Annotated in this window: 219 protein-coding genes, 2 tRNA genes, 1 other RNA gene and 7 pseudogenes (2 of these 229 only partly in view); 138 read left to right on the top strand and 91 right to left on the bottom strand. The window is 63.3% G+C overall.

From position 1 onward, the window contains the following. The 4 genes from EN807_RS05680 to EN807_RS05695 form a co-directional block, all read left to right on the top strand. A protein-coding gene (locus EN807_RS05680) for a spermidine/putrescine ABC transporter substrate-binding protein (RefSeq protein WP_135934207.1) crosses the window boundary here: on the top strand, positions 1-218 show its end. Its footprint begins 946 nt before the window's first position; 218 of the gene's 1164 nt are visible here — the last part of the coding sequence; its start codon lies beyond the left edge, outside the window; its stop codon occupies positions 216-218. A 76-nt stretch (positions 219-294) separates the two neighbouring features. Next, complete coding sequence (locus EN807_RS05685) at positions 295-1158, top strand: ABC transporter permease (protein WP_135934208.1); 864 nt, start codon at positions 295-297, stop codon at positions 1156-1158. Next, positions 1158-1970 carry an ABC transporter permease gene (locus EN807_RS05690; protein ID WP_135934209.1) on the top strand — a complete coding sequence of 271 codons (813 nt, stop codon included), beginning with the start codon at positions 1158-1160 and terminating at the stop codon, positions 1968-1970. The genes EN807_RS05685 and EN807_RS05690 overlap by 1 nt, the downstream gene beginning before the upstream one ends. 10 nt (positions 1971-1980) lie before the next feature. After that, a complete protein-coding gene (locus EN807_RS05695; protein ID WP_135934210.1) occupies positions 1981-2742 on the top strand; it encodes a glucose 1-dehydrogenase in 762 nt (253 codons plus the stop codon). Between the two features lie 16 nt (positions 2743-2758). On the opposite strand, the gene EN807_RS05700 is transcribed toward EN807_RS05695, so the two are convergent. The 8 genes from EN807_RS05700 to EN807_RS05735 form a co-directional block, all read right to left on the bottom strand. After that, on the bottom strand, positions 2759-4267 hold the full coding sequence (locus EN807_RS05700) for an aldehyde dehydrogenase family protein (protein WP_135934211.1): 1509 nt from the start codon (positions 4265-4267) through the stop codon (positions 2759-2761). Positions 4268-4286: 19 nt separating this feature from the next. After that, the gene (locus EN807_RS05705; RefSeq protein ID WP_135934212.1) at positions 4287-4631 is read right to left on the bottom strand and encodes a cupin domain-containing protein; all 345 of its coding nucleotides are present in this window, start codon (positions 4629-4631) and stop codon (positions 4287-4289) included. Between the two features lie 24 nt (positions 4632-4655). Next, positions 4656-5006 (bottom strand): cupin domain-containing protein, encoded by a 351-nt coding sequence (locus tag EN807_RS05710; RefSeq protein ID WP_135934213.1) that lies wholly within the window; start codon positions 5004-5006, stop codon positions 4656-4658. Between the two features lie 238 nt (positions 5007-5244). Next, entirely contained in the window at positions 5245-6519 is a 1275-nt protein-coding gene (locus tag EN807_RS05715; protein WP_135934214.1) for a glycosyltransferase, read from the bottom strand. 17 nt (positions 6520-6536) lie between these two features. Next, positions 6537-7610, bottom strand: coding sequence for an ABC transporter ATP-binding protein (locus EN807_RS05720; RefSeq protein WP_135934215.1), 1074 nt, complete (start codon positions 7608-7610; stop codon positions 6537-6539). After that, the gene (locus tag EN807_RS05725) at positions 7607-8398 is read right to left on the bottom strand and encodes an ABC transporter permease (RefSeq protein WP_135934216.1); all 792 of its coding nucleotides are present in this window, start codon (positions 8396-8398) and stop codon (positions 7607-7609) included. Before EN807_RS05725 ends, EN807_RS05720 begins: the two co-directional genes overlap by 4 nt. 183 nt (positions 8399-8581) lie before the next feature. After that, positions 8582-9424, bottom strand: coding sequence for an ABC transporter permease (locus EN807_RS05730; RefSeq protein WP_127288581.1), 843 nt, complete (start codon positions 9422-9424; stop codon positions 8582-8584). Between the two features lie 372 nt (positions 9425-9796). Then, positions 9797-10861, bottom strand: a complete 1065-nt coding sequence (locus tag EN807_RS05735; RefSeq protein ID WP_135934217.1) for a spermidine/putrescine ABC transporter substrate-binding protein — start codon at positions 10859-10861, stop codon at positions 9797-9799. A gap of 237 nt (positions 10862-11098) precedes the next feature. On the opposite strand from EN807_RS05735, the gene EN807_RS05740 reads away from it, so the two are divergent. From EN807_RS05740 to EN807_RS05780, 9 genes are all read left to right on the top strand, one after another. Then, positions 11099-12049, top strand: coding sequence for a GntR family transcriptional regulator (locus EN807_RS05740; protein WP_135934218.1), 951 nt, complete (start codon positions 11099-11101; stop codon positions 12047-12049). Further along, positions 12049-13332, top strand: a complete 1284-nt coding sequence (locus EN807_RS05745) for a glycosyltransferase (protein ID WP_135934219.1) — start codon at positions 12049-12051, stop codon at positions 13330-13332. Before EN807_RS05740 ends, EN807_RS05745 begins: the two co-directional genes overlap by 1 nt. Positions 13333-13336: 4 nt before the next feature. Beyond that, positions 13337-14722, top strand: a complete 1386-nt coding sequence (locus EN807_RS05750; protein ID WP_135934220.1) for a glutamine synthetase family protein — start codon at positions 13337-13339, stop codon at positions 14720-14722. After that, positions 14722-16011 (top strand): FAD-binding oxidoreductase, encoded by a 1290-nt coding sequence (locus tag EN807_RS05755; protein ID WP_135934221.1) that lies wholly within the window; start codon positions 14722-14724, stop codon positions 16009-16011. The genes EN807_RS05750 and EN807_RS05755 overlap by 1 nt, the downstream gene beginning before the upstream one ends. A gap of 49 nt (positions 16012-16060) precedes the next feature. Then, a complete protein-coding gene (gene pcaF / locus EN807_RS05760; RefSeq protein ID WP_135934222.1) occupies positions 16061-17266 on the top strand; it encodes a 3-oxoadipyl-CoA thiolase in 1206 nt (401 codons plus the stop codon). Positions 17267-17430: 164 nt separating this feature from the next. Continuing rightward, positions 17431-18462 carry a BMP family protein gene (locus tag EN807_RS05765; RefSeq protein ID WP_127315205.1) on the top strand — a complete coding sequence of 344 codons (1032 nt, stop codon included), beginning with the start codon at positions 17431-17433 and terminating at the stop codon, positions 18460-18462. 186 nt (positions 18463-18648) lie between these two features. Continuing rightward, on the top strand, positions 18649-20160 hold the full coding sequence (locus EN807_RS05770) for an ABC transporter ATP-binding protein (protein WP_135934223.1): 1512 nt from the start codon (positions 18649-18651) through the stop codon (positions 20158-20160). Continuing rightward, a complete protein-coding gene (locus EN807_RS05775) occupies positions 20160-21215 on the top strand; it encodes an ABC transporter permease (protein WP_127315203.1) in 1056 nt (351 codons plus the stop codon). Before EN807_RS05770 ends, EN807_RS05775 begins: the two co-directional genes overlap by 1 nt. Continuing rightward, the gene (locus tag EN807_RS05780) at positions 21212-22156 is read left to right on the top strand and encodes an ABC transporter permease (RefSeq protein WP_135934224.1); all 945 of its coding nucleotides are present in this window, start codon (positions 21212-21214) and stop codon (positions 22154-22156) included. Before EN807_RS05775 ends, EN807_RS05780 begins: the two co-directional genes overlap by 4 nt. 96 nt (positions 22157-22252) lie before the next feature. Here EN807_RS05780 and EN807_RS37375 read toward each other — a convergent pair whose 3' ends face one another. The 4 genes from EN807_RS37375 to EN807_RS05795 form a co-directional block, all read right to left on the bottom strand. Continuing rightward, entirely contained in the window at positions 22253-22729 is a 477-nt protein-coding gene (locus EN807_RS37375) for an NmrA family NAD(P)-binding protein (RefSeq protein WP_281405191.1), read from the bottom strand. After that, positions 22726-23136, bottom strand: coding sequence for an NAD(P)H-binding protein (locus EN807_RS37380; protein WP_281405192.1), 411 nt, complete (start codon positions 23134-23136; stop codon positions 22726-22728). Before EN807_RS37380 ends, EN807_RS37375 begins: the two co-directional genes overlap by 4 nt. A gap of 143 nt (positions 23137-23279) precedes the next feature. Continuing rightward, on the bottom strand, positions 23280-25499 hold the full coding sequence (locus tag EN807_RS05790; RefSeq protein WP_135934225.1) for a molybdopterin cofactor-binding domain-containing protein: 2220 nt from the start codon (positions 25497-25499) through the stop codon (positions 23280-23282). A 3-nt stretch (positions 25500-25502) separates the two neighbouring features. Then, positions 25503-25955 carry a (2Fe-2S)-binding protein gene (locus tag EN807_RS05795; RefSeq protein WP_135934226.1) on the bottom strand — a complete coding sequence of 151 codons (453 nt, stop codon included), beginning with the start codon at positions 25953-25955 and terminating at the stop codon, positions 25503-25505. A 243-nt stretch (positions 25956-26198) separates the two neighbouring features. On the opposite strand from EN807_RS05795, the gene EN807_RS05800 reads away from it, so the two are divergent. After that, positions 26199-27176 carry an AraC family transcriptional regulator gene (locus EN807_RS05800; RefSeq protein ID WP_135934227.1) on the top strand — a complete coding sequence of 326 codons (978 nt, stop codon included), beginning with the start codon at positions 26199-26201 and terminating at the stop codon, positions 27174-27176. A gap of 23 nt (positions 27177-27199) precedes the next feature. Here EN807_RS05800 and EN807_RS05805 read toward each other — a convergent pair whose 3' ends face one another. From EN807_RS05805 to EN807_RS05820, 4 genes are all read right to left on the bottom strand, one after another. Continuing rightward, positions 27200-27520, bottom strand: a complete 321-nt coding sequence (locus EN807_RS05805; protein WP_127315199.1) for a hypothetical protein — start codon at positions 27518-27520, stop codon at positions 27200-27202. A 4-nt stretch (positions 27521-27524) separates the two neighbouring features. After that, the gene (locus EN807_RS05810) at positions 27525-27833 is read right to left on the bottom strand and encodes a YggT family protein (RefSeq protein ID WP_135934228.1); all 309 of its coding nucleotides are present in this window, start codon (positions 27831-27833) and stop codon (positions 27525-27527) included. 95 nt (positions 27834-27928) lie between these two features. Next, complete coding sequence (locus EN807_RS05815; RefSeq protein WP_135934229.1) at positions 27929-29794, bottom strand: sodium:solute symporter family protein; 1866 nt, start codon at positions 29792-29794, stop codon at positions 27929-27931. Positions 29795-29809: 15 nt separating this feature from the next. Next, positions 29810-30064: a DUF4212 domain-containing protein gene (locus EN807_RS05820; protein WP_065010248.1), complete on the bottom strand. Its 255-nt coding sequence runs from the start codon at positions 30062-30064 to the stop codon at positions 29810-29812. A 301-nt stretch (positions 30065-30365) separates the two neighbouring features. Here EN807_RS05820 and EN807_RS05825 point away from each other — a divergent pair, with 301 nt between their 5' ends. Further along, positions 30366-30998 (top strand): hypothetical protein, encoded by a 633-nt coding sequence (locus tag EN807_RS05825; protein WP_127315196.1) that lies wholly within the window; start codon positions 30366-30368, stop codon positions 30996-30998. A 66-nt stretch (positions 30999-31064) separates the two neighbouring features. On the opposite strand, the gene EN807_RS05830 is transcribed toward EN807_RS05825, so the two are convergent. Beyond that, a complete protein-coding gene (locus EN807_RS05830; RefSeq protein ID WP_135934230.1) occupies positions 31065-33194 on the bottom strand; it encodes a DUF294 nucleotidyltransferase-like domain-containing protein in 2130 nt (709 codons plus the stop codon). A gap of 280 nt (positions 33195-33474) precedes the next feature. Here EN807_RS05830 and EN807_RS05835 point away from each other — a divergent pair, with 280 nt between their 5' ends. From EN807_RS05835 to EN807_RS05845, 3 genes are all read left to right on the top strand, one after another. Further along, positions 33475-33867: a hypothetical protein gene (locus tag EN807_RS05835; RefSeq protein WP_135934231.1), complete on the top strand. Its 393-nt coding sequence runs from the start codon at positions 33475-33477 to the stop codon at positions 33865-33867. 204 nt (positions 33868-34071) lie between these two features. Continuing rightward, positions 34072-34227, top strand: a complete 156-nt coding sequence (locus tag EN807_RS05840; protein WP_135934232.1) for a hypothetical protein — start codon at positions 34072-34074, stop codon at positions 34225-34227. A gap of 133 nt (positions 34228-34360) precedes the next feature. Further along, complete coding sequence (locus tag EN807_RS05845) at positions 34361-35311, top strand: LLM class flavin-dependent oxidoreductase (protein WP_135934233.1); 951 nt, start codon at positions 34361-34363, stop codon at positions 35309-35311. Positions 35312-35367: 56 nt separating this feature from the next. On the opposite strand, the gene fhuB is transcribed toward EN807_RS05845, so the two are convergent. From fhuB to EN807_RS05860, 3 genes are read right to left on the bottom strand one after another with little or no spacing between them, the layout of a single operon-like run. Further along, on the bottom strand, positions 35368-37365 hold the full coding sequence (gene fhuB, locus EN807_RS05850) for a Fe(3+)-hydroxamate ABC transporter permease FhuB (protein ID WP_135934234.1): 1998 nt from the start codon (positions 37363-37365) through the stop codon (positions 35368-35370). Positions 37366-37370: 5 nt separating this feature from the next. Continuing rightward, complete coding sequence (locus EN807_RS05855; protein WP_246684017.1) at positions 37371-38252, bottom strand: ABC transporter substrate-binding protein; 882 nt, start codon at positions 38250-38252, stop codon at positions 37371-37373. Positions 38253-38259: 7 nt separating this feature from the next. Further along, complete coding sequence (locus tag EN807_RS05860; RefSeq protein ID WP_246684018.1) at positions 38260-40413, bottom strand: TonB-dependent siderophore receptor; 2154 nt, start codon at positions 40411-40413, stop codon at positions 38260-38262. Between the two features lie 233 nt (positions 40414-40646). Between EN807_RS05860 and EN807_RS05865 the strand changes: the two genes are divergently transcribed. From EN807_RS05865 to EN807_RS05930, 14 genes and pseudogenes are all read left to right on the top strand, one after another. Beyond that, positions 40647-41438: an ATP-binding cassette domain-containing protein gene (locus tag EN807_RS05865; RefSeq protein ID WP_189522356.1), complete on the top strand. Its 792-nt coding sequence runs from the start codon at positions 40647-40649 to the stop codon at positions 41436-41438. 28 nt (positions 41439-41466) lie between these two features. Further along, on the top strand, positions 41467-42399 hold the full coding sequence (exbB, locus tag EN807_RS05870; protein WP_135934237.1) for a tonB-system energizer ExbB: 933 nt from the start codon (positions 41467-41469) through the stop codon (positions 42397-42399). A 15-nt stretch (positions 42400-42414) separates the two neighbouring features. After that, complete coding sequence (gene exbD / locus EN807_RS05875) at positions 42415-42873, top strand: TonB system transport protein ExbD (RefSeq protein ID WP_135934238.1); 459 nt, start codon at positions 42415-42417, stop codon at positions 42871-42873. After that, positions 42870-43826 carry a TonB family protein gene (locus EN807_RS05880; RefSeq protein WP_348640233.1) on the top strand — a complete coding sequence of 319 codons (957 nt, stop codon included), beginning with the start codon at positions 42870-42872 and terminating at the stop codon, positions 43824-43826. The genes exbD and EN807_RS05880 overlap by 4 nt, the downstream gene beginning before the upstream one ends. 146 nt (positions 43827-43972) lie before the next feature. Continuing rightward, positions 43973-44305 carry a helix-turn-helix transcriptional regulator gene (locus EN807_RS05885; RefSeq protein WP_095485001.1) on the top strand — a complete coding sequence of 111 codons (333 nt, stop codon included), beginning with the start codon at positions 43973-43975 and terminating at the stop codon, positions 44303-44305. Positions 44306-44318: 13 nt separating this feature from the next. After that, positions 44319-44825: an arsenate reductase ArsC gene (locus EN807_RS05890; RefSeq protein ID WP_135934239.1), complete on the top strand. Its 507-nt coding sequence runs from the start codon at positions 44319-44321 to the stop codon at positions 44823-44825. Between the two features lies 1 nt (position 44826). Next, positions 44827-45516 (top strand): MIP/aquaporin family protein, encoded by a 690-nt coding sequence (locus EN807_RS05895; RefSeq protein ID WP_135934240.1) that lies wholly within the window; start codon positions 44827-44829, stop codon positions 45514-45516. Next, positions 45513-45932, top strand: coding sequence for an arsenate reductase (glutaredoxin) (gene arsC / locus EN807_RS05900; protein ID WP_135934241.1), 420 nt, complete (start codon positions 45513-45515; stop codon positions 45930-45932). Before EN807_RS05895 ends, arsC begins: the two co-directional genes overlap by 4 nt. A 75-nt stretch (positions 45933-46007) precedes the next feature. After that, positions 46008-46328, top strand: a complete 321-nt coding sequence (locus EN807_RS05905; RefSeq protein WP_135934242.1) for a metalloregulator ArsR/SmtB family transcription factor — start codon at positions 46008-46010, stop codon at positions 46326-46328. Between the two features lie 50 nt (positions 46329-46378). After that, on the top strand, positions 46379-47812 hold the full coding sequence (locus tag EN807_RS05910) for an FAD-dependent oxidoreductase (RefSeq protein WP_135934243.1): 1434 nt from the start codon (positions 46379-46381) through the stop codon (positions 47810-47812). After that, positions 47809-49047: an arsenite efflux MFS transporter ArsK gene (gene arsK / locus EN807_RS05915; RefSeq protein ID WP_135934244.1), complete on the top strand. Its 1239-nt coding sequence runs from the start codon at positions 47809-47811 to the stop codon at positions 49045-49047. Before EN807_RS05910 ends, arsK begins: the two co-directional genes overlap by 4 nt. A gap of 105 nt (positions 49048-49152) precedes the next feature. Further along, positions 49153-50652, top strand: a complete 1500-nt coding sequence (locus EN807_RS05920; RefSeq protein WP_135934245.1) for an ATP-binding protein — start codon at positions 49153-49155, stop codon at positions 50650-50652. A 467-nt stretch (positions 50653-51119) separates the two neighbouring features. Beyond that, entirely contained in the window at positions 51120-52277 is a 1158-nt protein-coding gene (gene ampH / locus EN807_RS05925) for a D-alanyl-D-alanine-carboxypeptidase/endopeptidase AmpH (protein ID WP_135934246.1), read from the top strand. A 320-nt stretch (positions 52278-52597) separates the two neighbouring features. After that, positions 52598-52845, top strand: a pseudogene (locus EN807_RS05930) (ATP-binding protein); the annotation flags it as partial. A 39-nt stretch (positions 52846-52884) separates the two neighbouring features. Here the strand turns inward: EN807_RS05930 and EN807_RS05935 are convergent. After that, positions 52885-54033: an amidohydrolase gene (locus EN807_RS05935; RefSeq protein WP_135934247.1), complete on the bottom strand. Its 1149-nt coding sequence runs from the start codon at positions 54031-54033 to the stop codon at positions 52885-52887. 154 nt (positions 54034-54187) lie between these two features. On the opposite strand from EN807_RS05935, the gene EN807_RS05940 reads away from it, so the two are divergent. Continuing rightward, positions 54188-54826, top strand: a complete 639-nt coding sequence (locus EN807_RS05940) for a DNA-3-methyladenine glycosylase (RefSeq protein WP_127315177.1) — start codon at positions 54188-54190, stop codon at positions 54824-54826. A gap of 114 nt (positions 54827-54940) precedes the next feature. On the opposite strand, the gene EN807_RS05945 is transcribed toward EN807_RS05940, so the two are convergent. The 5 genes from EN807_RS05945 to EN807_RS05970 form a co-directional block, all read right to left on the bottom strand. Next, a complete protein-coding gene (locus EN807_RS05945) occupies positions 54941-55927 on the bottom strand; it encodes an ABC transporter permease (RefSeq protein ID WP_135934248.1) in 987 nt (328 codons plus the stop codon). After that, the gene (locus EN807_RS05950; protein WP_127315172.1) at positions 55924-56895 is read right to left on the bottom strand and encodes an ABC transporter permease; all 972 of its coding nucleotides are present in this window, start codon (positions 56893-56895) and stop codon (positions 55924-55926) included. The genes EN807_RS05945 and EN807_RS05950 overlap by 4 nt, the downstream gene beginning before the upstream one ends. Further along, positions 56892-58430, bottom strand: a complete 1539-nt coding sequence (locus tag EN807_RS05955; RefSeq protein WP_135934249.1) for a sugar ABC transporter ATP-binding protein — start codon at positions 58428-58430, stop codon at positions 56892-56894. Before EN807_RS05955 ends, EN807_RS05950 begins: the two co-directional genes overlap by 4 nt. Positions 58431-58717: 287 nt before the next feature. After that, positions 58718-59752, bottom strand: coding sequence for an ABC transporter substrate-binding protein (locus tag EN807_RS05965; RefSeq protein WP_135934250.1), 1035 nt, complete (start codon positions 59750-59752; stop codon positions 58718-58720). A gap of 45 nt (positions 59753-59797) precedes the next feature. Further along, a complete protein-coding gene (locus EN807_RS05970) occupies positions 59798-60712 on the bottom strand; it encodes a sugar phosphate isomerase/epimerase (protein WP_135934251.1) in 915 nt (304 codons plus the stop codon). Between the two features lie 30 nt (positions 60713-60742). Between EN807_RS05970 and EN807_RS35420 the strand changes: the two genes are divergently transcribed. Next, complete coding sequence (locus EN807_RS35420; RefSeq protein WP_189522357.1) at positions 60743-61006, top strand: hypothetical protein; 264 nt, start codon at positions 60743-60745, stop codon at positions 61004-61006. Positions 61007-61048: 42 nt separating this feature from the next. On the opposite strand, the gene EN807_RS05975 is transcribed toward EN807_RS35420, so the two are convergent. After that, positions 61049-61831, bottom strand: coding sequence for an SDR family oxidoreductase (locus tag EN807_RS05975; protein ID WP_135934252.1), 783 nt, complete (start codon positions 61829-61831; stop codon positions 61049-61051). 115 nt (positions 61832-61946) lie between these two features. On the opposite strand from EN807_RS05975, the pseudogene EN807_RS36380 reads away from it, so the two are divergent. Next, positions 61947-62079: pseudogene (locus tag EN807_RS36380) on the top strand (gfo/Idh/MocA family oxidoreductase); the annotation flags it as partial. A 21-nt stretch (positions 62080-62100) separates the two neighbouring features. On the opposite strand, the gene EN807_RS36385 reads toward EN807_RS36380, so the two are convergent. The 3 genes from EN807_RS36385 to EN807_RS05995 form a co-directional block, all read right to left on the bottom strand. Further along, on the bottom strand, positions 62101-62832 hold the full coding sequence (locus EN807_RS36385; protein WP_135934253.1) for a hypothetical protein: 732 nt from the start codon (positions 62830-62832) through the stop codon (positions 62101-62103). Between the two features lie 37 nt (positions 62833-62869). Beyond that, a complete protein-coding gene (locus tag EN807_RS05990; RefSeq protein WP_135934254.1) occupies positions 62870-63850 on the bottom strand; it encodes a hypothetical protein in 981 nt (326 codons plus the stop codon). 662 nt (positions 63851-64512) lie between these two features. Further along, a tRNA-Ala gene (locus EN807_RS05995) sits at positions 64513-64588 on the bottom strand. 161 nt (positions 64589-64749) lie between these two features. Here EN807_RS05995 and EN807_RS06000 point away from each other — a divergent pair. Further along, the gene (locus tag EN807_RS06000; RefSeq protein WP_023800489.1) at positions 64750-65040 is read left to right on the top strand and encodes a YggT family protein; all 291 of its coding nucleotides are present in this window, start codon (positions 64750-64752) and stop codon (positions 65038-65040) included. Between the two features lie 12 nt (positions 65041-65052). Next, the gene (locus EN807_RS06005) at positions 65053-65367 is read left to right on the top strand and encodes a DUF167 family protein (protein WP_127315163.1); all 315 of its coding nucleotides are present in this window, start codon (positions 65053-65055) and stop codon (positions 65365-65367) included. An 83-nt stretch (positions 65368-65450) separates the two neighbouring features. Here EN807_RS06005 and EN807_RS06010 read toward each other — a convergent pair whose 3' ends face one another. The 6 genes from EN807_RS06010 to EN807_RS06035 all read right to left on the bottom strand — a co-directional run bounded on the left by EN807_RS06010 (position 65451) and on the right by EN807_RS06035 (position 70731). Then, positions 65451-67505: a M3 family metallopeptidase gene (locus tag EN807_RS06010; protein ID WP_135934255.1), complete on the bottom strand. Its 2055-nt coding sequence runs from the start codon at positions 67503-67505 to the stop codon at positions 65451-65453. A 102-nt stretch (positions 67506-67607) separates the two neighbouring features. Next, positions 67608-68018, bottom strand: a complete 411-nt coding sequence (locus EN807_RS06015; RefSeq protein WP_127315161.1) for a nuclear transport factor 2 family protein — start codon at positions 68016-68018, stop codon at positions 67608-67610. A gap of 9 nt (positions 68019-68027) precedes the next feature. After that, the gene (locus tag EN807_RS06020) at positions 68028-68672 is read right to left on the bottom strand and encodes a carbonic anhydrase (RefSeq protein WP_029349125.1); all 645 of its coding nucleotides are present in this window, start codon (positions 68670-68672) and stop codon (positions 68028-68030) included. A 166-nt stretch (positions 68673-68838) separates the two neighbouring features. Continuing rightward, positions 68839-69594, bottom strand: coding sequence for a DUF429 domain-containing protein (locus tag EN807_RS06025; protein WP_135934256.1), 756 nt, complete (start codon positions 69592-69594; stop codon positions 68839-68841). Continuing rightward, a complete protein-coding gene (gene pdxY / locus EN807_RS06030) occupies positions 69591-70475 on the bottom strand; it encodes a pyridoxal kinase PdxY (RefSeq protein WP_135934257.1) in 885 nt (294 codons plus the stop codon). Before pdxY ends, EN807_RS06025 begins: the two co-directional genes overlap by 4 nt. Before the next feature lie 7 nt (positions 70476-70482). Continuing rightward, positions 70483-70731 carry a hypothetical protein gene (locus tag EN807_RS06035; protein ID WP_127315157.1) on the bottom strand — a complete coding sequence of 83 codons (249 nt, stop codon included), beginning with the start codon at positions 70729-70731 and terminating at the stop codon, positions 70483-70485. 163 nt (positions 70732-70894) lie between these two features. On the opposite strand from EN807_RS06035, the gene EN807_RS06040 reads away from it, so the two are divergent. The 6 genes from EN807_RS06040 (at position 70895) to ppa (ending at position 75585) form a co-directional block, all read left to right on the top strand. Further along, positions 70895-71533: a LemA family protein gene (locus tag EN807_RS06040; RefSeq protein WP_135934258.1), complete on the top strand. Its 639-nt coding sequence runs from the start codon at positions 70895-70897 to the stop codon at positions 71531-71533. A 227-nt stretch (positions 71534-71760) separates the two neighbouring features. Next, on the top strand, positions 71761-72555 hold the full coding sequence (locus EN807_RS06050) for a YgcG family protein (RefSeq protein WP_189522452.1): 795 nt from the start codon (positions 71761-71763) through the stop codon (positions 72553-72555). 4 nt (positions 72556-72559) lie between these two features. Next, positions 72560-73441: a YgcG family protein gene (locus tag EN807_RS06055; RefSeq protein ID WP_135934260.1), complete on the top strand. Its 882-nt coding sequence runs from the start codon at positions 72560-72562 to the stop codon at positions 73439-73441. 8 nt (positions 73442-73449) lie between these two features. Further along, positions 73450-74088 carry a TPM domain-containing protein gene (locus EN807_RS06060; RefSeq protein WP_135934261.1) on the top strand — a complete coding sequence of 213 codons (639 nt, stop codon included), beginning with the start codon at positions 73450-73452 and terminating at the stop codon, positions 74086-74088. A gap of 343 nt (positions 74089-74431) precedes the next feature. After that, positions 74432-74938: a GNAT family N-acetyltransferase gene (locus EN807_RS06065; RefSeq protein ID WP_029349110.1), complete on the top strand. Its 507-nt coding sequence runs from the start codon at positions 74432-74434 to the stop codon at positions 74936-74938. Between the two features lie 113 nt (positions 74939-75051). Further along, positions 75052-75585, top strand: a complete 534-nt coding sequence (gene ppa, locus EN807_RS06070; protein WP_023800478.1) for an inorganic diphosphatase — start codon at positions 75052-75054, stop codon at positions 75583-75585. A gap of 245 nt (positions 75586-75830) precedes the next feature. Here the strand turns inward: ppa and EN807_RS06075 are convergent, their stop codons facing one another. Beyond that, positions 75831-76424, bottom strand: a complete 594-nt coding sequence (locus EN807_RS06075; RefSeq protein WP_135934262.1) for a hypothetical protein — start codon at positions 76422-76424, stop codon at positions 75831-75833. Between the two features lie 45 nt (positions 76425-76469). Beyond that, on the bottom strand, positions 76470-77075 hold the full coding sequence (locus EN807_RS06080; protein WP_127320204.1) for a TetR/AcrR family transcriptional regulator: 606 nt from the start codon (positions 77073-77075) through the stop codon (positions 76470-76472). Between the two features lie 82 nt (positions 77076-77157). Here EN807_RS06080 and EN807_RS06085 point away from each other — a divergent pair, with 82 nt between their 5' ends. Beyond that, positions 77158-78441 (top strand): MFS transporter, encoded by a 1284-nt coding sequence (locus EN807_RS06085; RefSeq protein ID WP_135934263.1) that lies wholly within the window; start codon positions 77158-77160, stop codon positions 78439-78441. Between the two features lie 299 nt (positions 78442-78740). Continuing rightward, positions 78741-80315 (top strand): alkaline phosphatase, encoded by a 1575-nt coding sequence (locus tag EN807_RS06090; RefSeq protein WP_135934264.1) that lies wholly within the window; start codon positions 78741-78743, stop codon positions 80313-80315. Between the two features lie 109 nt (positions 80316-80424). Here EN807_RS06090 and EN807_RS06095 read toward each other — a convergent pair whose 3' ends face one another. Beyond that, positions 80425-80706, bottom strand: coding sequence for a hypothetical protein (locus EN807_RS06095; protein WP_135934265.1), 282 nt, complete (start codon positions 80704-80706; stop codon positions 80425-80427). A 200-nt stretch (positions 80707-80906) separates the two neighbouring features. Between EN807_RS06095 and typA the strand changes: the two genes are divergently transcribed. Continuing rightward, positions 80907-82736, top strand: a complete 1830-nt coding sequence (typA, locus tag EN807_RS06100) for a translational GTPase TypA (protein WP_135934266.1) — start codon at positions 80907-80909, stop codon at positions 82734-82736. A 60-nt stretch (positions 82737-82796) separates the two neighbouring features. On the opposite strand, the gene EN807_RS06105 is transcribed toward typA, so the two are convergent. Then, a complete protein-coding gene (locus EN807_RS06105; RefSeq protein ID WP_135934267.1) occupies positions 82797-83423 on the bottom strand; it encodes a DUF1062 domain-containing protein in 627 nt (208 codons plus the stop codon). A 393-nt stretch (positions 83424-83816) separates the two neighbouring features. On the opposite strand from EN807_RS06105, the gene EN807_RS06110 reads away from it, so the two are divergent. Continuing rightward, on the top strand, positions 83817-84431 hold the full coding sequence (locus EN807_RS06110; protein ID WP_135934268.1) for a LysE family translocator: 615 nt from the start codon (positions 83817-83819) through the stop codon (positions 84429-84431). A gap of 60 nt (positions 84432-84491) precedes the next feature. On the opposite strand, the gene EN807_RS06115 is transcribed toward EN807_RS06110, so the two are convergent. Together EN807_RS06115 and EN807_RS06120 are read right to left on the bottom strand one after the other, a co-directional pair. Then, positions 84492-84815 (bottom strand): YciI family protein, encoded by a 324-nt coding sequence (locus tag EN807_RS06115; protein WP_135934269.1) that lies wholly within the window; start codon positions 84813-84815, stop codon positions 84492-84494. Between the two features lie 115 nt (positions 84816-84930). Next, complete coding sequence (locus EN807_RS06120) at positions 84931-85494, bottom strand: peroxidase-related enzyme (protein ID WP_135934270.1); 564 nt, start codon at positions 85492-85494, stop codon at positions 84931-84933. Positions 85495-85630: 136 nt separating this feature from the next. Here EN807_RS06120 and EN807_RS06125 point away from each other — a divergent pair, with 136 nt between their 5' ends. Beyond that, positions 85631-90415, top strand: coding sequence for an NAD-glutamate dehydrogenase (locus tag EN807_RS06125; RefSeq protein ID WP_135934271.1), 4785 nt, complete (start codon positions 85631-85633; stop codon positions 90413-90415). Between the two features lie 93 nt (positions 90416-90508). Beyond that, the gene (locus tag EN807_RS06130; RefSeq protein WP_135934272.1) at positions 90509-91885 is read left to right on the top strand and encodes an MFS transporter; all 1377 of its coding nucleotides are present in this window, start codon (positions 90509-90511) and stop codon (positions 91883-91885) included. A gap of 203 nt (positions 91886-92088) precedes the next feature. Here EN807_RS06130 and purH read toward each other — a convergent pair whose 3' ends face one another. From purH to htpX, 4 genes are all read right to left on the bottom strand, one after another. Then, the gene (gene purH / locus EN807_RS06135) at positions 92089-93705 is read right to left on the bottom strand and encodes a bifunctional phosphoribosylaminoimidazolecarboxamide formyltransferase/IMP cyclohydrolase (protein ID WP_135934273.1); all 1617 of its coding nucleotides are present in this window, start codon (positions 93703-93705) and stop codon (positions 92089-92091) included. Positions 93706-93936: 231 nt separating this feature from the next. Further along, positions 93937-95661: a heparinase II/III family protein gene (locus EN807_RS06140; protein WP_135934274.1), complete on the bottom strand. Its 1725-nt coding sequence runs from the start codon at positions 95659-95661 to the stop codon at positions 93937-93939. A 138-nt stretch (positions 95662-95799) separates the two neighbouring features. After that, positions 95800-97194 carry an RsmB/NOP family class I SAM-dependent RNA methyltransferase gene (locus EN807_RS06145; RefSeq protein WP_189522358.1) on the bottom strand — a complete coding sequence of 465 codons (1395 nt, stop codon included), beginning with the start codon at positions 97192-97194 and terminating at the stop codon, positions 95800-95802. Next, positions 97185-98201, bottom strand: a complete 1017-nt coding sequence (htpX, locus tag EN807_RS06150) for a zinc metalloprotease HtpX (protein ID WP_135934276.1) — start codon at positions 98199-98201, stop codon at positions 97185-97187. The genes EN807_RS06145 and htpX overlap by 10 nt, the downstream gene beginning before the upstream one ends. Before the next feature lie 108 nt (positions 98202-98309). Between htpX and EN807_RS06155 the strand changes: the two genes are divergently transcribed. Further along, on the top strand, positions 98310-98549 hold the full coding sequence (locus EN807_RS06155; RefSeq protein WP_135934277.1) for a DUF1674 domain-containing protein: 240 nt from the start codon (positions 98310-98312) through the stop codon (positions 98547-98549). 21 nt (positions 98550-98570) lie between these two features. Here EN807_RS06155 and EN807_RS06160 read toward each other — a convergent pair whose 3' ends face one another. Beyond that, positions 98571-99242, bottom strand: coding sequence for an HAD-IA family hydrolase (locus EN807_RS06160; RefSeq protein WP_135934278.1), 672 nt, complete (start codon positions 99240-99242; stop codon positions 98571-98573). A gap of 175 nt (positions 99243-99417) precedes the next feature. Between EN807_RS06160 and EN807_RS06165 the strand changes: the two genes are divergently transcribed. From EN807_RS06165 to EN807_RS06175, 3 genes are all read left to right on the top strand, one after another. Further along, entirely contained in the window at positions 99418-100287 is an 870-nt protein-coding gene (locus EN807_RS06165; RefSeq protein WP_135934279.1) for a transglutaminase family protein, read from the top strand. A 342-nt stretch (positions 100288-100629) separates the two neighbouring features. Beyond that, a complete protein-coding gene (locus EN807_RS06170; RefSeq protein WP_135934280.1) occupies positions 100630-102048 on the top strand; it encodes a pilus assembly protein in 1419 nt (472 codons plus the stop codon). Between the two features lie 440 nt (positions 102049-102488). Then, positions 102489-103757, top strand: a complete 1269-nt coding sequence (locus tag EN807_RS06175; protein WP_135934281.1) for a cyclopropane-fatty-acyl-phospholipid synthase family protein — start codon at positions 102489-102491, stop codon at positions 103755-103757. Positions 103758-103816: 59 nt separating this feature from the next. Here EN807_RS06175 and acs read toward each other — a convergent pair whose 3' ends face one another. Then, the gene (gene acs, locus EN807_RS06180) at positions 103817-105772 is read right to left on the bottom strand and encodes an acetate--CoA ligase (protein WP_135935796.1); all 1956 of its coding nucleotides are present in this window, start codon (positions 105770-105772) and stop codon (positions 103817-103819) included. 307 nt (positions 105773-106079) lie between these two features. Here acs and EN807_RS06185 point away from each other — a divergent pair, with 307 nt between their 5' ends. Beyond that, entirely contained in the window at positions 106080-106352 is a 273-nt protein-coding gene (locus tag EN807_RS06185; protein WP_127315596.1) for an usg protein, read from the top strand. A 171-nt stretch (positions 106353-106523) separates the two neighbouring features. Here EN807_RS06185 and EN807_RS06195 read toward each other — a convergent pair whose 3' ends face one another. Continuing rightward, positions 106524-107558, bottom strand: coding sequence for an aldo/keto reductase (locus EN807_RS06195; RefSeq protein ID WP_135934283.1), 1035 nt, complete (start codon positions 107556-107558; stop codon positions 106524-106526). A 37-nt stretch (positions 107559-107595) separates the two neighbouring features. Continuing rightward, on the bottom strand, positions 107596-108777 hold the full coding sequence (locus EN807_RS06200; RefSeq protein ID WP_135934284.1) for an MFS transporter: 1182 nt from the start codon (positions 108775-108777) through the stop codon (positions 107596-107598). Positions 108778-108915: 138 nt separating this feature from the next. Here EN807_RS06200 and EN807_RS06205 point away from each other — a divergent pair, with 138 nt between their 5' ends. Continuing rightward, the gene (locus tag EN807_RS06205; protein ID WP_135934285.1) at positions 108916-109824 is read left to right on the top strand and encodes a LysR family transcriptional regulator; all 909 of its coding nucleotides are present in this window, start codon (positions 108916-108918) and stop codon (positions 109822-109824) included. Between the two features lie 60 nt (positions 109825-109884). Here the strand turns inward: EN807_RS06205 and EN807_RS06210 are convergent, their stop codons facing one another. The 3 genes and pseudogenes from EN807_RS06210 to EN807_RS06225 all read right to left on the bottom strand — a co-directional run bounded on the left by EN807_RS06210 (position 109885) and on the right by EN807_RS06225 (position 112254). Continuing rightward, the gene (locus tag EN807_RS06210) at positions 109885-110934 is read right to left on the bottom strand and encodes an aldo/keto reductase (protein ID WP_135934286.1); all 1050 of its coding nucleotides are present in this window, start codon (positions 110932-110934) and stop codon (positions 109885-109887) included. Between the two features lie 133 nt (positions 110935-111067). Beyond that, positions 111068-111470 (bottom strand): annotated as a pseudogene (locus EN807_RS06215) (type II toxin-antitoxin system VapC family toxin). A gap of 121 nt (positions 111471-111591) precedes the next feature. Beyond that, on the bottom strand, positions 111592-112254 hold the full coding sequence (locus tag EN807_RS06225) for a YggS family pyridoxal phosphate-dependent enzyme (RefSeq protein WP_135934287.1): 663 nt from the start codon (positions 112252-112254) through the stop codon (positions 111592-111594). A gap of 146 nt (positions 112255-112400) precedes the next feature. Here EN807_RS06225 and leuS point away from each other — a divergent pair, with 146 nt between their 5' ends. Both leuS and lptE read left to right on the top strand, forming a co-directional pair. Continuing rightward, positions 112401-115025, top strand: coding sequence for a leucine--tRNA ligase (gene leuS / locus EN807_RS06230; RefSeq protein ID WP_135934288.1), 2625 nt, complete (start codon positions 112401-112403; stop codon positions 115023-115025). After that, a complete protein-coding gene (gene lptE, locus EN807_RS06235; RefSeq protein WP_135934289.1) occupies positions 115012-115599 on the top strand; it encodes an LPS assembly lipoprotein LptE in 588 nt (195 codons plus the stop codon). Before leuS ends, lptE begins: the two co-directional genes overlap by 14 nt. Positions 115600-115718: 119 nt before the next feature. Here the strand turns inward: lptE and fsa are convergent, their stop codons facing one another. Beyond that, entirely contained in the window at positions 115719-116372 is a 654-nt protein-coding gene (fsa, locus tag EN807_RS06240) for a fructose-6-phosphate aldolase (RefSeq protein WP_029349054.1), read from the bottom strand. A gap of 91 nt (positions 116373-116463) precedes the next feature. Here fsa and EN807_RS06245 point away from each other — a divergent pair, with 91 nt between their 5' ends. Further along, the gene (locus EN807_RS06245; RefSeq protein ID WP_135934290.1) at positions 116464-118647 is read left to right on the top strand and encodes a primosomal protein N'; all 2184 of its coding nucleotides are present in this window, start codon (positions 116464-116466) and stop codon (positions 118645-118647) included. Positions 118648-118756: 109 nt separating this feature from the next. Here the strand turns inward: EN807_RS06245 and EN807_RS06250 are convergent, their stop codons facing one another. After that, entirely contained in the window at positions 118757-119197 is a 441-nt protein-coding gene (locus EN807_RS06250) for a type II toxin-antitoxin system VapC family toxin (RefSeq protein ID WP_246684019.1), read from the bottom strand. 8 nt (positions 119198-119205) lie between these two features. Continuing rightward, the gene (locus tag EN807_RS06255; protein ID WP_348640242.1) at positions 119206-119439 is read right to left on the bottom strand and encodes a type II toxin-antitoxin system Phd/YefM family antitoxin; all 234 of its coding nucleotides are present in this window, start codon (positions 119437-119439) and stop codon (positions 119206-119208) included. A 74-nt stretch (positions 119440-119513) separates the two neighbouring features. Here EN807_RS06255 and EN807_RS06260 point away from each other — a divergent pair, with 74 nt between their 5' ends. The 8 genes and pseudogenes from EN807_RS06260 (at position 119514) to lepB (ending at position 127168) form a co-directional block, all read left to right on the top strand. Further along, entirely contained in the window at positions 119514-120209 is a 696-nt protein-coding gene (locus tag EN807_RS06260) for an aspartate/glutamate racemase family protein (protein WP_135934292.1), read from the top strand. 97 nt (positions 120210-120306) lie between these two features. After that, on the top strand, positions 120307-120702 hold the full coding sequence (locus tag EN807_RS06265; RefSeq protein WP_127315587.1) for a DUF4345 family protein: 396 nt from the start codon (positions 120307-120309) through the stop codon (positions 120700-120702). Positions 120703-120948: 246 nt separating this feature from the next. Then, entirely contained in the window at positions 120949-121509 is a 561-nt protein-coding gene (locus EN807_RS06270) for a F0F1 ATP synthase subunit delta (protein ID WP_029349048.1), read from the top strand. Beyond that, positions 121509-123038 carry a F0F1 ATP synthase subunit alpha gene (gene atpA / locus EN807_RS06275; protein ID WP_135934293.1) on the top strand — a complete coding sequence of 510 codons (1530 nt, stop codon included), beginning with the start codon at positions 121509-121511 and terminating at the stop codon, positions 123036-123038. The genes EN807_RS06270 and atpA overlap by 1 nt, the downstream gene beginning before the upstream one ends. A gap of 33 nt (positions 123039-123071) precedes the next feature. Further along, positions 123072-123956, top strand: coding sequence for a F0F1 ATP synthase subunit gamma (locus EN807_RS06280; protein ID WP_127315585.1), 885 nt, complete (start codon positions 123072-123074; stop codon positions 123954-123956). 72 nt (positions 123957-124028) lie between these two features. Beyond that, complete coding sequence (gene atpD / locus EN807_RS06285; RefSeq protein ID WP_189522359.1) at positions 124029-125594, top strand: F0F1 ATP synthase subunit beta; 1566 nt, start codon at positions 124029-124031, stop codon at positions 125592-125594. A gap of 112 nt (positions 125595-125706) precedes the next feature. Continuing rightward, positions 125707-126114, top strand: a complete 408-nt coding sequence (locus EN807_RS06290; RefSeq protein WP_135934294.1) for a F0F1 ATP synthase subunit epsilon — start codon at positions 125707-125709, stop codon at positions 126112-126114. Between the two features lie 395 nt (positions 126115-126509). Further along, positions 126510-127168: pseudogene (lepB, locus tag EN807_RS36390) on the top strand (signal peptidase I). A 51-nt stretch (positions 127169-127219) separates the two neighbouring features. Here lepB and EN807_RS06305 read toward each other — a convergent pair. Beyond that, on the bottom strand, positions 127220-128704 hold the full coding sequence (locus EN807_RS06305; protein WP_135934297.1) for a mannitol dehydrogenase family protein: 1485 nt from the start codon (positions 128702-128704) through the stop codon (positions 127220-127222). A 176-nt stretch (positions 128705-128880) separates the two neighbouring features. Between EN807_RS06305 and uxaC the strand changes: the two genes are divergently transcribed. The 9 genes from uxaC (at position 128881) to recQ (ending at position 138282) form a co-directional block, all read left to right on the top strand. Next, positions 128881-130290, top strand: coding sequence for a glucuronate isomerase (uxaC, locus tag EN807_RS06310; RefSeq protein ID WP_135934298.1), 1410 nt, complete (start codon positions 128881-128883; stop codon positions 130288-130290). 36 nt (positions 130291-130326) lie between these two features. After that, positions 130327-131304 carry a TRAP transporter substrate-binding protein gene (locus tag EN807_RS06315; RefSeq protein ID WP_135934299.1) on the top strand — a complete coding sequence of 326 codons (978 nt, stop codon included), beginning with the start codon at positions 130327-130329 and terminating at the stop codon, positions 131302-131304. Between the two features lie 103 nt (positions 131305-131407). Then, on the top strand, positions 131408-131935 hold the full coding sequence (locus tag EN807_RS06320; protein ID WP_029349033.1) for a TRAP transporter small permease: 528 nt from the start codon (positions 131408-131410) through the stop codon (positions 131933-131935). Between the two features lie 4 nt (positions 131936-131939). Beyond that, the gene (locus EN807_RS06325; protein ID WP_135934300.1) at positions 131940-133220 is read left to right on the top strand and encodes a TRAP transporter large permease; all 1281 of its coding nucleotides are present in this window, start codon (positions 131940-131942) and stop codon (positions 133218-133220) included. 9 nt (positions 133221-133229) lie between these two features. Then, positions 133230-134006: a FadR/GntR family transcriptional regulator gene (locus tag EN807_RS06330; protein WP_135934301.1), complete on the top strand. Its 777-nt coding sequence runs from the start codon at positions 133230-133232 to the stop codon at positions 134004-134006. Between the two features lie 27 nt (positions 134007-134033). Next, entirely contained in the window at positions 134034-134891 is an 858-nt protein-coding gene (gene kduI / locus EN807_RS06335) for a 5-dehydro-4-deoxy-D-glucuronate isomerase (RefSeq protein WP_135934302.1), read from the top strand. Continuing rightward, positions 134888-135655, top strand: a complete 768-nt coding sequence (kduD, locus tag EN807_RS06340; protein ID WP_135934303.1) for a 2-dehydro-3-deoxy-D-gluconate 5-dehydrogenase KduD — start codon at positions 134888-134890, stop codon at positions 135653-135655. The genes kduI and kduD overlap by 4 nt, the downstream gene beginning before the upstream one ends. A gap of 22 nt (positions 135656-135677) precedes the next feature. Further along, a complete protein-coding gene (locus EN807_RS06345) occupies positions 135678-136016 on the top strand; it encodes a cupin domain-containing protein (RefSeq protein ID WP_135934304.1) in 339 nt (112 codons plus the stop codon). A gap of 421 nt (positions 136017-136437) precedes the next feature. After that, complete coding sequence (recQ, locus tag EN807_RS06350) at positions 136438-138282, top strand: DNA helicase RecQ (protein WP_135934305.1); 1845 nt, start codon at positions 136438-136440, stop codon at positions 138280-138282. Positions 138283-138442: 160 nt separating this feature from the next. On the opposite strand, the gene EN807_RS06355 is transcribed toward recQ, so the two are convergent. Together EN807_RS06355 and EN807_RS06360 are read right to left on the bottom strand one after the other, a co-directional pair. Next, a complete protein-coding gene (locus EN807_RS06355) occupies positions 138443-138766 on the bottom strand; it encodes a hypothetical protein (protein WP_128343153.1) in 324 nt (107 codons plus the stop codon). Positions 138767-138870: 104 nt separating this feature from the next. Further along, positions 138871-139787: pseudogene (locus tag EN807_RS06360) on the bottom strand (alpha/beta hydrolase). Positions 139788-139979: 192 nt separating this feature from the next. Between EN807_RS06360 and EN807_RS06365 the strand changes: the two are divergent. Continuing rightward, the gene (locus EN807_RS06365) at positions 139980-140960 is read left to right on the top strand and encodes a Tim44 domain-containing protein (RefSeq protein WP_135935797.1); all 981 of its coding nucleotides are present in this window, start codon (positions 139980-139982) and stop codon (positions 140958-140960) included. Positions 140961-140984: 24 nt separating this feature from the next. On the opposite strand, the gene EN807_RS06370 is transcribed toward EN807_RS06365, so the two are convergent. Further along, complete coding sequence (locus tag EN807_RS06370) at positions 140985-141626, bottom strand: class I SAM-dependent methyltransferase (RefSeq protein WP_135934306.1); 642 nt, start codon at positions 141624-141626, stop codon at positions 140985-140987. Between the two features lie 153 nt (positions 141627-141779). After that, positions 141780-141869, bottom strand: a tRNA-Ser gene (locus tag EN807_RS06375). A gap of 331 nt (positions 141870-142200) precedes the next feature. Between EN807_RS06375 and EN807_RS06380 the strand changes: the two genes are divergently transcribed. The 3 genes from EN807_RS06380 to EN807_RS06390 all read left to right on the top strand — a co-directional run bounded on the left by EN807_RS06380 (position 142201) and on the right by EN807_RS06390 (position 143963). Then, positions 142201-142887 carry a 50S ribosomal protein L21 gene (locus EN807_RS06380; protein WP_135934307.1) on the top strand — a complete coding sequence of 229 codons (687 nt, stop codon included), beginning with the start codon at positions 142201-142203 and terminating at the stop codon, positions 142885-142887. 100 nt (positions 142888-142987) lie between these two features. Next, positions 142988-143257, top strand: coding sequence for a 50S ribosomal protein L27 (gene rpmA, locus EN807_RS06385; RefSeq protein ID WP_023678077.1), 270 nt, complete (start codon positions 142988-142990; stop codon positions 143255-143257). Between the two features lie 118 nt (positions 143258-143375). After that, complete coding sequence (locus tag EN807_RS06390) at positions 143376-143963, top strand: GNAT family protein (RefSeq protein WP_135934308.1); 588 nt, start codon at positions 143376-143378, stop codon at positions 143961-143963. Positions 143964-144138: 175 nt separating this feature from the next. Here the strand turns inward: EN807_RS06390 and EN807_RS06395 are convergent, their stop codons facing one another. Further along, positions 144139-145008: an endonuclease/exonuclease/phosphatase family protein gene (locus EN807_RS06395; protein WP_135934309.1), complete on the bottom strand. Its 870-nt coding sequence runs from the start codon at positions 145006-145008 to the stop codon at positions 144139-144141. A gap of 114 nt (positions 145009-145122) precedes the next feature. Between EN807_RS06395 and obgE the strand changes: the two genes are divergently transcribed. The 5 genes from obgE to EN807_RS06420 all read left to right on the top strand — a co-directional run bounded on the left by obgE (position 145123) and on the right by EN807_RS06420 (position 150683). Then, positions 145123-146151 (top strand): GTPase ObgE, encoded by a 1029-nt coding sequence (gene obgE, locus EN807_RS06400; protein ID WP_135934310.1) that lies wholly within the window; start codon positions 145123-145125, stop codon positions 146149-146151. Positions 146152-146153: 2 nt separating this feature from the next. Next, a complete protein-coding gene (gene proB, locus EN807_RS06405; protein WP_135934311.1) occupies positions 146154-147317 on the top strand; it encodes a glutamate 5-kinase in 1164 nt (387 codons plus the stop codon). Positions 147318-147320: 3 nt separating this feature from the next. Beyond that, positions 147321-148604: a glutamate-5-semialdehyde dehydrogenase gene (locus tag EN807_RS06410; RefSeq protein WP_135934312.1), complete on the top strand. Its 1284-nt coding sequence runs from the start codon at positions 147321-147323 to the stop codon at positions 148602-148604. A 59-nt stretch (positions 148605-148663) separates the two neighbouring features. After that, positions 148664-149296, top strand: coding sequence for a nicotinate-nucleotide adenylyltransferase (locus EN807_RS06415; RefSeq protein ID WP_245485831.1), 633 nt, complete (start codon positions 148664-148666; stop codon positions 149294-149296). 91 nt (positions 149297-149387) lie between these two features. Next, on the top strand, positions 149388-150683 hold the full coding sequence (locus EN807_RS06420; RefSeq protein ID WP_135934313.1) for an MFS transporter: 1296 nt from the start codon (positions 149388-149390) through the stop codon (positions 150681-150683). A 124-nt stretch (positions 150684-150807) separates the two neighbouring features. Here the strand turns inward: EN807_RS06420 and EN807_RS06425 are convergent, their stop codons facing one another. Beyond that, positions 150808-151662, bottom strand: coding sequence for a mechanosensitive ion channel family protein (locus EN807_RS06425; protein ID WP_135934314.1), 855 nt, complete (start codon positions 151660-151662; stop codon positions 150808-150810). A 240-nt stretch (positions 151663-151902) separates the two neighbouring features. Here EN807_RS06425 and rsfS point away from each other — a divergent pair, with 240 nt between their 5' ends. The 8 genes from rsfS (at position 151903) to EN807_RS06465 (ending at position 160181) form a co-directional block, all read left to right on the top strand. After that, the gene (gene rsfS / locus EN807_RS06430; protein ID WP_023800052.1) at positions 151903-152280 is read left to right on the top strand and encodes a ribosome silencing factor; all 378 of its coding nucleotides are present in this window, start codon (positions 151903-151905) and stop codon (positions 152278-152280) included. An 81-nt stretch (positions 152281-152361) separates the two neighbouring features. Beyond that, positions 152362-152844 (top strand): 23S rRNA (pseudouridine(1915)-N(3))-methyltransferase RlmH, encoded by a 483-nt coding sequence (gene rlmH / locus EN807_RS06435; RefSeq protein ID WP_135934315.1) that lies wholly within the window; start codon positions 152362-152364, stop codon positions 152842-152844. Positions 152845-152992: 148 nt separating this feature from the next. Beyond that, positions 152993-154354, top strand: coding sequence for a murein hydrolase activator EnvC (locus EN807_RS06440; RefSeq protein WP_135934316.1), 1362 nt, complete (start codon positions 152993-152995; stop codon positions 154352-154354). 1 nt (position 154355) lies between these two features. Next, a complete protein-coding gene (locus EN807_RS06445) occupies positions 154356-155681 on the top strand; it encodes a S41 family peptidase (RefSeq protein ID WP_127314452.1) in 1326 nt (441 codons plus the stop codon). A gap of 131 nt (positions 155682-155812) precedes the next feature. Beyond that, positions 155813-156997: a divergent polysaccharide deacetylase family protein gene (locus EN807_RS06450; RefSeq protein WP_135934317.1), complete on the top strand. Its 1185-nt coding sequence runs from the start codon at positions 155813-155815 to the stop codon at positions 156995-156997. A 2-nt stretch (positions 156998-156999) separates the two neighbouring features. After that, the gene (locus EN807_RS06455) at positions 157000-157521 is read left to right on the top strand and encodes an RNA pyrophosphohydrolase (RefSeq protein ID WP_135934318.1); all 522 of its coding nucleotides are present in this window, start codon (positions 157000-157002) and stop codon (positions 157519-157521) included. 89 nt (positions 157522-157610) lie between these two features. Beyond that, a complete protein-coding gene (gene alr / locus EN807_RS06460; protein WP_135934319.1) occupies positions 157611-158762 on the top strand; it encodes an alanine racemase in 1152 nt (383 codons plus the stop codon). Between the two features lie 162 nt (positions 158763-158924). Beyond that, a complete protein-coding gene (locus tag EN807_RS06465) occupies positions 158925-160181 on the top strand; it encodes a D-amino acid dehydrogenase (protein ID WP_135934320.1) in 1257 nt (418 codons plus the stop codon). 98 nt (positions 160182-160279) lie between these two features. On the opposite strand, the gene EN807_RS06470 is transcribed toward EN807_RS06465, so the two are convergent. After that, positions 160280-161161, bottom strand: a complete 882-nt coding sequence (locus EN807_RS06470; protein WP_135934321.1) for a LysR family transcriptional regulator — start codon at positions 161159-161161, stop codon at positions 160280-160282. A gap of 370 nt (positions 161162-161531) precedes the next feature. Between EN807_RS06470 and EN807_RS06480 the strand changes: the two genes are divergently transcribed. The 3 genes from EN807_RS06480 to EN807_RS06490 all read left to right on the top strand — a co-directional run bounded on the left by EN807_RS06480 (position 161532) and on the right by EN807_RS06490 (position 164353). Then, positions 161532-163028: a CoA-acylating methylmalonate-semialdehyde dehydrogenase gene (locus EN807_RS06480; protein WP_135934323.1), complete on the top strand. Its 1497-nt coding sequence runs from the start codon at positions 161532-161534 to the stop codon at positions 163026-163028. Positions 163029-163444: 416 nt separating this feature from the next. Further along, positions 163445-163744: a hypothetical protein gene (locus tag EN807_RS06485; RefSeq protein ID WP_135934324.1), complete on the top strand. Its 300-nt coding sequence runs from the start codon at positions 163445-163447 to the stop codon at positions 163742-163744. Positions 163745-164038: 294 nt separating this feature from the next. Beyond that, positions 164039-164353 carry a hypothetical protein gene (locus EN807_RS06490; protein ID WP_135934325.1) on the top strand — a complete coding sequence of 105 codons (315 nt, stop codon included), beginning with the start codon at positions 164039-164041 and terminating at the stop codon, positions 164351-164353. Positions 164354-164521: 168 nt separating this feature from the next. On the opposite strand, the gene EN807_RS06495 is transcribed toward EN807_RS06490, so the two are convergent. Continuing rightward, positions 164522-165214 carry a GntR family transcriptional regulator gene (locus tag EN807_RS06495; RefSeq protein WP_246684020.1) on the bottom strand — a complete coding sequence of 231 codons (693 nt, stop codon included), beginning with the start codon at positions 165212-165214 and terminating at the stop codon, positions 164522-164524. A 69-nt stretch (positions 165215-165283) separates the two neighbouring features. Here EN807_RS06495 and EN807_RS06500 point away from each other — a divergent pair, with 69 nt between their 5' ends. The 13 genes and pseudogenes from EN807_RS06500 to EN807_RS06560 all read left to right on the top strand — a co-directional run bounded on the left by EN807_RS06500 (position 165284) and on the right by EN807_RS06560 (position 179727). Next, entirely contained in the window at positions 165284-166177 is an 894-nt protein-coding gene (locus EN807_RS06500; RefSeq protein ID WP_135934327.1) for a dihydrodipicolinate synthase family protein, read from the top strand. Between the two features lie 196 nt (positions 166178-166373). Next, positions 166374-167624: an FAD-dependent oxidoreductase gene (locus EN807_RS06510; RefSeq protein WP_135934329.1), complete on the top strand. Its 1251-nt coding sequence runs from the start codon at positions 166374-166376 to the stop codon at positions 167622-167624. Between the two features lie 12 nt (positions 167625-167636). Beyond that, entirely contained in the window at positions 167637-168638 is a 1002-nt protein-coding gene (locus EN807_RS06515) for a 4-hydroxyproline epimerase (protein ID WP_135934330.1), read from the top strand. Positions 168639-168974: 336 nt separating this feature from the next. Continuing rightward, entirely contained in the window at positions 168975-169877 is a 903-nt protein-coding gene (locus tag EN807_RS06520) for a branched-chain amino acid ABC transporter permease (protein WP_135934331.1), read from the top strand. Positions 169878-169926: 49 nt separating this feature from the next. After that, a pseudogene (locus EN807_RS37605) lies at positions 169927-170208 on the top strand (DUF3382 domain-containing protein); the annotation flags it as partial. Positions 170209-170367: 159 nt separating this feature from the next. Then, positions 170368-171477, top strand: a pseudogene (gene livM, locus EN807_RS06525) (high-affinity branched-chain amino acid ABC transporter permease LivM); the annotation flags it as partial. Further along, a complete protein-coding gene (locus EN807_RS06530) occupies positions 171477-172640 on the top strand; it encodes an ABC transporter ATP-binding protein (protein WP_135934333.1) in 1164 nt (387 codons plus the stop codon). The pseudogene livM and the gene EN807_RS06530, both read left to right, overlap by 1 nt. Next, positions 172640-173368: an ABC transporter ATP-binding protein gene (locus EN807_RS06535; RefSeq protein WP_127314467.1), complete on the top strand. Its 729-nt coding sequence runs from the start codon at positions 172640-172642 to the stop codon at positions 173366-173368. Before EN807_RS06530 ends, EN807_RS06535 begins: the two co-directional genes overlap by 1 nt. Positions 173369-173385: 17 nt before the next feature. Next, entirely contained in the window at positions 173386-173733 is a 348-nt protein-coding gene (locus EN807_RS06540; RefSeq protein ID WP_029348956.1) for a DUF6867 family protein, read from the top strand. A 139-nt stretch (positions 173734-173872) separates the two neighbouring features. After that, positions 173873-175003 (top strand): branched-chain amino acid ABC transporter substrate-binding protein, encoded by a 1131-nt coding sequence (locus EN807_RS06545; protein ID WP_127314469.1) that lies wholly within the window; start codon positions 173873-173875, stop codon positions 175001-175003. Between the two features lie 233 nt (positions 175004-175236). Then, positions 175237-178695 carry a pyruvate carboxylase gene (pyc, locus tag EN807_RS06550; RefSeq protein ID WP_135934334.1) on the top strand — a complete coding sequence of 1153 codons (3459 nt, stop codon included), beginning with the start codon at positions 175237-175239 and terminating at the stop codon, positions 178693-178695. 266 nt (positions 178696-178961) lie between these two features. Beyond that, the gene (locus tag EN807_RS06555; protein WP_023800031.1) at positions 178962-179222 is read left to right on the top strand and encodes a DUF2312 domain-containing protein; all 261 of its coding nucleotides are present in this window, start codon (positions 178962-178964) and stop codon (positions 179220-179222) included. A 49-nt stretch (positions 179223-179271) separates the two neighbouring features. Further along, the gene (locus tag EN807_RS06560) at positions 179272-179727 is read left to right on the top strand and encodes a hypothetical protein (protein ID WP_135934335.1); all 456 of its coding nucleotides are present in this window, start codon (positions 179272-179274) and stop codon (positions 179725-179727) included. Positions 179728-179754: 27 nt separating this feature from the next. Here EN807_RS06560 and EN807_RS06565 read toward each other — a convergent pair whose 3' ends face one another. Then, a complete protein-coding gene (locus EN807_RS06565; RefSeq protein WP_135934336.1) occupies positions 179755-180264 on the bottom strand; it encodes an arsenate reductase ArsC in 510 nt (169 codons plus the stop codon). 216 nt (positions 180265-180480) lie between these two features. Between EN807_RS06565 and EN807_RS06570 the strand changes: the two genes are divergently transcribed. After that, complete coding sequence (locus tag EN807_RS06570; RefSeq protein WP_135934337.1) at positions 180481-180825, top strand: hypothetical protein; 345 nt, start codon at positions 180481-180483, stop codon at positions 180823-180825. A gap of 162 nt (positions 180826-180987) precedes the next feature. On the opposite strand, the gene msrB is transcribed toward EN807_RS06570, so the two are convergent. The 5 genes from msrB to EN807_RS06595 all read right to left on the bottom strand — a co-directional run bounded on the left by msrB (position 180988) and on the right by EN807_RS06595 (position 184997). Beyond that, positions 180988-181392: a peptide-methionine (R)-S-oxide reductase MsrB gene (gene msrB, locus EN807_RS06575; RefSeq protein ID WP_135934338.1), complete on the bottom strand. Its 405-nt coding sequence runs from the start codon at positions 181390-181392 to the stop codon at positions 180988-180990. Between the two features lie 110 nt (positions 181393-181502). Next, the gene (locus EN807_RS06580; RefSeq protein WP_135934339.1) at positions 181503-182300 is read right to left on the bottom strand and encodes an MBL fold metallo-hydrolase; all 798 of its coding nucleotides are present in this window, start codon (positions 182298-182300) and stop codon (positions 181503-181505) included. A gap of 32 nt (positions 182301-182332) precedes the next feature. Beyond that, positions 182333-183523 (bottom strand): VWA domain-containing protein, encoded by a 1191-nt coding sequence (locus EN807_RS06585; protein ID WP_135934340.1) that lies wholly within the window; start codon positions 183521-183523, stop codon positions 182333-182335. An 8-nt stretch (positions 183524-183531) separates the two neighbouring features. Next, the gene (locus EN807_RS06590; protein WP_135934341.1) at positions 183532-183978 is read right to left on the bottom strand and encodes a GNAT family N-acetyltransferase; all 447 of its coding nucleotides are present in this window, start codon (positions 183976-183978) and stop codon (positions 183532-183534) included. 179 nt (positions 183979-184157) lie between these two features. After that, positions 184158-184997, bottom strand: a complete 840-nt coding sequence (locus tag EN807_RS06595) for a MoxR family ATPase (protein WP_135934342.1) — start codon at positions 184995-184997, stop codon at positions 184158-184160. Between the two features lie 182 nt (positions 184998-185179). Here EN807_RS06595 and ssrS point away from each other — a divergent pair. From ssrS to EN807_RS06615, 4 genes are all read left to right on the top strand, one after another. Then, positions 185180-185335, top strand: a non-coding RNA gene (gene ssrS / locus EN807_RS06600) — 6S RNA. A 98-nt stretch (positions 185336-185433) separates the two neighbouring features. Beyond that, entirely contained in the window at positions 185434-186021 is a 588-nt protein-coding gene (locus EN807_RS06605; protein ID WP_135934343.1) for a 5-formyltetrahydrofolate cyclo-ligase, read from the top strand. Between the two features lie 80 nt (positions 186022-186101). Continuing rightward, on the top strand, positions 186102-186926 hold the full coding sequence (locus EN807_RS06610; protein WP_095495408.1) for a YmdB family metallophosphoesterase: 825 nt from the start codon (positions 186102-186104) through the stop codon (positions 186924-186926). Positions 186927-186997: 71 nt separating this feature from the next. Beyond that, positions 186998-187762, top strand: a complete 765-nt coding sequence (locus tag EN807_RS06615) for a TerC family protein (protein ID WP_127314480.1) — start codon at positions 186998-187000, stop codon at positions 187760-187762. Between the two features lie 37 nt (positions 187763-187799). Here the strand turns inward: EN807_RS06615 and EN807_RS06620 are convergent, their stop codons facing one another. From EN807_RS06620 to EN807_RS06630, 3 genes are read right to left on the bottom strand one after another with little or no spacing between them, the layout of a single operon-like run. Then, positions 187800-188267, bottom strand: coding sequence for an SRPBCC family protein (locus tag EN807_RS06620; RefSeq protein WP_135934344.1), 468 nt, complete (start codon positions 188265-188267; stop codon positions 187800-187802). 48 nt (positions 188268-188315) lie between these two features. Next, a complete protein-coding gene (locus EN807_RS06625) occupies positions 188316-188678 on the bottom strand; it encodes a hypothetical protein (RefSeq protein WP_135934345.1) in 363 nt (120 codons plus the stop codon). 16 nt (positions 188679-188694) lie between these two features. Further along, positions 188695-189177, bottom strand: coding sequence for an SRPBCC domain-containing protein (locus tag EN807_RS06630; protein WP_135934346.1), 483 nt, complete (start codon positions 189175-189177; stop codon positions 188695-188697). A gap of 51 nt (positions 189178-189228) precedes the next feature. Between EN807_RS06630 and EN807_RS06635 the strand changes: the two genes are divergently transcribed. The 3 genes from EN807_RS06635 to EN807_RS06645 all read left to right on the top strand — a co-directional run bounded on the left by EN807_RS06635 (position 189229) and on the right by EN807_RS06645 (position 191003). Then, complete coding sequence (locus EN807_RS06635; RefSeq protein ID WP_135934347.1) at positions 189229-189552, top strand: metalloregulator ArsR/SmtB family transcription factor; 324 nt, start codon at positions 189229-189231, stop codon at positions 189550-189552. Positions 189553-189772: 220 nt separating this feature from the next. Beyond that, complete coding sequence (locus tag EN807_RS06640) at positions 189773-190522, top strand: YebC/PmpR family DNA-binding transcriptional regulator (RefSeq protein WP_135934348.1); 750 nt, start codon at positions 189773-189775, stop codon at positions 190520-190522. 166 nt (positions 190523-190688) lie between these two features. Continuing rightward, positions 190689-191003, top strand: a complete 315-nt coding sequence (locus tag EN807_RS06645) for a SelT/SelW/SelH family protein (RefSeq protein WP_135934349.1) — start codon at positions 190689-190691, stop codon at positions 191001-191003. A gap of 28 nt (positions 191004-191031) precedes the next feature. On the opposite strand, the gene EN807_RS06650 is transcribed toward EN807_RS06645, so the two are convergent. Together EN807_RS06650 and EN807_RS06655 are read right to left on the bottom strand one after the other, a co-directional pair. Then, positions 191032-191511 (bottom strand): anthrone oxygenase family protein, encoded by a 480-nt coding sequence (locus EN807_RS06650; RefSeq protein ID WP_135934350.1) that lies wholly within the window; start codon positions 191509-191511, stop codon positions 191032-191034. 1 nt (position 191512) lies between these two features. Then, positions 191513-192346: an NAD(P)H-binding protein gene (locus EN807_RS06655; RefSeq protein WP_135934351.1), complete on the bottom strand. Its 834-nt coding sequence runs from the start codon at positions 192344-192346 to the stop codon at positions 191513-191515. Positions 192347-192458: 112 nt separating this feature from the next. On the opposite strand from EN807_RS06655, the gene EN807_RS06660 reads away from it, so the two are divergent. Continuing rightward, positions 192459-193100: a TetR/AcrR family transcriptional regulator gene (locus EN807_RS06660; protein WP_135934352.1), complete on the top strand. Its 642-nt coding sequence runs from the start codon at positions 192459-192461 to the stop codon at positions 193098-193100. Positions 193101-193109: 9 nt separating this feature from the next. Here EN807_RS06660 and EN807_RS06665 read toward each other — a convergent pair whose 3' ends face one another. Further along, complete coding sequence (locus EN807_RS06665; protein ID WP_246684021.1) at positions 193110-193628, bottom strand: hypothetical protein; 519 nt, start codon at positions 193626-193628, stop codon at positions 193110-193112. Between the two features lie 86 nt (positions 193629-193714). Continuing rightward, entirely contained in the window at positions 193715-193936 is a 222-nt protein-coding gene (gene rpmE / locus EN807_RS06670) for a 50S ribosomal protein L31 (RefSeq protein WP_065011237.1), read from the bottom strand. Positions 193937-194138: 202 nt separating this feature from the next. Here rpmE and EN807_RS06675 point away from each other — a divergent pair, with 202 nt between their 5' ends. Next, positions 194139-195956 carry an ABC transporter transmembrane domain-containing protein gene (locus EN807_RS06675; RefSeq protein WP_135934353.1) on the top strand — a complete coding sequence of 606 codons (1818 nt, stop codon included), beginning with the start codon at positions 194139-194141 and terminating at the stop codon, positions 195954-195956. A gap of 43 nt (positions 195957-195999) precedes the next feature. Here the strand turns inward: EN807_RS06675 and EN807_RS06680 are convergent, their stop codons facing one another. Next, positions 196000-198180, bottom strand: coding sequence for a DUF3857 domain-containing transglutaminase family protein (locus tag EN807_RS06680; RefSeq protein ID WP_189522361.1), 2181 nt, complete (start codon positions 198178-198180; stop codon positions 196000-196002). Positions 198181-198232: 52 nt separating this feature from the next. Further along, positions 198233-199717 (bottom strand): carboxypeptidase M32, encoded by a 1485-nt coding sequence (locus EN807_RS06685; protein ID WP_135934355.1) that lies wholly within the window; start codon positions 199715-199717, stop codon positions 198233-198235. 186 nt (positions 199718-199903) lie between these two features. Here EN807_RS06685 and EN807_RS06690 point away from each other — a divergent pair, with 186 nt between their 5' ends. Then, entirely contained in the window at positions 199904-200257 is a 354-nt protein-coding gene (locus EN807_RS06690; RefSeq protein WP_128342561.1) for a DUF1304 domain-containing protein, read from the top strand. A gap of 225 nt (positions 200258-200482) precedes the next feature. Here EN807_RS06690 and EN807_RS06695 read toward each other — a convergent pair whose 3' ends face one another. From EN807_RS06695 to EN807_RS06730, 8 genes are all read right to left on the bottom strand, one after another. Next, positions 200483-201514 carry a peptidoglycan -binding protein gene (locus EN807_RS06695; RefSeq protein ID WP_029348904.1) on the bottom strand — a complete coding sequence of 344 codons (1032 nt, stop codon included), beginning with the start codon at positions 201512-201514 and terminating at the stop codon, positions 200483-200485. Between the two features lies 1 nt (position 201515). Next, positions 201516-202538 carry a MotA/TolQ/ExbB proton channel family protein gene (locus EN807_RS06700; RefSeq protein ID WP_135934356.1) on the bottom strand — a complete coding sequence of 341 codons (1023 nt, stop codon included), beginning with the start codon at positions 202536-202538 and terminating at the stop codon, positions 201516-201518. 113 nt (positions 202539-202651) lie between these two features. Then, positions 202652-203344: a hemolysin III family protein gene (locus EN807_RS06705; protein ID WP_135934357.1), complete on the bottom strand. Its 693-nt coding sequence runs from the start codon at positions 203342-203344 to the stop codon at positions 202652-202654. 106 nt (positions 203345-203450) lie between these two features. Continuing rightward, positions 203451-204251: an inositol monophosphatase family protein gene (locus EN807_RS06710; RefSeq protein WP_127314495.1), complete on the bottom strand. Its 801-nt coding sequence runs from the start codon at positions 204249-204251 to the stop codon at positions 203451-203453. A 41-nt stretch (positions 204252-204292) separates the two neighbouring features. Continuing rightward, positions 204293-204859 carry an elongation factor P gene (gene efp / locus EN807_RS06715; protein WP_065011342.1) on the bottom strand — a complete coding sequence of 189 codons (567 nt, stop codon included), beginning with the start codon at positions 204857-204859 and terminating at the stop codon, positions 204293-204295. Between the two features lie 172 nt (positions 204860-205031). Continuing rightward, on the bottom strand, positions 205032-206063 hold the full coding sequence (locus EN807_RS06720; RefSeq protein ID WP_246684022.1) for a tetratricopeptide repeat protein: 1032 nt from the start codon (positions 206061-206063) through the stop codon (positions 205032-205034). 1 nt (position 206064) lies between these two features. After that, positions 206065-206712 (bottom strand): thiamine phosphate synthase, encoded by a 648-nt coding sequence (locus EN807_RS06725; protein ID WP_135934359.1) that lies wholly within the window; start codon positions 206710-206712, stop codon positions 206065-206067. 134 nt (positions 206713-206846) lie between these two features. Next, positions 206847-207782 (bottom strand): DMT family transporter, encoded by a 936-nt coding sequence (locus EN807_RS06730; RefSeq protein ID WP_135934360.1) that lies wholly within the window; start codon positions 207780-207782, stop codon positions 206847-206849. Positions 207783-207915: 133 nt separating this feature from the next. On the opposite strand from EN807_RS06730, the gene EN807_RS06735 reads away from it, so the two are divergent. Continuing rightward, positions 207916-208374: an Lrp/AsnC family transcriptional regulator gene (locus EN807_RS06735; RefSeq protein WP_135934361.1), complete on the top strand. Its 459-nt coding sequence runs from the start codon at positions 207916-207918 to the stop codon at positions 208372-208374. A 112-nt stretch (positions 208375-208486) separates the two neighbouring features. After that, positions 208487-209257, top strand: coding sequence for a sulfite exporter TauE/SafE family protein (locus EN807_RS06740; protein WP_135934362.1), 771 nt, complete (start codon positions 208487-208489; stop codon positions 209255-209257). Between the two features lie 56 nt (positions 209258-209313). Here EN807_RS06740 and EN807_RS35425 read toward each other — a convergent pair whose 3' ends face one another. Continuing rightward, positions 209314-209454: a hypothetical protein gene (locus EN807_RS35425; RefSeq protein ID WP_189522362.1), complete on the bottom strand. Its 141-nt coding sequence runs from the start codon at positions 209452-209454 to the stop codon at positions 209314-209316. Between the two features lie 81 nt (positions 209455-209535). Then, entirely contained in the window at positions 209536-209685 is a 150-nt protein-coding gene (locus EN807_RS35430; protein WP_189522363.1) for a hypothetical protein, read from the bottom strand. Between the two features lie 260 nt (positions 209686-209945). Here EN807_RS35430 and EN807_RS06745 point away from each other — a divergent pair, with 260 nt between their 5' ends. The 8 genes from EN807_RS06745 (at position 209946) to EN807_RS06780 (ending at position 215563) form a co-directional block, all read left to right on the top strand. Further along, the gene (locus EN807_RS06745) at positions 209946-210350 is read left to right on the top strand and encodes a hypothetical protein (RefSeq protein ID WP_127314501.1); all 405 of its coding nucleotides are present in this window, start codon (positions 209946-209948) and stop codon (positions 210348-210350) included. A gap of 364 nt (positions 210351-210714) precedes the next feature. Beyond that, a complete protein-coding gene (locus EN807_RS06750) occupies positions 210715-211245 on the top strand; it encodes a DUF1465 family protein (protein ID WP_135934363.1) in 531 nt (176 codons plus the stop codon). 319 nt (positions 211246-211564) lie between these two features. After that, a complete protein-coding gene (gene ruvC, locus EN807_RS06755; RefSeq protein ID WP_135934364.1) occupies positions 211565-212074 on the top strand; it encodes a crossover junction endodeoxyribonuclease RuvC in 510 nt (169 codons plus the stop codon). A 56-nt stretch (positions 212075-212130) separates the two neighbouring features. Continuing rightward, complete coding sequence (locus EN807_RS06760; RefSeq protein WP_095517992.1) at positions 212131-212400, top strand: AbrB/MazE/SpoVT family DNA-binding domain-containing protein; 270 nt, start codon at positions 212131-212133, stop codon at positions 212398-212400. Further along, positions 212378-212797 (top strand): type II toxin-antitoxin system VapC family toxin, encoded by a 420-nt coding sequence (locus tag EN807_RS06765; RefSeq protein ID WP_127314504.1) that lies wholly within the window; start codon positions 212378-212380, stop codon positions 212795-212797. The genes EN807_RS06760 and EN807_RS06765 overlap by 23 nt, the downstream gene beginning before the upstream one ends. A 27-nt stretch (positions 212798-212824) precedes the next feature. After that, positions 212825-213445, top strand: coding sequence for a Holliday junction branch migration protein RuvA (ruvA, locus tag EN807_RS06770; protein ID WP_135934365.1), 621 nt, complete (start codon positions 212825-212827; stop codon positions 213443-213445). A 43-nt stretch (positions 213446-213488) separates the two neighbouring features. Further along, on the top strand, positions 213489-214526 hold the full coding sequence (gene ruvB, locus EN807_RS06775; RefSeq protein ID WP_135934366.1) for a Holliday junction branch migration DNA helicase RuvB: 1038 nt from the start codon (positions 213489-213491) through the stop codon (positions 214524-214526). Positions 214527-214654: 128 nt separating this feature from the next. Beyond that, positions 214655-215563 carry a metallophosphoesterase gene (locus EN807_RS06780; protein WP_135934367.1) on the top strand — a complete coding sequence of 303 codons (909 nt, stop codon included), beginning with the start codon at positions 214655-214657 and terminating at the stop codon, positions 215561-215563. 6 nt (positions 215564-215569) lie between these two features. Here the strand turns inward: EN807_RS06780 and EN807_RS06785 are convergent, their stop codons facing one another. After that, positions 215570-216820: a cellulase family glycosylhydrolase gene (locus EN807_RS06785; RefSeq protein ID WP_135934368.1), complete on the bottom strand. Its 1251-nt coding sequence runs from the start codon at positions 216818-216820 to the stop codon at positions 215570-215572. 134 nt (positions 216821-216954) lie between these two features. Between EN807_RS06785 and ybgC the strand changes: the two genes are divergently transcribed. The 9 genes from ybgC to ftsH form a co-directional block, all read left to right on the top strand. Then, positions 216955-217428 carry a tol-pal system-associated acyl-CoA thioesterase gene (ybgC, locus tag EN807_RS06790; RefSeq protein ID WP_135934369.1) on the top strand — a complete coding sequence of 158 codons (474 nt, stop codon included), beginning with the start codon at positions 216955-216957 and terminating at the stop codon, positions 217426-217428. Between the two features lie 295 nt (positions 217429-217723). Further along, complete coding sequence (gene tolQ, locus EN807_RS06795; RefSeq protein ID WP_127314509.1) at positions 217724-218434, top strand: protein TolQ; 711 nt, start codon at positions 217724-217726, stop codon at positions 218432-218434. 9 nt (positions 218435-218443) lie between these two features. Further along, positions 218444-218902, top strand: coding sequence for a protein TolR (gene tolR, locus EN807_RS06800; protein ID WP_135934370.1), 459 nt, complete (start codon positions 218444-218446; stop codon positions 218900-218902). 7 nt (positions 218903-218909) lie between these two features. Beyond that, on the top strand, positions 218910-220067 hold the full coding sequence (locus tag EN807_RS06805) for a TonB family protein (RefSeq protein ID WP_135934371.1): 1158 nt from the start codon (positions 218910-218912) through the stop codon (positions 220065-220067). A gap of 67 nt (positions 220068-220134) precedes the next feature. Then, a complete protein-coding gene (tolB, locus tag EN807_RS06810) occupies positions 220135-221418 on the top strand; it encodes a Tol-Pal system beta propeller repeat protein TolB (RefSeq protein ID WP_246684139.1) in 1284 nt (427 codons plus the stop codon). Between the two features lie 270 nt (positions 221419-221688). After that, positions 221689-222195 carry a peptidoglycan-associated lipoprotein Pal gene (pal, locus tag EN807_RS06815; protein ID WP_135934373.1) on the top strand — a complete coding sequence of 169 codons (507 nt, stop codon included), beginning with the start codon at positions 221689-221691 and terminating at the stop codon, positions 222193-222195. Between the two features lie 203 nt (positions 222196-222398). Next, positions 222399-223511, top strand: coding sequence for a tol-pal system protein YbgF (gene ybgF / locus EN807_RS06820; protein ID WP_135934374.1), 1113 nt, complete (start codon positions 222399-222401; stop codon positions 223509-223511). Between the two features lie 55 nt (positions 223512-223566). Next, positions 223567-224943, top strand: coding sequence for a tRNA lysidine(34) synthetase TilS (tilS, locus tag EN807_RS06825; protein ID WP_135934375.1), 1377 nt, complete (start codon positions 223567-223569; stop codon positions 224941-224943). Positions 224944-225066: 123 nt separating this feature from the next. Continuing rightward, positions 225067-226242 carry the 5' portion of an ATP-dependent zinc metalloprotease FtsH gene (gene ftsH / locus EN807_RS06830; protein ID WP_065011263.1) on the top strand. 753 nt of this gene lie beyond the right edge of the window, so 1176 of the gene's 1929 nt are visible here — the first part of the coding sequence; the start codon lies at positions 225067-225069; the stop codon falls past the right edge of the window.

Consider the following 226242-nt stretch of genomic DNA (forward strand, 5'->3'; position numbering starts at 1 on the left):
ACTACCTGATGGACCCGAAAGTAGCGGTCAAGGAGCACCTGGCCAACGGTGCGCCTTCCACCGATGCGCGGGTCAATGCGCTGCTGCCCAAGGAGGTGCTGGACAATCCGATCCTCTACCCGGCGGCGGAACTGCTGAAGCCGCTGGAATTCGGTGCTGCCGCGACGCTGACCGATCCGGGCCGGGCCGAACTGATGGCCCGCTTCAAGTCGGCTTGAACCGGGCGGGCCATAGGTCCGATGCAGGCAACTCACCCGGCGGGCAGATGTCCGCCGGCAGCGGGGCGGTTTTTCAATGCGCAGCAATGTCCTTCGTCACAATCTGCTGACCGCTCTGCTGCTCGGTCCAGCAACCGCATGGCTGGTGGTGTTTCTGGTCTTGCCGTTCGTCGCGATCGCCGTTTTCAGCGTTGGCGAGCGGGCGCCGGAAGGCGGCTATCAGGCCGCTTTCATCTTGACGCAATATGTCAATCTTCCGGCGCGGGCGACCGCCTTCTGGAACACAATGGTGCTGGCGCCGGCGGGTGCCTTGGCCTGTCTCCTCGTCGCCTATCCGGTCGCCTATTACCTCTCCTTGCGCGCGCCGGAGCGGTGGCGGCTGATCCTGCTTGCGCTCGTCGTTATCCCGTTCTGGACCAGCCTACTGATGCGGACCTATGCCTGGATGTATGTGTTGGGCGGGCGCGGCATCCCGGCATTGCTGGCCTATGTCGGGTTCGAAGATGTGCGGCTGATCAACACACCGGGCGCGGTGCTGCTCGGCATCGTCTATGGCTATCTGCCGCTGATGATCCTGCCGATCTATGTCAGCCTCGAGCGGCTCGATCGCCGGCTGCTGGAAGCTTCCGCCGATCTCGGCGCAACCCCCATCTCGACATTCCTTGGCGTGACGCTGCGGCTGTCGCTGCCGGGTGTGATGACCGGCTTCTCGCTGGTCATGATCCTGCTGCTCGGCGAATATCTGATCCCGACGCTGCTCGGCGGCGGCAAGGTCTTCTTCATCGGCAACGCGCTGGTCGACCTGTTCCTGCAATCGCGCAACTGGCCGTTCGGATCGGCGATCGCGATCACGCTGGTTCTGGTATCGGTGGTGGTGCTGCTTGCCGCCAACCGCATTTCGACCCGGCTTTCGGGTGCCCGCCGGGTGGACCTGATCTGATGCGCGCCTTCGTCGTTGCGGTCTTTGCCTTCCTATACCTGCCGATCGCGCTGGTGGTGCTGTTCTCCTTCAATGCCGGCCGCCACGCCAGCGAGCTCACCGGTTTTTCGGTGCAATGGTACGGCAAGGCGCTGTCAAACCCGTTCCTGGTCGAAGCGCTGAAGAACAGCCTGTTCATCGCCACCACCAGCGCCTTGCTCGCGGCGCTGTGCGGCACGGCGGCGGCGCTTGGCCTGGCGCGTGTCGGCGTGCGGACACGCGCCGTCTTCGATGCGCTTTTGGGTGCTGCGATCGTCGTTCCGGGCGTCGTCATCGGCATCTCGACGCTGGTCGCGCTCGTCCAGCTATTTGGGGTCGTCAATCCGTTTCTCGCGTCGCTGTGGCCGAACGACCAGCCGCCACGACTGGCGCTCGGCTACGGGTCGATCATTGCTGCGCACGGCCTGTTTTCCATGGCGCTGGTGGCGATGATCGTCGGCACACGCCTCGGCAGCCTCGACCGCAATCTGGTCGAGGCTTCGAGTGATCTTTACGCCACCCCGCTGACGACCTTCCGCAGCATCGTGTTGCCGCAGATCATGCCGGCGGTAATCGCCGGCTTCCTGCTCGCTTTCACATTCTCCTTCGACGATTTCATCGTCGCCTTCTTCGTCGCCGGCGCACAGACGACATTGCCGATCTATGTCTTTGCCTCGATCCGGCGCGGGGTCACTCCGGAAATCAACGCCATCGCGACGATCGTGCTCGTCGCCTCGGTGCTGCTTGTGGTGCTTGCCCAATGGCAACTGCGCCAACGCAAACCATCAAACTGAAAGTCGTATCATGATTCTGAAAGGTCGCATCGCCGTGGTCACAGGCGCCGGGTCGGGCATCGGGCGCGCCGGTGCCATGATCATCGCCAGGGAAGGCGCGGTGGTGGTGATCGCCGACAGGGATCAGGCTGCCGGCGAAGCCACGGCTTTCGACATCCGTGCCGCCGGCGGCCGGGCCGAGGCGATCGCCACGGATGTCGGCGAGGACGCGGCGGTCGAGCAGCTCATCGCTGGGACCCTGGGCAAACATGGCCGGATCGACATCCTGCACAATCACGCCGGAGTCCAGGTCGGCGGTACGCTGACCGAAGTCGGCGTCGACGGCATGGATGCCTCGTGGCGGATCAATGTGCGGGCGCAGTTCCTCGCTGCCAGGCTCGTCATGCCGTCGATGATCGAACAGGGCGGCGGTGTCATCCTGAATACCGCCTCGAATTCAGGTGTGTTCTACGACCGCGAGATGATCGCCTACGCAACCTCAAAACATGCCGTGGTGGCGATGACTCGGCAGATGTCGCTCGACTATGCCACGCACAATGTCCGCGTCAACGCACTCTGTCCGGGCTGGGTCGATACGCCCTTCAACGAGCCCTTCATCGCCCAGATGGGCGGGCGGGATGCGATCGAACGTTATGTCCACACCAAGATTCCCATGCAGCGCTGGGCCAGCGCCGAAGAAATAGCCGAAGCCATCCTGTTCCTCGTCTCCGATCGTTCGTCCTTCATGACCGGCCAGGCTTTGGTGATTGACGGCGGCGAGAGCATTGGCTGACCGCAGCCGTTCATACTCATACGTGCTTGCGGCCGCCGGCTTCGCGGAACCAGCTGTCGGGATAGGGATACCACCAGTCCTGGATCGCTGGTTTGTGGTCGATGATCACCATCTTCGAGCGGCGGAAGGCATCCAGCCCCTGGCGTCCAAGTTCGCGGCCGAGGCCCGACGCCTTCCAGCCACCGAACGGCAGTGCGTCATTGTCGATCAACGGATTGTTGACCCAGACCATGCCGGCTTCGAGCCGCTCCGCAGCCTCATGCGCTTCTGCTAGATCGGTGGTGAACACGGAGGCGCCGAGCCCGAACGGGCTGTCGTTGGCGAGCTCTATCGCCTCGTCGAAATCCTTGACCCGGCAGATCGCGGCGACCGGTCCGAAACACTCTTCGCGCACGATCGTCATACCGGGGGTGACGCCGGTCAGGATCGTCGGCTCGTAGAACCAGCCGACATTGTGCGCCGGCGGAATGCGCCCGCCGGTGACCGCCTTGGCACCGCTGCGGATCGCATCGTCGACCAGCCGCATGACTTTCGCCCGCGCTGCCTCGCTGACCAGCGGCCCGATCTCGGTCTTGTCGAGGCCGTTGCCGATGCGCAGCGTTCGTGTCTTCTCGGCAAACAGATCGACAAAGCGATCGTGAACGGAATCGACGACGAAGAACCGTTCGGCCGAAGTGCAGACCTGGCCGGTGAGGTGGAACGCGGCGGTGACGCTGCCGGCCGCCGCCACGTCCAGCGGGGCGTGTTGGCTGATGATCAGCGGATCGCTGCCGCCGGCCTCGATAACGCTAGGCTTCATGCGCTCGGCGCAGGCGACGGCGACGGCCTTGCCGGCGGCGATCGAGCCGGTGAAGGCGACCGCATGGGTACGGTCGGAAGCGATCAGCGCCTGTGCGGTGGCCGCCCCGCCGGGCAGGCAGGAAACCAGGCCCTCCGGCAGTGAGCGGAACACCTTGATATAATCCAGCGTCGACAATGTCGTCGCCTCGGCCGGCTTGATCACGCAGGCATTGCCGGCGGCGAGCGAAGCGGCGACGGTCCAGCACATCAACAGGATCGGAAAGTTGTAGGGCATGATATGCACCGACGTGCCGTAGGGCTCGTAGCGCGCATATTGGAACGAACCGGCCTGCGTCGTGCCGGCGATCTTGCCGGCGTCGTCACGCGCCATTTCGGCGTAATAGCGGAAGATCGGTGCGCAATTGGCGATCTCGCCGATCGCTTCCGGATAGGGCTTGCCCATCTCGCGCACCATCAGCTCGGCGCAGCGCGTGAAGTCGGCCGCCTCGATGGCGTTGGCGACAGCATGCAGATGCCTGGCGCGGCTCTTGGCGTCGAGTTTTTTCCAAGCGGCTTGCGCCTTCGACGCCGCGGCGAGCACGGCGTCGATCTCGCCATCGGTTGCGGCTGCAATGGCGCCGACGGTTTCGAGCGTCGCCGGATCGATTACTGGTTTTGCCGCACCGGTCATCGGCCGATAATCCGGATTGACGAAAAAGGTTGGCCGGTCAGCGGAGAATTCCATGGTCTTCCTTTCAACCCGCTCAGCGGATCATGTAGACCTTCTTGATCGTCTCGTGGACATTGCAAACGCCCTTCCAGTCCTGCGGAAAGAACGCCGCAGTATCTGGTTCGATCTCGATCACCTCGCCTGATTCGTGGACATAGGTGCAGCGTCCCTCGAGGAAATGGCAGAACTCGTCGCGGGTGACATGGCAGTGCCATTTGCCTGGGGTGCAGACCCACAGCCCGCATTCGGAGCGGCCCTCCGGTCCCTTGTGCAGCAGCTTGCCGGAGGTGCGGGATTCGCCCTCGATCATGGTGGGGATGACGCCCCAGTCGACCAGGTCGGTGAGGGCGAGCGGCGATTTCATGATCGGTGTCGGCATGTCGTGAAGCTCCAGTGGCTGGCTTCAGGCCAGCATGTAGATGTTGCGAATGGTTTCGTGGACGGTGCACTCGCCCGCCCAGCCGGCCGGGAACATGACCACCGTGGCGGCGGAGACGTCTATCACCTCGCCGTCATCTGATCGGTAGGTCGCGCGGCCGGCAACGAAATGGCACAATTCGTCGCGCGGAATCGCCAGCCGCCAGCGGCCGGGAGTGCAGACCCAGATGCCGGATTCCGGCTGGTTGTTCGGCCCCTTGTGGACCAGCCTGCCGGTCGAGTGCGAAGCACCTTCCAACGCATTGGGCTGGGTGCCCCAGTCGATGAGGTCGGCGCGGGTGGAGGCCTGGTGGAGGTGCGGCGCGGAGGAGATCATGCGGGTGCTCCGTCGGTGCGACGCATGACTTCGCGATGGTCTCGCTCTACGGCGCCCCCCTCTGTCCTGCCGGACATCCCCCCCACTTGGGGGGAGATCGGCAGCTTCGCTGAGAACGCCCCATTTGCGAGGTTGGCGATTGGCGAAAGCAGTGATGATAGCCAATCTCCCTCCTTGTGGGGGAGATGTCCGGCAGGACAGAGGGGGGCGCGAAGGAACGCCATACCCATCAGCCCGGTCACAGCAGTTTCTCCAGCAAACCCGCCGCCTTCTCGGGACCGTTCTGCGCCTGCATCTGCGCCGACGTTTTCGCCAGCTTGGCCCTGATTGCCGAGTCGGTCAGGCACGCTTCGATCTTCGCGATCAGCTCGGCATCGCTCCAGTCGTAGCGCAGCATGCCGAAGCCGTGGCCAGTCTCCTCGACCCTCGTCGCGTTATCGTGGCCATCCCAGACATAGGGCATGATGATCGCCGGCTTGCCGAAGTAGAGACACTCGGTGAACGAGTTGTTGCCACCATGGTGGATCACCGCATCGACCTGCGGGATCACCGAGGGCTGCGGAAACCAGCTCTCGACGATGACGTTTTCGGGCAATTGCGTGTACTGGTCCTTGTATCCCCCGACATTGACCAGCGCCCGGTAGCGCGTCTTGCCCAGCGTTCCGATGATGCGCTTCAGCAGATCGACATCGCCGGCGCCAAGGCTGCCGAAGGAAACGTAGAGCAGCGGCCCGTCATTGTTTTTCGCGAAGGTCGGCACGGTGTAGGGCTTCTCCTGCCGCACGCAGCCTTCCAGATACTGAAATTTTGCCGGGTCGAGCGGATGGCGGCGCTTGAACTTTGCCGCCTCGGGATAGAGCAGCAAGTTGAGATGGGGCGAAGCCTCGAAGAACTGGCCGATCGGATACGGCGCCTCGTTGTTCGCCTTTAGGAACGCGTTGAAGTCGTCATGGATCGGCTTGATGACCGCGTTGAAATGATCGCGGTAGCGCCGATGGCAGGCGTGGTCATTCTCACCGCAGCCGGACAGATGCGGCGGGATATCCTCGTCCTCGATTTCGTTTTCCGAGCAGGAGATGACGCGCACCCACGGCTTGCCATACTGCTTGATCGCCGGGAACAGGATGACGTTGTCGACGCAGATGACATCCGGCTTGATCGTCGCAAGTACACCAGGCAGGTCCTTCTCAGCCCATTTGGCGCTGTCGACAATCGCCGTCCAGCAATCCTTCACGTAGTTGTCGACCTGGTCGTAGGGCGACTTGCGGAAGTTCGGGATGTGGCCGTTGATGAAGTCTTCCCAGAACTTGGCCATCTGCTCGGGCGGCATCGGCTCGGACAGGTTCACCGGATGAGCTTCGAAGCCGTAGCCCTTGTAGACATCGAGGAAACCAGGGTCCGACAGGAACACCGCTCTGTGGCCGTGCGCCTCGACCGCTTGGGCGATGCCGACCGAATTGAGCGCCGGGCCGTAGGCTGCTTCCGGAAAAAACGCGATCGTCTTCTGAGCCATCAAGCTTCTCCTTCCAATCAATCTGCGAAAATTCTGACGTCGGCGGCATCCCAGCCGAGTTCGACCGCATCGCCTGACGAGACCGGCCGCCGGTCGGCGGCGTCGGCGGTGACGCGCACCAGGAACGGCTTTGGCGACAGAGCGGTGCGGACATGCAGCTGCAGGTCGAGCCCGTGATAGGCGAGCGCCTCGACGGTGCCGGCGATCCGGTTGGCTGTCTCTGGCGACGGGAAAAGCCGGATTCGCTCGGGCCGCACTGAAGCGACCGCCGCTGCGCCGGAAGCCAAAGGCGAGGGAACCGTTCCGACGATCCGTGTGCCGTCCGCTGCCATCACCCCGTCGGCGGTGGCCTTGCCCGGCACGAAATTCATCACGCCGATGAAGTCGGCGACGAAACGGTCGGCGGGATGCTCGTAGACCGCATGCGGCGTGTCGCATTGCAGCAGCTTGCCGTCTCTCAGCACCGCCATGCGGTCGGCCATGACAAGCGATTCCTCCTGGTCATGGGTGACGATGACGAAGGTGATGCCGACCTCGTGCTGCAGGCGCTTCAGCTCCAGCTGCATGGCGCCGCGTAATTTCTTGTCGAGCGCGCCGAGCGGCTCGTCGAGCAGCAGCAGCCGCGGCCGCTTGACCAGCGCCCGGGCAAGCGCGACGCGCTGCTTCTGCCCGCCCGACAGTTGCTCCGGCTTGCGGTCGGCGAAGGCGACGAGCTCGGTCGTCGCCAGGATGGCGTCGACACGGGAGCGGATTTCCTTTGCCGGCAAGCGTTCCATTTCAAGGCCGTAGGAGACATTGGCCCTGACGCTCATATGCGGAAACAGCGCATAGGACTGGAACATCAGATTGACCGGCCGCTTGTTGGGCGGGGTCCTGGCGATGTCGCGGCCGTCGAGCAGGATGCGACCGTGATTGGGTGTCTCGAAGCCGGCCAGCATGCGCAGCAGCGTGGTCTTGCCGCAGCCCGATGGTCCAAGCAGTGCAAAGAACTCGTTCTCGCGGATGTCGAGCGAGATGCCGTCAACGGCCGTCAACCGGCCGAAATTCTTCGACACCCTGTCGATCGCCAGCAGCGTGCGGGGTGCGCTCATTGGCCGATCACCCCACGGTTGAGCCGCTGCGACAGGGTCAGCGCTGTAATTGAGACCGCCATGACGATGGCCGCCAATGCGTTTATCTCCGGGGTGATGCCGAAGCGGATCATCGAATAGATCTGCATCGGCAGCGTGGTCGAGGCGCGGCCGGCGCCGGAGGTGAAGAAGGCGATGATGAATTCGTCGACCGAAAGGGTGAAGGCGAGCAGTGCGCCGGCGACGACCGCCGGCAGGATGACCGGCAATGTCACCCGCCTGAAGGTGGTGAGCGCGGAAGCGCCGAGATCAGCTGAGGCCTCGACGATCGACCAGTCGAAGCTTTTCAGCCGCGCACGCACCACCGAGCAGACGAAGGCGAGGTTGAACACCACATGGGCGAGGATGATGGTGTGCAGGCCCAGGGTGAAATCGAGCATTGAGAAGAAGCTGAGCAGCGCGATCGCCAGCACGATGTCGGGTATGATCATCGGCGCGAAGATCAGCGCCTCGAGGCCTCTCCCATACTGTCGGCGCATTTCGACACCGATCGCCAGCAGCGTGCCGAGCAAGGTGGCGATTGCCGTCGAGACGAGCGCCACGATCAGCGTGTTGAGGGCGACGGATAGCATCGCGGCGTTTCCGGCGAGCGAGGCGTACCATTTCAGCGAAAATCCCGACCAGACGGTCGGCAGCCCGCCTTGATTGAACGACAGCGCCACCAGCACCGCGATCGGAATGTAGAGAAAGGCGAAGACGAGGACGAGAATCGTCCGCAGGCCGAAGATGCGGGCTGGAGATGAAGTCATGGCCGACGTCCGATGGTCTGGAGGTGGGCGAGCGGCCAGCGTCCTTCTCCCCGTTCAGGGGGAGAAGATGCCGGCAGGCAGATGAGGGGCAGCACCCAACAGGGCAGAAGATCGCGCCGCCCCTCATCCGCCTCTTCGGGGCACCTTCTCCCCGTGAACGGGGGGAAGGAAAGGAGGCCGCGCTCAGCCATCGGCGCCTCCCTTCGCTTCGGCGATACGGCCCGCGGCGCGGTCCGCAGCCAAAGCCTGCGCCGTCAGCACCAGCAGCATGATGGCGATCAGCGCCATTGCCAGTGCCGCGCCGAAGGGCCAGTCATTGGCTGTCAGGAACTGGTCGTAGACGAGATTGCCGATCATCTGGAAGCGGCCGCCGCCGAGTAGTGCCGGCGTGACGAAATTGCCGATCGACAGCACGAAGACGAAGACAGCGCCGGCGGCGATGCCCGGCACCGTCAGCGGCAGGATGACCCGGCGAAATGTTGTCATGGCCGAAGCGCCGAGGTCGCGTGAGGCCTCGGCGAGCTCCGGATTGAGCCGCGACAGCGGCGCGTAGCAGGCCAGGATGACGAAGGGCAGATAATTGTAAACCAGACCGGCGATGACGGCGCCTTCGGTGTAGAGCATCGACGGCGGCTCGCCGGTGTAGCCGAACCAGCGCAAGAGCTGAGTGATCAGGCCCTCGCGGTTGAGCAGCACGATCCAGGCGTAGGTGCGGATCAGGTAGTTGGACCAGAAAGGCAAGACGGCGAAGAACAGGAATACCGGCTGCCACCGGCGGGGTGCCGCCGCGATCGCATAGGCGGCGGCATAGCCGATCACCACCGCGATCAGGGTTGCCGTGCCAGCGATGCGCGCCGAATTGAGGAAGATGCCGGCATAGAGCGGGTCGAACACCAGCCCGAAATTCTCCAGCGTGAAGGTGTATTCGATGCCGCCATAGATGCCGCGCCGGAAGAAGGCGAGCGCCAGAACCAGCGCGCATGGCACCACCATCAGGGCGGTGAGCCAGGCCAGCGCCGGCGCCATCAGCAAGGAGGAGCGAGAAGGTGTGAACGATCTCATGTCGCACCCCCCTCTGGCCTACCCGCCATCTCAAAGGCATCGAAATCTTGTTTGGACAGGCGCCCGCTCACCCGGATTGCCAACCGCATTGCGAAGAGCAATTCGGGGCAATCCGACCTCTCCCCGAGGGGAGAGGAGGTCGGCGACCTTGGCGTCTGCCTCTTCGCCCCAGCGGGGAGAAGGTGGCCGCGAAGCGGCCGGATGAGGGGGCGCTGCGCCGGAGATTGGCGAGCGACCGAAAACCAGCCAATCCCCCTCCTTGAGGGGGAGATGGCCGGCAGGCCAGAGGGGGGCGTGAAGGAACGCAAGCCTGATTCCAGATGCCGGAGCTGCCGCCTACTGCGCGGCCTTGATCTCGCTGACGATCTTCGAATAGTCGCGCTGGGCGTCGCCGACGTCGCGCAACTGCTCGAACTTGATCAGCTCGGCCACCGGCATGCTCATATTGGGGAACTTGGCGAGGAAATCCGCAGGCAGACTTTCCATAGCCGGCTTGTTCGGCACCTTGTAGTCGATGTTCTGCGCCGCCCAGGCGTGGTTCTTGGTGTCCAGCATGAAGTTGATGAACTGGAAGGCGGCGTCCTTGTTGGCCGAAGCCTTCATCACCACCATCGTGTCGACCCACAGATCCGAGCCCTCTTTGGGGATGACGTATTTGATCTCAGGCTTCTCGGCGATGCCGTAATTGCACCAGCCGTCCCATGCCTGCACCAACAACGCCTCGCCGGAGACCAGCTTCGAGTAGAAGGTGGTGTCGTCATAGGCGAGCAAGGTCTTCTTGGCCGAGATCAGCAGGTCCTTGATCTCGGCGAGCTTGGCCGGATCGGTCTCGTTGACCGAATAGCCCTTGGCGAGTTGGCCGGCGGCAAGCAGCCAGCGGTCGGTCGCCAGCATGGTGGTCTTGCCCTTGAGGTCGTCGGAGGGGGCGAGAAGATCGTTCCAGCTGGCCGGCTCGGTCTTGACCAGATCCGAGCGGTAGCAGAGGCCGGTGGTGCCCCAAGTGTAAGGCACGGAGAAATTGTTGCCGGCATCGTGCGGCAGCTTCGCCGCCTCGGGATAGAGATTGGCAAGGTTGGGGATCTTCGCGTGGTCGATCGCCTCGATCAGGCCGAGCTTGTTCAGCACTTCGGCAAAGGGCGAGGAGACGAAGACCACGTCATAGCCCTTGCCGCCCGATGCCACGAGCTTGCCCATGATCTCCTCATTGGTGGCGTGAACCACGACTTCGCCGGAAACCCCGGTTGCGGCTTTGAAGGCGGCCATGGCATCCGGCGCCATGTAGCCGTCCCAGTTGGAAATGACGAGGTCGGCGGCGGCCGCCGGCACCGACAGCGCCAGGGCGAGGCCGAGCGCGACCGAAGATATCTTTAACGGATGGCGCAGGCGGGTTGAGGCGGTCATGACAGACTCCCATTCTGGTTGATCGTCGAATTCAATCAATCGTCGGACCAGCGCTTGCGACCATGCCGCCGCTTCGATCCTGTTCCCCGGTCTTTTTATTGCCGATTGACCCTACAGTACTATTGCAGAAAAAAGTACGTCAATCCATAATTTGGCACGTCGCTGCGAAATCGCCGAACGCGCCTATAAGGGCGATCGGTCAGACCGTAGCGGTCAAGCCGTTCATGAGAAATCGCCATGCAAGCCGCCGCCAGACGACCGCGCACCAACCATCTCGATCTCGCTCAGCGCATTCTCGATGTGGCCCGGCAGCGCGGCTTCGAGGCCGGCGCTCATCTCCCGGAACAGCAGATCGCCTCGCTCTGCAACGTCTCTCGAACCCCGGTGCGAGCCGCTTTGCGCCTGCTCACCGAAAAGGGTGTCGTGCGCTGGGAGGCTGAATCGGGCTATCGGCTGGCCGTCGACCTCACCAACCAGGCGACCGTTGCAGCCGACCTGCCGAGCGCCGAGGAAGACGAGCTCGCGGAGATGATCCTGCGCGATCGATCGGCGCGCCGACTGGATCAAACGGTGACCATCGGCGCGCTGATGCGGCGTTATGGTGCCGAACGAAAGACGGTACTAAAATCACTAAAGAAACTGACGGAGGAAAATCTTCTGGACCGTGCACCGGGGCAGGCCTGGCTTTTCAGGCGGGCGCCTGACGATCCGGAGGCACAAGGGGAAAGCTATGAGTTCCGCCTGCTGCTGGAACCCGCCGCCATTCTGGCGCCCGGCTTTCGGCTGGACGGGACGCGCGCGGCAGCCTTGCGCCAGGGCATGGAAACGCTGCTGGCGCTGCCCGATGCCGGATTCGATATCAGAGAGTTCCAGCGGCTGGACATCGATTTTCACGGCATGATCGCCGACGGCGCCGTCAACCGGTTCGTCACCGACGCGCTGTCCGACCATCTCAGGCTGCGCCGGCTGCCGGGGACCTATGCCGGGGTCAACGTCTTCCGGCTGAAGCAATCGCTGCGCGAGCACCTGACCATACTCGACCAATTGGAAAGCCGGCAGTATGAGGTTGCAGCCGATCTGCTTCGCGTCCACCTGCGGCTCTCCCGCAGCCAGCGGCCGCAGGCGGCCAGTCGCGGGGCCCCCGCATTGTTCGGCATGATCAGCCGGCCGGACTCACGAGGACCGTAGTGAAGCGCAAAGCCAGCCCGACCATAGCCCTGTTTCCCGAAGCGAGCTTCGGCGCCGCGCTCAATTGCGTCGGTATCGCGCAAGCCTTGCGCGCCCGTGGCGCCCGGCCGGTGTTCATCTGCCATGCCGGCTTCTCCGGCGTGTTTGCCGATTACGGTTTTCAGGAATACCAGTTGCCGACCGACGAGCCGCTGACCGACAGCGAACGCCAAAGCTACTGGCAGGCGTTCGTGCGCCGGCATCTGCCGCATTTCAGGCTGAGCCCGATCGACCAGCTCGAAACCTACGTCGCCCCGACCTGGGAAGCGATCGTCGATACGGCGGTCAATGCCGAGGCGCCGCTGCGCCATTTGCTGGCCCGGCTGAAGCCGGACGCCGTGGTGCTCGACAATGTCATCATGTTTCCGGCGCTGGCTGCCGCCGGCGGCCCGTGGGTGCGCGTCGTCTCCTGCGCCGAAACCGAGCTTCCCGACGCCAATGTACCACCCTATCTGTCCGGCCTCGCCGCCGACGACCCGAGCCGCGCGGCCTTCGAGGTGCGCTATCTGGCAGCGGTCGCTCCGGCGCATGACCGGTTCAACCGGCTTCGGATCGACGCCGGTCTTGCGCCCTTGCCGAAGGGTCTTTTTCTCGAAGCTTCGCCAGATCTCAATTTGCTGCTGACCCCAACGATCGTGCGCAGGGAGCGGGCCAAGCAGCTCGACCCGGCCCGCTTCGTCTATCTCGAAGGCTGCGTTCGTTCGGAAGGGCCGTTCGACCTGCCGGTCTTTCCGCGCAATGACGGGCCGCTGGTCTATCTCAGCTTCGGCAGCCTGGGCGCAATGGATGTCGGCCTGATCGAGCGCATGCTCGCCGTGTTCGACCGGCTTCCGGCTCGGTTCATCGTCAATGTCGGCGGTCTGCGCGACACTTATCGCGCGGTTCCGGACAATGTCTATCTCGACGCCTGGTTTCCGCAGCCGTCGGTCGTCGCGAAATCCGATCTCTTCATCCATCACGGCGGCAACAACAGCTTTTGCGAAGCGCTGCGTTTCGGCGTGCCGTCGCTGATCATGCCTTATTGCTGGGACGGGCATGACAATGCGCAACGCGCCGAGGAAACCGGCGTTGGCCGCCACATCGGCCGCGATGGCTGGAGCGACGACGAACTGGAAAACGCCATCCTTGGCCTAATGGCCGACAGCGAGATGCGCTTTCGTCTCAAGGAGAATGCGGCCACCATGGCACGGGCGCCGGGAACCGAAATCGCCGCCGAAGCCATTCTCGCCCTCGTAAGGACGTGACCTGATGCTCAACACCACGACAACGGATGCATCGCAAATGACCCCGACGGACGATCCGAAGGGATGGCTGGAGCAGCAGGGGATCAGGGAAGTCGAGTGCCTGGTGCCGGATGTGAACGGCGTGTTGCGCGGCAAGACCTTGCCGACGGCCAAGTTCCTGAAGTCGCTCGAAGACCGCGCGCTCTACCTGCCGAGCAGCGCCTTCCTGGTCTGCATCGACGGCCGCTATTCCGGTTCCAACGACGAGGGCTTCGGCTACCAGGACCCCGACATGCGGATGGTGCCGGACGTTGCGACGCTCTGCCTGGCACCCGGTGCCGGAGCAGGCAAGGCCTACGTCTTTGCCGATGCGTTTCACATGGACGACCGGCCGTGGATGGCCTCGCCACGTCATGTCTTGAGGGCCGTGCTCGATCTCTACCGCCAGCGCGGCTGGCGGGCAGTGGTGGCTCCGGAGCTCGAATTCTACCTGACCGCGCCTAATCCCGATCCCGATCGGCCGTTGAGCGCACCGGTCGGGCGCAATGGCCGTTCCGAAACCGTGCAGCATCCCTATGACATGGCGGCGCTGGAGGAATTCGAGCCAGTGATCCGGCGCCTCTACGACTATGCCGCCGCGGCCGGGCTGCCGCTCGATACGCTGATCCATGAATCGGGCACGGCGCAGCTCGAGATCAATTTCCTGCATGGCAACGCGCTACCGCTGGCCGACAAGGTGCTGCTGTTCAAGCGGATGACGCGCCAGGCCGCGCAGGAATATGGCATGCACGCGACCTTCATGGCCAAGCCGATCGCCGCACAGGCCGGCAGCTCCATGCATCTCCACATGTCGGTCATCGACGAGGCCGGGAACACGCTGTTTGCCGGGCGTGACGAGGACGATACAGAGATGTTCGGGCATTTCATCGGCGGCCTGCAGAAATACATTCCGGAGGTGATGCCGCTGTTTGCGCCGAACGTGAATTCGTTCCGCCGCATCCGGCCGAACCACAGCGCCCCGGCCAACATCGAGTGGTCGCACGACAACCGCTCCTGCGGCCTGCGCGTGCCGGCCGGCGGGCGGGTCGCGCGGCGGGTGGAAAACCGGCTGCCCGGCGCCGACGCCAACCCCTATCTGGCGATGGCCGGCTCGCTGCTCTGCGGCTATCTCGGCGTCGAAGAAAAGCTCTCGCGCTTGCCAGAGGCATCGGGCAATGCCTATCGCAGCAAGAGCACCCTGCCGAAAACCATGGAGGAGGCGCTCGACCGTTTCGCTGCGTGCAGTCCGGTTCGGGAGTTGCTCGGCGAGGATTTCTTCCAGACCTATCTGCGCGTCAAGAGCGTCGAGCTTGATCTGTTCCAAAGCGTCGTCACCAGCTGGGAACGCGACCACCTGCTGCTCAAGGTTTGATGATGGGCTTCAACTCCGGCCTGGATATCGGCAAATCCTACTATGTCGCGACGGCCAATCCGGCTCCGGAGCATTCGGCGCTGCAGGGCGACATCGACGCCGATCTGGTGGTGGTCGGCGGCGGCTGCACCGGCCTTTCCGCAGCCCTTCATGCCGCCGAGCGCGGGCTGAAGGTGGTGCTCCTCGAAGGCGGCAAGATCGGCTGGGGGGCGTCCGGGCGCAATGGTGGCCAGATCATTCCCGGCCTTCGCAAGGGCGCCAAGGGGCTGGTCAAGCTCTATGGGCCCGAACGGGCGCGGGCGCTGTTCGATCTCGCCTTCGAGGCGCGCGGACTGGTGCTCGACCTGATCGAGCGCAACGCCATCGATTGCGACCTCCGGCTGACCGGCCACCTCGCCGGTGCGGTCAATGGCTCCGACCTGCGCGACCTCGAAGAAGAGGCCGATTGCCTTGCCAGCGTGATGAACTTTCATGACGTCGAGATGCTGTCGGCGGCGCAGGCGCGTGGAATGGTGAACACGCCCTATCACGGCGCGATGTACGAGAAACTCGGCGGCCATATGCATCCGCTGAACTACACGCTGGGTCTTGCCCGCGCCGCGGCAGCGGCAGGCGTCGCCATCCACGAGAATTCGGTGGCGCTGCGGCTGGAGCGGGAACCTGCCATCAGGGTTGCGACGGCCAAGGGCTCGGTCCGGGCCAGGCATGTCGTGCTGGCGGGCGACGCGCTGCTCCAGGGGCTCGAGTCGCGCGTCAACAGCCGCATCATGCCGGTCGGCAACTACATCGTCGCCACCGAGCCGCTGGACGACCCGAGCGACGTCATTCCTAGCAATGTCGCCGTTTCCGACACCCGCTTCGTGGTCAACTACTACCGGCTGTCGGCGGACGGACGCATGCTGTTCGGCGGCGGCGAGCGCTACACGCCGTCGCCGCCCGCCGACATTGCCGGCTTCGTGCGGCCGCATATGGAAAAGACCTTTCCGCAATTGCGCGGCCGCCGCATCGACCATGCCTGGGGCGGCCTCGTCTCGGTGACGACATCGCGCCTGCCGGACGTCGGCCACTATGGCGAGGTCTATTTTGCGCATGGCTATTCCGGCAAGGGCGTGATCCTGTCGACACTGTCGGGAAAGCTGCTCGCCGAGGCAATCACGGGCGATACTTCGCGGCTCAATCTGTTTTCGACGCTGAGGCCGTTGCCATTTCCCGGCGGCACCGCCCTGCGCGGTCCGCTTTATGTGCTCGGCATGCTCTGGTACGCCATGCGCGACCGCATCAAGCATTGAGCGCAAGCGAGCGGGGCCGTAGCAGGGAAACGCAAAAGAGAGCTGTTAGATGGCCGAGGCCTATATCTGCGACTACATTCGCACGCCGATCGGACGCTTTGGTGGGTCATTGTCTTCGATCCGCACCGACGACCTTGGCGCGATCCCCCTGAGAGCATTGGTCGAGCGCAACCCCGGCATCGATTGGGCCGCGGTCGATGACGTCGTCTATGGCTGCGCCAACCAGGCCGGCGAGGACAACCGCAATGTCGCGCGCATGGCACTGCTGCTGGCCGGGCTGCCCAAGGAGGTTTCCGGCTCGACCGTCAATCGCCTCTGCGGTTCGGGCATGGATGCCATCATCATCGCCGCACGCGCTATCAAGGCGGGCGAGGCGGAGCTGATGATATCAGGCGGCGTCGAATCGATGAGCCGTGCCCCTTTCGTCATGCCCAAGGCGGAGACGGCCTTCTCCCGCAATGCCGAGATTCACGACACCACCATCGGTTGGCGTTTCGTCAACCCGCTGATGCAGGAGCAGTACGGCATCGATTCGATGCCGGAGACCGGCGAGAATGTCGCGGAAGAGTTCGCCGTCTCCCGCGCGGACCAGGATGCGTTTGCCGTGCGCAGCCAGGACAAGGCGGTGACCGCGCAGGCCAATGGCCGGCTGGCGAAGGAGATCACTCCCGTAGCGATCCCGCAGCGCAGGGGCGACGCGGTCGTCGTCTCGAAGGACCAGCATCCACGCGCGGGTACGACGATCGAGGCGCTGGCGAAATTGCCGACGCCGTTCCGGCAAGGCGGCACGGTCACGGCCGGCAATGCGTCGGGCGTCAACGATGGTGCCGCGGCGCTGATCGTCGCTTCGGAAGCTGCCGTTAAGAAATATGGGCTGACACCGATCGCCCGCATCCTCGGCGGTGCGGTCGCCGGCGTGGTGCCGCGCATCATGGGCATCGGCCCCGTGCCGGCGACACAGAAGCTGTGTGCGCGGCTCGGGCTGAGGCCGGCAGATTTCGACGTCATCGAGCTCAACGAAGCCTTTGCCTCCCAAGCCATCGCCGTGCTCCGCCAGCTCGGCATTGCCGAGGACGCGGAGCACGTCAACCCGAATGGCGGCGCCATCGCACTCGGCCACCCGCTCGGCACGTCGGGTGCGCGCATATCAGGCACTGCGGCGCTGGAGCTCAGGGAGCGCGGCGGCCGCTATGCGCTCGCCACCATGTGCATCGGCGTTGGGCAAGGCATCGCCGTGGCGCTGGAACGGCAGTAAAACAATATCGAGCGCCGGCCGCGGTTTGCCACGGCGGGCGGCAGCTGCAGCTCCCCCGACAAATTTGACCATGTGGACAAAGGTGAGGCTCCGTTCCATAGTTCCCCAGCTGACAATTCAAAGAAACAGCCGGCTCGCCACGGCGCCAATCAGAGGGGCATGCAATGGAAAATGGGAAGAGCAAAGTCCAGTCGAAATGCGAAGGGCTTTCGCGACGCAGCGTTCTGGAACTGGGCGCGCTCGGCCTGGCAGCAACCATGCTGCCGGGTCTGGCCTTAGCTCAGGACAAGAAGCTGAAGGTGGCGGCGATCTTCGCCACGCCGACCGAGGAGCCATGGGTCCACCAGATCCATGTCGCCCTGCAGAGGGCAGAGAAGGAACTCGGCATCGAGTACAAATGGTCGGAGAAGGTGCAGACGGCCGATTTCAGCCGTGTGATGCGCGAATACGCGCAAGGTGGCTATGAGCTGGTTCTCGGCGATGCTTTCGCGGCCGAGCGGGAATCCCGCCGGACGGCCAAGCAGTTTCCGAAGGTCGCATTCCTGTTCGGCTCCGGCGCCGGGCCGGCCGAGCCGAATTTCGCAGTCTTCGACAATTGGATCCACGAGCCGGCTTATCTCTCCGGCCTGATCGCCGGAAAGATGTCGAAATCAGGCACGATCGGTGCCGTTGCGGCGATGGGCATTCCGGAAGTGAACCGGCTGGTCAATGCCTTCTTTGCCGGCGCCCGGGAGGTCAATCCTGACATCAAGCGGAAGGTCGCTTTCATCGGCTCTTTCTTCGACCCGCCAAAGGCCAAGGAAGCGGCTATCGCCCAGATCGACGCCGGTGTCGACGTGATCTATGCCGAACGTTTCGGCGTCATCGAAGCGGCGGTCGAGAGGAAGATCCTCGCCATCTCCAACATGTCCGACCAGTCCAACCTCGGCCCGGACACGGTGATAACCGGCCCGGTGTGGGACATGTATCCGACGGTCGAGCACGCGATCAAACTGGTCAAGGCCGGCGTCTTCACCGCGCAGGATTACGGTGATTTCTCGCGCATGGCTAAGGGCGGCTCCTTTCTGGCGCCGTACCACAAATTCGACAAGACGTTGCCCGCCGACGTCAAGGAGCTGGTCGAGAAGAAAAAGGCCGAAATCCTCGACGGCAATTTCCGCGTCGATGTGGACGAGAACACGCCGGTTTCGGATTGAGCGGCGCAGCCCTCCCCCTTGAGGGGAGGGTGGCCCGCAGGGCCGGGTGGGGTCCGCTGTGACGCGCTCCATCCTTATCAGTCTAAAGGTCGAGGCAGCTGAGATGACCCCTCCCGCCTCGCTTCGCTCGGCACCCTCCCCTCAACGGGGAGGGTATCCGCGCCATCTCTCACCGGGAGCCCCATCTTGCCCGCCCCACTCATCGAAATGCGCGGCATCTCCAAGAGCTTCGGCGCCGTCAAGGCAAACCAAGCCGTCGATCTCAGCGTCGCGCCGGGTGAGATTCTCGGGCTGCTGGGTGAAAACGGCGCCGGCAAGACGACGCTGATGAACGTGCTGTTCGGCGCCTATGCGCCCGACGTCGGCGAGATCCTGGTTCAGGGCCGGCCGGTGACGATCAACAGCTCGGCCGACGCGCTTGCCGCCGGCATCGGCATGGTGCACCAGCACTTTCATCTCGCACCGCGGCTTTCGGTGCTGGAAAACCTGCTGATAGGCATTCCCGGAAAGTCGGGCCGGATCGATCGCGTCGGCGGGCTGGCGCGGCTGGGCGAGATCGGCCGGCAGCACGGGCTCACGCTTGATCCGGACCTTCCCGTCTCGGCATTATCGATCGGCGAGCAGCAGCGGCTCGAAATCGTCAAGGCGTTGTTTCGCGGTGCAAGGCTGCTGATCCTCGACGAGCCGACGGCGGTGCTGGCGCCGACAGAGGTCGACGGGCTGTTTTCGGCGCTGCGCTCGATGGCGGCCCAGGGCCTCGGCATCATCTTCATCTCGCATAAGCTCAACGAGGTTAGGGCGCTCACCCATCGCTGCGTGGTGCTGCGGCATGGCCGCGTGACCGGGCGCGTCGATACCCCCGCAAGCACGACATCCTCGGAGATGGCGCGGCTGATGTGCGGCCACGAGATCGTTCCGCCGGCCAGGGGACCATCGACGCCAGGTGCCGCGGTGCTGACCCTCGACGGCATCTCGACGTCGAGGCATTCCGGCATGGCGCTGCGCCACGTATCGCTCTTCGTGCGTGCCGGCGAGATCCTCGGCATTGCCGGTGTCGCGGGCAATGGCCAGCGGGCGCTTGCCGAGGTGATCTCCGGCGTTCGCGCGCCCGATGCCGGCCGGATGACGATAGCCGGCAAAATGGTCTCGCGGTTCTCGCCTCGCGAGGTGCAGGCGCTCGGGCTCGGGCGCATTCCGGAAGACCGGATGACGACCGGGCTGGTCACCAATTTGCCGTTGGCGGATTCGATGGTGCTGCCGCGCATCGGCACGGGGGCGTTCAGCCGCAACGGCCTGCTCAGGCCGGATGCGATCCGCGCCTTCGCAGAAGCGCAGATCAAGGCCTATGACATACGCTGCCCCGGACCGATGACGCGGGCCGGAGTGCTGTCCGGTGGCAATCTGCAAAAGGCGCTGTTGGCGCGCGAGCTCGCCTTCGACCCCAAGGTGCTGATCGTGTCGCAGCCGACGCGCGGTCTCGACATCGGTGCGGCGCGCTTCATCCACGAAAAGTTCCTCGACATGCGTGGCAGGGGCTGCGGCATCATCGTCCTCGGCGAGGATCTCGAAGAGCTGCTCATGCTCTGCGACCGCATCGCGGTGATGTATGAGGGACGGATCGTCGGCACGCTCGCCAGCGCCGACGCCACCATTGCGCGGCTCGGCCTGATGATGACCGGGGCGGAGGGGACAGCCTGATGTTTCGCCTCGAAGCCCGCACCAGCACGCCCGGCTGGTTCAATCTCGCTCTGCCGCTGCTGGCGATCGGAGCAACGCTGGTACTGTGCAGCGGCCTCATCGCGCTGGCCGGTGCCGGCGTCATCGAAGCCTATGGCGTGATGTTCTCGGCGTCGCTGGGCGACAGCTACGCCATCACCGAAACGCTGGTGCGCGCGACCCCGATGATCTTTACCGGGCTGGCCGTCGCCGTCGCCTTCCGTGCCAAATTCTGGAACATCGGCGCTGAGGGGCAGTTGCTGGCCGGTGCGGTGGCGAGCTGCGCGGTCGGCGCCATCCCGATGCCGGGGCCGCTCGCCATGCTTCTCATGGCGGTGGCAGGCGCTGCCGCCGGTGCCGCAGTCGCCTTGGTGCCAGCGACGCTGCGCGTCAAATTTAGTGTTGATGACGTAGTCAGTTCGCTGCTGCTCAACTCGGTCATCTTCTACGCCCTGATGGCGCTGATCGAGGGCCCGTGGAAAGACACGTTCAGCGGCTACCCGATCTCACCGCCGATCGAGGATTCCGCGAATTTCCCGGTGCTGCTCGAAGGCACGCGGCTGCATCTCGGCGTTGTGGCGGCGTTCCTTGCTGCGCCGGTCGTCTGGTTCCTGATCGCGCGCACGACGCTCGGCTTCAGGATCAGGGTCATCGGCGAAAATCCCGAAGCTGCGCGCTATGGCGGTATCCATGTCGAGCGCGTGCTGATCTCGACGGCGCTGCTGTCCGGCGCGCTGGCCGGGCTTGCCGGCGCCGGCGAGGTCGGCGGCGTGCATTTCCAGGTGATGAGCGACATCTCGCCGGGCTATGGCTATTCCGGCATCGTCGTCGCCATGCTGGCGAGGCTCAACCCGCTCGGCGTGGTGCCGGCGGCGCTCTTCCTCGCCGCCGTCATGACCGGTGCCGAGGCAATGTCGCGGGCCACCGGCGTTCCGGCCTTCCTCAGCGACGTCATCCAGGGAACCGCGCTGCTCGCCATGCTGGTGGCGCTGCTGTTCACCGCCTACCGCATCCGCCGCGTGGGGACAGCCAAATGAGCGTGGTGCTCGAACAGATTTTTCAGGTCGGCTTCCTCGCCGCCATCATCCGCATCGCCACGCCGCTGGCTTTTGCGACGTTGGGCGAGATGTTCTCCGAGCGGGCCGGCGTGCTCAATCTCGGCATCGAGGGCATCATGCTGTTGTCGGCGATGACCGGCTTCACCGCGACCAGCCTCAGCGGCAGCCTGTGGCTCGGCGTGCTTGCGGCAGTTGTCACCGGTGCGCTGATGGGTGCCGTGCATGCGCTGTTCACGGTGGCGCTCGGCCTCAGCCAGCACGTCTGCGGCATCGGCGTGACACTGTTCTCATCGGGGCTTGCCTATTTCCTCTACCGGCTGATCTTCGGCCAGCAATCGGTGCCGCCCAGCATCAAGAGTTTCGAAACGCTGCCGATTCCTGTTCTCTCCGACATCCCGGTGCTCGGACCAGCGGTGTTCAACCAGTTCTCGCTGGTCTACATGGCGATGCTTGCCGTTCCCCTGGCCGCCTTCGTGCTCTACCGGACGCCGTGGGGCCTGTCCGTGCGCATGGTCGGCGAAAATCCGCGCGCCGCCGATTCGGCCGGCGTCGGCGTTATCGCCACGCGCTTCCAGGCGGTGATCCTCGGCGGCGCCCTGATGGGGCTGGCTGGGGCCTTCCTGTCGATGGTGCAGTTCAACGCCTTCACTTTCGGCCTCGTCTCAGGGCGCGGCTGGGTGGCGATCGCGCTCGTCGTCTTCGGCCGCTGGGACCCCTGGCGTTCGGCGGGAGCGGCCCTGCTGTTCGCCTTCGTCGATGCCTTGCAATTGCGCATGCAGGCGAGCGGGCTCGGCCACATCCCTTATGAGGCGTTCCTGATGCTGCCCTTCATCTTCACCATCGTCGCCATGGCGGTGATGTCGCGCAACGCCGTCGCGCCTTCGGCGCTGCTCAAGCCGTTTCGCCGGGAAGAACGCTGACTAAAGCGCGTCGCGTTCGACCGACGACGCGCTTTAGATTGTTGTCTTATGCATGTCGTTATCGCTAAACCGCTGCACACTTTTGCGCGACATGCATTAGCCGAGGACCGCCGGCTTCAGTATGTCCTGGCACCATTGGCGGAAGCTTGTGGGGGTGGTGGACTGTGGAGTGCGCGGCTCGGCGGTATCGAGATCTTCGTTCTTGGCTTCCAGCATGTCGACCATACCCTGCGCGAAAGCCTCGGAGGCGCCGCGTTCGATGAAACCCGCTCTGAATGCCTCGAAGGAGATCTGCTCAAAGCGCACTGGTTTTCCCAGCACCTGCGACATGATCTGCGCCATGTCGTTGAAGGACAGGTCCTCTGGGCCGAGGATTGGGACACAGTCTTGTCCGCTCCAGGTGGGGTCGAGCAGCAGCTTGGCGGCGGCAGCGGCGATGTCGCGGGTGGCGCAGGTAGGAAGCTTGCGGTTCCCGGAGATTGGCCAGAAGAACACACCCTGGCTCCTGATCGGCGCCACCTGGCGCAAGATGTTGTCCATGAACGAAGGCATCGTCAGCGCCCGGTAGCTCACGCCCGTGCTCGCATCAGATCGTCCATTGCCAGCGACGCTGACACATGTCCGGCCTTCCCGGCCACCGCCGTCCCGCGACCAAGGGCCGACACGGCGACGACCCGTTTCACTCCCCGGCTCTTGATCGCGTCACAGGCCGGCCGGCTGAAATCCACATAGGCTGCCTCGACGTTCTCGGCGTGGACGTTTGGGGGCACCAGCCAGAACACGGCGTCGGCGCCAGCGAACGCCTTGTTGACGACGCCGATGTCGCTATGCGACCCCTGCACGACCTCGACGCGCTCCCGCGTGTGCGAGGGCAGACGGGAGGGGTCGCGCGCGATCACGCGGATAGGCTCGTCGCTGCCGAGGAGAGTCTCAAGGACTTGGTGGCCGATGCTGCCTGTAGGTGTGGTGACGACGATCATATGGATCTCTCACTTCGTGTCGTGACCGCATTTCGCGATCGACGGGGATAGATGGCCCTCGCGTTCCCGGTCGATGGCGGTCGCCTGAATCATCCAGACGACCGCCATGAGCGCAACGAGGCGAGGTGGTGAGCACCTTCAATTCAGGCGTTGAGCGCCGCCAGCACCCGCTCGGGCAGGAACGGATAGTGCCGGAGCCGCACGCCGCCGGTGAGCCGCGCCACCGCGTTGGCGATTGCGGGACCGATCGGCGGCAGCCCGACCTGGCCGACGCCTCCGATCGGATTCTCGGGCGTTGGAATCACGGTGACCTTGATGTCGGGCGCCTCGGACATGCGTATCACCCGATAGGTATCGAAGTTCGATTCCTGCACCTCGCCATCGACGATGTTGATCTGCTCGAACAGCGCATGGCTGGCGCCGCCTGTGATCCCGGTAATCATCAGCGCTTCGATGTTGCGCGGCTGTACCGCTATTCCCGGATCGACAGCGCACCACACGGTGTGCACGCGGATCTCGCCAGTCTCGCGGTCAAGCGAGACCTCGGCGATCTCGGCGCAGTGGGAGCCAAAGGCATCGGAATAGGCGATGCCCAGCGCCCGCCCGTCGCGTTGGCGGTCCCATTCCGCCATCCGCGCGACGGTCTCGATGACCTTGCGCGCTCGCGGCTGGTCTTTCAGGAGCTCGAGCCGAAGCGCCACAGGATCGACCTCCTTGGCGGTCGCGATTTCGTCGATGACACATTCGATGCCGAACCTAGTATAGCCAACCCCGACCCCGAACCAGAAGCCTATATCAAGGCCGTTATCCCTACGGATATACTCGATCTGATGCGCGGGGACGGCATAGTTGAAATGCGCGCCTTCGGTCACCACACTGTCGTGGCCGCCTTCGCTCTCGAACAGCTGCGGCATCGTGCGGGCAAAAATGGAATCCGCCACGATGCGGTGCCGCCAGCCGACGATGTTGCCGTCGACGTCGAGCCCGACCTGCACATGTTGCGCCTCGAGCGGCCGGTATTTGCCATGCTGGACGTCGTCTTCGCGGCTCCAGATGACCTTGACCGGGCGGCCTTGCACCGCCTTGGCCAGCGACACTGCATCAACGATGAAGTCGGCCTCGGCTTTGCGGCCAAAGCCGCCACCGAGCAGGGTGGTGTTCACCTTGACCTTGTCAGGGGTGGTGCCTGCTACCTCCGCGGCAAAGCCCTGAGTGCCTGTTGGGCCTTGCGTCGGCGCCCAGATTTCAACCGCATCGCCCGTCACCAGCGCCGTGGCGTTCATCGGCTCCATGGTCGCGTGGTGAACATGGTCGCTCATGTAATCGACCTCGATGACAGTTGCGGCCTTCGAGATCGCGGCCTGTGCGTCGCCCTCCGCGGCAGCGCTGACGCCGGTTTGAGCGAGGTCGCGGCCAATGCGGCGATATTCTTCCAAAAGCCGATCGCTGGTGTAGCTACGGATCCGCGACGACGTGGTCCACACAATTTTGAGCAGGTCCTTGGCCCGCTTCGTCGCCTCGACCGTTTCGCCGATGATGCCGACGCCGTAAGGCAACGGCAGGATTTGCGTGATGCCCGGCACGGCCCTGGCTTCGGCATCGTCGATGGTTTCCGGCTGTTCGCTCTGAACCGGCGCCCGCAGCACCGCTCCGTACAGCATGTCAGGAAGCTGCACGTCGATGCCGAAGATTGCGGTGCCGTCGACCTTCGAGGGCACGTCGACACGCGGTATCGTCAGCTTTCCGATATAGCGCCACTGATCGCTCGGCTTCAGATCGGCATCGGTCGCCTGCGGCAGCGGATCCGGAAGTGCGCCGGCCGCGGCGACCTCGCCGTAGTCGAGCGAGTGGCCCGATCGCGCGTGCACGACCCGGTTGGGCTCCGTCGTGAGTTCGCTCACCGGAACGTTCAGCATGGCGGCGGCACTTGCCAGGATGATCTTGCGGGTCTGGGCGCCGACCAGGCGCAGCATATTGTGATAGCCCCGCGTGGATTCACTGCCACCGGTGAGCTGTACACCGTAAAAGCCAGGGTTGCCGTACTTCTCTGCGTCGGACGGAGCCTGGACGACGCGAACCTTGTGCCAGTCGGCGTCCATGTCCTCGGCGATGAGCAGCGGTAGCGTCGTCATGATACCCTGCCCCATCTCGGATGCGGGTGACATGATGGTTACGGTGCCGTCGGCCGCGATGGTCAGCCAGGCGTTCGGCCGGTAGCTGCCCTCGACCGTCGGCGCCACGCTGGCGCCTGAGGCGTCCTGGAGCAGTCCTCCGAACGCAACTGCGATGCCGGTGACGCCGATGGTGATGAGGAAGCTGCGCCGCGAGAGCGCTCTGGTGTGCAGCTGCAATCTCTTGATCATGGCTCAGGCCTCCCGTGCGGCGCGCTGAATGGCGCTGATGATTCGCACATAGGTTCCGCAGCGGCAGATGTTGCCGTCCATGTATTCGACGATCTGATCGCGGGTGGGGTTGGGGTTGCTCTTGAGGAGCGCCGCCGCCTGCATGATCTGCCCCGACTGGCAATAGCCGCATTGCGGCACCTGCTCAGTGATCCAGGCCTGCTGCAGCGGATGGCTGGCGTCCGGCGACAGGCCTTCGATCGTCGTCACCTCCATTCCGGCAACGTCCTGGAGCATGGTCACGCAGGAGCGCGTCGGCTCGCCGTCGATGTGAACGGTGCAGGCGCCACACTGCGCGATGCCGCAGCCGAATTTGGTGCCGGTGAGTTTCAGATGCTCCCGTATCACCCACAAGAGCGGCGTGTCTGGCGCAGCGGCGAGATCCACGGCGCGTCCATTGATCGTGAACGCTGTCATGGCTATTGTTCCCTTAACTGGCGCGATCTTCTGATTTCTTTCAGTGATGATGGCAATTTTATCCGTCCTATCCGTATACTTTTCTGGGGTATCCGTGGCAATGATATCGTAAATGTTTCAATTATTTTATTATTACTTCGAATGTTGTCCCATTGCCGGAAACGTTGTTATTAAATAGCCGGTTGAGGAAATGTGATCTATGCTGTAAAGTCCGTATTATCTTCGCAATCGTCCGGGACGCCCATGGATCCGCTTTCAGATGTGCTGTCGCTGCTGAAGCCGCGCAGTTATGTGTCCGCCGGCTTCGACGCGGGTGGAAACTGGTCAATCCAGTTCTCCGACCAGCACGAACTTATCAAATGCTACGCTGTGGTTTCCGGCGGGTGCTGGCTGTCAGTGGAAGGCGTTGCCGATGCGGTGCGGCTGGAGAAGGGGGACTGCTTCGTGCTGCCGAGCGGGCGGCCTTTCCGCCTCGCAAGCGACATGACTTTGACGCCTGTCGGAGCCGGCACGATTTTTCCCCCCGCGCGGGCTGGCGGCGTCGTGACGTATAATGGCGGCGGTGATTTTTTTCTTGTCGGCAGCCGCTTCGCCGTGACCGGCAGTCATGCCGGCATGCTGTTAGGCATGCTGCCGCCCATCGTCCATATCCGGAAAGAAACCGATCAGGCGGCGCTGCGCTGGTCGGTGGAGCGGATGATGCAGGAACTGCACGAGCCGCAGCCGGGCGGTTTCCTGGTCGCGCAACACCTCGCCCACATGATGTTGGTCCAGGCCCTGCGCCTGCATCTGGCGGAAGGGCTGGGAGGCGTTGGATGGTTTTTCGCCCTGGCAGATAGACAGATGGCTGCTGCGATCAACGCCATCCATGACGATCCGGCGCATCGCTGGACGTTGCAGGAGCTGGCGGCGCGTGCCGGCATGTCGCGATCGACCTTTGCCCTGAAGTTCAAGGAGATGGTTGGGACGTCACCGATGGAGTACCTGACCAATTGGCGAATGCTGCTGGCGGGAGACAGGCTGGCGAATTCCAGCGACCCAATTTCCGTCATTGCCCTGTCGCTCGGCTACGAGTCCGTAAGCGCCTTCAGTACGGCTTTCAAGAGGGTCATGAACTGCACACCACGGCAATATGGTCGTGGCCGGAGCCCCGCTTCCGCTTCAGCGTTCAGCGCGCGCTCAGAGGACACGGCCGCTGCCCGCTGGTTGAAAGCCGGTTGATTTAGCTCGAGCCGAAGGAATTCTCAGCCGCCGCCTAGCGCCCGCATCACATTCGGCAGCGCCGGCAGCGTCAACAAAACCGTGCCGGCAAGCCAGATGGACGAGACGACGATGCTCCTGGGCTGCGCCGACCAGCGCTCATAAAGCGCGGCCGGTACGCCGGCGAGCATGATGGTCATCGTCGACAGGATCAGCGCACTCGCCATGTAAACGATCTGGCTTAAGGGAGGCGCCCAGCCCGGATACCAGACCGGATAGAACAGGAACACCAACAGCACCCACGGCGAAAAGATACCGTTGACGATGGCGACCGCCATGACCGGCACAAGAGCGTTTCTGTCCATTGCCTCAACCCCCTTGTGAAGCCATCGGCGCAACGCCGAAATTGATCAGCAAGACGAGATAGCCCACGCGCAAGGCCATAAGCCAGAGCACGCTGAAGACGATCAGCACCGGCTGGGTCAGGATCGACGGCGTAATGGTCCGCACGATCCGCAGAAACGGGTCCGTGACGGTCTTGAAGAAGCGCCAGATGTAGTTGTCCCAGCTTTCGGGCACGAAGAGGCCGAGCAGGAGACGCCCCATCAGCGTGTACATCACCGCGGCAAGGATGAAATTCGGTATGTGGAAATACCAATAGGACCAGAAATCGTTCATGTGGGATTTCCCAAGCAGCGGCGGCGCCGCGTTATGCCGAAATGAAAGCGGGGTCCGTCGCCGGACCCCGCTTCGAGCGCCGATCGCTATGCGGATCAGGCAGTCTTTTCTTCCATCATCTGCTTGCCGCGCGGGACACGGATTTCCTCGATGAAATCCTGCATAGCCCGGGACGGCGCCCTGGTGAGAAGGCTGACGATGATCATCACGGCGAAGCCCACCGGCAGACCGAAGGCCGCCGACGAAATGTTCTTCACGCCCCACCACAGTTCCATATTGGGCGTCGCCTTGTCGAAGTCGGCGCCATACTGAGTCATGACAAGGTAGAAGATGGTGATGCCGAAGCCCGCGATCATGCCGGCGACCGCACCGGTCGAATTGGCCCGCTTCCACCAGACGCCGAGCACCAGGGCCGGGAAGAGCCCGCCGGCGGCAAGAGAGAACGCCCACGACACCATCGACAGGATGTCCGACGGCTTGGTTGACGCGACGTAGGCGGCCAGCACCGCGACCATAACCAGCAAGATGCGGGACACGATCAGGCGCCGCGACGTCGGCGCATTCTGGTCGATCATCTTGTAGTAGATGTCATGGCTGAGCGCGTTGGCGATGGCCAGCAGCAGGCCGTCCGCCGTCGACAGCGCGGCGGCAAGGCCGCCGGCGGCGACGAGGCCCGAAATGACGTAAGGCATGCCGGCCATTTCCGGCGTGGCCAGCACGATCATGTCGGCGTTGAGGTTGATGTCGGCAAACGAAAGTGCCGTCACGCCCTTTTCGGCGCAGGCCGCGACGATCGCCGCGGTGTCTGTCGCCGCCTGGCCGCAGATCTGCACGAGCGTATTGTCGGCAGCGGCCCAGCGCATCATCCATCCGGCTTTCTCGGCGATGTTTTCAGGCGTCAGCCCCGACGCCACCAGGTCAAGCATCGTCCACTTGGCGAACGCCGCATAGGCGGGCGCGGTGAAGTAGAGGATGAAGATGAAAAGCAGCGACCAGGCGACCGAGACACGCGCTTCACGCACCGACGGGGTGGTGAAGTATCGCATCAGGACATGCGGCAGTGACGCCGTTCCGACCATCAGGCAGAGGATGAGCAGGAAATAATTCTTTGCATCATAGCCGCCATGCACGAATGGCGTAATGTGATGCACCGTAATGCCCTGTGCCGTCTCAAGCGCGGTGATGTTCGCCAGCGCCTGGCCCTGCATCAATTGCGGGATCGGCACGCCGGTTTTCACCGTCGACATCCAGACAACAGGGATGAGATACGCGATGATCAGCACGATATACTGGGCGACCTGCGTCCAGGTGACCGCGCGCATGCCGCCGAGCATGGAGCACACCAGGATGCCGGCGAGGCCGACATAGACTGCGATGTTGAAGTCGATGCCAAGGAAGCGAGCCGAGATCAGCCCGGTGCCGAAAATCTGCGCGACCACATAGGTGAACGAGCAGGAAAACAGAACGATCACGCCGATGAAGCGGGCAAGATTGCCGCCATAGCGCGCCGACAGGAAGTCGGGAACGGTGTAGGCGCCGAACTTGCGTAGATAGGGCGCAACGAGGATGGCCACGAGCACGTAGCCGCCAGTCCAGCCGAGCACGAAGCCGAGGCCGTCATAGCCGAGCAGGTAGAGCGAGCCTGCCATGCCGATGAAGGAAGCCGCCGACATCCAATCGGCGCCGGTCGCCATGCCGTTGTAGAGCGCCGGTACGCGACGCCCGGCGACGTAATATTCGCCGACGTGCATGGTGCGGCTCAGGATGCCGATCACCGCGTAGATGACGATGGTAAAGCCCATGAACAGGTAGCCGATTACAACGTTCTCGACACCCATGGCGCTCAAGATGGCCATCAGGATGATGAAGGCTATGAAGCCGCCGGTGTAGATGCCGTAGATGCGGCCAAGATTGGAGGTGAAGTCGCCTCCGCTTGCGGTTGTAGATGTCGTGTTAGCCATTGACGTTCCCCCCGATCAATCTTCATTGACATGATGCTCTTCGTCGATCGCGTTCTGGCGCCGTGCGAACCAGAACAGCATGACGACGAAGGCGATGAGCGAACCCTGGGCGGCCATGTAGAAGCCGAGCGGAAAACCAAAAATGACGATGGTGTTGAGTTGCTCCACGAACATGTGGATGACGTAACCGAAGAACACCCACAGGCCCAGCATGACGAACATGAGGCTCTTGGTCTTGTTCCAATAACTTACGCGGTCTGGTGTCGCCATAGCGTTGAACCTCCCTTGGTTGGCAGCTTGCGAACCGTCTCGGCCGCAAGGCGCCGTTTAAAGCTTGCCTCTTCCGCTAAGGCGGAAGCCCTCCGGCATGTGTAGCGGTCAGGTATAGAATCAGTGACCGTAACTTTATAGGAGTAACACTTCTTGCCGCTTCTGTTCATACGACTTTAGAATCGATGAGAGGACTGGAGAACCGGTGAGAGGACTTGAATCGGTAAGGGGGCTGGCGGCGCGGCGTCGCGGAGGCTAAACGGTCAACATCGGTTGGAAACAAAACCGAAGGGAGAGCGTCATGGGCCTGCTGAACGACCTGTTGCCCGCGTTCCTGCGCAAGCCGCAGCCGATCGTCAGCGTCGACGACCTGGCTGACTTCATGGATTCGCGCGCCGCCTTTCTGGCCCAGAAAAGCATCGTCGAGTTCTGCCGCGTCAGGGCAGGGGTCTACTGGCAGAAGCTGTTCAGCGAGAAGGAGTTCCAGGCGGCGCTCAACCATTCACGCTGGCGCGCCTACCCTGCGTGCTATGCCATCGTTGCGGAAATGGTGGAGGGTGCGCTGCGCGAACCCGCCGGCTTGCGCCAGCGAGGCCTGCCAGCGGCACTGGAAAAAGTGGCCTTGGCAAGCTTCTCCAAATATGCCGTTCCGGAGGGCTCGCCCCCGACTTTCTGGGAGAACGCCGCCGAGCTCACTCGTCAGCGCCTCGCCGCCACGCAGATCGGTCCGCCGCGGCCGGTGCGCGAAATCCCCGAGCCGCTGGCGCGAACGGTTTTCGAGATGGTCCCGATCCACCCCAACCTCCTGACCAACGACTACGATTACATCTTCAACTTCCTGAGAATGAATCTGCTGCGCGCGCATGAGGATTTCCTTGCGCAGGCTGACCGCAGCGCCCTCGTCGACGAGTTGCTGGGCGCGGCGCGCATCTGAGCTTTGTTCCGGCGCGCCGATATCCAGGGCTCCCCGTTCGGCCTCGCACCGTCCGTGCGTCGCCGGCTATGCGAACATCAGGTCCCGCACCAGGTCGGGTGCCGACTGGAGGCGCTTGATGAGGCTCTTGAGCTCTGATTGTTGCTCGCGCGTCAGGGCATTGATCTCAATGCGGTTGGATACAGGTATACCGGCGTAGATGTCATGCGTCTGCTGAGCGAGCAGCAAGCCGATCAGCATGGAATGGCCGGCCAGCATCGCCTTCATGTCGCGCTCGCCGCCGATATCCTGCGCGATCAGTTTCTCGAGCCGGGCACGCGTGCTCCGCTCGCGGATGCCGTGGCGAATTGCAAGCGTGCGTGCGGTCACGACGATCGGAAAAAGGCCATATTTCTTGATGTCCAGCCGGCCATTTTCAAGCTGAAAGCCGCCAAAAACAGTGAAGGGATTGCCGGTCGTCATCTGCTCGCCGAGAAGCTTCGCGAATACCGGCTCGGCGTGGCCACGGTCATACGCATATTCGATGAACTGCGCGGCCAACGTCGTGTCGCCGTGGACCGGCCGCAGATCGTAGACGATATCGACGTTGAGCAGGTCCTCCGGCCGTAGGCGGCGAACCCAATCTTCGACGCGCCCCTTCCAGGTGCCGAGGCTTCCGCGGAATGCGGCGTTCGCGGCCATTACCCCGCCTTTGCAGTACGGTACGCCGGAGGCGTCGAGCATGTCGGCGAGCTTGGTCCCGAGATTTTTGAACCAGCTGTCTTCGGCCCCGCCCGGCTCGCCATCTGCGAAGACGATTGCGTTGTCCTGGTCGGGGGCCATCAGGCTTTCGCCACGGCCGCCCGAGCCGAGCACGAGCACGGCGTAGACGCAGGGCGGCGGGCCGTGACCTTCGATCTGCATCTGTTGTTCGGCAAGCACGGCGGCGCGGCGGGTAAGCGAGCAAAGTTCATCGCTGATAATTTCCGCCACCACGCGCGGGTCGATTGCTTCGCCGATGAGCGAACGAACCACGCCCGGCAGCATCGACCAGGTGGCCGCCAGTTCGGCGGCGTCCTTGGCATGTTCGATCGTGTCGTCGAGATCGATGGCAGCGGCGGCGCGAAGCCTCAGCAGGTCACGCGCCGAAAGCACGCCGACCGGCACGCCCTCGTCGTCGCGGACGGCGAGGTGGCGGACTTTCAGCCGATCCATGCGGCCGATCGCCCGATAAGCGAAGGCGGCGGCGCGGATGCTTATCAGCGGTCGCGTTGCGATGCTTCCGACCGGCATGTCAAAAGCCCGCTCGGCGTCGGACGATATGCGGCGCAGCAGGTCACGCTCGGTAACGATGCCATACTCCTCAATCGGTCGATCCGGCGTTCCTCCGTCGGACACCAGGACCGAGCTGATCTTGCGCTTGACCATGAGGTCGATGACCTGCCTTGTCGGTTTGGTCGACTTCACCACGACTGGCGGGCTGCTCATGAGGCTGCCGACGCGATGGCGATAGGCATAGGGATCAACCGGCTGAAACGCGGGAGCCTGGGGTCGCGACACCGGCTCGGCCCAGCCGGCGCGATGGCCGGCTTCGAGAGCATCCGAAAGGGCAAGGCAGGCGACCTCGGCCTCTCCGAGTGTTCGGATGTTGCGCTTGCGCAACTCCGGTATCAACCCGGCAAAGATGTCTCCCGCCGCGATCGCATCGCCCAGAGCCGAATGGCGGCCAGCTATCTCCAGGCGAAGCCAGGCGGCGATCGTCTCCAGCGAATGGTCCGCCAGATTGGGATTTGCTATGGTTGCAAGAAGCCGGACGCACAGCGCCCGAGGCTTTGCCCAGGGCAAACTGGCGCGTCGGCATTCGCGCTCCAATACCGCCAGGTCGAAGCCGATCGAGTGGCCAACGAGGATGCGATCCCCGACGAACTCCTGGAATTGCGCCCATGCATCCGGGAAGCTCCCGGCTCCGTCAACATCGGCATCCGTGATGCCGTGGACTAGCGAGGCCTCAGGCGGGATTGCTTCACCGGGATCGATCAGGAGAGCGAGCTGAGATTCCCGCACGACCTTGCCATGCGCGATGCCGATCGCGCCAATCTGGACCACGCGCGCCTTAGTGGCGTCAGGCCCGGTTGTTTCGGTATCAACGGCGGCGGCCGCAATTGCTATCAGCGGTGTCGCGCCGGTCGCCGGCTTTAGTTTCGTCCCTTTCGGCATAGCCGATAACCTTCCTCTGCCGGATGTCCCGGCTTGCCGAGACAGTACTCTGTCGATGCTGGAAAGGTCGATCCTGCTCGCCCTGCAGCATAGAGCGCGCCGGCGGGCCGCGTCGATGGCCGAATTGCAGGCTATGGCGTTCGCGCCGGGGAGCTGCGCGCCTGCACGTCTATACTGAATCCCGAAGGTACACCCGTCCAGGCGGCACATTCGCCTTAAAGTGATTTGATCCGGTCGCAGCGCTCGCACATTGTCGGCCAGTTTGTTGCCGAGGCGGCCGATGGATGAGATCAGGCGGGTTGCTGTGGAGTGCATCGGGCGCGCCGTAATGTTCGGATCGCTTGCCATCGGCTGTGTCATGGTCGGCTTCTCCTTCAGCCCGGTGTCCGCCTTCCGCTCCGGCGCGTTCCTCACGCTGACCATGGTTTTGGCACTGATGTGGAAAGCCACGACCGCAGCCAGCAAGAATCCCAAGCACACCGAAGTCTGGCTCTACCTTGACGAGAAATCGCGCCCAGCCGATGCCCCGGCGCGACGGGTGTTCGGCACCATCATGAGCGACGTTTATAGACTCTACGCCCGGATCGCGCTCGGCGTGGCGGTTGGGTTCTTCCTGGTGTCGCTCGTGCTGGCGCTATTCGGTCTGGAAGCTTACAGGCCGCCCAGCAAATAGGCGGCCGCTCCGCCATCGCTGTCCCTCCGCCCGCATGAGCCCGGCGTTTTGCCATCGGGCCGCTCGGCCCCGGACGTGCCGAGCTAAGCAGCAAACAAACCAAATTGTCATCCGGTTGGAGAAAAACATTCCAAGGATCCCTGGAAAATAGCACTCGACAAAGTCTACTGATTTTATAGATTAACCGCTGAGACGGAGGTCGATATGTCCTATTTCCAGAACACCCGGACTGTCCGCAAAGGGCAAAGGCTTGGTTCTGGCGAGACTTGGCGGCCGGCCTATGCGGGCGCCTTTGCCTATCTCGTCTTTGCCCTTGCGTTCGTGTTCACCGGGGCAGTCGTTCTGGGTCTTGTTCCCTGATCATGGAGCCCTGAGTGATCGGGTCCTGACTTACAGGGATAGCGATCTGCCGTTTCGCAATATCGGAGTTGAATGAACCGAATGCCGGTGTGCTTCTGCGCGCCCTGATCTCAACGTGATGGAGGAGATGGCAATGCCGATCGAGTTCACGCATGTTCCCGGTAAAACTCACCCCGCCGACCTAACCGTGCCGTTTTTCAACGATTTCGCGGAAACCGCGACAAAGCTGTCGCTGATCGAGGACATTGGTTTCCAAAAGATCATCGTCGACGATCCGGGCGGGCTGCTGACCAATATGGATATTGCCGCCCGGGCGCTTGACCGCACCTCATCGCTTGAGGTCGTTCTCACGCATTGGGCGGGCGTTATCGAGCCGGCGACGGCGGCACGGCAATTGGCGGCCCTCGACGCAAAAAGCGGCGGGCGGTTGTCGCTCAGGATGCTCAGCGAGCCGCTGAACGACGACGATGCCGAGGCACGTGCCGTCGGCCACACGCTCAGCTGGCAGCGGATCGACGAATATCTGGTGCTGCTGAAGCGGTTGTGGTCGAACGACAGGCCGTTCGATCATGAAGGCGCCTTCTACAGCGTCAGGGGCGGCTATGTGCCGCGCAAGGGACCGCATAGCGCCGAGATGGCCATCCGGATGGGCGGACAGTCCGGAACGGCGCTCAGGGTCGCCGGGCGGCATGCCGATGTCTTTGAACTGGCGCCGGGTTCGCTCGACGGGATCCGGCAGCTGATGGAGCGGGTGCGCAGTGCCGCCGCCGAACACGGCCGGGCCCACAAGCTGCGTTTCGCGCTTCCCGTCCGGATCCGTTCGGAGGACAATGCCGCTGTCTCCTGCCAAAAGGCGGTCGAAATTGCCGGGCCGCCGGCGCAGGTCGCGTTGTCGCTGCTTCCTTATGCGGCCCTGGGAATCGAGGAATTCATGATCGTCGGCATCGACAGGCCGCGCGAGATCGCAATGGCTGGCCGCGAAACGATTGCGCTGCTGCGCAACACTCTGGCGCGCCGCGAAGCCGATGTCCCTCAGCCCGGCGCGTTTGCGTCTCGCGTGATCCGGGAAGCACGCGCCGGCTGAGCGTGGCAGGACAATGCGCTTTGTGGCCGCCAGCCCGAAGCACCTGGCGGTGCCGCTCATTGCCGGCCTTTCCACATCAGCACCATGAAATAAGGCCCTCCGACCAGAGCAGCCAGCAAACCCGCCGGAATCTGCCATGGGAAAATGAGCATCCGGCCGGCCCAGTCGGCCGAAACAAGGATCATACCGCCAAGCATCGCGGATGCGAAAAGCTGCGGCAAGGCGCGTTGAAGGCCGAGCATGCGGGCCAGGTGCGGCGCCATCAATCCGACGAAGCTCAGCGGCCCGATGACCAGCGTAGCTATTGTCGTCGGCACCGAAATAAGCACCAGGAGGATGGCCCGCACGCGAAAGAGGCTAAGCCCGAGCCCGCGCGAGGCGGCTTCTCCAAGCGGCAGGATTTCCAGCCAGCGGATGGTGAGGGGCATGATGGCCAGCAGAGCAGTCGCCGTCACAGCGGCGATTATGGCATCGCTGGCGGTGGCCCGGTAGGTGGAGCCGGATAGCCAGCCGATGAGCGTATCGAGCCGAGGATCGCCGCTGGCGAGCATCACCGCCGAGAATGCCGACGCGATCGTCGCCACCGCGACACCGGAAAGCAGCAACCGATCATTCGCGATGGGCTGACTGCGGCCGGTCTGCCAAATCATCGCCAGGCTGGCCAGAGCCCCGACGAGACCGGCCGCGATCATTGCCGGGCGGTTGACGGTCGAAGTCGCGACGAAGAGCAGCAGGATGCCTAGCGAGACGCCGCCGGAAACACCCAGCACCTCGGGCGCCGCCATCGGATTGCCGGTCATCCTCTGCATCAGCGTGCCGACCACGCCTAGCATCATACCAGCGGAAACCGCGACGACGATGCGAGGCGCCCTGAGCGGCAGGAGGTCGGCAAGTTGGGCGGCCGGGACCACGTGCCAGCCGGCCGCGCCTCGCCCGACAACAAGCGCGGCGCAGAGAAGAAGCGCCATCACGAGGAGCCCGGCCAGCAGATAGGCCCACTCGCTTCGCCTGCGCACGGAAGACAGCATGGCGCCGTCCCGATCCGGATTGATGCGCAATTTCGGCAGGAGAAGAAACAGCAGCGGCGCACCGAGGAAAGCGGTCGCCACGCCTGCCGGGATTTCGGAGGTAAACGGCATGACCTGCACCAGTCGGTCGGTCAGCCACAGCAGCGTGGCACCCGCAAGGGACGCCCAGATCATGCGCTGGCGCAAGGTCCGTGCGCCGGCGAGCCTGACCAGCGCCGGCGCCGCAAGCGCCACGAAGCTGATAACGCCGACGGCTGCGACCAACATGCTGCTCAGCGCGACGGCGACAGTCATCCCGGCCAGCCGTGTCACCACGGGTTTCGCCCCGAGGCCTTCCGCTCCCTCGTCGCTCAGGTCCAGAAGCCGCAGCGGCCGGAGCAGAAGGAAGGCAGCAATGCCGGCCAGCGCGAGCCATGGCGCGAACCCGAGCACCCCGGCGTCGCCGTTCTGGATCAGCGAACCGCTCTGCCAGATGAACAGTTCCTCGGAATACTCGCGGTTGGCCGCCATCAGCAGGGCGCTCGCTGAACTGCATGTGAGGCTGACCACCAGGCCGGAAATGATGATCGCGACCGGCGAGAAACTCCGGCCCTGGGCCAGAGCCAAAACCGCCAGCGTCGACAGGGCGCCGCCGGCGAGCGCCACCCATTCGCGACCTTGCTCCAGCATCCACGGCGCGTAGAGTGTGGCGATCGTCAGGGCGACGGTCGCGCCTGCATTGGTGCCTATGGTCGTCGGCTCGGCGAGCGGATTGCGCAGCACCTGCTGGAGCAGCGTGCCGGTCAGGCCGAGCGCCGCGCCGGCCAGCAGACTGATCGCCAGACGCGGCAGAAAGGCATGCCGGTAAAGCAGCTGCCGCGGATCGGCAAGATCCGTCGCTCCGAGCGACTGCCACCACATGTCGGCGGGCAACAGGCGCAAAAGCCCGACAGCGGTGAGATATCCGGCGAGCACCGCCGGCACGCCGACGAGGGCGACGAGCATCCCCCCCATGAAACGAGCACGATGGCCGGCCGTAGACTGCATGATAGTCATGCCCGGGCCACAAACGTCGCAAAACGGGCAGCGGCGGCAAGCCCGCCGAACGGCCATATCGGCGGGATCGTCCTGACATTGCCGGCTTTGACGCAAGGAAGGTTCGCCCAGAGGCTGCTCTGGTCAATCCGGATCTTCACATGCGGGGGAATCGGATCGAGAGAAATTACGCGAGCCTTGCCGATCGCAACCAGCTCTTCGATGCCCAGGATGGAAAAGCCCCAGCTATCGGTCGGTGCCGTCCAGGCATTGGTGAGGCGCAACCTGTCGAGCACGTCCTGGAACAGACTGCCCTTGCCGTAGACGCGGACGTGACGGTCGTCGAACATGCTGACCACCGCGAGCGGCTGCTTTGCCCGCTCTGAAAATTGTGCCCTGATCTGGGCGATTGCCGCCGCCGTCTCCTGGATAAGCCGGTGCGCTTCAGCCTCCCGGTCAAGTTGCAAGCCAAGTTCCAGCGTTTCAATTTCGGCCTGGCGATAAGGCGCTTCAGTACCATCGTAGAAGGGCACGGTGTGCAGTGGCGCGATCCGCCTGAACGGAGCTTCGTCCAACCCGTAGCCATAGGCGCCGATGATAAGGTCGGGCTTGAGTTCCAGCAGCAGTTCGCGATTGGGCTCGCCGCGCGAGCCGAGATCGATGCAGCCGGCGGGAAGAGCCGGACCCGCGACCCAGTCTCGGTAGCCCTTGGTGTCGGCGACCGCGACCGGCCCGATCCCGAGCGAGATGACCATTTCGGCCGAGGTCCATTCGAGACAGGCGATCCGCGGCGGCCTTGCCGCACGCGCCGGGCTGCCGCGCAGACCGAGGCTCGTCGCGGCCAGGCCGGCAAGGCACCGGCGCCGCGTCAGTGGTGCCAATTGGGTCCGGGCCTGCACGCGCGCGTCACCATGTATACTTCACCGAGCCCTTGATCCGGCGACCCTCGCCATAAAAGCAGCCGAAGCTTTCTGCGAAACAGGAGGCGACATAGCGCTTGTCGAACAGATTGCTGACATTGAGGTTCAACGCAGCGTTCTGCCATTTGTAGTGGAGCGCGGCATCGACAAGCGTGACGGCCGGCACCTTGAAAGTGTTGGCATCGTCGCCGTAGGTCGAGCCGACATAGCGGATGCCGGCGCCGAGCCCGAGCCCCACCAATCTGCCGCTGCCGACAGTGTAGTTTGCCCACAACGAGGCCGCGTGTGCCGGCACGCCGAAAGGCGTGTTGCCCTGGTTGCTCGTTCCATCCTCGTTGACACTGGTTGGGCTGGTTATCTCGGTGTCGAGCCAGGTATAGGCCGCCCGAAAATCGAAGCCTGAATCAAGGCTCGCAACACCTTCTAGCTCGATGCCGCGCGACCGGATCTCGCCGGTCTGGAAGATGTCATCTGGCCGGCCAACGCCGCCATAGCGCACGACATTCTGCCGGGTCAGGTCGAACGCCGAAACGGTGACGAAGGAGTTCCAGCCAACCGGCTGGTATTTCAGGCCGACCTCGTACTGCTTGCCGGTTTCAGGCACGAGCGGATTGCCGTTGCTGTCGGGGCCGGACACCGGCTGGAACGATTCGGAATAGCTGACATAAGGCGCAAGGCCGTTGTCGGCGAGGTAAAGCAGACCGGCGCGGCCGGTGAAGGCGTTGTCCTTCTGGCGGGGATCGAAGGCCCCGGCCAGATTGTCATGGACTTTCGCGTCCGCCCAGTCCTGGCGGCCGCCCAGCGTCAGCCGCCAGTTGCCCAGCTTGATCTGGTCCTGCGCGTAGAGGCCGACCTGCGATTGAGTGGTGTCGGTGTCTGTGTAGGGCGCCAGATCTGTGATTGGGCTGCCATAGACCGGGTCGAAGATGTTGATGTCACCGACGGACCCTCCGGAGGCATAGTCGCGATAGGTGTAGCGCTTGTAGTCGAGGCCAACGAGCAGCGTGTGGGCGAGCGGGCCGGTATCGAAATCGGCCTGCGCCTGGTTGTCGATGGTCACGCCGCTGAGCCTCGTGCCGCCGGCATCGGCATAGCGGGAATAGTCACCCGCATCATTCAGAAGCCCGCCGCCGAAGACGCCTTCCTCATAGTGTTTCAGATAGACGTAGCGGGCATGCTGGCGAACCTGCCATGTCTCGTTGAAGCGGTGATCGAATTCGTAGCCAATCGACGCCTGGTCGTTGTTGTAGGTGTCGAAGTCCGGTTCGCCGACGAACATGCTGTTCGGCAGATATTTTCCGTCTCTGCCCGGCCTGATCGTGCCGTATGCCGGCAGGTACTGCATCGCCCACCCGGACCGGTCGCGCTGATAGTTGGCGAGGATAGTTAGGCTCGTATCGGCATCGGGCTTCCAGGTGAGCGCCGGCGCGATGAAGATGCGGTCGTCCTCGACGAAGTCTATCTGGGTATCGCCGGTGTGGGCGGCGCCGGTGAGGCGGAACAGCAGCGACTTGTCGGCGTTGACAGCCCCGCTGAAGTCGAACTTTCCTTCATAGCGGTTGAAGCTTCCGGTGCCTAGCTCGACTTCGCGGAGGTTCTCCTCGGTCGGGCGCTTGCTGACATAGTTGATGATGCCGCCAGGACTTGCCTGGCCGTAGAGAACCGACGCCGGCCCGCGCAGGATTTCGTAGCGTTCGGCGCCGTAGGAATCGAGCGCCGTGAACAGCGTGAAATTGCTCTCCTTGAGCTGCAGCCCGTCCTTGTAGAAGACGCCGCTGGAGTTCGAAATGCCGCGCATCTGCAAGCCGTGGCCACGATTGTCGGTGCCGTAGAGATTGCCGCTTGCGCCTGGCGCATAACGCAGTGCGCTGTTCAGGCTGTCCACCGCCTGCGCTTCCATCTGGTCTTTGGTGATGACCGATATCGACTGCGGCGTCTCGATCAGCGGTGTGTCGGTCTTGGTGGCCGTGGAGCCCTGGGTGGCGACATAGCCGTCGACTGTCCCAAAGGCGCTTTCGACGCGTTCCTGAATGTTGATCGGATCGAGCGTGGTGGTCGCATCCTGCGCGACGGCATGGCCGCCGCCAAGCAGCACCGGCAGCGACATCGCCGCGATCAGCAGGCTTCGGCGCGCACTCACTTCATCTTGAGTTCTTCCGCAACCTGAACCAACGACCATCTCGGCGCGCTCCAAATTTTCGAATTTCGACGCAAATCCGGCGCGTCACGACATTTTGTTGACTCAAAAGGTCATCTTCATTGTTGACTAGTAAACTCATGTTTCATAGTCAACCGGGCATCGGCGCCGAAAACCGGGATTGCCGAAAGCCGGATTTCGAGATGCACGCACAAAGCTGGAGAGAGGCTGATACCGTGGCTGGAATTCACGCCCAGACTGCCTTCCATGTCGAAGCGGTGCGTTTCGCTGTCGGCGAGCGGACGCTGCTCGGGCCGGTTACACTCGAACTACAACGTTCGCGCGTCTACGGCCTGATCGGGCACAACGGCTCGGGCAAGTCGACGCTGATCAAGCTCCTGGCGCGCCAGCAGCCGGCAAGCTCGGGCGGCATAACCTTCGCGCAGCGGCCGCTGGTGCAGTGGGGCGCGCGCGAACTTGCCCGCGCGCTGGGCTATCTGCCGCAGACGACGCCGGCGGCGACCGGCCTGACCGTGCGCGAACTGGCGACGCTCGGGCGCTATCCCTGGCATGGCGCGCTCGGCCGTTTCGGGTATGAGGACAGGCGCCATGTCGACGAGGCACTTGTCCTGACCGATATGGCGGATTTTGCCGGCCGGCTGGTGGACGAATTGTCCGGCGGCGAGCGTCAGCGCGCATGGCTGGCCATGCTGGTGGCGCAGAATGCCGGCGTCATGCTGCTCGACGAGCCGATCTCGGCGCTCGACATCGCCCATCAGGTCGAAGTGCTGGGGCTGGTCAGGGACCTCAGCCGCGAACGCGACCTGTGCGTCGTGGTCGTGCTGCACGATCCCAACATGGCGGCGCGCTACTGCGACGAATTGATCGCACTGAAGAACGGCAGGCTGCTGACGCGCGGCACGCCGGACCAGATCATGCAGGGCGACGTGCTCAAAGGAATTTTCGGTGTCGAGATGGGTGTGTTTGCGCACCCCGTCACCGGCCAGCCCATCGGCTATGTGCAATGAGACCACTGTGAGAATAAGGAAGAAGCCCTTGTCCAGACATGGTTTGTTCGCTGCCTTGCTCGCATCCGTCATCCTGTCCGCTGGCGGCGCGGCCGCCCAGGAGCAACCGGGCGCAGTCCCGGCGATCGAGGCACCGGCTCCCGCGCCCGGGGAGGCTGCGCCGGACGCGGTCGTGCCACCGGCGCAGCCCGGCGTGACAACGCCCACCGAGACCACGCCTATCGAGACTGGTCCTTCGACGGCGACGTCTTTGACGCTACCGCATGATCTGTCGCCATGGGGGATGTTCATTGCGGCCGACATGGTCGTGAAAGCGGTGATGATCGGGCTGGCTTTTGCGTCCTTCGTCACCTGGACGATATGGCTGGCCAAATCGCTGGAGATCCTTGGCGGCAAGCTGCGCGCCCGCCGCGCGGCACAAGCGATCGGCAATGCCGCCACGCTGAATCAGGCCGGGCGCGCGCTTGGCCACAATAGCGGTCCCGGCGCCCTGCTGGTGCGGGCAGCCGAGGAAGAGGCAGCACTTTCGGCCGGCTCGCTCGACCACGTGTCCGGCGACGGGCTGAAGGAACGGGTCACCTCGCGCCTGTCGCGCATCGAGGCGGCGGCGGCGCGGCGCATGTCGCGCGGCACCGGCGTGCTGGCGACGATCGGCTCGACCGCGCCCTTTGTCGGCCTTTTCGGCACGGTCTGGGGCATCATGAACGCCTTCATCGGCATCTCGCAGGCACAGACCACCAATCTCGCTGTCGTTGCACCGGGAATCGCGGAAGCCTTGCTGGCCACCGCGATGGGCCTTGTCGCGGCGATCCCGGCGGTGGTCATCTACAACGTCTTCGCGCGATCGATAGCCGGCTACAGGCAGATCCTCGCCGACGCGTCGGCAGGGGTCGAACGGCTGGTCAGCCGGGATCTGGATTTCCGCACGGTCGCGCCGGCAAAGCAGATGGCCGCGGAATGAACACGGAGCGACGCCATGGCAGCTAGAATTCGAGAGAACATCGACGGCGATCTTGCGGAAAACCATGAGATCAACGTCACGCCGTTCATCGATGTGATCCTGGTCCTGCTGATCATCTTCATGGTCGCGGCGCCGCTGGCGACGGTGGATGTCAATGTCGACCTGCCGGGCTCGACGGCGACGCCGGCTCCCCGGCCGGAGACGCCGCTGTTCCTGACGCTGAAAGACGATCTCAGCCTGGCGATCGGCAACGACACCGTGCCGCGCGAAGCCTTCGCCGCCACTCTCGTCGGCAGGACAAAAGGCGACAGCCAGACGCGCATCTTCCTGCGCGCCGACAAGGCGGTCGGCTATGGCGATCTGATGGAGGCGATGAACCTTTTGCGCGGCGCCGGCTATCTGAAGATCGCGCTGGTCGGTCTCGAGACCGCGCCCGGCGATGCCGCGGCGCCGCAAGTCGGAACGGGCCAATGATGTCGCCGGCGGCCGCCCTGCCGATGGCCGATCAGCGGCGTTTCGGCGTGCGCGAGATTGCCTGGTGGGCGGGCGCGGCTGCGCTGGTTCTGGTGGCGCATGCCGCGATCGGGTATGCGATGCAGAGCTGGCGCCCGGCCGAGCCCGATGGCGGGCCGCCGCAGGCGCAGGTGATCGAGTTGTCGCCGATGGCGTTCACGCCAGCCATGCCGGCCCCGATACCGGACGAGGTGGCGCCCGATCAGCCGGATCCGGCCGAGGAGCCCGTAGCCGAAACGGAGCCTGCGCCCGAACCGTCCGTCGAGCCGGCAGAGCCGGTCGCCGAGCCGTCGGAAACCGCTCCGGCCGACACAGTCGAGCCCACCCCGCCGACCATGGCGGAGCGGGTCGACCAGCCGCCGCTCGAGGAGGTCGTGCCGGACGTTGCCGAGGCCGTCACGCCGGAAGTGGTCATCCCGCTGCCGCAGCCGAAACCGGTCGACGCACCCGTCGAGACCAAGCCAAAGAAGCAGGCAAAGGTGAAGGAGCCTGTCGAGAAGGCCAAAAAGCTTGCGAAAGAAGAAAAGGCAACACCTCCGCCGAAGACAGCAGCCGCCGCCAGCGTCGCTGCGAAGCCCGCAGCCAGGTCGGCCGCACCGAAATCGGCCAAAGCAACGGTTTCGAGATCCGGTGTGAGCTCGTCCAAGTGGAACTCGCAGTTGCATGCGTGGATCAGGCGGCACACGCGCTATCCGAGGGCGGCGAAGGCCCGGCGCGAGGAAGGTAGTCCACGAGTGACCTTTACGGTCGATGGATCCGGGCGCGTTCTATCCGCCCGACTGGCTCGTTCCTCCGGCTATCCGGACCTCGACCGCGCGGCGCTCGACGCATTACAGGGTGCCAAAGTGCCAGCGCCGCCGCCAGAAAAAGCGGGTACATCTGTTGCGGCGCCTTTCACATTCAAGCTGGATTAGGTCGTTCGGCATAAATAGGCCAGCGTTGGCCGACAGTCGGATGCGGACCATTGCAGCCCGCGTCCGGCGACGAGTTTCGACTTTCAAGCGTCATCCGGTTGTCATATGTCCGCCATATACATCCATAATTCCGGATTCTAGGATACATGGATAAGAACACAGCTCTTCTCGCATTGGCAGCGCTTGGCCAGGACACCAGGCTCGAGGTATTTCGCCTGCTGGTCCGGGCGGGCGCAGACGGTGTGCCGGCCGGTGAGATCGCCTCGCGCCTCGGTACGGTGCAGAACACCATGTCGGCGCATCTGAAGGTCCTCGACCATGCCGGCCTGGTCCGTGCCGAGCGCGACGGCCGGACGATCCGCTACGTCGCCGATATGACCGGCTTTCGGGATCTCCTTGCCTATCTCATGGAGGATTGCTGCAACGGCGCGCCGGAGCTCTGCCAGCCGGTCATTCAGGCGGTGACCTGCAACTGCTAGAAGGGACTACGCCATGAGCGAGCCATACAACGTGCTTTTTCTCTGCACCGGCAATTCGGCGAGGTCGATCCTCGCCGAAGGGATCCTGAACCGTGTCGGCGCGGGCAAGTTCAGGGCCTATTCGGCCGGATCGCAGCCGAAGGGAGAGGTTCATCCCTACGCGCTCCAGCTTTTGAAAACCCTGAACCACGACACGTCCTTCGCCCGTTCGAAGGACTGGCAGGAATTCGCGGCTCCCGGCGCGCCCGAGATGAATTTCGTTTTTACCGTCTGCGACAATGCGGTCAATGAATCCTGCCCGGTGTGGCCGGGACAGCCGATGACGGCGCATTGGGGCGTGCCCGACCCGGCAGCCGTGGAAGGCACCGACGCCGAAAAACATCTGGCCTTTGCCGAAGCCTATCGCATGCTCAACAATCGGATCTCGATCTTCGTCAGCCTGCCGATGAACACGATCGACAAGCTCGCCCTGCAGAAACGGCTGGATGAAATCGGCCGCGATCTACCGAAGGCCGGCTAATATGGCGATTGACCTGTCCCGTCGCATTGTCGCGGAAGCGCTCGGCACGGCAATGCTTGTCGCGACGGTTGTCGGGTCCGGGATCATGGCCGACAGGCTGACGGGCGACGTCGCTGTTTCCCTGCTCGGCAACACCTTGCCGACTGGAGCGATTTTGGTGGTGTTGATCACCATACTCGGACCAATTTCCGGGGCGCATTTCAACCCGGCGGTGACGCTGGTTTTCGCCCTCAGGCGGGAAATCGAAGCGAACGCCGCACTGGCCTATGTCATCGCCCAGCTTGTCGGCGGCGTTGCCGGGACGCTGCTGGCGCACGCCATGTTCGAACTGCCGATTCTACAGATCTCGCAAACCGTGCGGACCGGAAACGGACAATGGCTCGCGGAGTTGGTGGCCGCCTTCGGCCTGGTCTTCACCATTCTGGCGGGACTTCGCTTCCGTTCGGATGCGATTCCCTGGCTGGTCGGCCTCTACATCACCGCGGCCTATTGGTTCACCGCATCGACGTCGTTCGCCAATCCGGCGGTCGCCATTGCGCGAGCGGTTTCAAACACGTTCGCGGGCATCCGTCCTGTTGACCTGCCGGCGTTTATCGTCGCCGAGCTGCTGGGCGCGCTGCTTGCCATGGCCTTGGCAGGATGGGTGCTCAGCGAGCCCAAACCAACCAGACAGATGAGAGCCGCGAAATGACCATCACCATCTACCACAACCCCGACTGCGGCACCTCGCGCAACACGCTCGCCATCATCCGGCAGTCCGGCGAAGAGCCTGATGTGATCGAGTATCTGAAGAACCCGCCGTCGCGCGAACGGCTGGTCGAGCTGATCAAGGCGATGGGGATGACACCGCGCGAATTGCTGCGCGAGAAGGGTACGCCGTACGCCGAGCTCAATCTCGGCGATCCCAAATGGACCGACGACGAGATCGTCGATTTCATGCTGGCGCATCCGATCCTGATCAACCGGCCGATCGTGGTGACGCCGCTCGGCACCTTGCTTGCAAGGCCGTCCGAAGCCGTTCTCGACATCCTGCCCAATCCGGATATCGGGCCGTTCACCAAGGAAGACGGCGAAGTGGTGATCGACGCATCGGGGCGGCGCGTCTGAAGGTATCATCCAGTTCTTCGATAATCTTGGAAATAGAACTTGACGACACCCGGCAGCGGGAGCTAGCGTATTTCCATGAAACTCGAACAAGCAGCAAAACAACTCGAGGCGCTCGGCAATCCGACGCGGCTGAAGCTTTATCGCACGCTGGTGAGGGCAGGCGAAACCGGACGACCGGTCGGTTATCTGCAGGAATCCCTCGACATCGCTGCGTCGACCCTATCGCATCATCTCCACCGGCTTATCTTGACTGGCCTGGTCACCCAGGAACGCCAGGCAACGACCTTAATCTGCCGTGCCAATTACCCTGTCATGAACGATCTCCTCGGCTTTCTTGCCGATGAATGTTGTGCCGATGCCGTATGCGGCCAGGCTGTCGGCGAGGCTGCTGCGTAACTCTCTTTTGGCCTATATTTCTATAATACTAGAAGCATAGAAGGTGCATCATGGTTCCCAACAGCGATCTCCCGGTCGCCATCATCGGCGGCGGACCGGTCGGCCTGGCGGCTGCCGCCCAACTTGTCAGCCGCGGCCTTCCGGTCAAGGTTTATGAGGCTGGTTCCGGGGTCGGTTCGAACCTTCTGGACTGGGGTCATGTGCGGGTCTTCACGCCGTGGCGCTATTGTGTTGATGCGGTCGCCCGAAAACTTCTCGAGAGCCACGGCTGGCAAATGCCCGAGCCGGAGGCATTTCCCACCGCCGATGAGATCGTCGACCAATATCTCGCGCCGCTGGCAAAGCTTTCCGAACTGGCGCCGTCGATCGAGACCAATGCCCGTATTGTCGCCATTTCCCGGTGGGGAGCCGACAAGGTGTTGAGCAAGGCGCGAGAGACGCGGCCGTTCCTGCTTCTGGTCGAGACCGCCGAGGGCACGCGCCGGGACAGCGCTCGTGCCGTGATCGATGCGTCCGGCACCTGGCAAACGCCGAACCCGCTCGGTGCGGGCGGCTTGCCGGCCGAAGGTGAGGTGGAATTTGGAAACCGCATTGCCTACGGCATACCGGATGTCCTCGGACGCGACCGTCATCTCTATGCGGGCGGCACGACATTGGTCGTGGGCGCCGGCCATTCCGCCGCCAACGTCTTGCTGGAACTGGACAGGCTCGCGCAAACCGAACCCGGCACTTCGGCACTATGGGTGACGCGCGGCACCGACCTTGTCCGCATCTATGGCGGCGGCGATGCCGACGCCCTGCCGGCGCGGGGCGAACTCGGTTCGGATGTCCGGCATCTCGCCGAGAGCGGCCGCGTGTGGTTGGTGATGGGCTTTGCCACGGTTGCCATTCGCGACGTCGACGGCCGTCTCGTTGTAGACGGGCAGACAAAGGATGGGCTGCGCACGCTCGGCCCCGTCGACAGGATCATCGCCGCGACGGGGCAGCGCCCCGATCTCACCTTGACCCGGGAGCTTCGGCTGGACCTCGATCCGTGGCTTGAAGGCGTCAAGGCGCTGGGGCCGCTCATCGATCCCAACGAGCACTCATGCGGCGATGTCCCGCCGCATGGTCATCGCGAGCTCAGCCACCCCGAGCCCGATTTCTATACGGTCGGCGTCAAAAGCTATGGCCGCGCCCCGACCTTTCTGCTGCTGACCGGCTATGAGCAGGTCCGCTCGGTCGCCGCGGCGCTCGCCGGCGAAATGGCGGCGGCCGATGCCGTGCAGCTGGTGTTGCCCGAGACCGGCGTCTGCACTGTGCCGGCGTCACTTTCAGGCGCGTCGTCCCAGGGTTGCTGCGGCGGGCCGGCGCCGGCTGCTGTCGATGCCTGTTGTGTCGACGACGCCAAGGCGAAGGCGAGCGGCAAGTCAGGCTGCGGCTGCGGCAGCACGCAAGCGATCGCAGCAGTGCGCAGCGGCGATCTCGAGATCGCCGCTCGATGAGCGACCGGAAGATCCCGGCTGCCGCGCTCTGGGCGTTGGGGCTGACGCAGATCATCGGCTATGGCACGCTCTATTACAGCTTCAGTATCCTGGTGCCTTCGATCGCGCTCGAATTCGCCTGGCCGAAACAATGGGTTTTCGGCGCCCTGTCGGCGTCGCTGCTGGTGGGTGGCCTGTTTGCACCGACAGCCGGGCGCTGGGCCGATCGTTTCGGCGCCGGCCGGGTGATGACCTTTGGTTCGCTTGCTGCGGCGGCAGCGCTTGTCGCTTGCGCGCTAGCACCCGGCCGGGTGAGCTTTGTGCTGGCCCTGGTGGCGATGGAGCTGGCGTCCGCCTTCGTGCTTTACAGCGCCGCTTTCGTCGCGATCATCCAGATCGGCGGAGCCAGGGCGCAGCGCAGCATCACCCATCTGACGCTGATCGCCGGCTTCGCCTCCACCCTGTTCTGGCCGCTGACGGCGGCACTGCACGAATACCTGACCTGGCGCGAGGTCTATTTGGTCTTTGCCGGCATCAATGTTGCCATCTGCCTGCCCATCCATGCCTGGCTGGCGCGGCTGTCGCGTCGGACAGACGAAAGCGCTTTACCGACACCTGCGGCTATGGGGTCAACAGGCGGTGCGGCTGCCTTCACCCCGCGCGACCGCAGCAGAGTGTTTCTGCTCATGCTTGGCGGCTTCGCGATCGAGGGTTTCGTGCTGTCCTCGATCCTCGTTCACATGGTGCCGCTGACGACGGCGCTCGGGCTTGGCTCCGCCGGGCTCGTCGTCACCACGCTTTTCGGGCCGTCCCAGGTGGCGAGCCGGTTGATCAACATGCTGTTCGGCGGCCGGCTGGCACAGACCTGGCTGGCGGTGATCGGCGCGACATTGCTGCCGCTCGGCCTTGTCGCCCTACTAGCGACCACACCATCGGTGCCTGGAGCCATCGCTTTCGTCATCCTGTTTGGATTGGGCTCGGGCCTCGCCAGCATCGTCGGCGGCACGCTGCCGCTCGAACTGTTCGGGCGGGAGCGCTACGGCGCCTGGCTCGGCTGGGTGACGGCCGCGCGTCAGTTTTCTTCAGCGCTTGCGCCCTTTGCCCTTGCTATGGCGATGGCAGGCATCGGCGTCCAACCATCGCTCTGGTTGACCGCTGCGGTCGGCATGCTCGGCATACTGGCTTTCTCGGCAATCATCCTGATCAGGCGGCAGCCTCTCGCGCATGATCGCGTGATGCTTACCTCGGCGAACTGACGTCGCGTGCAGCGTACAGCTGTGCGCAACAGCGAGCGGTCGGCCAAGGGCGCTCGACGGGCTGTGATGCGGTTGATAAGCCCTCTCCCCAAGGAGAGTCGAGACATGACCGTTGCGATCGAGATGGGCCACACGACCGCGGGCGCCCCGGCGGCACTGGATCTTGAGGAACTGCTGGCGACCCGCCTGCTGGTGCAGGGCAATTCGGGCTCGGGCAAATCCCATCTGCTGCGCCGGCTGCTGGAGCAGAGTGCCCCCTGGGTGCAGCAGACCATCATCGACCCCGAAGGCGACTTCGTGTCGCTGGGTGAGCGCTTCGGCCATCTGGTGATCGATGCCGAGGAGCATACCGAGCGCGGCCTGCAGAGCGCCGGCGAGCGGGCGCGCATCCATCGCGTTTCCACGGTGCTCAATCTCGAAGGGCTCGACGCCGAGAACCAGATGCGGCGCGCCGCTGCCTTCCTCGGCGGGCTCTTTGAGGTCGCTCGCGACCACTGGTACCCGATGCTGGTGGTGGTGGACGAGGCGCAGCTGTTCGCGCCGGCAGTGGCGGGCGAGGTTTCGGACGAGGCGCGCAAACTCTCGCTCGGCGCCATGACCAACCTGATGTGCCGTGGCCGCAAACGCGGGCTGGCCGGGATCATCGCCACCCAGCGGCTGGCCAAGCTCGCCAAGAACGTCGCCGCCGAGGCTTCCAATTTCCTCATGGGTCGGACCTTCCTCGACATTGATATGGCCCGCGCGGCCGACCTTTTGGGCATGGAGCGGCGACAGGCCGAGGCTTTCCGCGACCTGGAGCGCGGACAGTTCATGGCGCTCGGCCCGGCGCTGTCGCGCCGACCGCTGGGCTTGCGCATCGGCCCGACCGATACAAGTCCGCGCAACGGCACCCCGCGGCTGATGCCGCTGCCGGAAGCAGCACTGGAGGATGCCCGCGCGATCATCCTGGCTGCGCCGCCGCCGGAAACTGTCCGGCCGCAGCGCCGGTCGTCGCCGGACCTGCTCGACCAGTTGATGGCGGCTAAGTCGGCGGCGTTGGAAATCCGCCCCGAACCGGTGGAGCCGCCGATCAGCGCCGAGGACTTGGCCGAGCGGCGGGAGCGGGTGGACCGGGTTTTGCGCGCCGTGCTGGCGCAGCCCGACGCGGGGTTCCGTGTCATCGGTGTGCTCTATCAGGAGTTCGTGGTCCGCTGCCGGATCGAGGGCCTCGCCTCGGTCGTGCCGGACCTGCCTGCCTTCCGCCGCATGCTGACCCGCGCCCGCGCCGGCCTCGGCTCCGACATGGCAGGGGATGACGCGTGGCAGGATGTCTCGGCGCGCGCCTCGCTGCTGCCCGAGGAGATGCAAGGTGTGTTCATGATGATCGCCCGCGCGGCGAAGGAGGGCTGGCCCTGCCCGAGCGACGCGGCGATTGCCCGCGCCTACGGCTCACACTCGCTGCGCCGCGCACGGCGCCTGCTGACCTATATCGAGGAGCAGGGGCTGATCGTGTGCCAGCTAGACGGGACGGGGCGGCGGACGGTGACGCTGGTGGAGCTGGCCTGGGCGACGGCGCCGGGCGATCCTAATTCGGAGGAGGCGGAGCAGGGGCGTTTGGCTGTGTGAGGCGGCGGCCGAGTGCGCAAGGGGAATGCCACGCATCAAGGCGATGTACTGCCAAGCGGCAGGTACAGCGGCGAGTCTTTTTTTGCACAGATAGGGCCTCGCTGGCCCGCCACAGCTCATCTGCCCGGTCTTCATCATACGACGACGAATTGGCGCGACGCAGATCCGCTTATTGTAAGTTGTTCGATGCTACAGCACTCCCTCCTGCCGACGGCGCCTTTACATATCTTCTAAATTACCCGCGGGTCGATTTGCTAATGAAGAGATCAGCCCCGATCAACTGACGAAGGACAAGAAATACGGCAGGACTGTAGCGAAAATTTCCGCCGAAACTACGCTACCGTCGCCGTTTACCCCCTTCGGTTCACTCTGTTGACATCTCCTGCTTCTGGAGAGATGGTAAGATACTACGCGCCGGCCGTTTTTCCGAAGATTTTATTCTGCAGATTTATCAAAGGATTTTGGCGATGCGTTTGTCTCGATCGCGCCGGCTTGTGGCCATCGCTCTGACGGCAATTGCAGCCGTCACCCTTCCCTCTTATGGACATGCCGAGGACAAGCTGCTGACGGAAGCGGTGCAGTTCAACGGTACGATCCTGTATCTCTCCACTGAGGTGCCTGGCCTGATCTTCGGCGCCGTGCGCAACGGCGAGACGGCCTTGGCGGGTTTCGGCAAGATTGCCGACGGGAGTGAAAAAGTGCCCGACGGCGACACAATCTTCCGCATCGCGTCCGTGAGCAAAGTGTTCTGCGGCAGTGTGCTTTCCTCGCTCGCGATCGACGGCAAGGTACAGCTCACCGACCGGCTGCAGGATCGCCTTGGCTGGGACGTCACGCTCCCGGAGAAAGATGGCCGCGCCCTCCGCCTGATCGATCTCGTCGCGCAAGCTTCCGGCCTTCCGCGGGAGGTGCCAGTGGCCGAGGCGCCTCCCTCCGACCCCTTCTCTACCAACACGAAAGAGGCGCAGATTGCCGCCCTCAAGGACAATCCGCTGCTGTTCGCGCCGGGCACCGCCGTTCTCTATTCAAACTTCGGATACGACCTCCTCGGAGCGGCGCTCGCGAATGTCTCTGGAAAGCCTTATGCCGAGGTTCTTCGGGAGCGTGTCCTCGATCCCCTCGGCATGAAAGACACGGTTTTCAACCCAAGACCGGAGGACGAACCGCGCCTGATGCAGGGCCATAACTTCGACGGCAGCGCCATGCCCATCGTGCCGACGAGCACAGCCATGGAATGCGCCGGTGGGTTGTACTCGACCGCGGACGACCTGCTGCGCTGGATGAACTGGCATGTCGACAACAAGCCTTCCGCGGCCGACGCCGAGTTCCGCCTCGTGAACCACGCGGCTTTTTTGTACCGGGACGGGCTCGCGTCGGTGGTGGGGCTGGATGACGGCGGCCCGATGGACGCCATGGGTCTCGGATGGGTCATCATGCTCCCCAACGAGCATCGCCCGCTCATCCTCCAGAAGAGCGGCGGCCTGCAAGGGATGTTTCTCTATGTTGCGATTGCACCGACACGCGGCGTCGGCGCTTTCTTCGTCATGAACGAATTCAATGCCGCCGGCTTCATGGCTGGGGTCAAGACGACGAACGATCTCGTCGCAGAGATCGCTCCGCGCTGATTTCCGCGCTGATCGGGGGAACGTGCGCGATGATTAATGCTGTGGAGGGGCCGGACAAACGGGCATATTTCGCGGCAAGGCAAGTGCAACAAGGGCTATTTCCGGCCGACCGCTTAGCTATCCATTGCTGAGGACTTGCCGGCGCCGACCCGCTTCATCGCTGCTCACGGCCTGCTCAAGCGGCGGCCAAGGTTCTGCCTCTCGACTCTTTGGCATCCCGCTTTCGTAGCCGACCGCGAATGCCGCGCTGCTCGCAGTCCCGACAGCGTCAGCCGCCTCCTGGCGCAACCAGGCGCGGGGTTCCGTGTCATCGGCGTACTGTGTTCATGATGATCGCCCGCGCGGCGAAGGAGGGCTGCCCGAGCGACGCGGCGATTGCCCGCGCCTATGGCTCGCACTCGCTGCGCCGCGCCCGGCGCCTGCTGACCTATATCGAGAGCAGGGCCTGATCGTCTGCCAGCTCGACGGTGCCGGCCGGCGGACGGTGACGCTGGTGGAGCTGGCCTGGGCAACGGCGCCGGGCGATCCCAACGCCGAGGGAGCGGAGCAGGGGAGTCTGGCGCTGTGAGGCGGCGGGTGGGTGCCCGGGCTCAGCCAGAAGATGAGGTCAGCCCAGAAGATTGCGCGCCGTCCGCATGAATATTTTCGACCCGATCGGGATCAGATCGTCCGGAAAGTCGTAGTCCGGATTGTGCAGCGCGGGATGCCGCTCGCCAGCCCCTAGGAAGAACATCGCCGACGAAGCACTGTGGCCGAACAAGCCGAAATCTTCCGAAGCACGCATTGGCAGGGCTTCTTCTCCGTGCGGGACACCCTCTTCATCGAGAGCGCGCAGCAGATGCTCCACCGCGTCCGGCGCGTTGACGCTGGCCACAAATATCTCGTGGTAGTCCCACCGGGCAGAAAGGCCATGCTGGCCAGCGATCTGTGTGACCAGCGATTCAGCGGCGGCGCACAGGTTTGCCATGCGCTCGTCGCGTCTGGTGCGCAGTGTCGCCCAGACCTCTGCATTGCCGGGCGCGATGCCGAACACGGCTTCGCCCATCGCGGCATGGGTGACAGTGACCATGCTGAAGTCGTCGTCGGCGAAGGTTCCGCGCCCGAGCGCGGGCAGAGCCGGCATCAGCTGGCTGACCGCCATCATCGGCGAGACGCCGGTCTCGGGCATGGACGAATGCGCGGTCTTGCCTTCCAGCACGATGCGCATACCGCGTGAAGCACAGTTGACCACGCCGGGTTTGAGCCGCACTTCACCGAACGGCACACCGGGCAGATTGTGCAATGAGAAAGCGAAATCCGGCGCGATTTCGCCGAAGCGCGGATCGGCGAGGACGCCAGCCGCGCCATTGCCGGTTTCTTCCGCCGGCTGGAACATCAGCACGACGCGGCCGCGGGCAGGTTTTTCGCGCCCCAACTGGCGGCCAAGTGCCGCAAGGATCGCGGTGTGGCCGTCATGTCCGCACATATGCGACTTTCGCGGCACCAGAGATGAATGGGACACGCCTGAAAGTTCTTCAATCGGCAAGGCATCGAGTTCCGAGCGGAACATGACCGTCGGCCCCTCTTTGCCACTTTCATATATCGCCGCCACGCCGTGCCCGCCCAATCCGGTCAGCACCTTGTCGGGCTTCGTATCGGCGAGGAAGTCGACAACCTCTCCAGCGGTCTTCTCTTCTTCATTCGAGATTTCCGGGTTCTGGTGCAGCTTGCGCCGCCATGCAGTAAGCTCGACGATATCTCGATTGGTCAGGGTCACGTGTTCCAACTCCGTTTGCGCTCCATTCTAAGCAAAAGCAGCCACTGCTCCAGGGTCAACGAGTTTCGATGAAAGACCGGGAGATCAGATCGGCCTTGGCTTGTAAGATCCAGTATTTCGGCGATCGGTTCGAGCCTGGGCCTTCCCGGCCACAATGGGTCGAGCGGATACCGTGAAGCCTGGCCGCTATGATCATACGCCGCTCGCCCGCGCGGAGTTGCCTGATGATACGGCGGTTCTTGCCCGCTATCTCATCGGCAAGCTGGTGGTGCGGGCGTTGCCGGAAGGCATCGTCAGTGGCCGCATTGTCGAGACCGAGGCCTATGTCGCCGGGGATGCCGCCGGGCACGGTTACCGGGGAATGACCCCGCGCAACCGTTCGCTGTTTCTCGAGCGCGGGCACGCCTATGTCTATCTCGCCTATGGCGTTTCATACATGCTGAATGTTTCGAGTGAGACGGCTGGGATCGGAACCGGCGTCTTGATCAGGGCGCTCGAGCCGCTCGAAGGCATTGCGATCATGCAGCACAATCGCAGCGTCGAGCGCCTGCGCGACCTGGCGCGAGGACCGGGACGGCTCGCCGCCGCGTTGCGCATCGATCGTTCTCTCGACGGGCTCGATCTTTGCCGGCAAGGCCCGCTATGGCTGGCACGCGACGAGGTTGAGCCCGGCGAAATCGGGCAGAGCATCAGGATCGGCATTTCGAAGGATGCGGACCGCCTGCTGCGGTTTTATGTCAGGGGGAGTACGTTCGTCAGCGGCCCGGGATCGCTGAGCCAGGGGCAGCAATAGTAGCAGAGTTGTAGGTAGAGCATCGAAGTCTGATTTGCGGCGCAAAGCCGCTTTTCGGTCAGTGCCGCAGGACGCCCCCCGTTCGGTCAAGAGCAGCCGTACGTCTCAACGCCGCTACCGATCCTCAATTATCCGCAAATAAGCCGCTGTGACAAACAGCACGATCAGCCCAAACAGTATCCGCCTTGCCCCCTCCGGCATTTGCAGAATAGTCAGCAGCGTCGTCAGAACAGTGAGGATCAGGGCGCCGATGATGGTGCCGGTGTAGCCGCCGCGGCCGCCGAAGATGGAGGTGCCGCCAATCACGGCGGCTGCCACCGAAGGCAGCACCAGCGGTTCGGCGAGCGATAGCGACGGCGCCTTGATCAGGCCGATGTAAAGCAGCCCGGTTATCCCGGCGAGCACACTCGAAATGACGTAGAGCGCTGTGATGACCTGCCAGTAGCGGACGCCGGACAGGCGTGCTGCCCCCTCATTGTCGCCGACTGCGTAAAGCAGACGGCCAAAGCCGGTGCGGCTCAAGGTGAAGACAATGAGGACGGCGACGGGCACGAACAGCAGCAGCGCATTGGGCACCCCATAGGTGAGACCGGTGCCGAGCCAGGCCAGGAAGGGCGGAATCTTGGCGCCCGAAGCGATGACGGTGCGCTGGTAGACCTGCAGGCAGCCGGTGCCGATCAGGCTGGTGCCGAGCGTCATGATCAGCGGGTGGACGCGAAAGACGCCGACACCGATGCCGTTGACCAGGCCGATGAGCACCGCCGGCACCAATGCGATGAGGATCGCCACCGCCGGGTCATGATTGACGACCTGCGTTGCCATGATGAAGGCGCTCATCGTCGCCACGGTTCCAACCGACAGGTCGATGCCGCCGGTGAGCATGGTCATGGTCTGGCAGCCGGCAAGAATGGCCAGCGGTATGGCGAACTTGACCGTGTTGGCGAGCCAGCGCTCGTTGACGATGCCGGGGCGCAGGATCTGCAGGATCACCACCAGGATGACGAGCAGGATGATCAGCGGAATCAGCGGCCGGTCGGCCATGAACCGCTTGAGGCGGCGGCCGAAGGGTACGGGTTGAGAGACCGTGGCGGCATTGCTCATGATGGGCGGCTCCGCATTGTGATGAAGGCACCGAACATGACGACGGCGACCATGATCGCGCCCTCGATGATCGCGGTGACGTTGGGATCGATGGCCAGCAGCGTCAGGTCGGTGCGTACCAGCCGCAGCACGAAGACCGCGACGATCGGGCCGAGCAACCCACCCTTGCCGCCGCCAAGTGCGACGCCGCCGAGCACGACTGCTGCTACGCTGGCAAGAAGATAGGGGCCGGGAATGGGGGCGCCGATGCCTGTGCTCATGGTCAGCGCCAGCCCGCCCATGGCAGCGAAAAGCCCCGACAGAGCATAGGCGATGATCTTGGTGCGCGCGACAGGCACGCCGCTGCGAAATGCCGCGAGCTCGCTGCTGCCGATGGCGTAGATCGAAAGGCCGAGTTTTGAGCGCTTGAGCGGTATCCAGATGATGCAGAGACAGACGACCAGAAGCACCAACGCTTTCGGTATCCAGGCAGAAATCCCGGGCAGCCCCGGGATCGGGACTGTCCCGACGATGGTCGCCCGCAGCCATTCGGCCACCGAGCCGCCGGGCGCGCCGAGGACCAGCAGCGCCGCGCCCTGCAGAACGAAGAGGGTGGCCAGCGTGACGACGATATCGGGCACGCGGGTGACGACGATCAGCATGCCGTTGACGGCGCCCAGCACAAGTCCCATGGCCAGCACGAACGGCACGACGAAAAGCGCGTATTCCTCGCTGGCGCCATCCATCATCGAGGCAGCGGTGACGCTGGTCAGCGCCATCATGGCGCCGACGGAAAGATCGATGCCGCCGGCGATGACGACAATCGTCTGGGCGGCGACGGCAAAGGCGTAAGGCAGCACCGCGCGCACCAGCGAGCCGAAATCGCCGCTGCCATAGCCCGGCTGGATGAGCCTGGTGATCACCAACAGGACTACGAAGAGGACAAGCAGGCCGGCGACCCAGCCCTGGCGACGGACGAGGCGGGTCAAGGTTTCGCCACCGGGCTTGAGTGGATATCGGCAAGGATGCCGACGTCCTCCTTGGCGCCGCGCGGCAAGCCATAGGCGGCGCGCATCAGTGCCGGCTCGTCGGCGAGTTCGACGGGCAAGACGTCGACGACGCGCCCCCCAAAGATGACGATGACGCGATCGCAGACACGCTGCACCTCCTCGAGCTCGGATGTATAGAACAGCACCGACTTGCCCTGGTCGGCGAGTTCGCGCAGCAGCTTGTAGATCTCCTGCTTGGTGCCGACATCGATGCCGCGCGTCGGGTCGAAGCAGAGGATGGTCTGTGCTTCAGCGGCGATCCAGCGGGCGATCGTCACCTTCTGCTGGTTGCCGCCGGACAGGCGCTGCACCTCGCGCTGGGCGCGTGTGTCGATCTGTAGACGCTCGATCGCATTGACGACCTTGGAGCGCTCCTGCGCCATGTTGATCGGCCCCCAGTTGCGCAAGGCGGAGCTGAAGGGGAGCGCGATGTTTTCGCGCACCGAGCGCTGCATGGTCAGGGCTTCGGTGCGGTCGCCGGGCACATAGGCGATGCCGGCGCGGATCGCATCGGCCGGATGCGCGAATTTCACCGGCTTCCCGTCCACTTCGATCGTGCCGCCGGACGGGCGGATTGAGCCGGCCAACGCGGAGAAGAGCTCGTCCTGGCCTTGGCCCTCGAGCGCGACGATGCCCGCGACCTCGCCGTTGGCCAAGTCTAACGACACGTCGTTGAGCTTGGTGCCGACACGAAGGTTCGCCACGCCGAGGCGCGGGCGGCTATCCCCAGGCGAAGCGGCCTGGCTCGCCTGGCGCGCCGCCACGCGTGTTTTCTCGATCCTGGCGCCGAGCATCATCTCGACGATGCGCTCCTCGACGCCCGGCTCGATGTCGACGACGCCGACGGTCTCGCCGTCGCGAAGCACGGTGGCGCGGTCGCAAAGCGCCGATATCTCGACAAAGCGGTGGGAAATGAAGATCACCGAACGGCCGCTGTCGCCCTGGCGGCGAACCACCTCAAGCACCTTCTCGGCCAGGTTTGCCGGCAGTGCTGCGGTCATCTCGTCGAGCAGCAAAACGTCGGGCTCGACCGCCAAAGCCCGCGCCAGATCGAGCACGCGCAGCACGGCAAGCGGAATGTCGCGCGCAGTGTCGCGGATGTCGAGGTCGGGAATGCCAAGTTCGCGCACCCAGGCGCGGAACGGCTCGACCGGCGTGTCGGTCAGCCGAAGGTTGGAGGCGACGTCGAGATCGGGGATGAGCGACGGTTCCTGATAGACGGGAAGCAGGCCGGCGCGTCGCGCATCGGCGGGCGAGCGCACGTCGCGGGCTTCGCCGCGGATCAGGATATGCCCGGCATCGGCGCGGATGGCGCCGGTCAGGATTTTTACGAGCGTCGATTTGCCGGCGCCATTGGCGCCCATCAGGGCGTGCACCTCACCCGGCAGGACCGACAGCGACGCGTTGCGCAGCGCCACCACGGCGCCGTAGGTTTTCACGACGCCGGTGGCGTCCAGGAGGGGGTTTGTAGTCAAATCGCTTTGCTCTCGGTTTATGCCGGCTCAAATCATTTCGCGCCGGCGCCGTCCCTCACCTGCCTGCCGGCATCCTCTCCCCGTACAGAGACGGGGAGAGGGCGTTGTCATCGCCGGTTTCGCCAACTCACCGTCGCAGGAAGAGCGCCGGAGTTGCGGCCGGCCCCCTTCTCCCCGTCACTATACGGGGAGAAGTGCCCGGCAGGGCGATGAGGGGCGGCGCCAACCTCGGCAATTGACCGTCTCCGGACAAGTTGGAAACGGTCATGGTCTGCAGCGAAAGCCCGTTACTCGCCCGGGCCCTTGCAGGCGATGATCTGGTCCTTGGTGTAGGTGGTCCACTCCGGAATGGAGATCGAGATCGGCCATTCCGGGCTCAGCGACGGGTCGGCTACGCTCTTCAGCTTGGCCTTGCCCTCCTCCGTGGCGTTTTCCCAGAGCTGCGGCTCGACCAGCACGGTCTGCTCCGCCGGCTTCTTGCCGTTCAGGATCTGCAGAGCCAGCGTCACGCCGGCGCCGCCGATCGAGCCGGGGTTGGTCACTGCCGCGCCAACGAGGCCTTCGACCGAGTTCAGCTGGCCGACGAAGCCGGCATTGTCGGCGCCGACCACCGGCACCAACGGCGTCTGCGACTCGACCAGCGCGTCGACGATCACATTGTCGATGCCCGAGGTCCAGATGCCGTTGAACGGCGATCCGGTGGCTATGAAATCGAGGATCTGCTGCTTGCCCTGATCCTGCTGCCAGCCGGTGAAGACCTCATGCACGACCTTCACATCGGGGAATTCGGCAAGCGCCTTCTTAAAACCTTTGTCGCGGTCGCTGTCGGCCGAGGCGCCGGCGGCGCCGCGCATGTAGACCACGTCGCCCTTGCCGCCGATCTGCTGGAACAGCCATTTGGCGCCGAGATAGGCGTACTGCTCCTGGTTGTTGGAGATGATGTAGGCCGAGGGCTCGGTGACCGCCTGGTCGACGGCAACGACGACGATGCCGGCCTTGGTCGCTTCCTCGAGCGCCGACTTGATGCCGGCCGGATCGGCCGGGTTGACGACGATGGCGCTGACCTTGGCGCTGATCAGGTTGCGGATGTCCTCTAGCTGGCCGGCGGCGTCGGTGTTGCGATGGGCGATGTTCAGCTTGGTGATCTCGCCGGAGGCCAGCGCCTGCGCCTTGATGGCGCAGATCATTTCCTCGCGCCAGCCATTGCCCTGCACCGTGTTGGAAACGCCGATCGTGTATTTGGCTTCAGCGGACGAGACGCCCACCGAAGCCAGAAACGCCGCGCCGGCAAGCAGCGGGACCATTGCCAGATATTTTTTCATTTCAGTCTTCCTCCACATTGATCTCGTTTCAGTTCGAAAAGGGGCTCATTTCACCAAGGGGCGCAGCACGTCGCGGGCCAGCAGAAAGCCGCGCTTGACGCTTTCATCGCTCCCCTCAAACCGCCGGTCCTCGTGCTCGATGATGATGGGCCCGTCGTACCCGGCCCGGTAGAGGCCGGAGAAGATCACATTCCAGTCGACATCGCCAAGCCCCGGCATGCGCGGCACCTGCCAGCCCATGCCGGCCGACAGAATACCGCGCTCGTAAAGTCCATCATGGTCGATCATCAGGTCCTTGGCATGGACATGCAGCATGTACGGGCCGAACTCCCTGATGAAGCGGGCCTGGTCGATCATCTGCCAGACCAGGTGAGACGGGTCGAAGTTCATGCCGACATCGCCGCCCCAGGCATCGAGGATGCGGCGCCAGATGTACGGCGAGTAAGCGATGTTGTGCCCGCCCGGCCACTCGTCATAGCTGAAGATCATCGGGCAGTTCTCGAATGCCAGCTTGACGCCGTTGTCGCGCGCATGGGCGATGATATCGGGCCAGACTGTGAGCGCCTCTTGCCAGTTGGCGTCGATGGTTTTTGCAGCGTCGCCGCCGCAAAAGGTGTTGACCAGCGGAACGCCCATATGGCTCGCCAGCACGATCACCTTCTTCAGATGGTCGATGACGGTCTTGCGGTGGGTGGCATCGGGATGCAGCGGATTGGGGTAGAAGCCGAGGCCCGAGATCGACAGCTTGTTTTCCGCCAGTGCGGCCGCGATTTCCTTGGCCTGCGAGGCCGAGGTCGAGGCGGCGTCGATATGGCTGGTGCCGGCATAGCGCCGGGCGGCGCCTGAGGATTTCGGCCAGCAGGCGATCTCCAGCGCCTCGAAGCCGGCCGAACTTGCCCAGTCGGCGACCTCGCCGAGCGGGGTGTCGGCAAACGGTGCGGTGAGCAGTCCGAGCTTCATGTTGCCCTCCCCTGGTCGTGGCGACCTACTATGCCGATTGCGCCGGCCGCTTCAACCGTGCGACTGGTCGACAATGCGCAAAGCTGTCTGAGCCATCGGATCGTCGCAGAGCAAGCCGTCGTGACTGGCCGTGACAGCCGTGCGGAAATCATCGTTGGCGGCGATCCAGTCCGCCAGGCCGCGCGACCCGGCAAAGCAGCGGTGGAAGGCGCCGACGCCGATATGGGCGATGCCCGGGGCCAGCGCCGTCCGGTCGTAAGACGGTTTTTGGAGCCGAGGAAGGAAGCCGGCTAAGCAGTGCCGGGCCGATTGCTTCGAGAGGTGCGACAGCAGCCTTCACCGGTTCGCCCCTACGACCCATTGCTCCTGGTCGATCAGGGCGCCGGTCATCGGCCCGGAGGCGTCGGAGAGCAGGAAGACGGCGAGGTTCGCCACCTCGTCGGCCGCCAGCAGGCGTCCGAAAGGCTGCGACGCGTTGGCCGCATCGATCCAACCTGGACCGTGTCCCAGCGTCTCGGCCTGCATGATGCGTTCGGCCGGGGTGTCGGTCCAGCCGACATTGATGCCGTTGACGCGGATGCGGTCGAAACGATGCGCGTTGGCGGCGTTGCGGGTCAGCGTAGCGAGCGCGCCCTTGGTGGCGGAATAGACGGCGAGTTCGGGCGAGCCGCAATGCGCGTTGATCGAAAGGATGTTGACGATGGCGCCGCCTTGTCCCTGCTTGCGCATCTGCGTGATGGCTGCCTGCATCAGGAAAAAGGGCGCCCGGGCGTTGACGGCAAACAGCGCCGCCCAATCGTCGAGGTCGGCATCGAGAAACGAAGCGCGATTGGTCAGGCCGGCGGCGTTGACCAGCGCGTCGATGCGCCCGAAGCGGCTGACGCATTCGTTCACCAGCCGCGCCGGCGCCGTGGTATCAGCCAGATCGGCGGCGACAAAAGTCGTCGGCGTACCTGTCTCCGAAACCGATGCGGCGGCCTCGTTGCCACGCGCGGGCTCGCGTCCGGTGACCAGCAGGCCGCCGGCGCCAGAACGGGCGAGCGTCTCGGCGATCGCCCGGCCAATGCCTTGTGTCGCGCCGGTGACCAGCACCACCTTGCCGTCCAGCCGAAGCTCCATTCCTCCTCCCGGAACAAAGTTTTCCATTTTCTCCAGATTAGGGAACGCCAATTCCCGATAGTCAATCTTCCAGGGAGTTTTCAAATCATGGTCTTACGCAATTACTGACGGATCCATGCGTGAATGCTTGCGGGTCGGCATGGGTGCGTGGCAGCCGCAACGCCTTTATCGGCGCCGTGCACCGGCTGGCCATGCGCCTCGACGACCAGATTGCGCTGGTTGCCGGCGCATTGTCCTCGGATTCCGAAAAGTGCCTGACAGGCTTGGCGCTATATCACTGCGGTGACCCTGCCAGCCGCATCGAGGCGACAGCCGACTCGCGCCCGCCGAACTTCGATGCCGCCTTGTCTTGCGTAGTCTATTCGCACCTCGATCGGCGCGGTGAGGGCGCCTTGACGTTGACGCAAGGCACCTGCGCTTGCCGCGTGGACACTGACGGCGCCAAGCGGCGTCGCGGCGGACATGATCGCCGCGCGGCAGGCTTGCACGACCGCAGCCGGCGTACCGGGTTTCGCTTTCAGCGGTCCAAGAGCCTTGGTGGAGTCACCGTCACCAGGTTTAGAAGGCATGAGGACGGGTGGCAGGACGATCGATTGCCTGGCAGTCTTGGCAGGGGCAGTGGCTGTGGTGACTGCGGCCGGACTACCGGGAGTGCCGCCACCTGCGCCGACCGAGGCTCCAACGTTTGCTCCACTGCCGACGCTCGTGCCCGCCCCCACAGATGCGCCTTGCGAACCGGCGCTCACTCCAGCACCGACCCCGGGACCGCCGACGCTTGCGCCCGCCCCCACAGATGCGCCTTGCGAACCGGCGCTCACTCCAGCACCGACTCCTACACCGCCGACGCTCGCACCCGCCCCCACAGATGCGCCTTGCGAACCGGCGCTCACTCCAGCGCCGACTCCGAGACCGCCGGCCTTACCGCCGATGCCTGTGTCTTGAGCCCAGGCAGGCCCGATTGCGATTCCGATCGTCAACGCGGCCGCGATGTACTTTTTCATCATCATATTCCTCTGCGGCGTACGCTCCCTGGTCTTTCTACTGGCGCAGGTTGAGCTTTTTCGGTGGTCGCGTTGGGAGCAATGCGGCGGGAAGAGCGATGGTTGCCGGCAGAACAGGTTGCGGCGACTTTTGGACCTTGACTTTCCGTTTTTCCTGCAAGCGCGGTTTACCGGCTGGTTGGCCGTCCGACCGCGATAATGTATTCGCAAGTCCACTCGCGGAGTTACGGGCTTTCGGCGCGCGCTCCACAGCCGCAGTGCGACGTTTATCCTTCACGAGGTCAATTGCCTTACGCGCGGCACTGAGGCTGCGGGCAAGACCGATAGCCCTTTCACGCTCTTGTTCCAGCGCCGCACTCAACCCTGCCGAGACCTGCTTTGAAGCATCGCGTTCCTTGCGGACGATATCGAGGTCGCGTACAGCTGAATCTGTTCGTTCGCGTTCCAGTTCGAGTGCTTCTCCAGCTTGCTTTAGAGCGGCCTCGGCCACCGATCGGTCCTTTATGGCGTTGGTCTTCTCGACCGCGGCGAGGTTTGCGTCTGTCTTAAGAGCGTCGATAGTTTGGCGAGCCGCGGTGAGTTCTTGTTCCAAGAGTTCAACCTTGCGCCTCTCCTCATCAAGCGCTCGCTTCGCAGCAACCTGAGAGGCTCCCATGGAGGGGTGCGTCGCTCCGGCTGCCTGCTCGCGGTCCCAGAGATCGGCTTCGGCCCTAAAGTTTTCGATAACGCGCTGCGCCGTCTCCAGCGCTTCGTCTATTTGCTGCTGCTCTTTCAGGGTTTGTGCCTGCTTAGCCACCGTGGTGGCCAATGCGTGTGCCTGGGCGCTTGCGTCACGTGCCGCGCGCTGCATAGCTTCTAGCTCCGCTCGGGCTGCGGCCAATTCGCGTCGTAATGCCACCTCATGCTCGCCGGGCGGCGTTTGCACACCTTCCTTGAGCTCCGCGGCGCTGGCAATGCCGACTCCCGCGGCGGCGATGACGGCAACCGCGACTGAACGAAATCTGGACGAAATCTTCATGACGAGAGACTCCCAAGATCGCCGCTACCTAGCGGGACGGGGCATGTCAAAGTCCAGCTGATAGCCACCTTCGCGGTAAAGGTTCTCTGCGACGTAGCTGCCTTTCGCCCCTCCCAGCACGCAGGCCCAAGGTGGATTCCACGGGCAACTGTAAAGACCCACTGCCGCCATCCGCGGTGTTCCCTATTTACCCCCCGGACAGGATGATCCCCTAGACGCCCGCGAATGTCGCCCTTCATTGTGATGACGCGACGCGCCGATCCGCACGTGCCCTGGCGCAGGGCCGGCTTGCAACGGGCCAGACCTTGAAGAAAGGGAAAATAACGGCTTACCCACTGAGAACAGTGGCCGAACAGTGGGGATTTGCCTGCGCCACAGCCAACTGAAACAGTTGCGGAACAGTTAGACATGTAGCTGAAGCCTGGGCGCCATCACCGCTGAGAACAGTGGAGGAACACTGGGAATTCAGCGGGCCTTGACGATGCCTTTCGCGCTGAAAACAGCGAATACCGTTCGGCAACAGCCTTTCGGTAGGCATTCTTTTCCCGACCTAGTAGAGGCCAATTTGGCGGGGCACGAACAGCTGAAATGGGGATGGAAGCGGCGACACCAAAATCTGCCGCGAAAAGCGATTGCTAGTTCAATCGGTTATGATATCCCGCTGGTGGAGCTGAGGAGGATCGAACTCCTGACCTCGTCATTGCGAACGACGCGCTCTCCCAGCTGAGCTACAGCCCCGTCCAGCGGATGGGCGCATTTATCGGGCGCGGCGGTTTCCTGTCAAGACGGCGTTTTGCCCAAAAGCCGGACGACCAGCCACCGGCCTTGCGTGCCGCGGCAGCTGGCTCTTGCCGCTTTCGCCTGCAATGGCTACATGTCGGCAACAATTGGAGACCGGCATGATAGCCCTCATTCAGACCATTGTCCTGGCGCTTGACATTTATTGGTGGATTATCATCGCTTCGGCGATTTTCTCTTGGCTCTACGCCTTCAACGTCGTCAACTCGCGCAACCAGTTCGTCGATAGCGTCAGCAACATGCTCTTCCGGCTGACCGAGCCGGCGCTGCGGCCGATCCGCCGCTTCCTGCCCGATCTCGGCGGCATCGACATTTCGCCGATCATCCTGCTTCTGATCCTGTTCTTCCTCCGGCAGTTCCTGCTCACCACGGTGGCGCCGCTGGTCGTCTGAGCTGGTCGTTCGATGACTGCGCCGTTTCGCCTGCGCGACGACGGCGTCGACCTGTTCGTTAGGCTGACGCCGAAAGCGGCGATCGACCGGCTCGAAGGCATCGAGATCTCGGCGGACGGGCGAAGCCACCTGAAGGCTCGCGTCCGCGCCCTGCCGGAAAACGGCGCCGCCAATCAAGCGCTCGAACGGCTGGTCGCCAAGGCGCTGGGAGTGCCGCGATCGGCCGTCTCGGTCGTCGCCGGCGGGACGGCCCGGCTGAAGACGCTGCGCGTCCTCGGGGATCCGGCCGTGCTGGTGAAAAGCATCGAGGCGCTCAGCACCGCTTGAGGCGGGCTCGCTTCACAGCATCTCATTCCTTCCCACCCCCTCTGTCCCGCCAACATCTAGGAGGTCTTGCGCCTTGGTCGCGCTCAGACCAGCCCGCGCTTGGCCATCATCGCCTCGGGCGACGGCATCTTGCCGCGGAAGGCGGTGTAGAGCTCTTCCGGGTCCTTCGAACCGCCGGCGGCATAGATGTTCTTCCTGAGCCGCTCGGCCAGCGCCGGATTGAACGGGTCGCCAGTCTCCTCGAAGGCGGCGAAGGCGTCGGCGTCGAGCACCTCCGACCACATGTAGGAATAATAGCCGGCCGAATAGCCGTCGCCGGCAAAAATGTGGCCGAAATGTGGGGTGCGATGACGCATGGCAATGGTGTCGGGCATGTTGAGCTTCTCAAGCGTTTCGGCTTCGAAACGAAGCGGCTCCTCCGGTGCATCCGGCCGCGCATGGTAGGCCATGTCGACCAGCGCCGAGGCGGTGAACTCGACCGTGGCGAAGCCGGCGCCGAAGGTGCGCGCCGCCAGCATCTTGTCGACCAGCGCCTTCGGCATCGGAATGCCGGTCTTCACATGCAGCGCATGCTTTTCCAGTACCGCCGGCACGGTCAGCCAGTGCTCGTAGAGTTGCGAGGGCAATTCGACGAAATCGCGGCTGACCGAGGTGCCCGCGACCGACGGCCAGGTGACGTCGGTCAGCATGCCGTGCAGCGCATGACCGAATTCGTGGAAAAGGGTCTTTGCCTCGTCGACCGACAAAAGTGCTGCCTCGCCCTCCGGCGGCTTGGCGAAATTCATGATGTTGTAGATGACCGGCTTGGAGCCTTGGCCAAGCTTATAGCCGGATTTCAGCGCGCTCATCCAGGCGCCGGAGCGTTTGGAGGGCCGCGCGAAATAGTCGGCCAGGAACAGACCAAGCTCGCTGCCGTCGGCATTCCTGACGACGAACACGCGTGCGTCCGGATGCCAGGTGGCGATGCCTTTCTTCTCCTCGAAGGTGATGCCGAACAATCGTGTCGCCACGTCGAAGCAGGCGTCGATGATGCGGTCGAGCTGCAGATAGGGCTTCAGCTCGGCCTCGTCGAAAGCGAATTTCTCGGCGCGCAGCTTCTCCTGGTAGAAGCGCCAGTCCCAGGCAGCGATTTTTTCGTTGCTGCCGGCCTCGGCCGCCAGCCGCTGCAACTCGGCCTGGTCGCTTGCGGCCTTTTCCAAGGCTTTTTCCCAGACCGGGTCGAGCAGCGTATGCACCGCCTGCGGCGTCTTTGCCATGGTGTCGTCGAGCTTCAGCGCGGCGTAGGAAGCATAGCCGAGCAGCTTCGCTTTTTCGGCGCGAAGCTTCAGCATGTCGCGCACCACGCCGGTGTTGTCGCTGGCGCCGCCATTCTGGCCGCGCATGGTGAAGGCGCGGAAGGCGATCTCGCGCAGGTCGCGGCGTTCGGAGAAGGTCGAGAACGGCTCGTAAATCGAACGCGACAGGGTGACGGCATAGCGGCCTTTCTGGCCGCGTATCTCGGCAGCCTCCGCCATCGCGCTTTTCAGGAATTCCGGCAGGCCGGCAAGGTCGGCCTCGTCGAGGAACAGCGCCCAGTCGCGCTCGTCGGCAAGCAGGTTCTGGCCGAACGTCGTGCCGAGCGACGACAGTTCCTCATTGATCGTCGCCAGCCGCTTCTTGCCCTCGGCGTCGAGCGTGGCGCCGGAGCGGACGAAATTTTTCCAGGTCTTTTCCAGCACCCGCAGCGTTTCGGCATCGAGCTTCAGGGCGTCACGGCGCTGGTAGAGATCGTCGATGCGGGCAAACAGCCTCTCGTTCATCGAGATCGCCGAGAAATGCCGCGACATTTTTGGCGAGATGTCGCGCTCCAGCGCCTGGATCGCTTCGTTGGTGTGGGCGCCGGCCCGGCACCAGAAGATCGACGAGACGTGATCGAGCGCCTCGCCGCCAAGCTCCAGCGTCGCTAGCGTATTCTCGATGGTCGGCGTCTCGGTGTTGCCTGCTATCGCCTCGATCTCTGCCTCATGCGCCGTCAATGCCGCATCGAAAACCCCGGAAAAATCGCCGTCGCCGATGCGGGTGAAATCGGGCAGGCCGAGCGGCCCTTGCCAGGTGGTCAGCGGATGGGCGGCAAGGTCGACGGCGGACGGCATGGGCAATCTTTCGTTAAGTGAGGGGCTTTCGCTGAGTGGCTGTAGAGGCAGGGCGGGATCATCACCGATGTAAGGCGCTGGCTTGCCGTACGCAATATCGGTAACCGCTCAATAGGCGTCGCAGTTTTCCGCGATCGCCGCCTGCGAACTGGCGGTGATGCGGTTGTCGGCGATCGCGAAGGTTTCCTGCATCAGCGCGTCGTTGTTGGGGAAATCATAGCAGGCGATCACTGTGGTGACGCCACCTTCGGTCTTCTCGATCCGATGCCGGATTTCAGCCCCGGCGACAGCGCCTTGCCAGTCGTCGATGGAGGCGATGAATTCCTGTTTGGTCTGGACGACGCCGAGGTCGTCGAGTTTTATCCGGACGTCGTCGGCAAGCAGATCCGACAATTCCGTGCGATCGGCGACCAGCAGCGCCGCATACCAGCGGCCGATGAGCGCGCCGTCGTCGGCGCGGGCGGATACGATTGAAAGCAGCAGCGCCGCTGCGGCCGAAGCGATCGAACGGCATCCCATGCAACCCACCTATGTGATCTCCGGCCGCTCGAAGTCACCGGTGTCCTTGTTCATCACCCAGAGCTCGCCGGTCGAGATGTCGAACCAGGCGCCATGCAGCGACAGCCGTCCCTTGCCTTCCAGGATCGAGACGCAGGGGAAGGTCCTGAGATTAGCGATCGAATAGCGGATCGAAATGCGTTCCAATGCGGTCTGGCGCTCCGCCGCCGTCATGAAAGTGCTAGAAGACACGGTCTCGGCCGCCGGCGCAATCAGGCTCATCCACTTGCCGATGAAGTCGCCGGGCGACAAGGGCGCGGCCGTGGGGTCGAGTGCCGCGCGGATGCCGCCGCAGCGGCCATGGCCCATCACCACGATATTCTTGACCTTAAGGCTCTGCACGGCGAATTCGAGCGCCGCCGAAGTCGAGTGGAACTGGTCGTCGGGCGCATAGGGCGGCACCAGATTGCCGACATTGCGCAGCACGAAGAGTTCGCCGGGGCCAGCGTCGAAGATCGCCTCGGGAGCCGCGCGGGAGTCGCAGCAGGCAACGATCATCGTTTCGGGGGACTGGCCCTCGCGAGCGAGCGAGCGATAGCGTCCGCTTTCGGCGAGATAGCGGCCGCTCATGAAATTGCGATAGCCGGTGAGCAGATGGTCAGGGAGATGAGGCATAGGCGGCGTCTGGAGCCTTTCCGGGTTAGGCGGCAGCTCTTTTAAGTCAGGAAGGCTCTAGCGGCAAAAGCCGGTCGCGAGCAATGCCGAATCGCAGAGGACTGCAATTGCACGCTGGAAGGTCCTTCCAATGCGATTGCCTCGCCGATAGACGGGGCGAGGAAATTCATGCCCAGATCGCCACAGGGATGCCAAAACGGTCGGCGAGCGGCGGATCCGGAAACGGCTTTGCCTCGCCGCTGGCGATACGGCCGGCAATCAGCATCATCACCGCTGCGTCGAGAAAGTCGTCGGCAGCAGCGCCTCGCGGCGGCGTCCGGTCTAGAAAGTCCCTGATATAACCGTGCTGGCAAAGCAGCGCCTTGCGTTCCGCCATGCCGGCCGGGTTGATGACGCCCTTGATCTTCTTCGGCAAGCACATTGCCTGATCGCCATTCAGTCGGCAGAAGGCGACCTCCGGATGCGATTCGAAGACGCGGCTGCGCAGTTCGGGACGCGCGATCAGCACGGCATCGATCTCGCGGATCTTGGCAAAAATGCCGAAGGCCTGGATCGAGACGCCACGCGGCGGATCGGAGGTCGCCTTCGCCACTTCGCTTGCCTGGCGATGCGCGGCATACCAGGCCTCGATCGTGGTGAAGCCATCTGTTTGCGCATAAAGCGCCGCACGCGAGGGGATGGCGAAGACGCTGGATTGCCTGTTACCAAGCAGCGGCCGCACCAGTGCCTCCGGCCCACGGCCGCCCTTTTGCGAAAGATCGGGCAGGCCGATCGGCATGTCGACGGCGACTGTGGCATCGGCCGGCAATGCGTCGAGCAGTGCTGCGAAGCTGGGTAAAACGGCTGCCGAAGGTGCTGCGCCCGGATCGCGGCGAACGGCGATCCAGCCGGCCTTGCAGCCGTCGACGCCGACAACAGTCACGCTCTTTTGTCCCGCCCCGGATGCAGGAGATGGCGAAGCTGCACCATCGCCATCGGGTGCGACAGGCTCTGGGCGTCGGTTTCGAGCTGCAATTCGTCGCCGCCGCGCTTGGCGGTGCGCGCCAGGATCTCGTAGACCGCCGCCGTGGTCGACTGCAGTGCCTTGACCGCCGGCTGGCCGGACAGGATGCGTGCCAGATAGACGGCCGCCGTCAGGTCGCCGAGCCCATTGGGCGGCTTTTCGATGAGGCGATGTTCGGCGAGCAGCGCCTGGTTGCCGTTGAGCAGCAGATTGCCGGTGCCGCCGGCCATCATCGCCGGCGCCGAAGTGACCAGCATGGTCGACGGCCCGGCATCAAGGGCGGCCGCCATCACCGCCTTGAGATCGGGCAGCGGCGCTCCCGCCATCCATTCCAGCTCGTAGCGGTTTGGCGTGGCGATGTCGGCGATCGGCATCAGCCGGTCGCGCATGGCAATGGCGGTGGTCTCCGGCACAAAGAGCCCGCCCGAATCGCCCATCACCGGGTCGCAGATATAGACGGCGTCCGGCGTCTTCGCCTTGACCGCGCCGACCACCGAGGCGACGGCGTCGGCCTGGCCGCCTTCGCCGAGGTAGCCAGACAGCACCGCGCCGACCTCGCCCAGCCATGGCGCGCGCTCGAGATCAGCCATCAGCGCCTTGAATTGATCGAGCGGCGGCACGATGCGCGTCGCCCGTCCATGGCCCGGATGCCAGGGCAGTATGACGGTCGGCACCGCCCACACCGGAAAGCCGAGCGTCTCCAGCGCAAAGACCGCGGCGCGGTTGCCGACCGAGCCGCGCGCGACATGGCTGGAAATGACGATGACCGCGCGCGGCGCGTCGTGTTCTTCGGTGCTCACGAGGTTCCTAACTTTGGCTGAGGAAAAGCACGAGCCAGATCAACAGGCCAATGCCGACAATGAGCCCTAGTGCCCGGCCAATGCGCGTGCCCCAATATTCGATCGGGTCCGACTGGTCGGCGTCTGCAGCAGTGACGTGATCGCGCGCGCCCTTGGCGGTCCGCGCCATGAACGAGGTGCCGCCCGGGTCGGTTTCACGTGCCACGCGCTCGATAATGCGGCGCGATTCGTCGTCGCTGTCCTGGCGTTCCGCCATGGCAATGCCCTGTTTTCGCGGCGACTTTAACCTGTTCGCCCGGCCAATTACAGGGCCTGGCAGTGAATGATAAAGAACCAGCAAGGCTCCCAGGCGGAGGTCATGTTCTTGCACGCGGATTGTGGTACTGCTTCGGCTGCCAGTCATATTGAGGGATCTTTCCATGCTTGCTCAGCGTCTTTCCTCCCCTTTCTTCTTCCGCAATCTGCCTGCCTTGCTGATGATGACGATCGTGCTGCCACTGATTGCCGGCTGTGGCTACAACACCATTCCGACGGCGGAGGAAAGCGCTAAGGCCGCATGGAGCCAGGTGCTGAACCAGTACCAGCGCCGCGCCGATCTCATTCCCAACCTGGTCGAGACGGTCAAGGGCTATGCCGCGCACGAGAAGGATACGCTCGAGGCCGTGGTCGAGGCGCGCGCCAAGGCGACGCAAGTGACGGTGACGCCCGAAACGCTGAGCGATCCGGAAGCCGTCAAGAGATTCCAGGACAGTCAAGCCGGCCTGACCAGCGCGCTGTCGCGGTTGCTGGCAGTGGTGGAGAATTATCCCGACCTCAAGGCCAACCAGAATTTTCTGGCACTGCAGGCGCAGCTTGAAGGCACCGAGAACCGCATCGCGGTCGCCCGCCGTGACTATATCCAGGCGGTGCAGGAGTACAATCTGACGCTGAAGACCTTCCCATCGGTGATTTGGGCGACCCTCTGGTTCCGCGGCAATCAGCCGTTCGCCAACTTCACCATCGAGGAAGACAAGATGCAGACGCCGAAGGTCGATTTCGGCACGCAGCAGGGCGGGTGACGAGCGATTAGCGGGCCTGATCCCCGTTGGCCTTGTACTCCGTCCCACCCCCCTCTGTCCTGCCGGACATCTCCCCCGCAAGGGGGGAGATTGGCAGCTTCTGCGTTCCGTCCACTCCTGGAACATTCAAAATTGGCGAAAGCCAATGCGATAGTCGATCTCCCGCCTTGCGGGGGAGATGTCCGGCAGGACAAAGGAGGGTGGGAAGGAACGCCAGCCTTGCATTCCTGCCGGTTGTTCTAGCCCTTCTTTGCCTTAGCCTCTTTCTCCCGCTCACCGCTCTCGCCGCCGAATTACCTGTTCTGACCGGGCGGGTTGTCGACAATGCCGGTATCATCGATGCCGCGACCGAGGTGGCGCTGACCCGGAAGCTCGCCGATTTCGAAGCCAAGAGCTCTGACCAGATCGTAGTCGCGACGGTTCCTAGCCTCGACGGCGAGGAGATCGAGCCCTACGCCAATCGTCTGTTTCGTGCCTGGAAGCTCGGCCAGACCGGCGAGGACAATGGCGTGCTTTTGCTGGTCGCCAATAACGACCGCAAGATGCGGATCGAGGTCGGCTACGGGCTGGAAGGCACGCTGACCGACCTGCACACCAGGTTGATCATCGAAAACGACATGGTGCCCGCATTCCGCGCCGGCGACTTCTCCGGCGGCATAGCCAAGGCCGTCGACGACATGGTCATGGTGCTGGAAGGCAATCCGGAAGAGCTGGAAGCGCGCGGCGAACGCAACCAGCAGCCGCCATTCAACACCGACGATCTGTTCTTTGCGATCTTCATAAGCATCTGGGCGATCATCTTCTTCGGCAGCATCGCCGCCTCCATCCTGCCACCGATCTTCGGCCGGAAACTCGGTCCTGGCCGCTATCGCTGGCTGGGCATGACCTTCGAGCCGAACCGGCGGTCTTCCGGTGGCTGGTCGGGAAGTTCTGGCGGAGGATGGTCGTCGGGTTCAGGCGGTGGCGGCTTTTCCGGCGGCGGTGGCTCGTCCGGCGGCGGCGGCTCATCGGGAAGCTGGTGACGATATGACAAGACGCGCCATCTGTCCCCCAGCTTCCGGCCGTTTCGCCGCGACGGTCGGCGCTGCTTTGGCGGCCATGGCGGTGCTGCTGGTCGGCTTCACCGCTCTCGCCGCCGAACTGCCTGTTCTGACTGGGCGGGTTGTCGACAATGCCAGTATCATCGATGCCGCGACCGAGGCGGCGCTGACCCGGAAGCTCGCCGATTTCGAAGCCAAGAGCTCTGACCAGATCGTAGTCGCGACGGTTCCTAGCCTCGACGGCGAGGAGATCGAGCCCTACGCCAATCGTCTGTTTCGCGCCTGGAAGCTCGGCCAGGCCGGCGAGGACAATGGCGTGCTTTTGCTGGTCGCCAATAACGACCGCAAGATGCGGATCGAGGTCGGCTACGGGCTGGAAGGCACGCTGACCGACCTGCACACCAGGCTGATCATCGAAAACGACATGGTGCCGGCCTTTCGCGCCGGCGACTTCTCCGGCGGCATCAGCAAGGCTGTCGACGACATGGTCATGGTGCTCGAAGGCAATCCGGAAGAGCTGGAAGCGCGCGGCACCCGCAATCCGGCCGACAGCAATTCTGTCGATCCCATTGTCGCGCTGTTCATCATCGTCTGGGCGACGCTGTTTTTAGGCGGCCTGGCGATGGCATTCCTGCCGCCGATCTTCGGCACAAAGCTGTCGCCGGGCGTGTATAAATGGCTGGGCATGACATTCCGCTATAGCCAAAGGTCGGGTTCCGCGTCCTCGGGCGGCGTCTGGACAACCGGCACCGGCAGCGGCTGGTCGTCGGGCCGTTCCGGTGGCGGCTGGTCGTCGGGCGGTGGCGGCGGCGGGTTTTCGGGCGGCGGCGGCTCGTCCGGTGGTGGCGGTTCTTCTGGAAGCTGGTGAGACACAACATGGCAACACGACCGATCAGCCCCGGGGATCATGACCGCATCGCCAAAGCGATCCGCGCCGCCGAATCAAAGACCGACGGCGAAATCTACTGCGTCGTGGCCTATGCCAGCGACGGCTATTTCTTTCCGGCGGCCTTTATGGCGACGCTGGCCATGCTCGTCGTCAGCCTCGCTGTCAGCTACGGGCTGGAAGCATGGTGGCTGTCGATCCGCGTGCCGCATTTCGTCATCGCGCAGCTTCTGGCGCTGGTCTCGGTCCTTGTCCTGTTGTGGGCGCTGCCCGGCTTGCGCATCCACCTGGTGCCGAGGCGGCTGCGCTACCAGGCCGCGCATGCCAATGCGATAAAGCAGTTCCTCGCCCGCAACGTCCACCGCACCACGGCGCGCACCGGCGTGCTGGTGTTCGTTTCGATTGCCGAGCACTACGCCGAAGTGATCGCCGACAGCGGCATCGACAGCCGTGTCGGCCAGGATGTCTGGGACAGCGTCGTCCGCGATCTTACCGCGCATGCCCGCGACGATCGTCTCGCCGACGGCTTCATCAAGGCGATCGAAGCGACGGGCGCGGTGCTGGCCGAGCATTTCCCGGTTTCTACCGGCGATAGCAACGAGCTGGACGACCATCTGGTCGAGATTTAAGAGCCTGCCTGCAAACGCTGCTCTGCCGGACGCCTGACGCGGTTTTCTGCGCTTCCGATGCTCACGGACCCAGCGCATGACCCCGGAAACCGAGATCGGTTTCTGGAAAAGGAATCATGCGCAATTGAAAGCGTTAGAGCGTCCTATGCGCGTCCAATTGGACGCGCGACGCTCTAATGTCCGCTGCGCTTCGGTTCTCAAAAACCGCGCCATTCGCCTCGGCAGTGCGCGGTTTCAGACAGGTTCTTTCGTATCGCAGGCACGTCTATCGTCTGTGCGAAAGCTTGGGAGCCGCTCACCGGACTCTTGCAATCGGGCGATGCGGGTTTATGGTTAACCAATCATGAAGACGCTGAGTATCGACATCAGGAAAGCCGAGCCGCGCGACGCAAGCGCCATCGCCGACGTGCACCTGCTGGCCTGGCGCGGCGCCTACTCCGGCATCATCCCGCATCGCACCCTGACATCGATGATCAACCGCCGCGGCGCCGACTGGTGGGCGAACGCCATCCGCCGTGCCGCCACCGTTCTGGTCGTCGAGATCGGCGGCAAGGTCGCCGGCTACGCCACGATCGGCAAGAACCGCGCCCGCGAGCTCAAGCAGCAGGGCGAGATTTACGAGCTTTACGTGCGCCCGGAATACCAGGGCATCGGGCTCGGCAGCCGGCTATTCTCGGCCGCACGGGCGCGACTGGCGGATCATGGCCTGAAAGGCATGGTGGTGTGGGCACTGGAAGACAATCAGAACGCGCTCACCTTCTATGCCGGCGCCGGCGGCCGCGATGTCGCCGAGGGCGTCGAGATCTTTGAGCAGAAGGCTCTGAAGAAGGTCGCCTTCGTCTGGGAATGACGGCTCGACACGCCTCTCGCTAACACCCCTCAGCTGCTTTCAGTACCATTCGCCGCATTGCACCATGCGCCGCTGGCCGCTATCGGTCTCCTATCAAAAGAGGGACAAAAGCCATGCGTATCGAAGCCATCGCCATCGGAAAGAACCCGCCGGAGGACATCAACGTCATTATCGAGGTGCCGATCGGCGGCGAGCCGATCAAGTACGAGATGGACAAGGAGGCCGGCACGCTGTTCGTCGACCGCTTCCTGCACACTTCGATGCGCTATCCCGGCAATTACGGCTTCGTGCCGCACACGCTGTCAGGTGACGGCGACCCGATCGACGTGCTGGTCTGCAACACGCGCGCGCTGGTGCCGGGCTGCGTCATCAATGTGCGGCCGATCGGCGTGCTGGTGATGGAGGACAATTCCGGTTTGGACGAAAAGATCATCGCGGTGCCTTCGCCCAAGCTGACGCTGCGCTACGAGAACGTCACCGAATACACGCACCTGCCCGACATCACCCGCCAGCAGGTGCAGCACTTCTTCGAGCACTACAAGGATCTCGAACCCGGCAAATGGGTCAAGATCGAGGGCTGGCACGACGCCGCCTACGCCAAGAAGATGATCGTCGAGGCGATCGAAAGGGCCAAGGCAAGCAAGTAGCCGAACGCCCGAACTTGACCGAATGGGCTGTCGCCGGTTGAGGTTGGCCGAAGCCCCTAAGCTTCGTCATCCTCGGGCGGAGCAAGGAGCGTAGCGACGCAGCGCAGACCGCTGGATCCATGCCGTGACGTCAAAGCGCCGCAACGGTGCAGAATTCTGGTCCGCTGCGCACTTCGGTTGATGTCACGGAATGAATCCCAGGGTCTGCGCTCCGCTTCGCGTCGCTCCGCCCAGGGATGACGAATTCAGTTATCGACGCGGCCGAAATCGGGTGCGTTGCCGATAACCACGCGCTTGTCCTTGCCGCAGGCAAAGGTGCGTGCCTTCTCGTCGGCGAGTTTTCGCGCCTCATCATTGGCGGCCGGATTGCCGGTGGCCAGCACCAGGCCGACGGTGCAGCCCTCATAGTTCTCCGGCTGGGCGACCTTGGCGACGATCAGCACGTCGGTTGGTTTGTTCTCCCCCTCGGGATTGCTGATCGAGCGACGGTGGATGACCGCGAAAGGAATGGCAAGATCGCCGTTCGTCTCGATGCGCCACTCGAGTTTGGGTGCAGCCGAATTGAAGGCGATGAAACTCTCCCAGACCGCGGTCATGTCGCTGGAGGGAAAACCATAGAACAGCGATTCCCGGGCATCGTCGTAGGCGATCAGCACCGGGTAGCCGCGATAGCCCGAACAGGCAAGACTGGCCCAGTCGCCTTCGCCTTCTTGCGCCTGCGCGTAGGTCACGCAGTCCTTCTTCCAGTCGAGATCAGTGTAGGCGCTGGAAATGTCGCCGGCCTGGGCAGCTTGGCAGAGGCCGGCAAGGGCAAGCGGGATCGTCAAAAGGCTACGCATCGCGGACAACTCCGTTTCGAGGCTGCCACACGGTATCGTTAAACGCTATTTCTTCAAGCTCGCTTCGATCAGCAGGTCGGCGTTCCGGGCCACAGACTTCGCCGGTCCGCCGGCACCGAACAACTGGCCGCTGATATAGGCACCTTCGATCAGAAGCAGCAGCCCGTCGCCCAGTGTATCGGCGTCGCCGGCACCCATTGCCGCTGCCATGGCGCGCAGGCGTCGTCGCAATTCCTGTTTGTTGGCCTCGCTCACCACGCGGGCCGGGTGGGCATGTTCGGGATATTCGACAGCCGCATTGGTCATGCCGCAGCCGCGATAGTCTGGCTTTTGCGTGCGCTTGCCGATGCGTGTCAGGAAGGCAGCGATCTGCGCGCGCGGATCGCCGGGATGGGCAGCCACCGCCTCGTCGAAGCGGGCCCAGAACTCCAGGTCGTATTGCCGGAGATAGGACGCGGCCAATTCGTCCTTGGAGGGAAAGCTGCGATAGAGGCTGGGCTTGGTGACGCCGGCACGCCGCACGATCTCGTCGACGCCGATCGCCCTGATGCCTTGCCGGTAGAACAGGTCGCGGGCAACGCGAAGGATTTTTTCGCCGGCGCGCGGAGATGCCACTTCATCCGCTTTGATCGTTGGTTCAATGTTTTTCATCTTCGATGTGCCGTGGCCTGCTTGACAATGTTACCGATCGGTACGTATCACTCGGTACAATTGGAACGTACCGGTCAGTAACATGATAGCTCAATCCCGTCCGTTTGGCCAGCGCTACGCTTTCGTCGTGGTCGCCGTCATTTTCCTGTGCCTGCTGATCGCGGCGGGCCTGCGGTCGGCGCCGGCCGTCATGATGCTGCCGCTGGAGGAGAGTTTCGGCTGGCGGCGCGATGTCGTTTCGCTCGCCGCGGCCATCGGCATCTTCCTCTACGGCCTGACCGGGCCGTTTGCTGCGGCACTGATGGAACGGATCGGGCTGCGCCGGACGCTGCTGGCGTCGCTGGTGTTGATGTCGGGCTCGACGGCGCTCAGCCTGTTGATGACCGAGCCGTGGCACCTGCTTCTCACCTGGGGCGTATTCTCCGGCGTTGGTTCCGGCGCGGTCGCCACGGTGCTCGGCGCCACCATCGTCAACCGCTGGTTCAAGACCAATCGCGGCCTGGTGATGGGACTGATGTCGGCCTCCGCCGCCACCGGCCTGCTGGTGTTCCTGCCGCTGCTCGCCGCGCTCGCCCAGTCGGGCGGCTGGAAGCCTGTCGCCATCGCCATTGCGGTCGCCACTGCCTGCCTCGTGCCGCTGGTCTGGCTGCTGGTGCCGGAGCGTCCGGCTTCGATCGGCATGGTGCGCTACGGCGCTGACGCCGACGACGTGCCGCCGGTTGCGCCGGCCTCGCAGGGCAATTTTCTCACGCACACACTCAGCACGCTGCGCCGTGCCGCCGGCACCCGCGTGTTCTGGTATCTGTTCGCCACCTTCTTCATCTGCGGCTTCACCACCAACGGACTGGTCGGCACGCACCTGATCGCGTTTTGCGGCGACATGGGTATCGGTCAGGTGCAAGCCGCCGGCCTGCTGTCGCTGATGGGCATCTTCGATCTGATCGGCACGACGCTGTCGGGTTGGCTCACCGACCGCTTCGACCCGCGCAAGCTGCTCGGCGTCTATTATGGCATCCGCGGCCTGTCGCTGATCTATCTGCCTTATTCCGGCTTCTCGTCGACCAGTCTGATCATCTTCGCCGTGCTCTACGGATTGGACTGGATCGCCACCGTGCCGCCGACGCTCAGGCTGTCGAACGAGGCGTTCGGCGACCGCAGCGGGCCGATCGTCTTCGGCTGGATCGTCGCGGGCCATCAGGTGGGCGCTGCGGCCGCCGCCTTCTTCGGCGGCACCATGCGTGAATTGCAGGGCAATTACGAGCTTGCCTTCCTCATCGCCGGCATGACGGCGATAGCCGCAGCCTGCATCTCGCTGTTGATCAACACCAGCCGTCCAGCCTTCGAGCCGGAACCGCAGGCGGCCTGAGTTGTGACGGCTGAGCGCTAAATTCCCCCATGAGGGGGGAGATGGCCGCGAAGCGGCCAGAGGGGGTCGGTCCGACCAGGCTCAGCGCCTTATCGCAGACGCAGGTGGTCGGTGCTCCACGCGAGACGACCCCCTCTGTCGCCTTTGGCGACATCTCCCCCTCAAGAGATTCTCAAGAGACCCTCAAGAGAGATTCGCCAGTCTGTTGGTTGTAACGAAACCTTCATGGTTTCGAGATGTGCCTGAAACATTGAGGCTGGACTTTGGCGGCGACGTTCAACGCCATCCAGGAGACAGCCATGAACAAGATTTCGATGACCCGGCGCGCCTTCGTCACGTCCGTGAGCGCCGCCGGCCTCGTCGGCGTATCGGGCCTCGCGCTTCCCTATTATTCGCGCGCCAATCAGCGGCCCGCCTTCACCCATGGCATCCAGTCGGGCGATGTCGACGCAACCAGCGGCGTGGTGTGGACTCGCACCGACCGCCCTTCGCGCGTGATGTTCGAAGTGTCGTCGACGGAAGATTTCGCCAACGCCGTCCGTCTTGCGCCGCTCGATACGTCGCCGGCCAGCGATTACACGGTAAAGCGGCTGCTCACCGACCTCGCCTCCGACCAGGACATCTTCTACCGCATGACCGCGGCCGATCTCGCGGACATCAACGCCGTCTCCGAGCCGATCGTCGGCCGCTTCCGGACGGCGCCGGCCTCGAAGCGCGACATTCGCTTCGCCTGGTCGGGCGATACCGCCGGCCAAGGCTGGGGCATCGACGACACCGGCATGAAGACCTATGCCACGATCGGCAAGCATACGCCCGACTTCTTCCTGCATTCCGGCGACACCATCTATGCCGACGGCCCGATGAAGGACGAGGTCGACCTTTCCGGTGGCAGCAAGTGGAAGAACAACGTCCTCATCGACGAAAAGCGCAAGGTTGCCGAGACGCTGGACGAGTACCGGGGTCAGTGGAAATACAACATGATGGACAGGAACGTGCTGGGGCTCAACGCCATCTGCCCGACCTTTTACCAGTGGGACGACCACGAGGTGGTGAACAACTGGTCGGATTCGAAGGACCTGAGCGCCGACGACCGCTACTCCGAAAAAAACATCCATGTGCTGGCGGCACGGGCGGCACGCGCCTTCCACGAGATGACGACGATCCGCTACGAGCCGTCGGAACCGGGCCGCGTCTATCGCAAGATCGCCTACGGGCCGCTGCTCGACGTGTTTTTCCTCGACATGCGTTCCTACCGCGGCTCCAATGGTCCTGGCATGCAGGATACGGTGACGCCGCAATCGCGCATCCTCGGCGAACAGCAGATGAAATGGCTGAAGCGCGAACTGGCAAACTCCAACGCGACCTGGAAAATCATCGCCGCCGACATGCCGCTCGGTCTCGTCGTCTGGAACGACGCCACCGGGAAGGCCGGCGCCGAGGCGGTCAGCAACGGCGACAGCGGTCCGGCCAAGGGGCGCGAGCTGGAAATTGCCGACCTCCTTCGCTTTGTAAAGAATGCTGGTATCAGCAACACCGTCTGGCTGACCGCCGACGTGCACTACACCGCGGCGCACTACTACAATCCTGATAAGGCGCAGTTCCAGGATTTCAATCCGTTCTGGGAATTCGTCTCCGGTCCGCTCCACGCCGGTACATTCGGTCCCAACGATTTCGACATGACCTTCGGCCCGGAGCTGAAATTCATCAAGGCGCCAACCGCCGAGCAGGGGCAGAACCTGCCACCCTCGGCCGGCCTGCAGTTCTTCGGCCTCGTCGACATCGATGGCGCCACTGAACAGATGACGGTGCGGCTGATGGATCGCGACGACAACGAACTCTACAAGGTCACGCTCGATCCGGTGCAGTCGGCGTGAGAGGGAACTTCGCGATTAGCGGAAGCGCAGGCAGGGCAGAGGGGGCGTGAAGGATCACTGCGGAACGGACCTTGCGGATCTCAGTGTGGCCGCGACGTCGCTACGCTTGCTAATCTGGATAGCAGACGGTTGGAATGTTGGGCCAGACCGCGCGGTCGCAGTTGGCAGCCTCCTGCCTCTGCTTGAAGGCGGTGCTAACCGGCCCGGTCACCACCGGGTCGACGCCATCGGGAGCATCGGCAAATAACTGCTCCGCCGTTCGTGTGTCGGACGGCAGGGCAGGCCGCGTTTCCTTCGACGTCGCGGCCGATTGTGCCGCGCCTACCGCAAGGAGGACGGCGAGGGCCGCCCATGCGAGGATTGGCCGGTATCTGGTGCCCGTATTGCTCATGAAATTTGAACTGTCCCGACCGCGAAAGGTTCCGCTTTGGTTAATAATTCCATTTCACACCAAGACGCTTAAGATTTGGTGACCATGTATTTGGTGGCGCGCCTCCTCTTTCGCAATTGCGAAAAACCCTGTATGAGCCGCCCAACCGAAAGAGGCAGCGCCTTTTGGCCTGCTGCCTGCAACGCTCCCGAGACCGCAACATGAAAATTCGTAATATCGCGATCATCGCGCACGTCGACCATGGAAAAACTACCCTCGTCGACCAGCTCCTGAAACAGTCCGGCTCGTTCCGCGACAACCAGCGCGTCGCCGAACGCGCCATGGATTCGAACGACTTGGAAAAGGAACGCGGCATTACCATCCTGGCCAAGGCGACCTCGGTCGACTGGAAGGACACTCGCATCAACATCGTCGACACTCCCGGCCACGCCGATTTCGGCGGTGAAGTCGAGCGCATCCTGTCGATGGTGGATTCGGCCATCGTGCTGGTCGACGCCGCCGAAGGGCCGATGCCCCAGACCAAATTCGTCGTCGGCAAGGCGCTCAAGGTCGGATTGAAGCCGATCGTCGTCATCAACAAGATCGACCGGCCGGACGCCCGCCACGTCGAGGTGGTCAACGAAGTGTTCGACCTGTTTGCAGCGCTCGACGCGACCGACGAGCAGCTCGACTTCCCGATCCTTTACGGCTCGGGCCGGGACGGCTGGGCCTCCGAAAACCCCGAAGGTCCGAAGGACCAGGGCCTGGCGCCGCTGTTCGACCTCGTCATCAAGCATGTGCCGGCGCCGACCGTCCATCCTGGCCCGTTCCGGATGATCGGCACCATTCTGGAGGCCAATCCGTTCCTCGGCCGCATCATCACCGGCCGCATCGAATCCGGCACACTGAAATCCAACCAAGCGGTCAAGGTGCTGCATCATGACGGTACCCAGGTCGAAACCGGCCGTATCTCGAAGATCCTGGCTTTCCGCGGGCTCGAGCGCCAGCCGATCGACGAAGCGCAGGCGGGCGACATCGTCGCCATCGCCGGCCTGTCGAAGGGCACCGTCGCCGACACGTTCTGCGACCCGTCGGTGACCGAACCGCTACATGCGCAGCCGATCGATCCGCCGACCGTAACGATGTCCTTCCTCGTCAACGATAGCCCGCTGGCCGGCACCGAAGGCGATAAGGTGACCAGCCGCGTCATTCGCGACCGCTTGCTGCGTGAGGCCGAAGGCAATGTCGCGCTGAAGATCGAGGAATCGCCGGACAAGGATTCGTTCTTCGTCTCCGGCCGCGGCGAATTGCAGCTTGCCGTGCTGATCGAGACGATGCGCCGCGAAGGTTTTGAGATCGCCGTGTCGCGACCGCGCGTCGTCATGCAGCAGGGTGACAACGGCGAATTGCTGGAGCCGGTCGAGGAAGTCGTTATCGACGTCGACGAGGAGCATGCCGGCGTCGTCGTGCAGAAGATGTCGGAGCGCAAGGCCGAGATGGTCGAATTGCGCCCCTCAGGCGGCAACCGCCAGCGCATCGTCTTCCACGCGCCGACGCGCGGCCTGATCGGCTACCAGTCGGAACTGTTGACCGACACGCGCGGCACCGCTGTCATGAACCGGCTGTTCCATGCCTACGAGCCTTACAAGGGTGAGCTGCCGGGCCGCACCAACGGCGTGCTGATCTCCAATGAGCAGGGTGAATCAGTGGCTTATGCCATGTGGAACCTGGAAGACCGCGGTCCGATGGTCATCGATCCGGGCGTCAAGGTCTATCAGGGCATGATCATCGGCATCCATTCACGCGACAACGACCTCGAAGTGAACGTGCTGAAGGGCAAGAAGCTGACCAACATCCGCGCCGCCGGCAAGGATGAGGCGGTGAAGCTGACGCCGCCGATCCGCATGACGCTGGAACGCGCGCTGGCCTGGATCCAGGATGACGAGCTGGTCGAAGTGACGCCGAGGACCATTCGCCTGCGCAAACTCTATCTCGACCCGAACGAGCGCAAGCGTTTTGAGAAGTCGGCGAAAGTGGTCGGCGCGGCCTAAGCCACTTTTCTTGGCGATTATGAGGGAGGGAGCACGCGCGTGCTCGCTCCCTTTTTGGTTTTATCCACCGGCAGCCGAGATGATGACTTCCCGGTCGGGCTCACCGACGAGCTCGATGCGGATCACCATCCCCGCTCGAGGTGGCTTGCGCAAAGCTTTGGCCCCGTCCGGACCAACGACCAGCAATCGCTTCTCTTCCCAGGCCTGAAGCCGCGATCGCGAGATGCCGAGTTCGCTGGCGAGCAAGCGGTCGAGCCGCAGTGCTGTCGGAATTTCGAGGCCGAGCTGGAGGTCGAGAGTGGCGGTGTTCTCCGGTTTGCCGTCGAGTCTTTGCTTGTGAACTGTGACGTCAGAAAACTCCTCGACGCGCCCGATCCTGCTGCGCAATGCGACAACATCGAAGGCATGACGACGCGCCAGGGCCGGGTCGTTGCTTGCGAGCGCCTGCAGCAGCGCGGGCTCGATGTCGCGGCGATTGCATCGCTCCAGAATGCCGAAATTCCAGGAATTGTCGCAATCGACGCAGCGGTAGATCAGCCACGCATCGATGCGTTTGCCGTTGGCGTTGACGCGGAATTTCCCGCTGCTGTGGTAAGCCTTCAGGCCGTTGCAGCGGTTGCAGTTGATCAGAGGTCGAGGTGCAGTTTTGGGCGCGATCACCCAGCGGATACGCAATATCGAAGACATGCCGAAAACCCTTCCCTCGGGAAGTTCGTCAGATCGGCGATGTCGAGATGCCCATGCGGGCACGGCGTGGCGGGAGGCTGCGGTGGTCGGAAATCAGGCGTCGCGGTGAAAAGCGCGCGACAGCGGTTCAGCAGTGCCAAACCGGTCTCGAACCGCCACCCTGAGGAACACATGAAATGAACACAGGCATCGCGAGTGCGGCGCCATGCATAGTGTCGGGGGAGTTGACGAGACCGGTGGTTACGTAGGCAAAGTGAAGCTCGAAAACGTGTCGGGGCGAAACTTCTAGCTGCGACGCGGCGGGTCGACAAGCTCTCCTTGATCGGTGCTACCGCAGGTGGAACACTTGCGCTACAAGCGAGCAATCGAACGTCTCAAACAAAGATCCCGGTCATGCATCTCACCTCGCTCCTGATCTTCGCCGCCGCACTTTTCGTCGCCGCCGGCTCGCCCGGCCCCTCGATTGCAGCTCTGGTGGCGCGGGTCATCGCAAAGGGTTTTCGCGATGTGTTTCCGTTCCTGCTCGCCATGTGGATCGGCGAGGGTATCTGGCTGTCGCTGGCGGTGTTTGGGCTGGCGGTGGTGGCGCAGACCTTCCATCTCGCCTTTGTCGTGCTGAAATGGGTCGGCGTCGCCTATCTCGCCTACCTCGCCTGGAAGATGTGGACGGCGCCGGTCGAGGCGCGCGAGGGCGAGATGCCGCGCGAAGAGTCGGCCGTCAAACTGTTCTTTGCCGGCATGGCGGTGACGCTCGGCAATCCCAAGATCATGATGTTCTATCTGGCGCTGCTGCCGACCATCATCGATCTCGCCTCGGTGACGATCGTTGGCTGGGTCGAGCTGACGCTGACCATGGCCGTGGTTCTGGTCGCCATCGATCTGGCCTGGGTGCTAGCCGCAGCGCAGGCGCGGAAACTGCTGAAGAGCAAGCGGGCAATGAAGATCGCCAACCGCGTCAGCGCCGGCACCATGGCCGGCGCTGCGGCGGCGATCGCGGCGCGGTCCTGAGCATGATCCCGAAAAGTGGAAACCGGTTTTCGGAAAGATCATGCTCAACCAAGCTACGCGTCAGCCCATTTCGATGATTGGCGCGATCTCGATGCTGAAAGCCGGGTCCTTCAGGATAGGACAATCCTTGGCCTTGCTGACGGCATCGTCAATGTCTTTCGCCTCGATGATTGTATAACCGGCGGTTGGATTGCTGCCGCCATTGTTCTCGACCTTGCCGTCAGGCAGCACCGTCTTCGACATGCCGACCGGATTGCCGCCGTCGACTACGGCCGAGCCAAGCTTGCCGTACCAGCCATTCCAGGCTTCCATCGCCGCTTTCCGTTCGGCCTCATCGGTCGGCATCTTGCCCGAGCCATGATAGACGTAGAGAAATTTCGCCATGGTCTCCTCCTTGATCTAGCGGCATCGAACCGGCATGCGGTCGCGCCGCACTGCGATCATCGGACCAAAACGGCGAACACGCAACGAGAATGCGCGGCAGCTAATATAAAGATCATCACCGCGCCATCGCATGGTATTCATCGTTCGGCCGCATGTCGACCGCCGCCGCCACCCGGTTCGACATGTTGAAGAAGGCGGCGGTTGAGGCGATGTCCCAGATGTCGCGGTCGGAAAAGCCGGCCTCGCGCAAGGCCGCACGGTCGGTCTCGACGATCTTGCCCGGCTGCTCAGTCAGCTTCACCGCGAATTCGAGCATCGCCTTCTGTTTCGTGGAAAGGTCGGCGGCGCGGAAATTCATCGCCATCATCTCGCCGAATGCCGGGTCCCCGGAAAGCTGGCGCACCGCCGCGCCATGGGCGGCGAGGCAATAGTAGCAGTGATTGATGGAGGAGACGGCGACCGCGATCATCTCGCGCTCCAGCTTCGACAGGCCGGATTGGCCTAGCATCAGATCGTTATACATATCGGTGAAAGCACGCAGCTTCGTCTCGTCGAAAGCGTAGGCCAAAAGCACATTGGGAACGAGGCCGAGCTTCTCCTCGCATTTGGCGAAATAGGCTTTTGTCGCTTCGCTCAGCTCGGCGGGTGCGAGATCGAGTGCGGTGATTTTGTCCGTCATGGCGGATGTTCTCCTCATTTTCGATGACCTCACCGGCGAATTCCGACATTTCGTCGCAAGCCGTCAAACCTTTGTCGCCAAGCGCCGGTCATCTGCTACCATAGTTTTAAAACATATGACGGGAGGGACTAGCGACATGGCCGGCCTGAAATCCCCAAGCCAGTTGAAAAAGATGAGCACAGCCAAGGGCAGCGAAAAACCCGCCAGGCTTGCCGACTACCTGCTGGCCCGAGCGCCGGCCGAAGATGTCGCCGCCTATGACGTCGCCGACCTCGAACGCGCCGCCGATCTCGCCGGACGCGCCGTCGCCAGGCACAAGAAGGGCGATTGCGTCGTCGCCATAGAGGTCGATTCCGGTGTCGTCCGCCAGGGCAGGCCGATGACCGTGATCACCGTTGTCAACGACAACATGCCGTTCCTGTTCGATTCCATTCTCGGCGAGATCACCGAGAGCGCCGGCGAACCGCTGCTGGTCACCCATCCGGTCATCGTTGTCAGGCACGGCAAGAGCGGCGTCGACGAAATCCTCGGCGATGGCGGGTTCGCCAAGGGCGATCACAGTCATGAACGGCTGAGCGTCATCCACGTCCATATCGGCCGTCTTTCGCCCGAGCAGGCCGAGGCCTTGGCTGAGCGGCTGAAGAAAATATTAGGCCAGGTGCGCGCCGCTGTCACCGACTGGAAGCCGATGCTGGCCCGCCTCGACCAGGCAATCTCCGAGTTCCGCTACGCTCCGGTGCCGCTCGAGAAGGCCCACGTCACCGAAGCGATCGCCCTCCTCGAATGGTTGCGCGACGACAATTTCACCTTCCTCGGCATGCGCGAGTTCAAATATACCGGCGGCGAGAAGAGCGGCACGCTGGAGCGCACCGAAAAGCCCGGCCTGGGTATCCTCTCCGATCCCGACGTGCTGGTGCTGCGGCGCGGCACCGAAGCGGTGTCGACGACGCCGGAAATCCGCGCCTTCCTGCACGGGCCGGAACCGCTGATCGTCACCAAGGCCAATGCCAAATCGTCGGTGCACCGCCGCATCTATCTCGATTACATCGGCGTCAAGACCTACACCGCCAAGGGCGTGCTTGCCGGCGAGTTGCGCATCGTCGGCCTGTTCACCTCGACCGCCTACACGCGCTCGGTGATGAAGATCCCTTATCTCAGGTCGAAAGCCGAAACCATCATCGCCAAATCCGGTTTCAACCCTGAAGATCACTCCGGCAAGGCACTGATCAACGTGCTGGAGAGCTACCCCCGCGACGAGCTGTTCCAGGTTCCGGTGCCGATCCTGCGCAAGCACGCCGAAGCCATTCTGGGGCTGATCGAGCGGCCGCGCGTCAGAGCGCTGGTGCGGGCCGATCAGTTCGACCGCTTCGTCTCGATCCTCGTCTTCGTGCCGCGCGACCGCTACGACAGCGTCGTACGCGAGAAGATCGGCACCTATCTGAGGACGGTGTTCCAAGGCCGGCTGTCGGCCTACTACCCCGCCTTTCCGGAAGGCGGGCTGGCGCGTGTCCACTTCATCATCGGCCGTTCCGGCGGCAGGACGCCGAAGATCGACCAGGCGACGATCGAGGCAGCGATCCGCGCCATCGTGCGGACCTGGGACGACATTCTGCGGGAGACGGCGGCCGAGAGCGGCGCCGATGCGGCGCTCACGGCGATCGCTTCGCGCTTCTCGGGAAGCTATCGCGACAGCTTCTCGCCGGCGGAGGCGTTGGCCGATGCCGGGCGCATCGCCAAGATCAGCGCGGCCAATCCGATCGCCATCGACTACTACCGTCATGCCAACCAAGAACCGCATCAGGCGGCGCTGAAGATCTATCACCATGGCAGCCCGGTGGCGCTGTCGCGGCGGGTGCCGGTGCTGGAGAACATCGGCTTCCGCGTTATCAGCGAGCGCACCTTCGAGGTCGGGGACGAGGCTCCCGGCTTGGTCTTCATCCACGACATGGAGCTCGAAAACAGCTACGGCAAGCCGATCGACCTTGGCGACCGCGGCGCGCTGTTCGAGGACGCGTTCCTTTGCGTCTGGCGCGGCGACATCGACAATGACGGCTATAACGGCCTTGTCCAGACCGCCGGCCTGTGGTCGAGCGAGGTCACCATCCTGCGCGCCTATGGCCGCTATCTGCAGCAGGCCGGGATCCCGCAGAGCCAGGATTTCATTGCCGCCGCGCTCAACCGCTATCCGGAGATCGCGCGTGGCCTGCATGAGCTGTTCGTCGCCCGCCTCGGACCGACGGCGGAGACGGAAGGGGTGGTCGCGGCCAAGCATCTCAAGGCAAAGATCAGGGATGCGCTGGAAGAGGTTCCAAACATCGATGACGACACGATCATCCGTCGCTACCTAAACCTGATCGAAGCCTCACTACGCACCAATCATTTCGTTCCCGATCTGAATGAGAAGGGCCAGTCGCTGGCGATCAAGCTCGATTCGCAATCGGTCGACGGCCTGCCGGCGCCGCGGCCATGGCGGGAGATCTTCGTCTACGGTTCCGAGGTCGAGGGCGTGCATCTGCGCTTCGGCCCGGTCGCCCGCGGCGGCCTGCGCTGGTCGGACCGCGCCCAGGACTACCGCACCGAGGTGCTCGGTCTGGTCAAGGCACAGCAGGTGAAGAATGCGGTGATCGTGCCGGTTGGCGCAAAGGGGGGGTTCTATCCGAAGAAGCTGCCGATGGGCGCCGGCCGCGACGCCATCTTCGAAGCCGGCGCGTCCGCTTACAAGAACTACGTCTCCAGCCTGTTGTCGATCACCGACAATATCGGCCTCGACGGCGTCATTCCGCCAGCCGGTGTGATCAGGCGCGACCAGGACGATCCCTATTTCGTCGTCGCCGCCGACAAGGGCACGGCGACCTTCTCCGACACCGCCAACGCTATCAGCGAGAAGCATGGCTTCTGGCTCGATGACGCCTTCGCCAGCGGCGGCTCGGCCGGCTACGACCACAAGAAGATGGGCATCACCGCCAAGGGCGCCTGGGAAGCGGTCAAGCGGCATTTCCGCGAGATGAACCGGGATATCCAGACCACGCCCTTCACCGTCGTCGGCGTCGGCGACATGTCGGGCGACGTGTTCGGCAACGGTATGATCCTGTCCGAGAAGACCCGGCTGATCGCCGCCTTCGACCATCGCGACATCTTCATCGATCCCGCTCCCGACATGGCGGCTTCGATGGCCGAGCGCCGGCGCATGTTTGCCCTCACCCGGTCGAGCTGGCAGGACTATGACAAGACAAAACTGTCGGAAGGCGGCGTCATCGTCTCGCGCAGCCAGAAGTCGATCACGCTGCCGCCGGCCGCAGCCGCGGCGATCGGCCTCGGCAAGACGACCGCCTCGCCGGTCGAGATCATGAGCGCCATCCTCAAGGCGCCGGTCGACCTTTTGTGGTTCGGTGGCATCGGCACATATCTGAGGGCATCGACCGAAACCAACCAGGACGTCGGCGATCGCGCCAACGACGCTATCCGGGTGACGGCGCTCGACGTGCGCGCCAAGGTCATCGGCGAGGGCGCCAATCTCGGCGCGACGCAGCGAGCCCGCATCGAGTTCGGGCTGAATGGCGGGCGCTGCAATTCCGACGCCATCGACAATTCGGGCGGCGTCAACTGCTCGGACGTCGAGGTCAACATCAAGATCGCGCTGGCTTCCGCCATGCGCAAAGGGGCGCTGACCCGCCCAGCGCGCAACAAGCTTCTTGCCGAGATGACCGACGAGGTGAGCGCGCTGGTGCTGTCCAACAATTACGAGCAGACGCTGGCGCTGTCCCTTGCCCGCAAGCGCGGCCTTGCCGACATCGCCCATCAGAGCCGTTTCATGGCAGCGCTCGAGGCGCGCGGTCTGCTCGACCGCAATGTCGAAGCTCTGCCGTCGCCGGCAGCCCTTGCCGAGCGCGAGGCGCGCGCCGAGCCGCTGACCAGGGCCGAGCTCGGCGTGCTGTTGGCCTATGCCAAGATCGTGCTGTTTTCCGACATCGTCGCCAGCGACGTGCCGGACGATCCGCATTTCGACCGGGACCTGATGGGCTATTTTCCGGACCGTATGGCGAAGAAATACGCGGCCGAGATCCATGGCCATCGCCTGCGCCGGGAAATCATTGCCCGTGTCGTCGCCAACGATCTGGTCAACCGGGGCGGCCCATCCTTCGTCAACAGGCTGCAGGAAGCAACCGGACGCAGTGCGGCCGACGTGGTCCGGACCTTCGCCGTGGTGCGCGACGGCTTCGGCTTGCCGGCGCTCTATCGCCAGATCGATGCGCTCGATAACCAGATCGACGGTCAGGTGCAGCTCGACCTCTATCAGGCGGTTAGCCGGCTCACCTATGTGGCCAGCGGCTGGTATCTCAAGAACGATAGCGGCACCGCACCGCTCGGCCAACGGATCGCCGAGTTGCAGGACGCGCGCAAGGCACTGGAGCCGAAGCTGGTTTCGCTGCTGCCGGCCTTCTCGCGCGAGCGGATCGAGGAGCGGCGGCATGGTCTGTCCAAGGGCGGCGCGCCCGAAAGACTGGCAGAACAGCTGGCGCTGACCGATGTGGCGGGCTTCGTCCCTGACATCGCGCTGACGGCCCGAACGGCGAACGCCGACATTGTCGTCGCTGCGAAGGCGTTTTTCGTGGTCAGCGATGCCTTCCGCATTCCGCGCGTCGAGGATGCGGCGCGCTCGATCGCGCCGTCCGACTACTATGATCAATTGGCGCTTTCCCGCGCCACCGACACGATCGGCGCGGCCAGGCGCGGCATCGCCGTGGCGGCGCTCACCGGCCATGCCGAGGCGGCGGACCCGGTGGCGGCATGGCTGGAGGCCGGCGGTGAAAGGGTCGGGCGCATCCGCGAGCGGCTGCAGGCACTCACCGAGGGCGGCGACATCACCGTGTCGCGGCTGTCGGTGGCGTCGGGGCTGATCAGCGACCTGACGGCGCTGTGAGAAGTCTTCCGAATCGCGCGCGATTGCCGGCAAGAACTGCGCTATAGAGCGAAACGGTTCCCCGCTTCGGGGGTACCGTTTGTGGGAGGGCACATGGCCGAGGTAGCAGTGCAGCGAGCGCCGGAACGCGGCATCTGGGGATGGATGCTGTTCGACTGGGCGGCACAGCCGTTCTTCACGGTCATCACCACCTTCATCTTCGGGCCCTATTTCGTCTCGCGCATGGCGAGCGATCCTGAAACGGGGCAGGCGGCATGGGGTTACGGCATCGCCGCGGCGGGTCTGGCGATCGCCGTTCTGTCGCCGATCCTCGGCTCGGTCGCCGACCAGACCGGCCCGCGAAAACCGTGGATCGCGTTCTTCGCCGCGATCAAGATTACCAGTCTTTGCCTGCTGTGGTTCGCTGCTCCCGGCTCGAACCTTTTCCTGGTCGTGCTGTTCTTCTCGCTGGCCTCGGTCGCGGCGGAATTCTCGACCGTCTTCAACGATTCGATGATGCCGCGTCTGGTGCCGAAGAGCGAAATCGGCCGAATCTCGAATATTGCATGGGGGCTTGGCTATCTCGGCGGCATGATCGCGCTGATCGTCGTCGTCGCCTTCATGGCCAGTTCACCGGAAACCGGCAAGACGATCGTCGGCCTCGACCCGATCCTCGGGCTCGATCCGAAACTCGGCGAGGACGCACGGGCGACAGGGCCCCTATCGGCGGCCTGGTATTTCCTGTTCATCCTGCCAATGTTCTTCTTCACGCCGGATGCGGCCAAGGGTATTCCCCTTGGCCCGGCGGTGCGCGAGGGGCTGTCGGAATTGAAATCGACGCTGGGCGAAATACGCAAGCGCAGCGGCATCTTCCGCTTTCTCGTCGCCCGCATGATCTATCAGGATGGCGTCAATGCGTTGCTTGCGCTGGGCGGTGCCTTTGCGGCGGCGATGTTCCACTGGTCGATCACCGAGATCGGCCTGTTCGGCATCATCCTCAACGTCGTCGCCATCGTCGGCTGCCTGGTTGCCGCACGCCTCGACGTGGCGCTCGGCTCTAAGACCATAGTGATGATTTCGCTTGTCCTGCTTAGCATTGCCACGATCGGCATCGTCTCGACCGGGCCGGGCTACACGTTATTCGGTGCCTGGATGATGCCCGGAGCCGATAGCGGCGGGTTGTTCGGTACACCCGCCGAAAAAGCCTACATCTTTTTCGGTCTGCTGATCGGCCTTGCCTTTGGGCCGGTGCAGGCGTCGTCGCGCTCCTATATGGCGCGCAGCGTCACTGCTGCCGAATCGGGCCGCTATTTCGGCATCTATGCGCTGGCCGGACGGGCGACCAGTTTTGCTGCGCCATTCATGGTGGCCACGATCACCTTGGCCAGCGGCTCGTCGCGGCTAGGCATGGCGGCTATCGTGCTGTTTTTCGGCGTCGGCCTGGCGATCCTGGTCCGCACTCCGTATCCAGCGGACCAGCCGGCAGAGTGAACTGCTCTTCCCTTCTCTCCGTGTGGGAGAAGGTGGATCGGCGATAGCGCCGAGACGGATGAGGGGTGCTGGAAGAAACGAGACGTGAAAACATCAAGGGATTTGAATCGCTTACGTCTTCATCGTAGCGATCCTGCCAACACCCCTCATCCGACCGAGCTTCGCTCGGCACCTTCTCCCACAAGGGGAGAAGGGAAGACTGCTCAATGCCTGAAATGCCTCACGCCGGTAAACACCATAGCGATGCCGTGGGCGTCGGCGGCGGCGATGACATCGTCGTCGCGCATTGAGCCACCCGGCTGGATGACGGCGGTAGCGCCGGCTTCGATCGCAGACAGCAACCCGTCGGCAAACGGGAAAAAGGCATCCGAGGCGACGACAGAATTTTTGGTCAGCGGCTCGGCCAGGCCGGCAGCCTCGGCCGCGTCGAGCGCCTTGCGCGCGGCGATGCGCGAGGAATCGACCCGGCTCATCTGGCCGGCGCCGATGCCGACGGTGGCACCGTCTCTGACATAGACGATGGCGTTCGACTTGACGTGCTTTGCGATGCGGAAAGCCAATTTGAGATCGGCCATTTCGGCCGGCGTCGGCGCGCGCCTGGTCACCACTTTCAGATCGAGGTCATCGACCACCGCATTGTCGCGGCCCTGGACGAGCAACCCGCCGGAAACGGACTTCACGGTGGAGCCGGCCGTGCGTGGATCGGGCAGGCCGCCGGTGACAAGCAAGCGCAGATTCTTCTTGGCGGCCACGATGCGGATTGCTTCTTCCGAGGCGCCCGGCGCGATGATGACCTCGGTGAAGGTTTTGACGATCTCTTCGGCCGCCTCAGCATCGAGGGTACGGTTCATCGCGACAATGCCACCAAAAGCCGAGACAGGGTCGCAGGCAAACGCCTTGGCGTAGGCCGCCTTCAGCGAAGCGCCCTCGGCGACGCCGCACGGGTTGGCGTGCTTGATGATGGCGACAGTGGCGGAGCGGGCCGGATCGAACTCGCCGACCAGTTCGAAGGCGGCGTCGGTGTCGTTGATGTTGTTGTAGGAAAGCTGCTTGCCCTGAAGCTGGCGCGCCGTCGCGACGCCCGGCCGCTTATCGCCATCGACGTAGAAGCCGGCACTCTGGTGCGGGTTTTCGCCGTAGCGCATCACCTGGTCCAGCCTGCCGCCGAAGGCGCGCCAGGTGGGATGCTCGATCTCCAGCGCTTCGGCGAACCAGCCGGAGATCGCCGCATCATAGCTGGCGGTGCGGGCGAAAGCGTTGGCCGCCAGTTTCTTGCGGAAATCCAGCGAGAGCGAGCCGAAATTCATCTCCAGTGCGTTGAGCACCGAGGCATAGTCCTCGGGGTCAGTGACGATGGCGACATAGGCGTGGTTCTTGGCCGAGGCGCGGATCATCGCCGGGCCGCCTATGTCGATGTTCTCGACGATCGAGGCGTAAGCGGCGCCGGAGCGGCGGACATCCTCGAAAGGATAGAGATTGGAGACGACGAGATCGATCGGCTCAATGCCATGATCGCGCATCGCCGCGGCGTGTTCGGGATCGTCGCGCACGCCGAGCAGCGCGCCATGCACGGACGGATGCAGCGTCTTGACGCGGCCGTCCATGATCTCGGGAAAGCCGGTAAGGTCGGAGACGTCGCGCACGGCCATGCCTGCCTCGGCGATCGCCTTTGCCGTGCCACCGGTGGAGACCAGCTCGACGCCGGCCGCGGCCAGAGCCCTGGCGAAATCAATGAGCCCGGTCTTGTCGAAGACGGAGAGCAGCGCGCGGCGAACGGGAACGAGGTCGGGCGCGGGAATGTTCTTGGCGGCGACGGCCATGGGCTGGCGGCCTTTCACGGCTGGTTGGGAAAGTGTCCGCGCGCCGTAGCACATGGCGACCGGAAATCAAGCCGTTAGAGCGACGCGCGTCCACTTGGACGCACAGAGTACGCTCTAACACTTTTCGGCCTACGCATCGTGCTTTCCGAACATCGATTCCGATTTTCGGGCCGATGCGTTACAGCATCCTTTGCTCCAGGCCTGGACCATTCGCCGCTGCCACCTGCAGTCTCAGCTTTTTGCCGAATGACCGGCGATGGCCGTTCGCGTCAGTTGCCAATGGACTTCGGAAACCTCCGATGCCTTGAAGGCCAGCACGATCTGCCGGCTGCGGCGCGGGCCGCCAAGACCGGCGAAATAAATCGATTCCTCGACCTCGGGGGCTACCTCGGTGCAGGTGAACACCCATGTGTCGGCCTGTTCGGCGGTCAGCACCAGGCGACCGTGCTCGTCCTGGAGCAGGCCTATGTCGGGATGGATGTGGAAGCGTACGGTGACGAAATCGCGGCCGTTGTTGCGGATCGCCGCGCCGCCCGGCCGCAGAAGGCGATCCCTGCCGGCGAGCACATTGCCGTTCGTCGACAATTTCAGTTCGCGCTCATGCAGGAAGCCGAAGCGCGCGACATAGCCGTCGTGGCGAGCCAGAAAACCCTGGCTGCCTTGCTGGTCGGTGCGCTTGCAAAGCACATGCTGCGGGCCGCCGATCAACGGCGTGCCGAGCAGATCGTTGACGCGCAGCGAGTGGCTGAAACGCGCCGACGAGGTGTCGTTGATGGTGGCGGTCGAATGGGCGGCCGTGGCGCGGGCAAGCGGCCGGAATTCGGCGGCGCCATAGGTGTCGACGCCGGCGTTGACGACATAGTGGCGGCGGCCGGAAGACAGCTCGAAGGCCAGGCATCCGGCGTGCGCAGCGTTGGAAACATCGATAGGCGGTGGCGGGCCGGTATCGGCGATCACGGTGACGCCGCCCATGGAGAGGCGCTCGTAGCCCGAATGCGGTGCGTGCAGCAACGGCGCGCCGGCGGTGTCGTCGTGGCGCAGAATGGTGGCGATGCGGTCGTGGATGGTCGCGCCCATGCCGTTGAAGCGGGCGAGGCTGCCGTCCTGGTGGCGAAAGAAGCGAAGCGCCGGCAGCATGCGGTCGATGGCGCCCATCAGCGCCGCTGGCGGCGTTTCGGCTTGATTGGCATAGGTCTGGCGCAGCGGCAGAAGATCGGCGAGGGTTTCAAGAACGGCCATCGGATTGCGGGAAATATGGCCGCCATCCGGCAGAATCTGACGGTCGAGCTCCTCGGCGAGGTTGCGTGTCGCACCGCGCAGCGCCGATGGCGGCGCCGGCAATGACAGAGCGGCGAAGGCAAGCGCGATGCGGGCGCGCATCCTGTCCTTGCCGTCCGGCATTTCGCGTGCCATCGCCCTGAGATAGCGGATCTGCATGGCCAGCGATTTCAGGAAGGCGCGGTAGAAGGGAAATTCAGCGCCCTGCAGCACCACCGAGGAATGCTGCAGCCAGGCAATCACGCGCTTGGCCGTCGTGCCGGGCTCCCAGGCGACACCGGAAATGTTGCTGCCATGGATAGTGATCCAGTCGGAGACCAGCGCGCGGGCATTGGCTGCGGCAAGCTCGGTGCCGGCGGCGCGCATATGGCGCAGCCAGCGAAAACCGTGCAGCGCCTTTTGCCAGCCGGGATTGGGCACGGCAATCTGGAAGGGCGACTTGCCGCCGGTCTCGACCAGATGCCCCGACAGCGGATAGCGGCCATAATAGATCTCGAGCGCGATCTGCGGGTCGGCCAGGCGCAGGTCCGGCGGAGCGATCAACACCCGTTCCGGCGTGCGGCCGGAGTAGCGCCAGCGATGGAGCGGCCCGGCACGCAGGCGCCGGCGCGTCTTGCGCCAGAACTCCTTCGCGACAAGCGTCCATAAACGCGTCGTGCTGACGGCAGCGATCGCCAAAAGCCCTCCTCATACCCCTCAACCCGAAGACAAGTTATATGCTTCAAGAACTTATGCGAAGGCGAATTCCATGGAGGCCTTGGAGTTCAGCCTGTTTTCCGCAGGATTCTTCCTAAAATACTCGACAAATTCTCACCATTAGCCGGCTCTGCGAAAGCGGGCGGCGAAGAAGCCGTCCAGGCCGGACCGTTCCGGTGAGCCGAGCTCCAGATCGGCGGGCGTGGTGCGCAGCGTGCCTTGCGGCGTCAGGAACGGATCGATGCCGGCGATCTCGCCCGGGCGGAGCGGATCGTCGACGATGTCCGCCGTCCCGGCGAGGAAGGCGCGGTAAAGCGCCTCGCCTTCGAGCGGGTCGAGCGAACAGTTGGAAAAGACGATGCGGCCGCCGGGCCTGACCAGGGTGACGGCTTGGGCGAGCAACCTTCGCTGCAGATCGGCGAGTTTTTCGATGTCGGCCGCTGTCTTCGTCCAGGGCACGTCGGGATGCCGCCGCACCGTGCCGGTCGAAGAGCACGGTGCATCGAGGAGAACGGCGTCGAACAGTTGTTCCGGCTCGTATTTGAGCAGATCGGCCTGGACGATCTCTGCGGACAGACCAAGCCGTTCGAGATTCTGCGATAGCCGCGACAACCGGTTCTTCGAGGTATCGACGGCGGTTACATTGGCGCCGCCGAGAATGAGCTGAGCGGTCTTGCCGCCGGGGGCGGCGCAGAGGTCGGCGACGCGCAAACCCGCGATGTCGCCGAAGAGCCGGGCCGGAAGGCTGGCGGCGGCATCCTGAACCCACCAGGCGCCGTCTTCGAAGCCGGGAAGTTCGGTGACGGAGGCGCTGAGCTTTTCCACTCGCACCGTGCCGGTCGGCAGCACGATGCCGCCGAGCCGCTCGGCCCACAGCGCGGGGTCGGACTTGATGGTGAAGTCGACTGGTGCCTCGTGCCGGTGAGCGGCGAGAATTTGCCTGGCCTTGTCGACCCCATAGGCGGCTTTCAGCCGGTCGGAAAACCACTTCGGCGCTTCGTCGGTGGCGGCAAGCGCTGCAGCCAACTCGGCCTGCTTGGACCGCGCCAGCGTGCGCAGCACGCCGTTGACGAGACCGGAGAAGCGCACGGTGCGCGGATCGGATTTGGCGTGGGTAACGGCAAGGTCGACGGCGGCGCTGTCGGGAATGTCGAGGAACAGGATCTGTGCCGCTGCTACATGCAGAATGTGCGAAAGCGCGGTGGCGTTGGGCGGCAGCGGCTTTTCCAGGCGACGGGCCAGCAACCCTGATATGGTCATGCGGAAGCGCAGCGCAGTAACCAGTATGGCGCGCACCAGCGCTCGATCGCGCAGGTCGAGCGCCTTGTATTGCGGATGGCCGTTCTCATGGTCGGTCAGTCCGTCTAGCGGCGTCCTCGCATCGATGACGGCGGCAAGCAGCCGTGCCGCCGCCTTGCGCGCGGCGAGACCAGCGACGGGCTCGTCGGGGCTCGCTGCATTGTTTTCATGATCGCCTGAAATTCGGTGCCGGCGTTTCGCTTCGCTCACGACCACCGACCCTTGGGTCCGGTCGGATTGCGGCCCCAGGGATTGGATCTCGGCCTGGCCGGTTCAGTCGACTGCTCAGGCTGCTCGGCTGCCCTCTCCCACGGGCCCGACGGACGCTGCCCGTCCGCCTGCCGCGGTATCGGGGCCTGCCGCTGAGCGGGGGCGGATGCAATATCCCGCGCCATCGCCTGCAGCGCCGCGATGCGGTTGTCGGTGCTCGGGTGGGTGGAAAACAGGCTATCCATGCGCTCGCCGGAAAGAGGATTGATGATGAAGAGGTGGGCGGTCGCCGGATTGCGCTCGGCATCCGGGTTGCGGATGCGTTCGGCGCCGCGGGCGATCTTGTCAAGGGCCGAAGCAAGCCAAAGCGGCTGTCCACAGATCTCGGCGCCGCGCCGGTCGGCTTCGTATTCGCGGGTGCGGCTGACCGCCATCTGCACGATCATCGCGGCAAAGGGCGCCACGATCATCGCCACCAGCACGCCAATAATGCCAAAGGAATTGTTGTTGTCGCGGTTGCCGCCGAAAAAGAAGGCGAAATTGCCGAGCATCGAAATCGCGCCGGCAAGCGTGGCGACAATCGTCATGGTCAGCGTGTCGCGATGCTGCACATGGGCGAGCTCGTGCGCCATGACAGCCGCGACCTCCTCATGCGACAGTTGCTGCAACAGTCCAGTGGTGGCGGCGACCGCGGCATTCTGCGGGTTGCGACCGGTGGCGAAAGCGTTGGGCTGCGGGTTGTCGATCAGATAGGTTTTCGGCATCGGTAGGCCGGCCTGTCTGGCGAGGCTCTGCACGATGGCGTAATATTCCGGCGCGTTCCTTTCGTCGACCTCGACAGCGCGGTTCATCGACAGCACCATCTTGTCGGCGTTCCAATAGCTGAACAGGTTCATAGCGGCGGCAATCAGCAAGGCGATAATCATGCCGCCCGACCCGCCGATCAGATAGCCGACGCCCATGAACAGCGCCGTCATCGCTGCCAAAAGCATAGCGGTGCGAAGTGTGTTCATTGTCTGCTCCGTTTCTGCCGGCGCTGCGGAAAAATGGTCGATCCTTGTCGGCTCATCGCTATATGATGGGAAACGTGTGGCCCTGTTTCAATCCGCCGGGAAAATCGCATGATGGACGAAACCAGTAAAACAGGCGAAGCCAGCAATACAAACGCCGATCCCGGTTACGGCGCGCCGCAAAAGACGCTGACGCCGGCAGCCCGCCGCGCTTTGGCGGAGGCGAAAGCACGGCGCGAACGCTATCGCCAGCAGGAAGCCGCGGTGCCGAAGGAGATCGGCGGCCGTGGCGGCAAGGAACCGGGCCGCTATGGTGACTGGGAGGTCAAGGGCTTGACCAGCGATTTTTAGGCACGACAAGATACCGGAGGGTCAGCAGACCTCGGCGGCGCGCTCCGGCTCAATGGCGATCCAGCCGCGGTCGTCGACAGCGATGCCGATCGCGTCATAACCGGCGATCGCAGCATGCGGCGTTTGCAACGGATGCTGGTGCGTGGCGCTGATCACCACGACCGCAGCACCTGCGGCCTCGGCCGCCGATATGCCGGCGGGCGCGTCTTCGAAAACGAGACAGTCGCGCGCATCGACGCCCAGCCGCTCGGCCGCCAGCCGGAAGCAATCGGGGGCCGGTTTGCCGTGGGAAACGTCCTCGGCCGCGACAAGGATGGCGGGAAGCGGGATGCCGGCGGCCGCGATGCGCAGGAGAGCCAGCTCGCGCGGCGCGGAAGTGACGATGGCCCAGCGCTCGGACGGCAGCGACGCCAGAAACGCCGCGGCGCCGGCGATCGGAAGGATGCCGTCGATATCGGCCGCCTCGGCCTGCAGAAGCGCATCGGCCTCGCGCATTGGATCGACGCCTGGAAGCGCCAGCTGAGCGATGGTCTCGATCGCCCGCACGCCGTGGATCGTCGGCAGGAATGCGGCAACGTCGAGACCTTGCCGGCGTGCCCAATCTGCCCAGACCCTTTCTGCGGCGGCAATCGAATTGACCACCGTGCCATCCATGTCGAACAGGAAGGCTGCGAATTTCTTGCCTGCGAACATCTGCTATCCCGGGAGGTTGTTTCGGAGGGACCAAAAGCCTGTCGATCGACCGTAACGTCGCGTCGGCTGCATGGGAAGGCGCGAGATCGCCTTTTCGACAATACCAGGGAACCACGGCGAGCCGTCTCGCGTTGACCGAACTGCCTTCGACGATGCTCAAAAACGGGGAAACACGATGCTGATTCGGCTCGGCTACGAAATCGCCATCGACTGTGCTGAAGCCACCCCGGTGATTTCGCTGCTCGAGATCCACAAGGAGCGCCAGGCCGATATCAAGCGGCAGACGCGCGTGCTGACCTCGCCTTCCGTCCCAACCCGGCTCTATCACGATCTCTATGGTAACACCTGCCGCCGCTTCACGGCGCCTGGCGGCGGCTTTCGCATTCTTTACGACGCCGTCGTCGAGGACAGCGGCGAGACCGACGAGGTCAACCCGCTGGCCAGGCAAGTGCCGGTGGCGGAGTTGCCCGACGACGTGCTCTGCTATCTGCTCGGCAGTCGCTATTGCGAGACCGATCATCTCAGCGATCTGGCCTGGCAGGTTTTCGGGCCTGTTCCATCCGGCTGGGCGCGGGTGCAGGCGATCGTCGACTATGTCCACAACCGCCTGTCGTTCGGTTACGGCTATGCGCGCCCGACCCGCACGGCGGCGCAGGCGCATGAAGAGCGCGTCGGCGTCTGCCGCGACTTCGCTCATCTGGCGATCACGCTCTGCCGCTGCATGAACATCCCTGCCCGCTACGTGAACGGCTATCTCGGCGACATCGGCGTACCGGTCGACCCGGCACCGATGGATTTTTCGGCGTGGCTGGAAGTGTTCCTCGAAGGCAAATGGTACACGTTCGACCCCCGCCACAATGTGCCGAGGATCGGCCGCGTCGTCATCGCGCGCGGTCGCGACGCGACCGACGTGCCGCTGCTGCACAGTTTCGGCCCGCACCGGCTCAGCCTGTTCAAGGTCTGGACCTACGAGCAGGAAAGCAACCTGTTCAACCCGCCCCATCGCGGCGTCGACAGGACCGCCAGCGCGCAGATGCTGGCATAGAAGCGCAAGCGAACTGCGTGTGTCCCGTTGTTACGGTTACCCGGGCTGTCTACGGATCCGATGGTTCTGATCCGCTCCGGCACAGCGCGCCTGTGCCGGATTGGGATCGGGTTCTTGTGCTCCACGGCAGACATCGGGATCATGGTAAGCGCTTCGTAAACGAAACTGCCGCAGCGGCTTTTCGTTTACCGGTTGTTCACCTTGCCGCATAGCGAAACCAAGCCAAAACAATGGTTTGATGATGAGCCGCCGGCTTTCGCTGCGTCGACGGCGCCATCCGGCCGGAATCCTGCAATGCGGCCTTCACACGGCTTCGAGGTCGTGGCGAATGGAGGCGAAAGCATGCGGCATTTTGGGGGTTTTGTTCACGCGATCGGCGGCTTTGCCAGAGATCGAAGCGGAAATTTAGCGGTTCTGTTCGGCATGGTCGCGTCGGTGCTGGCGCTGGGCGTCGGCTTTGCTGTCAACGTTTCCCAGCTCTACAACGCCAAGTCCAGTTTGCAAGGCGTGGTCGATGCGGCGGTGACCTCGACGGCGCGCGACCTGACGACCGGCGTCATCCAGGAGGCCGATGCCAACAAGTCGGTGCAGGCGTTTCTCGATGCCAACAGCCGAGCGGGCATCCTGCAGGCTGATCGGATCGTCCTCGACAAATTGACCGTCGACAAGACCGCCAAGACGGTCCAGGCGGACGCCCATGTCGATGTCGGGCTTTATTTTCCGATTTTCAGCACGGGCGACATGCAACGTGTCGCTGCATCGACGACAGCACTCTATTCGGACAAGCAGATCGAAGTGGCGATGATGCTCGACGTGACCGGGTCGATGGCGCCCAACTGGTATAGGAGGACCGACAAAATTGGCGACCTGCAGGTCGCGGCGTCGAAGGCTGTGAGAGATCTGCTTAGATCGAACTACGACAAGAACGATCCCCGCGTGCGGGTGGCAATCGTTCCCTACGCCGAAGCAGTCAACACAGGCGGGTTGGCCAGCACGGTGTTCGTAGAGACGAGATATGGATCAAAAGTGCCGCCGCCGATCGATGCTCCGGTTTCGGTGTCCTTGACACTGGCGCCGGACAAATGCGCCACCGAGCGCAAGGACAAGGATGGCTTTGCCGACTATTCGCCCGACGGGCCTTATACGCCGCGGCTGAACAACAATGGCAAAACCTATCTCGCCAAAGTTAATCGGGATTACCGCATTCGCAGTTGCCCGTCTGCTACGCTCATCCCCCTGACGGCCGACGAAGACAAACTGCTCGACACAATCACAGATTTCAGCGCCGAAGGCGTGACAGCCGGCGGTATCGCCGCGCAATGGGGTTATTACATGCTTTCGCCGTCCTGGCGCTCGGCGATAGCCGATGCCGGTCTGGGTGCCGGTCCCGCCAACTTCGATGGAAGAAAAGTGGCCAAGGTCGCCATCCTGATGACGGACGGCAGGTTCAACACTGCTTTTGCCAAAGAGCGTGGCGCGCCCACAACACAGGGTCAGGAACAGACCTCACGAGACAATGCCGAAGCCGTCTGCGCCAACATGAAGCGCGATGGGATCGAGATATTCACGATCGGCTTTGACCTGAACGATCCGACGATGACGGTAACCGAGCGGGACCAGGCAAAGAGCGTGCTCAAGAATTGCTCTACAGCGGACACGTCCTCGCTGAAGCACTATTTCGAGGCCGCCACGGGCACGGAACTGGCCGCCGCCTTCGATGAGATCACCGGGAATATCGAGAAGCTTACCATCAAACGCTGACCTTCCCTCTCGGGACTGGCACACGAAACCAAAAGGAAAAGGCCGCCGCTTCTTCCGAAGCCGGCGGCCTTCCGTGTTTCCGTCCATGGCGCGGCTCATGGCGGCGACGTTACCTTAAGGTGCTGGAACGTCCTTTGCGCGTCCAAAGGACGCGCGGCGCTCCAGGCGTCGCCAGCCGCGCATCTCGCGCCTTAACGGGAAGACTGCTTCCCGAAAGTGCAATCCGCTGAGGCCACGTTCTGGAAAACGAAATCACTCGACATCGGATCACCTCCTTTCGATTTGTTGAACACGCCCTCATGATGGGGTGTCGATCCGCAAATGGCAAGGCGCCATGGTGAAAATGCGGTGCGAGTTCGTCGCTAGCGACTTGCGACTGTCCGATCGGACAGGCAAAGTCGGTGTCGGACCGCCAGCGTGCTGAGCAGGGGAGGACGGGCATGGAGGCAGCCGACAGAGCGGCACGGATCGTTCGAACGGTCATCGAAACGCTGAAGCCGGGTTTCGCGGTCAAGCTGTGGACCGGCGAACGGATCGGGCCCGCCACCGGCCCCGTGCTCACCATCAACGACCAGGACATCGTCTGGCAGGTGATGCGTCGGCCCAACCTCTCGACACTGATCGAAATGTGGATTTCCAAGACCATCGACGTGGAAGGCGGATCGCTGTTCGATTTCTACGCTCTGCCTTCGCACGGCAAGCTCAGGACGAAGCTAAAGTCGTTGCCCAAGTTCGCGGTCCTGCGCGACCTGCCGACTGTGCTATTTTCGAGAAAACAGATGACGGCGCGGACCGACCTTTCCGGGCGCAACCCCTTCGTCAGCGGGTCGAACAGGCAAGCGATCCAGCACCACTACGACATTTCGAACGCCTTCTACCGGCTCTTCCTCGACGAACGCATGGTCTATAGCTGCGGCTATTTCACCGATTTTGCCAACGACATCGACCAGGCGCAGAAAGACAAGCTCGATCATATCTGCCGCAAGCTGCGGCTAAAGCCCGGCGAAAAGCTGCTCGACATCGGCTGCGGCTGGGGAGCCATGCTCATCCATGCCGCGAAAAATTACGGCGTCGTCGGCCACGGCGTCTCGCTGTCGGAAGCCCAGACCAAGCTCGCCCGCGAGCGCATCCGCGCCGAGGGGCTGGAAGATCGCATCACCATCGAGATAAAATCCTACGCCGAGCTGTCCGGCTCCTTCGACAAGATATCCTCGATCGGCATGTTCGAGCATCTGGGGCTCGCCAACCACGCTGCCTATTTCTCGACCATCCATCGCCTGCTCAAACCGGGCGGCATCTACCTGCATCATGCCATCACGCGGCGCGACAAGGGCAGCATCAAGAAGACCTTGCGCAAGGGCCCGGAATTCAAGGCACTGATCAAATACATCTTTCCCGGCGGTGAGCTCGATACGATCGGCATGACGCTCGGCAATCTCGAAGCGCACGGTTTCCTCGTCTACGATGTCGAGAATTTGCGCGAGCACTACGCCCGCACCTGCCGTCTGTGGGCCGAGCGCCTCCAGGCACGCTTCGACGAAGCGATCGCCGAGGTCGGCGAAGCCAAGGCGCGCCTCTGGCTGCTTTATCTCACCGGCTGTTCGATCACTTTCGAACGCGCCTCGGCGCAGATTTTCCAGACCGTCGTCACCAAGCGCGCGCGGGGGCCGAGCGGATTGCCGCCGACGCGAGCGGACCTTTATCGGTAGCACGGGGACGAGCTGATCTCATCATTTGGATTTCTTGCCGACCGTCGATCGGATGGTTCTTATCCCCGCTTGTTCTGCCGGTTGGCGACGAGGTCGTCGACGACCGCCGGGTCGGCCAGCGTCGAGGTGTCGCCGAGCGCGGCAAAATCGTCCTCGGCGATCTTGCGCAGGATGCGCCGCATGATCTTGCCCGAGCGGGTCTTCGGCAGGCCCGGAGCGAACTGGATCTTATCGGGTGTGGCGATGGCGCCGATGTCCTTGCGGACATGGTCGACGAGTTCCTTGCGCAACTCCTCGCCCGGCTTCTCGCCGGCCATCAATGTGACGTAGCAGTAGATGCCCTGGCCCTTGATGTCGTGTGGATAGCCGACGACGGCGGCTTCCGAGACTTTCTCGTGCGAAACCAGCGCGGATTCGACCTCGGCCGTGCCCATGCGGTGGCCGGAAACGTTGATGACGTCGTCGACGCGGCCGGTGATCCAGTAGTAGCCATCGACGTCGCGGCGGCAGCCGTCACCGGTAAAATATTTGCCCTTGTAGGTCGAAAAATAGGTCTGCACGAAGCGTTCGTGGTCGCCATAGACGGTGCGCATCTGGCCCGGCCACGAATCGGCGATGCAGAGGTTGCCGCTCGCGACACCCTCCAGCAACTTGCCGTCGCCGTCGACCAGTTGCGGCTTGACGCCGAAGAAGGGTCGCGTCGCGGAACCTGCCTTGAGCTGGGTGGCGCCGGGCAGCGGCGTAATCAGGATGCCGCCGGTCTCGGTCTGCCACCATGTGTCGACGATCGGCACCTTGCCGTTGCCGACGACGTTGAAATACCACTCCCAGGCCTCCGGATTGATCGGCTCGCCGACCGTGCCCAGCACGCGCAGCGATTTGCGCGACGTCCTGGTGACGTGAGCGTCGCCGGCGCCCATCAGCGCGCGCAACGCTGTCGGCGCGGTGTAAAAGATGTTGACCTTGTGCTTGTCGATGACCTCCCAGAATCGGGACTGCGACGGGTAGTTCGGCACGCCTTCGAACATCAGCGTGGTGGCGCCGTTGGCGAGCGGCCCGTAGACGATATAGCTGTGACCGGTGACCCAGCCGACATCGGCGGTGCACCAGTAGATATCGCCGTCATGATAGTCGAAGACATATTGGTGGGTCATCGAGACATAGACGAGATATCCGGCAGTGGTGTGCAGCACGCCCTTCGGCTTGCCGGTCGAGCCCGACGTGTAGAGGATGAACAGCGGATCCTCGGCCTTCATCTTCTCGGGCTTGCACTCCGCCTTCACCGTCGCCACCTCGTCGTGGTACCAGACGTCGCGTCCGGCGACCCAGCCGGTCTTGCCGCCGGTACGGCGCACGACGACGACCTTCTCGACTTTCGCTCCGGCCTTGGCGGCGATCTCGATCGCCTTGTCTGTATTATCCTTCAACGGTATCGGCCTGCCGCCGCGCAGGCCTTCGTCGGCGGTGATGATGAAGGTCGATTTGCAGTCGTCGATGCGGCCGGCCAGCGCGTCCGGCGAAAATCCGCCGAAGACGACCGAATGGATGGCGCCGATCCGCGTGCAGGCGAGCATCGCATAGGCGGCTTCCGGGATCATCGGCATATAGATGGTGACGCGGTCGCCTTTCTTGACGCCGTGTTTCTTCATCACATTGGCGAGCCGGCAGACATGCCCGTAGAGCTCGTTATAGGTGATCTTCCTGTCATCGTAGGGATTGTCGCCTTCCCAAATGATGGCGGTCTGATCGCCGCGCTTCTTCAGATGTCGGTCGATGCAGTTCCACGAAACGTTAGTCTCGCCATCCTCGAACCATTTGATCGAGACCTTGCCGTCGAAGGAGGTGTTCTTGACCTTGCTGTAGGGCTTGAACCAGTCGATGCGCTTGCCGTGCTTGCCCCAGAATTTATCCGGGTTCTTCACGCTGTCGGTGTACCATTTAAAATAGGTGTCATTGTCGATCAGCGCGTTCTTCTTCCACGCCGGCTGGACGCGATGGACATGATCCTCGGACATATTTTCACTTCCTCCCGAAACCAGGCCGCCCGGCTTGACCGCCGGCGCGGCATCACGGCGAAGCGGCCGCGAATTCGCGCGCATTATTAACAGTTCCGCGGTGACGGCAATATTAGACGTTGGATTTGCGCGGCGGGATGCCGCAGACGTGCTCGTCGCTGCTGTCAGCACTCGGGCGGGATCGCTGCTAACTGCATGTTTTTGCGTAGTAAACCCGGTCTACACCACAAAAAATCAATAGACGATTAAGCAAATAGCGCGCACAATTTCACATTGGGAGGAAAGGAGAATCAACCAGGGGACCGCGATGCGTGACCATTCCGAAATGGACCTGATCCTCAAGGGCTATGGCTTGACCACGGCCAAGATCCTTTATCATTTCCCCGATCATCCGCATCTGCTGCAGAGCTTCATCTGGCAGGACTACGACATCGCGCCGAAATTTCCGGTGCTGATCCGGTTCATCGAGTTCTGGCAGGCCAAGCTCGATGGCCCGCTGCATTCGGTGAGCTATACGCACCAGAAGCTGATCGCGCCCAATGAATGGCACAAGGTCGACGGCGAGTTCGTGCTGCATTAGGGCGCGTCGATATTCAGGGGAGGCCGGCCTGCGAATGGCAGCTCCTGCGCTTCCGGTGCTCACGTATTTTAAGTACGCTCCGCTCCGGTTCTCGGAAGCCACCATTCTCGGCGCGGCCTGACCTGAATCTCAACATGCCCTGTCGCCGGGCGTTTGAGGTATCGAGCGAGGTCAGACCGCAGCCGGGCTCAGCCGGGCAAAACCCTCCTGCCGGCGATAGGGGAAATACGGATAGGGTGCGGTGACCGCGCTTGCAGCATCGAGCTTCGTCATCTGGTCTGATGTCAATGACCAACCGACGGCGCCGAGGTTCTGGCGCAGCTGTTCCTCGTTGCGCGCGCCGATGATGACAGAGGCGACGGTCGGCCGCTGCAGCAACCAGTTGATGGCGATCTGCGGCACCGTCTTGCCGGTTTCCTTGGCGACAGTGTCGAGCGCATCGACGACCCTGTAGAGCTGCTCGTCCTCGACAGGTGGCCCGAAGCTCGCGGTGTCGTGCAGCCGGCTTTTTTCCGGCAGTGCCTCGCCGCGGCGGATCTTGCCGGTCAGGCGGCCCCAGCCGAGCGGGCTCCACACCAGCGCACCGAGGCCCTGGTCGAGGCCTAGTGGCATCAACTCCCATTCATAGTCGCGCCCGACCAGCGAGTAATAGACCTGATGGGCGGCGTAGCGCGGGTAGCCGTGCTTGTCCGCCAGGCCGAGCGATTTCATCACTTGCCAGCCGGAAAAGTTGGAGACGCCGACATAGCGCAGCTTGCCGGCGCGCACGAGACTGTCCAGCGTCGACAGCACTTCCTCGATCGGCGTTGCGGCGTCGAAGGCGTGCATTTGCAGCAGGTCGATGTAATCGGTGCCGAGACGCTTCAGCGCGTCCTCGACGGCTTTGATGAGACGCGAACGGGAGGAGCCGGCATCGTTGGGTCCGTCGCCCATCGGCAGCGAGGTCTTGGTCGAGATCAGCACGGCATCGCGGCGGCCCTTGATGGCCGCGCCGAGCACCTCTTCGGAGGCGCCGTTCGAATAGACGTCGGCGGTGTCGAACAGGTTGACGCCGGCCTCCAGGCAGATTTCGACCAGCCGCCGCGCTTCCGTCGCATCGCTATTGCCCCAGGCGCCGAACAGCGGCCCCGAACCGCCGAAGGTTCCAGCGCCGAACGAGAGCGCCGGGACCTTCAGGCCCGAGGCGCCAAGACGTCGATAATCCATGGTTTTGCTCCTTGTATTTTGGATTTGTTTGGGATCGTCACGACCGGGCGGATGCCGGTTCGCCGAGCATTGAGCTGCGGTCGAGGCGCAGCGCCAGCACCGCCACGGCTAATGCCGAGAGCGGCAGCAGCGCCGCGACCCAGGTGACAGCGCCGAGGCCGGGACCGTGGGCGATGACCACGCCGCCGAGCCAGGCGCCGGCGGCGTTGCCGAGGTTGAAGGCGGCGATGTTGAAGGACGAGGCGAGGCTCTGGCCGGCGCCTTCAGCCTTTTCCAGCACCCACATCTGCAGCGGCGCTACGGTGGCGAAGGCAGCGGCGCCGAGCAGGCCGACATAGATGACGGCCATCGCCTGGCTGTGCAGGGCGAAGGTCATGGTGCCGAGCACCAGCGCCAGCACAACGAGACTGCCGAGAACGGAAGGCACCAGCCAGCGGTCGGCAACCTTGCCGCCAAGCAGATTGCCGGCGATGAGGCCGCCGCCGAAGACAAGCAGGATCGGCGACACGGCTGCTTCCTCAAAACCGGTGATCTCGGTCAGCAAGGGGGCGATATAGGTGAAGACGGCGAAGACGCCGGCATAGCCAAGCACGGTGGTGGCGAAGCCAAGCAGAACCGGCGCGCGGCCGAGCACCGCGAGATCGCCGCGCAGGTCGCTCTTTTCCAGCGCCGCCTGGCTACGCGGCACCAGCAGGAGAATGATGGCGAAGGCGACGATGCCGACCAGGGTTACGGCCCAGAAGGTCGCCCGCCAGCCGAAAGCCTGGCCGAGCCATGTGCCGAAAGGCACGCCGAGGATGTTGGCGATGGTCAGGCCGGTGAACATCAGGGCGATCGCCGAGGCCTTCTTGTTGGGCGCAACCAGCCCGGTCGCAACGACCGAACCAACACCGAAGAAGGTGCCGTGGGCAAAGGCGGTAAGCACGCGGGCCCCCATCAGTGTCCAGTAGTCGGGGGCCAACGCACAGGCGAGATTGCCCAGGGTGAAGATCGCCATCAGCGTCAGAAGCACGGTCTTGCGCGGCCAGCGGCCGGTGGCGATCGTCAGCAACGGCGCGCCGATGACCACGCCCAGGGCATAGCCGGAAATCAGCTGGCCGGCGGCCGAGATCGAGACGCCGAGATCGGTGCTGACGTCGAGCAGCAGGCCCATGATGACGAATTCTGTGACACCGATGCCGAAGGCACCGGCGGCGAGGGCATAAAGAGCAAGAGGCATGGCGGTTCCCACTTCGATCACGGTCGTTTTTGACGTTGGGACGCCGTGTCCTCCCACGCCCCGACCCGGAAGATCGTGTCGGGATGTGCTGTGAACCAGCCTTGCGCCGGGCACATTGTCTGTGAAATAGATTCACGAATGGCGAGACCCGACATCAACCGCTCCGGCGAGATCGAAGTATTCGTCCGCGTCGTCGAGGCGGGCAGCTTTTCGGCTGCGGCGCGGATGTTGCGCATGACGCCGTCGGCGGTGAGCAAGCTGATTGCGCGGCTGGAGGCCCGTCTTGGCGCGCGGCTGATCAGCCGTTCGACACGCAAGCTGCAACTGACACCGGAAGGAGCGGCGTTCTTCGACAGCGGCGTGCGTATCCTGGCCGACATGGCGGCAGCCGAGCGCGAGGCGGCGGCCGGTGCCGCCCCGCGGGGACGGCTGCGCGTCAACAGCTACGTGCCGTTCGGGCAGCACCGGCTGATCCCGCTCATGCCGCGGTTTCTCGAACGCTATCCGGAAATCGCCATCGATCTGGTTTTGACCGACAATGTCATCGACCTGATGGAGGAGCGCGCCGATGTTGCCATCCGCGCCGGGCCGCTCGGTGAATCACGTTTGGTGGCGCGCAAGCTCGGGCAGAGCCGGGTGGTCGTCGTCGCCGCGCCACCTTACCTAAGGAAGCACGGCGCACCCCGAACGCCGGCCGACCTCGATCATCACAACCGGATGGGTTTCTGCTTCGTGCGCCATGTCGACGGCTGGCCATTCGTCGACTCGGCCGGCGAGGCCCTCATTGTCCCGATCACCGGAAATGCGCTGGTCAGCGACGGCGAGGCGATGCGGCTGATGGCGCTCTCGGGCACTGGCATCGCCCGGCTGGCGCGCTGGCATGTGGAACCCGATATCGCCGCCGGGCGGCTGGTCCCGCTTCTGGAGGACTTCAACCCCGGCGACGAGGAGCTCACCCATGCTGTCTATGTCGGGCAGGGCAAGCATCTGCCGGCGCGGGTGCGGGCCTTTCTCGATTTTTTGGTCGAGACTGTCCGGCTGACCTGAGCCAAAAAAAGATCGGGAGCCCGCCGGCTCCCGAAACATCAAATCGAAGCTGAGATTGAATTACTTGTTCGGCGCAAAGGGCGCCGGACGCCGGCCCGCTGCCTGACGCTCGAGCATCCAGCCCGGATATTCAGCCGGCAGCGCGCTGACCTCGTCGAGGCGGACAAGATCGTCGCCGTCGAGCTTCAACGCGGTGGCGGCAAGGTTCTGTTCGAGCTGCTCCATGCGGCTGGCGCCGATGATCACGCTCATCACGAAGGGTTTGGCCAGCACATAGCCCAAAGCGACCGTGGCGACGCTGACGCCATGCTTGCCGGCGATCTCGCGCATGACAGCAACCGCCGCCCAGGCGCGGTCTTCATTGACCGGCGGGAAATTGAAGCTGGCGCGACGGCCCTCGCCATTGCCGGGCGCGCCGGGTCCGTATTTGCCGGAGAGCAGACCGCCCGCCATCGGCGACCAGACCATCAGTCCAAGCTTCTCCTCGTTGAGCAGTGGCACGATCTCGCGCTCCAGATCGCGGCCGGCGATCGAATAGTAAGACTGCACGGTCTCAAAACGGGCAAAGCCCTTGCGGTCGGCAATGCCAAGCGCCTTGGCGATGCGCCAGGCGGCCCAGTTCGAGACGCCGACATAGCGGACCTTGCCGCTGGCAACCAGATCGTCGAGCGCCCGCAGCGTCTCGTCGATCGGCGTCACCGCATCGGTGCCGTGAAGCTGATAGAGATCGATATGGTCGAGCTGCAGCCGTTCGAGGCTGCCCTCGACCGAGTCCATGATGTGGCCGCGCGAGGAACCGCGCTGGTTGGGGCCGTCGCCCATGGCGCCATGGACCTTGGTGGCGATGATCACATCCTGCCGCTTGATGCCGAGATTCCTCAGCGACTGGCCGAGAAGCCGTTCCGATGCGCCGAAGGAATAGACGTCCGCCGTGTCGAAGAAATTGACGCCGGCGGCGAGCGAGCGCTCGACGATCCTGTCGACGCCATCCTGGTCGAGGCTGGCGATCAGGCCCCATTGGGCGTTTTCGCCTGCGGCGCCGAAGGTCATGGTGCCGAGGCAAAGTTCGGAGACGAACATCCCCGTGTTTCCAAGTTGATTATAGCGCATGGTGCAGCTCCGGAAAGTTTTGGATAACCCGGCCCATATAGGAACGATACGGTTCGTTTCAATTGTTGGCGTAACGGCCTAGTGGTTCTGGACCAAGTTCCGCGACCGACGATCCGGCGTAGTGGGGAACAGGTCAGATTGTCCAAGGATTGAGGACCGTCACCCCGGTTTCGTCGAAATCGGCGACGTTGCGCGTAACCAGAATGAGGTCGTGGACGACTGCGGTGGCGGCGATGAGCATGTCGGCGCTGCCTCGGGTGCGGCCAGCCGAGATGCGACCCCACGACAACGCGACATCTTCAGTGACTGCAAGGATCCGGTCGGCATTGTCCCGCCGAAGCTCTCGCAGCCAGAGGTCGAGCCGCATTCCGCGTTCGGGGATCGACCTTGTGCAACTTGGCGATCCCCCGTTCGATCTCGCCGAGGGTAATAACACTGAGATTGATCGAGGCCGGATCCACAGAAGCTAGCCAGGCGGTCGGCTTGGGCAGACGCCTCTGCACATCCGAAACGATGCTCGTATCAAGCAGGTACATTAGAGGTCGATGTCGCGGATCATCGTACCCGTGCGACGGTTGACCTCCTCGGCAAAATCATCATCCCAGACCGGACCGGTCAGAAGATATTCCGCCAGTGACTTCTTTTTCCCGACAAGCGCTAGCGGCTGCCGAAAATCGCCGATCCAACCCTGACGCTTGTCGCGCCGAAGGCGATCGCGGTTTCGTAGTCGCCGGACATGCCCATCGAAAGCTCCTCCACACCTGCCTCCGTGCTGAGCTTTTCCAGCAGCGCGAAGTGCGGACCGGGATTCTCATCGGCTGGCGGAATGCACATCAGACCTTCGATGGCGAGGCCGTGGACGTCGCGGCAGCGGGTGACGAAGGCGACGGCTTCGCGGGGTTCGATGCCGGCCTTTTGCGGTTCCGAGCCGGTGTTAACCTGAACGTAGAGCCTTGGTGATCGGCCTTGTCTGGCGACTTCCTTGGCGAGTTCGGCAGCGATTTTCTCGCGATCGACCGTCTCGATGACGTCGAACAGCGCGACGGCTTCCTTCGCCTTATTCGATTGCAGTGGACCGATCAGATGCAGCTCGATGTCGGGGAAGGCTTCCTTCAGCGCCGGCCATTTGGCTTGTGCTTCCTGGACGCGGTTCTCGCCGAAGATACGCTGGCCGGCTTCGATGACCGGGCTGATATCGGCGGCGTCGAAGGTCTTCGAGACCGCGACCAGCGTCACCGCGCCGGCTTGCCGTCCTGCCTCGCGCTCGGCGGCGGTGATCTTCGCCTTGATCGTGAAAAACTGTTCGACGGCGCTCGCCATGCCTATATCTGCCCCTAGTTTCTATCCTCACCGGATCGCCGCAGTTGACGGGTCCGGCAATCCATGGTGAACACCGCGACGACATTTCCTGAGCCGCCGGGCATTGTCCGGCCGTTCGCGCCTGCTTTTTAAGTGAAAAACATCCGATGGCAACCGAACGATACAATCCGCGCGCATCAGAGCCCAAATGGCAGAAGGCCTGGGACGCCAAGAAGCTGTTCGAGGCTGACAACGACGACCCGCGCCCGAAATACTACGTGCTCGAGATGTTCCCTTATCCGTCGGGGCGCATCCATATCGGCCATACCCGCAACTACACGATGGGCGACGTGGTGGCGCGCTACAAGCGAGCCAAGGGTTTCAACGTGCTGCACCCGATGGGCTGGGATGCCTTCGGCATGCCGGCCGAGAACGCGGCGATGCAGAACAAGGTCCATCCCAAGGATTGGACCTACCAGAACATCGCCGCCATGCGCGAGCAGCTCAAGGTCATGGGTCTGTCGCTCGACTGGGCACGCGAATTCGCCACCTGCGATGTCGACTACTACCACCGCCAGCAGATGCTGTTCCTCGATTTCGTCGAGAAGCGGCTGGTGACGCGCAAATCCTCCAAGGTCAATTGGGATCCGGAGGACATGACTGTGCTTGCCAACGAGCAGGTCATCGACGGACGCGGCTGGCGCTCGGGCGCGCTGGTCGAACAGCGCGAGCTGACGCAGTGGTTCTTCAAGATCACCGACTATGCGCAGGATCTGCTGGACTCGCTGGAAGGCCTCGACGAATGGCCGGAAAAAGTGAAGCTGATGCAGGCGAACTGGATCGGCCGTTCGGAAGGCCTGCTGATCCGCTGGCCGCTGGCCACTCCAGTCGACGGCGAAGATGAGCTGGAAGTCTACACGACGCGGCCCGACACCATCTTCGGCGCCTCCTTCATGGCGGTCGCAGCTGATCATTCGCTGGCGAAGAAGGCGGCCGAAAGCAATCCGGCGCTGGCCAAGTTCATCGACGAGGTTCGCCATATGGGCACTTCAGTGGCGGCACTGGAGACAGCCGAGAAGAGGGGTTTCGATACCGGCATCCGCGTCGTCCATCCGTTCGACGAGGCGTGGACGCTGCCTGTCTATGTCGCCAATTTCGTGCTGATGGAGTACGGCACCGGCGCCATCTTCGGCTGCCCGTCCGGTGACCAGCGCGACCTCGACTTCGCGAACAGATACGGCCTGCCGGTCATTCCGGTGGTGATGCCGGAAGGCGAGAACCAGGGAAACTTCCAGATCATCGAAGAGGCCTATGTCGGCGACGGCGTGATGATCAATTCGCGCTTCCTCGACGGCATGAAGCCTGATCAGGCGTTCGACGAGGTGGCGAAGCTGCTGGAACAAAAGACCATCGGCAATCGGCCGGTGGCCGAGCGCAAGGTCAACTTCCGCCTGCGCGACTGGGGAATTTCGCGCCAGCGCTACTGGGGCTGCCCGATCCCGATGATCCACTGCGAGGATTGCGGCGTGGTGCCGGTGCCGAAGGCGGACCTGCCGGTCAGGCTGCCGGACGACATCGAGTTTGACCGGCCGGGCAATCCGCTCGACCGCCATCCGACATGGCGGCATGTGAAATGCCCGCAATGCGGCAAGGATGCACGCCGCGAAACCGACACGATGGACACGTTCGTCGATTCGTCCTGGTATTTCGCGCGCTTCACCGCACCCTGGGCCAACGATCCGACCGATCCCAAGGCAGCTACCGAATGGCTGCCGGTCGACCAGTATATCGGCGGCATCGAGCACGCCATTTTGCACCTTCTCTATTCGCGCTTCTTCACCCGCGCCATGCGCGAGACCGGACATGTCGATCTGGCCGAGCCGTTCAGTGGCCTGTTCACGCAAGGCATGGTGGTGCACGAGACCTATCGGGTCGGCAGTGGCTCCAACAGCCGCTGGCTTGCGCCCAGCGAGGTGCGGCTGGAGGACGTCGACGGCAATCGCCGGGCCATCGAAATCGCGACCGGCGAAGAGGCGGTGATCGGCCCGCTCGAAAAAATGTCGAAGTCGAAGAAGAACACGGTGAGCCCGGAAGAGATCACCGACGGCTACGGCGCCGATACCGCGCGCTGGTTCATGCTGTCGGACTCGCCGCCCGAGCGTGACGTCGAATGGACCGACGAAGGTGCTGCCGGCGCGCACCGCTTCATCCAGCGCATCTGGCGCCTGGTGTCGACGGCTGCCGAATCGCTCGCCGGAATCCAGCCGGCAGCGGCGAGAGAGGGCGAGGCAGGGACTGTTTCCAAGGCCGCGCACAGGGCGTTGAAATCGGTCGGCGAGGATATCGAAAAGCTCGCCTTCAACCGTGCCATCGCCCGCATCTACGAGCTCGCCAATGCGCTCACCACGCCGCTCAACGAGGCGGCCGAAGGCAAGGCCGATCCGGCGCTCAAGGCTGCGTGCCGGCAAGCCGTCGACATCCTCGTGCATCTGATTGCGCCGGTGATGCCGCATCTGGCCGAGGAATGCTGGCAGACGCTCGGCGGCACCGATCTGGTCGCCGAACGGCCCTGGCCTGTCTATGATCCGTTACTTGTCGTCGACAGCGAGATCGTGCTGCCGGTCCAGGTCAACGGCAAGAAACGCGGCGATTTGACAATTGCCCGCGACGCGGACCAAGGTGCCGTCGAAAAAGCGGTTCTGGCTCTCGACTTCGTGCAGAAAGCGCTCGAAGGTAAGGCACCGCGCAAGGTGATCATCGTCCCGCAGAGGATCGTCAATGTCGTTGCCTGATCCGAGGAAGACAGAAGTGGCGCATTTGCTGCGCCGTACCGCGCTGTATGGCCTGGTCGCTTCGGTCGCGCTGGTTTCGGCCTGCACGGTTCGCCCGCTCTATTCGAGCGCGCCGCTGTCGGCCGGTTCACAAGTTGGCGCTGCCGCCGAACTCGGGTCCATCTCGGTCAAGCCGGTCAACACCCGCTACGCCCAGCAGGTCCGCAACAATCTGATCTTCGCGCTTGGCCAGGGCGCGGGCGAGCCGGCGTCGCCCGCCTATTCGCTCGATCTCGGCGTTACCGAACTTGTTGAATCAGCTGCGACCGTGCGGGTCACGACCGATGACGACGAGCCAACAGCGGGCACGGTGACACTGACCGCGAATTATGTGCTGACCGACGCCAAGACCGGCAAGACCATCGCGACCGGCAGGCGCTCGATAGTGTCGTCCTTCGATAAGCCCCGTCAGGAATTTGCCTCCTACCGGGCGCAAATCGACGCCGAGAACCGCGCGGCGCGCGAACTGGCGGACCTGCTGCGCCTGTCGATCGCCCAGGATCTGGTCAAGCACGGCAAGACGGTGGCGGGTTAAAACTTTTCGGCCTGGATCGAGACGTTCCGGCTACGCCGAGGTGCTCGCGCACAAAAAAGGCCGATTGCTCGGCCTTTTTACGGGAACGCGGCGTCTTAATTTCAGCCGACCCTCTAATTTCAGCCGATCTTCTGGCCGGTCTTGGCCCAGTCGGCGAGGAACTGCTCCAGGCCCTTGTCGGTCAGCGGGTGCTTGACCAGCGCCTTCAGCGTCGCCGGCGGGGCGGTGATGACGTCGGCGCCGATCAGTGCGGCCTGCTTGACATGGTTCACCGTGCGCACCGAGGCGGTCAGGATCTCGGTCTGGAAATCATAATTGTCGTAGATGGTGCGGATATCCGCAATCAGCTCCATGCCATCCCAGCCGCTGTCGTCGATGCGGCCGACGAAGGGCGAGATGAAGGAGGCGCCGGCCTTGGCGGCGAGCAGCGCCTGGGTGGCCGAGAAGCACAACGTAACATTGACCATGCGGCCCTCCGACCGGATGTCCTTGCAGGCCCTCAGGCCGTCGAGCGTCAGCGGCACCTTGATGCAGACATTATCGGCGATCCTGGCCAGGATCTTGGCCTCCGCCATCATGTCCGTGTATTCGGTGGCGACGACTTCGGCCGAGACCGGGCCCTTGACGATCTCGCAGATCTCTCTGGTGACGTCGGCGATCTTGCCACCGGATTTGAGGATCAGCGAGGGATTGGTGGTGACGCCGTCGAGCAGCCCCAAATCGTTCAGCTCACGGATTTCCTTGACATCGGCGGTGTCGACAAAAAATTTCATGACGGTCTCCTGAAGAATTTTTCATGTGCATGTCATGCACATTTGGGGTCGGACTTTGATCTAGACGAAACTCGGGGCAAGGTCACGCCTCATGATCGAAGATTCGCCCTTTGTCGCAGCCGCGCCGGTGTTGGTGCCGATGCCCGCCGAGCGGCCCTACACCTATGCCGTGCCCGCCGGCATGCGCGTGGTGCCGGGCTCGATCGTGCGCGTTCCGCTCGGTCCGCGCCAGGTCGCCGGCATCGTCTGGGACGGCGCCGTCGAAAAGGTCGATGCCAAAAAGCTGCGCCCGATCGAACAGGTCTTCGACTGCCCGCCGATCGACCGCGCCATGCGCCGCTTCGTCGACTGGATCGCGCAATACACGCTGTCGCCGCCCGGCATGGTGGCGCGCATGCTGCTCAGGGCACCCGAGGCCTTCGATCCGGAACCGTGGATCGAAGGGCTGCAACGCACCTTCGCGAAACCCGACCGGATGACGGGCGCGAGGATGCGCGTTCTGGAAACAGCCGAAGGCGGGCTCGCCTGGACGCGGTCCGGGCTGGCGCATGCGGCCGGCGTCTCGTCGACCGTTATCGACGGGCTGAAAGCGCAAGGCGTGTTCGATACCGTTATGATCCCGCCGCGACCGGTGGTCGCAGCACCCGACCCGGGCTACGCCCAGCCTTCGCTGATGCCGGACCAGAGCGATGCGGCCGATATGCTGCGCACCAATGTCGCGGCCGGCGCATTCGGCGTCACGCTGCTCGACGGGGTGACCGGATCGGGCAAGACGGAGGTCTATTTCGAGGCGGTTGCGGCGGCGCTCGACCGTGGCATGCAGGTGTTGATCCTGCTGCCGGAGATCGCGCTGACCCATGCCTTCCTCGAGCGCTTCCAGGAACGGTTCGGCGCCAAGCCGGCGGAATGGCACTCGGACCTGCCGCCAAGGATGCGCGAGCGCGTCTGGCGGCAAGTGGCGGAAGGTGGCGTGCGCGTCGTTGCCGGCGCGCGTTCGGCGCTGTTCCTGCCGTTCATGGAACTCGGGCTGATCGTCGTCGACGAGGAGCATGACCCGGCCTACAAGCAGGAAGACCGCGTCTTCTACAATGCCCGCGACATGGCGGTGGTGCGCGGCCATATCGGCGGCTTCCCGGTCGTGCTCGCCTCGGCGACACCGTCGGTCGAAAGCCGGGTCAATGCGAGCCAAGGCCGCTACAGCAGGGCGGTGCTTTCGGCGCGCTTCGCCGAGGCGGCGCTTCCCGACCTGAAGACGATCGACATGCGCCGCGCTCCACCGGCACGCGGCGGCTTCCTGTCGCCGCTGCTGCTTGGCCATATGCGGCAGACGTTGGAGAAAAAGGAACAGTCGCTGCTGTTCCTCAACCGGCGCGGCTATGCGCCGCTGACGCTGTGCCGGGTCTGCGGCCATCGCTTCGGCTGCCCGGTGTGCTCGGCCTGGCTAGTCGAGCACCGCTTTCGCGGCCAGCTCGTCTGCCACCATTGCGGACACAATGAGCGGCGGCCAGAGGCCTGCCCGGAATGCGGCACGCTCGACCATCTGGTCGCCTGCGGGCCGGGCGTCGAGCGCATCGCCGAAGAGGTCGTCGCGCATTTCCCCGACGCCCGCACCATCGTCTTGTCGTCCGACCTGATGGGCGGCGTGCGGCGGCTGAGGCTAGAGCTCGAAGCCATAGCCAAGGGCGAGGCCGACATCGTCATCGGCACGCAGCTCGTCGCCAAGGGCCACAATTTCCCCAACATGACGCTGGTTGGCGTGGTCGACGCCGATCTTGGCCTGGCCAATGGCGATCCGCGCGCCGCCGAGCGCACCTTCCAGCTGCTCAGCCAGGTGACCGGCCGCGCCGGCCGTACCGGCAAGAAGAGCCTTGGCCTGCTGCAGACCTTCCAGCCCGACCATCCGGTGATGCGGGCGATCGTCTCCGGCGATGCGGAGGCCTTTTACGAGCGCGAGATCGCCGAGCGCGAGCGGGCGGCGCTGCCGCCCTTCGGCCGGCTCGCCGGCGTCATCGTCAGCGCGGCGACGCGGGCGGAAGCCGAAGGGCACGCCCGCGGCCTGCGGCGGGCGGCGCCCCAGGCCTCCGACCTGTTCGTGCTCGGCCCGGCCGAGGCGCCGCTGTCGCTGATCGGCGGCCGCCATCGCTTTCGCCTGCTGATCCAGGGCGAGCGGCGCGCCGACATGCAGGGGTTCATTCGCACCATGCTGGCCGAAGGACCGAAGATACGGGGCTCGGTCAGGGTGCAGGTCGATATCGACCCGCAGAGCTTTTTGTGAGCTTGGAGCTAAGCAGACATTCGTGGATTGCTCCACGAATGTCTGCTTAGATTCCTTTGTTTATCGCAGGTTCTGATCGCAAAACGTGGGACACTTTTGCGGAATCCGCTTAGGCTTCGGGTTCCGCACCAAATGGGTTGAGGTTTGCGACCTTGAGGGCCTCGAAATGACGGTTGTTGGCAGTCAAGATCGTCAGGTCGTGCTCAACAGCCGTTGCGGCAATGAGAACGTCCGGCAGGCCAGGGCTGCGCCCACGAGCGATCGCCGCGTCTTCCATTTCTCCAGCTCGTCGGGCGATGGCGGAGCCTATTGACAAGACACGCTCATCGAATTCAGTCAGCAGGCTGTCAAGCCATCGCTCAAGGCGCTCGGCTCGTTGGGCGCCGCCGGCGCGCTTCAACTTGGCAACGCCCTTCTGGACTTCAGCAGCGGCTATAGCCGGAATATACCAGGTTTGGCGTCTGCCGGTCCGTGACAGCCAACCTTGAAAGGTAGGCGAAAGCGCTGCGCGATCAGGCGCGAATGCCGACAGCACGGAGGTGTCGAGCAAGTACCCGTTCAAAAATCATAATCCCTGAGCGTCGACTGGTTTCGTTCAAGTTCGATACCGCCAGGGTATGCGAGAAGAAAGTCGATAAAATCATCGTTGCGGTCAGGGTAAAGCTTTCGTGCCTCTGCGATCGGCACGACCGCCGCGGCAGGTTTGCCATGCTTGGTAATAATCGTAGGCTGGCCATTCTCCGCCGCCTCCACGAGCGCGGAAAAGCTCGCCTTTGCCTCTCGTACCTGCATTGTTTTCACAGCAAGCCTCCTTGTGGTCTCATGTGGTCATAATATAGGAATTGCTGAAGAAAGGAACAGCCCAGATGAAAACCCTTGGCCTGCTCGGAGGCATGAGTTGGGAATCAACGGCGATCTACTACCGCCTGCTCAACGAGATCGTGCGCCAGCGGCTGGGCGGGCTGCATTCGGCAAAGCTGCTGCTGTGGTCGCTCGACTTTGCCGAGATCGCCGAGCGTCAGCATAAAGGAGACTGGGACGGTGCCGGCGTGCTTCTCGAAGAAGCCGCGCGCAAGCTCGAGGCTGGGGGCGCCGAAGGCCTGCTGATCTGCACCAACACCATGCACAAGCTTGCCGACCAGGTGCAGGCGGCGGTGGCGATGCCGCTGATCCATATCGCCGACGCCACCGCCGTCGCGATCGGCCGGGCCGGTGTCAATCGCCCAGGGCTGCTGGCGACGCGCTTCACCATGGAACAGGACTTCTACAAGGGCCGCCTCATCGACAAATACGGACTTCATCCCGTTGTGCCGGATGAAGCCGGGCGCCATATGGTTCACCGGGTGATCTACGATGAGCTGTGCCAGGGCATCGTCAGCGAGGTATCGAAGGCGGCCTATATCGACGAAATCGCCCGCATGCGGCGTGATGACAAGATCGACGGCGTCATCATGGGCTGCACCGAGATCACCATGCTGATCGGCCAGCAGGTTTTCGACGTTCCTGTGTTCGACACGACGCGCATCCATGCCGAAGCGGCGGTCGAATTCGCTCTGGGTTGATGCGCTTTGCGCAATTCACCGACGCCATCTGGCGCATGTTTCTTCCTTCGCTAGAATGCCCAAAATTTCGAAACAGCCATTTTGCGAGGGGACAAGGATGGAATTTGCGTTTCCGTGGCCGATGAGCCAGGGCGAGTGGCTGGCGTGGTCGAGCGCCGTCGTGACCTTGCTGTTCGGCCTGCTGCTGTTCCTGGCGCCGGGGCTGGCCTTCCGGATTCTGCGGCTGCAGGTCAAGCCTGAGAAGGCGGCAGCGATCGCCGAAGGGCGCGGCAGGATGTCGGGCTTCTATCTCGGAGTCGGCCTGTGCTGCATTCTGCTGGCGCAACCGCTGCTCTACATGGCGCTTGGTTTTTCCTGGCTGTTCACCGCCTTCGGCCGCCTGCTGTCGATGATGTCGGACGGCGCCAACACACCTTTCAACTGGGCGTCCATCGTGGTGGAACTGGTGCTGGCGGCGCTGCCGCTTGCCTTCGCCTTCGGCTTTGTGGCTTGAATCAAAGGCTAATTCGGGACCGACGGTCGAACCGCAACGCCAGATGCGACAATAGTGCCTGAAAACCATGCGGGACGACGCATTGCGGTCTTAAAATGCCTGTGCTAGACGGCAATCGACTTTCGGCCGGGGATAGCGGAAGCCGCGCCTCCGTGCTTGGAAAAATGCAGTAAGGTCAAAGATTTAGCTAGAGTTTTCGCTCGCGCCAACAATCTGCGGCCTGTCAGACAAGAGAAAAGACGGTCCGTGGCCCAATCGTCATCGCCAATCTCAGGTGTCGCAGAGCGCTATGCGGGTTCGCTGTTCGAGCTCGCGCTCCAGGCGAATTCGGTGGCCCAGGTCGAGGCCGACCTCAACAGTTTCGCGGCGATGCTCGAAGGCAGTGCGGACCTTACCCGTCTGATCAACAGCCCGGTGTTCTCCAGCGAGGACCAGGCCAAGGCCATTGCGGCGATCGCCGACAAGGCAGGGATCACCGGCCTCACCGGCAATTTCCTGCGCGTCGTCGCCCAGAACCGCCGTCTGTTCGCCATCCCCGGCATGATCAAGGCATTCCGCCAGGTCGCCGCCGAGCACCGTGGCGAGACCGCCGCTGAAGTTACCTCGGCGCATGCGCTGACCGACGCCCAGCAAACCGAGCTGAAGGCGGCGCTGAAAAGCGTTGCCGGCAAGGATGTCGCGATCACCGTGACCGTCGATCCGTCGCTGCTCGGTGGGCTGGTGGTCAAGATTGGCTCGCGCCAGATCGATACGTCGCTCAAAACCAAACTCAATTCGCTCAAGCTTGCACTGAAAGAGGTCGGCTGATGGACATCCGCGCCGCGGAAATTTCCGCAATTCTGAAAGACCAGATCAAGAATTTCGGCAAGGAGGCCGAGGTCTCCGAAGTCGGCCAGGTTCTGTCCGTCGGTGACGGCATCGCCCGCGTCTATGGCCTCGACAATGTCCAGGCCGGCGAGATGGTCGAGTTCCCCGGCGGCATCCGCGGCATGGCGCTCAACCTCGAAGCCGACAATGTCGGCGTCGTCATCTTCGGCGCCGACCGCGACATCAAGGAAGGTGACATCGTCAAGCGCACCGGCGCTATCGTCGACACGCCTGTCGGCATGGGCCTGCTCGGCCGTGTCGTCGACGCGCTCGGCAACCCGATCGACGGCAAGGGCCCGATCCAGGCGACCGAGCGCAAGCGCGTCGACGTCAAGGCGCCCGGCATCATTCCGCGCAAATCGGTGAACGAGCCGATGTCGACCGGCCTCAAGGCCATCGACGCGCTGATCCCGGTCGGCCGCGGCCAGCGCGAGCTGGTCATCGGCGACCGCCAGACCGGCAAGACCGCGATCATCCTCGACACGATGCTCAACCAGAAATCGGTGCACGAACACGGGCCGGAGAAGGAAAAGCTCTACTGCGTCTACGTCGCCGTCGGCCAGAAGCGCTCGACCGTCGCGCAGTTCGCGAAAGTTCTCGAAGAGCGCGGCGCGCTCGACTATTCGATCATCATCGCCGCCACCGCTTCCGATCCGGCGCCGATGCAGTTCCTGGCGCCGTTCACCGCCTGCACCATGGGCGAATATTTCCGCGACAACGGCATGCATGCGCTGATCAGCTACGACGACCTGTCGAAGCAGGCCGTCGCCTACCGCCAGATGTCGCTGCTGCTGCGCCGCCCGCCCGGCCGCGAAGCCTATCCGGGCGACGTCTTCTACCTGCATTCGCGCCTGCTGGAGCGGGCCGCCAAGCTCAATGACGACAATGGCGGCGGTTCGCTGACGGCGCTGCCGATCATCGAGACCCAGGCCAACGACGTGTCGGCCTACATCCCGACCAACGTCATCTCGATCACCGACGGCCAGATCTTCCTGGAAACCAATCTGTTCTTCCAGGGCGTCCGCCCGGCGGTCAATGTCGGCCTGTCGGTGTCGCGCGTCGGCTCCTCGGCGCAGATTAAGGCGATGAAGCAGGTCGCCGGCTCGATCAAGGGCGAGCTCGCGCAATACCGCGAAATGGCGGCCTTCGCCCAGTTCGGCTCCGACCTCGACGCCGCCACGCAGCGCCTGCTCAATCGCGGTGCGCGCCTGACCGAACTCCTGAAGCAGCCGCAATTCTCGCCGCTCAAGGTCGAGGAGCAGGTCGCGGTGATCTTCGCCGGCGTCAACGGCTATCTCGACAAGCTGGCGATCGACCAGGTCAGCAAGTTCGAGCATGGCTTGCTCAGCCACATGCGCTCGGCCGGCAAGGAGGTGCTTGACGGCATCCGCAAGGAGAAGGCGCTGTCGGACGATCTGCGTGCCAAGTTGAAGGCGGAGATCGACACCTTTGCCAAGACCTTTGCTTGAACGAAGCCGGACGGACGGGATCAGGTTTGAAGCATGCCTTCATTAAAAGACCTTCGTAACCGTATCGCCTCGGTCAAGGCGACGCAGAAGATCACCAAGGCGATGCAGATGGTCGCCGCGGCGAAGCTGCGCCGTGCGCAGGAGGCGGCGGAAGCGGCGCGCCCCTATTCGGAGCGCATGGGCGCTGTGCTGGCCAACATCACCCAGGCGATCGGCGGCGGTGGCGAGGCCCCGGCGCTGATGACCGGCACCGGCAAGGACGACGTGCATCTGCTCGTCGTCTGCACCGCCGAGCGTGGCCTGTGCGGCGGCTTCAATTCGCAGATCGCACGCCTTGCCCGCGACCACATCCGCAAGCTTTTGGCCGACGGCAAGCAGGTCAAGATCATCTGCGTCGGCAAGAAGGGGTTCGACATCCTGCGCCGCGACTACGCGGCGCTGATCATCGAGCGCGTCGACCTGCGCGAAGTGAAGACGCTCGGCTTCGTCAATGCCGATGCCATTGCCAAGAAAGTCATCCAGCTCTTCAACGACGGCGGCTTCGACATCTGCACGCTATTCTACTCGCAGTTCAAGTCGGTGATCAGCCAGATCCCGACAACCCAGCAGATCATCCCGGCAGGCGTGCCTTCCGCTGCCACCGAGGCGACGGACGGCGGCAGTGCCGTCTATGAATACGAGCCGGAGCCGGGCGAAATCCTCTCCGACCTCATTCCGCGCAACATTTCCGTACAGGTCTTCCGCGCTCTGCTCGAAAACGCGGCCGGCGAGATGGGCGCCAAGATGAGCGCCATGGACAATGCGACGCGCAATGCCGGCGACATGATCAACAAATTGTCGATCACCTACAACCGCCAGCGGCAGGCGCAGATCACCAAGGAATTGATCGAAATCATTTCGGGCGCTGAGGCGCTCTAGGCGCGCTCCGATGAAGGTCAGCGACCTTCAGGCGGATCGCGTGAGAAACAAAGAGACGAAAGGGTAAAGACGATGGCGAAAGCAGCGACCCCCCAGAAGGCTGCCGCGACGGCGGCAGCACCGGCAAAGGCTCCGGCAGCGAAGGCCGCTCCGGCCAAGAAAGCGGCCGCACCCGCCAAGGCTGCCGCGGCGAAGGCGCCGACCGTTGCCATCAAGAAGACTGGCTTGGCCGGCAAGGTTCGCCAGGTCATCGGCGCCGTTGTCGACGTGCAGTTCGGCGAACATCTGCCGGCGATCCTGAACGCGCTGGAAACGTCCAATGTCGGCAATCGCCTCGTGCTCGAGGTGGCCCAGCATCTCGGCGAAAACACCGTGCGCTGCATCGCGATGGACTCGACCGAAGGTCTAGTTCGCGGCCAGGACGTCTATGACACCGGCGCACCGATCACCGTGCCGGTCGGCCCCGGCATGCTGGGTCGCATCATCAACGTCATCGGCGAGCCGGTCGACGAGGCAGGCCCGGTCGACGGCATCGAGATGCGCTCCATCCACCAGCCGGCTCCGACCTATGTCGAGCAGTCGACGGAAGCGCAGATCCTGGTCACCGGAATCAAGGTCCTCGACCTGCTCGCGCCCTATGCCCGCGGCGGCAAGATCGGCCTGTTCGGCGGCGCCGGCGTCGGCAAGACGGTGCTGATCCAGGAACTGATCAACAACGTTGCCAAGGCGCATGGCGGCTTCTCGGTGTTCGCCGGCGTCGGCGAGCGCACCCGCGAAGGCAACGACCTCTATCATGAGTTCATCGAGTCCGGCGTCAACAAGAAGGGCGGCGGCGAAGGATCCAAGGCGGCGCTGGTCTATGGCCAGATGAACGAGCCGCCGGGTGCGCGCGCCCGCGTCGGCCTGACCGGGCTGACGGTTGCCGAATATTTCCGCGACCAGGGCCAGGACGTGCTGTTCTTCGTCGACAACATCTTCCGCTTCACGCAGGCGGGTTCCGAAGTGTCGGCGCTGCTCGGCCGTATTCCCTCGGCCGTGGGCTACCAGCCGACGCTGGCCACCGACATGGGCGCGCTGCAGGAACGCATCACCACCACCACCAAGGGTTCGATCACCTCGGTGCAGGCGATCTACGTGCCGGCCGACGATCTGACCGACCCGGCGCCGGCGACTTCGTTCGCCCACCTCGACGCGACGACCGTGCTCAACCGCGCGATCTCGGAAAAGGGCATCTACCCGGCCGTCGATCCGCTCGATTCGACCTCGCGCATGCTCGACCCGATGGTCGTCGGTGAAGAGCACTACCAGGTCGCTCGCCAGGTGCAGTCGATCCTCCAGCGCTACAAGTCACTGCAGGACATCATCGCCATCCTGGGCATGGACGAGCTGTCGGAAGAGGACAAGCAGACGGTGGCCCGCGCCCGCAAGATCGAGCGCTTCCTGTCGCAGCCCTTCTTCGTCGCCGAAGTGTTCACCGGCGCGCCGGGCAAGCTGGTCGACCTCGCCGACACCATCAAGGGCTTCAAGGGCCTCTGCAACGGCGACTATGATCATCTGCCGGAAGCCGCCTTCTACATGGTCGGCGGCATCGAGGAAGCGGTCGAGAAGGCTCAGCGCCTGGCGGCCGAAGCGGCATAATCAAGCGAATAGGGAGTAGTGAGTAGTGAGTAGAGAATAGCAGGTGTGTGACGTGGGCCGTTTGGACCCCTTCACTACTTACTACTCACTATTCCCTCCTCGCTAAGGTGATATGGCTGAAGCTTTCCAATTCGAACTGGTCTCGCCGGAGCGCCTGCTGGTTTCCGAGCAGGTCGAATCCGTCGTCATTCCGGGCGCCGAAGGCGAAATGACCGTCATGGCCTATCATGCGCCGGTCATGACCACGATCAAGCCGGGCGTCGTCACGGTGAAGACGGCGGCTGGCCAGCAAGAACGCTACGTCGTGTTCGGCGGCTTCGCCGACATCGTTCCGGCCGGCTGCACGCTGCTCGCCGAATCGGCGGTAGCCGTCGGCGACATCGATCGCGCCGACTTGACCCGCCGTATCCAGGAAGCCAGGGAAGACGTCGCCGACGCCAAGGACGACCAGACGCGCAGCAAGGCCGAGCAGTTTCTTAGCCAGCTCACCACACTCGAAGGCGCCATCCTGCCTGCTTGAAGCGAAGATCAGTCCGGCAATTGCAAAGCGAGGCTTGCCTCGTTTTTTTGTTTGAGGGACAGTCCGACTTTGCTTGCCTTGGGGGCGGTAGCCGGTGACTGAAGACACAAGGTCGAGATCCAGATGGTCGGCGGCCCTGGTGTCGGCCTTTAGTGGTCCGTTCGGCGGATTTCTTTGGATCGGAAGCGGCAAGCTGGCGGTCGTAAGTCTCGTCGCGATCAGTGCCGCAAGCATTGCCCTTTGCTACATCGGGTTCCCGGTTTTGCCGGCATCGATCTTTCCGGATTGGCCAATCTTTCAAGTATCGGCATAGCGATATTTCGGTGGTGTTCGTTGTTCCCTTTGCGCATCGATTCAAGCCGGACAAGTGGTACGCGCATGGACTTTCGGTTCTGGTGCTGGCCTTTCTGGCTTCGTCTCTGGCTGCGTTTGCGATCCGGTCGTTCCTGTTTCAGCCATTCTCAATGCCGGCCAGCAGCATGGTCCAACGCTTGAGGATCGGCGACTATCTGTTCGCGTCCAAATTTGCTTACGGCTACAGCCGCTACAGCGTCCCCTTTGGCTTGCTGCCGATCGAAGGGCGGACGTTCGACACGGCACCGGCGCTAGGTGATATCGCAGTCTTCAGGCGGCCGTCTGACCCCAGTACCGACTATATCAAGCGCATGTCGGCCTTCCTGGCGACAAGATCCAGATGATCGACGGCGTCCTTCACATCAACGACCAGGCGGTGAAGCTTGAAGAGACCGGCTCTTACTCCTCCGATGAGATCCGGTCGGCCAAAGTGCAGCGCGAAACATTGCAGAACGGCGTCTCCTACTCGGTCCTCGACGTGATCGACGGATCGACAGGCGACAACACCCAGCCTGTTGTCGTTCCGGCCGGCCGCTACTTCATGCTTGGCGACAATCGCGACAGTTCCGCCGATAGCCGTTTTGATATGGGCACTATTCCGTATGAGAATTTGGTCGGCAAGGGCGTTCGCCTGTTTTGGAACTCCAGAGGTGTCGACTACTCGTCACGGCACAACTTGGACGGTCTGACAGGCAAATAGCTTCAAGTCGTCACCGCTTCCACCGCACGCACGACGGCGCGCGGTTCTGCGTCATGTTTTCGCACCCTGTATGCCCAGCGCTGTGAAAGCGGCAGCCACGCCGCCCTGGCGCAAGCGTTCGAGATGGGCGGCCGCGAGGTCGATCAGCGTCAGGCGCTCAGCACCGTCCTTGGCGAAGCCGGCCAGGTCGAACACCGCCGCCACGGTTTTGCCAGCCGACAGATGCCGAGTGTCGAGCGCAGCCAGGGCCAAGTCGAGCGGGTCGGTGAAATGGCTTTCCGGCAAGGCTTCGCCGCGCGCCTCGCAAGCGGCGATCCAGGCTGCTACCACCAGCATCAGATGCGCGGGCGGCGCACCGGCACTCATCCGCTCCATGGCCGCGGCAACGATGCGCTGCGGCAATTTCTGGCTGCCGTCATTGGCGATCTGCCCCGTCCGATGGGCGAGCGCGGTGTTCGAATAGCGCTTGGCAAGCTGTGCCGCGTAGTCGGCCGTGTCGAGCCCGGCGTCTTTCGGCAGCGTTGTGATGGCTTCGGCCCACAATCCGTCGACGAATTGCCGGATCGCCGGATCGGCAAAGGCGCGGTCGACCGTCTCATAGCCGCTGAGCAGGCCGAGATAGGCGATGGCCGAATGCGAGCCGTTGAGCAGGCGCAGCTTCATGTCCTCGAACGGCCCGACATCACCGACCATGGTGACGCCGAACTTTTCCCAGTCCGGCCTGCCCGCCGGGAAATCGTCTTCGACCACCCATTGGCAGAACGGCTCGGTCATCACAGGCCAGGCGTCCTCGACGCCGAGCTGGCCTGATATCCGTGCCCGGTCGGCATCGGTGGTCGCCGGCACGATGCGATCCACCATGCTCGACGGAAACGCCACCTCGTCGGCGATATGACGGGCGAGATCGGTACCGCGCAACGCGGCGAATTCGACCAGCAGCCGGTGCAGCGTGGCGCCATTGGCCGGGAGATTGTCGCAGCACAGCACGGTGAATGGCTGGATACCGGCGGAGCGGCGGCGCGCAAGCGATTCGACGAGAAAACCATGCGCCGTTCGCGGCGTGCGCGGGTTGGCCAGATCGTGGACAATGTCGGGATGGGCTGCGTCCAGTCCGCCACCCGCCGCCCTGAGATAGGCCTTTTCGGTGATCGTCAGCGTGACGATGGAGGTGCGCGGGTCAGTCAGCGCGGCCAGCACCGCACCCGGATCTTCCGGGGCCACCAGCATCGACATGATCGAGCCTACGACGCGCAGGCTTTCGCTGTCGCTGCTCCTGACCGCCAGCGTGTAGAGCCCCTCCTGCGGCGCCAGCGCGTCGCGTGTGTCGGTGCTGCGCAGCGAGACGCCGACAATGCCCCAATCCATCTCTCCCGCCGCCAGGCAATCGTCGACATAGGCTGCCTGATGGGCGCGGTGGAATGCGCCGACGCCGAGATGGACGATGCCGGGTAGGACACGGTTGCGGTCGTATCCGGGGACCGCGACCGAGGCCGGCAATGCCTGCCGCGTAGTGTTGGAAAGGCGTCTGTCTGTCATCGTGCGATGGGTCTGATCGAGCTGGTGCCGGGCGTGGCCGGCATGCGGCGTAACATCCGTTTCTTTCCCGCACAATGGGCTGACGTTGCGTAAAAGTCATCATACAACAATCTATTTTTTGTATGTTGACATTATTTCTTTCCGATCCTACCGATGGCCGGGTTGGGAGGAACGACGTGGCCGCATTGACCGATCCGGATTTGCTGTTTCCCTCGGAGGCGCGTCCGCGTTCGGTTGCCCGCGAGCTTTATGCCGGGGTGAAGGACCTGCCGATCGTCAGCCCGCATGGTCACACCGATCCGCGCTGGTATGCGCTCAATGCGGCGTTTCCCGATCCGGCGCAATTGTTGATCGTGCCGGACCATTATATCTTCCGCATGCTGTTCAGCCAGGGCGTCCGGCTCGAGGGGCTTGGTGTGCCGACGCTCGACGGCTCACCGGTGGAGACCGACGGCAGGACGATCTGGCGGCGCTTCGCCGAGCACTATTATCTGTTCCGCGGCACGCCGACGCGCCTGTGGTTCGACCATGTGCTTGCCCATCTGTTCGGCATCGAAGAGCCGCTGACGGCCGCAACCGCCGACCGCCATTACGACACGATCTCGACCTTGCTGCAGTGGGAGAATTTTCGCCCGCGAGCGCTGTTCGAGCGCTTCAACATCGAGGTCATCGCGACGACCGAAGGCGCGCTCGACGATCTCAGATGGCACCAGATGATCCGCGACAGCGGCTGGGAGGGCCGCGTCGTCACCGCCTACCGGCCGGATGCAGTCGTCGATCCCGACTTCGAAGGCTTTTCGGCCAATCTCGATCGGCTCGGCGACATCACCGGCTGCGACACCGGCACCTGGGCCGGCTATCTCGATGCGCATCGCCAGAGAAGGGCCTTCTTCAAAAGTTTTGGCGCGACCGCGTCGGATCACGGCCATCCGACAGCGGAGACCGCCAATCTGTCGGATGCCGCCGCGCAGGAGCTGTTCAACCGCATCCGCCGGGGCTCGGACGACGAGCGTGAGCGAAAACTGTTTCGCGCTCAGATGCTGACCGAAATGGCAAAGATGAGCCGCGACGATGGGCTCGTCCTGCAAATCCATCCCGGCTCCTGGCGCAATCATTCGCCTGCCGTCTTCCGGAGGTTCGGCAGGGACAAGGGTTTCGATATCCCGACCCGAACCGACTATGTAACGGCGCTGAAGCCGCTGCTCGACTGCGTCGGGCTGGAGCGCGACCTCACCATCATCCTCTTCACGCTCGACGAGACCAGCTATGCGCGCGAACTGGCGCCGCTCGCCGGCGTCTACCCGGCGCTGAAGCTCGGGCCGGCCTGGTGGTTCTACGACAGCCCGGAGGGCATGCGCCGGTTTCGCGAGATGACCACCGAGACGGCCGGCTTCTACAACACCGTCGGCTTCAACGACGACACCCGCGCCTTTCCATCCATCCCGGCTCGCCACGATGTGGCGCGCCGGGTCGATTGCGCCTTTCTTGCGCGTCTCGTCGCCGAGCACCGGCTCCGCGAGGACGAGGCGCACGAACTGGCGCAGGAACTTGCCTATACGCTCGCAAAAAAGGCGTACCGGCTCTAACGGCGCTTGCCGCCATCGCTCAACGGGAGGAAACCAATGCTGCATTTTTCTAGACTGGCGGGAGCTACGCTACTGGCCGCCGCACTGATGGCCGGAACGACAAGCGCCCAGACGGTTCTGCGCTCGTCCGACACGCACCCGGACGGCTATCCGACGGTCGAGGCGGTGAAATATTTCGGCGAGCTTGTCAAAGAGCGCACGGCCGGCCGCTATTCGGTCGATGTCTATCATTCCGCGCAGCTCGGCGAGGAAAAGGACACGATCGAGCAGGTGCGCTCCGGCGTGATCGACCTCAACCGCGTCTCGATGGCGCCGTTCAACGGACTCATCCCGGAAACCACCGTGCCCTCGCTGCCCTACATCTTCCGCTCGGAAGACCATATGCACAAGGTCATGGACGGGCCGGTCGGCGACCAGATTGCGGCGGCGTTCGAACAGGTCGGGCTGGTGCTGCTCGCTTTTTATGACGGCGGCGCGCGCTCCTTTTACAATTCGAAGAAGCCGATCAACACTGTAGCCGATCTGGCCGGCATGAAGTTCCGCGTCATCCAGTCCGACATCTTCGTCGACATGGTGGCTGCACTCGGCGCCAACGCGACGCCGATGCCGTATGGCGAAGTGTATTCGGCGATCGAGACCGGGGTCATCGACGGCGCGGAGAACAATTTTCCGAGCTACGACACCGCCAAGCATGCGGAAGTCGCCAAGTTCTATTCGCTCGACGAGCACACGATGGTGCCGGAAGCCTTCGTCATGGCGAAGTCGAGCTGGGACAAGCTGACGCCGGAAGACCAGGCGATCTTCAAGGCGGCCGCCAAGGAAAGTGTCGCCAAACAGCGTGAGCTGTGGGCCGCCAAGGTCAAGGAATCGCGCGCCAAGGTCGAGGCGGCCGGCTCGCAGATCACGACGCCGGACAAGCAGCCCTTCATCGACGCGATGGGCCCGGTCTACGAAAAGCACGTCAAGGACGACAAGCTGAAGGCGATGGTCGAGGCCATCAAGACCGTGCAGTGATCAAGCGGCGGCGCGGCCATTCCGCGCCGCCAACCTCTTGCGGAGAGAACCGGTGACCTCCAGCTCAGAACAGAGACCGCCCCTGTCCGGCATCGCGCGCCTGATGTCGCGCGTCAGCACGGCGGCGCTGTGGATCGCCGGCGTCGGGCTGGTGCTGATGACCGCCTTCGTCGCCTGGCAGGTGTTCGGCCGCTATGTTCTGAACCGGTCGCCGAGTTGGACCGAGCAGGGCTCGGTGATGCTGATGAGCTGGTTCATTTTCCTCGGCGCTGCCGTCGGGGTGCGCGAGAACTATCACCTCGGCTTCGACGTCCTGCTCTACGTGCTGCCGAAAGGCGGCAAGCGTTGGCTGAGGATGATCTCGGACCTCGTCGCGCTCGCCTTCGGCATAGGCATGATCTGGTATGGCAGCCAGCTGGTTGCATTGACCTGGGGCGCCACCTTGCCGTCGCTCGGCATATCGGGGGGCTGGGACTACGTCCCGCTTGTCGCGGGAGGGGCGCTCATCGTGCTCTTCACGCTGGAGCGCATCGTGCTTCGCCTTTCCGGTGCGCCGATCGACGATGCGCTCGATGAACTGCCGCCTGCGGAAGTCGCAGCCGAACTCGACACAGCGAACGTGAAGGTCTGACGCCATGGAACTCTGGATACTCTTCGGCGTCTTCACCCTTCTGATGCTTATCGGCACGCCGATCGCTTTCTGCCTCGGCGTCGCAAGCTTTGCCACCGTCCTTTACATGGGCTTGCCGCCGCTCATCGTGTTCCAGCGCCTGAATTCCGGCATGAGCGTCTTTTCGCTGCTGGCCATTCCGTTTTTCATCTACGCCGGCGACTTGATGGTGCGCGGCGGCATCGCCAGCAAGATCGTTGCCTTCGCCGGCTCACTCGTCGGCCATCTGCGCGGTGGCCTCGGGCAGGTCAACATCGCGACCGCCACACTGTTCGGCGGCATTTCGGGCTCCGCGGTGGCGGAGGCAGCGGCTGTAGGCGGCTTGATGATCCCGCAGATGAAGGCGCGTGGATATGGCGCGGATTACGCGGTCAACGTCACCTCGATGGCGGCGCTGATCGCGCTGCTCCTGCCGCCGTCGCACAACATGATCATCTACTCGATTTCGGCAGGCGGAAAGATCTCCATCGCCGACCTGTTCACGGCCGGCGTCGTTCCGGGCCTGCTGTTGGCCCTGGCACTGATGATCACCGCCTATTTCGTGGCGCGCTCCCGCGGCTATCCCACCGAGCCGTTTCCGGGCTTCACCGCCGTCGCGCATCTCTTGGCTGTCGCGGTACCCGGCCTGCTGCTGATCGCGATCATCTTCGGCGGCGTGCGATCGGGCGTTTTCACGGCCACCGAGAGTTCCTGCATCGCCGTCATCTATGCGTTGCTCGTTACTGTCTTCGTGTACCGGCAGATGACCTGGGAAGGGTTCGTTCATGCCACCCATGGTGCGGTGCGCACCACGGCCATGGTGCTGCTCATCATCGGCATGGCGGCGGCGTTCTCGTGGTTGATGGCCTTCCTGAAAGTGCCGGCAGCGCTCATAGCTTCCATGAACGCGATCTCGGAGGATCCGCTGGTCGTGCTTCTCATACTCAACCTCTTGATGCTGTTCCTCGGCACCTTCATGGACATGGGGCCGACGATCATCATCTGCACGCCGATCTTCCTGCCCGTGGCGCAGGCCTACGGCGTCGATCCGGTGCATTTCGGCGTCATCATGATCCTCAACTTCGGCATCGGGCTGAACACGCCGCCGGTGGGCGCAGTGCAGTTCGTGGCGTGCGCGGTGGGCAAGATATCCGTCTGGGAAGCGATGCGCTCGATCTGGCCATTCTATGGGGCAGGCCTCGTGGTGCTGGGGCTCGTCACTTACATTCCGGCCATCTCACTATGGCTGCCGAGCGTCTTCAAATAGGGGATGGCAATGGCATCGGATACGGCGATCAGCCTGAAAGTCGAACGCAAGCCCAAGCTGTCGGAGACCGTGGTCGCGGCGATCCGCAAGCAGTTGCAGGCGGGCGAGATCCAGCCGGGCCAAAAGCTGCCGACCGAGGGTCAGTTGACCGAAACCTTCGGGGTCAGCCGCACCGTCGTCCGCGAAGCGCTGGCCAAGCTTGCCGCCGACGGTCTGGTCGAGCCGCGCCAGGGCGCCGGGGTCTTCGTCACCGAGCATATCTCGACGATGTTCGGCGCGCTGGCCGCGGACATAGGCAGCAAGGATTCGATCGCGCTCAACGTGCTCGAGGTGCGCCTGGCGATCGAGATCGAATCCGCCGGGCTCGCCGCCATCCGTCGCAATGCCGCCCAGGAAGCAGCGATCCAGGAGGCGTTCTTCGAGTTCGAACGGCTGCTCTTGAACAGCGAGCCGACGGGCCCAGCCGACCTTGCCTTCCACCGCGCGATCGCCAGCGCCACCAACAACCCGTTCTATGTCGAGATGCTCGACGTGCTCGGCCGGCGGGCCATTCCTTGCGACGTGACATCGCCGTGGTCCACCGAACTTGCCCAATCCGACCTCTACCAGCGTGGGCTGCAAGGCGAGCATCTGGTGATCCTGAACGCCATTATATCAGGCGATGCCGAGTCCGCGCGCGAAGCCATGCGCGCCCATCTCACCGCGAGCCAGCAACGCTATCGTGAGCGCTTGCACGCACGTCAGAGTTTTTATGCCGAGTCGGTCAAGGCCGCGGCAACCGAATGACCAATGAGGCAGCCCAATGGGACAGCAATGAATCACACCGATAATCACACGGACTTCACCTCGCGCTTCGCCATCGACCCTGTTACCGCCGCGGCGATGGGGACGGACGAGCTCCGTCACAATTTCCTGATCGAAGGGCTGTTCCAGCTCGGCCGCATCGGCCTGACCTATACCCATTACGACCGCATGATCATCGGCGGCGCCATGCCTGCCGGGACACCGCTGCCGCTGCAGGCGATCAAGCCGACCGGAACAAAGAACTTTCTCGATCGCCGCGAAATGATCGCCGTCAACATCGGCGGCACCGGCGTCGTGAAAGCCGGCGGCCAATCCTACGAGCTGCAGCCGCGCGACATGCTGTATCTCGGCATGGGCGCCAATGAGGTATCGTTCGCCTCCGCCAATGCAGCCGAGCCGGCCAAATTCTATCTGCTCAGCGCACCGGCGCACCAGAGCCATCCCAGTCGCCTGATCCGCATCGGCGATGCCAAGCGGCTCGATCTCGGCAGCCAGGCGACCTCTAACGAGCGCTCGATCTTCCAGTTCATCCATGCCGAAGGCGTCAAGACCTGCCAGCTCGTCGTCGGCATGACCCAGCTTGCACCAGGCTCGGTCTGGAACACCATGCCGTGCCATGTGCATGACCGGCGTATGGAAGCCTACCTCTATTTCGACCTGCCGGAGGCGGCGCGCGTGTTCCATTTCATGGGCGAGCCGGATGAGACACGCCATCTCGTCATGCGCAATGAAGAAGCGGTGCTGTCGCCAGGATGGTCGATCCATTCGGGCGCCGGCACCTCCAACTATGCCTTCATCTGGGCGATGGCCGGCGACAATGTCGACTATACCGATGTCGATCCGGTAGCGATGGAAGAGCTGCGGTGAGCGACCTCTCCGCATTCAGCCTGGCCGGCAAACGCATCCTCGTCACCGGCGCCAACACCGGCATCGGCCAGGGCATCGCCCTGTCGATCGCGCGTGCCGGTGGTGCGGTGGTCGGCGTCGGCCGTTCGGCGATGGACGAGACGGCGGAAAAGGTCGCTGCGGCGGGCGGACCGTTCGAGGCGGTGCGCTGCGATCTTGCCGACCATGCCGCCGCCCAGGCGGTACTCGATCGCATCTGGGACGAAACCGGGCCGCTCGACGGGCTGGTCAACAATGCCGGCATCATCCGGCGCGCCGACGCCGTCGATCTGGCGGAAGCCGATTGGGACGACGTCTTGGACGTCAATCTGAAGACGGTCTTTTTTATCAGCCAGAGCTTCGCCAAGCGCGTGCTTGCCGATCCCGGACGGCGCGGCAAGATCGTCAACATTGCGTCGGTGCTGAGCTTCCAGGGCGGCATCCGCGTCGCCTCCTATACCGCCTCGAAGCATGGCGTGCTCGGCATCACCCGGTTGCTCGCCTGCGAATGGGCGTCGAAAGGCATTAACGTCAACAGCATTGCGCCCGGCTATATCGAGACCAACAACACCGAGGCGCTGCGTGCCGATCCAGATCGCAGCGCCGCCATTCTGGCGCGCATTCCGGCCGGGCGCTGGGGCGAGCCGGAGGACATCGGCGACGCGGCCGTCTTCCTGCTGGCGCCGGCGTCCAATTACATGCATGGCGCAGTGGTGCCGGTGGACGGCGGCTGGCTGGCGCGATGAGGCCATGATGAGGATTTTGGCGATGACCGGAACGAAGATCTTTTCGCGCGCCGGCGAGGGCGCATGGACACCGACCCCGGATGGCAACCGCAGGCGCGTGCTGCTGCACACGGACGAGTTGATGATGGTCGAATTCGGCTTCGACAAGGGCGGTGTCGGTGCGTTGCATTCGCACCCGCATGTCCAGGCGAGCTATGTCGCCGAAGGCCGCTTCGAGGTCACCATCGACGGCAGGACCGAGATCCTGGAAACGGGAAGCAGCTTCATTGTCCCTTCCAATTTGGTCCATGGCGTCAAGGCGCTCGAGGCCGGGCGCCTGGTCGACAGCTTTACACCGTACCGCGCCGATTTTATCGACTGACGTTACGACAACGAACGCAGGTCACTACGCAGTGGCAGCTATCTTCGCAAACGAAAAGCCCGCGCCTCCGGAGAGACGCGGGCGTGTTGCCTGGGCGCTTGTGGCGCCGCGGTACTCAAAACATCACCGCAGAACCTGAACCTGCCGAATTATGATGAAGATAGAATTAACCCGGCCAGAGCCGACGCGATATTCACAGCCAAAGTGAATAGGGGCTGGAATCACGATCCCATATCCGCCAATGAGGGAGATATTCTTTCAGACGGCGCCGACGGAGACGGGACTTGAGGGGTGATCGGGCATTTGAATCTGCGGTCAAGGCAGGCATCTGCAGATTCGCGGGGGAGTTGTGGCAGGTCACATCGCAAGTGGCCGTTCCCACGCTACCTTTTCGAGCGGCGCCGATCATAGAAATTCCCTGATGCAGGTAGCGGCGGCGAGCGTCCCGGCGGATGATCCCAAGCGGCGCGTCCTGAAGGACGTGTTCGGCTTCGATGATTTTCGTCCTGGCCAGGACGTTGTGACGGAGGCGCTGCTGGCCGGGCGTCATGTGCTGGCTGTCATGCCGACCGGCGCTGGCAAATCGCTCTGCTACCAGGTCCCGGCGCTGGTGCTGGGCGGGCTTACCATCGTCGTTTCGCCACTGGTGGCGCTGATGCAGGACCAGATCGCCGCATTGCGCCTTGCCGGCGTGACGGCAGATACGATCAATTCCTCGCTCGACCGCGAGGCCAATGTCGCGGCATGGCGCCGCGTGGCCTCAGGCCAGACACGCCTGCTCTATCTGGCGCCGGAGCGGCTGATGACCGAGCGGATGCTCGAGGCGCTGGCCAGGCTCGACATCCGGCTGATCGCTGTCGACGAGGCGCATTGCATCTCCCAATGGGGTCCGGCCTTCCGGCGCGAATACGAAGAGCTGTCGCGGCTGCGCGACATTTTCCCTGATGTACCGATCATTGCGCTGACGGCGACAGCCGACGAGACGACGCGCACCGATATCGCCGCACAGCTGTTCGCCGGGAAAGTCGAAACCCTGGTGCTGGGTTTCAACCGGCCGAACATCAAGCTTGGCATCGAGGCCAAGCAAGACAGCAAGCGCCAATTGCTGAGCTTCGTGCAGCGCCATGCCGGCCGCAGCGGCATCGTCTATTGCCTGTCGCGCAAGAAGACGGAAGAGATGGCGGCGTTCCTCGAACGGAACGGCCTGCGCGCGCTAGCCTATCATGCCGGGATGAGCAAGGACGCGCGTGAAGCCAATCAAAACGCTTTCATGACCTTGTCCGGCGTCGTGATGGTCGCGACCATCGCCTTCGGCATGGGGATCGACAAGCCTGACGTCGCTTATGTCTTCCATACCGATCTGCCGGGCAGCTTAGAGGCCTATTATCAGGAAATCGGCCGTGCGGGCCGCGACGGGCGGGCTGCCGAGGCACATATGCTCTTCGGTCTCGGCGATATCCGCATGCGGCGGCTTTTCATCGACGACGAGGACGCGCCGGCGGAGCATAAAAGACGCGCGCATGGCCGGCTCGACACGCTGATCGGTTATTGCGAAACGGCCCAGTGCCGTCGCCAGATCCTGCTTGGCTACTTCGGCGAAACAGCAATGCCTTGCGGCAATTGCGACAACTGCCTTGACCAGACGCCGCATGCGGATGGCGAGGCGGAGGCGCGGATCGTCTTTGCGGCCATCGCGCAGACCGGCGAGCGCTTTGGCGCTGCCCATATCGTCGACGTTCTGCTCGGCCATGAAACCGAAAAGGTCCTGGCCAGGAACCACCACAGGCTTGCCAGCTTCGGGACCGGTGTGGCGCACAAGAAGGATGTCTGGCTGTCCTTGGTCCGCCAACTCGTCGCGGGAGGATTTCTGACGTTGGACTCAGGCGGCCATGGCGGCCTCGCCATCGCCGAAAAAGGTCGTGAGCTGGCCCGTGGCGACGTCTCGTTCCGGTATCGCGTAGAGGTGCGGAGCCGCGCGTCGCGTGGTAAGACGCGTCCCATCCCGGATGCTGCCGCGGGCACGGAAGACCTGGATACCGCGCTCTTGGCCACGCTCAAGGCGGTTCGGCTGCGCCTCGCCCGGGAGCGCCAGGTGCCGGCCTTCGTGATCTTCTCCGATCGTACACTGATCGATATGGCCGAACGCTGCCCGCGCGACCTCGACGCCTTCGCCGCAGTCAACGGCGTCGGCGCCGCGAAGCTCAGGGAATTCGGTCAGATCTTCCTCGGCGCAATCGCTGCGCACCAGTCCGGGGTGTCGGCCTGAAGATTGCATCAAGGCGATCGTGCCGACGGGTAGCCACTTAGAGCGGTTCATCGTTTCACGGAAACGCCGAACCGCTCTATCTCTTTGTTTTTGCGCAATTCCGGACGGAAAACCGTTCACACTTTTCCTGGAATTGCTCTAGACCACTGCGGCGGCGCAATCAGCACTTGCTTCGTCTCACCGCCGCGATCGCCGCCTCCTGCTGCCGCAGCTGCTCGATTTTTGCGCTCTGGCGGGCAGTGACGGCAGAGGCGACACGCCGGGCGCCCCATAGCCAGTCCGGAATATTGCTTTTCGCGACTTTGCCCCGAGTGATCGCTGTCGCCGACATCTCCTTGGCGACTTCGCCCATGGCCACGTTGAGTTCGACGCAGCTCATCCTGTTGTATTTCGCGGCATCAAAGGATGCGTGGAAGGGCGATGCGCAACTTCCGATAAATACGAAGCTGCAAATCAGGGGCGTGGCTGCAGTGATCGCCTTCATTTTTTATCAAGCAGGTTTGACGCCGACCGGGCGAATATCAGAGGGTTCTGGATCCCGGGCCGCGGAGCGTTCCCGAGGTTTTGCGTAACGGAAGCATGTGACCTCTACAATACTCTGTTCGACGCGTCATTCCCCCTATTATCCTCGAAGAACTTCGAGAGAGCCGCTCCGGTCTGGTGAGGGTGCTCTTCGGGAAAGAAGTGCCCGCCCGGAACAGGGCTTCCTTCAACGCTGTCGGCCCATTTTCTCCAAATAGCCAGCGGTCCACCTTCCCGTGCATACCAGGTCTCAAGGCCGCCTTCGCTACTCCACAGTGCCAGTAGCGGGCACTCAATGCGACGACCATTTGCCTGGTCCGCCACGTCATGCTCACGATCGATCGTGGCAGCGGCCCGATACTCTTCGCAAATCGCATGAATATGAACGGGATCGCGAAGCGCCTCGACATAGGCGTCCCTGACCTGCGCAGAGAACATCTCTGCCGGCGACCCCCACTGCACAATCGCATTGTCGACGATGGCATCGGGCGCGGCGCCTATCAGTCGCTCCGGCAGAGGCTCCGGTTGCGCAAGAAGGCTCCAGGGCCAGAAGGCGAGAGCCAGTCTGGCGTCCGCCCTATCCCACGCGGCGGCGGTGGGGATGACGTCGAGGACCGCGATCTTGGAGATTTCATCGGGGTGATCGAGCGCCAGGCGACCCGCCCGCCACGATCATGTCCAGCAACCATAAACTGCTTAAATCCCAGCTGTTTCATGACTTGAACCATGTCGCCGGCCATGGCGCGCTTGGCGTATGGGCTATGATCGGCAGAGGAGACCGGGCACCCGCTTTGCCCATAGCCTCGAAGATCGGCGGCGACCACCGTAAAGCGGGGCGCCATTGCTGTGGCGATATCCCTCCACATCAGATGCGTTTCGGGAAAACCATGAAGCAGCAGCAGCGGCGGGCCGGTTCCGCCGACCCTTGCGAAAATGGTCGTGTCGTCCAGTTGCAAGCTGGTGGCTCTGAAACCTGCAAACACCGTTCGTCTCCCTCGGCGTGCCTCAGGCGACAACGCACAAGGTGGCAGAAGGATCACGGTAGGCTGCCGTGTCTGGAGTCGAGGCGGCCCTGGAATTCTCCTCAATGGCTAAATATGGAAGGTGGGCCCACTGATATTTCGATCGGCGCACCCCATATGAGCGCGAAGAGTATCGCCTAGGGATTTGCCATGATGATTTCGCGTTCGAGCCGGTTTGCAGTTTTGTTTGCAGGACTGTTCCTGGCATTGTCCATGGTCACGGCCGATTACGCCGAGGCGCGGCGTGGCGGCAGCTTCGGCAGCCGCGGCACGCGCACGTTCCAGTCGGTCCCGCCGACCAGGACGGCGCCACAGCCGGCCGCGCCGGTCGAGCGCTCGATGACGCCCAATACTGGAACGAACAATGCGGCCCGCCAGACGCAGGCACCCCAACGACCAGGGCTCTTCAGCGGCCTCGGCGGTTCGATGATGCGCGGCTTGCTGCTCGGCGGCCTGATCGGACTCCTTTTGGGCCAAGGGTTCGGCGGCTTGGCTGGCATGTTGGGCCTGCTGCTTCAAGGGCTGCTGATCGGCGGCGCGATCATGCTGATCGTCCGCTTTTTCCGGTCGCAATCGGCACGTAGCCAGGCGCCCGCCATGGCCGGTATTCCGCGGAGCATGGGGAACTTTGGGCGAAACGCGGCAGCCCAGCCCGAGTCGGACAACGTCTCGTCTTTTCCCATTCCAGGTATCGGATCCGGATTTGGCCGGACGGCTCAAGCCGCCGATGAAATTACAATGACACAGGCCGACCTCGACATATTCCAGCAGCGGTTGACGGAGGTTCAGGAAGCATTCGGGCGCGAAGATCATGCTGGCTTGCGCCGGCTGGCGACCCCCGAGATGGTGTCGTACCTGTCCGAAGAACTTGCCGACAATGCCAAAAAGGGCATCAGGAATGATGTCTCGAATGTCAGCCTGTTGGAGGCCGATATTGCGGAGAGTTGGCGGGAAGATGATCGCGACTACGCGACGGCTGCGTTGCGCTATGAGTCTCACGACGTGATGCGCGATCGCGCCAGCGGCAAGATCGTCGCGGGCGAAACCGATCGGCCGACGGAAACAACCGAACTGTGGACCTTCACCCGCCAGAACGGTGGCGACTGGAAACTCGCAGCAATACAGCAACCCTGACTGATACACTGCAGCCGCGGCCGTTCAGGTCCTCTTGCTCGCCACGATGTAGGGACGATTGTCGTTGCCCTTCGTTGCGTGGCTTTCAGTGGCAAGGACGTCGAAGCCCGCGGCAGATATATGCTGGCTCAGGTCTGCAGCGCGAAAGACGCCAGCATAGGGTGCTTTGCCGATCGCGCGCATCGCGGGCAACAAGGCAAGCCGGATGAGTGGGTTCATATCGCCGACGCAAGGTGTCTTGGAGATAAACAGGCCCTCCGCCGCAAGCAAGGCGTGGATGTGGCGCAGCGTGCCAGGCAGGTCGCGGACCAGATGGAGATAGTTGAATCCCAGAACCGCGTTAAACTGCGCCGCGTCAGGCGTAAGCGCTTCTACGGTCGCGGTGCGGAAGACAAGCGCCGGGATGGGGCCAGCGGCGTGTTTCTCATTGGCAATCGCGATCATTCCAGCGGAAATATCCGTCGCAAGATAGTCTTGAACATCGCCCGCGAGCCGGAGCGCGGTCGTTCCTGTTCCACAGCCCAGTTCCAACACCCTGTCGCCTGGTTCAAACAGGGCGCGGGTCCGGTCCAGCGTGCGCTCATATCCGGCCTGATCTGCAATCGCACCCATGGCGTACTTCCGTGAACTCCGGTCCCAGAAACGGGCGTCGCTCGCTATGCTCATGGTAGTTGCTCCTCAGATCGCGACCTTGCCTATTCGGCATTAAGAATGGTCGGAGGCGAGTCATGTCCGCTCAAGTCACGCCCCGCAGAAGCTCGTACGGCTATCGGCGGTGATTGGGTAGCTATCTCGCAGAATAGCCTAGAATCGGCGGAATGGCGGAGAGGGAGGGATTCGAACCCCCGATGGGCTTGCACCCATGCCGCATTTCGAGTGCGGTGCATTCGACCACTCTGCCACCTCTCCGCGGTCATGGTCCGCCGTTGCCGGCGCGGCGCACTAGATAACGGCTGGGCGGACAGGTTACAAGGGCCAATCTGCCTGATATCAGGCTTCTCTGAGGGCCGTATGGCTCGTTCTTCGACACCTTCGCCGCCTGCGCCACGGCGGCGGCTTGCTTTCCGTTTGCTTCGGCCGTTTGCCTTGACTTGCGCCCAGCCTTCGGTTAGGGACAGCGCGCAATCGGCGTGGAGGGTTCTTCCGCGCCGCTTGCTTTTTGAACCCGCAGACTGACAAAAAGACGGCCGAACCGCCTGAAGCGGTTCATCAAGGCCGACCGAACAGCGAAAGGCAAAAAATGTTCGCAGTCATCAAAACGGGCGGCAAGCAGTATCGCGTTGCCGCCAACGATCTCCTGAAGATCGAAAAAGTCGAAGGCCAGGTCGGCGATATCGTCGAGATCGGCCACGTGCTCGCGCATGGCGAGGGCGAGAATGTCACGTTCGGCGCGCCGTTCGTCGACGGCGCCTTGGTCACCGCCGAAGTGGTCGAACAGGGCAAGAACCGCACGGTCATCGCCTTCAAGAAGCGCCGCCGGCAGAATTCGCGCCGCAAGATCGGCCATCGCCAGCTTTTGACCACCGTGCGGATCGCCGAGATTCTGCTGGGTGGCGCCAAGCCGACGAAGAAGGCCGCGGCCAAGACCGAGCCGAAGGCCGAAGTTGCTGCAAAGACCGAGGCGAAGGCTGAAGCCGCGCCGAAGACCGAAGCCAAGGCAGAGGCAGCGCCGAAGAAGGAAGCCAAGGCAAGCGAAACTGCCGCGCCGCTGTTCAAGGCGCCGAAGGGCGAGCCGGACGATCTGACCGTGATCAAGGGCATCGGCCCGGTTGCGGCCGGCCAGTTGAACGAGCAGGGCATCACGACCTTCGCCCAGATCGCCAAGCTGTCCGACAAGGATGTCGCCAAGATCGACGAGCATATGCCGTTCAGCACCGACCAGATCACGGACTGGCGCGAGCAGGCCAAGGAATTGGCGAAGAAGTAAAGCGGCCCGGCGCGATCGTCGCCGGTTCGGACTTGAAACGGAACGCGAACGCGTTCATAAGACCTTTTAAGCGCCCTTGCGGCGCATCGGAGTTAGTTAGATGGCACACAAGAAAGCTGGCGGTTCGTCGCGCAATGGTCGCGACTCCCATTCCAAGCGGCTCGGCGTGAAGAAGTTCGGCGGCGAAGCCGTGATTCCGGGCAACATCATCATTCGTCAGCGCGGCACGACGTGGCATCCCGGCACCAATGTCGGCATTGGCACGGATCACACGCTGTTTGCGCTCGAAGCTGGCGCAGTCACCTTCAACAAAAAAGCCAATGGCCGAACCTACGTATCGGTGAACCCGATGACGAAGGCCGCGGAGTAGCCGGTTCCGTACGAGAACACCGGCACCCATCTCGGGAACCGGTGTCTGGCCAAGCCAGGAAATGGATCAGGGGAGATGGGTTTCCATCTCCCCTTTTTCTTGTGCCTGGAGGACTGACATGGTTGCCGAAGCGGAAGACACAGACGGTGAAAGTTACGCGATAGATTGCCCGGTGCTCGCGACCGAGCGGCTGGTCCTGCGGGCGCCGCGCGAAAGCGATATCGAGCAACTGGTGGTGCTCGCCGACAACCGCCACGTCGCCGAAATGCTGGCCCGCATGCCGCACCCCTATGGCGAGGCCGAGGCACGCGCCTTCCTGGCGATGACGGCATCGCGCCGGGCCGGGATTGCCTATGCCTTAACGCTGGCCGGTACCGAAACCTTCGTCGGCTGCGCCGGCCTCAACACCACCGATCGCGGGCTGGAGCTCGGCTACTGGATCGGCGAGCCCTACTGGAAGCGCGGCTATGCGACGGAGGCCGCGCATGCGCTCGTCGACCTCGCCTTCCAGAAGACGGCGATTCAGGTGCTGCATGCCTCGACGCGGGTCATCAATCCGGCCTCACGCCGGGTCATCCACAAATGCGGCTTCCAATATGCCGGCCAAGGCATGCTGAACTCGATCGTCGCCGGCCAGGTGCCGGTCGAGCGCTACCGCCTCGATCGCAGGACCTGGACGAGCCTGCGAAACTGGGTGCACTTCTAGGCATGTTGAAATTCAGGTGAGGCCGGCCTGCAAATGCCGGTTTCCTGCACTTCCGGTGCTCACGTACTTCAAGTACGCTCCGCTCCGGTTCTCGAAAACCGTCATTTTCGACTCGGCCTGACCTGAATAGCAACACGCCTAGGTGCCGGGCCTCGCAGCATAGGTCAAAAGCCGGTCAGCCGAGCTCGACCCAGACCGGCAAGTGGTCCGAACCGACCGCTTGCCGGTCGACCCACAGGCGCTTCAGCGATTTGGCCAGCGAGGCGCTGGTGAAGACATAGTCGATGCGCTTGTAGCGGCTGGCGTCGTCAGGTCGCTTGGGGTCGATCCAGGAGACGAGATCGGCGCCTGCGGCGGCAAGGCGCAGAGCTGTATCGACGGCAAGGTCGGCGGTCATGGGTATGCCGAATTCGTGATCCAGGCGGCCGGCGAGTTCGACATATTCCGGCGATCCGGCCAGCATGTTGAAGTCGCCCATGACGACGAAGGCTTCGGGATAGGGCAGGTCAGGCAGGCCGACCTCGGCAAGCCCCGACAGCGCGCCGCCCTCGATCCCATAGTTCAACAGGCGCTGGCGCAGAAACCGAATCTGGCTGGCGCGTTCGACCGGGCTGCGATGGTCGAGATGGGTGGAATAGAAGCGAATGAAACCAAGCGGCGTCTCGATCAGCGCCTCCAGCGCGCCGCGCTGGAAATTCATCACTTCGAAACTGCGGCTGCGCGGCAAGAGGAGATTGCGCGACAGATGAACGGGCGTTTTCGACAGCACCATGTTGCCGAGCTGGAAGGTGGTGGTGATGGCGCGGCCGTTTTCCAGGCGCGAGCCGACATTGGCCTCGAAATTGCTGCCATAGACGGCGAAGTATTCGGGCAGCGCCTCGCCGAGCTCGGCCACCATGTCGCGGCCGCCATTGTTGGGGTTGTTGCGCGAGACCTCCTGCAGCGCGATCACGTCGGCGCCGCGCACGGCATCGGCGATGCGGCCGACATCGTAGCGGCCGTCGAGGCCGACGCCGTAGTGAATGTTGTAGGTTACGAGCTTCATTGCGACTCCGGCCATGTTCATAAACAGCCTCGCCCTTCGCCCCGCCTTGGTTTAGAGCAGTGCCGAACGTTTAGAGCAATGCCGCAAGGCCACTAGCAGAAACTCAGCAATCCGATGAAATTTCTCGATCAAGCCAAGGTCTACATCCGCTCGGGCGACGGCGGCGCCGGTTCGGTGTCGTTCCGGCGCGAAAAGTTCATCGAGTTCGGCGGTCCGGACGGCGGCGACGGCGGCCGCGGCGGCGATGTCTGGGTGGAGGCGGTCGATGGGCTGAACACGCTGATCGACTATCGCTATCAGCAGCATTTCAAGGCCAAGACCGGTACGCACGGCATGGGCCGCAACATGACCGGCGCCAAAGGCGCCGACGTCACGCTGAAAGTGCCGGCGGGAACGCAGGTCTTTGCCGATGACAACGAGACGCTGATCTGCGACCTGACCGTGGTTGGCCAGCGCTTCCTTTTGGCCAAGGGCGGCAATGGCGGCTTCGGCAACCAGCATTTCAAGACCTCGACCAACCAGGCGCCGCGCCGCGCCAATCCGGGTCAGCCGGGCGAAGAGCTCAACATCTGGCTGAGGCTCAAGCTGATTGCCGACGCCGGCCTGGTTGGCCTGCCCAATGCGGGCAAGTCGACCTTCCTGGCCGCCGTGACCGCGGCTAAGCCGAAGATCGCCGATTATCCCTTCACCACGCTGCATCCGGGCCTCGGTGTGGCCCGCATCGACGGGCGCGAGTTCGTCATCGCCGACGTTCCCGGCCTGATCGAAGGCGCGCATGAAGGCGTCGGCATCGGCGACCGTTTCCTTGGACATGTCGAGCGCACGCGCGTCCTTCTGCACCTCGTCTCCGCGCAGGAAGAAAATCCGGGGAAGGCTTACAAGACCGTGCGCACCGAACTCGACGCCTATGGCCATGGGCTGGTCGAGAAGGTCGAGATCGTAGCACTTTCCCAGGTCGACACGCTCGATGCCGACGCGCGCAAGAAGAAGGTTGCTTCGCTGAAACGCGCCGCCGGCCGTGCGCCGATGCTGCTTTCGGCGGTCACCGGCGAAGGCGTGGAGGCGGTGCTGCGCGCGCTGATGGGGGTGGTGGCCGAGGCACGCGACGCTGTCGCCGCTCCGGTCGAGACGCGCTGGAGATAGCGATGGCCGCGCAGTCGCTAAGAAAATACCGGCGCATCACCGTCAAGATCGGCTCGGCGCTGCTTGTCGACCGCACGACCGGCCTGAAGCGCGACTGGCTGGCCTCGCTTGCCGACGACATCGCCGTGCTGGCCGAAGGTGGCGCCGAGATCCTCGTCGTGTCGTCCGGCGCCATCGCGCTTGGCCGCACCATTTTAGGCCTCGGCAAACGGGCGCTGAAGCTCGAGGAGAGCCAGGCGGCCGCCGCCGTCGGCCAGATTGCATTGGCCGGCGCCTGGTCGGATGCGCTCAGTAAGGGCGGCCTGAAATCGGGCCAGATCCTGCTGACGCTCGGCGACACCGAAGAACGCCGCCGCTACCTCAATGCGCGGGCGACGATCTCGACGCTGCTCAAGATGAAGGCGGTGCCGGTCATCAACGAGAACGACACTGTGGCGACCTCCGAAATCCGCTATGGCGACAATGACCGGCTGGCCGCGCGGGTGGCAACGATGATGGGCGCCGACCTGCTGGTGCTGCTCTCCGACATTGACGGGCTCTATACGGCACCGCCGGCGCGCGACCCGCAAGCCCGGTTCATTCCTGTTGTCGACCGCATCACTCCCGAGATCGAGGCGATGGCGGGTGCGGCCGCGTCGGAGCTTTCGCGCGGCGGCATGCGCACCAAGCTCGACGCCGGCAAGATCGCCACCGCCGCCGGCACCGCCATGGTCATCACATCAGGCACCCGATTGTCGCCGCTGCTGGCGATCGAGCGTGGTGAGCGGGCGACGTTCTTCCGGCCGAGCGCCAATCCGGTCAAAGGCTACAAGACGTGGATCGCCGGGCAGCTCGAACCGGCTGGCCGGCTGACCGTCGATGCCGGCGCCATCGGCGCGCTGCTGTCGGGCAAGTCGCTGCTGCCGGCCGGCGTCAAGCTGGTCAGCGGCAATTTCTCGCGCGGCGACACGGTGGCGATCCTGTCGCCCGAGGGCCGCGAGATCGCGCGTGGACTGGTTGCCTATGATGCCGTCGATGCCGTAAGGATCGCTGGCTTGAAAACAGCCGAGATCGAAACGGTGCTTGGCTACGAAGCGCGCTCGGCGATGATCCACCGCGACGACCTTGTGGTGAACCATTCGGGTGACCAAGTAGGGGCCGGTGAGCAAGTAACCAGCGGAGGATGAGCCATGCTGAAGCTGCATGAAAAATCCCGGGACACTGCCGCGCTGATGGCCGAGATGGGCCGCCGCGCGCGGGCCGCCGCGCGACCGCTGGCCGTCGCCTCGGCCGAGCGCAAGCACGCCGCTTTGATCGCCATGGCGCAGGCGATCCTTCGCCGCGAGCAGAATATTCTCGATGCCAATGCCACCGATATCAGGAATGGCGGGGAGTCCGGGCTGTCGGCGGCGTTGATGGACCGGCTGAAGCTCGATCCTGCCCGGATCCGTGCCATGGCCGACGGCATCAGTGAAATCGCCGGGTTGCGCGATCCGGTCGGCGATGTCATTGCCGCATGGGATCGGCCGAACGGCCTGCATATCGAGCGCGTGCGCACGCCGCTCGGCGTGGTCGGCGTTATCTACGAGAGCCGGCCGAACGTGACGGCCGATGCCGGCGCGCTCTGCCTGAAGGCCGGAAATCCGGTGATCCTGCGCGGCGGCTCGGATTCGCTCAACTCCTCGGCGGCTATCCATGCCTGCCTGGTCGAAGGGCTGAAGGCGGCCAAGCTGCCGGAGGACGCCATCCAGCTGGTGCCGACCGCTGACCGCGCCGCCGTCGGCGAGATGCTGAAAGGGCTTTCCGGCAATATCGACGTCATCATTCCGCGCGGCGGCAAGAACCTGGTCGAACGCGTCCAGAACGAGGCGCGGGTGCCGGTCTTCGCCCATCTCGAAGGCATCTGCCATCTCTACATCGACCGCTCGGCTGATCTCGAGATGGCGGTTAAGATCGCGGTCAACGCCAAGATGCGGCGAACTGGCGTCTGCGGCGCGGCCGAGACGCTGCTGGTCGACCGCGCTGTTGCCTCCACCCATCTGGTGCCGACCCTCGAGGCGTTGCGCACGGCAGGGTGCGAAATCCATGCCGACGCCGAGGTGCTGAAAGTGTTTGCCTATGCCAAACCGGCGAGCGACGCCGACTGGGTGAGCGAATATCTCGATGCCATCATCGCGGTAAAGCTGGTCGACGGCGTTGCCGGCGCGATCGAGCATATCGAGGCGTTCTCCTCGCACCATACCGAGGCGATCATCGCCGAGGATGCGAACGCCGTCGAACGGTTCTTCAACGAGATCGATTCGGCGATCCTTCTGCACAACGCCTCGACGCAATTCGCCGATGGCGGCGAATTCGGCATGGGCGCCGAGATCGGCATCGCCACCGGCAAGATGCACGCGCGCGGCCCGGTCGGTGTCGAGCAACTGACCTCGTTCAAGTACCGCGTGCGCGGGACGGGACAGGTGCGGCCTTGACGTTTTTTGCCGTTAGAACCTGAGGGCGCTACTCGTGTCAGAGGGGGGCGCCTAGCGCGATGCTGTCATCTTCCGAGCCCGCCGTCTCCTCCCACTACCTGAAGATGCCACATGCCGGAAAAGGCTTGGCCGTCGGGCTGTTCGGCGGTTCGTTCAACCCGCCGCATGCCGGCCATGCACTGGTCGCCGAGATCGCGCTCAGACGTCTGGCTCTCGATCAGTTGTGGTGGATGGTGACGCCGGGCAATCCGCTCAAGAGCGCGCGGGAACTGGCGCCGCTGGCCGAGCGGCTGCGCCTGTCCGAGCAGGTCGCCCGGAACCCGAAGGTCAAGGTCACCGCCTTCGAGGCGACCCATTATGTCCGCTTCACCGCCGACACGCTGGCCCTGGTCAAGGCGCGCAATCCGGGCGTCGACTTCGTCTGGATCATGGGTGCCGATTCCTTGCGCGATTTCCATCGCTGGCAGCGCTGGCGCCAGATCGTGATGACGTTTCCGATCGCGGTGATCGATCGCCCTGGCGCGACGCTGTCGTTCCTGTCGTCGGTTGTCGCCAAGACCTTCGATTACGCGCGTGTCGACGAAGGCGACGCGCCGCGGCTGGCCCGGATGAAGGCGCCGGCCTGGACGTTCATCCACGGCCCGCGCTCGTCGCTGTCGTCGACCGCGATCCGCAAGATGGCTAAGGGATAGGCGTCATCTTCTCCCACAGGGGAGAAGGGAAGACCGCTGATGTCGCATTTGCGGCTGCTTTTCCCTGATCCGTGGGCGATCCTGCGCGGGCATGACGATTCTCGAGCGAAGCCAGACCCAACGCGATCCGGCGCAGGGCAGCCCGCCAGCCCCGGCGATCGCCATTGCCAGCATCGTCGCGTCGATGGCGCTGGTTGCGGTCGGCAACGGACTGATGTTCGCCTATATCCCGGTCCGGCTCGGTGCCGAGGGCTTCGATCCGACCTGGGCCGGGCTGATCGTCACCGGCCTTTCGGCCGGCGGCCTGGCAGGCTGCATCTTGACCGGTCCGCTGGTGCGGCGCGTCGGCCATGCTCGCGCGTTCATGGTGCTGTCGGCGCTGATCGTGCTGTCGAACGCCGCCGTCGGGGCTGGGCCGCACCCGCTGTCGTGGATCGCGGCACGCGCGCTCTATGGCTTTGCCATATGCGGCCTGTTCATCGTCGCGCAAAGCTGGCTGAACGACGTCGTTGCCAACGCGATACGCGGCAGGGTCATGGCCTTCTTCTACGTCGCCTATGTCGCCGGGCTCGGCGTCGGCTATTCTACACTGGCGCTGATCGATATAAGGGCTGCGGACGCGCCCTTGATCGGCATCGCCTTCACCGCGCTGTCGATCCTCCCCGTTGGGCTGACGCGGCTCGCCCAGCCACCGCCGCCGCAGGCGGCGTCGGTCGCGCTTGGCCGGGCTTGGCGGATTTCGCCGGTGGGCGTCGCCGGCATGCTTGCCGTCGGCGGCCTGTCGATGACGATTTCGGGCTTCGCGCCGATCCATGCCACGGCCAAGGGCTACAGCCAGGCAGATGTGGCACTGCTTTTATCGGCGATGCCTGTCGGCACATTGATCCTGCAGATCCCGCTCGGATGGATTTCCGACCGCACCGACCGGCGATTTGTGCTGGTCGCCGCTTCGGCGCTTGCCATGGTGGCGGGCCTGTTCGCGCTCGGCTTCGATGGTGGTGCGCTGGCGGCGCTGGTCGTCATCTATGTGGTCTGGGCCGGCGCATCGGAATCGATCTATTCGCTGGCCAGCGCACATGCCGCCGACCGCGCCGGCAAGGACGACATGGTGGCGCTGTCCAGTTCACTGCTGTTTGCGTGGTCGCTGTCCGGCTTCATCGTGCCCGGCATCGTGACCGGGCTTTCCGCTGTCTATGGGACGCAGGCTTTCATCTATGTGGCCATCGTCATTGCCACTGGTTTTTGCCTGTTCGTGCTGTGGCGTGTGGTGGCGATTTCACCTGTCCCCGCCGCCGAAACCGGCAATTTCGCGCCGATGACGGCGCAGGCACCGCTGCCGGTAGACCTCGCTTTCCCAACCGAAGAACAGCGTCGCGCGGACAAGTAGACCTGGAGCAATTCCAGGAAAAGTGTGAACGGTTTTCCGTCCGGGGTTGCGCAAAAACAAAGAGATAGAACGGTTCGGCGTTTCCGTGAAACGATGAACCGCTCTACGCCGGCAATTGATCATATCACTGTCGGGTGGCGGCTTCCTGCCGTGGGGCTTCCGGTGGCGGCGCGGGTATAGAAACGCCTTCGCTGTCGAAAGCCTGCTTGGCGCGTTTGGTGAGATCGATCTGGGTGGCGAAGAAATCCGCAGCCGAGGTCCAGTAGCGCAAGGTGATGGCGACATTGCTGTCGCCGACGGTCGCTACAAAGGCAATCGGCGCCGGCTCCCGCCTGACGCGTCGGTCGGCGGCGGCGACGCCGAGCATGGTCTTTTGAGCGAAATCGATGTCGTTCCAGGAGCCGATGGTCAGCGTGATGTCGCCACGTCGGGCACCGTTGCGTGTATAGTTGCGGACAGGCTGGTTCCACAGCGTCGAATTGGGGGCGAGGATGTAGACGCCGTCGACGGTTCTCAACGTGGTGGCGAACAGGCCGATTTCCTCGATGGTCCCGGCGATGGCGCCGACCTCGACATATTCGCCGATGCGGAATGGCCGCAACGCCAGCAGCATGATGCCGGCGGCAATGTTCTGCAGCGTGCCCTGCAGCGCCAGGCCGATGGCCAGGCCGATGGCACCAATGGCGGCAATGATCGAGGTCGTCTGGACGCCGAACTGGCCGAGCACCATGACGACGACGAGGATCAGTATGGCGTAACGGACGATCCTCGAGAAGAAGTGGCGCAGCGTCGTGTCGAAGCCATGGATATGGCCGAGGCCGGCATAGATCGAGCGCTGGGCAAGGCCGGCGACGGTATAGCCGAGGACCAGCAGAATGACGGCGCCGATGGCCGAGAAGGAGTACGAGACGACCAGCGCGCTGAGCTGCGCAAGGCCGGACTGCACGGTGAGGAGAGCGTTCTGAGGGTCGATAGGCATGAGGGGGATCCGGTTGGTCGATGCGCCGATAACCCAGGCCAGGCGACAAGAGTTCCGTTTTTTCTTCAACTACGGAACCGGAAGAACGGTTCTTCGTTGGCTGCAGCAGGGCTGCCGTCTTGAAACTGCAACGCAACTCTGCCTATCTAAGGGGTGTCACCTGCTTTGAAGGGTGATTTGGTTGTTCTTGCTGCGAAAGGAAATACACTGAGAACAGCACTGTGGAAGAAGGCCGACATCGTGCCTTCGCCGGCCGGGATCAGCGTAAACGACGCCGTGTCCCGCGCCATCAAGACAGTCCTTGCCAGTCTGGAAGACTCCAAGGCCGAAAACATCGTCTCAATCGACATTCAGGGAAAATCGAGCCTCGGTGACTATATGGTCATCGCGTCCGGCCGATCGCACCGTCATGTCTCGGCTGTCGCCGATCATCTCCTCAAGGCGCTCAAGGATGCCGGGCTCGGCACGGCGCGCGTCGAGGGACTGGCCGGCGCCGACTGGGTCCTGATCGATTCGGGCGACATCATCGTCCATGTTTTCCGTCCCGAAGTCCGCGACTTCTATAATCTCGAAAAAATGTGGCAAGCGCCGGACCTCGAGGAAGAGACCCTTCACTGAGCCGTATTTGATTGATGCATGTCGTTCCCAAAACCGGTGACAACTTTTGGTGACATGCATTAGCGGCTCTTCGGGGCAGGGATGAAAATCACCGTTCACGCCGTGGGCCGGATGAAAGCCGGCCCCGAGAAGCAGCTCGCCGACAGGTATTTCGAGCGCTTCGCCAAGAGCGGGCAGGCCGTGGGGCTCGAATTCTCAGGGGCCGTCGAGATTCCGGAGGGCCGCGCCCAGACTGCCAACGAGCGTCGCCGCGAAGAAGGCCAGAAGCTGCAGACGCAGCTGCAGCCCGGTACCGCGCTGATGCTGCTCGACGAGCGCGGCAAGAACTTTTCCTCCGAGGATTTCGCCGGGCGCATCGGCCTGTTGCGTGATGGCGGCCGCAAGGCACTCGTCATCGCCATCGGCGGTGCCGACGGTCACGACCAGTCGCTGCGCGATCAGGCCGATCTGATGGTGTCGTTCGGCGCGCTGACATGGCCGCACCAACTGGTCCGTGTCATGTTGGGCGAGCAGCTTTACCGGGCCGCCACTATTCTTTCGGGTCATCCCTACCATCGCTCGTGAGTCCTTGCAGGTTGCAACCGAAACCGGTGGATTGGCGTGAGCCGCCCGGATTTTCGCCTCAATGCGTCACGACGCTGTTTGCGGTCGGCAGGGCTCTCGAACATGGTTGATGGTTCGTTAACGAAGCCACGCATAGAGTCGGGCTTCAATGTCTGAAGATTGGAAATCGCGAACGGGCTTTTGGCGCGCACGCTGCGGCTTGGCAGCGGCGCTGCTTATGCTGTCGCTCGGTGCCGCGCGGGCTGAGAACAGGCTCGACATGGCGCCTGATCCGGACCAGAGCCGTGCCGAATACGAACGGGTGTCGAAGGAGATCACGCTGTCGTCGGAGCGGTTGGCCAAGCTCGCCGCCGACATGGCGACGGTCAAGAAGGACCATGCCTCGATCACCGCGGCGCTGATCCAGTCGGCGATGACCGAGCAGAAGCTCGGCCAGGACATCGAGGACATCGGTGCCAAGCTGGAAGGGCTGAAGGGCGAGGAGCGGAAAATCCGCGCCTCGCTGGCCGCTAGACGCGACGTTCTGGCCGAGGTGCTGGGCGCACTGCAGCGCATGGGGCTCAATCCTCCGCCGGCCATCCTGGTCAAGCCGGAGGACGCGCTGTCGTCGGTGCGCAGCGCCATCCTGCTCGGCGCCGTGGTGCCGGAACTGCGTCAGCAGACCGAGATATTGCTGGCGGACCTCAAGGAGCGGTCGCGGGTGACCGCCTCGATCGAGGCAGAGCGGGCGCGGCTGACGGCGGCAGTCGGCGAACAGACGGCGGAAAAGAAGCGGCTCGGCATGCTGCTCGAAGCCAAGCAGAAGCTCGAGGCCGAGACGCAAACGGCACTGGCCGCGGAAAAACAGCGATCCGCAGCACTGGCGGCCAAGGCCGGCAGCCTGAAGGAACTGATCGCCTCGCTCGAGGCCGACAAGGCCCGCAAGGCGGCGGACGCGGCGAAGGCAGCCGCGCAGAAGGCCGCGGACGCCGACAAAGCTCCGGCACAGACGGCCCCGGCACAGAAGGCCGGGGCACAGACGGAACTGGCGGCCCTGCCGGTCCCGGAAGCCAACCGGCTCACTGCCGCTGCACCGTTTTCGGCGCTTCAGGGGCAGATCGCGCTGCCCGTCACCGGCAAGATCAAGCGGCGGTTCGGGGCCAGCGACGGTAACGGCGCAGTGATGCTCGGTGACATGGTTGCGACACAATCGGGAGCCATCGTCACCGCGCCAGCGGACGGAAATGTGCTTTATGCGGGACCTTTTCGCTCCTATGGTCAACTCTTGATCCTGAACGCGGGTGACGGCTATCATGTCGTTCTCGCGGGGATGAGCAGAATCAACGTCGCGTCTGGCCAGTCGGTGCTCGCAGGAGAGCCGGTCGGCGCGATGGGAGAGGCCCGGGTGGCGAGCACCTCGGCATCGAAGAATGGTAATGCCACGCCGGAGCTCTATGTTGAGTTCCGCAAGGATGGAAAACCCGTCGATCCGACCCCATGGTGGGCGGACCGTTTCTCTGGAAGGACGTGAGATGATGCGGAAACTTTCGCTTCTGTTTGCCGGTGCGCTGATGGGCGCATCCGCGATGAGCCTGGTCTATGGCGCCCCCGGCTCGACGGCGAACGCTGCGGGCTCCGAGACCTATAAGCAGCTGGCGATCTTCGGTGACATCTTCGAGCGGGTGCGGGCGCAGTATGTGACGCCGCCCGACGACAAGTCGCTGGTCGAAAACGCCATCAACGGCATGCTTACCTCGCTCGACCCGCACTCCTCGTATATGAACGCCGAAGAGGCGCAGGACATGCGCGTGCAGACCAAGGGCGAGTTCGGCGGCCTCGGCATCGAGGTCACCATGGAGAACGACCTGGTCAAGGTGATCACGCCGATCGACGATACGCCGGCCGCCAAAGCGGGCGTGCTTGCCGGCGACTATATTGCCAAGATCGACGGCGAGGAGGTTCGCGGCCTGAGCCTCAACGACGCGGTCGAGAAGATGCGCGGGCTGGTCAACACGCCGATCAAGCTCACTATCCTGCGCCAGGGCGCCGACAAGCCGATCGAGCTGACGGTGGTGCGCGACATCATCAAGGTCAAGGCGGTCAAGTTTCGGGTCGAGAACGACATCGGCTACATGAAGATCACCTCCTTCACCGAAAAGACCCATGACGACCTCGAGAACGCCATCGACACCATCAAGAAGCAGGTGCCGGACGAAAAGCTCAAGGGCTACGTGCTCGATCTGCGCCTCAATCCGGGCGGGTTGCTCGACCAGGCGGTGAGCGTGTCCGACGCCTTCCTCACCCGTGGCGAGATCGTCTCGACGCGCGGCCGCGATCCGAAGGACGTCACCCGCTTCGACGCGCGGCCGGGCGACGACATCGACGGCAAGCCGCTGGTCGTGCTCGTCAATGGCGGCTCGGCCAGTGCGTCCGAAATCGTCGCCGGCGCGCTGCAGGATCTGCGCCGCGCCACGGTGGTCGGCACGCAGTCCTTCGGCAAGGGTTCGGTGCAGACCATCGTCCCGCTCGGCGAGAACGGCGCGCTGCGCCTGACGACGGCGCTCTATTACACGCCGTCCGGCAAGTCGATCCAGGGCAAGGGTATCACGCCCGACATCAAGGTCGACCAGCCGTTGCCGCCGGACCTGCAGGGCAGGGATTTGACGCGCGGCGAGTCGGACCTCAAGGGCCACATCAAGGGCAGCGACGAGGGCGATGCCGGTTCGGGCTCGGCAGCCTATGTGCCGCCGGAGCCGAAGGACGACCTGCAGCTCATCTTTGCCCAGCAGTTGCTGCGCGGCGAGAAGACCGATCCGGCGTTCCCGCCGAATCCGGACAAGGCCGTGCTGAACCAGTAGGGCCGTGCCGAACCTGTAAAGATCGATCAGCCGGACAACAGGTCTGGCTGCCTGATCGAAGCGATGTAATGCTGCCGGGGCCGCAAGGCCTCGGCAGTTTGATTCGGGGGAACCGCGGCTGGGGATGCGGCTTGGCTGACATCGGCAACGACATCGAACGCCCACTCGGGCAGGCCGTCCGGCCGCCGCGCGCGCCCCGCAGGATCAGCGCGGGTGTGGTCGCGGCCACGCTCCTGGTGCTGGCCGTGATCGGTGTCTCCGGCGCGATTGCGCTGCGCGAAAGGCCGTTTCGAAAGCCGCAAGAAGTCGCCGTTTCGACGCCGAAGACGACACCGGTGGTCGAATCCGCAGCGCCGGCCGCTGAGCCGACATTGAAGGCGGAAGCGGTACCCAACACGAGCGGGTCCAAGACAGGCGGGCCGCAGATCATCCACCTGCCGACCGAAGCGGGCGATGGTCCGCCCAGGGCGGCCATTGTCATTCGCGACCCTTCGACGATCGGCCAAAACCTGAGGATCGCGCATATTCCCGACAGGGCGCTGGTCGAGGCCGGCGAAACCGGCCCATTGCCGGTTCGTGCCGCTGACGGCAGGCGGCCGTTCGATGTCTATGCGCGGCCGTGGTCCGGTTCACGCGGTGCGCGCGTGGCGATTGTCATCGGCGGGCTTGCCGTGTCGCAGACCGGCACGCAGGCGGCAATCGCAAAGCTACCGGCCGAAGTGACGCTGGGCTTCGCGCCGCAGGGCAACAGCATCGGCCGATGGATGCAGGCGGCGCGACAGAGCGGCCATGAGATCGTCATGCAGGTGCCGCTCGAACCGTTCGACTATCCGAACGTCAATCCCGGCCGCAACACGCTGACGGTCGCGGCGACGGCGGACGAGAATTTGAAGAATTTGCGCTGGGCGCTGTCGCGGACGACCAACTACAGCGGCGTCATGAACTATATGGGCGCACGTTTTTCGGCCGATGCGGCGGCGATGGGGCCGCTGATGGCAGAGCTCGGCAGGCGCGGCCTGGCCTATGTCGACGACGGTTCGTCGGCGCGTAGCCTGGCACCCGACCTGGCGTTGAAAAACGGCGTGCCGTTCGTTGCCGGCGACACGTCGATCGACGCGGTGCGGGACCGCGGCGCCATTTTGAAGAAGCTGGACGAACTGGAAGCCACCGCGCGGGCGAAAGGCTTTGCCGTCGGCATCGGCTCGGCCTTCGACCTGACGGTCGACACCGTGTCGGCCTGGGTGAGCGAGGCCAAGAAGCGCGGCATCGAGATCGTGCCGATTTCGGCAGTGGCGGTGGATCCGGAAAAAGGTTGAGCATGGCGAAGAAAAAACCGGTCGATCCCGAGACGCTGCCTTATCGTCGCTGTGTCGGACTGATGATCCTCAACGGCGACGGGCTGGTATGGGTCGGGCATCGCATTGCCGAGCCGGACAGCGAATTCGCCGGCACGACGCAGCTCTGGCAGATGCCGCAGGGCGGCATCGACAAGGGCGAAGAGCCGCTGCAGGCGGCACAGCGGGAACTCTACGAAGAAACCGGCATGCGCAGCGTCTCGTTGCTGGATGAGGCGCCGAACTGGATATATTACGATCTGCCGGCCCATCTGGTCGGCATCGCCTTCAAGGGGAAATATCGCGGCCAGACGCAAAAATGGTTCGCCTTCCGCTTTCACGGCGACGTGAGCGAGATTGAGATCGATCCGCCGCCGGGCGGCCACACCGCCGAGTTCGACAAATGGGATTGGCGGCCAATGGAGGAATTGCCCGACCTGATCGTGCCGTTCAAGCGTCAGGTCTATGAGGATGTGGTTGCGGCGTTCCGGCATCTGGTTGCGTAGCTTGGCGCAAGCCGCGATCGCGCCGACCACGGTTGCCGCGTCAGCGCGGTGGCCTTATTGATTGCCAATCCGCTGCAGACGGGGTTGGCATGAACGGCGCTTCCAAAAAATCTCTTTCTGAAAGGGTCGCCGTCAAAGCCGCGCCGATCAGCGAAGCGGCGGCCGGCGCCATATTGACCGTCGATCTCGGCGCCATCCGCGAAAATTACCGGCGGCTCAAGGCGCGTTTAGGCGATGTTGGCTGCGCGGGTGTCGTCAAGGCCGACGGCTACGGGCTCGGCGGGGCCCAAGTGGCGGCGGCGCTGGCGGCCGAGGGCTGCGCTACTTTTTTCGTCGCGCATCTGGCCGAAGGTGTCTTGCTGCGCCAGGCGCTCGGCGCACGGCCGGCGATCTATGTGCTGAACGGCATTCAGCCGGGCGCTGAAAGCGAAGCCGTCGAAGCGGAGCTGGGCGTGGTCATCAACAGCGCCGGCCAACTCGCCGCCTGGCGCTCGGCGGCGCAGCGGGCCGGCCGCAAGCTCAAGGCTGCAATCCAGGTCGACAGCGGCATGTCGCGGCTCGGCATGGCGGCAGCCGAGGTGGAGGCCGTCACTGCCGATCCGCGGGCTTTCGACGGCATCAACGCCACCTTCGTGATGAGCCATCTCGCTCGCGCCGACGAGCCCGAGCATCCGGCCAACGAGCAGCAGCGGCTGGAATTCGAGCGGCTGCGCAGGATGCTGCCACCGGTGCCGGCCTCGCTGGCCAATTCCTCCGGCATCTTTCTTGGGCCGGCCTTTCACTACGACCTCGCCCGGCCCGGTGCGGCGCTCTACGGCATCAATCCGACGCCAGCCGAGGAAAATCCGATGCTGCCGGTGGTGCGGCTTCAGGCAAAGGTCATCCAGACGCGCAGCCTCGATAGGGGAGCCGGCGTCGGCTATGGCCATATTTTTCACGTGACCGATTCGCTGGTCGCCGCAACGATCTCGCTTGGCTATGCCGATGGCTGGCATCGTCGCGCGGCTTCCGCCGCCTGGTTCGAAAATGTGCGTTTGCCGTTCCTGGGCCGTGTATCGATGGATTCGATCGTTCTCGACATTTCGGCCCTGCCGCCCGACAGGCTGAAGGCGGGCGACCTCGTCGAACTGATCGGACCGTCGCAGACGGTGGATCAGGCGGCCTGCCATGCCGGCACCATCGGCTATGAAATCTTGACCAGCCTCGGACACCGTTTTCACCGGCGCTATGTGAATGGATAGCGCGCGGGCTTTTTTTTACGCATCTCGTTGTCCCAAAACCGCTGCGTACTTTTGGGCGACATGCTTGGGCACTTGGCGGACGCCGTAAAATCCGGCAGACAGATGGCCACGATGCCCCGCCCCCAAAATCCCTGACAAGACGTCGTTCTGGAGAACTATGCGATGAAGATCTTCGTGCTGGGCGGCGGCGTCATCGGGGTCACCACCGCTTACTACCTGGCCGAGGCCGGCCATGAAGTGACGGTGATCGACCGCCAGAAGGGTCCGGCGCTGGAAACCAGCTTTGCCAATGCCGGCGAGATTTCGCCCGGCTACGCCTCGCCCTGGGCCGGTCCCGGCGTCCCGCTGAAGGCGATCAAATGGCTGTTGATGAAACATGGTCCGCTGGTGGTGCGGCCGACCCTCGATCCGCATATGTGGGTATGGCTGGTCAGGATGCTGCGCAACTGCACGGCTGAGCGCTATGCGGTGAACAAGGCGCGCATGGTGCCTTTGGCCGAATACAGCCGCGACACGCTGAAAGCGCTGCGCGAGGCGACCGGCATCGCCTATGACGAGCGCGCCAAGGGAACGCTGCAGCTGTTTCGCACGCAACAGCAGCTCGACGGCACTGCCGGCGATGTCGAGGTGCTGAAGACATACGGCGTTCCCTACGAGATTCTCGATCCCGACGGCTGCATCGCGGCCGAGCCGGGGCTGGCAGGGGTGCGTGAAAAATTCGTCGGAGGCCTGCGACTGCCGGGCGACGAAACCGGTGACTGCAAGATGTTCACCGACCGTCTGGCCGAGCTCTGCGTGGCGCGTGGCGTCACCTTCGAATACGACACGGAGATACGGCGCGTCGTCAAGAAGCGCAACCGTATCGCCAACCTCAATACGAGCAATGGTTGGAAGGCTGCCGACGCCTATGTGATGGCGATGGGCAGCTATTCGGCCAAGTTCATGCGCACGCTGAAACGACCCGTCCCGGTCTATCCGGTCAAGGGCTATTCGATCACTGTGCCGATCAAGGATGCTGCCGCAGCACCGGTGTCGACGGTGATGGACGAGACCTACAAGGTGGCGATCACCAGGCTCGGCGACCGCATCCGGGTCGGTGGCACGGCGGAGATTTCCGGCTTCGACCTGACGCTGCATGAATCGCGGCGGCGCACGCTCGAGCATTCGCTTGGCGACCTTTTTCCGGGCAGCGGCGATATGAAGTCGGCGACCTTCTGGTGCGGGTTGCGGCCGATGACGCCGGACGGGCCGCCGCTGATCGGCCGCACCGAGTTCTCCAACCTCTATCTCAACACCGGCCATGGCACGCTCGGCTGGACTATGGCCTGCGGCTCGGCCAAGGTCCTGGCCGACATCATTTCGAGCCGGGTGCCCGACATCAATGTCCGCGACCTCGGACCGGAGCGATACCAGCGGTAGGATCGGAAGTGTCCTTCACGCATTTGAGCGCGGTGAGAAACTTGCCCCGTGACTTGGATCAAGCTTCAACACAGTTCGCCGGCGTCAGATGAATATCATCAGACGAACAGGCCTCGCTCCCCTTCCACCGCCTTGGTGATGAAGCTCGCGACGATCTGGACGCGGCGCAGCGGCCTGACCGATTCGTGATAGACCAGCCAGTAGGCGCGGCGGATGGGCGCGACAATGTCGACAGCCACCAGTTCCGGCATCGAACGGGCGACGAAAGTGTGCAGAATGCCGATGCCTGCGCCGGAGCGCACCGCTTCGGCCTGGCCGAGTGCCGAGGAGATGGCGAAGCTCGTGCGCCAGTCGGCGCTGAACTCGGCGGCATAGTCGAGCGAGGGGCTGACGATGAGGTCCGGCACATAGCCGATCAGCGTGTGCCGGCCGAGCTCGGCGGGCGTCTGGGGCAGGCCATGCGTTTCGGTATAGGCGCGGGACGCGAACAGGCCGAGCGTGTAATCGACCAGCTTCCCCGCCACCAGCCTGCCTTCGGTCGGCCGCTCCACGGTGATGGCGATGTCGGCTTCGCGCCTGGACAGCGAGAAGGAACGCGGCACCGGCACCAGCTGGATGGTGAGTTCGCGGTGAAGCGCCGTCAGTGCGCCGAGGCGTTTGGCCAGGAAGGCGACGCCGAAACCATCAGGCGCGCCGATGCGCACCGTGCCCGAAACATCGTCGCCTTCGCCCGCCACGGTCGAGCGCGCGGCGATCATGTCGCCTTCCATGCGCTCGGCGATGTCGAGGAAGCGCTCGCCAGCCGGCGTCAGCTCGCTGCCGGTGGTCAGCCGACGAAAAAGTTTTGTGCGCAGCGCACCCTCGAGTGCGGCGACGCGGCGCGAGACGGTGGCGTGGTTGAGCTCCAGCCGCTTGGCCGCGCCGAGGATCTGGCCGGCACGCGCCACCGCAAGAAAGATGCGGACGTCATCCCAGTTCATAAGGATGATCCGTATGACGACGATTACGGCAGCGCTCCAAGGCGCCCCCCTCTGTCCTGCCGGATATTCTCCCCCACTTGGGGGAGATCGGCCGGCCGCTCCGGCGGCGACTTCCTTGCAACGTTGCGGGTTGGCGAAAGCCGGGATGACAGCCAATCTCCCCACTCGTGGGGGAGATGTCCGGCAGGACAGAGGGGGGCGCGAAGGAACTCAACCTGTCATTCCTTGAGGTGGCACTATCATTTGCGGCAATTGATGCTCCTCAGTCAACCGCTATCTATTTACCGCACAACGGTTGCGTTTTCGCTCGCGTTGCCATCGGCCGCGCAAAGGCGGACAATGCTGCATCGCAAATACAGGGAGAGAAACCATGATCGAATACGGTCATTTTATCGGCGGCAAGCGTGTCGCTGGGACCAGCGGCCGCAAGCAGGACATCATGCAGCCGATGGACGGCACGGTGCGCGGCACGGTGGCGCTGGCTTCGCAGGCTGAACTGCGCGCGGCTGTGGAAAACGCCAAGGCGGCGCAGCCCGGCTGGGCGGCGACCAATCCGCAGCGGCGCGTGCGCGTCTTGATGAAGTTTCTCGAACTGGTCGCCCGGGAGTATGATGCGCTGGCCGACATTCTGGCGCGCGAACACGGCAAGACCATCGCCGACGCCAAGGGCGACATCCAGCGCGGCCTGGAAGTGGTCGAGGTCTGCATCGGCGCACCGCACATGCTGAAGGGCGAGTTCACCGACGGCGCCGGCCCCGGCATCGACGTCTATTCGATGCGCCAGCCGCTCGGCGTCGTTGCCGGCATCACGCCGTTCAATTTTCCGGCGATGATCCCGTTGTGGAAGATCGCGCCGGCTATCGCTTGTGGCAACGCCTTCATCCTGAAGCCTTCGGAGCGCGACCCCGGCGTGCCGATGCGCATCGCCGAGCTGTTCATCGAGGCCGGCCTGCCGGCGGGCATCCTCAATGTCGTCAACGGCGACAAGGACGTGGTCGACGCCATCCTCGACGATCCCGACATCAAGGCCATCGGCTTTGTCGGCTCGACGCCGATCGCCCAGTACATCTATTCGCGCGGCTGCGCTGCCGGCAAGCGCGTGCAGTGCTTCGGCGGCGCTAAGAACCACATGATCATCATGCCTGACGCCGACATGGACCAGACCGTCGACGCGCTGATCGGTGCCGGCTACGGCTCGGCCGGCGAGCGCTGCATGGCGATCTCGGTGGCTGTCCCGGTCGGCCACGATACCGCCAACCGGCTGATGGAAAAGCTGGTGCCGCGCGTCGAAAGCCTGAAGGTCGGCCCGTCGACAGATTCGTCCGCCGATTTCGGCCCGCTGGTGACGGCGCAGGCGCTGGAGCGGGTCAAGGGCTATGTCGATATCGGCGTCAGGGAAGGCGCCAAGTTGGTCGTCGACGGCCGCGGCTTTTCCATGCAGGGCTACGAGAACGGCTACTATATGGGCGGCTGCCTGTTCGACAACGTGACCGCCGACATGCGCATCTACAAGGAAGAGATCTTTGGGCCGGTGCTCTCCGTAGTGCGCGCGCCGACTTACGAGAACGCGATCAAGCTCGCCAACGACCACGAAATGGGCAACGGCGTCGCCATCTTCACCCGCGACGGCGATGCCGCCCGCGACTTCGCCTCGCGAGTCCAGGTCGGCATGGTCGGTATCAACGTGCCGATCCCGGTGCCGATCGCCTATTATACGTTCGGCGGCTGGAAAGCGTCTTCCTTCGGCGACCTCAACCAGCACGGACCGGACGCGTTCCGTTTCTACACCAAGACCAAGACGGTGACCTCGCGCTGGCCGTCCGGCGTCAAGGACGGGGCCGAATTCGTCATCCCGACAATGAACTAGCCGGACGGTTGCTTGCTTGCGCGTCCTCGCCTTCGGCTGCGGGCGCGCGGGCAGGCGTCAAAGACGGGGCCGAATTCGTCATCCCGACAATGAACTAGCCGGACGGTTGCTTGCTTGCGCGTCCTCGCCTTCGGCTGCGGGCGCGCGGGCAGGCGTCAAAGACGGGGCCGACTTCGTCATCCCGACAATGAACTAGCCGGACGGTTCCGGGCCTTGATCTAAGATTGAACGAAAAGGCCTGGCCAGCGACCGGGCCTTTTTGTTGACCGGTCGCGGCCCGCATCTGCGTGAACGCTAATGTGATGGAACCAGGCGGGCGGCAGAAATCTTAATCTGCAATCCTGCCGCGAAGAAGGCGCGGCAGATCTACCAACGGCGCTGGCGCGGGGGCATCGGCCGGCGCAAGGAGGTGTCAGATGACGCGTCTTTTGGTGTCGATACTTTGCGCGGCGGCTGCCGCGTTTTCCGCCGCCTCGGCAACAGCGGCCGAACAATGCGCGCCGCGAGCCGACATGATCAAGGCGCTCGGCGAGAAGTTCCGGGAAAATCCGACCGCGCTCGGCGTTGTCAATCCGAATGTGATTGTTGAAGTCTTCGTTTCCGACAAAGGCACCTGGACCATCCTCGCCAGCGACACACGCGGTCAAAGCTGCGTGGTTTCGGTGGGCGAAGGCTGGGAGAGCGCGCTGACGACAGCCGCATTGCCAGGCACCTGAGCGTGGGCCCTTTTCTTGCTGCGGCCGCTGTCTCGGCATAGCCGCCCGGCCGCGGTTCTCGGCGACGACTTTGAAACGGATCCACAGGCGCCCGTTGCGGGCGCCTGCTTGCGCTTTTTCGGTGCCGGTACCATATATCGAACATAGTGGGAACATCTGGAATCGTCCCCGCTGATGACAGACCGGAACACGGAAAGGAACGACGCAATGGTGATGACGTCGGAACCGGCCTGGATCGTTCCGGCAAAATGAGGCGTCTCCCTTTGCCGGACGTGATGGCAAAGGAGGTGCCCTATGGCACGCAAATCGCTGTTGGGTTGGGTGAAAGCCCTGGTTCTTGCTGGCGCATTGGCGGTCGGTACGAACGCCGCAAGCGCCCAGTATCAGTACTGCGTTGAACATGGCGATCTCGTCGCCCACCTGAGCGAGCAGTTCCAGGAAAGACAGTTTGCTTTCGGGCTGATCGGTCAAATGGCGATTATGGAGGTCTATGTCGCCGAGACCGGAAGCTGGACGATCATCGTCACCGATGTCGCCGGCAGAAGCTGCATCGTCGCGGCCGGCGAACATTGGGAAAACGTGGTGATCCCGCCCGACCAGGACGCATGACGGATTGGGCGATGCTCAACGCCTGGCCGGCGCTAGGCGCTTTGAGGACTTTTGCTCTCTCTTTTCGGCATCAGACCGTCGGTGCCGCCGTTGATGACGTATTCGGCGCCGTGGATTGCAGAAGCACGATTTGAAACAAGAAAGGCGGCTGGCTTTGCGATCTCTTGCCTAGCGCGTAGCAGCCGCCTCGGCATGGCCGCGCAGCAGCGCCATCAGACGCTTGGCATCCTTGGCGGCGGCGTCTTCGTCGCCGTCGAGGATCGAGCGGATCAGCGCGACGTGGTGCTCGGCCGATTCGGCAAGACCGGTATCGGCCTTGTAGCGGAACCAGAAGCGGCGGCTGTGGGTTTGCAGGGGAGCAGCCAACCGCGCAGCGAAGGGGTTGTCGGCAGCCAGCGCCAGCGCCTCGTCGAGCGCCTTGTCGGCCTGAATGAAGGCGAGCACATTGCCTGATATCACTGCCTTCTGCATGGCCAGTGCGGCGTCGTGAAACAGGTCGGCGGCCTCACGGGTGACGAAGCGGGCGGCCGAACGGGCAAGAACCACCTCGATGCCACGCCGTGCATCGAGAACGCGCAACCAGTCGCCGGGATGGAGCGGGGCAATGGCGATACCGGCACGGGGCCGTACATCTAGCAGTCCCTCCCACGCCAGTCGCTGGATCGCCTCGCGCACCGGCGTGCGGCCAAGTCCCAGCCTGTCGATCACGGCGCCCTCGGTGATGAAGCTTGAAGGCGCCAGTTCGAGCGTTACGATCATGTGCTCGAGCACCCGGTAGGCTTTCGCCGCCACTGGCTCGAACGCCGGGCTTGTTTCATTGAATATCAAAGGCGAACTCCTGATATATTTTTGATATATCATAGCGAAATCCGTGTTGACAGTCCGTTTCTTCACAAATATACGACTGATATATCAGATGGAGCGACCGCCATGTGGACTGGAGTTTTCCCCGCCGTCACGACCAAATTCACCGAGGACGACCGCCTCGATCACGCCGAAATGGAGCGCTGCTTTGCGCTCCAGATGGAGGCTGGCTGCGACGGCATCATCGTCTGCGGCTCGCTCGGCGAGGGGCCGATGCTCTCGCATGACGAGAAGATCGACGTGCTGAAGACCGCGCAGAAGATCGCTGGCAATAAGCCGGTTCTGCTGACGGTCAACGAACCCGGCACGCGCGAGGCGGCGGCGATCGCGCGCCGCGCCGCCAAGGAGGGCGCTAACGGGCTGATGGTGGTGCCGAGCCCGATCTACCACACCAATGCGGAGGAGACGGTCGCGGCACTGCGCGCTGTCGCCGAGGCCGGCGACCTGCCGGTAATGATCTATTCCAACCGGCTTGCCTATCGCGTCGACGTCACCGTCGGTCAGATGGAGGAACTGGCGCAGGACGAGCGTTTCGTCGCCATCAAGGAATCCTCCGACGACATCCGCCGCTCGACAGAAATCATCAACCGCTTCGGCGACCGTTACGACCTGTTCACCGGCGTCGACAATCTTGCGTTCGAGGCGCTGTCGGTCGGTGCCATCGGCTGGGTGGCGGGACTGGTCACCGCGTTCCCCCGCGAGACGGTCGCGATCTATCAGTTGATGAATCAGGGCCGCCGCGAGGAGGCGCTAAAAATCTACCGCTGGTTCCGGCCGCTGCTCGACCTCGACGTGTCGACCTATCTGGTGCAGAACATCAAGCTCGCCGAAGTCCTGGCGATCAACACCAACGACCGCGTGCGCATGCCGCGCCAGCCGCTGTCGGGCGAGCGCCGAGAGACCGTCGAAAAGATCGTCAGGGATGCGCTGGCGGTGCGGCCCGTGCTGCCACAATTCTAAGGGTGGCAATGTCGCGGACCCCCTCATCCGGCCGCTTCGCGGCCACCTTCTCCCCGAGGGGAGAAGAGGTCGCAAGCGTTGGCGTCAGCCCCTTCTCCCCGACGGGGAGAAGGCGGGCCGAAGGGCCGGATGAGGAGGCTGGCTCCAAAGGTGCGGAGCGAGGCGGAGGCCGAGCCATGCAGCGCGGCGAGCAGCCATGAATAGCGATGCGACGCTCGACATCGCCATTATCGGCGGCGGCATCATCGGCATCTGTATCGCCGCCTATCTGGCCGAGGCCGGGCGAAACGTCACGATCTTCGATCGAACGGGCATCTGCGAGGAAACAAGTTCCGGCAGTGCCGCTGCCTTGGCCTTTTCCGATGTGTTGCCGCTGGCCCACAAGGGCATGATCAGGCATCTGCCGAAATGGCTTGCCGACCCGCTCGGCCCGCTCAGCATTCCGCCCGCCTACCTGCCGAAGCTGCTGCCCTGGCTTATCCGCTTCTGGCGCGCCGGGCGAAACGATCGCTACGAGGCCAGCCTCGGTGCGCAGGCCGGGATGATGCGGCTCGCCGAGGCCGAATGGGCAGGGCTGATGGCGCGCTCGGGCACCGGAAACATGCTGCGCGAGGACGGCTCGCTCGAACTTTACGAGAGCGAGGCCGAGTTCAAGGCGTCGCTGCCCGGCTGGGCGGCCAGGCAACGCTTCGGCATCGGCTTCAACCATGTCGAGGGCGATGCTTTCGTCGCCTTGCAGCCCGGCCTGTCGCCGCGTTTCGTCAAGGGCACTTTCGTGCCGGGATGGAAGACCGTTACAGATCCGAAATTATTGGGCAAGGCGATCTGGATCTTTGCTGAGAAGAACGGCGCGCGTTTCGAAAAGGCTCGGATCGACCATGTCGGAGCGGAGCAGGATGGCGCGACGTTGACACTGGCCGACGGTAGGGTGCGGCAAGCAAAATGCCTCGTCATCGCCGCCGGCGCGTGGTCGCATCTCCTGGCGAAACATATCGGCGACCGCATCCCGCTCGAAACCGAGCGCGGCTACAACACGACCCTGCCGAAAACCGCCTTCGACGTGAAGCGGCAACTGATCTTCTCCGGCCACGGCTTCGTCATCACCCCGCTCGAAACCGGTGTGCGCGTCGGAGGCGCGGTCGAGCTCGGCGGGATCGAGCGGCCGCCCAACTACGCCCGCTCGAAAGCGCTGCTCGACAAGGCACAAAAATTCCTGCCGGGGCTTGACCCGGCCGGCGGCCGCGAATGGATGGGGTTTCGGCCGTCGCTGCCGGATTCGCTGCCGGTGATCGGTGGCGCCAGGCATGCCGGCACGATAGTCTATGCCTTCGGCCACGGCCATCTCGGCCTGACCCAGGCAGCTGCCACCGGACGCCTGGTCCGCGATCTCATTCTCGGCCAAAATCCGGTGTTTGATCTTTCTCCGTTTTCCCCGAACCGCTTCTGACGGGATCTAGACATGGCGCGCCACTCCTTCTTCTGCATCGACGGTCATACCTGCGGCAATCCGGTGCGGCTGGTCGCCGGCGGCGGACCGCTGCTCCAGGGCGCGACGATGATGGAGCGGCGCGCGCATTTCCTGGCCGAATATGACTGGATCCGCACCGGGCTGATGTTCGAGCCGCGCGGCCATGACGTGATGTCCGGCTCGATCCTCTATCCGCCGACGCGGCCCGATTGTGACATCGCCATCCTGTTCATCGAAACCTCGGGGTGTCTGCCAATGTGCGGTCATGGCACCATCGGCACGGTGACGATGGCCATCGACCACGGGCTGATCAAGCCGAAGACGCCCGGTTTGCTCAGGCTGGACACACCGGCCGGCCCGGTCACCGCCGAATACAAACAGGTCGGCGAATATGTCGAGGAGGTGCGAATCACCAACGTGCCGTCCTTCCTCCATGCCGAGGGACTGACGGTGGAATGTCCGCAGCTCGGCGAAATCATCGTCGACGTCGCCTATGGCGGCAATTTCTACGCCATCGTCGAGCCGCAGAAGAACTATCGCGACATGGCCGACCATTCCGCCGGCGACCTAATCGCCTGGAGCCCGGTGGTGCGGCAGCGGCTCAACGAGAAGTACGCCTTCGTGCATCCCGAGAATCCCGGCATCGACCGGCTTTCGCATATGCTGTGGACGGGTGCGCCGACCGACAGCCAGGCGGATGCGCGCAACGCCGTCTTCTACGGTGACAAGGCGATCGACCGCTCGCCTTGCGGCACCGGCACCTCGGCGCGGATGGCGCAGCTTCACGCCAAGGGCAAGCTTAGGACTGGCGACGATTTCGTCCACGAATCGATCATCGGCTCGCTATTCAAAGGCAGGGTCGAGAAGGAAGTCACGGTGGCGGACAAGCCGGCGATCATTCCCTCGATCGGCGGCTGGGCGCGCATGACCGGATTGAACACGATCTTCATCGACGATCGCGATCCGTTCGCGCACGGATTCGTCGTCAAATAGTGGGCATCCTGACGCAGGGGAAATGAAAGGGAACGCAAAGATCGATTGCTCACGAGGCGCAACGATCCCGCTCATCAACTTATTTTGACGGCGATTCCTTCGAAACGGCGTGCATTTTGACGACGAATCGCCAAAGACATTGTGTTATGCCAATGATAGGGTCCGCGATAGTCCAGAGGCCGGGAAGGGAAAAACGGGCAATCCGATTGCGTGCTTCAAAATCACGCATGCCGATTAAAAAATGACGTTGCAATCCGGCCTCGAAACTTTACGACTAGGGGAAATACGAAAAGGAATGCGTCTGCATGGGCGACATTCCAGGGGAGCCATGACAGCATGCAGTATTTTGTCCAGCAGCTTATCAATGGGCTGACGCTGGGATCGATCTATGGACTGATAGCGATCGGCTATACGATGGTGTACGGCATCATCGGCATGATCAATTTCGCCCATGGCGACATCTTCATGATCGGCGCTTTCGCCGCCCTCATCGTTTTCCTTATCCTCGGCGCGTTGTTCTATTCGGTACCGCTGGTGATCGCGCTCCTGGTCATGATGATCGTCGCAATGCTGTTGACCAGCATGTACAATTGGACGATCGAGAAGGCGGCCTACCGGCCTTTGCGCGGTTCGTTCCGGCTGGCGCCGCTGATCACCGCGATCGGCATGTCGATTGCGCTGTCCAATTTCGTCCAGGTGACGCAAGGGCCACGCAACAAGCCGGTCCCGCCGATGGTGTCCAAGGTCTACAACATCGAAGGCATCAGCGTGTCGCTGAAGCAGATCATCATCGTCCTGGTCACCATTGTCCTGCTGGCGCTGTTCTGGTACCTGGTCAACAAGACCTCGCTGGGTCGAGCCCAAAGGGCGTGCGAGCAGGACCGCAAGATGGCCGCACTGCTCGGCATCGACGTCGATCGCACCATCTCGATCACCTTCATCATGGGCGCCGCCCTTGCCGCCGTCGCCGGCACGTTGTTCTTGATGTATTACGGTGTGGTGGTGTTTTCCGATGGCTTTACGCCCGGTGTGAAGGCATTTACTGCCGCGGTGCTCGGCGGCATCGGCTCGTTGCCCGGCGCCGTGCTCGGCGGGCTGATGATCGGCTTCATCGAAAGCATGTGGTCGGCTTATTTCTCGATCGATTACAAGGACGTCGCTGCCTTCTCCATCCTGGCGATCGTGCTGATCTTCCTGCCTTCCGGCATTCTCGGCCGGCCAGAAGTCGAAAAGGTCTGAGACAATGGCGGTCACCGCATCTCCGGAGCGCGACATCGTCGCCACCCCCATGCAGCGCGCCACCCGCGAAGCGCTCTATGCCGGCGCCATCGCGCTCGGCCTGTTCGTGCTGTTCATCGGCCTGAAGACCGACCAGAACATCTCCAACGAACTGATCCTGGTGCAGCGCTGGGGCTTGCTCGCCATCGTGGTTGTGCTGACCATGGCCGGCCGTTTTCTCTACGTCGCCTACGGACAGCCCTTCCTGGCAAATCAGCAGATCGTCGACGTCGCCACCGGCCTGCTGCCGGAGAGCATGGCGACGCGGTTCTTCCGCCTGCCCTATTTCATCGCTGCCATCGCCACAGTGGCCGTGCTGGTTTTCCTTGCCGGCTCCCTTGACGGATTGCTGGGACCCGGTCTGGCCGGTTATGCACGGTTCCTGAGGGCGCTGGCGATCATCTACGCCCTCGCCTCTGTGCTGTTTTATTTCCGAACCTTCATCCATGCCCATTTTTCGGCGCTGGGCATAACCGCACTGGCGCTCTACCCGGTCATTGTCGTGCTGGTGCTTGCTTTGTACGGAGGATCGGTGGCCGCCGGGTTCCAGGGTTCTCTGAAATGGGTCGACAATTTCGGCATCCAGATCCTGATCTACGTGATGCTGGCCTGGGGGTTGAACATCGTCGTTGGCCTCGCCGGCCTGCTCGACCTTGGTTATGTCGCCTTCTACGCTGTCGGTGCCTATGCCTATGCGCTGCTCGGCACGCAATACGGCCTGTCGTTCTGGATCCTGCTGCCTGCCGCCGGCGCCATGGCTGCCTTCTGGGGCGTGCTGCTGGGTTTTCCGGTGCTACGCCTGCGTGGCGACTATCTGGCGATCGTGACGCTGGCCTTCGGCGAGATCATTCGTCTCGTGCTGATCAATTGGCGTGAGGTTACCAACGGCTCGGCCGGCATCTCCGGCATCCCCAAGGTCACCTTTTTCGGCCTGATGACGTTCAATGTCTCGGATCCGAACTATATCGCCAAGGTTTTCGACATCGCCACGTCGAGCGCCTACTACAAGATTTTCCTCTACTACCTGATCCTGGGACTCTGCCTGCTGACCGCCTTCGTCACCATAAGGCTTAGGCGCATGCCCGTCGGTCGCGCCTGGGAAGCGCTGCGCGAGGACGAGATCGCCTGCCGCTCGCTCGGCATCAACACCACCACCACCAAGCTCACCGCCTTTGCCACCGGCGCGATGTTCGGCGGCTTCGCCGGCTCGTTCTTCGCCGCGCGGCAAGGCTTCGTCAGCCCTGAATCCTTCATCTTCCTGGAATCAGCGATCATCCTCGCCATCGTCGTGCTTGGCGGCATGGGTTCGCTGGTCGGCATTGCTGTCGCCGCCATGGTGATGATCGGCGGCACCGAGGCGCTGCGCGAACTCGATTTCCTGAAGCAGGTCTTCGGTCCAGATTTCACTCCGGAACTCTACCGCATGCTGCTATTCGGCATAGCCATGGTCATTGTCATGGTTTGGAAGCCGCGCGGCTTCGTCGGCAGTCGTGAACCGACAGCCTTTCTCAAGGAGCGCAGGGCCGTATCCGGCTCCTTCACCAAGGAGGGCCACGGCTGATGAGCGATGCGAGCCCATCCATGAACGATGCCATCCTGCAGGTCGAGCATCTGTCGATGAAGTTCGGCGGTCTTGTTGCCATCGGCGACCTGTCCTTCCAGGCCAGGCGCGGCGAGATCACCGCGCTGATCGGGCCGAACGGTGCCGGCAAGACCACCGTGTTCAACTGCATCACCGGCTTCTATAAGCCGTCGGAAGGCATGATCACGCTCAGCCGGCGCGACGGCTCGAGCTTCTTGCTCGAACGCCTGCCGAACCACGAGATTCCGGCGCGCGCCAAGGTGGCGCGCACCTTCCAGAACATTCGTCTGTTCTCGGGCATGACGCTGCTCGAGAACCTGCTGGTGGCGCAGCACAACAAACTGATGAAGGCTTCCGGCTATACCGTCCTCGGCCTGTTCGGCTTCAGCGGCTACCGGACGGCGTCGGCCGAGTCGATCGACCTCGCCAGGCACTGGCTGGAAAAGGCCGACCTCGTCGATCGAGCCGACGATCCGGCCGGCGACCTGCCCTACGGCGCGCAACGGCGCTTGGAGATCGCGCGGGCGATGTGCACGGGTCCGGAGCTGCTCTGCCTCGACGAACCGGCGGCCGGACTCAATCCGAAGGAATCGATGGCGCTCAACGCACTTCTGATGGATATCAAGGACAACACCGGCACCTCGATCCTGCTGATCGAGCACGACATGGCGGTGGTAATGCAGATTTCCGACCATGTCGTGGTGCTCGAATACGGGCGCAAGATCTCGGATGGCAGTCCGCATGCGGTACGCACCGACCCGCGTGTCATTGCCGCCTATCTCGGGGTCGAAGACGAGGACGTCGAGACGGTGCTGACCGAGGTCGGCGACGAAGACGTCATCGAGCAACTGGACACGGGCCCGGATTCGGCGCACGGCCCGGGCACATCATCTTCGTATCTCGCCGGACCGGTGACCGACACAGTCGGCCACAGCGAGGGCGAACGGGTCACGGTGTCGAAGGGCGCCTCGAAAGCCGGGCAGGTCGACGCAAAGTCGAGCGCCGCGGCAAGCAAGGCAGCCTCCCCGGCGGCAGCCAAGCAACCCTCTGCGGCCAAATCCTCAGCGGCAAAGCCGGCCACCAAGGCTCCGGTAAAGCCGAATACACCAGGCGTCTCCAAACGGCGCGGAGGGCGTAAATAATGGCCGGCACGACGCTGCTCGATATCAAGGGCGTCCAGACCTACTACGGCAACATCAGGGCGCTGAACGGCGTCGATGTCACCGTCAAGCAGGGCGAGATCGTGGCGCTGATCGGCGCCAACGGCGCCGGCAAGTCGACGCTGATGATGACCATTTTTGGTGCTCCACGGGCGCGGGCGGGCACCATCACCTTCGCCGGCACCGACATCACCAAATTGCCGACCCATGAGATCGCGCGCATGCGCATCGCCCAGTCGCCGGAGGGACGGCGCATCTTCCCGCGCATGACGGTGATGGAAAACCTGCAGATGGGCGCCAGCCTCGACAACCTCCAGCATTACGACGAGGATGTCGAGAAGGTGTTCACGCTGTTTCCGCGCCTGAAGGAACGCATTGCCCAACGCGGCGGCACGCTGTCGGGCGGCGAGCAGCAGATGCTGTCAATCGGACGTGCGCTGATGGCGCGGCCGAAGCTGCTCCTGCTCGACGAGCCGTCGCTAGGCCTGGCGCCGCTGGTCGTCAAGCAGATCTTCGACGCCATCCGCGAGTTGAACCGCACGCAGGGGCTGACCGTGTTTCTGGTCGAGCAGAACGCCTTCGGCGCGCTGAAACTCGCCACGCGCGGCTATGTCATGGTCAACGGCAATGTGACGATGAGCGGCACCGGCAAGGAGCTGCTCGCCGATCCGGACGTGCGCGCCGCCTATCTCGAAGGCGGCCATCACTGAGTTCAGGAGTCTTCATCATGCAGGGCATTCTCTATGAGGAACCCTCGGTTTGGCAGTTCTTCTTCGTCACCTGCCTGCTTGGCGGCTGGGCGGCATGGATGACGGGCAAGGCCTGCGCCCAAACATGGCGCAGCTTCGTCCAATTGTTCGCTTACATGCTCGGCCTCGGCATCGCCGTAAGGTTCATCCATCACGCACTGTTCGGCGGCACGATGTTCTCGCTGCAGTACTACATCGTCGACACCATCGTCCTGATGATATTGGGCTTCATCGGTTATCAATACACGCGCACCAACCAGATGGTGACACAGTATAATTGGCTTTACGAAAGAGCATCGCTTTTGAGTTGGAAACCAAAAGGTTGACGTTCACCATTAACGCCATTCCGGGGATGAATCGGCGTGACAAGTGCCTGAAAATCGGCAAAGTACGTTTTCTGCGAGTAAAGGTGGGCATCGCATGAAAGCATCATCCACGCCCACTCTGTAAATGGGAGCGTTTTACATGAGAAAATCACTTTTGTCCGCCGTCGCCCTGACCGCGCTTGTCGCGTTCAGCGGAAGCGCGTGGGCTGACATCCTGGTCGGCGTTGCCGGTCCGATCACCGGTCCGAACGCCGCCTTCGGCGCGCAGCTGCAAAAGGGCGCCGAACAGGCTGTCGCCGACATCAATGCGGCCGGCGGCATCAACGGCGAGCAGGTCAAGCTCACAGTCGGCGACGACGTCTCCGATCCGAAGCAGGGCATTTCGGTCGCCAACAAGTTCGTCGCCGACGGCGTCAAGTACGTGGTCGGCCACTTCAACTCGGGCGTTTCGATCCCGGCATCGGAAGTCTATGCCGAGAACGGTATCCTCGAGATCACCCCGGCTGCGACCAATCCGAAGTTCACCGAACGCGGCATGTGGAACACCTTCCGCACCTGCGGACGCGACGATCAGCAGGGCAAGGTTGCTGGCGACTATCTCGCCGCGAACTTCAAGGATGCCAAGATCGCTGTCATCCATGACAAGACGCCTTATGGCCAAGGCCTCGCCGACGAAACCAAGAAGGCGCTTGCAGCCAATGGCGTGACCGAGGCCATGTATGAAGGCATCAATGTCGGCGACAAGGATTTCTCGGCCCTCATCGCCAAGATGAAGGACGCAGGCGTCTCCGTCGTCTACTATGGCGGCCTGCACACCGAAGCCGGCCTGATCATGCGCCAGCTCGCCGACCAGGGCCTCAAGGCAACCTTCATGTCCGGCGACGGCATCGTGTCAAACGAATTGGCCTCCATCGCCGGCGACGCCGTCGACGGCACGCTGATGACGTTCGCTCCGGATCCGCGCAAGAATCCGAACGCCAAGGAGCTCGTCGAGAAGTTCCGCGCGGCCGGCTTCGAGCCTGAGGCCTATACCCTCTACTCCTACGCGGCGATGGAAATCGTCGCAGCCGCCATCGCCAAGACCGGTTCAGCCGATGACGCTCAGAAGGTAGCTGAGACCATCAAGTCGGCCGGCCCTTGGAAGACCGCGATCGGCGAGATCGGATATGATGCGAAAGGCGACATCACCCGCCCGGATTACGTCATGTACACCTGGAAGAAGGGTGACGACGGCAAGTACACCTATGTCGAGAACGCACCCGGCAAATAACCGGACGTTGCTACATAAAGTGCCCGGCGCCTCGCGCCGGGCATTTTTCATGGGAGTTTCCCGAAAGCCCGGATCGGGAGTGCGAGGCGTCGTCCGGACGGACACCGCAATGTTTAACTCGATAGATCAAACTAAATCGGTTTAATTGCTTCCTTCGATTTTGTTTGCACTGCAGCATTTTCGCGTTAATCATGGCGCCAGTTCCCTTCCCGTCAGCGTCCGGAGCCTTGTCCTTGGCCATCACGAAGATCCTTGTCGCCAACCGGTCCGAAATCGCCATCCGCGTCTTCCGCGCGGCCAACGAACTCGGCCTCAAAACCGTGGCGATCTGGGCCGAGGAAGACAAATACTCGCTGCACCGCTTCAAGGCCGACGAAAGCTACCAGGTCGGGCGCGGGCCGCATCTGACCAAGGATATGGGGCCGATCGAAAGCTATCTGTCGATCGAGGAAGTGATCCGCGTCGCCAGGCTTTCGGGCGCCGATGCCATCCATCCGGGCTACGGGCTGCTGTCGGAAAGCCCTGAATTCGCCGAAGCCTGCGCCAAGGCCGGCATCATCTTCATCGGACCCAAGCCGGATACGATGCGCAGGCTCGGCAACAAGGTCGCCGCACGCAACCTGGCGATCGAGGTTGGCGTGCCGGTAATTCCCGCCACCGACCCGTTGCCCGACGACATTGAGGCGGTGAAGGCACTCGCCAAGACGATCGGCTATCCGGTGATGCTGAAGGCATCGTGGGGCGGCGGCGGCCGCGGCATGCGCGCCATCCGCTCGGAAGCCGATCTCGCCCGCGAGGTGACGGAGGGCAAGCGCGAAGCGAAAGCCGCCTTCGGCAAGGACGAGGTCTATCTCGAAAAGCTGATCGAGCGCGCCCGCCATGTCGAGGTGCAGGTGCTGGGCGACACACACGGCAATGCCGTGCACCTGTTCGAGCGCGATTGCTCGATCCAGCGCCGCAACCAGAAGGTGGTCGAGCGCGCGCCGGCGCCGTATCTCGAAATGTCACGGCGCGAGGAGCTCTGCGATTATGCACTGAAGATCGCTCGCGAGACGAGCTATATCGGCGCCGGCACGGTCGAGTTCCTGCAGGATGCCGACACCGGCAAATTCTATTTCATCGAGGTCAACCCGCGCATCCAGGTCGAGCACACCGTCACCGAGCAGGTGACCGGCATCGACATCGTCAAGGCGCAGATCCACATCCTCGACGGTTTCGCCATCGGTACGCCGGAATCGGGTGTGCCGGCGCAGAAGGAGATCAGGCTCAACGGCCACGCGCTGCAGTGCCGCATTACCACGGAAGATCCCGAGCACAATTTCATTCCCGACTATGGCCGCATCACCGCCTATCGCGGCGCCACCGGTTTTGGCATCCGCCTCGATGGCGGCACCGCCTATTCCGGCGCGGTCATCACCCGTTTTTACGACCCGCTGCTGGAGAAGGTGACGGCCTGGGCACCGACGCCGGCCGAAACCATCGCCCGCATGAACCGCGCGCTGCGCGAGTTCCGTATTCGCGGCGTGGCGACCAACCTCACCTTCCTCGAGGCGATCATCAACCATCCGAGTTTCGCCGATAATTCCTACACGACCAAGTTCATCGACACGACGCCGGAACTGTTCGCGAGCGTGAAGCGGCAGGATCGCGCGACCAAGCTGCTCAACTACCTGGCCGATGTCAGCGTCAACGGCCATCCCGAGACGCGCGGCCGGCCGCAGCCGAAGGCTGATGCGGCGGCACCCATGGTGCCCTATCTCAACGGCAATGTGCCCGACGGCAGCAAGCAGAAGCTCGATGCGCTTGGGCCGGAGAAATTCGCGGCTTGGATGCGCGCACAGAAAGAGGTGCTGGTCACCGACACGACGATGCGCGACGGACACCAATCCCTGCTCGCGACGCGGGTGCGCACATATGACATCGCCGGCATTGCCAGCACCTATGCGCGTGCGCTGCCGCAGCTTTTGTCGCTCGAATGCTGGGGCGGGGCGACCTTCGACGTCGCCATGCGCTTCCTCACCGAAGACCCGTGGGAACGGCTGTCGCTGGTGCGCGAGGCAGCGCCCAATTTGTTGCTGCAGATGCTTTTGCGCGGCGCCAACGGCGTCGGCTACACCAACTATCCCGACAATGTCGTCCAGCATTTCGTCAAACAGGCCGCCGCCGGCGGCATCGACCTGTTCCGCGTCTTCGACTGTTTGAACTGGGTCGATAATATGCGGGTCGCCATGGACGCGGTCGGCGCCGAAGGCAAGCTGATCGAAGCGGCGATCTGCTACACCGGCGATATACTCGACCCGGCCCGCGCCAAATACGACCTCAAATACTATGTCGCGCTGGCCAAGGAGCTGCAGGCGGCAGGCGCCCATATCATCGCGGTCAAGGACATGGCCGGGCTTCTGAAGCCCGCGGCGGCGCGAGTGCTGTTCAAGGCGCTGCGCGAGGCGACCGATCTGCCGATCCATTTCCACACGCACGACACGTCAGGCCTGTCGGCGGCGACGGTGCTGGCGGCGGTGGACAGCGGCGTCGACGCCATCGACGCGGCGATGGATTCCTTGTCCGGCAACACCTCGCAGCCTTGCCTGGGCTCGATCATCGAAGCGCTGAAGGGCACCGAGCGGGATCCGGGCCTCGACCCGCAATGGATCCGGAACATCTCGTTCTACTGGGAGGCAGTGCGCAACCAGTACGCAGCCTTCGAGAGCGACCTGAAGGGGCCGGCCTCGGAAGTCTACCTGCATGAAATGCCAGGCGGGCAGTTCACCAATCTCAAGGAACAGGCGCGCTCGCTCGGTCTGGAGACACGCTGGCACGAAGTGGCACAGACCTATCACGACGTCAATCTGATGTTCGGTGACATCGTCAAGGTGACACCGTCGTCCAAGGTTGTCGGCGACATGGCGCTGATGATGGTAAGCCAGGACCTGACGGTTGCCGATGTCGAAAATCCGGCCAGGGATATCGCCTTCCCGGATTCGGTCGTGTCGATGCTGCGCGGCGATCTCGGCCAGTCGCCCGGCGGTTGGCCGGAGGCACTGCAGAAGAAGGTGCTTAAGGGCGACAGGCCAATCACGGCCCGGCCTGGCTCCCTGCTGAAGCCGGCCAATCTCAAGGCCAGCCGCAAGGAGATCGAAGACAAGCTCGAGCGCAAGCTCAGCGAATTCGAGTTCGCCTCATGGCTGATGTACCCGAAGGTTTTCTCCGACTTTACCGCAGCCCAGGAAACCTACGGGCCGGTCAGTGTGCTGCCGACGCCGACCTATTTCTACGGCATGAAGCCGGAAGACGAGATCTTTGTCGACATCGAGAAGGGCAAGACGCTGGTGGTGCGCTGCCTGGCCATCGGCGATGTCGACGAGAAGGGCATGGTCACTGTGTTCTTCGAGCTCAACGGCCAGCCACGCCGGGTCAAAGTGCCGGACCGTGCGCATGGCGCTTCCGCCGCCAAGGCGCGGCGCAAGGCCGAGCCGGGCAACGAGGCGCATGTCGGCGCGCCGATGCCGGGCGTCGTCTCGGCGCTCGCCGTTGCCGCCGGCCAGACGGTCAAGGCCGGTGACGTGCTGCTGTCGATCGAGGCGATGAAGATGGAAACGGCACTGCATGCCGAGCGCGACGGCACAATCGCCGAAGTGCTGGTCAAGGCCGGCGATCAGATCGACGCGAAGGATCTGCTGATCGCCTTCGGCTAAGGTGCGATGATATTCAGGTGATGCCGCCTGCAAACGCCGGCTGCCTGCGCTTCCTGTGCTCACGTACTTAAGTACGCTCCGCTCCGGTTCTCTGCAGCCATCGTTTTCGACGGCCTGACCTGAACCTCAACACCTGGGGTGTGCCTAACCCTTCATGCCGCATCGATAACAGCTTGACCCACCGCCCCCGGTCGGGCAATCGAACCGCTGCAAATTCGCCGCGACACGTTCCTGAGTCGCCGGCATGGAAACGATGCGGAGAAAAAATGGCCGACGACATCACCGAGACCAGCCAGACTGTTGCCGCCGGCCAGCTGCGTGCCTTCATCGAGCGCATCGAGCGGCTCGAGGAAGAGAAGAAGACGATCGCCGACGACATCAAGGAAGTGTTCGCCGAGGCCAAGGGCACCGGCTTCGACACCAAGGCGATGCGGTCGATCATCCGTCTGCGCAAGAAGGACCAGGCCGAGCGGCAGGAGGAGGAAACCATCCTCGACCTCTACAAAGCCGCGCTCGGCATGGTGTAGGCTGGTAACAGCCTGGGCGCCGGTTGCGGCGCCCTCAACGGGTCGAACCATGAGCGAATTCGACTTTGGCGTCCGCCGCGCCTCGGAATTCCGCCAACGCGGCTTCTGGACGCTGTTTTCGGAACGGCATCCGGAAGAAAGGGCTCTGATGGCGCGGCGCGGACCCTGGTTCTGGCAGCGCGGGCTGCCAGACTTCGCCTTGGTCCTTTCCATGTATGTCGCGCCGGCCCAGAACCATGTCGGCGTCTTCTTCGGCCGCAACGAGAAGTTCGGTGCCACGGAAGCCTGGTCGCGGTTGAAGCCGTTCCAGCCGGCGATCGAAGACAGGTTGAAGCTCAGGCCGGAACAGAGTTGCGACGGCCTCGGCATCAATTCGCTGTGGCGGGTGAACTGCTTTGCCGAGGACAATTGGCCGGCCATGGCTGACTGGCTGGTGACGGAAGCATCGCGCTTCGAGCGCGCCGTTGCCGAGGTTCTCGGCGAGCTTGGCGAAGCCGGTTCGTGAATTCGCCTGCCTGTCGGCGGCTTGGGCTCAGTTCGGCGTCGCCGTATCCCGGCCGATCTCGTCGAGATGCTGTTGCAGCGCCAGATGGTCGAGCGCGTCCATCCGTAGATTTACCAACAGCGAAATGCGGTTGTTGAGCATGCGATAGGCATCGGCAAAGGCAAGGTGCAGTTCGGCTTCGGTGCCCTCTGCCTTGGCTGGGTCCGGTATAGACCAGAGCGCGGTCATCGGATGACCCGGCCAGATCGGGCAAGATTCGTTTGCGGTGCTGTCGCAGAGCGTGAAGATGAAGTTCATTTCCGGCGCGTCGGGCTCGGCAAACTCGTCCCAGCCTTTCGAACGGGCGAAGCTCGTATCGTAGCTGAGGCTTTCGAGCAGCTGCAGTGCGTAGGGATTGACCTCGCCCTTCGGTTGCGAACCGGTGGAAAAGGCGTTGAACCTGCCGGCACCGATCCGATTGAGGATGGCTTCCGCCATGATGGATCGCGCCGAATTGGCGTTGCAAAGAAACAGCACGTTGTAGACATTATCGCTCATCTCAAGACCTCCCTGTCAGGCGACTGGATGATGGAGGCGGCAAATTCCGGTAAGGTACCCTTGCCGAGATGCCGACAAGGGCGACTTAGAAAGGTTTCACGACCGTTTGATGACAATCTGTCAGATCATACGCTTGCGTGCCGATGATCGACTTGCGTTGACAGGCTTGCTGCTTTGGACATCTCTGCGGCTATCGAATGGGAGAAAGCCGCATCGATGAGTGCGCCAGAGACCTTCGAAGGCGAAGACGGCAAGGCAGGCCGTGCGGCGGCTTTCTTCCGCTCGCGCTGGCAAGGCACGGCCCCGCTCGATCGGCTGTTCTGGCGCGATCTTGTCCTTGTCGGCACGGCGATCAACATCGCAGTGTCGGTGCTGGCGCTCATCCTCCTCGGGCTGAAGCTGCCGCTCGCTCTCGTTCTGGCGGTGCATTTCGCGCCGGTGCCGTACAATTTCTTTCTGACTTTTGCGGTGTGGCGGACCGCCGAAAAATCCGGAGGCGTCAAGGCTTCGCTGATGACGCTGGGGGCTGTGCTGTGGCTGATCCTGGTGGTGGTGGTCTGACAGCAAAGTGCTGCCCGGCAAAGGGCGGCCGCAGCCGTCCTTTCCCACCGTCGAATTGCTAAAGCGGTTCATCGTTTCACGGAAACGCCGAACCGATCTATCTCTTTGTTTTTGCGCAATTCCGGACGGAAAACCGTTCACACTTTTCCTGGAATTGCTCTATCAGGCGGCCGGCTCGAATTTCAGCGCGACGCCATTGATACAATAGCGCAGGCCGGTCGGCGGCGGGCCGTCCTCGAAGACATGGCCAAGATGGCTGCCGCAGCGGGCGCAATGGCATTCGGTGCGGACCATGCCGTAGCTGTGGTCGACCGTCGTCTCGACCGAACCGGGCACCGGGTCGTTGAAGCTCGGCCAGCCGGTGCCGCTCTCGAATTTCAGCTTGGATTCGAACAAAGGCTGGTCGCAGCCGACGCAGGAGAAGGTGCCGGCGCGCTTCTCGTGAAGCAGGGCGCAGCTGCCCGGCCGCTCGGTGCCGTGATTGCGCATCACCGCATATTGCTCCGGCGTCAGCCGGGCGCGCCATTCGGCATCGGTGCGGGTGACAGGGTAGGTGTGGCTATCCATTTTTTCGCCTCTTAGCTCATGCCGCTATTGGGGTTGTCTTCCCCAGTTCGCCTAAAATAGGCATTCGGTACGGCGTTTGCCGGTATTTCGATCCTGCCGCGAAGAATTCCTCAGGCGATCGCCGCGAGGTACCGCGCAACCGACCCTGCAAATGCCATCTTTGCGTCTCCGATGACGTTCTGGTTCCACCATGCGCCGTAGATATGGTCGAACGCGAAAGGTTCCAGCGCAGCCTTGATGCCGACCACTTTCGCCGCATTGAGCGGGATGTAGTTCGGGTAGCTGTACATGAAACTGACATGGCGGCGGGTCGGCGTCACCTGCAAGATGTCGCCGGCCAGGATGGCGTCGCCGCCGGCTCGCTTCCAGTGCAGCACCTGGCCACCGGCAAAGTGACCGCCGCAACGGATAAGTGTCAGAGAGGGGTTTAGGGCGCGCGTCTCGCCCTCCCAACTGACAACAGCCGGATGCGGCCGCATGATCCACTGACGGTCATCGGCGTGCAGGTAGATCGGAACGCCGCCAAACGCCTCGCTCCACTCGACCATTGCCGAATAATAATGGCAGTGCGAAATGGCGATCGCTGCCAGGCCGCCTCGTCGGTTGATTTCGGCCACCGCCTCGTCGCTGACCATCGAGATGCAGTCCCACAGCACATTGCCGTGCGGCGTTTGCGCCAGCAGCGCCCGCTGACCGATGGCGAAGCGCGGCTCGATGCCGAGGGCGAGCACGCCGGCATCGTCCTTGATCACGATCCGATGCCCGGCGGCGAGCTCTTCCGGCGTGATCCAGGCCTGGCCCTCCCAGCGCACATATTGCCGCTCGTCCTCGCAGATCGGGCAATGCTCCGGCGGCGCGGCTGCTGCCGCGAACTGGACGCCACATTGCAGGCAGAGGAAACATGTCATCGGTCTTCCTGTCTTGCGTACCGAAAATCCATTCAGTGCTTCCTCGAAAGCTGCTTCGTCGCGGCTTCGAGCCCGGCGAGCGTCAGCGGAAACATGCGGCCGCCGAAGATATCGCGGATCATGGCGATCGAATGAGTATAGCCCCAGTGTTTCTCATTTTCCGGGTTGAGCCACACCGCGTTCGGCCATTGCTGCAGCAGACGGCCGAGCCAAACGATGCCGGCTTCCGGATTCCAGTGCTCGACCGAGCCGCCGGGATGCGCGATCTCATAGGGGCTCATCGAGGCGTCGCCGACGACGATCACCTTGTAGTCCGGACCGTATTTGTGGAGCAGGTCGAAGGTCGGAATCACCTCCGCATGGCGGCGGCGATTGTCCTTCCACACACCTTCGTACAGGCAGTTGTGGAAGTAGAAACATTCGAGCTGGCGGAATTCGGCGCGGGCGGCCGAAAACAGCTCCTCGACGCTTCTGATGTGATCGTCCATCGAGCCGCCGACATCGAAGAACATCAGCAGCTTCACGGCATTGCGCCGTTCGGGCCGCGTCCGCACGTCGAGATAGCCGTGCTCGGCCGTGGCGTGGATGGTGCCGGGCAGGTCGAACTCCTCCTCGGCGCCTTCGCGCACCCAGCGGCGCAGGCGCTTCAGCGCGATCTTGATGTTGCGGGTGCCGAGCTCGACGGCATCGTCGAAATTGCTGAACTCGCGCTTGTCCCAGACTTTCACCGCGCGGCGGTTGCGGCTTTCATGCTGGCCGATGCGAACGCCTTCGGGATTGTAGCCATAGGCGCCGAAGGGTGAGGTGCCGCCGGTGCCGATCCATTTCGAGCCACCCTGGTGGCGGCCCTTCTGTTCCTCCAGCCGCTTCTTCAGCGTTTCCATCAGCTTCTCGAAACCGCCGAGCGCTTCGACCAGCTTTTTCTCCTCATCGGTCAGGTGCTTTTCGGCAAGCCGGCGCAGCCATTCCTCCGGAATGTTTTCGACATCGACCGCGTTTTCGCCAGCCAGCGCTTCGACGCCCTTGAAAACGTGCGAAAAGACCTGGTCGAAACGGTCGATGTGGCGCTCGTCCTTCACCAGTGCTGAGCGGGCGAGATAGTAAAATCCCTCGACGTCATAGTCCACCAGCCCCGCCTCCAGCCCTTCGAGCAGCCACAGATATTCTCGGAGCGAGACGGGAACCCGCGCAGCCTTCAGTTCGAGGAAGAAGGGGATGAACATCGCACTGCCTATAGCAGATCATACTCGATGAAGCCGGTTCGCCGCGCCACGTGGTCGTAGAGCTTACGCGCTGTGGTGTTGGTTTCGTGGGTCATCCAGTAGACGTTCTTGACGCCGACCTTGCCGGCTTCCTGCTTGACCGCTTCGATCAGGGCGGCGCCGACGCCCTTGCCGCGCACGTCCGGGTCGGCGAACAGGTCCTGCAGATAGCAGTTGTTGATCTGCGACCAGCAGGAGCGATGATAGAGATAGTGGGTCAGGCCGACCGCCTTGCCGTCGAGGGTGGCGATGAACCCCTTCGGTTCGAACTCACCCGCCGTGAACAGCCGCTTCCAGGTGACGGCGTAGACCTCCTCCGGCAGTTTGGTTTCGTAGAAGGTGAGGTAGGCAGTCCACAGACGCTGCCAGTCGGCGTGGTCGGATTGTGCCAGTGGGTGGACGGTAATCCCGGTCATTTCATTTCCCTTCCGAAGCTTCAATGCCCAAGCTGCCTCGGTGCCCGGCCGGCGGCAACGGTCCAGCAACGGGAAAGCGCTGTCCGACGCCTATGCCCGGCCCTCCGCTATGGCTCCGGGCGTCCGTCGCTCGAAAAGCCAAATCGTTGGCTTTTCGTCGGCCTTTGGCCGACCGCTCCTCACCCCTGCCTTCTCGCCATAAATGCCAGGCGCTCGAACAGATGCACGTCCTGTTCGTTCTTCAAAAGCGCACCATGCAATTTCGGCAGCGCATTCTTCGGGTCGGCGCGCAGATCCTCGGGCGCGATGTCATCGGCGACCAAAAGTCTGATCCAATCGAGCGCCTCTGAGGGCGACGGCTTCTTCTTCAGGCCAGGCACGTCGCGGATCTCGTAGAACTGGGTCAATGCGGCGCGCACCAGGTTCTGCTTGATGCCGGGATAGTGCACGTCGACTATCCTGTGCAGCGTCTCGACGTCGGGGAAGCGGATATAGTGGAAGAAGCAGCGGCGCAAGAAGGCGTCCGGCAGTTCCTTCTCGTTGTTGGAGGTGATGATGACGATGGGGCGTACGGCGGCGCGGATCGTTTCGCCGGTCTCGTAGACGAAGAACTCCATCCTATCGAGTTCCTGCAACAGGTCGTTGGGGAACTCGATGTCGGCCTTGTCGATCTCGTCGATCAGAAGCACGACCTTTTTGCCTGCGGCGAAGGCGTCCCACAGCTTGCCACGGTTGATATAGTTCCTGATGTCGTTGAAGCGCTCGTCGCCGAGCTGGCTGTCGCGCAGCCGCGAGACGGCGTCATACTCGTAGAGACCCTGCTGCGCCCTTGTCGTCGACTTGACGTGCCATTCGATCAGCTCGAGGCCGAGCGCCGCCGCCACTTGCCTGGCCAGTTCGGTCTTGCCGGTGCCGGGCTCGCCCTTGACCAGCAATGGCCGCTCCAGCGCGATCGCCGCATTGACCGCCACCATCAGATCCTTGTCGGCGACATAGGCCGCCGTGCCTTCGAAACGCATTCTTGCTCCTCGGTTTGTGACGGCAACCGTAAGGAGACAGCCCAGCCTGTGCAAGGCACGGCGGCGAGGCGCGGTGAAACCTTCGTGTCGCGCAGGTCCCAGGCAGGGCTTTGTGACGAATTAAGCCGGCGAACATGGCCATCTCTCTGGCGCTTGGTCGATCGTCAGCCTATATTGGCCGTGACGGTCTGCGCTTCCCGGCAGGAGAACATTTTCCCCGGGGCCTTAATGATCCCTAGGGAGCTGTCCCTGGGAAGACCCGTGGGTTTTCTCATACGGCGCCCACCTACTTTGTAGGTTCCCGGGATCGCTCTCTCCACCGGTTGTGTGGATCGTCACCCGACGCAAGGGACCCACTCACACTTCGGTGGATCATGCGGTAGAAAACGTCGCCCCCAAAGCTCCAACCAGATCCGACCTTTTCTACCTTGGCTCCATGACCTCTCCAAAAGAACTGAAAAAACATCTCCGCAAGGAAGCACTCGGGCGCCGCGATGCGCTCGATCCATTCTGGCGGGTGGAGGCAGCGCTCGAAATGGCCGAGACGGCGCGGGACAGCATTGCGATAGAGCCTGGCCAGATCGTCTCCGGCTTCTGGCCGATGCGCTCGGAAGTCGACATCCGGCCGCTGATGTTCGCCTTGCGCGAAAAGGGAGCAAGGCTTTGCCTGCCTGCGATTCTCGACAAGACGACCATCGTCTTTCGCGAACTGGTGCGTGGCGCACCGATGATCGACATGGGGTTCGGCACCGTCGGACCGCATGAGGAGGCGGAGGTGCTCGATCCCCAGGTGATGCTCGTGCCGCTCGCGGCCTTCGACGCGCGCGGCCACCGGATCGGATACGGCGCCGGTTATTACGACCGCGCGATCGCGCGGCTGGTCGACAAGGGGCAGCCGCCGCGGCTGATCGGCATTGCTTTCGACTGCCAGGAGGTGGCGCTGGTGCCGGACGAGCCGCATGACGTGATCATCTCGGAAATACTCACCGAGAACGGGTTGCGCCGGTTCGCGCCGAAATTGTAGATAAGTTCCTGGACGCATGGTCTTTTGCGAAAGTCATGCAGCTTTTTGCTTCGCTGACCTTCGGTTCGGATCATGCTTATATGAGACTTCTCTTCCTCGGCGATATGGTCGGCAAGACGGGACGCACGGCGGTGTGGGAACAATTGCCCGGCCTGATCTCGGATTTCAAACTCGACTTCGTCATCGTCAATGGCGAGAACGCCGCCGGCGGCTTCGGCATCACCGAAGAGATCTTTCGCGAGACGATCTCGGCGGGCGCTGATGTCGTCACCACCGGCAATCATGTCTGGGACCAGCGCGATGCGCTGGCTTTCGCGCCGCGCGAGGAACGGTTCCTGCGTCCGTCCAATTTCCCCAAGGGCACGCCGGGGCGCGGCTCCGGCGTCTACATTGCCAGGAATGGCGCGCGCGTTCTGGTCGCCAACATCATGGGCCGGGTGTTCATGCATCCCGAACTCGACGATCCGTTCCAGGCCGGTGAGCGCGAGCTTGCCGCCTGCCCGCTCGGCGAGCAGGCCGATGCGGTGGTCATCGATTTCCATGCCGAGGCGACCTCTGAAAAAATGTGCTTTGCGCATTTCGTCGACGGCCGCGCCAGTCTGGTCGTCGGCACACACACGCACCAGCCGACCGGCGACCACCATATCCTCAATGGCGGCACCGGCTATATCTCCGACGCCGGCATGTGCGGCGACTATGATTCCTCGCTCGGCATGGACAAGGAGGAGCCGCTCAACCGGTTTCTGTCGAAGGTGCCGAAAGGACGCTTCGAGGCGGCGACCGGCCCGGCGACATTGTGCGGCGTCGGTGTCGACATTTCGGATCGCAGCGGCCTGACCGAGCGGATTGCGCCGTTTCGCCGCGGACCACGGCTTGAGGAAACGGCGCCATCTTTCTGGTCGTGACATTGATATCAACGCCTACGATACCTAACTGCCGGCGACACTGCTCTAGATCGTAAGAGGGGACGACCTCCATGCAGCTCATCGAATTCCTGGCGCCGCATTTCGCCTTTGTCTCCGATCCGACCGCGTGGGTCGCGTTGCTGACGCTGATCGTGCTGGAGGTCGTGCTCGGCATCGACAATCTGATCTTCATCTCGATCCTGACCAACAAATTGCCGGAGGCACAACGGGCCCGCGCCCGGCGGCTCGGCATTTCTGCCGCGCTGATCATGCGGCTGGTGCTGCTTGCCACCATCTCGATCATCGTCCAGTTGACGGCGCCGGTATTCACCGCTTTCGGCCATGGCTTTTCCTGGCGCGATCTGATCCTGATCGCCGGCGGCCTGTTCCTCGTCTGGAAGGCGACCAAGGAGATACACCACACGGTCGATCTCGAGGATCACCAGGACACGATGATGGGCGAGACGCTGCAGCTTTCGATGGCCGGCGCCATCTTCCAGATCCTGTTGCTCGACCTCGTCTTCTCGATCGATTCGATCATCACCGCGGTCGGCATGACCGACGAGATCGCCATCATGTACATCGCCGTCATCGTGGCAGTCACAGTGATGATGCTGGCGGCCGGGCCGCTTGCCGATTTCATCGCCAAGAACCCGAGCATCGTCATGCTGGCGCTGAGTTTCCTGCTGATGATCGGCATGACGCTGATCGCCGACGGCATGGGCTTCCATGTGCCGAAGGGATACATCTACGCCGCCATGGGGTTCTCGGCGCTGGTCGAGGGCCTCAACATGCTGTCGCGGCGCCGGAGAAAGGCAAAGGCCGGCGGGCACTGAGCCCAACACGCTTGTTCGGAGGAAGCCGGATCACTTCCTAAATCGCAGGCACGCCCTTCGGGTGACGGTCGCCGATCAAGCCAAGCGTCAGCCCTTGCTCCAGCCACGCTTTGGCGCCGGCGAGCACCAGCGCGAAGCCATCGGTCGAGCCGATCGCCTGCTTGACCTGCTCATCGGGGCTGCCGGCAAAGCCGAAGTTGCGGACTTCGACGAAGGTCGTACGGTCGGGCATCTCGGTAAAGGTCCAGACCACCGTGGTCGGCGGATCGCTCCATTGCATAACGATCTTTTCGTTCATGACGATCTCGCTGATCGTGACCGTCGTCGAGACGCCATACATGCGCCATTCCCAGCGAACCTCCTTGCCGCTGTCCAGCCTGTTGCTACCATGAGTGAACCAGAATTTCCTGGTGATCGCCGGATCGACGATGGCTTCGAACACTTCTGCAACCGGCCGCCGGATCAGCATGCCGGCTTCGGCGACCGGTGTCTCGCGGATTTCCATAGCGTCCTCCTTTTCAAGTCGGCGCCGTCTCTGTCAGCAGGCGTCGGGTCACCAGGCGTCTGGTTCGCGCACCCGGCGAATGATGTTGGCCGGATTGGTGATCCAGCCGCCACGAAAACCTTCGCCGAGCGCCTCGATGGCGTCGCAGCGCACGACGCCGGCCTTGGCGAGATGATCGGCGGCGCCCGGAAAATCATCGGTGAAAAGCTCCAGCCAGACCTCTGCCTGGCTCAGCATCGGCGCCTCATCGATCCACAGGCGATTGGGGCCGAGTTCGAAACCAACAGCCGGCGCTTTGGCTGTAAACGGCTTCAGGGCGACGACATCCCGATAGAAGGCGATCGTGTCCTGATATTGGTGGGGCGGCACTTTCATGGCGATGTTGATGCCGCCGGTGATCCTCGCAGTCATTCTTTCCTCCGTCTTCTCAGATATTGTCTTCACTGGCCGGTTCGCCCTTGATCTCGCTGCGGTAATAGCCGTCGCGCAGGTTGATCCCGTATTCGACATAGGCCTTCATGCAGGCCAGCATCTGCGACCAACCCTCGCAGTTGAGGTAAGACTTCTTCAGCCCGACCGCGTCCTCGTGCCAGCCGGTCTCGGCGATGGTGACAAAGGTGCCGCCGTCGTCCAGCGGCTCGAAATTCATCTCGATGCGGGTCTTGTAGGCCGGCTTACCGGCGGCGTCGGTTGCGTCCCAGCGCAGCACGATGCGGCTGTCCTTCGTCACCTCGTCGACCTCGACCGGAACCTTGCCCCACCAGACGACGCCGGCGCCCGCCACCAGCGGCGCGCTGGCGCCGCCGATCGTGGTGAAATAGCCGCTGAGCATATTCGGATTGACGACCGCGTCGAAAACTTCGGCGACCGGTTTGCCGATGCGGCCCGAAACTCTGAATCCAAGAGACATATCCACAGCTCCTTCCTTGATCAGATCGATATTATGTTATAAAAACATAACATGTCAAGCCAAGCGCAGGACGACAATGTTTTCAAGGCGCTGGCGCATCCACGCCGGCGAGCGCTGCTGGACGAGCTGAAGGACGCGCCGCGGACCACCGGCATGCTGTGCGATGCCTTTCCCGACATGGATCGCTGCACCGTCATGCTGCATCTGAAAGTGCTGGAGGAAGCCGACCTGGTGGTGGCGCGGCGCGAGGGGCGCGAGCGCTGGAACCATCTCAATGCGCTGCCGATCAAGCAGATCCACGACCGCTGGATCAGCCAGTACGCCACGCACGCGATCAGCATTCTCGACCGGCTGAAATCCGATCTGGACGGGTGAATGGCCGCAGGAATGCAACTGGCGGGACGTGTTGCGCACCACCGTTACGGCGCGGCTGGACGAATTGAGCCGATTTATCTATAAGCCGGCCATTCCGACATAGAGCGCCGTACGTCCATCCGGACGCACCAGGAACGCTCTGAAATTATGAATTCGAGCATTTTGGCAAAAGGCGAGGTCTCGCTGCAGGATGCTCTGCCAAGAAGACGACAGGGGTGCCATGGCTGGCCATTCACAGTTCAAGAACATCATGCACCGCAAGGGCCGCCAGGACGCGGTGCGGTCGAAAATGTTTTCCAAGCTGGCGCGCGAAATAACCGTCGCCGCCAAGAGCGGCACGCCGGATCCGTCGATGAACCCGCGCCTGCGCTTGGCCGTGCAGAACGCCAAGGCGGTATCGATGCCGAAGGACAATATCCAGCGCGCCATCAACAAGGCATCGATGGGCGACGCCGAGACTTACGAAGCCGTGCGCTACGAAGGCTACGGGCCAGGCGGCGTTGCGCTGATCGTCGAGGCGCTGACCGACAACCGCAACCGCTCGGCGTCGAATGTGCGCGCCGCCTTCACCAAGGCCGGTGGGGCGATGGGCGAAACCGGCTCGGTGTCGTTCATGTGGGACCGTGTCGGCGAGATCTTCTATCCGGCGTCAGTCGGCAGTGCCGAGAAGGTCATGGAAGCAGCGATCGAAGCCGGTGCCGACGACGTCCAGTCGGACGAGGAAGGCCACACGATCTATTGCGCCTTCGAGAACCTCGGCGAAGTTTCGAAGGCGCTGGAAGGGGCGCTCGGCGAGGCTGAATCGGTGAAGCCGATCTGGAAGCCGCAAACCAACATCGCGGTCGACGAGGAGCGGGCACAATCGCTGATGAAGCTGGTCGCGACGCTTGAGGACGATGACGACGTGCAGAGTGTCTACGCCAATTTCGAGGTCGACGACGAGACCATGGCGAAGCTCAGCGCCGCATGAGCACAGCTCAGCCCGAAGACATGAGCAAAGCTCAGTCTGACATGAGCAAAGCTCAGTCTGACATGAGCAAAGCTCAGTCTGACATGAGCAAAGCTCAGTCTGACATGAGCAAAGCTCAGTCTAACATGAGCAAAGCTCAGTCTAACATGAGCGAGCTCAGTCCGAGATGATCCCACAGGCGCTGCCTCAGGTCCGCATCACCTATTGCACGCAGTGCCAGTGGCTGCTGCGGGCCGGCTGGATGGCGCAGGAGCTGCTCTCGACTTTCGGAACGGATCTGGGCGAGGTCACGCTGGTGCCCGGCACCGGCGGCATCTTCACCATCAGCTGCAACGAGACGCTTGTGTGGGACCGCAAGCGCGACGGCGGCTTTCCCGATGCCGCAAAGCTCAAGCAACTGGTCCGCGACGTCATCGATCCGGATCGCGATCTCGGTCATGCCGATCGTAAGGGCCACAAGTCAAAAGACCCTGCTGCCTGACGCAGGTCTTTTAGATTTCTGCCCTCATTCACCGCCATGCCACGATGAAGCAGCCCAGCGCCACGATGGCGGTAATGGTGCGGACGTGGTTCCACATCACCCAGTCCCTGAGATAGGTGGCCCACACGGCGGCGCCGTTGGCGCCGGCCGGATCGACGGCGGCCAGCGCGTTGTTGAGCGGCACGTTGAAGATCATGGTCACGATCAGGTTGCCGACGACGTAGATCAGGGCGCCGGCGAGAAGCCAAAACGAACCCGGCTGGTTCCAGCCGATGATAGCGCCGACTGCGAGGACGAGGCAGACCAGTCCGGTGCCGAAAAGCGCCGTCATGAACATCGGCGTCACCGCAGTGACATTGATCGAATTCATGGCGGCGATGCCGCCCGCGGCAGGCATGCGGGCGAGGCCCGGCATGACGAAGCTGGAAAATGCGAAGAAGACACCAGCGACGACGCCCGAGCCGAGCGCGGCAATGAAGGTGAGGGTGGGAAGCAGTTTCATGATCATGTCAGTTGCTCCAGATGCCCGTAGCGGCGGTTTCGGTTGCATAAGTGGAAAAGTCTTTGGGGGCGCGGCCGAGCACGCGCTCGACGCCGTCGGTTAGCGCCTCGTTGCGGCCGTCGAGCACCTCGGTGAACAACTCGTTGAGCAGCCAGGCGAACTCGGCCGGCAACTCGTACCCGGCTACTGCGGCGGTGAACTCGGCATGCGAAATCCGTTTGAACCGAATGTCGCGGCCGCTCGCCTTGCCGATCTCGGCGATCGCGTCGGCGAAACTCAGCAGCCTTGGTCCAGTCAGCTCGTACAGCTGGCCGACATGGCCTTGCCGGGTGAGCACCGTCACGGCGGCGTCGGCGATATCGTCGGCGTCGACGAACGGCTCTCCGACAGTGCCGACCGGCAAAGCCACCTCACCGGCGTGCAGTGGATCAAGCAAAAAACTCTCGCTGAAATTCTGCGAAAACCAGGCGCAGCGCAGGATCGTCCAGTCGGCGCCTGAGGCCTTCAGCATCTCTTCGGCGCGTTGCGCTTCCGTTTCGCCGCGCCCCGACAGCAGCACCAGCCGGCGCACACCGCGCTCCACGGCAAGGTTGGCGAAGGCGCCGACCGCTTCGGCCGCACCGGGCACCGCAAGATCAGGATAGTAGCTGATGTAGACGGCGCCGACACCATCAAGCGCGTGTTCCCAGGTCGTGTTGTTTTCCCAGTCGAAGGGCGGCGTGCCCGAGCGCGAGCCGATCCGCACCGGCAGGCCTTGCGCCGTCAGCCTGTCCGCGAGTCGACGGCCGGTTTTGCCGGTGCCGCCGAGGATCAAAGTCGGTTTTTTCGCTGTGTCGTTCATGGTGGTTCTCCTTTGTTTAAAAACATGAGTAATCCTCACATTTGCAAAACGTGATAAACCCTCGTATTTTGCGAGTCAAGCCAATTTATCGATCATTCGCCAGGAGACAGTGATGGAAGGTTCGACCGTATCGGGTTCACAGGATGGCCAGATCGCCTCGCCGCGCCGGGCGCCAAGCCAGCAACGCAGCCGCGAACGGGTCGAACGGATGCTTGCCGCCGCCTCCGCTTTGATCGCCGAGCAAGGCAGCGATGCCATGCGCATGGGCGAAGTGGCGGAACGGGCCGGCGTGTCGATCGGTTCGCTCTACCAGTTCTTCCCGGACAAGCGGGCGATCGTCTGGGCGCTGGCCGAGCGCTACACCGCCGAAAGCCAGGCCTGCATCGCGGCAGCACTTGCCGAGGTGAGCGACGTGGAAGGGCTGCGGCGGGCGTTTTCCGAGCTGGTGGATATCTATTACGGGCTGTTCCTGGCGGAGCCGGTGATGCGTGACATCTGGTCGGGCACACAGGCCGACAAGGCGCTGCGCGAACTCGAGCTTGCCGACAGCCGGGCCAACGCCGAATTCCTCACGGCGGTGCTAAAACGGCTGCGGCCTGCCGCCGATCCGGCGGCGCTGGAAACGACGGCGTTTCTCATCTGGCAGATGGGCGAGGCCACCATGCGGCTGGCAATCTCGGTCGGGCGGCAAGAAGGCGACGACCTGGTCGCCGCCTATAAGCGGATGGCGCTGCGCGAACTGGTCGGCGAATAGAGCCGGAGACTACCGGCCGAAATAATCCCGTAGCATTTCCGTGCGCTCATCTTCCGCGCACATCGCCATGCGGCCGAGGCTGAACCGGCCTCTATGAAGGGCGACAACGGCCAATGCGCAGTTTACGGTCGGGTCGTCCGCCGAAACTGCCAGATCCCGCAAGGCCAATTCGAAAAGGATCTGCCACGCAGTTTTGTAGTGTGGTTCGATCCAATCCGGAACCGGCGGGTTCCGGTCGTAGGCCAATCGCGCTTCTTCGATCGTCGCGGCCAGACCGTAAGCTCCCCAATATACGGGAGTTTCGCCTTCGGAGATGCGAGCCAGTTCCACAACCGCGGCGTAAGATGCGTCTCCAACATCGCCCTGATGATGCAGTTCGTTCCAGAGCTCGTCCCAGACCGACTTGTCATCGTAGTGAACGGCCAGCCTTCGCAAGGCCGGCCGTGAATCATAAACGACCTTGTATCCGCCCGTGAGGCCGGACCATCGTTCATCGTTGAATGCCATCATGTCGCCGCCCTTCGCCAACCAGTCGACCCTCCTGTGCCGGGTGGCTCCAGTCAACAAAAAACCCGCCACGAGGGCGGGTTCTTGATCTGCGAAAGGCCTGCGGCTTAGAGGCCGAAACCTTCGAAACGCTTCTTGAACTTCGACAAGCGGCCGCCGCGGTCGAGCAGGGTCTGCTGGCCGCCGGTCCAGGCCGGATGGGTGGTCGGGTCGATGTCGAGGTTCATCGTGTCGCCCTCCTTGCCCCAGGTCGAACGGGTCATGTATTCGGTGCCGTCGGTCATGACGATCTTGATGGTGTGGTAGTCGGGATGGATGTCGGTCTTCATTGTGCTATTCCTGGTTCGCCGGCGCTGCTGACGGGCATAAGCCTGCGTCGATGCGCCCCTTTTTAAAACTCGAAGCCGCAGCTATTGAGGAGCCACGGCTTTTAAAAACGGTCGGCGAGCCTATACATCAGCCGGAATTGAATCACAAGGCCGCGACAAGCGCATATTAAGGCGCATACAAAAAGAGCCAGAGGAAACGGTTATGGCGCACTCCAGCGGCGATGCAGACGAGCGTAGGCGCTCGCTCAAGCCGCTGCGGCGCCTGTTCCCCTATATCACCCGCTACCGTAAGATGGTCATTGGCGCGGTCGTCTCGCTGACCGTAGCGGCGGCGACGACGCTGGCGCTGCCGCTGGCCGTGCGGCGCATGATCGACCACGGCTTTTCAGCTTCCGATTCCAGTTTCATCGCCGAGTATTTCGCCATGCTGGTGGTGATGGCTGCCTTGCTCGCCGCGGCGTCGGCCAGCCGCTACTATTTCGTCATCACGCTGGGCGAGCGCGTCGTCGCCGACATCCGCAACGACGTGTTCCGCCATGTCACGACGCTGTCGCCATCTTTCTTCGACACCGCCCAGTCGGGCGAGATTGTGTCGCGGCTCGCCGCCGACACAACGCAGATAAAATCGGCGGTCGGTGCCACCGCTTCGGTGGCGCTGCGCAATGTCATCCTGGGGCTCGGCGCCGTGGCGATGATGGTCTTCACCAGCCCGAAACTGTCGGGCCTCGTCATTGCCGCTATCCCGGTGATCGTGCTGCCGCTGGTCGCCTTCGGCCGCTCGGTGCGGCGCAAATCGCGGCTGGCGCAGGACACGCTGGCCGACGCGACGGCCTATGCCAGCGAGCAGATCGGCGCGGTGCGCACCCTGCAGGCCTTCACCAACGAGAAACTGGTCACCGGGAATTTTTCATCTGCCGTGGAAGCCGCGTTCGAGGCGGCGCGATCTTCGATCTTTGCCCGATCTTTCCTCACCTTCTTCGCCATCTTCATGATCTTTTCCTCGGTGGTGGCGGTGCTGTGGTTCGGATCGCGCGACGTGCTTGGCGGGACGCTGTCGCCGGGCACGCTCGGCCAATTCCTGCTCTATTCGGTGTTCGCCGCCGGCGCGCTCGGTGCGCTGTCGGAAGTGTGGGGCGAGCTTGCCCAGGCGGCGGGTGCTGCCGAACGGCTGACCGAGATCCTGGCCGAGAAGCCCGCGATCCAAGCCCCCGCGCATCCGAAACTGCTACCGGCGACGGCCAGAGGCGCAATAAGTTTTGACGACGTATCCTTCTCCTATCCGGCTGGGCCCGACCGCGCCGCCGTCCACGGTCTGAGTTTCCAGGTCAAGCCCGGCGAGACGGTGGCGATCGTGGGCCCGTCGGGCGCCGGCAAGAGCACCGTCTTTTCGCTGCTTCTGCGCTTCTATGACCCCGAGATCGGCAAGATCATGATCGACGGCGTTAATGTGCGAGAGGCCGATCCCGTCGCCATACGAGAGCGCATCGCCATCGTGCCGCAGGATGTCACCATCTTCGCGGCCAGCGCGCGTGACAATATCGGCTTCGGCCGTCCGGACGCCAGCCAGGCCGAGATCGAGGCGGCGGCCAAGGATGCGCTTGCCGACGAGTTCATCCTGAAGCTCGAGAAAGGCTATGACAGCGAGGTCGGCGAGCGCGGCGTGACCCTGTCCGGCGGCCAGCGCCAGCGCGTGGCGATTGCCCGCGCGATTCTGCGGGATGCGCCGATCCTTCTGCTCGACGAGGCGACCTCGGCACTCGACGCCGAAAGCGAGACGCTGGTGCAGACGGCGCTGGAGCGGCTGATGCAGGGCCGCACCACCATCGTTATCGCCCACCGGCTGGCGACGGTTCTGAAGGCCGACCGGATCCTCGTCATGGATGGCGGCTGCATCGTCGAGGAAGGCACCCATCAAAGCCTCGTTGCCAGGGGCGGTATCTATGCGCGGCTGGCCAAGCTGCAGTTCGAAACCGGGGCGAATGCTTCAGAGGTGCCGCGGAGTAGCATCGGGCAAACCTGACGGGGCCACCCTCCAGCCAGCCAACAGGCTGCTGAAGTTTTTATCAGCCACCGAAAACTGAGTGTCTGCTGCGCCGATAGGCGATGAAGAATGGAACTCCGACGAGCAGGGACAGTAAAAACATGCTGGCGATAACTTGCCGTTGTTCCATGGCCGGATCGCGGACCTTCACCTTCGCCAGCGGCGGGTCTTCGTAAGTAAAATCATACTGCCACTGGAGATTGTCGGCGATGTCGTCAACGGATTTCAGATAATCGACGATCGCCTTGGCCGGCACCTCCGTCTCCAATGTCTGGAAGTTCCAACCAACACGAAATTCGGTTGGGGTGTTGCTCCAGGATGCCTTGAGCGAGACATAGGGCGTAATGACGTCCTTTATCTGCTCCCCGGAAAACCTGGCTTTCAGATTGCGCATGACGATGCTGTAGCGCTTGTAAAATGGAGTGCCGAGAGAAATAGGACCGATCCTGCCGACCATCGTTGGCGTCGGAAGACTGCCCCCGAGATCGGCCTTGATGGTAAATTGCTTGGCAAGGTCGTTGGCCGCCAGCGCGTCTGCCGGCAATTGGTAACTCTCTTTTACACTCAGGACGTTGCCGTCACGGCGGTCGATGATATCCAGTCCGGCGATGCTTCGGATACCGGGATACTGCTTGCTGTAGTATTGCAGATAGGTGTTGGAGAGATCGGTCAAGGACTGGCTGGCCAGTTTTTGACGCATCCAGTCGGCGTTGGCGTCTTCATACATCGAGAAGACCGTCAGCGTCAGCGGGTCGCCCGATTTCCTTGGAAAGTCGAACTGTTCCTCAACCTGGACCGACGGACTGGTAAGCACCGCACTTGGCATCTTTTCCAATCCGCCAGTGCTGGAAAGCGGCAGCGCGAAGCCGTAGTCGGCTTGCACGAGATTGTGCGCCTTACCCCCTTGAAGATCGTTGGTGGCGTCCAGCCAATATATCTGGGTTCCGATCTTTACCTTCACGATAGCATGATCGAAATTGCTAAGCGCCGGCAGATGCTGATCCAGGGCCCGTCCCTGGTCGAGATCCGCCAGGGCCACTTCGGCAGAAATGCCAAGTCGCACGAGCGACGAAGCAAGCAGCAATGCCTTGTCCTTGCAATCACCAAATCCGCTACGCAGGACAGTCGCAGGGTCGCGCGGAATGTGAGATCCGGCACCGATGGACAGGCTGACATAGCGTATCTGATCCTGCACCAACTGCATCGCCTGGACCATCCGGTCCGCGGGTACCGGATCCTTGATGGCTATAGCGTCGAGCTTTGCGGCGAAGTCGGCAGGAAAGCTGGTGACGGGCTTATAATGGGCCGCAACTGCATCGACCACACTTTGCCAATTCGCAGTGGAGGATACATCGACAGAGCCCCAGGCCGGATACTCTGCCGGCAGATTGTCCTCAACCTTGACCGGTTTCGGGTTTGCAATTTCCCACAAATAGACACTGTCCGATCCCGATGAAGAGATCGAAGGCCGGAGTTGGGTTCCCCGTGTCTTGACGTGCAGCGGCTGTGCGGTCGGCCAGGTGATGGTGGTCCTGATAAGCGCTACCGGTTCTTCCCATTCGGACGCGAAACTTTTGAAGAAAAGCTCCTTCCCGACGAGCGGGGTTACCTCATAGGTCGATCCATAGTCGATGATGTCGCCGACGCGCACGTCATCGATATTGGCATGCGCTGTCAGCCAGCCATCGAAGACGCCTTTCTCGGCGTCTTTTTCCTTGCGGAAAATGTCGAATTTGACGTCTTCCAGTCGGTCCAGCACGGCACCATCGCGGATGATTTGAAGATGGTTGAGCGTGACCTTGTGTCGGGACGGGTCGAACTGCAGATCGATCCCCGCGCCCTGTTCGAGGCCGGGACGGTCGACGATCTTGTAGACAGTGCGCCAGTATTCAACATAGCCGACGGCGCGGTGATTGATCTGATCGTCCGAGAGCAGCCATGAAATGCCGTTTTTGACCTGATCCGATCGCGCAGGGTCGGCAGCCGGAATATCAACCTGCTTTACCCAGCTTTCCGTCGGGCCCCTGAGAACCATGTCGTCGGACATGGCGGGAGAATTCAGGCCGATCAGCAGGCCGAAAAGGATGACGAGGCACCGGAAAGACTTGACTTCACGAAAACTGATACAGGCCGACATCTGCCCCCGCAGACTTGAAGAAAGCCCTTTTTCTGTGCCTTTCCAGCCAAAGTAAAGCCTGGCCATGCAGTTTTTTTGCAGCCTCCGATAGCAGGAAGCGACTTTGGGTGTGGCGTATTCAGCCGCCGTACCGCTTGCGCAGATGCTGGGTGAAATGCACTGCATTGAGCTTTTCACCCGTCGCGCGTTCGAGCAGGTCGGGCGTCGACCAGCGCGAACCTTGCGACCAGATCCTTTCACGGCGCCAGCCGTTGATCGCCGCGAAATTTCCCGTGGCGAGGTCTTCGTCGACCGAAGGATGGTCTCTGGTCAGCGCCGCCCATTGCTGCGCCGCCATCATGGCGCCCAGCGTATAGGACGGGAAATAGCCGAAGGCGGCACCCGGCCAGTGCACGTCCTGCATCGGCCCGTCGGCCGGGTTGTCGACGGTCGACAGGCCGAGATAGTCGCGCATCTTGGCGTCCCAAGCCTCGGGCAGGTCGGCGGCCTCCAGCCGCCCCGAGACAAGCTCCTGCTCCAGCTCGTAGCGCAGGATGACGTGCAGCGGATATGTGACCTCGTCGGCGTCGACGCGGATCAGCCCGCGCTCGACCCTATGAACATGCGGCAGGATGTCGTCGATCGACCAGGTCTCGCCCAGGTGCCGTTCGACCACCGGCAGCGCCCAGCGCCAGAATTCGGGGTTGCGGCCGATCTGCTTTTCGACGAACAGGCTCTGGCTTTCATGCACGGCCATGCCGCGCGCTTTGCCAAGCGGCCAGTGCGCCCATGCCTTCGGCAGGTTCTGTTCGTAAAGCGCATGGCCGGTTTCGTGCAGCACGCCCATCAGTGCCGACAGGAAGTCGGAGGTCTTGTAGCGGGTGGTGATGCGCACGTCGCTCGGGACGCCGCCGCAGAACGGATGATGCGAAACCGAAAGCGAGCCGTGGGTGAGGTCGAAGCCGACCGCCGCCATCATGGCGAGGCCAAGCTCGCGCTGCTTTTCGATCGCGTAGCTGCCCGAAAGCGGCTTCAGAGGGTTTTTCGCCAGCCGCTCTTCCTGCACGGCCAGTGCCTCCGGTACGAACTCCCTAAGGAAGGTCTTCAGCTCGGCGAAGACCGGCGTGATGTCGGCGGCGCGGTTGCCGGGATCGTACTGCTCCATCAGCGCGTCGTAGGGATCGAGGCGGAGCACGTCGGCGCGAAGTGCTGCTTCCTCGCGCACTAGCGCCACGACGCCTTCGAGCGCCGGCAAAAATCCTGCCCAGTCGTTTTTCGCGCGCAGGTCGCGCCAGAGCTGCTCGGAGCGCATGCGCGCGGTCGTTTGGCGCTCGACGAATTCAACCGGCAGGCACGTCAGGTTGGTATACTGCCGCCGGAATTCCTTGACCGCTGCCTGCTGTTCTTCGTTCAGCGTTTCCTGCTCGGCCGCAGCGATCCAGTCGGCGATCTCCGGCGCGGTCGCTCTGGCGTGATGCATGCCGGCCAGCGCCGACATCGCCTCGGCGCGCTTTTCGCCGCCGCCGACGGCCATGTGGGTCGCCTCGTCGGCGCCGAGAATGGCGAGCGCATGCTCCAGCGCTTCGAGCTTGTGACCGAGGTCGTCGAGTTTTTGAAAGGACATGGTGGGTTCCGCTGAATTTGAACGACGGGAAAAGATACCAATGCGCTGATATTGGCAACCCTGAACGCCGTCGGCGATGGGCACATTGGTTGCTAGCACGATGCACGCCGCAATGCGTCTTGCGGGAGCGGTGGCGTGCGTGATCAATATCACAAGGCGGCGCCGTGCCGCGACGGGAGATGAAGCATGATCGCCAACGTGCTGGTCGGGTTGGTGGCGCTGATCCACCTCTACATCGTCTATCTGGAGATGGTGCTGTGGAATACGCCGCGCGGCCACAAGGCGTTCAAGCTGACGCCGGAATTCGCCAGCGCATCGAAAGTGCTTGCGGCCAACCAGGGGCTTTACAACGGCTTTCTCGCGGCCGGGCTGATCTGGGGGCTTTACCTCGGCGAGGCCGGTTTCCAGATCAAGGTGTTTTTCCTGCTCTGCGTCGCTATCGCCGGCCTCTATGGTGCGGCGACGGTCGACAGGAAAATCCTCTACATCCAGACTCTACCGGCAGTGCTGGCGCTGATCGTACTTTGGCTGGGCGCATGACCCCGAAAAATCGGAATTGATGGGAAGGCGGTGGGACGCCACCTTCCGGCCGTGGGCCGTCGGTTCCGTAACGTCGCGATGGATGGTTCCACCGCCGGCGGTTCTCGGCCCCGTGACAGAGCCTAGGAGCGGTCCTCGGCAAAGTGTAGTCAAAAAAGGTAATCTTTTCAGGCCTTGCTAGCCCGCATCGGCGTCCTAAATCGGCCGCCGCTGGAGCCGGGGCGATCAGCGCTCGGTCAGTTTCAGCTCGATGCGGCGGTTCTTGTTGCGTGCGTCTTCGGTGTCGGCGGGGTCGAGCGGCTGGAATTCGCCGAAGCCGGCCGCAACCAGCCGGTTGGCCGGCACGCCGTTTTCGATCAGGAACTTCACCACCGAGGTCGAGCGCGCCGTCGACAATTCCCAATTGTCGCGGTAGCGGCCGGTGCCCGATAGCGGCTTGTCATCGGTGTGGCCGTCGACGCGCAGCACCCAGTTGATCTCCGGCGGGATCTCCTTCTGCAGGTCGATAATGGCGTCGGCGAGCTTCTTCATCTCGTCCTTGCCGGCATCGTTGATCACTTCGGAGCCTGTCGGGAAAAGCACTTCCGACTGGAAGACGAAGCGGTCGCCGACGATGCGGATGTTCTCACGATCGGCGAGGATCTCGCGCAAGCGCCCGAAGAAGTCGGACCGATAGCGGTTCAGTTCCTGCACCCGTTGCGCCAGCGCGACGTTCAGGCGGCGGCCGAGATCGGCGATCTTGGTGTTGGACTCGCGGTCGCGCGTTTCGGACACGTTGAGAGCTTCTTCGAGCGCTCCGATCTGCCTGCGCAGCGCCGCGATCTGCTGGTTGAGGATTTCGACCTGGCTCAGCGCCTGCTGGCTGATCTGGCGCTGGTTGTCGAGTTCACCAGAAAGCGCCGTGGCGCGCTGGTTGGCCGCGTCGCCGGCACCGGCGCCTTGCGCCAGCAATTGCTCGAGCCGGCTCTTTTCCGCCTCCGACGCCGACAGCGACGCCTGCAAATTGGCGAGCGAATCTTCCTTGTCCTGCGTCGTCGAGCGCTCCAGCGCCAGAAGCTGGGTCAGTTCGTTTATCTGCAAGTTGAGGCGGTTGAGTACCGTGTCCTTGCCGGAGATTTCGCGGCCGAGCAGGAACTGCGCCAGCACGAAGACGGTGAGCAGGAACATGATCGCCAGCAGCAACGTCGACAGCGCGTCGACGAAGCCTGGCCAGTAATCGATACGGCGATCGGTACGCCGGCTCCTGGCGAGAGCCATGCTAATGGACTCCAGTCTTCTTCAGGGCGTCGGCGATCTTCTCCAGCGTATTGCGCATAGCCTTCTGCTCGTCCGACTGGGCCTCGACCCAGTCGCGCATGATCTGCTGCTCCGAGCGCATGTTCTTGACCAGGCCCGAAATGCCGTCGGCAAGATTGGCCATGGCGGTGGCGACACGCGGATTGGCGCCGCCGTTTTCCTGCATGTTGCGCAGTCTTTCCGACAGGACGCGGATCTCGTCGGAGGACTCGGCCTTGGGCGGTTCGGCGACGACGATGTCGGAGGACAGGTCGGTGACCGAGGACAGCCAGTTTTCGAGCTCGGTATAGAAGCGTGTCTGGGCGCGGCCAGCCTGCAGGTCGAGGAAGCCGAGCACCAGGGAACCGGACAGGCCAAACAGCGACGACGAGAAGGCGGTGCCCATGCCGGCGAGCGGCGCGGAAAGCCCCTGCTTCAGCGATTCGAGCACGACGGCGGCATCGCCGGAGCCGGGATCGAGCGAGTCAATAGTTTCGCGGATCGAGCCGATCGTGTTGAGCAGGCCCCAGAAGGTGCCGAGCAGGCCAAGGAACACCAGCAGCCCGACAAGGTATCGCGAGGTATCGCGGCTTTCGTCGAGGCGGGTGGCGATCGAATCGAGCATGGTGCGCATCGAGCTGGTCGAGAAGGCGATCGTCGACGAGCGGCCGATCATCGCCTTCATCGGCGCCAGCAGCACCGGCTCGGTTGTTTCGGAGCCGGCCCGAAAGGAGTTGACCCAGCGCACTTCGCGAAACAGCCGGCCGACCTGCACGAAGGCCAGCAGGATGCCGACCACAAGCACGCCGATGATCAGGCCGTTGAGACCGGGATTGGTGGCGAAAGCGCTTGAGATCTGACGGGTCAGGATGGCGGCGATGAAGGCGACGATCATCAGGAAGATGACCATGGTCAGCAGAAAAACCTGCGGGCTCGACAATTTGTGCGGATCGTACATCAGGACGTCGGAGCGTCTGCCCACGCCGAAGGATTTGAGAAAAGCCATCCGTGCCCCGTTTCCGATGCCGCTGCCGTCAATTCACGTTTGACGGCGACTCTAAACGCAATTGTGACCAAATTGAATGGCGCTTGGCAATATTGCCGGCCGGACCATTGGCGTCAGAGTCGGTTGATGACCAGGCAGTCGACCATGGCGGCAAGATGCAGGCCGGCGCCGGTGACGACAAAGCCGTGCCACAGCGCATTGTGGAAGCGCAGGCCCTTCCAGGCGAAGAAGATGACGCCGCAGGAATAGACGATGCCGCCGGCAACGATCAGCGCGATCGACGTCGTCGGCAATGTCTGGACCAGCGGCTCGACAAGAACGATGCCGCTCCAGCCGATGGCGAGATAGAAGACGATCGCCAGCCGGTCGAAGCGACCGGGAAGAAGCACTTTGATGGCGATGCCGATCGCTGCCGCGACCCAGACCAGGACGATCATCGAGACGGCCAGCGGCGAGCCGTCGAGCTGGGCGAGGAAAGGCGTGTAGGTCGCGGCGATCAGCAGATAGATCGCGGCATGGTCGAAGCGCCGCAATATCCACTTGGCCGGCGACGAAACCGGCCACAGGTTATAGGCCAGCGACACCGACAGCACGGTGAGCAGCGAAACCACGTAGAAAGCGGCGGCGATATATTCGCCCGGACCGGCATGGAAGGAGGCCAGCGCCAGCAGCGCCGAGCCGGCGGCAATGGCGAGTACGATGCCCACCGCATGGACGATGCCGTCGGCGATCATTTCGGCGCGCGAATAATGCCAGCGTCCCATGAAGGGGATTTCGATCCGGGATTCGGGGCCGGTATGCATCATGAATGATCCTGCATCCCTTATCTGGGCGGATGCCGGACAGTATTTCAAGCTTTGGTTGCGGTTTTGCGACTGCGGCGGTTCAGCGCGCCAAGTCTGCTAGCTGAGCTTAGCGCGGCGTCACCGGCTTCCTGACGGTTTTCAACAGCGCGCGCTGGATGATCTCGTTGCCGGCGACGATCGAGCCGCCATCCAGCATGTTCTGCCCGCCGGCGAAGTCGGAGATGAAGCCGCCCGCCTCGCGGATCAGCAGGATGCCGGCGGCGACGTCCCAGGCCGACAGGCCGGTTTCCCAGAACCCGTCCATGCGGCCGGCAGCGACGTAGGCGAGATCGAGCGAGGCAGAGCCGAGGCGGCGCACGCCCGAGACTTCGGCCATCACGTTGCGCAGCTCGACCAGGAAATTGCCATGCTGGCCGCGCCCGAGATGCGGCACGCCGCAGCCGATCACCGTGTCGATCAGCTTGGTGCGGCCGGCGACCCGCAACCGGCGGTCGTTCATAAAGGCGCCGCCGCCGCGCTCGGCAGTGTAGAGTTCGTCCATCGCCGGATTGTAGACGACGCCGGCGACGATCTGGCCCTGACGCTCCAGCGCGATCGAGATGGCGAAGAGCGGAATGCCGTGCAGGAAATTGGTGGTGCCGTCGAGCGGGTCGACGATCCAGCGGTGCTGGCCGTCGTCGCCTTCGATCAGGCCGCGCTCCTCCATCAGGAAGGCGTAGCCCGGCCGCGCCTTCGACAGCTCGGTGAAAAGGATGTCTTCGGCCTTGCGGTCGGCCTGGCTGACATAGTCGCCCGGCCCCTTCATCGAGACCTGCAGGTTCTGGACTTCGCCGAAATCGCGCGACAGCGAGCGGCCGGCCTTCATGGCGGCCTGGACCATTACATTGAGGATCGCGGAACGCGCCATTGTACTTTTTCCTGCTGCGCTTCTTCCTGCTGCCGGGCGCTTTAGTCGGCGCGGCGCACGTAAGTGATTTCGTTGGTGTCGACGATGATACGTTCGCCCGACCCGATAAACGGCGGCACCAGCACGCGGATGCCGTTCTCCAGCATCGCCGGCTTATAGGATGAGGCGGCCGTCTGACCCTTCACCACCGGATCGGCCTCGGTGATGGTCAGCGTCACCTGGTCGGGCAGTGAAATGCCGATCGGCCTTTCATCATAGAGCTGGACCGTCACCATCATGCCGTCCTGCAGAAAGGCGGCGCGATCGCCGACGAAATCCTTTTGCAGTTCAAGCTGCTCGTAGCTTTCGGTGTCCATGAACACAAGCGCTTCGCCCTGCTCGTAGAGGTAGGAGAAATCCTTCATCTCCAGCCGGATCTGTTCGACGGTTTCGGCAGAGCGGAAACGCTCGTTAAGCTTGGTGCCGTTGATCAGGTTCTTCAGCTCGACCTGGTTATAGGCGCCGCCCTTGCCGGGCTTGACAGTGTTGGTCCTGACCGCCACCCACAGGCCGCCATCATGCTCGATGACGTTGCCGGGACGGATTTCGTTGCCATTGATCTTGGCCATGATGATGTGTCCGGAATGAGATTTTCGCGATGAAAGCGATTTGGCGCCTCCAAGACCACAAATCGCCAGGAGAGGCAAGGGAGTGGACAAGGGAGTGGGCAGGAGGGGGAGTAGGGGCGGAGCCATTCCCTCGTCAGCATTCGCTGCCAGATAATTCACCGTCCGCGACGCTTTACGGCAGGCGGTTGGCCTTCTGCAGCGCCTGCTTCGTCTGGTCGTCGGTCAGGCCCTGCAGAAAATCGTCCATCTGCGGATCGATCAGCCCGGCGCGCCGTGCGACGACGTACCAGGCGCCGGCAAGAATCGGATCCGGATCGGTGCCGATGCCGCCCATGTAAAGCTTGGCAAGGCGGTTCTGGGCGGCGACATTGCCGCTCTCGGCGGCCTGTTTCATCCAGCCGAAGGCGGACTTCAGGTCGCGGGCGCCACCACGTCCCTCGATCATCCAAGCGGCGAGATCGATCTGCGCCGTATCGTAGTTCTGCCGTGCTGCCTGCGCCAGCAGGCCGCGCGCCTGAACATCGTCGCGCGGCTTGCCGCCGACGCCATTGGCATAGACCTGCGCCATCGCATATTGCGCGTCGGCAAGGCCGGTCGCGGCGGCGCGCTGATAGTAGGACACGGCCTTCGCGATGCCGGAATCGCCGGGGTCCTGCTGAACCAGCAGCTGCGCGAAATTGAACTGTGCCAGACGGTTGCCGGCCTCGGCGGCGGCCTGCATCAGCGCGTAGGCCCCCTTTTCGTCCTTCTTGACGTAGCGGCCGTCGAGCAGCATCAGCGCATACTGGAACTGCGATTCTGGTATGCCCTGCTCGGCGGCAAGCGCGTACCACTTTGCCGCCTCCGCAGCGTTGACCGGCACGCCAAGACCGCGCGACAATATCTCCGCGACCAATGTCTGCGCCGCCGGGTCGCCGTTTTGGGCGCGAGCCAAAGCGAGGTTGTAGGCCGTCTTGTAAAGGCCGCGCTGGAAGGCGCCATAGGCAGAATCCGACGGCTTTGCACCGAAGCGGTCGGGATTGATGGCGTCGGCCGACGGCAACGGGGCCGTGGTGGCGGGCTGCGGCAGCGGCGCGGCGATCGGCTTGTCCGTGCGTGCACCGATGTCGGGCTTGGCTTGCGGCAACGGGGCGGTTTCCGCCACGGCGGCCTGCACCGTGAGCGCCGCAAGCAAAGCACCGAAAAGGATTGTCCGCGCCGGCACGTCAGTCCTCGAAACGCGGCGCGGTTTCGTCGAGCAGCGCATTGGCGCTGGCGACTGCCATCTTCGGGTCGACGCCGTCGGCAAAGACGGCGCTGGACAGCGCCACGAATTCGGCGCCGGTGGCAGCTACCGCTTCGACCGAGGCGAGGTCGGACCCGGCCATGACAATGCAAGGGATCTGGATCACATCGGCCCACCATTGCCCCAGCGACAGGTTGCGCGGGTGCGGCTCCGGCTTGTTGTCGTAGCCGAAGCGGCCGAAGAAGATGTAGTCGGGCCTGAGCTCGCCGAGTTCCAGCGCATCGTCGCGTGTCTTGGCGCCGCCGGTGCCGACCATCATTTTTGCCTGAAAACGTTCGATCGTCTCGGCGAGTTCGGCCTTGCCGACCTCGACATGGATACCATCTGCCTGGACGCGGCCGGCGATGCGGGTGTCGCCGGCAATGACGACGGCAACGCCTGCCGCTTGCGCCGCCGGCACGATCTGTTCGGCGAAGGCCTGGAAGGAGACCTCGTCCATGCCGTTCTCGGGCAGGATCAGCGAGGCGACGTCGCCGCCCTCGAACGCCGCGCCGATGCGCTCAGCCGGCACGCCGGGCGGCGCGATCAGCACGATGCGGCAGCGATTTGGAGGCGTTGCGTCGTTCATTGGTTTTCGATCCCGGTTTTCGCCTATGCCGGGCGAAGATGGTTGCATTGCGGCATAGAGCAAAGTGCCGGCCTTGAATAGGCGGGCGGGGCAGGATCATTGGCGCATGATTGTCGTCCGGCGACGTTCTTCGCTCACTTGATCGCCTGGGTGCTCTCGGCTGGGATTTTCGATTTCCACAGTGTCCAGCCAAGATTCATGCCGGCGGCAGCGACCAGGATGGCGGCGGCGCCGACGATCTGGGCCGGATGCAGCCGGTGGCCGAAGGCCACGACATCGACCAGGATCGCGACCACAGGGTAGATAAAGGACAGCGACCCCTGCAGATGCGTCGGCAGTTTCTGAATGGCGCCGTACATCAGGATGTACATCAGACCGGTATGGACGACGCCAAGCGTCGTCAGCATGCTCCAGCTCCACGCATCCGCGGGAAGCTGGGAAAGGTTGGCGAAGGGTGCCAGCATGACGACGCCGACGCAGACCTGGATCAGGGCGATCAGGTGCGGTGGCGTGCCTTTGAGCTTCTTGGTGACGATGGCGGCGACAGCCCAGAAGAAAGCCGCACCCAGCGCCATTGCGATGCCGGTAAAATAATCCGTACCGACATTACCTGTGCCTGTATTAGGACCTGCATCGGGCCCCACATCAGGCGAGGCCTGCACGATCAGCAGCATGCCGGCGAAGGCGATGCCGAGCCAGGCCAGCTTCGTCATGGTCAGTCGCTCTGAGAAGAAGAGCGCGCCAAAGCCGACCAGCATGAAGGGCTGGGTGTTGTAGACTGCCGTGGCGATCGAGATCGAGGCGTGGGAAAACGAACTGAACAGCAGCAACCAGTTGATGACGATGGCCGCGCCCCCGAGCGCCGCAATCGCCACGATGCGCAGCGACAGCCTGCCGCGCAGCAATCCCAGAGCAGCGCAGATGATCAGCAGCGTTATCGCGCCGAAGGCGCAGCGCCAGAAGACGACGTCCATGATGGGCTCGCCCGACATGACGACGAACCATCCGATCGTGCCGAGGATGGCCATTGCGGCCGTCATCTCGATTGTGCCGCGTACCGTGCTGTCCATGAAGATTACCTCTCGAATGCTGATGGTTGATAATCCCATGCGGCACCAGCGCTTCCTATGTTTTGCGATAGGTGATATGCCGGCCGTGCCTAATTAAATAAGGTGACGGCGGCCTTTTCATTGGGAATGTCAAATGCTGGACGATCTGGACCGACGCCTTCTCGAAATCCTGATCAAGGATTCGCGAACCTCATTGAAGGAACTGGCCCAGCAGGTAGGACTGTCGTCGCCGAGCGTGGCGGAACGGCTGCGCCGGCTGGAGGATCGTGGCGTTATCAGGGCTTTCACCGTCGAGATCGACCCGCAAGCGCTCGGCTACTCGCTGCAGGCGATCGTTCGCATCCGGCCCTTGCCGGGCAAGCTGCATATCGTCCAAAAGCTGATCGAGGAGATCCCGGAGTTTGGCGAATGCGACAAGGTGACGGGCGACGACTGCTTTGTTGCCCGGCTGTTCGTGCGCTCGATCGGCGATCTCGACAAGCTTCTCGACCGTATCGCCGACAAAGCCGAAACGAGCACAGCCATCATCAAGGCGCAGCCGATCCGGAGGCGCCCGCCGCCGCTTGCCGCGACCGCCATCTCAAAACCGTAACAGGCCTCAGCACTCACGACGCATCGCATTGTTTGCACATTTGCGGTCGCGGCGCGAAGGTTTATCGGCTATTCCAGCGTCTATACGCTTTCCCTCCAACTGCTCCCCGCCGATGTCAGGTCTTCTGCTCGATCCCTGGTTCTATGCCGCCGCCATTCCAGCCGTCATCCTGGTCGGTCTGTCCAAGGGCGGCTTTGGCGGTGCGGTCGGTTTCATCGGCGTGCCGCTGATGGCGCTGGCCATGCCGCCGGTGCAGGCCGCCGCCATCCTGCTGCCGATTCTATGCCTGATGGACATCGTCTCGGTGTGGACATGGTGGGGTGTCTACGACCGCAAGATGCTTACGGACATGATGCCGGGGGCGGTAATCGGCATCGGCCTCGGCTGGCTGACCGCGGCGCTGGTGACAGCGGAAATGGTGCGGCTGATCGTCGGCGCGGTGGCCATTATCTTCGTGCTTCGCTGGGTCTATCTACAGATGCGGCACGGTGCGAGCCACTCAGCCGAGCCCAACCGCGCGGCTGCTGCCTTCTGGGGGACGGTCGCCGGCTTCACCAGCTTCGTCGCCCATGTCGGCGGTCCGCCCTTTCAGGTCTATGCGCTGCCGATCCGGCTCGATCCGAAAGTGCTGTCGGGCACCGCTGCAATCTTCTTTGCCGCCACCAACGCATTGAAGCTTATCCCCTATTTTGCGCTGGGACAGTTCGATACCTTGAACCTGACCGCGTCGGCGGTTCTGGCACCGCTGGCGCCGCTTTCGACCATCGCCGGCGCCTGGCTGGTCCGGCGGATGCGGCCGGAACTGTTCTACCCCTTCACCTACGCAACCGTGGCGGTCGTTGCGGTCAAGCTTCTGTGGGACGGGATTGCCGGCCTTCTCTAGATTGCCAGCCATGGAAGCTGCCGGCAGCCGAGCCGCCAGCAGCGTCACAGTGGATTTCAGGCGGCGCTAGGCACCAACCGGCGCGTTCCGCCGAGGGCGAGAGCAATTCCGGTGGTCAGGACCAGCGCCATGCAGCCCAGGATGGTGATGTCGTTCAGCGTCGGCTTCAGCACCATGTCGGCGATGATCACCAGCATCACCGAATAGTCGACGCGTGCAGCGTTGAGGATGCGCTGGCCCTGAGCGAGGGCCCGCCGGCGTCACGCCGTCCTTGGCGATCACCCCGCCATGCGGTCGGCGGTCGGCTTGAAGATGAACATGCCGATGCAGAAGGTCGTCGCATAGCCGGCAAGGCCGATCAGGATCCACAGGTCGGAGAAGCCGACTGAGAACCAACACATGATCAGCCCGAAGGCGAGCGTCAGCATCGACATCGGCGCGAAGAGCGGCGCATACTTGCTCCGTCTCGCTGCGAGGAGCGGGCGTTTAGCGCGGCGCCTGTTTCGGAACGCAAGCGCGTCGCGCCGTTTTCTGCTATTCTGGCAGCGCCGGGGAAGGGTCTGGCGCGATGCGGCATCGTCCAGAAACATTGCCGATGCTAATGCGCCGATGCCGGGGACCCGGTGGCGGGTCGACCGCCTGAATTCAACCCATTCCCATGACGGGAAAAGGCAAATCGGGGGATACTATGCAAAAGGTAGCACGAAATTTCTTCACGCTGGCCGTCGTCTACGCATTGTTCGGGATGGCGCTCGGCCTTCAGATGGCGATCAGCAAAGACCATGCGCAGATGCCGACTCACGCCCACATCATGGTGGCCGGATGGCTGATGTCGGCGGTGTTTGCCTTCTTCTACCATCTGTTTCCGGCAGTCGCGGAAAAGAGGCTTGCCACCGTCCATTTCTGGTTGACGGCAATCAGTGGCATCGGCCTGTTGATCGGCCTTTATATCATGCTTGCCGGCAACCCAGCGATCGAGCCGCTGGTGGCAACGTCCTCGATGGGTTTTTACGCGGGATTGCTGCTGTTTGCCTACATCGCACTGCCGGTGGTGTGGAAAGCCGAGCGGCTTCCTGAGGCGCAAAAGGCCTGAGTATTGTGCTGTTACGGCACAGGCGGGCGGCGCTCGATCAAAAAATATCCGCGCCGTTAAGGCTTCATTAAGCTTTACAGGCGTTTACTATGTACATCCAGTGATCTGGATTCTTACCGAGTGGTTGGAGCCACTTTGTTTGACGCCTCCCTGTTAAACTCCTGAGAGCCGCCTTACCCGCGGCTCTTTTTTTGCCCGCGATCCGGATTGTCCGGGGGGCTGCGCCGCCGTTAACCGTTTGTTAAACATGTGCTTGCCTTCACCCGCCCCGAAGCGCATTTTCAAGTCTCGGTAATATAGGGTGCAGGACGTGACGGCGATGACGCCGAATCGACCGGCTGTAAGGCAAGTGCAGGGCGTATCGATGAACGACTCTTCGAAGGGAAGCGCGAAAACCATCAAGCTGGCGGAGCGCCGGGTTTTCTCCCAATCCTTCAAGCCGCTGTACCAGGAAGGCATGGGCCTGGTCGAGCAGGCGGCCGAATATCTGGACGGCAAGGGCCGGGCCGAGGCGAAGAAACTGTCCAGGCTGGCGGCGACGCTCTATGCGGCTGAATCGATGCGATTGACCACGAGGCTGATGCAGGTCGCCTCCTGGCTGCTTTTGCAGCGCGCGGCGAATTCCGGCGAGATGACCCGAGATCAGGTTGCGTCCGAAAAATCCAAAGTGCGTCTCGACACCGCTTCCGCCAACAACGATGCCGCAGGCTGGGTCGAACTGCCCAAAGATTTTCTTGACCTCGTCAACCGTTCGCTGCGCCTGCAGGCGCTGGTGCGTCGTATGGACGAGGAAATCTACGGCAGCGAATTGGCCGACGTCTCGCCATCCGGCCGCCGCGTCAATCCGGTTTCCGACCAGATCACGCTGCTGAACACGGCTTTTGCCCGCGGCTGACAGGCTGCTTGATAATTCTACTCCGACGGACACCTGGCGCCGTTTTCTGCGCTTGCCTACAGCGCCGCGCGTCTGGGGACGCGCAAAGGACGCTGGAGCACTTAGATTTTGCGCATGACCCTTTTCCGAAAATCGACGATTTCGGGCTCATGCGCGGGCTCACGGACCCAAATGTCCGCTCCGCTTCGGTTCTCGAAAACCACGCCATCTGCCCTCGTCAGAGCGAATTCTCAAACAGCTATGGGACGCTGTGGGAACGCTGTTTCTGGTTTGTTCACATTTCGCTGGCATCGCTGTCCGCCAAGGGTAGACTTGGCGAATGGGGGAAGCGATTCGCATCATCGGCATCGATCCGGGGCTGAGGCGTACCGGCTGGGGCATCGTCGAGAGCCTCGGCAATTCGCTGCGCTTCGTCGCCTCCGGCACCGTGCGTTCCGACGACAAGGCGGCGCTGGCGACGCGCCTTTGCCAGTTGCATGATGGGCTCGCCGAGATCCTGCATGCCGCCATGCCGCACGAGGCGGCGGTCGAGCAGACTTTCGTCAACAAGGATGCGGCAGCGACGCTGAAGCTTGGCCAGGCGCGCGGCATCGCCATGCTGGTGCCGGCGCTGGCCGGCCTGGTCGTTGCCGAATATGCGCCCAACGCCGTCAAGAAGGCGGTGATCGGCGTAGGCCACGGCGACAAGAAGCAGATCCACATGATGGTCAAGGTGCTGATGCCGAAGGCGAGTTTCGACACCGACGATGCCGCCGACGCGCTGGCCATTGCCATCTGCCACGCGCATCACCGGCAGAGTGTTGCCTATAGGATGGCGCTGGCCGGATAAGTTTGTTCTTGACCTGTTCTCGGTTCGGCAATAAGTAATACCAACGAGGTATTACCATGCGTGTGACGAGCAAAGGCCAGGTGACGATCCCGAAGGAGATACGGGATCATTTGGGGATTGGGCCGGGCTCCGAGGTGGAGTTCGTGCCCACAGACGACGGCGCTCGTGTTGTTGCGGTCAACGAAAACATTTCCGAAGAAGAGGCCTCTCGCAAATTCAGCCAGCTGCTCGATCATATGGCCGGCACGTTGGACTTGGGAGGCATGACAACGGATGAGTATATGGAGTGGCTGAGGGGTCCACGTGAAGATCTCGACATTGATTGACACAAATGTCCTGATCGATGTTTGGGGTCCTGCCGGACAGGAGACGAAGTGGTCGGCGTCAGCGATCACAGCATGCCGGCGCGATGGTACACTCGTCATCAATACAATCGTCTGGTCCGAACTCGCGCCGCTGATAGCGACCGAGCCGGCACTCCGTAAAGCAGTGGAAACGCTCAAGATGGATCGCGAACTCTTGCCATGGGAAGCGGCATTCCTCGCCGGTGTAACGCATTCCCGCTATCGCCGCGCTGGCGGGGTCAGCGAACGAACCCTGCCGGATTTCTTTATTGGAGCCCATGCGGTTGTCGCTGGGCATCGTCTGCTGACGCGCGATGCCGCCCGCTATCGCAGCTACTTTCCGGATCTCGATATCCTGTCTCCTGAAACCTATCCATGAGGGCCCTGGATCGATGAGAGCTTTGGCATGATCGGCAAGCTCAAAGGCACGCTGGAAGAGATCGACGAGGATTTCTGCATCATCGACGTGCACGGCGTCGGCTATGTCGCCCACTGCTCGACGCGCACGCTGGCCGCCTTGCCGGCCCCCGGCGAGGTGGTGGCGCTGTTCATCGAGACCTATGTACGCGAGGATATGCTGCGGCTCTACGGTTTCCAGTCGGTGCTGGAGCGCGAATGGTTCCGGCTGTTGATGAGCAATGTACAGGGCGTCGGCGCCAAGGTGGCGCTGGCTATTCTGTCGACGCTGGCGCCGGCCGATCTCGCCAATGCTATCGCGCTGCGTGATATTGCCATGGTCAGCCGCGCGCCGGGCGTAGGCAAGAAGGTGGCCGAGCGCATCGTCACCGAACTGAAGAACAAGGCGCCAGCCTATGCGGGCACTGCCTCCGGCACCATCGGCCTGAAGCAGGAACTCGGCGAAGGCGTCGCACCGGCGCCGATCACCGACGCCGTCTCGGCGCTGGTCAATCTCGGCTATTCGCGCGACATCGCCGCCAATGCGGTGGCGGCGGCGCTGAAGAGCGCCGGCGAGGATGCGGATGCATCGAAGCTGATCCGCTTCGGGCTGAAGGAACTGGCTCGGTGAGACTGTGCTTGTCCCGTTCCCTACCCTGTGCAAGGAAAGCGGCATGAGCCTTTCGCCACGCCTCATCGCTCCCGATAAGCGCGGCGAGGATGCCGAGCAAACCTTGCGGCCGCAGACGCTCGGCGATTTTGTCGGCCAGGCGGCGGTGCGGGCCAATCTCAAAGTGTTCATCGAGGCCGCCAAGGGCCGCAGCGAGGCGCTCGACCATGTGCTGTTCGTCGGGCCGCCCGGCCTCGGCAAGACAACGCTGGCGCAGATCATGGCGCGCGAGCTCGGCGTCAATTTCCGCTCGACCTCCGGCCCGGTCATCGCCAAGGCCGGCGATCTCGCAGCACTGCTCACCAATCTCGAAGACCGCGACGTGCTGTTCATCGACGAGATCCACCGGCTCAACCCGGCGGTCGAGGAAATTCTCTATCCGGCGATGGAGGATTTCCAGCTCGACCTGATCATCGGCGAAGGGCCGGCGGCGCGCTCGGTCAAGATCGACCTAGCCCGTTTCACCCTCGTCGCCGCCACCACCCGGCTCGGTCTTTTGACCAATCCGCTGCGCGACCGCTTCGGCATCCCGGTCCGTCTCAATTTCTACTCCGTCGAGGAACTGGAGCAGATCGTGCGGCGCGGCGCCCGCATTCTTGGCATGCCGCTCGGCGACGACGGCGCGCTGGAGATCGCGCGACGCGCGCGCGGCACGCCGCGCATCGCCGGCCGGCTGTTGCGCCGCGTGCGCGATTTTGCCTCCGTCGCCGGCGACGGTCATGTCGACCGGCAGATCGCCGACGAAGCGCTGACGCGGCTGGAGGTCGATGCGCTCGGTCTCGACGCGCTCGACCGCCGCTACCTCTCGATGATCGCGCGGAATTTTGGCGGCGGGCCGGTCGGCATCGAGACGATCGCGGCAGGGCTTTCCGAGCCGCGCGACGCCATCGAGGACATTATCGAGCCCTATCTGATCCAGCAGGGATTCATCCAGCGCACGCCGCGCGGCCGCGTGCTGACCGCCAGTGCCTGGCGGCATCTCGGCCTCGATGCGCCGAAGGACTTGGCGCAGCAGCAGATCAGCCTGTTCCAGGAAGAGTAGCGTCCGCGCGGCGTTGCGGCTTCATTCCTGCGCAAAATCTCCTAATCCTGGTCAGCTTGCCGGCGCATTTGCGGGCTCTAACGCTTCGTTCGTGGGACCGTCCGTCCCACGAACGACGGAGCTGAGCGATGATCACCAGACGTGGCTTCCTGCGCCTCATCGGCGGCTCGTTCTTATCGGCCGTGTCGCTCAGCGCTTATGCGGTTGGCCTCGAGCCGATGTTGTTGACGCATGTGAAGCGCTATTCATTGACGCCGCCAAACTGGCCTGCAGGATTGCGGCTTCGCGTCGTCGCTCTCGCCGATATCCATGCTTGCCGGCCATGGATGACGCCGGAGCGGATTAGGTCGCTTGCCGAACGGGCGAACAGCCTGCAGCCGGATCTGATTGTCCTGCTTGGCGACTATGCAGCCGGCACACGCCTGGTTTCGGACTGGGTGGGTTCCTCCGAATGGGCGCCGGCCTTGTCAGGACTGAAGGCGCCGCTCGGCGTGTGGTCAATCCTTGGCAATCACGACTGGTGGGAGGACCTTTCTGCGCAGAAAGCCGGGTTCGGCCCGACGGTGGCGCGCAGGGCGCTCGAAAGTGCCGGCATCCCGGTCCTGGAAAACGATGCGGTGCGCCTGGAAAAAGACGGGCATGGCTTCTGGGTCGCCGGACTTGCGGACCAACTTGCGCTGCGGCCGGGCAAGGCCTGGGGCCGCAGCAGATTCAAAGGACTGGACGACCTGCATGGCACGCTGGCAAAGGTGCGCGACAAGGCTCCTGTTATCCTGCTGGCGCATGAGCCGGACATATTCCCGAAGGTCCCGTCACGGGTATCGTTGACGCTTTCCGGTCATACCCATGGCGGACAGGTGCGGTTGCTCGGCTATTCTCCGGTCGTGCCATCCCGCTTCGGCAACCGTTTTGCCTATGGCCATGTTGTGGAGGAGAACCGTAACCTGATCGTCTCCGGAGGGCTCGGTTTCAGCATCCTGCCGGTGCGTTTTGGGATGCGCCCAGAAATTCTTTCGATCGAACTGGATTCAGCCTGAACCGCTTCAATGAAGTGACTTGATCGCGTCCATCACATCCGGCTCGGCCTTGTCGCCATCAAACGCCTCGACGATGCCGAAGGCGCCGCCATAGCTCCAGACCGACCACGAGAAGCCATGGGCTTCTGCGCGCGCGATCATATCCCTGACATAAGCGGCGCGGTATTCGGCCGGCATCACTTGGGCATTGCCGTATTCCTGGCGGATCATGCCGAATTCCCCCAGCGTGATGTTCTTCGGTTTTATCCCGTTGGCCTTCGCCCAGGCTTCGACAGTCTTGAATGGCGCGTCCATGATCCTGAGCAGCTTTTCGTCCGTATCCATGCTGGCGACCTGCTCGTCGAGATAGGCGAGCAGGCCGCTCTGCCGCGTCCATGGCGCCTCGGCCTTGATCCTTGCGCGGATCGTATCGAGCGCTGCCTCCAGCTGGGCGCGCGGGACGGCGCTGAGCGGATAGGGCAGGCCGGTCACATAGGGGATGAAATCGCCGGCCCAGGTCGCGCCCTGATGGGTCAGCAGGAACGGGTCGTAGGTATGAAAGGTCCAGATGATGTTGTCGTCCGGGATCGCCTTCGGATCGATCCTTGCCAGCGATGCCGCATTGGAATAGCAGGCGCCGGTCAGGATCAGGGTGAGCTTCGTGGCCGACGAACGCGCCGCCGCGAACAGTCTCTGCTGGCGCTCCGGCCAGAAGCTGGTGCCGTCGGCGTCGCAGTCGACGACCGGCTCGTTCATCGGCTCGAAGGCGACTTGGCGCGGATCCTCATCGGCCAGCGTGCGCGCCATCTTGCGCACCACCTCGACATAGGCTTCGAACATTTTCGGGTCGTCCATCACCTCGCCCATGCCGATCTTGCGGCTGCTGCCGCTGGGGATCAGGTGCATGTCGACGATCACCTTCAGTCCGGCACGATTGATCATGCGCACCGAGTCCAGCACGCTGGCATAGAGATTGTCGCGCTGCGTCAGGGTCTCGCCGGACAGGAACGGCGACGGATCGACCGGCATGCGCAGGAAATCGAAGCCGGCGCTCTTCAGCGCCTTGAGGTCATCGTCATTGAGGAACTTGCGCCACTCGGGATAGGGCAGGATTGCCTGCCGGTCGCTCCATTTGTCCTCGCCAGGCCAGGTCGTCCATTGGTCGAGATTGAGGCCGCGCTTCATCGAAAAGCTCGCTGTCTGGGCCGGCATCACCAGCGCGGCAAGCACGAGTAGCGCCGCCATCAAGGTCTTGATCATCGCCGTCAACAGTGCCATCCGGTTCTTGCGCCAAGCCAGTGCGTGTCGCCCAAGAGTGTGTAGCGGTTTTTGGGACAACGACACGCAAGGAAACAACCACCTAAAGTGCGTCGCGCTTTAGGTGCCCAGTCAGGCCCAAAAAGGAAAGCGCAATGGACGATCATGGTGAATCGGCGGCGCTCGGCGCCGGGCTTTCCGGCGCGCTGACGGAATTCGGCCATCGGCTGATGGCGCGGGTCTACTATGCCGACACCGATTTCTCCGGCGTCGTCTACCACGCGCGCTATCTCGAATTCTTCGAGCGCGGCCGCTCCGACTATCTCCGGCTTGCCGGCGTCCATCACACCGAGCTCGCCGAGGGCAAGCATGGCGAAAAAATAATCTGGGTGGTGCGGCGCATGGAGATCGACTTCCGCGGATCCGCCCGCATGGATGACATCTTGACCATCGAGACGCGCACCGAGGACATTTCGGGCGCCCGCATCTTCATGGCGCAGCAGCTGAAGCGCGGCGGCGAGGTGTTGGTCGAGGCCCGGGTCGAGGCGGCGATCATCGGCGAGAATGGCCGGCCAAGACGTTTTCCGAAGGAATGGATTGCAGCCTTCATGCCCAAGACAAACCGGTAAGTTCAAATCGGTAAGTTACTGACGCCAATGATCCGGTGACGATGCCTGGCGGCTCGCCCAAGGCGCGGCAATGCGCCGCGCTGTACGTCCTAACCCATCCTTAACCATAACGGTTCATGAAGAGAGTGGTAAAGATTGGAGGAATCCAGCGCCTTCCTTTCACCAACATTTGCCCCGAAAAGGCCGCCAACGGTGCATTTTGGGGTTATGCCGCAAGCTTTGCGCGCGAACGGACCACAAGGGATGCCCATGGGCCAGCCGCCAGCCGTGCCCAGAAAATCTTAAGGACGTAACCATGGAAAATATCGCACTCGCCGAACCGGGCGCGCATTTGTCGATTTGGGCGCTGTTCATGCAGGCCGGCTGGGTGGTCAAGCTGGTCATGATCGGGCTGCTCTGCGCCTCGATCTGGACCTGGGCGATCATCGTCGACAAGCTCGTCGCCTATGGCCGCATGCGGCTCGCGCTCAATCGCTTCGAACAGGTGTTCTGGTCGGGGCAGTCGCTGGAAGAGCTCTACCGCACGCTCGCCGACCGAAAAACGTCGGGCATGAGCGCCATCTTCGTCGCCGCCATGCGCGAATGGAAAAAAAGCTTTGAGAAGGGCGCGAAATCGCCGCTTGGCCTGCAGACCCGCATCGACAAGGCGATGGACCTGGCGCTGACCCGCGAAATGGAAAAGCTGGAAGGACGGCTTGGCTTTCTCGCCACCACCGGCTCGGCGGCGCCCTTCATCGGGCTGTTCGGCACCGTGATCGGCATCATGACCTCATTCCAGGCGATCGCCGCATCCAAGAATACCAGCCTGTCGGTGGTCGCACCCGGCATTGCCGAAGCGCTGCTGGCCACGGCAATAGGCCTGCTCGCGGCCATCCCCGCCGTCATCGCCTACAACAAGCTGTCGTCGGACGCGAGCAAGATCGCCGTGCGCATGGAAGGGTTCGCGGACGAGTTCTCCGCCATACTCTCGCGCCAAATCGATGAAAAAGTCGCGCAGAAGACCTGAGGAACAAGCATGGGAATGTCTGTAGGCGCGGGTGGCGGGGGACGCGGTGGTCGCGGCCACAGGCGGCGCGGCCGCCATCACGCGATGATATCGGAAATCAACGTCACGCCGATGGTCGACGTGATGCTGGTGCTGTTGATCATCTTTATGGTCGCGGCGCCACTGCTGACGGTCGGCGTGCCAATCGACCTGCCGGACACGCAGGCCAAGGCGATGAATGTCGACACGCAGCCGATCACGGTCTCCATCAACTCCGCCGGCCAGATCTATCTCCAGGAGACCGAAATCGCGGTTGAGGAACTGGTGGCGAAACTGCAGGCGATCTCGAAGACCGGCTATGACGAGCGCATCTTCATCCGCGGCGACAAGTCGACGGACTATGGCACCGCCATGAAGGTGATGGCCCGCATCTCGGCCGCCGGATACAAGAATATCGGCCTGGTTTCACTGCAGGAACAGGATCAATAGACGCAAGATGAGGACCGGCCTCACCACATCGGTGATCTTGCACGCAGTGGCGATAGCCTTCGGGCTGTTCACACTGTCGGCGCCGGCTGCATTGCCGGCGTCCGATGCCGAGTCGCTGGCGGTCGAAATCGTGCCGATGGAAGCGATCGCGCAGATACAGCAGGGCGACAAGAAGGCTGCGGTGAGTGAAAAGCCGGCGCCATTGCCGACCCAGCGCCCGGACATCGTGGCCGACGCGCAGACGGTCGGTGAGAACAGCGTCGATACCGACAAGCCGCCGACGCCGGAACCCAAGCCCCAGCCGGTCGATATGGCTGAGGCGCCGCCGCCCGCGCCGACGCCGAAAGATAAGCCCAAGCCCGAGGATGTGCCGAAGCCGAAGGAACAGCCCAAGCCTGTCCCGGCGACGGAGGTCGCACCGGTCCCGCAGCCAAAGGAAGAGGTCAAGCCCGAACCGGTCAAGCAGGCGGAGCCCAAGCCGACACCGGCCAAGGAGCCGGCGCCGACGCCGCCGCAGGACAAGACCGCCGCCATCGACCCGCAGCCTGAGGTCAAGCCGGACGCCGTTGCTGAAGCAATAACGAAAGAGCAGCCCACCGAGACGACGCAGCTTCCGGACTCTGCGCCTGCCCCGCAGGCGCGGCCGAAGCCGCAGCCGGCCCAGGCCGAAAGCGCCAAGGCGCCGGAGCGCAAGGACGCCGACAAGCCGGTCAAGGAGGCCTCGTCCAAGCCGAAATCGGAAGACAAGCAGTTCAATGCCGACGAGATTTCGGCGCTGCTCGACAAGCGGAAGCCGTCCGGCGGCGGCGCCAAGCGTTCAACCCAGCAGGCATCGCTCGGCGGGGACAAGAATCAGGGCCAGAAGCTTTCAAGGTCGGAGCAGGGGGCGTTGGAGGCTCAGCTTGGTGGTTGCTGGACCCTGCCGGTAGGGCTCGAGGGTTCCGAGAATTTCATCGTCGTAGTCCGGTTCAACCTCGACGCCTCCGGCAAGCTGGACGGACGGCCATCTGTCGAAAAGTCGAGCGGAAGCCGCCCGTTCGACGAAAGTGCCGTTCGCGCGGTTCAGAAATGCGATGTGGCCGGCCTGCAGGTTCCCGCAGGCAAACAAGACATCTGGGCCGACGTGCGGGTCACCTTCGATCCGAGGGAGATGCTGGGCCTATAGGTCTGGCGGCCGTAGAATCATTGAAGAGAAGCGAGAAGACATGAAATCCATCCTCAAGCCGCTCCTGATGATCGTATCGATGGCGCTGGGCATGACTGCCGCCGCCACCTTGCCGGCGCGGGCGCTCGTTGAGCTCAACGTCAACAAAGGCAATGTCGAGCCGCTGCCGATCGCTATCACCGATTTCCAGGGCGGCGATGCGTTGGGCGCGGAGATTTCCGGCATCGTCAGCGCAGACCTGAAACGCTCCGGCCTGTTCGCGCTGATCGACAAGAGCGCCTTCATCGAAAAGATCTCCAATCCGGATGCCACGCCCCGCTTCGAGGACTGGAAGGTGATCAATGCCCAGGCGCTGGTGACCGGCAGCGTCAGCAAGGAGGCCGATGGCCGCGTCCGCGCCCAGTACAGGTTGTGGGACACCTTTGCCGGCCAGCAGATGTCGGGCGAGCAGTTCTTCGCCAACGACGCCAATACGAGGCGCGTCGCTCATATCATCGCCGATGCGATCTATGAGCGGCTGACCGGCGAGAAGGGCTATTTCGACACACGCGTCGTCTTCATCGACGAATCGGGCGCAAAGAACGCGCGCAAGAAGCGCCTCGCCATCATGGACCAGGACGGCGCCAACGTCCGCTATCTGTCGGATGGCAGGTCGATCGTGCTGACCCCGCGCTTCTCGCCAAACCGGCAGGAAATCACTTACATGTCCTATGAAAGCGGCCAGCCGAAGGTCTATCTGCTGCAGATCGAGACCGGGCAGCGCGAACTGGTCGGCGACTTTCCCGGCATGACCTTTGCGCCGCGCTTTTCGCCCGACGGCCAGAAGGTGATCATGAGCCTGCTGCGCGACGACGGCAATTCCAACATCTTCGCCATGGACCTGAGAAGCCGCTCGACGACCAGGCTCACCAATTCGACGGCCATCGACACCTCGCCGTCCTATTCGCCCGATGGTAGCAAGGTGGTGTTCACCTCCGACCGCGGCGGCCGCGCGCAGATCTATGTGATGGGCGCCGACGGTTCGGGCCAGACCCGCATCTCCTTCGGCGACGGCGTCTATTCGACGCCGGTATGGTCGCCGCGCGGCGATCTCATCGCCTTCACCAAGCAGACTGCCGGCGAATTCCAGATCGGCGTCATGCGCGTCGACGGTTCGGGCGAGCGCATCCTTTCAACCGGCTTCCAGCAGGAGGGGCCGACCTGGGCGCCCAACGGGCGGGTGCTGATGTTCTTCCGCGATTCAGCCGGCGGGCCGAAACTGGTTTCGGTCGATCTCACTGGGCGCAACGAGCAGTCGATCCCGACCGCGAATTTCGCCTCGGACCCGGCCTGGTCGCCGCTGCTCGAGTGAGAGAGGAATTGGAGAAATGAAAAATTGAAGAGATGGAGAAAACGGGATTCCTCAACTCTTCAATTCGCTCCTTTCCACGGCTTGGTCGCGTTTTAGCCGCATTTCCGCCTAGGGTCCGCGCACATCGTGGGCCCGTTGGGCGGCCCCTGGCAAAACGGCTGCGGACGGCAGCCGAAACCAAATTTTAACCGTGTTTCTTGAACGCCGGTTAACCCAAACGTGGTTACTGGACGATCAACGAAATCACTCGAATTGCGAAGGAGAGGCGGCATGGGCCGTATCGCAGCACTTACTAAAAACCCGGTAGTGATCGCGCTGGTGGCGTCGCTCGCCATTGCCGGTTGCGCCTCGAAGAAGACCCCGAACAGCGCCGCCGATCTCGGTCTCAGCGGCGCCGGGGCGGCAACGCCCGGATCGGCCCAGGACTTCACCGTCAACATCGGCGACCGCATCTTCTTCGATACGGATTCGTCCTCGATCCGCGCCGACGCGCAGACGACGCTTTCGCGACAGGCGCAGTGGCTGAACCAGTATAGGCAGTATGCCATCGTTATCGAAGGCCATGCCGACGAGCGCGGCACGCGCGAATACAATCTGGCGCTCGGCGCCCGCCGTGCCGCCGCCACCCGCGACTTCCTCGTCGCCAGGGGTGTTTCCGCCCAGCGCCTGAAGACCATTTCTTACGGCAAGGAGCGTCCGGTCGCGGTTTGCGACGACATCTCCTGCTGGTCGCAGAACCGCCGCGCCGTCACCACGCTCGGTGGCGCCGGTTCTTGATCGGCAATCCCTGATCGGCAGAAATGCAACACATATGTGCGAAAGGCGGCCGCGGCCGCCTTTTTCATGTTCGGCGCCCGTATATGGGACTTGAAACAAAATTTGGCCGAAGTTCCTGCGTCCTGCTAAGAGCCGAAGCGCCTGACGGTTCCACTCCGATCGGAAGGCACACAACAGGCTAACAATTTCACGGCGAGAGGCACATGCATTTCAGATCGGTCTTGAGCGGCACACTTGCGCTGCTGCTCGTATCAAGCATCGCCGCACTTGCTGGCGGTACGGGGGCAAGCGGTAATGAGCAACAACCGCCGAAAGGCGGCTTTTCCTTCCAGTTGCCGACGCTCAAGCTGCCCGGCATTTTCGGTGAAAGAAAGAAACCGGATCAGGTTCAATTCGCCCAGGATGGCACCGGCACTACGGCGCTGGAGGAACAGCTCCGCCGGATGAATGGCAAGATTGAGGAGCTCAACTTCCAGGTGCTGCAGATGCAGGAGCAGATCCGCAAGCAGCAGGAAGACAACGAGTTCCGCTTCCAGCAGTTGGAAGGCGGTTCGCAAGGCGCGCAGCAACCGGCCGAGCAGAAGAAGTCGGACGCCACCACCAAAACCGACAGCAGCGTCGCCGAGGCTCCGGCGATTCACGCGCCGGCCGATGCTGGCTCACCGCCCGCCGGCGACCAGAGCGGGGAGGTCATCGTCGAATCGCCGACGGGCGAACCCGGCACGGTGATCCCGGGCGCGCCGCCGAAGACGTTCGGCACCATCACCGTCGACAAGAACGGCAATGTGATCGACGCCGACGGCAACACCCAGGCACATGCACCGGCGCAGAACACTGCCCCTGCCACCAGCGACCAAGCCCCCGGTGACCAAGCCGCTGGCACGCAGGCCGGCAAGTCCGACGACACGGTGGTCGCGGCGCTGCCCGCCACCGACGACCCCGAGGAGCTTTACCGCAACTCCTATCAATTCATCCTGTCGGGCGACTACAGCACTGCCGAACAGGGTTTTCGCGACCACATCGCCCGCTTCCCCAAGGACGCCAAGGCGGCGGACGCGCATTACTGGCTGGGTGAGTCGCTGCTCGGCCAGCAGAAATACCGCGACGCGGCCGAGACTTTCCTCGCCGCCAGCAAGGACTATCCGAAGGCCAAGAAGGCTCCCGACATGCTGCTGAAGCTCGGTGTCTCGCTGGTCGGATTGAATCAGCGCGACGTGGCCTGCGCCACTTTCGGCGAGATCGGCAAGCGCTATCCCAACGTTTCCGGCACGCTCAAGGAACGCGTCAAGCAGGAAAGGGCGCTCGCGGCGTGTTAGTTTTTCTCTTGCATGTCGTTGCCCCAAAACCGGGCCCACTTTTGGGCGACATGCATTGACGCTCGAAACCGAGCCTGACCCTTCGGTTTTTTCGCAGATCGACTTTACCAACGGCGCTGTTGCGGCCGTATCCGGCGGCAGCGACTCGACCGCCCTTCTCCTTCTCCTCAAAGATCACCTCGACCGTACCGCGCCCGCAACGAAATTGCTGGCTGTGACGATCGATCACGGTCTGCGGCCGGGCTCGGCAGCGGAAGCGCAAGCCGTCGCCAGGCTTTGCCTCGGGCGCGGCATTGCCCACCGCACCCTGGTCTGGTCCGGGCGCAAGCCGTCGACCGGCATGCCGGCTGCCGCGCGAGAGGCACGCTACCGGCTGCTGGCCGAGGCAGCGCAGGCGGAAGGTATCGGCCTGATCCTGACCGGCCACACTGCCGACGACCAGGCCGAGACCGTGCTGATGCGGAAAGCACGCGAGGATGGGGCACGCCAAGATGGGCGAGGTCTCGCCGGCATGGCGCCCGCCACTCTTTACGACTGGCGGATCTGGATCGCACGGCCGCTTCTCGGCACACGGCGGGCGGCGCTGCGCGAAGTCCTGCAGCGCGCGAATGTCGGATGGGTCGAAGACCCGACCAATGAAGACGAGGCCTTCGAGAGGCCGCGTATCCGCGCAGCGCTTGCCGACCGCAATGGTACCCAGCGCGTGGAAGACGCGGTGGCGCTGGCCGCGCGGGCTGCGGTGGAGCGCGAACAGCTTGGCCATCGCGCGGCCGCGCTGATCCGCGGCTTTGCCAGCAGGCCCGCCGCCGGCCTTATCCGTCTCGATCCGGGCTTTGCGACGGCCGGCGACGAGGCGGCGGCCGTCTACGCGCTGCGCATCCTGCTGGCGACTGTCGGCGGCGTTGCCTTTCTGCCCGACCAGGTTCGCAGCGAGGCGCTGCTCGATCGGCTGAGGGCCGCCCCGTTTTGCGCCACATTGTCGCGGACGGTGATCGATGCACGGCGTGCCGGCCTCTTCCTGCGTCGCGAAACCCGCAACCTGCCGCCCGCTGCTCCTGCCGTGGACAATGCCCTTTGGGACGGCCGCCGGAGGATCAAATTGGGCGACGAGCCAGGTGCATTTTTGATCGCGCCGCTCGGCGCGGCTCGTGCCGCAAAACAGGCAATTCCCGAAGACGGCACGCCGCCAAGCCTTTTCCGCGCGGCTCTGGCGGCCGAGCCGGTGCTGTGGCTCGCAAGTGAACTTCCTGGCGAATGCCTTGGTTCGGCGCAGGACAGCCCGGTTTTGCCGGGAATGGCGGTATGCCCGGTGGTCGCGCCCTTTGCCCGCTTCCTGCCGTCCTTCGACCTGGCGCCGGCCGGAACTGTCGCCGCGCTGATCGGCGCGCCGCTGCTTCCTGCCACGCCTTTTAGCGGCCACACTGCCGGTTGATCGTGGGCGAAAGCTTAACCGCGACATGCTGTTCTGCTTGGCAAGGGAAGGCGTCATCCCTATGTTAGACCCAAGTTTCCTCTCACGACGCGTGTCCGCCAACGGACACCAACGGGACAATTGATGAATCCGAATTATCGCAATCTCGCGCTCTGGGCGATCATAGCGGTCCTGCTCATCGCTCTCTTTAATCTGTTCCAGACGCCGCAGACGCGCGGAGCAGCGAGCGATGTTCCCTATTCGCAGTTCTTGCAGGATGTCGCGGCCGGCCGGGTCAAGACGGTGACCATAGCGGGTGCCCGCATCTCGGGCACCTATACCGACACCTCTACCGGCTTCCAGACCTATTCGCCTGGTGATCCGTCACTGGTTTCGAGACTCCAGGACAAGAACGTCACCATCAACGCGCGCCCCGAATCCGACGGTTCCAATTCGCTGTTCGGCTATCTCATCTCCTGGCTGCCGATGATCCTCATCCTTGGCGTCTGGATATTCTTCATGCGCCAGATGCAGTCCGGCTCCGGCCGCGCCATGGGTTTCGGCAAGTCGAAGGCGAAGCTTTTGACCGAAGCGCATGGCCGCGTCACCTTCCAGGACGTCGCCGGCGTCGACGAAGCCAAGCAAGATCTGGAAGAGATCGTCGAATTCCTGCGTGATCCGCAGAAGTTCCAGCGGCTTGGCGGAAAGATCCCGCGCGGCGTGCTGCTTGTCGGTCCTCCCGGGACCGGCAAGACGCTGCTTGCCCGTTCGGTCGCCGGTGAGGCCAACGTCCCGTTCTTCACCATTTCCGGCTCGGACTTCGTCGAGATGTTCGTCGGCGTTGGCGCCAGCCGCGTCCGGGACATGTTCGACCAGGCCAAGAAGAATGCGCCCTGCATCATCTTCATCGACGAAATCGACGCGGTCGGCCGCCATCGCGGCGCCGGCCTCGGCGGCGGCAACGACGAGCGCGAGCAGACGCTGAACCAGTTGCTGGTCGAAATGGACGGCTTCGAATCCAATGAAAGCATCATCCTGATCGCCGCCACCAACCGGCCGGACGTGCTCGATCCGGCGCTGCTCAGGCCCGGCCGTTTCGACCGCCAGGTGGTGGTGCCGAACCCGGACATCGTCGGCCGCGAGAAGATCCTGAAGGTGCATGTGCGCAACGTGCCGCTGGCGCCCAATGTCGACCTCAAGGTGATCGCACGCGGCACGCCGGGCTTTTCCGGCGCCGACCTGATGAACCTCGTCAACGAATCCGCCCTGATGGCGGCGCGGCGTAACAAGCGCCTTGTCACCATGGCCGAGTTCGAGGAC

It is taken from the genome of Mesorhizobium sp. M5C.F.Ca.ET.164.01.1.1 (assembly GCF_004792125.1).
Classification (GTDB): domain Bacteria; phylum Pseudomonadota; class Alphaproteobacteria; order Rhizobiales; family Rhizobiaceae; genus Mesorhizobium; species Mesorhizobium wenxiniae.

Bases quoted from the DNA above. Each gene is read 5' to 3' on its own strand.
- EN807_RS05685 (WP_135934208.1), top strand. From the start codon at position 295: ATGCGCAGCAATGTCCTTCGTCACAATCTGCTGACCGCTCTGCTGCTC.
- EN807_RS05690 (WP_135934209.1), top strand. From the start codon at position 1,158: ATGCGCGCCTTCGTCGTTGCGGTCTTTGCCTTCCTATACCTGCCGATC.
- EN807_RS05695 (WP_135934210.1), top strand. From the start codon at position 1,981: ATGATTCTGAAAGGTCGCATCGCCGTGGTCACAGGCGCCGGGTCGGGC.
- EN807_RS05700 (WP_135934211.1), bottom strand. From the start codon at position 4,267: ATGGAATTCTCCGCTGACCGGCCAACCTTTTTCGTCAATCCGGATTAT.
- EN807_RS05705 (WP_135934212.1), bottom strand. From the start codon at position 4,631: ATGCCGACACCGATCATGAAATCGCCGCTCGCCCTCACCGACCTGGTC.
- EN807_RS05710 (WP_135934213.1), bottom strand. From the start codon at position 5,006: ATGATCTCCTCCGCGCCGCACCTCCACCAGGCCTCCACCCGCGCCGAC.
- EN807_RS05715 (WP_135934214.1), bottom strand. From the start codon at position 6,519: ATGGCTCAGAAGACGATCGCGTTTTTTCCGGAAGCAGCCTACGGCCCG.
- EN807_RS05720 (WP_135934215.1), bottom strand. From the start codon at position 7,610: ATGAGCGCACCCCGCACGCTGCTGGCGATCGACAGGGTGTCGAAGAAT.
- EN807_RS05725 (WP_135934216.1), bottom strand. From the start codon at position 8,398: ATGACTTCATCTCCAGCCCGCATCTTCGGCCTGCGGACGATTCTCGTC.
- EN807_RS05730 (WP_127288581.1), bottom strand. From the start codon at position 9,424: ATGGCGCCGGCGCTGGCCTGGCTCACCGCCCTGATGGTGGTGCCATGC.
- EN807_RS05735 (WP_135934217.1), bottom strand. From the start codon at position 10,861: ATGACCGCCTCAACCCGCCTGCGCCATCCGTTAAAGATATCTTCGGTC.
- EN807_RS05740 (WP_135934218.1), top strand. From the start codon at position 11,099: ATGCAAGCCGCCGCCAGACGACCGCGCACCAACCATCTCGATCTCGCT.
- EN807_RS05750 (WP_135934220.1), top strand. From the start codon at position 13,337: ATGCTCAACACCACGACAACGGATGCATCGCAAATGACCCCGACGGAC.
- EN807_RS05755 (WP_135934221.1), top strand. From the start codon at position 14,722: ATGATGGGCTTCAACTCCGGCCTGGATATCGGCAAATCCTACTATGTC.
- pcaF (WP_135934222.1), top strand. From the start codon at position 16,061: ATGGCCGAGGCCTATATCTGCGACTACATTCGCACGCCGATCGGACGC.
- EN807_RS05765 (WP_127315205.1), top strand. From the start codon at position 17,431: ATGGAAAATGGGAAGAGCAAAGTCCAGTCGAAATGCGAAGGGCTTTCG.
- EN807_RS05775 (WP_127315203.1), top strand. From the start codon at position 20,160: ATGTTTCGCCTCGAAGCCCGCACCAGCACGCCCGGCTGGTTCAATCTC.
- EN807_RS05780 (WP_135934224.1), top strand. From the start codon at position 21,212: ATGAGCGTGGTGCTCGAACAGATTTTTCAGGTCGGCTTCCTCGCCGCC.
- EN807_RS37380 (WP_281405192.1), bottom strand. From the start codon at position 23,136: ATGATCGTCGTCACCACACCTACAGGCAGCATCGGCCACCAAGTCCTT.
- EN807_RS05790 (WP_135934225.1), bottom strand. From the start codon at position 25,499: ATGATCAAGAGATTGCAGCTGCACACCAGAGCGCTCTCGCGGCGCAGC.
- EN807_RS05795 (WP_135934226.1), bottom strand. From the start codon at position 25,955: ATGACAGCGTTCACGATCAATGGACGCGCCGTGGATCTCGCCGCTGCG.
- EN807_RS05800 (WP_135934227.1), top strand. From the start codon at position 26,199: ATGGATCCGCTTTCAGATGTGCTGTCGCTGCTGAAGCCGCGCAGTTAT.
- EN807_RS05805 (WP_127315199.1), bottom strand. From the start codon at position 27,520: ATGGACAGAAACGCTCTTGTGCCGGTCATGGCGGTCGCCATCGTCAAC.
- EN807_RS05810 (WP_135934228.1), bottom strand. From the start codon at position 27,833: ATGAACGATTTCTGGTCCTATTGGTATTTCCACATACCGAATTTCATC.
- EN807_RS05815 (WP_135934229.1), bottom strand. From the start codon at position 29,794: ATGGCTAACACGACATCTACAACCGCAAGCGGAGGCGACTTCACCTCC.
- EN807_RS05820 (WP_065010248.1), bottom strand. From the start codon at position 30,064: ATGGCGACACCAGACCGCGTAAGTTATTGGAACAAGACCAAGAGCCTC.
- EN807_RS05825 (WP_127315196.1), top strand. From the start codon at position 30,366: ATGGGCCTGCTGAACGACCTGTTGCCCGCGTTCCTGCGCAAGCCGCAG.
- EN807_RS05830 (WP_135934230.1), bottom strand. From the start codon at position 33,194: ATGCCGAAAGGGACGAAACTAAAGCCGGCGACCGGCGCGACACCGCTG.
- EN807_RS05835 (WP_135934231.1), top strand. From the start codon at position 33,475: ATGGATGAGATCAGGCGGGTTGCTGTGGAGTGCATCGGGCGCGCCGTA.
- EN807_RS05840 (WP_135934232.1), top strand. From the start codon at position 34,072: ATGTCCTATTTCCAGAACACCCGGACTGTCCGCAAAGGGCAAAGGCTT.
- EN807_RS05845 (WP_135934233.1), top strand. From the start codon at position 34,361: ATGCCGATCGAGTTCACGCATGTTCCCGGTAAAACTCACCCCGCCGAC.
- fhuB (WP_135934234.1), bottom strand. From the start codon at position 37,365: ATGCAGTCTACGGCCGGCCATCGTGCTCGTTTCATGGGGGGGATGCTC.
- exbD (WP_135934238.1), top strand. From the start codon at position 42,415: ATGGCAGCTAGAATTCGAGAGAACATCGACGGCGATCTTGCGGAAAAC.
- EN807_RS05880 (WP_348640233.1), top strand. From the start codon at position 42,870: ATGATGTCGCCGGCGGCCGCCCTGCCGATGGCCGATCAGCGGCGTTTC.
- EN807_RS05885 (WP_095485001.1), top strand. From the start codon at position 43,973: ATGGATAAGAACACAGCTCTTCTCGCATTGGCAGCGCTTGGCCAGGAC.
- EN807_RS05890 (WP_135934239.1), top strand. From the start codon at position 44,319: ATGAGCGAGCCATACAACGTGCTTTTTCTCTGCACCGGCAATTCGGCG.
- EN807_RS05895 (WP_135934240.1), top strand. From the start codon at position 44,827: ATGGCGATTGACCTGTCCCGTCGCATTGTCGCGGAAGCGCTCGGCACG.
- arsC (WP_135934241.1), top strand. From the start codon at position 45,513: ATGACCATCACCATCTACCACAACCCCGACTGCGGCACCTCGCGCAAC.
- EN807_RS05905 (WP_135934242.1), top strand. From the start codon at position 46,008: ATGAAACTCGAACAAGCAGCAAAACAACTCGAGGCGCTCGGCAATCCG.
- EN807_RS05910 (WP_135934243.1), top strand. From the start codon at position 46,379: ATGGTTCCCAACAGCGATCTCCCGGTCGCCATCATCGGCGGCGGACCG.
- arsK (WP_135934244.1), top strand. From the start codon at position 47,809: ATGAGCGACCGGAAGATCCCGGCTGCCGCGCTCTGGGCGTTGGGGCTG.
- EN807_RS05920 (WP_135934245.1), top strand. From the start codon at position 49,153: ATGACCGTTGCGATCGAGATGGGCCACACGACCGCGGGCGCCCCGGCG.
- ampH (WP_135934246.1), top strand. From the start codon at position 51,120: ATGCGTTTGTCTCGATCGCGCCGGCTTGTGGCCATCGCTCTGACGGCA.
- EN807_RS05940 (WP_127315177.1), top strand. From the start codon at position 54,188: ATGGGTCGAGCGGATACCGTGAAGCCTGGCCGCTATGATCATACGCCG.
- EN807_RS05945 (WP_135934248.1), bottom strand. From the start codon at position 55,927: ATGAGCAATGCCGCCACGGTCTCTCAACCCGTACCCTTCGGCCGCCGC.
- EN807_RS05965 (WP_135934250.1), bottom strand. From the start codon at position 59,752: ATGAAAAAATATCTGGCAATGGTCCCGCTGCTTGCCGGCGCGGCGTTT.
- EN807_RS05970 (WP_135934251.1), bottom strand. From the start codon at position 60,712: ATGAAGCTCGGACTGCTCACCGCACCGTTTGCCGACACCCCGCTCGGC.
- EN807_RS35420 (WP_189522357.1), top strand. From the start codon at position 60,743: ATGCCGATTGCGCCGGCCGCTTCAACCGTGCGACTGGTCGACAATGCG.
- EN807_RS05975 (WP_135934252.1), bottom strand. From the start codon at position 61,831: ATGGAGCTTCGGCTGGACGGCAAGGTGGTGCTGGTCACCGGCGCGACA.
- EN807_RS36385 (WP_135934253.1), bottom strand. From the start codon at position 62,832: ATGAAAAAGTACATCGCGGCCGCGTTGACGATCGGAATCGCAATCGGG.
- EN807_RS05990 (WP_135934254.1), bottom strand. From the start codon at position 63,850: ATGAAGATTTCGTCCAGATTTCGTTCAGTCGCGGTTGCCGTCATCGCC.
- EN807_RS06000 (WP_023800489.1), top strand. From the start codon at position 64,750: ATGATAGCCCTCATTCAGACCATTGTCCTGGCGCTTGACATTTATTGG.
- EN807_RS06005 (WP_127315163.1), top strand. From the start codon at position 65,053: ATGACTGCGCCGTTTCGCCTGCGCGACGACGGCGTCGACCTGTTCGTT.
- EN807_RS06015 (WP_127315161.1), bottom strand. From the start codon at position 68,018: ATGGGATGCCGTTCGATCGCTTCGGCCGCAGCGGCGCTGCTGCTTTCA.
- EN807_RS06020 (WP_029349125.1), bottom strand. From the start codon at position 68,672: ATGCCTCATCTCCCTGACCATCTGCTCACCGGCTATCGCAATTTCATG.
- EN807_RS06035 (WP_127315157.1), bottom strand. From the start codon at position 70,731: ATGGCGGAACGCCAGGACAGCGACGACGAATCGCGCCGCATTATCGAG.
- EN807_RS06040 (WP_135934258.1), top strand. From the start codon at position 70,895: ATGCTTGCTCAGCGTCTTTCCTCCCCTTTCTTCTTCCGCAATCTGCCT.
- EN807_RS06055 (WP_135934260.1), top strand. From the start codon at position 72,560: ATGACAAGACGCGCCATCTGTCCCCCAGCTTCCGGCCGTTTCGCCGCG.
- EN807_RS06060 (WP_135934261.1), top strand. From the start codon at position 73,450: ATGGCAACACGACCGATCAGCCCCGGGGATCATGACCGCATCGCCAAA.
- EN807_RS06065 (WP_029349110.1), top strand. From the start codon at position 74,432: ATGAAGACGCTGAGTATCGACATCAGGAAAGCCGAGCCGCGCGACGCA.
- ppa (WP_023800478.1), top strand. From the start codon at position 75,052: ATGCGTATCGAAGCCATCGCCATCGGAAAGAACCCGCCGGAGGACATC.
- EN807_RS06075 (WP_135934262.1), bottom strand. From the start codon at position 76,424: ATGCGTAGCCTTTTGACGATCCCGCTTGCCCTTGCCGGCCTCTGCCAA.
- EN807_RS06080 (WP_127320204.1), bottom strand. From the start codon at position 77,075: ATGAAAAACATTGAACCAACGATCAAAGCGGATGAAGTGGCATCTCCG.
- EN807_RS06085 (WP_135934263.1), top strand. From the start codon at position 77,158: ATGATAGCTCAATCCCGTCCGTTTGGCCAGCGCTACGCTTTCGTCGTG.
- EN807_RS06090 (WP_135934264.1), top strand. From the start codon at position 78,741: ATGAACAAGATTTCGATGACCCGGCGCGCCTTCGTCACGTCCGTGAGC.
- EN807_RS06095 (WP_135934265.1), bottom strand. From the start codon at position 80,706: ATGAGCAATACGGGCACCAGATACCGGCCAATCCTCGCATGGGCGGCC.
- typA (WP_135934266.1), top strand. From the start codon at position 80,907: ATGAAAATTCGTAATATCGCGATCATCGCGCACGTCGACCATGGAAAA.
- EN807_RS06105 (WP_135934267.1), bottom strand. From the start codon at position 83,423: ATGTCTTCGATATTGCGTATCCGCTGGGTGATCGCGCCCAAAACTGCA.
- EN807_RS06110 (WP_135934268.1), top strand. From the start codon at position 83,817: ATGCATCTCACCTCGCTCCTGATCTTCGCCGCCGCACTTTTCGTCGCC.
- EN807_RS06115 (WP_135934269.1), bottom strand. From the start codon at position 84,815: ATGGCGAAATTTCTCTACGTCTATCATGGCTCGGGCAAGATGCCGACC.
- EN807_RS06120 (WP_135934270.1), bottom strand. From the start codon at position 85,494: ATGACGGACAAAATCACCGCACTCGATCTCGCACCCGCCGAGCTGAGC.
- EN807_RS06125 (WP_135934271.1), top strand. From the start codon at position 85,631: ATGGCCGGCCTGAAATCCCCAAGCCAGTTGAAAAAGATGAGCACAGCC.
- EN807_RS06130 (WP_135934272.1), top strand. From the start codon at position 90,509: ATGGCCGAGGTAGCAGTGCAGCGAGCGCCGGAACGCGGCATCTGGGGA.
- purH (WP_135934273.1), bottom strand. From the start codon at position 93,705: ATGGCCGTCGCCGCCAAGAACATTCCCGCGCCCGACCTCGTTCCCGTT.
- htpX (WP_135934276.1), bottom strand. From the start codon at position 98,201: ATGAACACACTTCGCACCGCTATGCTTTTGGCAGCGATGACGGCGCTG.
- EN807_RS06155 (WP_135934277.1), top strand. From the start codon at position 98,310: ATGATGGACGAAACCAGTAAAACAGGCGAAGCCAGCAATACAAACGCC.
- EN807_RS06160 (WP_135934278.1), bottom strand. From the start codon at position 99,242: ATGTTCGCAGGCAAGAAATTCGCAGCCTTCCTGTTCGACATGGATGGC.
- EN807_RS06165 (WP_135934279.1), top strand. From the start codon at position 99,418: ATGCTGATTCGGCTCGGCTACGAAATCGCCATCGACTGTGCTGAAGCC.
- EN807_RS06170 (WP_135934280.1), top strand. From the start codon at position 100,630: ATGCGGCATTTTGGGGGTTTTGTTCACGCGATCGGCGGCTTTGCCAGA.
- EN807_RS06175 (WP_135934281.1), top strand. From the start codon at position 102,489: ATGGAGGCAGCCGACAGAGCGGCACGGATCGTTCGAACGGTCATCGAA.
- acs (WP_135935796.1), bottom strand. From the start codon at position 105,772: ATGTCCGAGGATCATGTCCATCGCGTCCAGCCGGCGTGGAAGAAGAAC.
- EN807_RS06185 (WP_127315596.1), top strand. From the start codon at position 106,080: ATGCGTGACCATTCCGAAATGGACCTGATCCTCAAGGGCTATGGCTTG.
- EN807_RS06195 (WP_135934283.1), bottom strand. From the start codon at position 107,558: ATGGATTATCGACGTCTTGGCGCCTCGGGCCTGAAGGTCCCGGCGCTC.
- EN807_RS06200 (WP_135934284.1), bottom strand. From the start codon at position 108,777: ATGCCTCTTGCTCTTTATGCCCTCGCCGCCGGTGCCTTCGGCATCGGT.
- EN807_RS06205 (WP_135934285.1), top strand. From the start codon at position 108,916: ATGGCGAGACCCGACATCAACCGCTCCGGCGAGATCGAAGTATTCGTC.
- EN807_RS06210 (WP_135934286.1), bottom strand. From the start codon at position 110,934: ATGCGCTATAATCAACTTGGAAACACGGGGATGTTCGTCTCCGAACTT.
- EN807_RS06225 (WP_135934287.1), bottom strand. From the start codon at position 112,254: ATGGCGAGCGCCGTCGAACAGTTTTTCACGATCAAGGCGAAGATCACC.
- leuS (WP_135934288.1), top strand. From the start codon at position 112,401: ATGGCAACCGAACGATACAATCCGCGCGCATCAGAGCCCAAATGGCAG.
- lptE (WP_135934289.1), top strand. From the start codon at position 115,012: ATGTCGTTGCCTGATCCGAGGAAGACAGAAGTGGCGCATTTGCTGCGC.
- fsa (WP_029349054.1), bottom strand. From the start codon at position 116,372: ATGAAATTTTTTGTCGACACCGCCGATGTCAAGGAAATCCGTGAGCTG.
- EN807_RS06245 (WP_135934290.1), top strand. From the start codon at position 116,464: ATGATCGAAGATTCGCCCTTTGTCGCAGCCGCGCCGGTGTTGGTGCCG.
- EN807_RS06255 (WP_348640242.1), bottom strand. From the start codon at position 119,439: ATGCAGGTACGAGAGGCAAAGGCGAGCTTTTCCGCGCTCGTGGAGGCG.
- EN807_RS06260 (WP_135934292.1), top strand. From the start codon at position 119,514: ATGAAAACCCTTGGCCTGCTCGGAGGCATGAGTTGGGAATCAACGGCG.
- EN807_RS06265 (WP_127315587.1), top strand. From the start codon at position 120,307: ATGGAATTTGCGTTTCCGTGGCCGATGAGCCAGGGCGAGTGGCTGGCG.
- atpA (WP_135934293.1), top strand. From the start codon at position 121,509: ATGGACATCCGCGCCGCGGAAATTTCCGCAATTCTGAAAGACCAGATC.
- EN807_RS06280 (WP_127315585.1), top strand. From the start codon at position 123,072: ATGCCTTCATTAAAAGACCTTCGTAACCGTATCGCCTCGGTCAAGGCG.
- atpD (WP_189522359.1), top strand. From the start codon at position 124,029: ATGGCGAAAGCAGCGACCCCCCAGAAGGCTGCCGCGACGGCGGCAGCA.
- EN807_RS06290 (WP_135934294.1), top strand. From the start codon at position 125,707: ATGGCTGAAGCTTTCCAATTCGAACTGGTCTCGCCGGAGCGCCTGCTG.
- EN807_RS06305 (WP_135934297.1), bottom strand. From the start codon at position 128,704: ATGACAGACAGACGCCTTTCCAACACTACGCGGCAGGCATTGCCGGCC.
- EN807_RS06315 (WP_135934299.1), top strand. From the start codon at position 130,327: ATGCTGCATTTTTCTAGACTGGCGGGAGCTACGCTACTGGCCGCCGCA.
- EN807_RS06320 (WP_029349033.1), top strand. From the start codon at position 131,408: ATGTCGCGCGTCAGCACGGCGGCGCTGTGGATCGCCGGCGTCGGGCTG.
- EN807_RS06325 (WP_135934300.1), top strand. From the start codon at position 131,940: ATGGAACTCTGGATACTCTTCGGCGTCTTCACCCTTCTGATGCTTATC.
- EN807_RS06330 (WP_135934301.1), top strand. From the start codon at position 133,230: ATGGCATCGGATACGGCGATCAGCCTGAAAGTCGAACGCAAGCCCAAG.
- kduI (WP_135934302.1), top strand. From the start codon at position 134,034: ATGAATCACACCGATAATCACACGGACTTCACCTCGCGCTTCGCCATC.
- EN807_RS06345 (WP_135934304.1), top strand. From the start codon at position 135,678: ATGACCGGAACGAAGATCTTTTCGCGCGCCGGCGAGGGCGCATGGACA.
- recQ (WP_135934305.1), top strand. From the start codon at position 136,438: ATGCAGGTAGCGGCGGCGAGCGTCCCGGCGGATGATCCCAAGCGGCGC.
- EN807_RS06355 (WP_128343153.1), bottom strand. From the start codon at position 138,766: ATGAAGGCGATCACTGCAGCCACGCCCCTGATTTGCAGCTTCGTATTT.
- EN807_RS06365 (WP_135935797.1), top strand. From the start codon at position 139,980: ATGATTTCGCGTTCGAGCCGGTTTGCAGTTTTGTTTGCAGGACTGTTC.
- EN807_RS06370 (WP_135934306.1), bottom strand. From the start codon at position 141,626: ATGAGCATAGCGAGCGACGCCCGTTTCTGGGACCGGAGTTCACGGAAG.
- EN807_RS06380 (WP_135934307.1), top strand. From the start codon at position 142,201: ATGTTCGCAGTCATCAAAACGGGCGGCAAGCAGTATCGCGTTGCCGCC.
- rpmA (WP_023678077.1), top strand. From the start codon at position 142,988: ATGGCACACAAGAAAGCTGGCGGTTCGTCGCGCAATGGTCGCGACTCC.
- EN807_RS06390 (WP_135934308.1), top strand. From the start codon at position 143,376: ATGGTTGCCGAAGCGGAAGACACAGACGGTGAAAGTTACGCGATAGAT.
- EN807_RS06395 (WP_135934309.1), bottom strand. From the start codon at position 145,008: ATGAAGCTCGTAACCTACAACATTCACTACGGCGTCGGCCTCGACGGC.
- obgE (WP_135934310.1), top strand. From the start codon at position 145,123: ATGAAATTTCTCGATCAAGCCAAGGTCTACATCCGCTCGGGCGACGGC.
- proB (WP_135934311.1), top strand. From the start codon at position 146,154: ATGGCCGCGCAGTCGCTAAGAAAATACCGGCGCATCACCGTCAAGATC.
- EN807_RS06410 (WP_135934312.1), top strand. From the start codon at position 147,321: ATGCTGAAGCTGCATGAAAAATCCCGGGACACTGCCGCGCTGATGGCC.
- EN807_RS06415 (WP_245485831.1), top strand. From the start codon at position 148,664: ATGCTGTCATCTTCCGAGCCCGCCGTCTCCTCCCACTACCTGAAGATG.
- EN807_RS06420 (WP_135934313.1), top strand. From the start codon at position 149,388: ATGACGATTCTCGAGCGAAGCCAGACCCAACGCGATCCGGCGCAGGGC.
- EN807_RS06425 (WP_135934314.1), bottom strand. From the start codon at position 151,662: ATGCCTATCGACCCTCAGAACGCTCTCCTCACCGTGCAGTCCGGCCTT.
- rlmH (WP_135934315.1), top strand. From the start codon at position 152,362: ATGAAAATCACCGTTCACGCCGTGGGCCGGATGAAAGCCGGCCCCGAG.
- EN807_RS06440 (WP_135934316.1), top strand. From the start codon at position 152,993: ATGTCTGAAGATTGGAAATCGCGAACGGGCTTTTGGCGCGCACGCTGC.
- EN807_RS06445 (WP_127314452.1), top strand. From the start codon at position 154,356: ATGATGCGGAAACTTTCGCTTCTGTTTGCCGGTGCGCTGATGGGCGCA.
- EN807_RS06455 (WP_135934318.1), top strand. From the start codon at position 157,000: ATGGCGAAGAAAAAACCGGTCGATCCCGAGACGCTGCCTTATCGTCGC.
- alr (WP_135934319.1), top strand. From the start codon at position 157,611: ATGAACGGCGCTTCCAAAAAATCTCTTTCTGAAAGGGTCGCCGTCAAA.
- EN807_RS06465 (WP_135934320.1), top strand. From the start codon at position 158,925: ATGAAGATCTTCGTGCTGGGCGGCGGCGTCATCGGGGTCACCACCGCT.
- EN807_RS06470 (WP_135934321.1), bottom strand. From the start codon at position 161,161: ATGAACTGGGATGACGTCCGCATCTTTCTTGCGGTGGCGCGTGCCGGC.
- EN807_RS06480 (WP_135934323.1), top strand. From the start codon at position 161,532: ATGATCGAATACGGTCATTTTATCGGCGGCAAGCGTGTCGCTGGGACC.
- EN807_RS06485 (WP_135934324.1), top strand. From the start codon at position 163,445: ATGACGCGTCTTTTGGTGTCGATACTTTGCGCGGCGGCTGCCGCGTTT.
- EN807_RS06490 (WP_135934325.1), top strand. From the start codon at position 164,039: ATGGCACGCAAATCGCTGTTGGGTTGGGTGAAAGCCCTGGTTCTTGCT.
- EN807_RS06495 (WP_246684020.1), bottom strand. From the start codon at position 165,214: ATGATATATCAAAAATATATCAGGAGTTCGCCTTTGATATTCAATGAA.
- EN807_RS06500 (WP_135934327.1), top strand. From the start codon at position 165,284: ATGTGGACTGGAGTTTTCCCCGCCGTCACGACCAAATTCACCGAGGAC.
- EN807_RS06510 (WP_135934329.1), top strand. From the start codon at position 166,374: ATGAATAGCGATGCGACGCTCGACATCGCCATTATCGGCGGCGGCATC.
- EN807_RS06515 (WP_135934330.1), top strand. From the start codon at position 167,637: ATGGCGCGCCACTCCTTCTTCTGCATCGACGGTCATACCTGCGGCAAT.
- EN807_RS06520 (WP_135934331.1), top strand. From the start codon at position 168,975: ATGCAGTATTTTGTCCAGCAGCTTATCAATGGGCTGACGCTGGGATCG.
- EN807_RS06530 (WP_135934333.1), top strand. From the start codon at position 171,477: ATGAGCGATGCGAGCCCATCCATGAACGATGCCATCCTGCAGGTCGAG.
- EN807_RS06535 (WP_127314467.1), top strand. From the start codon at position 172,640: ATGGCCGGCACGACGCTGCTCGATATCAAGGGCGTCCAGACCTACTAC.
- EN807_RS06540 (WP_029348956.1), top strand. From the start codon at position 173,386: ATGCAGGGCATTCTCTATGAGGAACCCTCGGTTTGGCAGTTCTTCTTC.
- EN807_RS06545 (WP_127314469.1), top strand. From the start codon at position 173,873: ATGAGAAAATCACTTTTGTCCGCCGTCGCCCTGACCGCGCTTGTCGCG.
- EN807_RS06555 (WP_023800031.1), top strand. From the start codon at position 178,962: ATGGCCGACGACATCACCGAGACCAGCCAGACTGTTGCCGCCGGCCAG.
- EN807_RS06560 (WP_135934335.1), top strand. From the start codon at position 179,272: ATGAGCGAATTCGACTTTGGCGTCCGCCGCGCCTCGGAATTCCGCCAA.
- EN807_RS06565 (WP_135934336.1), bottom strand. From the start codon at position 180,264: ATGAGCGATAATGTCTACAACGTGCTGTTTCTTTGCAACGCCAATTCG.
- EN807_RS06570 (WP_135934337.1), top strand. From the start codon at position 180,481: ATGAGTGCGCCAGAGACCTTCGAAGGCGAAGACGGCAAGGCAGGCCGT.
- msrB (WP_135934338.1), bottom strand. From the start codon at position 181,392: ATGGATAGCCACACCTACCCTGTCACCCGCACCGATGCCGAATGGCGC.
- EN807_RS06580 (WP_135934339.1), bottom strand. From the start codon at position 182,300: ATGACATGTTTCCTCTGCCTGCAATGTGGCGTCCAGTTCGCGGCAGCA.
- EN807_RS06585 (WP_135934340.1), bottom strand. From the start codon at position 183,523: ATGTTCATCCCCTTCTTCCTCGAACTGAAGGCTGCGCGGGTTCCCGTC.
- EN807_RS06590 (WP_135934341.1), bottom strand. From the start codon at position 183,978: ATGACCGGGATTACCGTCCACCCACTGGCACAATCCGACCACGCCGAC.
- EN807_RS06595 (WP_135934342.1), bottom strand. From the start codon at position 184,997: ATGCGTTTCGAAGGCACGGCGGCCTATGTCGCCGACAAGGATCTGATG.
- EN807_RS06605 (WP_135934343.1), top strand. From the start codon at position 185,434: ATGACCTCTCCAAAAGAACTGAAAAAACATCTCCGCAAGGAAGCACTC.
- EN807_RS06610 (WP_095495408.1), top strand. From the start codon at position 186,102: ATGAGACTTCTCTTCCTCGGCGATATGGTCGGCAAGACGGGACGCACG.
- EN807_RS06615 (WP_127314480.1), top strand. From the start codon at position 186,998: ATGCAGCTCATCGAATTCCTGGCGCCGCATTTCGCCTTTGTCTCCGAT.
- EN807_RS06620 (WP_135934344.1), bottom strand. From the start codon at position 188,267: ATGGAAATCCGCGAGACACCGGTCGCCGAAGCCGGCATGCTGATCCGG.
- EN807_RS06625 (WP_135934345.1), bottom strand. From the start codon at position 188,678: ATGACTGCGAGGATCACCGGCGGCATCAACATCGCCATGAAAGTGCCG.
- EN807_RS06630 (WP_135934346.1), bottom strand. From the start codon at position 189,177: ATGTCTCTTGGATTCAGAGTTTCGGGCCGCATCGGCAAACCGGTCGCC.
- EN807_RS06635 (WP_135934347.1), top strand. From the start codon at position 189,229: ATGTCAAGCCAAGCGCAGGACGACAATGTTTTCAAGGCGCTGGCGCAT.
- EN807_RS06640 (WP_135934348.1), top strand. From the start codon at position 189,773: ATGGCTGGCCATTCACAGTTCAAGAACATCATGCACCGCAAGGGCCGC.
- EN807_RS06645 (WP_135934349.1), top strand. From the start codon at position 190,689: ATGATCCCACAGGCGCTGCCTCAGGTCCGCATCACCTATTGCACGCAG.
- EN807_RS06650 (WP_135934350.1), bottom strand. From the start codon at position 191,511: ATGATCATGAAACTGCTTCCCACCCTCACCTTCATTGCCGCGCTCGGC.
- EN807_RS06655 (WP_135934351.1), bottom strand. From the start codon at position 192,346: ATGAACGACACAGCGAAAAAACCGACTTTGATCCTCGGCGGCACCGGC.
- EN807_RS06660 (WP_135934352.1), top strand. From the start codon at position 192,459: ATGGAAGGTTCGACCGTATCGGGTTCACAGGATGGCCAGATCGCCTCG.
- rpmE (WP_065011237.1), bottom strand. From the start codon at position 193,936: ATGAAGACCGACATCCATCCCGACTACCACACCATCAAGATCGTCATG.
- EN807_RS06675 (WP_135934353.1), top strand. From the start codon at position 194,139: ATGGCGCACTCCAGCGGCGATGCAGACGAGCGTAGGCGCTCGCTCAAG.
- EN807_RS06680 (WP_189522361.1), bottom strand. From the start codon at position 198,180: ATGGCCAGGCTTTACTTTGGCTGGAAAGGCACAGAAAAAGGGCTTTCT.
- EN807_RS06685 (WP_135934355.1), bottom strand. From the start codon at position 199,717: ATGTCCTTTCAAAAACTCGACGACCTCGGTCACAAGCTCGAAGCGCTG.
- EN807_RS06690 (WP_128342561.1), top strand. From the start codon at position 199,904: ATGATCGCCAACGTGCTGGTCGGGTTGGTGGCGCTGATCCACCTCTAC.
- EN807_RS06695 (WP_029348904.1), bottom strand. From the start codon at position 201,514: ATGGCTCTCGCCAGGAGCCGGCGTACCGATCGCCGTATCGATTACTGG.
- EN807_RS06700 (WP_135934356.1), bottom strand. From the start codon at position 202,538: ATGGCTTTTCTCAAATCCTTCGGCGTGGGCAGACGCTCCGACGTCCTG.
- EN807_RS06705 (WP_135934357.1), bottom strand. From the start codon at position 203,344: ATGATGCATACCGGCCCCGAATCCCGGATCGAAATCCCCTTCATGGGA.
- EN807_RS06710 (WP_127314495.1), bottom strand. From the start codon at position 204,251: ATGGCGCGTTCCGCGATCCTCAATGTAATGGTCCAGGCCGCCATGAAG.
- efp (WP_065011342.1), bottom strand. From the start codon at position 204,859: ATGGCCAAGATCAATGGCAACGAAATCCGTCCCGGCAACGTCATCGAG.
- EN807_RS06725 (WP_135934359.1), bottom strand. From the start codon at position 206,712: ATGAACGACGCAACGCCTCCAAATCGCTGCCGCATCGTGCTGATCGCG.
- EN807_RS06730 (WP_135934360.1), bottom strand. From the start codon at position 207,782: ATGGACAGCACGGTACGCGGCACAATCGAGATGACGGCCGCAATGGCC.
- EN807_RS06735 (WP_135934361.1), top strand. From the start codon at position 207,916: ATGCTGGACGATCTGGACCGACGCCTTCTCGAAATCCTGATCAAGGAT.
- EN807_RS06740 (WP_135934362.1), top strand. From the start codon at position 208,487: ATGTCAGGTCTTCTGCTCGATCCCTGGTTCTATGCCGCCGCCATTCCA.
- EN807_RS35425 (WP_189522362.1), bottom strand. From the start codon at position 209,454: ATGCTGGTGATCATCGCCGACATGGTGCTGAAGCCGACGCTGAACGAC.
- EN807_RS35430 (WP_189522363.1), bottom strand. From the start codon at position 209,685: ATGCTGACGCTCGCCTTCGGGCTGATCATGTGTTGGTTCTCAGTCGGC.
- EN807_RS06745 (WP_127314501.1), top strand. From the start codon at position 209,946: ATGCAAAAGGTAGCACGAAATTTCTTCACGCTGGCCGTCGTCTACGCA.
- EN807_RS06750 (WP_135934363.1), top strand. From the start codon at position 210,715: ATGAACGACTCTTCGAAGGGAAGCGCGAAAACCATCAAGCTGGCGGAG.
- ruvC (WP_135934364.1), top strand. From the start codon at position 211,565: ATGGGGGAAGCGATTCGCATCATCGGCATCGATCCGGGGCTGAGGCGT.
- EN807_RS06760 (WP_095517992.1), top strand. From the start codon at position 212,131: ATGCGTGTGACGAGCAAAGGCCAGGTGACGATCCCGAAGGAGATACGG.
- ruvA (WP_135934365.1), top strand. From the start codon at position 212,825: ATGATCGGCAAGCTCAAAGGCACGCTGGAAGAGATCGACGAGGATTTC.
- ruvB (WP_135934366.1), top strand. From the start codon at position 213,489: ATGAGCCTTTCGCCACGCCTCATCGCTCCCGATAAGCGCGGCGAGGAT.
- EN807_RS06780 (WP_135934367.1), top strand. From the start codon at position 214,655: ATGATCACCAGACGTGGCTTCCTGCGCCTCATCGGCGGCTCGTTCTTA.
- EN807_RS06785 (WP_135934368.1), bottom strand. From the start codon at position 216,820: ATGGCACTGTTGACGGCGATGATCAAGACCTTGATGGCGGCGCTACTC.
- ybgC (WP_135934369.1), top strand. From the start codon at position 216,955: ATGGACGATCATGGTGAATCGGCGGCGCTCGGCGCCGGGCTTTCCGGC.
- tolQ (WP_127314509.1), top strand. From the start codon at position 217,724: ATGGAAAATATCGCACTCGCCGAACCGGGCGCGCATTTGTCGATTTGG.
- tolR (WP_135934370.1), top strand. From the start codon at position 218,444: ATGGGAATGTCTGTAGGCGCGGGTGGCGGGGGACGCGGTGGTCGCGGC.
- EN807_RS06805 (WP_135934371.1), top strand. From the start codon at position 218,910: ATGAGGACCGGCCTCACCACATCGGTGATCTTGCACGCAGTGGCGATA.
- tolB (WP_246684139.1), top strand. From the start codon at position 220,135: ATGATCGTATCGATGGCGCTGGGCATGACTGCCGCCGCCACCTTGCCG.
- pal (WP_135934373.1), top strand. From the start codon at position 221,689: ATGGGCCGTATCGCAGCACTTACTAAAAACCCGGTAGTGATCGCGCTG.
- ybgF (WP_135934374.1), top strand. From the start codon at position 222,399: ATGCATTTCAGATCGGTCTTGAGCGGCACACTTGCGCTGCTGCTCGTA.